The sequence below is a fragment of the Streptomyces yangpuensis genome (assembly GCF_001005295.1).
In the GTDB taxonomy this organism is placed as follows: Bacteria; Actinomycetota; Actinomycetes; order Streptomycetales; family Streptomycetaceae; genus Streptomyces; species Streptomyces yangpuensis.
In genome coordinates, this window is record NZ_LBMK01000003.1 from 696171 (window position 1) to 926376 (window position 230206).

Below are 230206 nucleotides of genomic sequence, written 5' to 3' on the forward strand. Positions count from 1 at the left end.
CTGAGCACCGTGCCGTCGGAGCCGACGACGGCGATGGCACGGAAGTTGCCCAGGCTGATACCGGGGAAGCGCAGGCTGCTGGAGGCGACCAGCAGCTGTTGGGGCTGGTCCTTGAAGGACAGCAGGGAGAGGGTGAGCAGCCGGGTCTCGCCGTTGGACAGTTTGACCATGCGGGGGGCCAGGCCGCCCTCGCCGGCGAGCCGGGTGCGGTCGATCGCGGTGAGGGGGAGGTTCTCGCCGCGGGCGGCCAGCAGCCGGCCCGAGCTGATCTCGACGACCGCGGTGCCGCGCCACTTCTGGTAGACGCTGCCGATCTTGTCGAGCACGGCGTCCGGGGGCACGGGCTTCCCGGTGGAGAAGAGGGCCGCGGCCCGGTCGAGGTCGGTGACGCTCTCGTCCAGCGAGGCGCGCAGGGCGACCGCGCCGTCCTCCGCGAAGTGCTGCTGGGAGGTGAGGACGGCGGCGGGCAGCCGGCCCTCGCGGACGCTGCCCAGGGTCACCGCGGTGAACCCCGCCAGGGCGAGCAGCAGCACCGACAGCACGGTGATCGGCGGCCTGATGCCGCCGAGCAGCGACATGTCGGCCCTGCGGCCGGCCTTGCGCCGCCGCGTGCTGCGGGGTGCGGCCACGGCTGGTGGTCCTTCCTGGGACGGTTCGGAGAGCGGGGAGGTCGTGCGTTCGCCTGCTGGTGTACGGGGCGGGGTCACCCGGGCAGCCCCCGCAGGGGGCGCAGCCCGTCCTTGCCGGCGCCGCGGTTGAGCATGGTGCCCTGGGTGCGTTCGAAGGCCAGGCGGTAACGGGCGCGCTGTTCCGGCAGCAGGCCGCTGTCGCCCCGGAGGGCCTCCACGACATCGACCAGCCGGTGGTCGCGTACCGGTTGGGCGCCGGGGGCGGGCAGCTCCGATCCCGGGGTGCCCTCGGGGTCCGGCGGGATGTCGGTGAAGGTGGGCACGAAGCGGGCCTGTACGTCCCACGTGCCGTTCTTCTCGCTGAACTCGAACCAGCCGATGGCGCCCTCCTCGGTCAGACCGCTGGGCACGTCGTGGCGGGCGAGCTGGTTGCCGAGCCCGTAGGCGACCCATGTGCCGTCGACCTTCTCCATCGGCTGCACGACGTGGGCGTGGTGGCCGATGACCAGGTTGATCCCGGTCTGCTTGGCGATCTTGCGGGCCAGTTCCAGTTGCGGGTTGCTCGGGTTCGGCTGGTGTTCGCGGCCCCAGTGGATGGAGAGGATCACGACCTCGGCGCCGGCCGCGCGGGCCTTCTTCTCGGCCGCGGCGATGGCCTTGAAGCTGGTGAGGTTGGCCAGCCATGGCTTGTCCTCGGGGACCTTGCGCCCGTTGAAGCCGAAGGCGAAGGAGATCTGGCCGACCTTGACGCCGTTGACGTCCAGGATCAGGGGCGTGTCGTGCTCCTCCTGGCTGCGGGCGGATCCGGTGTGCTTGAGGCCCTCGCCGTCCAACGTGTCCAGGGTGCGGAACACGCCGTCCGGTCCGTGGTCGAGGGTGTGGTTCGAGGCCGTCGAGCAGGTGTCGTAGCCGACGTTCTTGATCGCCTTGGCGATCTGCGGCGGGACGAGGAAGTCGGGGTAGGTCTGGAAGGGGCCGTTCGGCTTGCCCAGGACCGGCTCCATGTGGCAGATGCCGAGGTCGGCCTTGCTGATGACCGGTTCGACCCCCGCCATGATCCGGTCGAAGTCGTACCCCGTGTGTCCGGCGGCCCTGGCATCCCGGGCGGCCTGGTCGGTCAGCTGCGGGTGGATGAGGATGTCGCCCGCGGCGGCCACGGTGAAGGAGCGGCCCGCGCCCTTTGCACCGGAGCCCGCCGCGTCGCCCGACGGCCCCTGGTTCTCCTGCGGGCCGCCGAGGAGGCCGCACCCCGCGAGCGCGAGGCTCAGCGGGAGGGCGAGGAGCACCGCGCGGGTCAGGGCGGGGGCCGAGCGGGGAGGGGCGATTTTCACTCGGCTATTTTCAGCCAGTGCAGACTGTTGAGTTCACAAAGGGCATAACGATTGGTGCGATCTTGTGCGGCGTGATCGCGGGCCTGGTGGCTTACGTCACTTTTGAACCAGGCAATTCCGCCGAAAGGGCCGTCACCCGCTCTGCGCCCCCTGTGGCGGAGGACATAGATCTGCTGGACCGTGTCACCCGCTTCGCCGGGGAGTTCGGCGTGACGGGCGGTTACCGCACGCCCACGCAGCCCGAGAAGGCCCTCATTGTCGAGGGCGTTTCCAGCCTTCTTGACGGGAATGTCGACATGGCGCGCAGCCGGCTGGCCGAGGTGGACTACAGGCTCGACACCTTCACCGACACGGCCGGCGGGCGCCGCCTCGCGGAGGTCTCCGACGCGGCGGGCCGGTCCGGCAACCGCGGCTGGGGCCGCGTCTACGTCGACCTCGGCGCGCCTCCCCGCTGGTCGGTCCAGGTCCCGCACCCGGTCGCCGACCAGGGGACCGAGCGGCTCGGGGCCAGGGTCCTGCGCGGCGCCCCCGGCGGGGTCATGGTCATGGCGGGGGCCCACCGGACGGCGGGGTCGGCGGCCGGGTCGGGCGCGGCGGAAGCGGAAGGCGCGGGCGACGAGGCGGACGACGGGGGTGAGGGGAGCCCGGCCGACATGGCGCACCGCACCGACTCGGTCTTCCACGCCGTGGTCGCCGAACTCACCAGGCGAGGCCTGCCCGGCATCCAGCTGCACGGCTTCGCCGACGACTCCGTCCCCGGCAGCGACTCCGTCGTCTCCACCGGCGCGGGGAGCCGGGCGGTCCCGGACGCCGAACGGCTGGCGGACAGGCTGGCCGGCCAGGACGTCGCGGTGTGCCGTGCGTGGTCCGCCCCGTGCAAGCTGTCGGGCCGGACCAATGAGCAGGGCCGGCTCGCCGCCCGGCACGGGACCCGCTTCCTGCACGTGGAACTGAGCAGGACCCTCCGCTCCGGCTCCCGGAGGATGGACGAGACCGCCCAGGCGATCACGTATGTCACCACGCGGTGGTCGCGGGACACCCGTTAGGTGCGGCGAGGGGGCCGGGATCCCGTGAACGGGATCCCGGCCCCCTCGGCCGACGGTGTGCGACTACTGCGTGACCTCGTCGTGGCCCGTGTGGAGGCCGCCGCCACCGCCGCTGCCGCCGGGGGTCGGCGTCGAGACGACCGGCTTCGACAGCGGGGCGAGGTCGTGGGCGTAGTGGCCGACCGCGTCCGCGATGATGTCGACGTTGATGTCGAGTGCCTTGTGGTCGATGTTGGTGATGTCGTCACCCTTGCCGTGGTAGTTCACGTCGTAGGCGACACCGGCCTGACCGCCGAACTTCGCGGCCTCCTCGGGCGTCTTGATGCCCTCGGCGCCGGTGAAGGTGCCGCCGGACGGGATGCCGACCTCGATGAACGGGCCGTAGTCCGAGCGGCCGGAGAAGTCCGTGCCCGCGTGCGGGATGTTCTTCGAGTCGAGGAAGTCGGTGATCCCCTTCTCCAGCTGGGCGGAGCCCTCCGGGCCGGGGCCCGCGCCGACGCCGTCCGAGTCGTCGCCGTCGTAGACGAAGTACGCGGCGTTCGGCGAGCCGATCATGTCGAAGTTCAGGTAGAGCTTGATCTGCTTCTTCTGCGCGTCCGTCAGGCCGCCGACGTACGCCTCGGAGCCGAGCAGGCCGAACTCCTCCGCCGACCACCAGGCGAACTTGACCTTGTTCTTGACCTTCTTCTGCTCGCTCGCGAGCCGCTGGGCGACCTGGAGGATGCCGGCCGAGCCGGAACCGTTGTCGTTGATGCCCGGGCCGGCCGCGACCGAGTCGAGGTGTGCGCCGAGGAAGACGGTGTTGTTCTCGTCGCCGCCCTTGGTCTCGGCGATGACGTTGAAGGTCTTGCGGTTCTCGCGCAGCTCGCGGATGTCGAGGGTGAGCTCGACGGGACCGGCGGCGGCCTCGGCGGCCAGCTTCTCACCGTCCTGCTGGGTGATGCCGCCGGTCGGGACCTTGCCGACGGTCGGGTCGCCCAGGGTGCCGTTCAGGGCGCCCGCGGTGTTGTTGTAGATGACGGCGCCGACCGCGCCGGCCGCGGCCGCGTTGGCCTGCTTGGCCGCGAAGGTGCAGCCGCCGCGCTTGACGAGGGCGATCTTGCCGGTGAAGGCGCCCGCGGCGAAGTCGCCCGGCTCACAGCCGTTCGTCCCGTCCGCGTCGACCGGGGCGACGGCGACCTCGGCCGTCACGCCGCCCTCGGGGGTGCTCGTCGTGTACGTCATCAGGTGCACCGGGATGTCGCGCCCGTTCGCACCGTTCACCGTCAGCTTCTCGGCGAGTGCCTCGACGTAGACGAAGTCGAACTCGTTGCGGGTGACCGTGTAGCCGGCCGCCTTCATCACGGCCTCGACGTACTTGGCCGACTGCTCGTGGCCCTTGGAACCGGCCGCCCGGTTGCCGTTGTTGTAGTCGGCGATCGACTGCAGGACCTTGAGGTGGTTGAAGGCTCCCTTGCCGGTCGCGTCCTTGACCAGCTTCCGGGCCAGCGCGTCGCCGCGGGCGGCGTCGCTCTGCGGGCTGGTGGCGCCGGCCGGTCCGGCGAGCAGCAGCGGTGAGGCGAGGGCCGCGGCTGCCAGGGCGGCGGTTGCTGCGGCTATACGACGTGAGGGCATGAAGGTCCTTCCACGACTGGGCGAGCAGAGCAGAGCGGAGCAGGGCAGGGCAGAGCTGGACAGGGCGGAGCTGGGCACGACGGGCGGAACGAGGTGGATCCGGGCACGACGGGCGGAGCAGGGCACAGCACGGCGGAACGCGACGGACCGGACGTGCGGACGCGGTGCGCGTTACGTGGGCGAACAGTGAGCGCACGTTAGACAGCAAGTGGCCATCATGGCCAGAGTTTTCGCTGATTTCGGTTTATGAATTCCGTATATCGGTGACTCTGGGCCGGTCAAATCCAGCCAACCACCTGCTGGTTGGTGCTACCGGAGGATGCCCTCGATGAAGTCCGCGCCGATACGGGCGACCGTACCCAGATCCAACTGGTGCTGGGCATAACGGCCTTGCCTTCGCGTATGCATCAGACCGGCCCTTTTCAGGACCGCCAGGTGCCGCGACACCTCCGGCGCGGTGATCCCGTGCACGTTCGCCAGCTCGCTCGTCGTGTACGGGGCCCGGGCCAGACTCCGGCACAGCATCATCCGCATCGGGTGCGCCAGGGCCCCCATCCGCAGCTGGAGCAGCTCCACCGAGCCCGGCCCGGAGGCCGGCCCGGGGGTGCCGAGCGGATAGTGGACCACCGGCCGCCAGTCCGGTGCGTGCAGCACCAGCAGATGCGGCCAGCCGAAGTTGGTCGGTACGAAGACGAGGCCGCTGCCTATTCGGGGATCGGTCGCGGTCGCCGTCCCGTGGACCATCTTGTCGGCCGTGATGGTGGTGAGGCCCTCGTCGACGCTCAGGGCCGTCGAGACGTCCTGCAGCGCGGCCGCCAGGCCCCTGCGGCGCAGCAGCTCGGCCTTGTGCCGGGCGTCGGCGCTCTGCCCCGGCTCCAGGCGCTCCCACGTCTGCGCGAAGAACGCCTCGTCGCAGTCCTCCAGGAGCCGCCTGAGCCACACCCGCACGGCCGCGGTGTCGTCCAGCAGCCGCACGGAGAAGTCCAGCTGGCGCGGCCCGCGGGCGGCGGCCAGCTCCAGCGCCCTGGCCCGGGCCGCCGGGTCCTTCAGCGGCGAGGGCCCGCCGCCCTCGTTGTAGAGCGCCAGCCGGCAGTGCTCCAGCGCGGCCCCCACGAACCGCTCGTCGTCCAGCCGGTCGAGTACGTCGAGCTCCTCGGCCAGCGTCGCCGCCGGCAGTCCGGACCCACCGGGGATCCCGGCGAAGGGCATGAAGATGTCGGAGAAGGAGCTGCGCCACAGGAAGTCGGCCTCCAGCAGACGGTCCGCGAGACACGGGTCGAGCGAGGCTGAGGTGGCGGTGGTCCAGGAGCTGAGCCGCGGGTGGTGGGCCGGCTGCGAGAGCGCGTGCAGGGCCATGCAGAGCTCCGCGAGCGGGGAGGGCGCGAAGACGATCCGCTCCGCGGGGAGCCCGGCGATGTCGATGGTGACGCTCATCGGGCCATTCTGTCCGTTCCCGCACTTCGGGGGCGTCCGGCCCGGGCGCCCGGCGCCCGCCGTACGGGTGGCCGCGCGGGCCCCGGCCGGGCCGCCGGACGAGTGATCGTCACGCCCGGGGCGGCCGCCGCCCGGGACGGTTGACGCGGAACGTCAACCGTCGTGCGCGACGGGGCCGACGGGGTGAGGGTGTAGTCATGACAGCGATCGAGCAGTACCTCATGGACACCTACCGCGCGTCCCAGCACGGGGACCCCATGCCCCCGCCGCCCGGACGCGACGACGTGGCCGTCGTCCGCGCGGCCCGCTCCTACCAGCAGTTCCGGGCCGTCCTGGACGGCGGCGAGGCCCGCCACCCCTGGAGAGCCGCCTTGCGCCGGATGCTGACCCGCCCGCACCCGTGCTGAACCTCTCGTGCGGCGCTCTCCGGCTTCTTCAAAGACTCCGGACCACCCGAGCCCTGCCTTGCGTGCGGAAGCCGAGTGCGTGGCGGTAGATCTCGGGCATGCGGTAACGACCGTCAGCGTCTCTGGCCAGTGCACCCCACTGCTCCAGGGCTTCGACATCGTCGGCCGTCAGTTCCACGTCTGCCGGGTCGAAGGGCATCTTCACGGAGTCCGAAAAGGTCGACATGCGCCTCAGTAGCGTTCCCAGACGTGGATTCTCCTGGTTGATCTCCTCCACTTTCGCCCGGCTGCACGCGTTCAGAGCGCGGCGCATGGCCACCGGGGTCAGCAGTCTGTCCGGCCATTTCGCGTCACCTACGGAGGCGCCCGCCGCTTCGCAGAGGAAGCGGACGATGTCGCGAGCCTGAATCTGTTCGTTGAAGTCCGCGAGGGCGGCCGGAACCCATCGTTCCGCCCACGCCTCGCGGGAGTTGTCGGTCCCGAGTTTCGCGCCCCAGAGGGGGAGGAGCGCCCGGACGATCTCGTCGTAGCCCATGTCGGCGATCGGAAGGGCCGTGGTCGGCAACGCCTCTGCGTTCATCGCCACCCACAGTGACAGCCGGAGGGCGTCCTCGGTGTCCCAGCTCAGCTCGTAGGGTGCGTAGCGGTCGAGGAACTGGCCGAGGTTCTGCCTGATCGCCGCGCGAACCAGGTCCTGTCGCACGAAGATCACGAGTCCGAGCGAGCGATTGCGGAGCCGCCGGAGCCAGGACGGAACCTCGATCAGCAGCGTTCGCAGCGCGATGCGTCTGGGTTCCGCCTCCAAGGACTCCAGCCAGTCTTCCAGGCCGTCGATGACGAAGAGGCAGGCTCCGGAAGTGGCCGTGGTCCGCTCGATGAGAAATTCCTCAGCGGGTGCACCTCGTTCGGCGCCTGCCGACCACGCCAGACATTGCAGCCAGCGCAGCCGCCAGAACTCCGGATCCTCGGACCGCTCGTCCTTGAGGCCGGCGTTCAGGTGGCCTCGGATCTCGTCCGCGGTGATCCCCGGCTCTCCGGCCGCACGGTCTCTGAGCTCCTGCGTCGACGCCACGCCTGCCTGAGGCTCAGCGATGTTGGCCGGGTCCAGAACGGGGACGACGATGGCGCGCCGTTCGGCATTCTGCCCGTTCTCCCGGGCGAACCCCTCCCAGGATCCAGCCGCGCACATCCTGGCGAAGGTGAATGTCTTGCCTGCGCCTTTCGCGCCGACGACAACCGCTACCGGAAGGTCGGTGCTGTGATCCGCGATGAGTCGGCGCACCGGCTCAGTGGTGAGGAACCCGAGCCCCGAATCCATACCGCGCTGCTCGGCGAAGACAAGCCGGCGTGCGGTGCTCTCCAAGGCACGCCGGCTTTCGTCCAGAGTGGCCCGCTCCCCGGAACGCGCCGGGGTCGCCGGTACGACGCTTGGGGCGAATTCGGCGAGCAGACCGGGAAGTCCGCAGCGTCGGATGACTTCCACCACCGCATCCCAGCTTCGCGGAAGCGCCAGCAGCTCCTCGCGGAAAGGACTCAGCACAGGCTCGGTCAGGACCTGCTCGTCCACTGCCAGATCCTCGGGCGAGTACTCGGCGGTAGGTGCGCCAGGCAGGACGATCGTGGACGACAGAGCCGCGGCGAGTCCCCTGCGGGCCTCTTCGGCATGGGCGTCATGGATGTCGAGCCGGTACTGCGTCACAATCGCGGCAGGGGTGGGATCCGTTCCCACCACCGCCGGGGACTGAGCCCCGAGCTGCCTGATCATGGTCTCGGTGCCCTGGAGGGACTGACTGCTGATCGTAGTGACGAACACCCGCATCACTCGGGGGTCCAACAGGATGGGCGCCGCCAGTTCCGAAGCTCCGGCACGCAGGTCCAGTACGACGGTGTCGGCCTCGGCGGCATTCGCGAGGGCCACCAGGGACTCACTGAGGAAGTACGGTGAGCGGTCCTCGGTCAGCAGATCGGCGGGACCGATCCGGGGCGGCCCGAGCCGCAGGCGCCTGCTGGCCGGCAGGACAGTCACCCGTCCCGTACCCGGATAGCGGGAGACCCGCTGGTTGGGCAGGTAGGCGGCGGCGATTTCCACCGCCTGTGTGGGGTCCCCCTGCCGTGAGGAGTGCAGGAGGGCCAGGAGGTCCTCGTACGCGATGTCGCAGCGGCCCCCTTGCGCCTGATACATCCAGGTGATGCCGGGCGCCTCCAGGTCGGCGTCGACGAGAAGGACGTGCTGGCCTTGGGATGCGAGGAGGTCGGCCAGGGCCACCGCGTGCAGTGTGCGTCCCACGCCGCCCTTGAATGAGTGGAAGGCCGTGAGCTGCTTGTCACCGGCGAACTGCGAGACCTTCGGGCGGGGAAGCGCCTCGCTCAGAGCCGAGGTGACACGGCGTTCGCTGAGCTTGGGGCGGCGGTCGGGGAGTGCGCCGGAGTCGGCGGCTTCGACCAGACGCACGGGAAGCGCCTGGGGCGCGATGGCCGTAGGGCGGTCCAGGGCGAGTTCCAGGCCCATCCCGTGTTCGGCGGTGGACCCGAGGCCGAACTGCCTGTCCAGCCAATCACGGACAGTAGCGGTCTCGGTGGCCGGGAGGACTGTCAGCTCCAGCCCGTCCCACCAGGCATCGACCTCCAGCAGCCACTGCGGCCACTGGCCCTCCACAGCTGCTTCCGCAAGTCGGGAGTCGATGTCGACCCAGGTGAAGAGCTTGCCGGTCATAGCGCTCAAGATCCCTTCCTGGCGTCCTCCACCAGTGACTTCAGAGCTTCCACCGCCGCTTTCTGATCATCGGCGCGCAGTTCTGCACCATAGCGCCATGCCTCATGCAACTCGTGGCTCTCGATCCAGGTGCCGCTCTTGTGCCGGTGGCAGCGCAACGGGTCCGGCCCCGGAGCGGGGTCCTGGAGGTTCAAGGCCTTGGCCAGACGGCGCAGATTGTGCGTCCGCAGGTCACCGGGCAGGGCGGAGGTGTCCTCGCAGCGAAGAACCCAGCGCAGCACCTCGGCCTTCAACCCGCACTCGGCAGCGTAGAAGAGCAGCAGTCCGCTGACCGCGTTCTCTCCCGCCTGCTCGGCGGCCTCCCCTTGCTTGGCGAGTCGATCGCGGCTCCGGCGTAGCTCGCTCACCCCCACGTCCACCATCGCGCCAGGCTACTGGCCGAGAGTGAGGGCACAGGTGGTTTTCCCAAGACCCTGTCCGCCTGGAGCGTGAGGAGCCTTCCTCAAGCGGTGCCGGAGTCCTTCACCGCTCGGAGGAAGGCGGACCAGGCGGCCGGGGAGACGGTGAGGTGGTCCTCGCCGGGGTCGGCGCTGCCGGCCACCTTCACGGCCCCGTCGCGGGTGGCCGCCGCCACGTGGACGCAGGCTTCTCCCTCCTGGCAGAACGACGACTTGCGCCAGCTGGGCCGAGTCATGGGGACATCTCCGTTCACAGGGCGCGCAGGATGCTGTGGATGAAATCCCGGCTCTTTCCGCGTGCGAGGGCCGCGCCCTCCATGCGGTCCAGAAGCAGCCGGTACTTGGCGAGCTGGGCCTCGGCGTCGACCAGCGCGGGGCCGTGGGACTGGTCGAGGTGGACGGTGTCGAGCTGCGGCACGGGCCCATGGACGTAGTAGATCGACTGGCCCGACCCGGGAAAGGAACCCGCGTCGAAGGGGATCACCAGAATCCGGACATGGCTCAGCTCCCCCATCTCCAGCAGGTGGGCCAGCTGGGCCTTGACGACGCGGTGCCCGCCGAACTTCATCCGCAGGGCCGCCTCGTGGATGATCGCGGTGTACGGGATCGGGTCGTCGCGGTGGAGTACCTCCTGCCGCTTGATGCGGTGGGCCACGCGCTGCTCCACGTCCTCCTGGGGCAGCGGCGGCAGCACGTGCCCGAAGATCTCCCGGGCGTGTTCCGCTGTCTGCAGCAGGCCGGGCACGTGGACGGTGTAGGCGGCGCGCAGCGCAAGGCCGTGGTGCTCCAGCTCGGCGAGGTCGAGGAGGCCGGGCGGCAGGATCCCCCTGTACTGCTCCCACCAGCCCTTCGTGCGGTCGCCTGCCATGGCGGCCAGTGCGTCGATGAGCAGGGGGTCACAGACGGAGTACACCTGCGCCATGGCGTGGACGCGTTCGGGGCTGACTCCGAACCTGCCGGTCTCCACATTGCTCAGCTGGCCCTGGCTGGTGCCGAGTTGACGGGCAGCCTCGGTCGACGTGAGCCCGGAGCGCTCGCGCAACTTGCGCAGCTCAACGGCGACGCGGATGCGTCGGGCCGTCAGTGCTACCCGCCCCGCCATCGCACTCCCTTCCGGCGACTGTCTCACTCACACGAGCGAAGGAACGCCTGGATCTCCCAGCATTCGCGCAAATAACACTTGCGCGCCCCTAATCTGGGACGCAGGCCACCCCGCCCGGAAGTACCCCGCTCGACGGAGCGGCACGGTCACCGGGCAGCACGCGCAATGCGACCAACACCCCTCCGTGATCGGAGACTTCCATGCCTGCCACCGTATCTCCGTCGTGGGCCTACAGCCTGCAACTCCCGCAAGATCCCCGCGCCCCCGGTCTCGCCCGCCAGACCCTGCGGTCCGTGCTCCGGACGCATGCGATGAGCGCCTCGTGGAGACGGCCGAACTGCTGGCCGGTGAGCTGCTCACCAACGCCTACCTCTACTCCGACGGTCCGTACACCCTCCGGCTCCGGGCCATGGGGTCCACCCGGCTGCGTGTCGGCGTCTGGGACAGCAATCCGCACATCCCTGCGCCCTTCGGAGCGGACTCTCCCGTCGCGGCACCGCCGTCGGGCGCCGAGCGGGGCCGCGGGCTGTTCCTCGTACGGGCGTACGCCGCGAACTGGGGCGGCTATCCGCTCGGCGGGACGGGGCTGTACGGGGACGCCGGGGGAAAGCTGCTGTGGGTCGAGGTCCGTGCCTGACGGGACCGGGACCGCACCCCGCAGGGCACGGCCCCGGTCCCGGCGGCGTCACTCGAAGTTCGGCGCGTTGCGCTGGTACACCAGCCGCAGCCCGATCAGCGTCAACCACGGCTCGTGGTCGTCGATCACCGACGACTCGCCCAGCACCATCGGGGCCAGACCGCCGGTCGCGATGACCCGGACGTCCTCCGGATCCCCGTGCGGCCCGGCCAGCTCCTTGGCCATCCGGGCCACGACCCCGTCGACCTGACCCGCGAAACCGTAGATCACGCCCGACTGCATCGCCTCGACCGTGGACTTGCCGATCACGTGGCGCGGCCGGGCCAGCTCGATCTTGCGCAGCTGGGCGCCCCGTACGCCGAGCGCCTCCATCGAGATCTCTATCCCCGGGGAGATCACCCCGCCCACGTACTCGCCCTTCGCGGACACCGCGTCGAAGGTGGTCGCCGTACCGAAGTCGACCACGATCGCCGGGCCGCCGTACAGCTCGACCGCCGCGACCGCGTTGATGATGCGGTCCGCGCCGACCTCCTTCGGGTTGTCCATCAGGATCGGCACGCCCGTCTTGATGCCCGGCTCCACCAGCACCGCCGGCACGTCTCCGTAGTAGCGCCGGGTGACCTCGCGCAGCTCGTGCAGGACCGACGGCACCGTCGAACAGATCGCGATGCCGTGGATCCCGTCGCCGAGCTCGCTGCCGAGCATCGGGTGCATGCCCATCAGGCCCTGCATCAGCACGGCCATCTCGTCGGCCGTGCGCCGCGGGTCGGTCGAGATGCGCCAGTGCTCGACGATCTCGTCACCGTCGAACAGGCCCAGGACCGTGTGGGTGTTGCCTACGTCGATGGTGAGGAGCACCGGTTACACCGCCTCGCGCAGATCGAGACCGATGTCCAGGATCGGCGAGGAGTGGGTCAGCCCGCCGACCGCCAGGTAGTCCACACCGGTCTCCGCGTACGCCCGGGCGGTGTCCAGCGTCAGCCGTCCGGAGGACTCCAGCACCGCGCGGCCGGCCACCAGGGTGACGGCCTCCTCGGTCTCCGGGACCGTGAAGTTGTCCAGCAGGATCAGGTCGGCGCCCGCGTCCAGGACCTCGCGGACCTGGTGCATCGTGTCGACCTCGACCTCGATCGGGACCTCCGGGAAGGCCTCGCGCACCGCGGTGAAGGCCTGCGCGACCCCGCCCGCGGCGACCACGTGGTTGTCCTTCACCAGCGCCGCGTCCGACAGCGACATGCGGTGGTTGACGCCGCCGCCGCAGCGGACCGCGTACTTCTCCAGCGAACGCAGGCCCGGCGTGGTCTTGCGGGTGTCGCGGACCTTGGCCTTCGTGCCCTCCAGCACGTCCGCCCAGCGGCGGGTGGCCGTCGCGATGCCCGAGAGACGGCACAGGATGTTCAGCGCGCTGCGCTCGGCCGTCAGCAGGTCACGGGTGCGGGCGCGGACCGACAGCAGCACCTCGCCGGCCTTGACGGTGTCGCCGTCCTCCGCGTGCCGCTCCACCTCGAAGGCCTCCGTGCACACCACGGAGAACACCGCCTCCGCGATGCGCAGGCCCGCGACGACACCGTCCTCGCGGGCGACGAAGTCGGCGATGGCCTCGGCGTCCTCGGGGACCGTGGCCACGGTGGTGACGTCCACGCCGCCGTCGAGGTCCTCGGAGAGCGCCATGTGGGCGATGTCCTCGACCTCGATGGGGTCCAGTCCCGCGTCCGCGAGCAGCTGGGCCAGCGCCGGGTCGAGGCCGCTCTCCTCGCCGTCGCCGCAGGCGCAGTCGTCGCCGCAGCCGCCGTCGTTCTGGTCGATGAGGGGAAGTTCGGGGGTGCTCACGGTCACTGCTCCAGGCTCGGGGTGCTCAGGGGGTGCACGGACGGGAAGTCCGCGGAGTCGGTGGGTACGACGACCAGGGCCCGCTTCTCGGTGGCCGAGAGCCGGACCACGAGGTGGCGGCGCCACCGGGCATCGTCCCGGTCCGGGTGGTCCTCGCGCCAGTGGCAGCCGCGGGTCTCCGCGCGCCGCTGCGCGGCGGCGACCAGGACCCGCGCCACGCACAGCAGGTTCGTCGCCTCCCAGGTGTCCACACCCGGGACGGCGGTCTTGCCGTGCGTCTCCAGCGCGGTCAGGGCGGTGGCGTACAGCCCTTCCAGGGCCTCGCCCGCCGCGGCCAGCGACGCGGCGGAGCGCAGGACGCCCGCGCCCTCCGTCATGATCCGCTGGATCTCGTGGCGGGCCTCGGCGGGCTGCAGCGGTCCGGTCGAGGGCACCGGCACGCCGGGGCCGCCCCCGCCGTGCTCCTGCGCGGTGATGTCCTCGGCGATCCGCTCGGCGAAGACCAGCCCCTCCAGCAGGGAGTTGGAGGCGAGCCGGTTCGCGCCGTGCACGCCCGTGCAGGCCACCTCGCCGCAGGCGTACAGGCCGGGGACGGTGGTGCGGCCGTGCAGGTCGGTCCGTACGCCGCCGGACGCGTAGTGCGCGGCGGGCGCCACCGGGATCGGTTCGGTCACCGGGTCGATGCCGTGCGAGCGGCAGGCGGCCAGGATCGTGGGGAAGCGCTGCTCCCACATCTCGGCGCCGAAGTGCCGGGCGTCCAGGTACATGTGCTGCGCGCCCTGCTCCTGCATGCGGCGCATGATGCCCTTGGCGACGATGTCGCGCGGCGCCAGCTCGGCCAGCTCGTGCTGCCCCTGCATGAAGCGCACGCCGTCCGCGTCGACGAGGTACGCGCCCTCGCCCCGGACGGCCTCCGACACCAGGGGCTGCTGCCCCTCGGCGTCCGGGCCGAGGAACAGCACCGTCGGGTGGAACTGCACGAACTCCAGGTCGGAGACCTCTGCGCCGGCGCGCAGCGCGAGCGCCACACCGTCGCCGGTGGACACCGACGGGTTGGTCGTCGCGGAGAAGACCTGGCCCATGCCGCCGGTCGCCAGGATCACGGCGGGCGCGTGGACGGCGCCGACGCCGTCGTGCTGGCCCTCGCCCATGACGTGCAGGGTGACACCGGCCGTACGGCCCCGAGCGTCCTGGAGGAGGTCGAGGACGAGCGCGTTCTCCACGGTCTCTATGCCCGCGGCGTGCACGGCCTCGACCAGCGCCCGGGAGATCTCGGCGCCGGTGGCGTCGCCGCCCGCGTGCGCGATCCGCCGGCGGTGGTGGCCGCCCTCGCGGGTCAGCTCTATCTCCCCGGTCTCGGCGGAGGTGTCGAAGACCGCACCGGTGTCGATGAGCCGCCGCACCGCGTCGGGGCCCTCGGTGACGAGCAGCCGTACGGCCTCCTCGTCGCACAGGCCGGCGCCCGCGACCAGGGTGTCGTCGAGGTGCTGCTCGGGGGTGTCGCCCTCGCCGAGGGCCGCGGCGATGCCGCCCTGGGCCCAGCGGGTGGAGCCGTCGTCGAGCCGGGCCTTGGTGACCACGACGGTACGGCGGCCCGCGGCCGCGCAGCGCAGCGCGGCGGTCAGCCCCGCCACGCCGGAGCCGACGACCACGACGTCGGCGTCCAGGGACCAGCCGGGCGCCGGCGCGTGCAGCCGTATGCCGGTGCTGCCTGCGGGGCCTCTGCCAGGGGTGCTCACGAGTGTGCTCCGAATTCCAATGGGATGTTGTCGATCAGCCGGGTCGTGCCCACCTTCGCGGCGACGGCCAGCACGGCCTGCCCGGTGAAGTCGGGACCGGCCTCGGTGAAGTCCTGCGGGTCCACCAGCGCCAGGTAGTCCAGGACGAGCGGCGGCTCCGAGCGGGCCGCGTCGGCCAGTACGTGGCCCGCCGCGGCCCGGACCGCGTCCGGCAGGCCCGTACAGGCCGCCGAGACGGCGTGCGCGTCGGCCGAGGCACGGATCTCGCCCAGCCGGGCCAGGGCGGTGGCCCGCTCGTCGGTGGCCGGGGCGGCCTCGGCGCGGGCCCGCAGCGCGGCCTGCGCCGCGAGCCGGTCGCGGCCCGCGAACAGGGCCCGGGACAGCGCCAGGGCGGTCCGCCGGTCCGCGGGGGAGAGGTAGCGGTTACGGGACGACAGCGCCAGCCCGTCCTCCTCGCGGACGGTCGGTACGCCGACCACCTCGACGGGGAAGTTCAGGTCCGTCACCATCCGCCGGATCAGGGCCAGTTGCTGCGCGTCCTTCTGGCCGAAGAGGGCCAGGTCGGGCCGGGTCAGGTGGAGCAGCTTGGCGACAACGGTCAGCATCCCGTCGAAGTGGCCGGGCCGGGTGGCCCCTTCGAGGCGCTCGCCCATCGGGCCGGCACTGATCCGCACCTGCGGGTCCCCGCCCGGGTAGACCTCGTCGACGGCGGGGGCGAACACCGCGTCGGCGCCCGCCTCTTCGGCGACCGCCAGGTCCGCGTCGAGGGTGCGGGGGTAGCGGTCGAGGTCCTCGCCCGCCCCGAACTGCAGCGGGTTGACGAAGACGGTGACGACGACCTGCCCCTCGGGCCCGGCCGCCGCACGGGCGGAACGGATCAGCGTGGCATGGCCCTCGTGGAGGGCGCCCATGGTCATCACCACGGCCCGCCGCCCGGTGCGCGGCAGCTTGTGCAGCTCGTCGGCGGTGTGCAGCAGCAGCAGCTCGGTCACTGGTCGCCCCCGTCAGGGTCCGTGTCGGCGAGTACACCGAGCAGGTCCTCGGCGAGTTCGGGCTTGAGCAGACCGTGGGCGAGGGCCCGGTCGGCGGTGGTACGGGCCATGGCCAGGTATCCGGCGACCGTGCCCGGCGCGTGCCGGCGCAGCTGGGAGATGTGCGCGGCGACCGTACCGGCGTCCCCGCGGGCCACCGGCCCGGTCAGGGCCGCGTCACCGGAGCGCAGGGCGTTGTCGAGGGCCGCGCCGAGCAGCGGGCCCAGCATCCGGTCGGGGTGCGCGACCCCGGCCGTGCGCAGCAGCTCCAGGGACTGGGCGACCAGCGTGACCAGGTGGTTCGCGCCGAGGGCGAGGGCCGCGTGGTAGAGCGCGCGGTTCTCCTCCGCGATCCACTCGGGCTCCCCGCCCATCTCGATGACCAGGGCCTCGGCGGCCAGCCGCAGCTCGTCGGGGGCGGTGACGCCGAAGGAGCAGCCGGCCAGCCGCTGCACGTCGACCTCGGTGCCGGTGAAGGTCATCGCGGGGTGCAGGGCCAGCGGCAGGGCGCCCGCGCGGCGCGCCGGGTCGAGCACGGCGGTCCCGTACCGGCCCGAGGTGTGCACGAGCAGCTGGCCGGGCCGGACCGCGCCGGTCTCCGCGAGCCCCTCCACGAGCGACGGCAGCGCGTCGTCGGGGACGGTCAGCAGGACCAGGTCGGCCAGCTCCAGCACCTGCGCGGGCGGCACGAGCGGTACGTCGGGCAGCATCCGCGCGGCGCGGCGCACGGAGGCGTCGGACACGCCCGACACGGCGACGGGCCGGTGGCCCGCCTGCTGGAGCGCTACGGCCAGTGCCGGGCCGACGCGGCCCGCCCCGACGACGCCGACGGCGAGCCGGGCAGGGCGTGGCTGCTGTGATGGATTCACGCGGGAAATGCCTTCCGTTCCAGTCCGCAGGGGTACCGGACGATACGCCGCCATGCTAGCCCGTGAGGCTCTTGGCCGGTCGGGGACGAGCGGCGAGGATCAGGGGTCATGGAGGATCAGGGGTCATGAGCGACAGCAACGAGGAAACGCAGCGCGACGAGCGGCTCGCGGCGGCCTGGCGGGCGGCGGGCAGGACCCTGACCCGCGGTCCGCGCGAGGCCACGGTGGGTGAGTCCCTGGCACGGCTCGCCGAGGGTCCGTACGCCTATGACATGGACGCGCCGGCCGACCTCTACGGCGACGGGATCGTCGAGGAGCTGGAGCGGCGGGTCGCGGAGCTGCTCGGGACGCAGGACGCCGCGTTCTTCCCCAGTGGCACGATGGCGCAGCAGGTCGCCCTGCGCTGCTGGGCCGGCCGGACCGGGAACCCGGTCGTCGCGCTGCACCCCATGAGCCACCCCGAGATGTGGGAGGGCGACGCCCTCTCGACGGTCTCCGGGCTGCGGGTCGTGCACCCCACGACCGAGCCGCGCCAGCCGACCCCGGAGGAGCTCGGGGCCGTCCGGGAGCCCTTCGGGACGCTGATGCTGGAGCTGCCGCTGCGCGAGGCCGGGTTCCTGCTGCCCACCTGGGAGGAGCTGGTGGCGCTGGTGGAGGCGGGCCGGGAGCGGGAGGCGGTGATCCACTTCGACGGGGCCCGGCTGTGGGAGTCCACGGTCCGCTTCGGCCGCCCGCTGCCGGAGATCGCCGGGCTCGCCGACTCCGTGTACGTCTCGTTCTACAAGTCGCTGGGCGGCCTGAGCGGGGCGGCCCTGGCCGGGCCGCGGGATTTCGTGGAGGAGACCAGGGTCTGGCGCCACCGCTACGGCGGGCAGATCTTCCGGCAGTTCCCGCAGGCCCTGTCCGCACTGGCCGGACTGGACCGGGAGCTGCCGCGGCTGCCGTCGTACGTGGCGCAGGCGCGGATGGTGGCCGGGGCGCTGCGCGAGGCCTTCGCGACGGCCGGCGTCCCGTGGTCGCGCGTCCACCCCGGGGAGCCGCACACGCACCAGTTCCAGGTGTGGCTGCCCCACGACCCGGACCGGCTGACGGACGCGGGCCTGCGGCAGGCGGAGGAGACCGGCACGGTCCTCTTCCGCCGCTGGTCGGCCGGCGGGCCGCCCGGCCTCGCGGTGACCGAGCTGGGCGTCACCGGGCCGGGCCTGTCCTGGACGGAGTCCGACGTCCACGCGGCGGTCTCGGACTTCCTGGCCCGCATCTGACCGCGCCCGCACGGCGGGTACCGGCTTCGGTGGCCCATGTCCGACGACGCCCGCGGGGCCGGAACCAGCCCCGCCGCGGTTCGGCGGCGCGGGTCCGGCCGGCACCCGCGGAAACGACCGCGGGGCTGCGACGGGCCGGCACCGCCGTGTACCACCCGCACCCCCGCAGGGACGTGGCGACACGCCGGATTGCGTGAAAGTCGCCGGTGAGGACCGGCCGCGGAGTTACCGTCCCTTGACCGCATTTACCGGCCACCGTGCCCGGAGGAGACACCATGACCGCTCAGCCCACGTGGCGGAAGTCCTCGTTCTGCGGTGACGGAGACGCCTGCGTCTACGTCGCCGTCACCCCCGGAGCCCTCGTCAAGGTCGCCGACCGCGTCGACCCCGCCCACCTGGTCCTGGCCACGACCCAGGCCGCCTGGACGGACTTCCTGCGCGCCGTGAAGGAGACCGGCTGAGGTCCGGCGCCGGGTCCGGCCGCGCCGCGCCGCAGTCAGCCCCCTTAAGGGGATTTTGTCCGATTAGCGCGTATCTTCGGCCCCATGCCCACGCCCTACGGATCCCGCGGCGGCATGGCGTTCAGCGCCGCTGAGCTGCACGTGCTCAGGCGTTCGCTCGCCCACGCCCTTCAGTCCTCCTCGGCCCCCCTGGCGGCCGAGGAGGTCCAGGACTGCCTGCGCCTCGCGCAGTCGGTGGACGAAGCGGTCCGGGAGGCGGGCCGGCTCAGAGCCTTCGTCCTGGACGATCTGGCCCGCTACCGCGGCGCCCTGCCCGGCAGCCTCCCCGGCTACCTGGCCCTGCTCCGGGAAGCCCTCGCCGCCGGCTACGAGCCGGTCCCCGACGACCTCGCGGCCCTGCGCGCCCTCCGGGCCAATCCGGCCGCCGCCGCGCTGCTGGAGCGGGCCCGGGCGGTCGCGGAGCGATCCGTACGGCGCCGCCTGACCACGACCCCCGCACCCCGCACCCGCCTGCTGACCCTGGCGGGCGGCCAGGCGGAGCCGCCGCGGCCGGCGCCCGCGCCCAAGGAGCGCCCGCGCCCCGAGCGGCCGGTCCCCACCCCCGGTGAGGTCTTCCCGCCGCGCCGCAAGCCCGCCGCGCCCCCGGCGTCCGGGCTCGCCGTCGTGTGAGCCCGCCCGGGCGGTCCGGGTGACGGTGGCGGGACCCACCCCTCACCCACCCGGACCGGACCGGGCGCGGGTGGCTACGCTGGGGACATGGACTACGTCTCCGCGCTCGTGCCCCCCTTCGTGATGGCCGCGTTCTTCATCGCCATCGTCGTGACGATCGTGAAGAGCCAGGGCGGCTCCAACAAGTCCAAGGAGGACGCGGCGGTCGACGCCGTGATCGCCAAGGCCGAAGCCACCCGCCAGCAGCAGAACTAGAGCGCGGGCGCACGGGTACGGACCGTGCGCCCGATTTTGTTGCGCGTTGCCGGGCGAATAGTCGGGCAAATCCGCACAACCCGCACTATCGTGCTGTTGTGCCTCGGCCCTTGGGAGAACTCGAAGACGCCGTCATGACGCGGGTGTGGCAGTGGAACCGCCCGGTCACCGTCCGGGAAGTCCTGGAAGACCTCCAGCAGGAACGGTCCATCGCGTACACCACGGTCATGACCGTTATGGACAATCTCCATCAGAAGGGCTGGGTCCGCCGGGAAGCCGAAGGCCGTGCCTATCGATATACGGCGGTCTCCACCCGCGCCGCCTACTCGGCCGCACTGATGAACGAAGCCTGGTCGACGAGCGACAACCCCGCCGCCGCTCTCGTCGCCTTCTTCGGCATGATGTCCGCGGAACAGCGCGAGGCCCTCCGGGATGCCGTCCGGGTCGTCCAGTACGACGACGAGTCCGCCACGGAGGCCCCCGCGGAACCCCGTACGGAACGTCCCGCGGAAGTCTCCGCGGAACCCCCCGCCGAAGTCTCCGCGCCACCCGAGGCCGAAGGGGAGTCCGCCGGGCGCCCGACGCCGCCGGAGCGATAGCGTCCGCAGCCATGGGAGAGTTTTCCTCTGCACACGCAGAAACAGTGACGATCCGCCGTGCCCGCACACGCGATGTTCCCGCGCTGCGCCGCCTCCTCGACCAGTACGTGCAGCAGCGGATCCTGCTCGACAAAGCACCGGTCGTCCTTTACGAGGACATCCAGGAGTTCTGGGTCGCGGAACGCGACTCCGATGCACAGGTGGTGGGCTGCGGTGCACTCCACGTGATGTGGGAAGACCTGGCCGAAGTGCGCACTCTCGCCGTCGACCGCGACTTGAAGGGCGCCGGCGTCGGCCATCAGGTGCTCCAGCAGTTGTTGAGCACCGCCCGCACGCTCGGGGTGAGCCGGGTTTTCTGCCTGACCTTCGAAGTCGAGTTCTTCGCGAAGCACGGCTTCGTCGAGATCGGCGAGACCCCGGTCGACACCGATGTCTACATGGAGCTCTTGCGTTCCTATGACGAGGGCGTCGCCGAGTTCCTCGGTCTCGAACGAGTGAAGCCGAACACCTTGGGCAACAGCCGGATGCTTCTGCACCTCTGATCGATGGCCCCAGCTTTTCCGGCGCTCCGCGCACCTGTGGCCTATGTCCGAATCGCGCACGTTTCCCGCCTCGTTGCGGTCCTGAACCTCTCCCGGGGGGTTTGTGTTTTCCTGGGAAAAGCGGTTTCCTTTCCGCGTACTGCTTTTCGATGAAAGGAAATCCCGGTGGCACAGAAGGTTCAGGTCCTTCTTGTCGACGACCTCGACGGTGGCGAGGCGGACGAGACGGTGACGTTCGCTCTGGATGGCAAGACCTACGAGATCGACCTCACCACCGCCAACGCTGAAAAGCTCCGCGGTCTGCTCGACCCGTACACCAAGGGCGGCCGCCGTACCGGTGGCCGTGCCACCGCGGCCCGCGCCAAGGGCCGCGCCGCGGCGACCGGCAACCCGGACACGGCCGAGATCCGCGCATGGGCCAAGGAGAACGGCTACAACGTCAACGACCGCGGCCGCGTCCCGGCCGAGATCCGCGAGGCCTACGAGAAGGCCAAGGGCTGACGGACCCCGTTCGTACGCCGCCCCAGCCGCGCCCGGTGGCATTCCGTCGCCGCCGCCGCGACCAGGCGTACGAGATCGGGCCCGTGAGCGGGCCCTGCGGCCCGCCCGGGACCGGGCAGGGCCGGCAGCAGTGCCTCACACCCCTGCTCGGGGGGTCGCAGCCATACGGCGGCCCCCCGAGGGCTTTCTCCCGGAAGGGGCCGCCCCGGGGGAGCCGGGGCGGTGATCCGCCCGCCCGCACCCAGGGCGGTCAGATCCAGGGCGACCCCGCCCCACTCCAGCCAGTCGAGCAGCCCGTCGAGCTCTTCTGCGCTCCCCGGGGCCACGAGGAACCGCATCCGGCGCCCCATCACGGCCACCGGACCCGTGGCGACCGGCCGGCGCAACAGCGCCGTCCCCGCGTCCGACGGCAGCTCCAGCACGTCGAAGCCGACACCGGTCACGAGCTGGGCCGGCGGCCCGCCCGTGACGGTCCAGCCGAGCACTTTCCCGTACCAGGCGGCGTACGCGTCCTCCTCGGGCGCGAAGCGGGGCGACGGGACGGACGGCAGGGTTACGGCCATATCCGGAGCAACTGCAGAAACGCTTCGGGGTTACGGTGGATGTGACGTTCCGCACCCGAAGATGTGCGGAACGTAAACGTCCGCGGAGGTGGAGCCCCACATTCGAGACGGAACTCTGTTCGCCCTCAGCGGAGGGAACCGGTGTCACCGGCATGGAGTGTCAGCCCTTACGGGTAAGACATTCCTAGTGGATCGGGGCGACACGCTGTTTTGACCGGCTTCCGTTCGCCGTCGGCGTACACGCATGACGGGTATCTGCCTGGCCTGCGGGAACATCGTCTCGCACCATCGAGTTGGAGCAGTTGTCGGCTCTTCGAGCCGGTTTTCCCGCTGATGCAGGGGTGAGCCGTGGACAGATGTCGGCAGTTGGAATGAGCTGTCCCGCCCCACGGGACTAGCATGCGGAAGGACAGGGCGGGGACCGACCCCGAACTGCCCGACCGCTCTGAGGAGCGATAAACGATGTTCGAGAGGTTCACCGACCGCGCGCGGCGGGTTGTCGTCCTGGCTCAGGAAGAAGCCCGGATGCTCAACCACAACTACATCGGCACCGAGCACATCCTCCTGGGCTTGATCCACGAGGGTGAGGGTGTCGCCGCTAAGGCCCTGGAGAGCCTCGGGATTTCGCTCGAGGCTGTTCGCCAGCAGGTTGAGGAGATCATCGGTCAGGGGCAGCAGGCCCCGTCCGGCCACATCCCCTTCACCCCGCGGGCGAAGAAGGTCCTGGAGCTTTCGCTCCGAGAGGCCCTCCAGCTCGGCCACAACTACATCGGCACCGAGCACATCCTGCTCGGCCTGATCCGCGAGGGCGAGGGCGTCGCGGCCCAGGTCCTCGTGAAGCTGGGCGCCGATCTCAACCGAGTCCGGCAGCAGGTCATCCAGCTGCTCTCCGGCTACACCGGCGGGGGCAAGGAGTCGGCCACGGCCGGCGGCCCGGCCGAGGGCACGCCCTCGACCTCCCTCGTCCTGGACCAGTTCGGCCGCAACCTCACCCAGGCTGCCCGCGAATCCAAGCTCGACCCGGTCATCGGGCGCGAGAAGGAGATCGAGCGGGTCATGCAGGTGCTGTCCCGCCGTACGAAGAACAACCCGGTCCTCATCGGCGAGCCCGGCGTCGGCAAGACCGCCGTCGTCGAGGGCCTGGCGCAGGCCATCGTCAAGGGCGAGGTCCCCGAGACCCTCAAGGACAAGCACCTCTACACGCTTGACCTCGGCGCCCTGGTCGCCGGTTCCCGCTACCGCGGTGACTTCGAGGAGCGCCTGAAGAAGGTCCTCAAGGAGATCCGCACCCGCGGCGACATCATCCTGTTCATCGACGAGCTCCACACCCTCGTGGGTGCGGGCGCCGCCGAGGGCGCGATCGACGCCGCGAGCATTCTCAAGCCCATGCTGGCCCGTGGTGAGCTCCAGACCATCGGTGCCACGACGCTCGACGAGTACCGCAAGCACCTCGAGAAGGACGCGGCCCTCGAACGCCGCTTCCAGCCGATCCAGGTGGCGGAGCCTTCCCTCCCCCACACGATCGAGATCCTCAAGGGCCTGCGCGACCGCTACGAGGCCCACCACCGCGTCTCCATCACGGACGAGGCCCTCGTCCAGGCGGCGACGCTGGCCGACCGGTACATCTCGGACCGCTTCCTCCCGGACAAGGCGATCGACCTGATCGACGAGGCCGGCTCCCGGATGCGCATCCGCCGGATGACCGCGCCGCCGGACCTCCGCGAGTTCGACGAGAAGATCGCGGCCGTGCGCCGGGACAAGGAGTCGGCCATCGACTCCCAGGACTTCGAGAAGGCGGCTTCCCTCCGCGACAAGGAGAAGCAGCTGCTCGCGGGGAAGACCAAGCGCGAGAAGGAATGGAAGGCCGGCGACATGGACGTCGTCGCCGAGGTCGACGGCGAGCTCATCGCCGAGGTCCTCGCGACCGCGACCGGCATTCCCGTCTTCAAGCTCACCGAGGAGGAGTCCTCGCGACTGCTCCGCATGGAGGACGAGCTCCACCGTCGGGTCATCGGCCAGAAGGACGCCATCAAGGCGCTCTCCCAGGCGATCCGCCGTACCCGTGCGGGTCTGAAGGACCCGAAGCGCCCGGGTGGCTCGTTCATCTTCGCCGGCCCGTCCGGTGTCGGTAAGACCGAGCTCTCCAAGACGCTCGCCGAATTCCTCTTCGGCGACGAGGACGCGCTGATCTCCCTCGACATGTCGGAGTTCAGCGAGAAGCACACGGTTTCCCGCCTCTTCGGTTCGCCCCCCGGTTACGTGGGCTACGAAGAGGGCGGCCAGCTCACCGAGAAGGTGCGCCGCAAGCCGTTCTCCGTCGTCCTCTTCGACGAGGTCGAGAAGGCCCACCCGGATATCTTCAATTCCCTTCTCCAGATCCTGGAGGACGGTCGTCTGACCGACTCCCAGGGCCGGGTCGTGGACTTCAAGAACACGGTCATCATCATGACGACCAACCTGGGCACGCGGGACATCTCGAAGGGCTTCAACCTGGGCTTCGCGGCCCAGGGCGACACGAAGACCGGCTACGAGCGGATGAAGGCGAAGGTCAACGAAGAGCTCAAGCAGCACTTCCGGCCCGAGTTCCTGAACCGTGTCGACGACACGGTCGTCTTCCACCAGCTCACCGAGGAAGACATCATCCAGATCGTCGACCTGATGATCGCCAAGGTCGACGAGCGCCTGAAGGACCGCGACATGGGCATCGAGCTGAGCGGCGACGCGAAGCTCCTGCTCGCCAAGCGCGGCTACGACCCGATCCTGGGTGCCCGGCCGCTGCGCCGGACGATCCAGCGCGAGATCGAGGACGTGCTGTCGGAGAAGATCCTCTTCGGCGAGCTGCGCCCCGGTCACATCGTGGTCGTCGGCAAGGAGGGTGAGGGCGAGGAAGCCAAGTTCACCTTCCGCGGCGAGGAGAAGTCGGCGCTGCCCGACCTCCCCCCGATCGAGGCCACGGGCTCCGGCCCGGACCTGTCGAAGGGCGCGTAAGCGCGACCGAGCGGTATCAGGGGCGGCCCCGGGACTTTCCGAGTCCCGGGGCCGCCCCTTTTGCCGTTACTGCTCGTACACGTAGCTGTAGGGCTCGATCTCGGCGCCGGGGAACAGCTCGGCCAGCCGCCGCTCCAGTCCCGGCGACAGCATGGCCTCCCCGTACAGTCGCAGAGTCCCCAGTGACGGCAGCCGGAGGTGCTCGACGAGCTCCTCCAGCACCTCCTCCGGCACGGCGAGCTCCTGCAGGTGTTCCAGCCGCCCCAGCTCCTCCCAGTCGGCCCGACGGGTCGGACGCCAGCGGTGGCCCAGGTTCAGGATGCGCAGTCCCGCGTACCGGCCGAGGCCGGTGACGTCCACCGCCGGTGCGTCCAGGCGCAGGATCTCCAGGCTCGCTCCGGACGGGAGGCTACGGGCCGACCAGGGCAACTGCGTGTACAGCTCCAGAGCCGCCAGGCGGTCCCAGCTCGACAGGACCTCGTGCAGGCCCTGGGCGGACACGTTGAGACGGGCCACCTCCAGGGGCAGACCGTGCAGCCCCGTCGCGTACAGCTCCTTGCGGCCGGTGGGCAGGAAGCCGCGACGCTCGCGGTGCAGTGCGCAGATCAGACCGCACAGCAGCGGATTGTTGGCGAGGCGGGCCAGGCTCCGCGTATCCATCGGGAGCAGCTGCGGCGGTGTGCCAGCGCTCGATGAAGGCCCGGACGTGCGCCGGGTTCATCGGGTCCAGTGTGATCTCGGCGAAGGCTTCGCCCGCGAGCCAGTCCTTCCGGACCGCCAAGGGGCGCGAGGTCACGAGCCAGCGGTTGCCGGGATAGGCGGTGACCAGGTCGGCGAGCCACTCCCGGGCGCCTTCCCGTTCGGCCTTGGGGATCTCGTCGATGCCGTCGACCAGCAGCAGGGCCCGCCCGTCGCGCAGAACCCGGCTCTCCCAGCCCTCGGGGGCCTCACCGGCCAGCGGGGTCCCGGCGAGGAAGCCGCGCGGCGACGGCAGCCGCTCGCCGTGCCGGGTCAGGGTACGCAGGGGGAGCACGTAGGGGATGAGTCCGTTTCCGGGGCCCTTGGCAGCGGAGACGGCCAGCCATTGGATGAGCGTGGTCTTGCCCGATCCGGCCTCGCCGCGCAGAAAATACGGTGGAGCGCCGGCCCCCCGTTCCCCGGTCTCGTCCCGTTCGGTGGGCTGGGCCGTGAGGCTGACGTACGCCGCGTCCAGCGGCCAGCGGGAGGAGCCCGGCTCCAGGTCCAGGCCGAAGATGGTGAGGGCGGCGTGGCGGCGGGCGGCGTAGGCGAGGTAGCGCTCCTCGAAGGCGGCGTCGCGGCCGTCCTGGCGGGGGATCCGCCCCAGCAGTTCGTCCACCTTGGCGATGGTCTCGGCGTGCAGCCGGCTCTGCTCGACGAGGGTCGCGGCCACGAAGGTGGAGCGCTGGGTGAAGAAGTTCAGCATGATCTAGCGCGGAACCCCGGGCGTTCACGCCCGGGAGGAAGCGCTTCTTAACACTGCTCTGACCCGCGCGGACGCACGGGTCTGCATTATTGACCTCAGCCGGGACGTTTCTGGTTCTCGATGTACTCCTTGATGACAGCGAGCGGGGCGCCGCCGNCGCACGGGTCTGCATTATTGACCTCAGCCGGGACGTTTCTGGTTCTCGATGTACTCCTTGATGACAGCGAGCGGGGCGCCGCCGCACGAGGCGGCGAAGTAGGACGGCGACCAGAAGTGTTCGCCCCACAGGTACTTGCGGATGTGGCCGGGGAACTCCTGCCGCAGGCGTCGGGCGGAGACGCCCTTGAGGGAGCCGACGAGTCGGGAGATGGCGACCTTGGGCGGGTAGTGCACGAGCAGGTGGACGTGATCGCGTTCGCCGTTGAACTCCCGCAGCTCCGCGCCGAAGTCGGTGCACACGCCGCGCATGACCTCTTCGCAGCGTCGAAGGATCTCGTCGGTGAACGGTCCGCGCCGGTTCTTGGGGGTGAAGACCAAGTGTGCATGCAGGGTGTAGACAACGCTACGGCCCCTGCGGATATCGGGGTTTGGCTCCCAGCGTGGTGACATAGATCAATGCTACGATCGCGCCCGTGAAGATCGTGGCGCAGGTCAAGCTCATGCCGGATGCCGTGCAGGCATCCGCGCTTGAGCGCACCCTGTGCACGGTCAATGACGCCGCGAACTGGGTGTCGGAGGTGGCGTTCGAGCACGGTGTGCCGCGTGAGTACGCGCTGCGCAAGCACACCTACGCCGAACTCAGAACCCGTGGGCTGGGAGCGCAGGCCGCGCAACACGTCATCAAGAAGGTGCGCGACTCGTATACCACTCTCAAGGCCAACATTCGGGCCGGCAACCTCGGCAAGGAAGGTTCCAGGCGTCGCCGCAAGGCCGAGTCCAAGCCCGTCACCTTTCGCCCCGAGGCCGCCCAGCCGTATGACGACCGGTGCCTGAGCTGGCAGTACGACCAGCGGACCGTGTCCGTCTGGACCGTGGACGGCCGGGTCAGGAACATCCGCTTCGCCTGCTCCGTCGACGCGCTCAAGATGCTCCAGGCGTACCGGCAGGGCGAATCCGATCTGATCGAGCGCGACGGCGTGTTCTACCTCGTCGCCACCTGTGACGTGCCCGAGGCCGTGCAGTACGAGCCGGACGGCTTCATCGGCGTGGACCTCGGTATCGAGAACATCGCCACTGCCTCCACCGGCTACCTCGCGGCCGGGCGGGGGCTCAACCGGTACCGCAAGCGACAGCTTGCCCTGCGGGCCAAGCTCCAGAAGAAGCGCACCAAGAGCGCCAAGCGGCGGCTCAAGGCCCGTGCCCGCAAAGAGGCGCGGCACGCTGCCAACCAGAACCACATCATCGCCAAGACGATCGTGACCGAGGCTGAACGCACCGGGCGCGGCCTGTCCCTCGAAGAACTCAAGGGCATCCGCAACCGGGTACGGCTCCGCAAGCCCCAACGGGTCGCACTCCACTCCTGGGCATTCGCCCAGCTCGGAGACTTCATCGTCTACAAGGCCAAGCGGGCCGGTGTGCCCCTGGTCTTCGTTGATCCCGCGTACACGTCGCAGACGTGCGCCGAGTGCGGCCACGTCGACCAGCGAAACCGTGTCGACCAGAGGCTTTTCATCTGCCGGAGGTGCGGGGTCGTTGCCCACGCCGACCGGAACGCTTCCCACAACATCGCCACCCGTGGCGAGAACGTGTGGAATGCGGGGCGTGAGTCACGCGTCCCTGCCACTCCATAGGGGTGTCTGGACGGAGGAGTCCACCCCAGCAGCCAGCTGGGCACTACCTCCAAGCCCGGTCCTTCAGGGCCGGGTCAAGTTGACCGAACTGCTCACCTACGCGCGGTCGGGCGACACCGTGCACATCTGCGAGATGTTCCGCCTCGTGCGCGGCAGCCAGCACATCCTCGGCTCTCGCCCTGGCCACCCCGCTGCTGCTGCCGCGGCCGGTCCCGGCGGACCGCACCGCACTCAGCCACGGGCCGCGAGGTGGTCGCTGAGGGCCTCGTGGGTCAGGTGCAGACCCGCCCGCAGGACCGCGTCGTGCCGGGTGGGGTGGGCCGCGCGGTGGGCGAGGTCGAGACCGCGGGCCCGGTCGAGCTCGGCGGTGAACTCGTCCCCGCGCAGGGCGGCGTCCAGGGCCAGGGCGGTGGCCCGGACCAGCGGGGCGATGTCGCACAGCGCGGGATCGGGGGCCGGCGCCGGGCCGAGGCCGCGGGCCCGCTCCCGGAGCTCCTGCGTGAAGCACTGCAGGGTGACGGCGCTCCGGACGGCCAGGCCCAGCCGCCCGTCGAGCCCGGCGGGCGGCGTCCGGGTCCGGCGGCGCCCTACGGCCCGGTCGAAGGCGGCCCGGCAGGCCTGCGGCCGCAGCCACAGCCGCTCCCCCTCCGGCAGCGGATCCGGGGCGGCGGGCGGCCCGCCGCGGGCGAGCCGGCCGGCTACCCCGTCGAGGAGGCGCCCGACCCCGGCCCGGTAGGCGTCGAGGCCCTCCGCCGCCGACCGGTACGGGTCCGGCGGCCACAGCAGCGGTCCGAGCAGCACCACCACCGCGATGCCGACCAGGGTCTCCGCCAGGCGCGCCAGCGGGTACCCCGGGAGAGCGGTGGCGTAGATCATCAGCGCGGTGATCAGCACCTGCTGGTTGGGGGAACCGGGCCGGCCCAGCAGGTACATGCCGGCGCACCCGCAGACCAGCACGGCGAGGAAGGCCAGTGACGAGGGCGGCAGCCGGTCCAGGAGGAGCGTGCTGAGCAGCACGCCCACGAAGACGCCCGCGAGGCGCTCCCAGGCCAGGCGCGGCGCGGCGTAGACGTCCTCACGGAGGATCAGCACGGCCGGCAGCGCGGCGGGCGCGGGCGCCGTGCTCGTGCCCCACCAGAGGCAGAGGTACCAGGGCACCGCGGCGCAGATCACCAGGCGGGCGCCGGACCGGAGCCTTGCGCCGGCGGAGGGGACCTGCGGATCGACGACGACCGTACCGGGCATAACGGATATCGTAGGGTTCGCCGTCCCGCAGTCGGCCGAACCGCGCGAGCAACGGACGAGGAGTGCGACGTGGGACGTGAGGGCGGGCGGCGCCGGCCGCTGCTGATCGGCGCGGCGGCCGTGGCAGCCGTACTGGTGGGCCTGGGGCTGTACTGGTTCGAGCCGTGGAAGCTGTGGCAGGAGCAGACGGTGCGGGAGGCCCTGCCCAGTACGGCACCGAGCGTGCGGCCCTCCGGTTCCGCCGGGCCCGCCCCGCTCCGGACGCTCGCCACCGGCGATCTCATCAGCCACGAGCACACCACCACCGGCGAGGTGAAGATCATCCAGGCGCAGGACGGCTCCCGCTTCCTGCGGCTGGAGGGGCTGGACACCAGCAACGGGCCGGACCTGAAGGTGTGGCTGACCGACGCCCCCGTGAAGGAGGGCGTGGCGGGCTGGCGCGTCTTCGACGACGGCAAGTACGTCAGCCTGGGCGAGCTCAAGGGCAACAAGGGGGACCAGAACTACCCGATCCCGGCGGACGTGAACCTGGCCGACTACACCAGCGTCAGCATCTGGTGCGACCGCTTCGACGTCTCCTTCGGTGCGGCCGCCCTCACCCCGGCCTGAGCCGGACCGCCGGTGCGCTCAGGTGCCGGTGAGTGCCGGGCCCGTACGGCGCGCCAGGGCGTTGCTGCCGATGGAGTTGTGGACGCTGAAGCCCACCGCGTCCGAACGGTAGCGGTCGTCGGACCATTCGACCGGCCGGCCGTCCCGTGTGGTGGTCATGCGGCGCACCCGCAACAGCGGGCTGGTCCGCCGCACTGCGAGGAATTCGGCGTCCCGGGCACCCGCGGCGACCGCGTCGATCAGGTGCTCCCCGTACGCGAACACCAGCCCCGTGTCGTCCAGCAGACGCTGCGTCACCGACGGGCAGTCCGGCTCGATGCCTTCGACGGCGGGGGCGATCCAGCCGGCGTACACCGTGCGCTCCAGCAGGACCGGTTCGCCGTCCAGCCCGCGCACGCGCAGGACGTGCAGCACGCGCGCGCCCGGCTCCACCTGGAGCCACATGGCGTCCCGGTCGGTGGCCGGCCGGTACTCCGACGACACCACCCGGCCGGTCGCCGTGCGGCCCATGGCCGCGGCCCACTGGGCGAAGCTGCGCAGCTCGGCGAAGCTCTGGCTGCGACGGCTGGCCAGTACCACCCGCCGGGCGCCCTGCCGGGAGCCGATCAGACCCTCCGCGGTCAGGGCGGCCACCGCCTGACGGACGGTGCCGCGGGAGACCCCGAAGCGCGCCGCAAGTTCGGTCTCCGCGGGCAGGAGCGCCCCCACCGCGTACTCCTCGCGGTCGATCGCCCGGCGCAGTTCCTCGGCGATCTCCTCGTGCCGGGCCGTCATCGGTGGTGCTCCTGTCCCTCGTCATGAACGCCGAGTGTGCGCAGTGTGTTTGACGCCTACAGCCTATGCGCAGGGTCGCTCGGGCCGAAACGAGGAGAGAGTGTCCAGGTTATTGGCCGGAATCCGTCGCCTTCCGTTCACCGGAAGGTCATGGATGCCGGGCCTACTGAGGCCGACTTGTTCAGACAAGTTGGCCTCGGACCTGCCGAGTCCGCCGTACCGCTCCCACCCTCCCCGCGCCTTCCCCGCGCAACCTCCCAGGAGAGACCGTGTCCCTGCCGAGAAACGCCTCCCTCGTCGGCTGCCTCGCCGTCGTCGCCGCCCTCACCCTCACCGCCTGCGGCGCCGCTCCCGAGAAGGCCGACAACAAGACCGCCACCGGCAAGGACGCCGCCACCGCGACCTCCGCGGCGGACTTCGGCGGGATGGAGGCCCTCGTCGAGGCCGCCAAGAAGGAGGGCGTCCTGCACGCGATGGCCCTGCCCCGCGACTGGGCCAACTACGGCGCCCTCATCGACGGCTTCACCCAGAAGTACGGCATCAAGGTCGAGGTGGAGAACCCCGACGGCAGCAGCCAGGACGAGATCAACGCCGTCACCAGCCGCAAGGGCCAGGACCGCGCCCCCGACGTCCTCGACCTCGGCACCTCCTTCGCCGTCAGCGGCGCCCAGCAGGACCTGTTCGCCCCGTACAGGGTCGCCTCCTTCGGCGACATCCCCTCGGCGCAGCGGGACGACCAGGCCCGCTGGTACAACGACTACGGCGGCTACATCTCCATCGGCTGCGACGCGAGCCGGGTCAGGAACTGCCCCACCACCTTCAAGGACCTCCTCAAGCCCGAGTACAAGGGCCAGGTCGCCCTCAACGGCAACCCCACCAAGTCCGGCTCGGCCTTCGGCGGCGTCTACGCCGCCGCGCTCGCGAACGGCGGCTCCCTCGACGACATCCAGCCCGGCATCGACTTCTTCGGGCAGCTGAAGAAGAACGGCAACTACACGCCGGTCGAGTCCACCCCGGCCACCGTCGAGAAGGGCGAGACGCCCATCAGCATCGACTGGGACTACCTGAACGCCGGCTACGCCGACCAGTTCAAGGGCAAGGGCGTCGACTGGAAGGTCGCCGTCCCCGAGGACGGCAAGTACGCGCAGTACTACGCCCAGGCCATCAACAAGGACGCCCCGCACCCCGCGGCCGCCCGGCTCTGGCAGGAGTGGCTCTACAGCGCCGAGGGCCAGAACCTGTGGCTCAAGGGGTACGCCCGCCCGGTGCTCATGGCCGCGATGGAAGGCGCCGGCACTCTGGACAAGGCCGCCGCCGCCAAGCTCCCCCAGGTCAGCGGCACTCCGGCCTTCCCCACGGAGGCCCAGCAGACCAAGGCCAAGGGCGTCCTCGCCCAGAGCTGGGGCAAGGCGGTCGCCGGCTGACCGCCGGCCCGGCCACCGGTAGCGACACCGACCCCGACACGAGTTCATGACCACCGACATGACCACACCCCGCACGGCGGCCGCGTCACCCGCGGCCGCCGCCCCGGCGGCCCCGCCCGCCCCCGCACCCGCCGCCCGGACCGGGCGGCGGACCCGCCGCTCCGGCGCCCTCGCCGTCGTCCCCCTGCTGCTGTTCACCGCGGTCGCCTTCGGCCTGCCCGCCGTCGCCATGCTCGACGGCGCCTTCACGGTCGAGGACCCGGTCACCGGCGCCGCCTCGTACGGCCTCGGCAACCTGACCGCCTCCTGGCAGGGCGCCTACCTCACCGCCCTCGTCGGCAGCGTGAAACTGTCCGCCACCTCGGCGGTCCTCGCCGCCGTCCTCGGCCTCCTCCTCGCCCAGGCCGTCGTCACCTCCCCGCTGCGCGCTCTGCGCGAGGCCGTACTGACCGCCTCCGGCGTTCTCGCCAACTTCGGCGGCGTCCCCCTCGCCTTCGCCTTCGTCGCCACCCTCGGCAACTCCGGCGTCCTCACCCGCGAGCTGAGCCTGGCCGACACCGGCTGGAGCCTCTACAGCTTCTGGGGGCTCGTCCTCGTCTACCTCTACTTCCTCGTCCCCCTCATGGTCCTCACCATCACCCCCGCCCTGGACGGGCTGCGCACCCAGTGGCGGGAAGCCGCCCAGAACAACGGCGCCACCCACCGCCAGTACTGGCAGCACGTCGCCCTGCCCGTCCTCGCCCCCTCCCTCCTCGGCGGACTCGTGCTCCTCTTCGGCAGCGCCTTCGCCGCGTACGCCACCGCCGCGGCCATGGTCGGCAGCTCGGTCCCGCTGGTCACGCTCCAGATCGCCGACGCGATCTCCGGCAACGTGCTCATCGGACAGGAGAACGTGGCCCTCGCCCTCAGCCTCGACATGGTCCTCGTCGCGGGCCTCGTGATGGCGGTCTACCTGCCCCTGCAACGACGGAGCGCACGATGGCTCGCCTGACCGCCCGCCCGGCCGCCCGCCCGGGCCGGGCCACCACCCCCTGGCGCGCCCTCGTCCTGACCGCCGCGGCCCTGTACTTCCTCGTGCCGCTCGCCGCCTCCGTCGTCTTCACCGTCGACGTGCCCGGCCAGGGCCTCAACCTCGACGCCTACACCCGCATCCTGGACACCGAGGGCTTCCTGCCCAGCCTGCTGCTCTCCCTCGGACTCGCCGCCGCCACCATCGCGGTCGTCCTGCTGCTCATGGTCCCCGCCACGGTGGCGCTGCGGCTGGGCGCGCCGAAGCTGCGGCCCGTCGTCGAGATCGTCTGCTCCCTGCCGCTGGTCGTCCCGCCCATCGCCTTCGTCGCCGGGATCGGGACCGTCCTGAAGTGGGGACCCGAGCATCTCTCCCGCACCCCGCTCTTCCAGACGTTCGTCGCTGTCCAGAACCCGGACTTCCCCCTCGTGCTGGTCCTCGCCCACGCCGTGATGGCGCTGCCGTTCGTCCACCGGGCCCTGGACGCGGGACTGCGCGCCATCGACGTCCGCACCCTCGTCGAGGCGGCCCGCTCCTGCGGCGCGAGCCTGCCGCACGCCCTGCTGCGCGCCGTCCTGCCGAACCTGCGCGGTGCCCTCCTGAGCGCCTCCTTCCTCACCTTCGCCCTGGTCCTCGGCGAGTTCACCACCGCCCAGCTTCTCGGCTTCCGGCCGTTCGCCGTCTGGATCGTCAACATCAGCGGCTCGCAGGCCCAGATGTCCGTGGCCGTCTCCGTCATGAGCCTGCTGGTCACCTGGCTGCTGCTCCTGTTCCTCGCCGGCCTCGGCGGCCGCCGCACCCCCTCCTCGACCACCGACCGGAAATGACGGACCCCATGAGCCTCACCGCACCCGCGCCGACCGCGAACGGCGCGCCCGCACCGGCCGACGCGGCCACCGTCGAACTGCGCGGCCTGCGCCGGTCCTTCGGCACCACCACCGCCCTCGACGGACTCGACCTGACCGTGCGCCCCGGCGAACTCCTCGCCCTGCTCGGCCCGTCAGGCTGCGGCAAGACCACCGCCCTGCGCATGCTGGCGGGCTTCGAACACCCAGACTCGGGCGAGATCCTCGTCGACGGCGAGGACGTCACCGCGGTCCCCGCGCACCGTCGCGACGCCGGCATGGTCTTCCAGTCCTACAGCCTCTTCCCGCACCTGAACGCCCTCGACAACGTCGCCTTCGGACTACGGATGCGCCGCGTCCGCACGGCCGAGCGGTGCTCCCGCGCCGCGGAACTACTCGAACTCGTCGGCCTCGCCGACAAGGGCGACCGCTATCCCCACCAGCTCTCCGGCGGTCAGCAGCAGCGCGTGGCACTGGCCCGCGCCCTCGCCCTGCGCCCGCGGGTCCTGCTCCTGGACGAGCCGCTGTCCGCCCTCGACGCCAAGGTGCGCCTGAGCCTGCGCGAGGAGATCCGCCGCCTTCAGCAGGAGCTCGGCATCACCACCCTCTTCATCACCCACGACCAGGAGGAGGCGCTCTCCATGGCCGACCGCGTGGCGGTCATGCGCGCCGGCCGCCTGGAGCAGTGCGCCGCCCCCGCGGAGCTGTACGCCCGGCCCGCCACGGCGTTCGTCGCGGAGTTCGTGGGCACCATGAGCCGTATACCGGGCCGGCTGCGCGCCTCCGACGCGACCGTCGCGGTCCTGGGCCGGCACCTCGCCGTCGACGGCGCCCCGCCGAGCACCGGGGGCGCGGCCGACGTCGACGTCCTCGTACGGCCGGAGTCCCTCGGCGTCACCGCCGCCGAGGACGGGGAGGGCCGGGTCGTCGGCACCTCGTTCCTGGGCGCCACCGTCCGGGTGACCGTCGCCCTGGCCGACGGCACCCGGGTCAAGGCCGACGTCCCCGCGCACGAAGCGGGGCCGCTGGCCGCGGGCGCGCCCGTCCACCTCTCCCTCCCGGACCGCCCGGTCCTGGTCGCTCCGCGCACCCCCTGACACCGGGGCGGCCGCGGGCCGCCCGGGCCGGCGCGGCGCCACGGGCCTGCGGCCGGCACGGTGCCACGGGCGGCGGCCCGCGCGGGTCCGGGTCTGCATCCGGGTCCGGGACTGGGTCCGTGCCCGTGCCCGCGCCCGGGTCCGCGTTCGTGCCCGTGCCCGCGTCCGGTCCTGGTCGCTCCGCGCACTCCCTGACACCGGGGCGGCCATAGGTTCGCGCGGGCAGGCACGGTGCCACGGGCCTGCGGCCGGCACGGTGCCAGGCCTGCGGGGCCGCACCCCCGCGTCCGGGGCTGCGTCCGTGCTCGTGCCCGGGTCCGGGTCCGTGCCCGAGTCGGGTCCGTGCCCGCTTCCGTGCGCCCGCGCGCCTGCCGGCGTCCGCCCGAAGTCCCTGTCCGTGCCCGCCCACGCGTCCGCGCGCGTGCCCGAACCCGAATCCGTGCCCGCGTCGGCGCGTTCGCGCGTGGGTGCCCGGCGCGGCGGCGGCCGGCGGAGTGTCTCGCGCCCCGTCCGTCCCGACACCGCTCCGGCCCCGGCCGTGGGGCCGACTCCCCTTCCCTCCACCCCGTACCGGAAAGAGACACCGTTCGTGACGTCCACGCACACGCCCGCCCCGCCGACGCTGCAAGCCGTCCTCTTCGACATGGACGGCACCCTCGTCGACACCGAACAGCTGTGGTGGGACACCGTGGCCGAAGCGGCCGGGCGGCTCGGGCACGTCCTCGTCGAGGCCGACCGGCCCGACGTGCTCGGCCGGCCCGTGGCGCACACCGCCGGGTTCCTCGCCGCCCGGAGCGGCGCACCCGCCGCCGAGATCGCCGCCGTACTGCACCGGGCCTTCGCCGAGCGGGTCCGCACCCGGGTGGTACCCCTGCCCGGCGCACTGGCCCTGCTCGGCGCGCTGCGTGACGAGGGCGTCCCCACCGCGCTCGTCACCGCCTCCCCCCGGGAGGTCGCGGAGACCGTCGTGGCAGCCCTCGCGGAGGCAGGCCACGGCGGTTTCACGGTCACCGTCACGGCCGACGACACCGTCCTCACCAAGCCCAACCCCGACCCCTACCTCGCGGCCTGCCGCGCCCTGCGGGTCCCGCCCGCCGCCTGTGTGGCCGTCGAGGACACGCCCACCGGCGTCGCCTCCGCCGAAGCCGCCGGCTGCCAGGTCCTCGCCGTACCGTCCGCCGTCCGGATCGACCCGGCCCCCGGCCGTACGGTGCTGCGCACCCTGGAGGAGGCCACCCTGGACCGGCTGCGGGCACTGGTCGCCGACGCACCCGCGCCGCGGTTCCTCGTCCCCGTGCTCACCACCCGCCGCGCCCGCGCCGGGCAGCCCTTCACCGCCCGCGTCTCGGGTCTCGTCCGCGGCGCGGCCCGTCCCGTGACGTTCGCCGCCGCCGACCGGCCCGACCGGCCCGACTGGCTCACCGTCCACGCCGACGGCACCCTGAGCGGTACCCCCTCGCCGCTACCGGGCCCGGACACCGCCGTCGCCGTCGCCGTCGCCAAGGTCACCGCGGTCGACGCGCACGGCGCCACCGCCCACCTCACCGTCCGCATCCCCATGGTGCCCGCGGACGCGCCCCCGCTCGACCGGGTCCGGGTGATGAGCTGGAACCTGTGGCTCGGCGGCGCTCCCGTCGACGACCACCGCGACAAGCAACTGGCCGTGCTCCTCGCCGCCGACGTGGACGTCGTCGGGCTCCAGGAGTCCGCCGTGCACGCCGCGCCCGAAATCGCCGCCGCACTCGGCTGGTTCCACCACAGCGCCGGGGAGAACCTCGCGATCCTCAGCCGCCACCCCGTCGTGGAGACCCTCGGCGATCCCGGCGTCGGCTTCTACGGGGCCGCGGGCGCCCGGATCCGCCTCGACGAGCACCCCGACGGCGCCCCGCACGAACTGGTGCTGTGGACCGCCCACCTCAACCACACGCCGTACGGCCCCTACGACGCCTGTTTCGACGGCCTCGGCGCACCCGAACTGGCGGACCGCGAAAGGGAATCGGGACGGGTCCGCCAGATCGGGGAGATCCTGGCCCGGATGGCCCCGGACCTGGCCGCGGCCGACCGTACCCCGGTCCTGCTCGTCGGCGACTTCAACGCCCCCTCGCACCTGGACTGGACGGCCGGGGCGGCCCGGCTACACGGCGGGCACGGCCCCGTGGACTGGCCGGTCTCCCGCGCCGTGGAACGCGCCGGGCTGCGCGACTCCTACCGGGAGGCGCACCCGGACCCGGTGACGGACCCCGGAACCACGTGGTCTCCCGTCCACCCGCGGCACGAGCACGGCAGCGGCCGCCCGGAGCCCCAGGACCGCATCGACTTCGTGCTCCACGCCGGCGACCGCCTCACCGTCCTGGACTCGACCACCCTGGCCACGGGCCGCATCGCCCCCTGGCCGGACGTCGCGGCCAACGACTGGCCCTCCGACCACGCGGCGGTGGTCACCACCTTCCGCTTCGACCGGCCCGCGTGAAGGCCGTACGGCGGGACGGCCGGCCGGCGGCCCCGACGAGGACCCGGTCGAGTTCCCGTTCGGCGGCCGGCAGGCGCCCCTGCTGGACGAGGCCGCCGGGGAACGGACCTCGCCGCCGCCGTGCGCGAGATCCGCGACCGGCACGAGCACGTGAAAGTCGTCGGCAGCCTGAACCTCGTGCAGACCCCACTGCGCGAGAAGCTCTTCGACCGTCTTGACCTCTGGGCGCACCCGATCGTGCTCGGTGTCGGGAAGAAGGGTTCGACGGGGGTGAGGTGCCCACCAGCCTCACGCTCCTCGAACCCCCGGCCGCCGGCCCGACGGGCACCGTGTTCCTGCGCTACGGCCTCGCCGACGGCGTTCCCGCGACGGGGGACATGAGCGCACCCGGCCGGGGGACCGGCAGCGACGGCTGACGCGCTTTTTTGTCCGCAGGGCAGAAGCCTTGCCCGGATCGGCATCGCGGGGGGTAGCCTCCGCGAAGGGGGCCGCCCTCCGGAAGAACTCTTCCGAAAGCGCGTGTGCGCAGCGTGCTGCACTGCACTCGGAAGCGACCGGCATTCGCGGACCGCGCGGACCACGCACCTGCCGTCGTCCGCGCGCCGCGCACTCCTGGAAGGACACACGTGAAGGACTCGAAGGACAGGCTGGAAGCACTGCGGGCCGAGATCGAGCGCCGCAACCCCGCGCAGCCCGAGTTCCACCAGGCGGTACGGGAGGTCCTCGAGACCCTGGCTCCCGTCTTCACCGCCCGGCCCGAGTACGCCGACCCGGCCGTGGCCCTGGTCGAGCGGCTCACCGAGCCGGAGCGGCAGATCGTCTTCCGTGTCCCGTGGCAGGACGACCGCGGCCGGGTCCATGTCAACCGCGGCTACCGTGTCGAGTTCAACAGCGCCCTCGGCCCCTACAAGGGCGGCCTGCGCTTCCACCCGTCGGTGGACATCGGCGTGGTGAAGTTCCTCGGCTTCGAGCAGATCTTCAAGAACGCCCTGACCGGCCTCGGGATCGGCGGCGGCAAGGGCGGCAGCGACTTCGACCCGCGCGGCCGGTCGGACGCCGAGGTCATGCGCTTCTGCCAGTCCTTCATGACCGAGCTGCACCGGCACATCGGTGAGCACACCGACGTGCCCGCGGGGGACATCGGCGTCGGCGGCCGCGAGATCGGCTACCTCTTCGGCCAGTACCGGCGCATCACCAACCGGTGGGAGGCCGGCGTGCTGACCGGCAAGGGCCAGGGCTGGGGCGGCTCCGCGATCCGGCCGCAGGCGACCGGCTACGGCAGCGTGCTGTTCGCAGCCGAGATGCTGAAGGTCCGGGGCGAGTCGCTGGACGGGCTGACCGCGGTGGTCTCCGGCTCCGGCAACGTCGCGCAGTACACGATCGAAAAGCTCCAGCAGCTCGGCGCCAACCCGCTGACCTGCTCCGACTCCCAGGGCTACGTCGTCGACGAGAAGGGCATCGACCTGGCCCTGCTCCAGCAGGTCAAGGAGGTCGAGCGCGGACGCGTGATGCAGTACGCGGAACGGCGCGGGGCCTCGGCGCGGTTCGTGCCCGCCAGGCGGGTCTGGGAGGTGCCGGCGGACATCGCCTTCCCCTCCGCCACGCAGAACGAACTGGACGCGCAGGACGCCCGTACGCTCGTGGCGGCCGGCGTCAAGGCGGTCTCCGAGGGCGCCAACATGCCGACCACGCCCGAGGCCGTACGGATCCTGCAGCAGGCCGGGGTCGCCTTCGGGCCCGGCAAGGCCGCCAACGCGGGCGGGGTCGCGGTCAGCGCGCTGGAGATGAGCCAGAACGCCGGCCGGGTGGCGTGGAGCGCGCAGCGGGTGGAGGACGAGCTCGCCGCCATCATGCGTTCGATCCACGCCGTCGCCCACGAGACCGCCGAGCGGTACGGCGCCCCGGGCGACTACGTCACCGGCGCGAACATCGCCGGCTTCGAGCGGGTCGCGGACGCGATGCTGGCCCAGGGCGTCATCTGATCGGGCGACCGCACCGCCCCCACGGCACACCGGAGCGGTCCGGGACACGCGTCCCCGGACCGCTCCGGTGCGTCCGCGGCCATGTAACGCCTGCCGCCGGATCCGGCGGCGCCGCATGGCTCGCCCGCCATCCGCCCGCGCTCCGGAGCCGGCGGCTCAAGAAACGCCGTAGCGCGCCTCGCCGCCGAGGTGCCCGGCCTGTCCGCCCGCATCCACCGCGGCGAGGCCCGCCGGCAGCGTGCCGCCGAAAGAACGTGCCTATTACACGCAGGAGTTCGTGAGAACGCGTGTGCGAGGTGGAGGAGGTGTGGAGGGCCTATTCAGAAACCTTGTTGAACAAGTCCTTACCCCGGGTTCGCCCTTGATTTGCTCCTGTCAATCGGAACAGGGTTCTGCAGAGCGTTTGACGCCCCACACGTCAACACGAGGAGAACCTTCTACATGGCAACTCACAAGCGGTCCAAAGCTGTTCGCAACACGGCCATAGGAGCGGGAGCCGCGACAGCGGTCGCCGCGGCCCTGTTCGCGAGCCCCATCGCAGGGGCGGCCACTCCGGCCGAAGGGACTGTGCACGGCCTCGGTGCCCCCGGCTCCGTGGACGGCAGCTTCGTCGTCATCCTCGACGCATCCGCGAACAAGGAGGACCTGGCGAAGAAGTACGGCGGCAAGCTGGAGCGCTCCTACGGCTCCAATGTCAACGGTTTCTCGGCCTCCGGTCTGACGGAGAAGGAGGCCAAGCGCCTCGCCGCCGACCCCGCCGTCGGCACGGTCGTGCAGAACAAGCGCTTCACCATCAACGAGACCCAGGACAAGCCCCCGTCCTGGGGCCTGGACCGGATCGACCAGGCCGCCACGGCCGGCGACCAGAAGTACACCTACCCCGACGGCGGCGGCGAGGGGGTCACGGCCTACGTCATCGACACCGGGGTCCGCATCACGCACAAGGACTTCGGCGGCCGGGCCACCAGCGGCTTCGACGCGATCGACAACGACGAGAGCGCCGACGACGGCAACGGGCACGGAACGCACGTGGCCGGAACCATCGCCGGCACCGCGCACGGCGTCGCCAAGAAGGCCAAGATCGTCGCCGTGCGGGTGCTGGACGACAACGGCTCCGGCACCACCGAGCAGGTCGTGGCGGGCATCGACTGGGTGACGAAGAACCACTCCGGCCCGTCGGTCGCCAACATGAGCCTCGGCGGCGGCGTCGACCCGGCACTGGACGCGGCGGTCAAGCGGGCGATCGACGCCGGCATCAGCTTCGCCGTGGCGGCCGGCAACGAGTCCTCCGACGCGGGCCAGGGCTCCCCCTCCCGGGTGCCCGAAGCCCTCACGGTCGCGTCCAGCACCGAGGGCGACCAGCAGTCCGACTTCTCGAACTTCGGCTCGGTCGTGGACCTCTACGCCCCGGGCTCGGAGATCACGTCGGCCTGGAACGACAGTGACACCGGGGTCAAGACGATCTCCGGAACCTCGATGGCCGCCCCGCACGTGGCGGGCGCCGCCGCCCTGTACCTGGCGGCCAACCCGTCCGCGACGCCGGCCGACACGGCCGCCGCGCTGACCGGGGCCGCGACGAAGGGAGCCATCAAGAACCCGTCCTCCGGCACCGCGAACAAGCTGCTGAAGATTGCGCCGTAACGTTTCGGCAGGCCTGTAGGGAGCGGCCCTCCGCACAGCGGGGGGCCGCTCCCCGGCGTAGCGTGGACGTCATGCCCAGCGGCGACCCCGGTGACGCCGAGCCCCGCGAGGCGCCGGGGCCCCGACGGCGCGGCCCCCTCGGCACCTGGCCGGCCGTGGGGCTCACCCTGGCCGTCCTCGTCGCCGCCAATCTGGCCGTGCACTACGGGAGCGGCCTCTCCGGCCTGGTCACGGCCGTCGTGGCGAGCGCCCTGCTGCTCGGCGTGCTCCGCGGGGCGGGCGGTACCCGGGCGGACGCGGGCCTGGGCCCCGGCACGTTCGGCCGCGGCGCCCGCTGGGCACTTGCCCTGATCGGCCTCGTCGCGGTCGTCTACCTGGCCGGCGCCCTGCTGCCGGCCACCAGGACCCTCTTCGAGGACCGGCGCCACGCCGGGATGGGCGCGGGCGAGCTCGCCCTGCGCGTCCTGGTGCTGGTCCCCGTCGGGACCGTCCTGCTGGAAGAGGTCGCCTTCCGCGGCGTACTCCACGGCCTGGTGTGCCGTACCCACGGCGTGCTGCGGGCGACGGCCGTGTCGAGCCTGCTGTTCGGCCTGTGGCACGTCCTGCCCTCACTGCGCCTGGCGACCGCGAAACCCGCCCTGACCGTGGTCTTCGGCGACTCCGCGGCCGGCGCCGCCCTGGCCGTCGGCGCCACCGTGCTGTTCACCGCCGCGGCGGGGGTCCTGTTCTGCGAACTGCGCCGCCGCAGCGGCAGTCTGCTGGCCCCCATGGGCCTGCACTGGGCGGTCAACGCGTTCGGCTACGTGGCCGCCTTCCTGCTGCCCTGACCGGGCGGCGGCCATGGCCGGGCTCAGTCCTGCGGCGGACTGACGATGCCCCGCAGCTTCTCCAGGTCCTGCGCCGTGAACCCCTCCGGCCGCATCGCGGCGTTCCAGCCGTCGACGTAGGCCGCCTTGTAGGTGTGACCGTGCCCGTCCGGCACGCCCGTCGAGAACGGCAGGTCGGCGGTGACCTGCCAGAAGGTCACGAAGGGCATCCAGACCATCTCCTCCAGCACGTCCTTGCCGGGCGCCTCGCCGATCCAGTCGGGTTCGGACAGGGCCAGGGCGGGACTCCACCAGACGATCGGGTCGGACGGGTGCATCAGGTAGAGAACCCGCGTGCCGTCCCATCCGCGGTCCGCCGGAGGGATCCCGCTGACCGGATCGTCGGTGAACCGGACCGTGCGCCCCTCCTTGTAGACGGGCTCGATCTCCGGGGTGCCCGCGTCGCGGTGGTCACTGAACTCGCGGAAGAGCGTGTTGAAGTTGGGCGGACCGGCGAACAGGGTGCCGGCGGTGCGGTTGCGCAGGTCGTACTCCCCGCTGAAGGCCGCCTCGCCGCCGAACGACCCCAGGCTCTCACCCGCCACGAACAGCCGCGGCCGCTCGTCCTGGGACAGCTTGGACCACACGTCGTACACCGCGTCGAAGAGCTCGCGGCCCGCCTCGCGCGCCTTGGACTGGTCGACGAGGTACGAGAGCCACGACGGCAGGTACGAGTACTGCATCGCCACGGTGGCGGAGTCGCCGTTGCCGAGGTACTCGAAGGAGTCCACGGCGGCGGGATCGACCCAGCCGCTTCCCGTGGTGGTCATCACGAGCAGGTTCTCCCGCTCGAAGCCGCCCGCCCGCCGGAGGTCCGCGACGGCCCGCTCCGCCCGGGTCTCCGCGTCCTCGGCGGTCGACAGCCCGGCGTACGCGCGTACCGGCTCCTGCGCCGTACGGCGGGTGAACGCGCCGATCTCCGCGGCCGTCGGGCCGCTGCCGGTGAAGGCCCGGCCCTGCCGGCCCAGCGAGTCCCACGGCACGAGAGAGCCGGGCCCGCCCGAGCGCAGGACGGACGTCGGCCGCTGCACCCCCTCGGGCGTCTGCGTGTCGCGTACGCCGAACGCCTCGTTCGCCGCGTTCACGAAGCCGCCCAGCAGCACCCCGCTGACCAGCGACCACGCCACCCCTGCCACCAGGACCCAGCCGACCACCCGGGCCGCCCGCGGCCCGATCCGGCGCCCGAGCAGCCGCGCCGCCCAGTGGTACAGCCGCCGCAGGCCGCGCCCGGCCATCAGCAGCAGGTAGAAGACGAGCAGCGCGACGAACGGGGAGGCGACGGTGGCGAGTGCGCTGTAGTCGGTGACCCCCATGAGCCCGCGGATCCGCTGCTGCCAGTACTGCCCCAGCCCGAACGCCAGGCCGAACAGCACGACCGCGCAGCCCACCAGGACGAGCCAGGACCGGCGCGAGGGGCTCCGGGCGTCCCGGTCGGCGAAGGCGCGCCACACGAAGGCGGCGACCAGGCCGAGCCCGTAGCCGATGGCCGCGCTGATGCCGCAGATCAGCCCCTGGAGCACGCCGCCGCGAGGCAGCAGCGACGGGGTGAAGGACAGACAGGCGAGGACGAGCGCACCCCAGCACCCCGGCAGCGTGACGCGCACCCGGCGACGTCGCTTCCCGGACGCGCGGGCCTGTTCGGCCTGTTCGGTCTGTTCCGGCCGCTCGCCCTGCTCGGCCGGTTCGTCTGCCTCGGAAACCGGCGGATCAATGGTCATCGCTGTCCTCCGGAGGCCATGGTCCCGCGGCGCGGCCGTACCTGCCATCCGGGCCGCGGGGCCCCGCGTACCGGCCCGGTGCGCGGGCGTCCGGTCAGCCGTCCCGGTCCGTCCAGTCGGCCCCGGTGAGCCGGCGGAACGCGGCGACGGCGGCCCCCACCGTGGGGAAGAAGTGACCGGGGTCGATGGTGCGGGTGAGGTCGAAGCGCTCGATCTTCCGTCGCACCGGATCCTTCAGCTCGGCGAACACCAGGTGCACGCCGCTCGCGTTGAGTTCCTCGTCGAGGTCCTCCAGGACATCGGCCGCGGTGGTGTCCACATCGGTCATCGGCTCGGCCGCGACCACGATCCAGGTCGGCGGCGGATCCGCGGCGGCCAGCCGCCTGATCTCGTCGCGGAAGGTCTTGGCGTTGGCGAAGAAGAGCGGCGCGTCGAACCGGTAGACCACCAGGCCCGGCAGCTGCCGGGCCCGCGGGTAGGAGCGGACGTCGTGATAACCCTCGAGGTCCGGCACCCGGCCGAGCACGGTGCGGTACGGCCACCACGCCCGCCGGAAGACGTTGAGGACGGAGAGCGCCACGGCGATGGCGATCCCGGGCAGCACGCCGAGCAGGGCCACGCCGAGGAAGGCCGCACAGCACAGCAGGAACTCCGTACGGCTCTGCCGCCACAGCCGCACGGCTCCGGGGACGTCGGCCAGGGACAGCGAGGCCGTGATGACGACGGCGGCGAGCGCCGGCTGGGGGAGGTCGCGGAACAGTCCCGGAACCAGCACGAGCATGAGGACGATGAGCACCGCCCCGACGACCCCGGTGAGCTGGGTCCTGGCCCCCGCGCGTTCCGCGACCGCCGTACGGGATCCGCTGGTGCTGATGGGGAAGCCCTGGAAGAGGCCGGCCGCCAGGTTGGCCACGCCGACGCCGGTCATCTCCTGGTTGCCGTGGACTTCCTGCCCCGTACGGGCCGCGAAGGCGGACGCGTTGGAGATCGTGTCGGCCAGCGACACCAGGGCGATGCCCAGCGCGCCGCCCAGCAGCAGCGGCAGGTCGGAGAGGCGCACGTCGGGGACGGTGAAGGGCGGGAAGCCCTCGGGCAGTTGCCCCACCAGGGACACGCCGCGGTCGCCCAGGTCGAGGACGACGGCCGCGGTGATGGCCAGGACCACCATCACGAGGACCGCCGGCACCTTCGGCAGGAAGCGCTGCAGCACCAGCACGACGACGATCCCGCCGATACCGACCGCGGCGGCGGCGGGTACCGCGGCCCCGTCGGCGAGGCCCGTGACGAAGCCGGTGAACTCGCCGATCAGGCTGTCCGCCTCGGCCTTGAAGCCGAACAGCTTGGGCAGCTGGCCGATCAGAATGGTCAGCGCCAGACCGTTCATGTAGCCGATCATCGTCGGCTTGGAGATCAGGTCGGCGATGAAGCCGAGCTTGGCCACCGAGGCCAGGATCATGATCGCCGCGACCATCAGTGCGAGCACCGACGCCAGCGCCACGGCCCGGTCGGGATCCCCGTCGGCGGCCACCAGCGGCAGGACGGTGGCCGCGATCATGGGCCCCAGCGCGGAGTCCGGGCCCAGCACCAGGATCCGGGACGGCCCGCACACCGCGTAGCCGAGCAGGCAGAGCACCGTCGTGTACAGGCCGGTGATGGCCGGCAGGCCCGCCAGCTCGGCGTACGCCATGCCCTGCGGTACCAGCAGGGTGGTCAGCACGACCCCCGCCACCAGGTCCTTGACCAGCCACTCCCGCCGGTAGGTCGAGACAGCCCGGATCCCGGGGACGGCCGCCTCCAGCCGGGGGAGGAGCCTGCGGGTCCGGTGGCGGGCAGGCGCGGGACTCCCGCCCATCAGCGGCCCCGTGACCGGCGGGCCACGAGCTTGCCCAGCTCCCACAGGATCAGGAGTGCGACGGCGGCCAGCAACGCCCAGCCGAACTGCCTGGCGTCGATCTCCGTCGTCCCCAGGAGGCGGCGGAAGCCGTCCATCTGGGTGACCAGCACCGCCAGCACGAACTGGGCCAGCGCCACCCAGTTCATCTGCCGGCTGTCGAAGGTCGACGGGGTCAGCACCGACTCCGTCTCGCTGCGGCACTCGAACGCGGCCACGATCAGACAGAGCGCGAAGGCGGTGAACGCGATGGACCGACCGGTCCCGACCCCGTCGAAGTGGGACGTGCCGAGCGTGATCAGCCCGAGCAGGACCACGGTGATCGCCAGTCCGCCCAGTCCCACCGTGATCAGCACGGGCCGGGTGAGCACCGACTCCCCGCGCGGACGCGGCCTGCGCTCCATCAGCCCCGGGCTCTCCCGGTCGAAGCCCAGCGCGAAGCCGAACGAGGCGTTGACCACGAAGTGGATCCACAGCACCTGCGGCGGGGTGAAGGGCTCCCCGGCGGCGATGTTGAACACCGTCGCCCCGAGGAAGGTCAGGACGAAGGTGACCAGCAGGAGCAGGACGAACCGGATGTACTTGGTGAGGTTGTCGTAGATCCTCCGGCCCTGCTCCACGGCATAGACGATCGTCGCGAAGTTGTCGTCGGAGAGGATCATGCGTCCGGCGTTCTTCGCGACGTCCGTGCCACTGCCCATGGCGATGCCGATGTCCGCGGCCTTGATGGCGGGAGCGTCGTTGACGCCGTCCCCCGTCATCGCGACGACGTCGCCCCTCTTCTTGAGGGTGTCGGCGAGCAGCACCTTGTGCTCCGGCGCGACCCGCCCCACCACACCGATGCCGTCGATCCGGGCGACCTGCTCCTCCTCGCTCAGGGCGGCGAAGTCGGCGCCGAGGATCGCCTCGCCCGGGATGCCGAGCTGCCGGGCGATCGCCGCACCGGTGGTGACGTCGTCACCCGTCACCATGCGGACCCGGATGTGGCCCGCCCGGGCCGCGGCCACGGCGGCCCTGGCCTCCTCGCGCGGCGGGTCGACCATCCCGACGAGGCTGGTCATCCGCAGGTCCGTGACGTACGCGAGGAGATCGCCCTCCGGGTCGAAGGCGGCCGGGTCCAGGTCCCGGGTCGCCGAGGCCATCACCCGGCGTCCCTCACCGCCCATCCGCTCGGTCTGCTCTCCGGCGCGCGCCGCCAGCTCGCCGTCCCACGGGACGGTCCTGCCCGCCGCGAGCGCGGTGGCGGCCCGTGCCACCACCGCCGGGACCGCGCCCTTGACGAAGCAGCGCACGACCCGCCGGCCGGACTCGTCGCGGGCCTCGTTGAAGGTGGCCATCAGCTTGTAGCCGGGGTCGAAGGGCAGCGTGGCGAGCCGCGGCAGCCCCGCCCTGGTGGCGTCGACGTCCAGCCCGGCCTTGTGCGCGAGGACCAGCAGAGCGCCCTCGGTGGGATCGCCCACCACCGCGCCGTCCACCAGCTTCGCGTCGCTGGCCACCACGTACGGCAGGATCGCGTCCTCGATGCCGGCGGCGGAGCCCGCCGCGTGGTGGACCCGCCCCTCCAACCCGTACCCCGTGCCCGAGACCGTGTACCGGTCGGTGGGACTGAGCACTTCGACGGCGGTCATCTGGTTCATCGTCAGGGTGCCGGTCTTGTCGGAGTTGATCGCCGATGTGAATGCCAGCGTCTCGACCGACGGCAGCTCCTTGACGATGGCGTTGCGCTTCGCCAGGTTGAGGCTGCCGACGGACAGGATCGCCTGCGTCACCGTCGGCAGGGCCTCGGGGATGGCGGCGATGGCCAGCGAGACCGCGCTGACGAACAGCACATCCCAGGCCTGGTCGCGCTGCCGCCCCAGGGCGAACATCACGATCATGGTCAGGCCCGCGGCGGCCGTGATCCACAGCGTCAGGGTGTCGAGCTCCTTGGTGAGCGGCGGCACCTCCTTCCCGGTGACCGCCAGCATCCCGGAGATCTTCCCCAGTTCCGTTCCGGCGCCGGTCGCGGTGACGACGAGCACGCCGCTGCCGTGGGTGACCGGCGTGTTCATGAACGCCATGTTCGTCCGGTCGCCGGGCGCCGGCAGGGAGCCCGCCAGCGTGCCGGAGTCCTTCGCCGCGGGCACGCTCTCGCCGGTCAGCGCCGACTCGTCGATCTGCAGGGCGCTGGCCTCGACGATCCGCCCGTCCGCCCCCACCTGGTCCCCGGCGGCGATGAGCACCACGTCACCGACGACGAGCTGCTCCGCGGGGATCTCGGCCTCCGTCCCGTCCCTGCGCACCCGCGACGTCGCCTTCATCATCGACTGCAGCGCGTTCATCGCGCTCTCGGCCTTGCCCTCCTGGCGCAGGCCCACCACCGCGTTCAGCAGGGTCAGCACGATCAGCAGGACCGCGGTGGTCCACTCCCGGATGAGCAGCGAGACGGCCGCCGCGACCAGCAGGACGATCTGCATGTAGCTGCGGTACTGGGCGAGGAACCGGCGCCAGGCCGGGGTCGGTTCCTCCGCGGGCAGCGCGTTCGGCCCGTGCGCGGCCAGGAGTTCCGCGGCCCGGGCCGCGGACAGGCCGACCGCCGGGTCGACGCCGAACGCGGCCGCGACCTCCCGGGGAGGGCGCGCGTACCAGTCGTCCCCCGGAGCCCGGGACCCCTCTCCCGCAGATTCCGCCCGCACCGTCATCGTCGCCTCCGGCTTCAGCCGCGCTTCTTCTTCCCGTGCCGCCGGGAGGCGGCGTACGGATCGGCCGGCGCTCCGGCGGGGGCCTCCCGTTCCAGTTCCCGTCGGGTGACGAGCAGGGCCTTGCGTGCCTCTTCCCCCACGTCGGGGTACTGGGGGTCGATGTCCATCAGGGTGTGCGCGAGGACCGCCGCCGAGCAGATCCGGGCGAACCACTTCCGGTCCGCGGGGACCACGTACCACGGCGCCCACTTCGTGCTCGTGGCCGACAGCATCGCGGAGAACGCGTGCTGGTAGTCGTCCCACCGGGCCCGCTCGCGGACATCGGCTGCGGAGAACTTCCAGTTCTTCTCCGGCCGGTCGATGCGCTTCAGGAAGCGGGCGCGCTGCTCCTCCCGGGACAGGTTGAGGAAGATCTTCACCACCTTGAATCCGTTGTCGGTGAGGTAGTGCTCCCACCGGTTGATCTCCCGGTAGCGCCGGTCCCACACCTTCGGCCCGCCCGCCTCCGGCGGCAGCTTCTGCCGGACGAGGTGCTCGGGGTGGACCCGTACGACGAGGACCTCCTCGTAGTGCGAGCGGTTGAAGATGGCGATCTCGCCGCGCGCCGGCAGCCGGCGGGCGTACCGCCACAGGTAGTCGTGGTCGAGCTCCTCGGCCGAGGGCACCTTGAAGCTGCTGACCCGCACGCCCTGGGGATTGACCCCGCTCATCACGTGACGGATCGTCCCGTCCTTGCCCCCGGCGTCGATGGCCTGGAGGCACAGCAGTACACCGTACGTGTCCTGGGCGGCCAGCCGGCCCTGGTACTCGGCCAGCAACGACACCCCGGTACGCAGCAGCTCGGCGCCGTCCCGTTTCTTCAGGCCGGCCTTGTAGCGGGGATCGAAGTCCCGGCCGAGGCGCACCTCGGACCCCGGTTCCACCCGCAACGGCTCGATGAACTCCGCGATGCGCTCGGCTCTCTCGTCCGACATCACCCATCAGCCCTTCGCCGGACCCGGGACCGTCACCGCGCCGGGCGCCTCGTGCTCATTGTCTGCTCGCCGGGCCAAGATCGCCCGTCCCGCCGGGACCGGGCACGTCCGCCGCTTCGCCGTCCGGGCCGCTGATCGGCTCCGCGTGCACTCGTGGGGTCCGGCCGGTAGCGTCGATGAAGAGCGTTCCGCCCCAGAGGGTGTCCCGGCGGATCAGGGCCCGGCAGGTCCGCCGCCGATGTCGGCAGAGGAACGAAGCCCATGCCACAGCACAGCATCCACGCGGTGACCGCCGCGGCCGCTCTGGTCTGCCTGACCGCGGCCGGCCCCACCCCCGGCACCCCGGCGCCCGGCACCCCCACACCGGGCGCCACCACCCCCGCCGCCCGCTTCGTACCCGGACCCTGCCCGAAGCCGCCCGAGCCCATCGAGGCGCTGGACGGCGCACGCTGCGGACGGCTCGAAGTCCCCGAGAACCGCTCCCGCCCCGGCGGGCGGACCATCAAGCTGTCCGTCGCGGTCATCCCGGCCCTCGACCCCGCCAAGCCCGCACGGGAACCGGTGGTGTTCATGGCCGGCGGCCCCGGTTCCGACACCTTCGACGACATCCCCTTCCTCGTCGACTCCGGCCTGAACAAGGGCCGCGAGCTGATCATCATGGCCCAGCGCGGCAACCTCTACGACGAGCCGAACCTCGCCTGCCCGGAGATCGACCGGTTCAACAAGCAGTCCGTGGGCCTCGGGTACGACTCGGACGAGGCCGAACAGCTCATGCTGAAGGCGGTCAAGGACTGCCGCGGCCGCCTGACGGCCGCGGGCGTGGACCTGAGCGCCTACAACACCACCGAGAACGCTGCCGACTTCGCCGACCTGCGCAAGGCACTGAACATCCGGCAGTGGAACGTCTACGGGTACTCCTACGGCAGCAACCTGGCCCTCACCTACCTGCGCCTGCACCCCGAGGGCATCCGCGCCTTCGCGATCGACTCGGTCACGCCACCCCAGCACGTGACCCTGCCGTGGACCTGGGCCAGCACGGCCGAAGGGATCGACAACATCATCGAGGCCTGCGCGGCGCAGCCCGCCTGCAAGAACCGCTACCCGGACTTCCGCCGGACGCTGACGGAACAGGTACGCCGGCTGGAGGCCCGGCCCCTGACCCTGGACGTCGCGCCCCCCGGCGGAGGCAAGCCGGTGAAGGTCGTCCTCGACGGCGGCGCGCTGCTGAACCTGATCGTCGCCTTCACCCCCCGGCCGGAGGACCTTCCGGCGGCGCTCGACGAGCTGAGCCGGGGGAACCCGGAGCGCTTCGCGAAGGCCCGCGCGGCCGGATCGGTGCAGAAGACGGGCGAGTTCGCGCACGGCCTGACCCAGTCGGTCGTGTGCGGCGAGTGGGCACCGGGATACACGCCGACCGATGTGCTGAACGCAGGGCGCAAGGTCTACCCCGCATGGCCGGACACCGTCCTCGCCGAGGTGCCGCAACTGCCCTTCCAGTACCCGGCGTGCGGGATCTGGAAGGTACAGGACCGCGCGGCCGCCCAGCGGCTGCCGACCGTCAGCACGGTCCCGGCGCTCGTCATCTCCGGCACCTTCGACGTGAAGACCGGGGCGAGCTGGGCGAAGGACGTGGCCCGCAACCTGTCCCGCTCGACCTCCGTGCTGTTCCCCGGCATCGGCCACTGGGTGGTCCCGCAGTCGCCGTGCGCGCAGAGCGTACTGGCCTCGTTCTTCGCTCGCCCGACCGCGCCCGACACCGGCTGTGTGGACGACGTGGAGCCCAAACCGTTCACGATCATCCCCGAATGACCGGGAGGGCAGATGACCTTCGCCCGAGCGCCCCGCCGTCACCACCACGCCGGAAGACTCCTGGCCCCGTCATCGGCCGGCCTGGCAGCCGCCCTCCTCGTCGCCGGGCTGATCTCGGCGCCCGCCCGCGCGCAGACCCGTACCGCCACCGACCCCACCCCGGGAGCGCCGATCGGCACGGTCGCCCGGACCGCGGGAGACGCCACCTACGCACCGGGCCCCTGCCCGAAGACACCGGAACCGGTCGAGGCACTCGACGGCGCCCGCTGCGGAACGCTCACCGTGCCCGAGAACCGGCGGAAGCCGGGCGGCCGCACGATCGAACTCGGCGTCGCGATCGTGCCCGCGGCCACCGGCACGCCCAAGGCAGACCCGATCGTCTGGCTCGCCGGCGGACCCGGGGACGACGCGGTGGGGGAGGCGCAGATGGCGATCGACGGCGGCCTGAACCGCGACCGCGACGTCATCTTCATGTCCCAGCGCGGCACCTACTCGGCGCAGCCGAACGCCCTCTGCCCCAACATAGACGCGTTCAACGCCCGTGCCGTGGGCCTGGTCCAGAACGACCCCACCACCGAGCGCCTGCACGTCGAGGCCACCAAAGCCTGCCGCGACAAGCTCGCGGCCGCCGGGCTCGACCTCAGCACCTACAACGACATCGAGAGCGCCGCCGACTACGAGGACCTGCGCAAGGCACTCGGCATCCCCCAGTGGAACCTCTACGGCATCTCCTACGGCACCCACCTCGCGCTGGCCTACATGCGCCTGCACCCCGAGGGGCTCCGCTCGGTGGGCCTCGACGGCATCCTGCCGCCGTCCAGGGCCGGCTCGGCGGCGACCTGGAGCAGCGCCCGGCAGGGCTTCGACGGCCTCTTCAAGGCCTGCGCGGCACAGCCCGCCTGCAACAAGCGCTACCCGAACCTCTCGGCCACCTTCGACGAACTCGTCCGCCGGCTGGAGGCCGATCCGGTCACCACCACCGTCACGCTCCCCGGCGGCGACAAGCCCGTGAAGGTCGTGCTCGACGGCGGAGCCCTGGTGAACTGGATGACCTCGGCCACCCACGTGGCACCCCAGGTGCCCGCCGCCCTCGACGAGCTGGCGCACGGCAAGCCGCAGCGCATCGCCCAGCAGTGGGCGGGCGGCAAGCTCAGCCCCCAGGCCATGGGCAGGGTCGCACACGGCCTCGTCTACGGCGTCTTCTGCAGCGAGTGGACTCCGTACGAGAGTGAGCAGGCGGCGCTCCGGGGCGGCCAGGCGACGTTCCCGTCCTTCCCCCGCCCGGTGCAGGCGCAGGCCCCGCAGCTCACTTTCCTCCACCCCGACTGCGAGGCGTGGAACGTCCCCGCGGCGCCGCCCTCCATCCGGGACGCCACGCGCGGAGACATCCCCACCCTCGCCCTGTCCGGGGGCTTCGACTCCCAGACCGGCGCGGACAACGGCCCCTACGTCGCCCGTACGCTGACCGACGCCAAGGTCGTCACGGTCCCGTACGAGCCGCACGTGGTGTTCGCCACGTCGAAGTGCGCCCAGGACATCACCGCCTCCTTCTTCGACAACCCGGACGCACCGGACACCGCGTGCCTGAAGACCTTGAAGGCCCCCCAGTTCGAGATCACGCCCTCACCGGCCCCCGCATCGCCGTCCTGAACGGCGTCCTGAACACCTTCATGCCGGCGCCCGGGTGTGAAGCCCGGGCGCCGGCCCCTTCCCTTCCGCTCAGCCGTGGCCGCCCCCGTTGCGGACCGGTACGACCGGGCGCCACGGCGCGAAGGCACTCGCCCCGCGCGGCAGGATCCCCGCCAGCTCGGGGCAGTGCCGCAGCACGACGCTGGTCATGCCGTTGCGTTCGATCCAGTCCATGCCGAGAGGCGTGTAGACCTCCGGCCGGAAGTCGACCGTGAGGAAACGATCGCTCTGCAGACGCCTGCTGGCCATCAGGATGAACACGCGGAAGGCGGTGTCGCTGAAGCCGAAGCCCGCGGGCGGATTCTCGGCGAACAGCCCCACCATCGTGTCGATGTCGTCCACCGAGCGGTAGACGTCGCGCAGCCGGGCGACCGTCCCCGGATCGGCGGACAGGTCCTCGAACCGCCGGATCCGCGGCTTGTGCAGCCCCGCCCGGAAGTCGTTGTAGCGCGGGACCCCGCGGCGCCGGGTGCGCACCAGGTCGACCACGGACAAGTCGATCACCTCGCCGTCCCGCTCGAACGCCTGCAGGGTACGGGGGAAGTTGTGCAGGGTGATCGCGCCCGGGTGCGCGATGCCCAGCGAGTACAGGGTGTTCACCAGCCCCGTCTTGCGGATGAGCGGCTCCGTGGCGGCGCCCTGGAGGGCGGTGAAGTCCAGGCTGTCGAGCCGGCGCCCGAACCGGTGGTCGACGAGCTCGTAGTCGTCCGGCATCAGGGGGTGCATCCGGTAGACAGTGACGAACTCCTCCGTGAGGGAGTACGGGGCTCCGTGGTGGTCGGGCAGGCTCTTCGGGATGCCCTGCCGGCCGTTCGCCTCCAACAGCCAGACGCCCAGCTGGTCGAGCCACTTCTTCGGCGGACCCTGCCAGTTGGTCTTCATACCGACGTCGAGCGTCTCGGTGGCGAGGATCGCCGGCGTCCACTCGACCGTGTGGATCTTCGCGATCAGGGCGGACACGACGAGGCGGGCCGTGTGGTAGATCCGGTCCTCGTCCATCCGCGGATACTCGTGCCGCAGGGCTTCGCACACCGTGTTGTGCTCCCGCGCGAACAGGGTGTGCATCGCGCTGAGGCCCAGCCACCAGTTGTCGGTGAACCCGGTGAGCGGAGAGCCGTTCGAGCCGCCCGGCAGATGCCCGTCCTCCAGCCGCAGACCGGCGCCGCCGTCGGGCTCGCGCAGCGACGTCGCGGCGGACCGGTCACCGCCGTACACCTCCGCGCCGTCCCACCAGTGCGACACGTCGCTCGCGAACACGATCGGCGGCCGGCCGTCACCGGGCGTCGGCACCGCCTCGTCCTCTCCGAAGCGCATCACCGCCTCCCGCGGGCCGCCCGGCGTGTTCCGCCAGGTCTCGCCGGGCGGCATCGGAACCTCGACGCTCCGGGCGGAGACCGGGAACCTCCGGTGCTTGACCCAGTCGTGCACCTGGAACTGGATCCACGCGGCGGCGAGGATGTTCAGCGACGTCGCGGGGATGAACTGCTCACGCCGCAGCAGTTCCCGGCTCACGGTGACCGGATTGGGCGAGTCGAAGCGGTCCGGGCGGTACACGGGCGGCATGGTCCGGCCGAACGTGGCCCCGACAGCACCCATCCGCGGCGCCGACAGGTCGTTGTAAGAACCGTCGTAACTACGCCTGACCAGCAGCTCCTCGTCGGGCGGCGGCGGCACCGGACCGGCCTCCGGCAGAGCCTCCCGGGGCTCGGTGTCGATGAGGTTGTGCCGCCGCAGCGTCTGCCGGAAGGCCATCAGGTTGAGCAGGCCGAGCGGCGTGGGCAGCCGGTGCCACGGGACGAAGCGGTTGACCGCGCGGAAACCGGCCCGCAGCGGTGCCCCGAGCAGGGTGTTGCGCCGCGGCTCGACCGTCACGAAGCGCCGGCCCAGACGGTGGGCGCTGGAGGCCTCGTAGGCGGCCTTGCGGGCCCGGTTGAGGTTGCCCAGGGGGCGGAAGTCCTCCGAGGTGTGCCACGGGTTGAACGCCAGCAGATCGACCCGCGCGGCGCTCGCCCTGGCCTCGGCGGTGTCGACGTCCTGGCGCGGGACCGTCAGCGTCGCCACCGGCACGACGGGCGCGGCACTCTCGTGCCACTCGGCCGCCCCGTCCTCGATCGGCGTGTGCCGGGCGTCCACGTACCGCTGCACGCACAGCTCGAAGGTGACATCACCCCGCCGCAGCCGCTGGGCCAGCTCGCGCCGTAGGTGATCCGGATCGGTGCCCGACGCCGCCGGGGCCGGCGGGGGGGCCCCNGGGTGACACCCCCCCGCCGCAGCCGCTGGGCCAGCTCGCGCCGTAGGTGATCCGGATCGGTGCCCGACGCCGCCGGGGCCGGCGGGGCGCCCGCGGCGGGCCGCAGCTGGTAGCGCACCGGTCCGCGGTCGCCCCACAGGATCGCGCCCCGGCTCCAGTACGTCTCCAGGGCCAGGCTGTGCACCGTGCGCCGGGTTCCCGCGACGACGTTGCGCCGCATCCGGGTGGCCGCGGGCCGGCCGACCATCAGCGGCAGCGCGACGAACAGGGCGAACCCCTTCCGCAGCCGCGAGTCGGCACCGGCCATGGCCTTGGCGAAGGCGACGAACTCGCCCGCGTCGCGGGCGTGGGAGACCGGGAAGCTCGTCATCAGCAGATCGTGGACCTCGCCCGGGCCCACCTCGACGCGCAGCGCCGCCCCGCGCAGATCGGGCGCGAAGTCGGGCTGCCGGACCCCGCTCGCGTTGGAGAGCCGGACCGTGACCGGATACTCGGCTCCGGGCACGGCGAAGCCCGTCCGCAGGGCCTCCGGAAGGTCCTCGTGGAACCGCAGCCGGGCGTTCTCCACACCGAGGACCGCCTTGGCGTGGAAGGTCCGGTCGACCGCCGCCGCGCCGCTGCGTTTCTTCACCTTCAGCTGCACCCGCATCAGCTCGCGCGCCAGCCGTTCGAAGAGCAGCCGCTCTGCCTCCGGGCTGCCGCCGGCGTAGCGCTCGTACTGTTCGACCTCGTCCATTCGAGCCTCTTCCCGGAAGGGGGTTCCCATGTACTCCTCCCGACGCTGCACCAGCCCCGAGCCGCTGTCGTGCGGAGCGGAGCAGACAGGCGAACGCCCAGGTGAAAGGCGGGTTGTGGGGCACCACAGTGCAACTGGGCCCGCCCACCTGTCCGGCGCAGCGCCCCGGAATCTTCTGCGTCGGAGCATCGCCCCAGGAAGCCGGTTCCGCGGCGGCGGTCCGCTCCGCCCGGTTGGAGTCGTGACCGGACCCGCTGTTGTTGCGGCACGAGGAGCGTGTGCGCCTTCTGGAAGGCGTCGGCAGACCCACGGCAACAGGAACGGTGAGGGACATGCTCCCATCCAGCGAATCCCCGGAAGAGCAGGACCAGCAGACCGCGGCGGCGCGGCGGTACCGAGAGGCGTCCGCGGAACGGAAGGAGATCGAGAAGCAGCTGGCGGCGGGCGTGCGCTACCCGGACACCCCCGAGCGGATCGCCTCCCGGGCCAACCGGCTGCTCGAACGGGGCGGGGTGCCTCCGACCGCCGCCGTGGACAGCATCCACGCGGAGGCGATGGACGTGCCCGAGACCCTGGAGCGGGTCATCGGCCTCACCAAGGACCTCCAGCCGTGGAGCTTCCTGCCCCGAGGTGCCCGCGCGGCCGCCACCGTCGCCCGGATCTCGATCCTCCGGGGCGGCCTCGAACGGCCCCACGGAACCGGCTTCCTGGTTTCCCCCCGGCTGCTGCTCACCAACCACCACGTGCTGCCGGACGCGGCGACGGCCCGCCGCTGCTTCCTGGAGTTCAACGCCCAGGTGACCATCGACAACGCCCCCGACGCCGCGATCCGGTTCGCGCTCGAACCCGACACGTTCTTCGCGGCGGACAGCCATCTCGACTACGCGCTGGTCGCGGTCACTCCCGCCGCCGACGGCAGCCTCGCCGGCGAGCGGTTCGGCTGGAACCGGCTCAGCGTCCAGCAGGGCAAACTCGTCCAGAACGAACCGGTCAACGTCATCGGCCACCCGATGGGCCGGCTCAAGGAGATCGCGCTCCGGGACAACGCCCTCGTGCAGCGGCTGGACGACTTCCTCCACTACCGGACCGACACCGAGCCCGGCAATTCCGGCTCCCCGGTCTACAACGACCAATGGGAGGTGGTGGCGCTGCACCACATGGGCGTGCCGAACACGGACGCCCAGGGCCGCATCCTGCGCAAGGACGGCCAGCTGTGGCGCAGGGGCATCGACAGCGACGACACCGTCGACTACGTCTCGAACGAGGGCGCCCGCATCAGCTCGGTCCTCAAGCACCTCGCCGCTTTGCCGCTGGACCCCGGGCGGCGTGCGCTGCTGGCGGAGATGGGCCCCGAGTCCGGGCTCCGGCAGGAAGCCGTGGCCGGCCCGGTGGAGACACCGGTCGCACCGGTCGCGCCGGCCGTTCCCGCCGCAACCGCGGCCCCCGTCACTCCGGCCGTCCCCGTCGCACCGGCCGTGGCCCCGTCCCCGGCACCCGTATCAGCTCCCGCGCCGCAGGAGGCGGCGACGGCCCCCGCGGCCGGCGCTGTCCGCGGTCTGAAGGGCGCGCCGAACACGCTCTGGGGCGCGGGCAAACGGCACCTGGTGTTCCTGCACGGCCGGAGCCAGCAGGGCAAGGACCCCGAGCTGCTCCGCCGCGGCTGGACGGGGGGACTCAACCACGGCCTCACCCGCGCAGGGCTCCGTACCGTCGACCCGGAGCACGTCTGGTTCCCGTTCTACGGCGACCGGATCGCCGAAGTCATCGGGCAGCACGAGGCGCTTCCCGTCTCCTACGCCGACGCGCCCGCCGCGGCGGCGCTGGAGGCCTTCGCCGCCCGGTCGGCGGAGGGGACGTACGAGCAGCTGGTCATGGAGGCGGCGGTCCTGGCAGGCATGCCGCCGAACGGACAGGGCGCCGCCGAGAACATCGGCAGCGCGCTCATCGGATCCCTCCAGGGCGCCCTGAGCTGGCTGTCGGCCAAGACCGACGTGGACGCGCTGGCCATCGCGACGATCTTCCGCGACGTGGACGCCTACCTCGGAGACCCGACGGTCCGGGGGGAAGTCCTGGACCGGGTGTTCGAAGAGATCCCGCACGAGGGCGAACTGGTCCTGGTGACCCACAGCCTCGGCACGGTGGTCGGCATGGACCTCGTCGCCAACAGGCTCCTCCCCGGCATGAAGGTCACCCTGCTCGTCACCGCGGGCAGCCCCCTGGGGATGAACGCGGTGACGAGCAGGCTCGCCCCGCCGGGAACGAACCGCCCCGGTACGGTCACCGAGTGGGTCAACGCCTGGTGCCCGACCGACGCGGTGGCCATCGGCTGCCCGCTGGAGCGCGTCTGGGGCAAGCTGACCGAGGAACACGCGGTGGTGAACGCGAGCGACCGGGCCCACAGCATCGAGGAGTACCTCGCCCACCCCGAAGTCGCCCAGGCGATCGACCGGTTCCTCACGAAACCCGCCGACTGACCGCCGACTGACCTCCGGCCGACCTGCACCTGACCTCTGCGGTCTGGGGCGGGGGCGATGCCGCCCCCGCCCCGACGCGTCGTTCAGTGCTCACAGAGGGAGAATTCCCGTTCGTAGAGCTGCTCGTTGTGCTCGTCGACGAAGAACTTGCGTTCCTGCATGAGCTGTTCGCGGAACTCCTGCGCCTGCGCGAGCGTCATGGTCGAGGTCTCGGACCACGGCTGCTGCGGCGGCACGTCGGAGGTGGAGACGATCGTCTCCGACGGGTCGACCAGGAAGAACGCGAGGATCTTGCGGTGTCCCGGGCGGGTGGCGTCCGCGAGGCGGAACGAGCCGACGCGGTGCTGCAGGATGTTCGGGAACGCCAGGCAGCGGCCCGCCGGGGTCGGCGCTGATCCCAGGAGCTGGTTCAGCGAGTCCTCGTCCTCCAGGCCGTAGACCTCACGCAGCCCCTCGTCGTCGTTCTGCTCGTAGTCCGGGTCGTCGAGCGCCGCCCGGAAGCTCAGGCTGCTGTGGGTGATGTTCTCGCTGTCCCAGTAGTAGATGCCGGTCGAGACGATCCGCTCGTTGAGCATCCCCTCGACGTGCCAGGAACCGCCGGCGTACTCGGGCTTCTCCGGTGTCAGGTGGATGGTGGCGAGCTTGACGATGACCTGCAGACGGCGGCCGCGCAGGCTGACCCGGGCGGAGGCGTCGGGCGACCCGGGCGGGGTGAAGCCGGGGGCGTCGGGGACGATCGGGCTGCGGTTCTCCCGCCATGCGTCGTACGCCTCGTCCCACTCGCGCATGGCCGCCTTGTGGGCTTCGGGATCGCTGTAGTCGGACTTTCTCGGGTACTTCGGCCTGGGGTCGTACCACCCGTAGGGATCGGCCTCGATCCGCAGGGGGCGGGGATGACGCAGATCGGTGAGCACGTTCTCCCACAGCGGCAGCATCCGCCCGAACAGGTCCGGCAGGACGGAGACCAGCTCGTGGTGCGTCTCGGGGTGGACGTTGTTGACGTAGGAGCGGAAGGCGACATCGCCGTCCTCACTGACGTCGACGTCCGTGGGCAGCCACTGGAACTTCTCGGAGAACTCGTACTTCGAGTAGCGGTCGGTCGGATTCCGCCAGGCCTCCTCGGGGGCGCCGCTCGCCTCCTTCACCAGGCAGAACATCGAAGGATGCACCAGGTCCAGCACCTGGCCGTCCGATCCGGGGTGCCAGTCCTGCTCGGCTTCGGGGACCTCCTCCAGGACCCGGACCGCCTCACGCAGCCGGGACCGGAGCTTGTCGTCGACCAGCGTGTCCGACTGCCAGACCCCGTCGACTGCGGACACCTCGATGCCGGTCCGCTCGTCCCGCAGCGCGGCGTAGTGCGCGAGTTCGGCCAGTACGTACCGGACCTGTGCCTCGGTGAGGCCCTGGGCGACCGCCTCCTGCGTCCACCTGGCGACGATGCCGGCATCGTTCATCTTCTCGAACCACCCCGGCTTCGCCCGAATGTGTGCGCTGCACTCGATCATCTCGAGTTCCCGCAGCGTCCGGGGTGTCGCGAACGCTATGGAACGGGAAGCGTGAAAGGGCAGCGGGAAAGCAGACAGGCCGGTCAATTCTCTGGATCCTCCGAGTCGGTGTGCGGTGGCCGGAAGAATACTTCAGCCGACTGACACCGCAGCTGCGCTCTCCGCGCCCGCCGGACGGGTTGTTCAGGCCCCCGAGGACAGGAACTGACGGCGACATGGATCAAGCGGGTGCCACAGGCCGCCGCGGCCGACGCGAGGCGGACGGGTCCCTCGGCGGTGACCGCCCGGTCCGCCGCGCCGCTCGATGCGTTGACGACCGTACGGGGTGCGACTTCGGCCATGACGGCTTCGGCGCGACCCCCTTCTCAGACCACGGAGAGGAGGTCGACCACGAAGACGAGCGTGGAACCCGCCGGGATCAACGGCGAGGGGGACTGCTTGCCGTAGCCGAGGCGCGGGGGCACGATGATCTCGCGCCGGCCCCCGACCTTCATCCCCCGGATGCCCCGGTCCCAGCCCTTGATGACCCTGCCGCCGCCCACGGCGAACTTGAACGGCTCGCCCCGGTCCCAGGAGGCGTCGAACTCCCGCCCGGACGCGAAGGTGATCCCGACGTAGTGGACCCGGACGACCCGGCCCGGCTTCGCCTCGGGCCCGTCCCCCACCACGAGGTCGCGGACCGTCAGCTCCTCGGGAGCGTCCCCCTCCGGACGCTCGATGACGGGCCTCGTCGGTTCACTCATCGCAGCCTCATCTCTTTCCGCATCTCGTTCCCCATCACTCTCCGCCGGTCGACCGAAGTACGTCAAACCCACCCACACGTCACACGTGACGGGGCGGCAGATTCTCGCTCCGGGCGATCCGGGCCCGCAGCGTGCCCTCGAACTCCGCGGCGCGGGCGCGCTGGACGCGCAGCTTGCCGACCTGCTCGGCGGCGGCCTGCCGGTAGCTCCGTACGCGCTTCAGCAGGGCTTCGCGGCCGTCGGCGTCGTCGCCGGGTCGGTCGCCGCCCTCGACGCCATCGAGCACAAGTGCGCCCGGCGCGGCAAGACCGTCGAGATCACCGGCCTGAACGCGCCCAGCGCCGGCCTCCACGGCAGGCTCAGCGGCGAACTCGCCGCCCCAGGGCTGCAATGACCACGTTCTGTCAGATCCGGACACCCCGTCGGCCTGCCCCGGAAGTCATGTCCTGGCCGTCACGGCTCTGCAAAATGGTTTGAGCTCGGCCGCCGGCACCGACAGGATCGGAGAAGACCGATGAGTTCTTCCCGGCGCCGCAGTCTGTCAGTGTGACCGCCACGCGCGGAGGACACTCACAAGACGGAAGGCGTCATGGCCGCACCACACGAAACACCCACTCTCTCGCCCGACCGCGTCACTGCCGTGCTGCGGATTCTCGTGCTGTCCACGTTCGTCGTCCTCCTCAACGAGACGATCATGGTCAACGCGATTCCGCGGCTCATGCGCGAGTTCGATGTCACCGCAGCCGCCGCAGGGTGGCTGTCGACGGCGTTCATGCTCACCATGGCCGTCGTCATCCCGGTGACCGGGTGGTTCCTCCAGCGCGTCACGACCCGGACCGCCTTCGGTCTCGCCATGGCACTGTTCCTCGCCGGCACGGCTCTGGCCGCGGCCGCGCCCGCCTTCCCCGTACTGCTCGCTGCCCGCGTCATCCAGGCCAGTGGCACCGCCGTCATGATGCCGCTGCTCATGACGACGCTGATGACCCTCGTGCCCCCGCGCGACCGCGGCCGTGTCATGGGCAACATCACCCTCGTCATCTCCGTGGCACCCGCCCTCGGCCCCGCCGTCTCCGGTGTGCTGCTGCAGCTGGGGTCATGGCGCCTGCTGTTCCTGGCCGTGATTCCCGTCGCCGGAGCCATGGCCCTGTTCGGCCGGCGTGAACTGATCAACATCGGCGAGCCGCAGGCCGCCCCGATCGACTGGCTGTCCGTCCCGCTGGCGGCTGCGGGCTTCGGCGCCCTGGTCTACGGCCTGAGCGGGCTCGGTGCCGAGAACGCGGCGCAGGCCGCCGTGCCCCCGGTGCCCATCACTCTGGCCGGCGCCGCGCTCGTAGGACTGTTCGTATGGCGGCAGCTGGCACTGCAGCGCTCCTCCACCCCGCTGCTGGACCTGCGGGCGCTGTCGTCGCGCCACTTCTCCATGGCACTGGGTCTGATGTGCCTGTCCTTCATGGCCCTCATGGGCGCCTTCATCCTGCTGCCGATATACCTGCAGGAGGTGTGCGGCCTGACCTCGCTGCAGACCGGGCTGCTCCTCATCCCGGGCGGCCTGACCATGGGTCTGCTCGGACCCCAGGTCGGCAAGCTGTACGACCGGTTCGGCGCACCACGCCTGGTCGTACCCGGAGCCGCACTCACGGCGCTCTGCCTTGCGCTGTTCGCCCTCACGGCAGAACGGACCTCGCCGTGGCTGGTGCTGGCCCTTCACGTGGCCCTGAGTGCGGGCATGGCGTTCGTCTTCACCCCCGTCTTCACCTCCGGCCTGTCCGTGCTGCCGCCGCACCTCTACCCCCACGGCTCCGCCATCCTGGGCTCGCTCCAGCAGGTCGCCGCCGCGGCCGGCACGGCCCTGGTCATCAGCGTCATGTCGGGCCACGCCGCCACGGCGGCAGCCGAGGGCGCCGACGCCACCGGCGCCCTGGCCGTGGGCATCCGGTGGGGATTCGGCGTCGGCGCCGTGCTCGGCGCCCTGGCCGTGCTGGTCGCCCTGCTGATCCGTACCCCGCCCGCACCGCCACAGCCTTCCGGGCCGGAGACCCAGGACGAAGGCGGCACCGAAGGCGGCACCGAGACGAGCAAAACCGCCCACACGCCCACCTGACGCCGCCGCTGCGAGCACCGGGCCGATCAGCCAGGGCCTTCAACCGGTCCGGGAAACGCGCCATCGACGTGCACGATCCCGCCACCGCCACCGCAACGCCAGCCTCCACACGACCGCTGGCACAGCGCCCCAGCAGGACGCGGACCAGCCCATGACCGTGGCCGTTGCCCTGCCGTCTCACCGGGTGGGGGTGAGGGTGAGCGAGACGGCAGAGCAACGACGTCCTGGGTGTCAGGGCCGGGCCGGGCCGGTTCCCGCGAGCACCTCGGGGCGCAGCAGGGAGGTGAGCCGCTCGGCCGGCAGCAGCCCCCGTTCCAGGACCAGCTCGGCCACCCCCCGGCCGCTGGCGAGGGCCTCCTTGGCGATGTCGGTGGCGGCGGTGTATCCGATGTGCGGGTTGAGGGCGGTCACCAGGCCGATGGAGTTCTCGACGCTGGCGCGCAGCATCTCGGTGTTGGCGGTGATGCCGCTCACGCAGCGTTCTGCGAGGGTGAGGCAGGCCGCGCGCAGGTGAGTGACGGACTTGGACAGCGAGTGCAGGATGACCGGCTCGAAGGCGTTGAGCTGGAGCTGTCCGGCTTCGGCGGCCATGGTGATGGTGATGTCGTTGCCGATGACCTCGAAGGCGACCTGGTTGACGACCTCGGGGATCACGGGGTTGACCTTGCCGGGCATGATGCTGGAACCGGCCTGGACCGGGGGCAGGTTGATCTCGCCGAGTCCGGCGCGGGGCCCGGAGGAGAGCAGGCGCAGGTCGTTGCAGGTCTTGGACAGCTTGACGGCGATGCGCTTGAGGACGCCGGACATCTGGACGAAGGCGCCGCAGTCCTGGGTGGCTTCGACCAGGTCGGGAGCGGTGACCAGGGGCAGGCCGGTGATGCCGGCGAGGTGGCGGCGGGCGGCCTCGGCGTATCCGGCCGGGGCGTTGAGACCGGTGCCGATGGCGGTGGCGCCGAGGTTGATCTCGTGGACGAGCCCGAGGGCCTCCGCGAGCCGGCTGCGGTCCTCGTCCAGCATGACGGCGAAGGCGGAGAACTCCTGTCCGAGCGTCATCGGCACGGCGTCCTGGAGCTGGGTGCGGCCCATCTTCAGGACATCGTGGAACTCGGCGGCCTTGTCGGCGAAGGCGGTCTGCAGGACGGCCATGGCGTCGAGCAGACCGCGCACCGCGAAGACGGTCGCGATCCGCACGGCGGTGGGGTAGACGTCGTTGGTGGACTGGCCGAGGTTGACGTCCTCGTTGGGGTGCAGGTGCCGGTACTCGCCCCTGGCATGGCCCAGCAGCTCCAGTGCCCGGTTGGCGATGACCTCGTTGGCGTTCATGTTGGTCGAGGTGCCCGCGCCGCCCTGGATGACGTCGACGACGAACTGGTCGTGGAGCATGCCGCCGCGGATCTCCTGGCAGGCGGCGACGATGACGTCTGCCTTCGAGGGTTCCAGCAGGCCGAGTTCCCCGTTGGCGAGGGCTGCGGCCTCCTTGACGGCGGCGAGGGCATCGATCAGGTGCGGGTAGGCGGAGATCGGTGTGCCGGTGATGGGGAAGTTCTCGGTGGCGCGCAGGGTGTGGACGCCCCAGTAGGCGTCTGCGGGGACGTCGCGGTCTCCGATCAGGTCGTGTTCACTGCGGCTGGAGGCGGTCAAGGCGGTCACGGGTGTGCGGATCCTCTTCCTGAGGTGGGCGGATCGGTGGTTGAGGGGGGCAGGCGGGTGTCAGACGGTTGCGGTGACGGGGGCGCCGGGCGGGTTCAGGGCCGCTACCGGCCGGATGCCTCCGACAGGCCGGCCCGCACCATGGCGACGGCCTGGACCGGCCCCGGCGCCGAGCGCGGACAGCAGGCGGCCTCGATGTCCCCGATGCTCGTCCGGACCTCGCCCTCGCTGCCGAGGACGGCGACGCAGCCGTAGTGGACCCTCTCGGTCATGCCGCCCCGTATGACGTGGGCGACGGGGGCGTGCCGGGGCTCGCGGACCGTGCCGGGGCTCGCGGATCGCGGCGCGTCCGCGAGGAAGCTGCTGCGCATCACGGCCTCGTTCTGTGGTGGGCCGCTGCTGCCCGGGGGTGGCGACCGCCACCCCCGGGCGCGGGCGGACGGGCGGGCGCCCGGCTCAGCCGTCGCTTCGGGCGGCGGTGCGCGCCACACGGCCGCGGACCGCGTACCAGCCGGCGACCAGCGCCGCGGCGATCAGCGGTACGCACAGCACGGTGGTGCGCCCCGCACCTCCGTCGGCGTACATGAGGACCAGGACGGAGGCGAGGAAGGCCAGCGTCACGAGTTCGGTCCAGGGGGAGCCGGGCAGGCGGTAGGAGGGGCGGGTGAGTTCCCCGCTGCGGGTCTTCCGCCAGAAGAGGAGGTGGCAGACCATGATCATGCCCCAGGTGGCGAGGATTCCGAGCGCGGCGAGGTTGAGGACGATCTCGAACGCGTCCGCGGGCACCACGAAGTTGAGCCCGACGCCCAGGACGCACATGCCGCTGGTGAGGAGGATGCCGCCGTAGGGGACCTGGGTCCGGCTGAGCCGTGCGGTGAACTGCGGGGCGGAGCCGTTGACGGCCATCGAGCGGAGGATGCGGCCGGTGGAGTAGAGGCCGGAGTTGAGTGAGGACATGGCCGCGGTGAGCACGACCAGGTTCATCACGTCGGCGGCCGCCGGGACACCGATGTGGGAGAGCACGGTCACGAACGGGCTCTGGGCCCCGCTGTAGCTGCTCCAGGGCATCAGCATCGACAGCAGGACGACCGAGCCGACGTAGAAGAGGCCCACGCGCCACATGATCGAGTTGATCGCCTTCGGCACGATCTCCTCGGGCTTCTCGGTTTCGCCGGCCGTGACGCCGACCAGTTCGACGGAGGCGTAGGCGAAGACGACGCCCTGGATGATCAGCAGCATGGGGAGCAGGCCGTGCGGGAAGATCCCGCCGTTGCCGGTGATCAGAGCAGGGCCGGGGACGGCGCCGTCGACGGGGTGCCGGGTCGCCAGGAGGAAGATCGCGATCCCCATGAAGACGACCAGGGCGCCCACCTTGACGAGGGCGAACCAGAACTCCAGTTCGCCGAAGATCCGCACCGAGATGAGGTTCACGGTGAGAACCACGGCCAGGGCTATGAGGGCGATCACCCACTGGGGGACATCGGAGAACAGGTGCCAGTAATGGGCGTACGTGGCGACGGCGGTGATGTCGGCGATGCCGGTGGTCGCCCAGTTGAGGAAGTACATCCAGCCCGCGGTGTACGCGCCCTTCTCCCCGAGGAACTCCCGGGCGTAGGAGACGAAGGCGCCGGAGGACGGCCGGTACAGGACCAGCTCGCCGAGCGCGCGTACGACGAGGAAGGCGAAGATCCCGCAGACGGCGTAGGCGATGAACAGGGAGGGCCCGGCGTCGGCGAGGCGTCCGCCCGCGCCGAGGAAGAGCCCGGTACCGATCGCGCCGCCTATGGCGATCATGTTGACGTGGCGGGGTTTCAAGGACTTGCTGTAGCCGGTGTCACCGGCGTCGACGTGACGGGTCGTGGGGCGCTTCTCGTCTTTGAGGAACTGCTCGCTCACGCCTCGGGTCTGCCTTCCGTAGGGGCGGTGGTGCGCTGGGGGCGCACGATGTCGGTGAGGGTCGTCTCGACCCGTCGCAAGTGGTGGGACATGGCTTCCACCGCGTCGTGCTCGCTGCCGTCGACCAGCGCCTCCAGGATGGCCCGGTGCTCGCAGTTGGACTGCTCGCGCCGGCCGCCCAGTTCGTTGAGGAAGGTCGACTGACGCGCCAGTGCGTCGCGGATCTCCTCGATGACGCGGCGGAAGACGGGGTTGCGGGACGCCTCGGCCACGGCCAGGTGGAACACGGTGTCCATCGCCACCCACGCGGTGGTGTCGGTCTCCTGCTCCATCCGGTCCAGCAGATGGCGCAGCTGGTCCAGGTCCTCGGGGGTGCGGCGCAGCGCGGCGTACCCGGCGACCGGGATCTCGACGTGCCGGCGCACTTCCAGCAGGTCGCTGGCGGCGTAGTCGCCGAAGGTGGGCTCCTCGACCGTGTTCGCCACGACGAACGTGCCCTTGCCGCTCTTGGACACGGTCAACCCCATGGCCTGCAGGGCCCGGAGGGCCTCCCGCAGTACGGGCCGGCTGACCTCCAGGGTGCGGCACAACTCGGCTTCGGAGGGGAGCTTGTCGCCCACGGCGTACTCACCGCGCTCGATGGCGCTGCGCAGGTGGCCGAAGACCGCTTCCATGGCACTGACGCGCCGCGGAAGGGGGCCACCTGTCTGGCTGTCTGACAGGTTCACGCTGTGATCTTGGGGGGTCCCCCGCGGGGTGTCAAGGTACCTGTGCCAGGAAAGTCCGGCTCGGCACGCTTCGCGCCGTGCGCGTGCTCCGTCCGGCAGTCCGGTCAGGAGCGGTACTTCCGGTGGAGCCCGCGGCAGCGACCAGGGCCCGCACGACCGGGGCGTCGGCGCCCATTTCCGGGTGCCACTGGACCCCCACGGCGAAGCGGTGCCGGGTGCTCTCGACGGCCTCGACGGTGCCGTCCGCCGCACGGGCGGCGACGACCAGTCCCGCGCCGAGGCGGTCCACCGCCTGATGATGGTGCGTGGCGACGTGGTGCGTCCCCGGCAGCAGGGCGCCGACCCGGGTCCCGGGTACGGTGGTCACGGCGTGCGAGCAGAAGTGGCCCCGGTAGGGGTTGTGGCCGTCGTGGCCCACCCGGTCGGGCAGGTGCTGGATCAGGGTGCCGCCCTCGTGTACGTTCATCAGCTGCATCCCCCGGCACACCCCGAGCACGGGTATGTCGCGGGCGAGGACGGCGGCCAGTACGGCCCGCTCCCATGCGTCGCGCTCGCGCACCGGCGGCCCGGTACGCGGATGGGGCACGGCTCCGTAGAGGGCGGGATCGAGGTCCTCGCCTCCCGCCAGGAGGATCGCGTCCAGACGCTCGACCACGTCGGCGGCGGCCTGCGGCGCGTCCGGCGGCAGCAGTACGGCGCGGCCGCCGGACGCCCGCACGCAGTCCGCGTAGGCCGCGGGCAGCACTGCGGCGGGAAGGTCCCACTCACCCCACTGCGCGTGGGCGAGGTAGGTGGTGATTCCGATGAGCGGTGGCTGGGGCATACCACTTCCTTTCGGGGCCTGAGGGGTGACCGTCGACAGCCGGAGCCGAACCGGACGCCCCCGCCACGGCAGGCTGCCGCGGATGACGCGGTGGTGCTGGCGGAGGTCACCGGGACGGCGGGGGAGGGGTGTTCGCGGGCCAGGAGCGCAGGCTTGCGTTTTTCTTGCCGCGAGCAAGAATCCTGCTGGCGTTCATCTCCAATCACAAGAAAACACATCTTCGCGACAGATAAGTGAGCCTTAACTCCGTGCACGGACTCGACCCCCGCCTGCTCGCCACCCTCGAAGCCGTCGTACGGCACGGCTCCTTCAGCGCCGCCGCACGTGAACTCGGCTACAGCCCGCCAGCCGTCTCCCAGCAGATCGCCGAACTCGAACGCCGCGCCGGCCTCAGGGTGCTCGAGCGCCGTCCCGTCCGCGCCACACCGGCCGGCGAAGTCCTCCTCGGCGCGGAGCAGGGCGTCCGCAGTGCGCTGGCGGCGGCGTCGGCCGAAATCGGCGCCATGCGCGCCGGTACGGCCGGACGGATCCGGCTCGGTGCCTTCGCCTCGGCCGCCACCGGCATCGTTCCGCAGGCCCTGGCCCGACTCCACGCCGCCTACCCCCACGTGCAGGTCAGCCTCAGCCAGCTGGAGCCCGAGGCCGGCTACAACCGGCTCAAGCGGGGGGACATGGACCTGGCCTTGAGCTACGACTACGACTTCATCCCCGTCGCGCCGCCCCGGATGCTGCGCCGGACGCTGGTCGCACGGGATCCGGTGGTGGCCGTCGTCCCGGCACACCACCGACTGGCCGACCGGGAGGTCATCGACCTGGCCAGCCTCGCCTCCGAGACGTGGATCGCCGCCCCGGAGGCCGCGCTGCGCCTGGAACTGCTCTCGCAGATGGCCAACACGCCCGGATTCCAAGCCCGTCTGCAATACGAGGGAGACGACTTCAACACCGTGCTCGGGTTCGTGGCCGCGGGCCTGTGCGTGGCCGTCATGCCGCGACTCGCCCTGCCCCGCACCCACACCCAGGTGGTGGCCCGCCCCCTGGCCGAGCCGCGGCTGACCCGTTTCATCTACGCCGTCCGCATCGACACCCGGCACACCCCGCGCGCCGTCCTGGATCTGGAAAAGATGCTCGCCGCCCAGGCGTTGGCCGCACTCTCGTAAGGCGTCCGGCGTCCCGAGGCCGTGCGGACGACCGGGTCGTGGAGGCTACGTGAAAAGCGGCCAACTTGCTCACGGTCGCACGCGCGTAGACCCCACCGGCACGCCGCAATTCCCACCGTGTCCGACTACCGGACACGGTGGCTGAAAGTTGAACTATTGTGTGACAGGCACACTATGTTTGCCGCGGTTGACGTTCCACCGAGAGGAAACCCCTCATGACCGCAACCGACAGCGCGCCGGGAACGGCGCGCGTCCTCACCGGCTACCGCCCCGAGGACGGCTTCATGGCCGCAGAGCTGGACCCGCCTCCGGCCGAGTACGTATGGCACGACCCGAACGCCGAGCAGCAGGACCAGCGTTACGGCCCCGGCGTCGGCTACCGGCAGTGGCTGGCGGTGGACGCCCGCGACGGTGCCGTCTGGTTCGGCGACACCGACTGGCGGGCCCCGCAGGAGTCGCCGGGCGACCGGCTGCCCGGCATCCCCCGCAGGGCCCTCGGCGACGGGACCGTCCCCGACCCCGGAATCATGGTGCAGTTGCTCGGCCACCTCAGCCACGACGAACAACGAGGCTGCACCTGGCACTTCTTCGACGCCGAGGAACTGCACGCACTCGCGGAGCGCGTCCTGCCCGCCGTGCAGCGGCTCGTGGACTCGATCCACCGGATCGGGCCCGAAGGCGCGCTGGAATGGTCGGCCGAGGCAGCCACCGCATGGGACGACATCGAGCAGGCCGCGACCCCCGACTTCGCGCCCTCCGGGGAACTCCGCTGGCCCAGACCGCGCACGACACCCGTCCCGGCCTGGCGCGTCGAGGTCGGCGCCTTCCTGGCCGCCAACCCCGGGCTGTGCGACCCCTCCTGGGGCCTGGCCACGGACGAGGAACTCGACACCTACGCCGACTACAGCCCCCAGGACGGCTATGGCGGCGTACCGGGGCGGATCTGTCACGCCGCCGACCAGCGGATAGAGGACGGCTTCACCTTCTACGGCCACCGCGCCGCCCTGTACGCCTACCGGGCACGGGCCTGCGGCGACCGTACTCCGACAGATGCCCGCGTCTGGCTGGAGACGACGGAGGCCGGGCGGGACACCTGGGAGGCGGCCAGGCCCCTCGGAGCCTCCCTCGCCGACGTCCCCGACTGCGTGCTGGCGTCCCTGGCCGAAAGGTTCCAGAACGCCGCGCACGAACACGGGCTGGCCCTGACGGGCCTGACCGCCTATCTCCGGCGGCTGCGCGGCGCGGAACGCTCCGCCGTCGATCAGCAACTCGTCCACGAGGGCGAGGAAGTCGAACGCCTCGAGAACATGCTCAAGGACTTCCGTGCCGCACGTAACCGCACCGTGACGCGGATCCTGGCCTGGTCCGACGGACGCGGGGACGCGGAGATCGCCCGGCTGGCGTCCCTGCCCGACACGTACGTCAGTGACTGGAGGGCCCGCCTGACCGACGAACAGATCACCACGACCGGACCGTGAAGCACGCGCGGCCACTGCCCGAGGCAGGATCTGAACCGATACCGGGAATCAGGCCGCGACGAGCTCCTGCTCGCGGTCCGGCGTCCTGGTCTTGGGCTTCCTGTTCGGCAGCGAGAGCCGGAAGACCTTGCGCCACGCGGAGAACACCTGCTTCGGCAGCGGCCCGGTGACGTACTCCAGCTCGTACTTCTCGAACAGCGCGCGCACCTTCACCGCGACCTCGGCGTACCGGTTGCTCGGCAGGTCCGGGAACAGGTGGTGCTCGATCTGGTGCGACAGGTTGCCGGTCATGAAGTGCATGGCCCTGCTGCCGCTGATGTTCGCCGAGCCCATCATCTGGCGCAGGTACCACTGGCCGCGCGTCTCGCCCTTGATCGAGCGGCGCTCGAAGACCTGCACGCCCTCGGGGAAGTGCCCGCACATGATCACCGAGTGGGACCAGAGGTTGCGGACCAGGTTCGCGGTGAACGTGGCGGCGAGCGTGGTGAGGAACGACGGGCCCGACAGCAGCGGGTGGATCACGTAGTCCTTGAGCACCTGCTTGCGGATCTTGCGGCCGACGGCCTTGGCCCGCGCGCGGAACTCCGGGTTCTTGCGGCGGCGCTTGCTCAGGTTCCGCCCGAGCTCCAGGTCGTACGCTGCGATGCCGTACTCGAAGAAGCAGGCGTTGATGAAGTTCCACAGCGGCTGGCCGAGGTGGAACGGGTGCCACCTCTGGTCCTCGTCGACGCGCATGATGCCGTAGCCGAGGTCGTTGTCCTTGCCGATCACGTTGGTGTACGTGTGGTGCAGCTCGTTGTGCGAGTGCTTCCACTGGTCGGACGGCGAGACGTGATCCCACTCCCAGGTGGTGGAGTGGATCTTCGGGTCCCGCATCCAGTCCCACTGCCCGTGCAGGACGTTGTGGCCGATCTCCATGTTGTCCATGATCTTCGCCACGGACAGCCCGGCGGTGCCGATCAGCCACGCGGGCGGGAAGAAGGAGAACAGCAGCACGCCCCTGCTGACCAGCTCGAGCTTGCGCTGCGCCGAGATGACCTTGCGGATGTAGGCGGCGTCCTTCTCCCCCCGGCTGGCGATCACCTCGTCGCGGATCGCGTCCAGCTCGCGGCCGAGCTCCTCGATCTGCTCCGCGGTCAGGTGGGCGGTGGGGTCGATGGCGGTCAAGGTGCTCCTACCGTTCGATGTCGCAGGGGCCCGCGGCGGCGGACACGCAGGTCTGGATGAGGACGCCCGGATCGGCCTCGGTGATCTCGCCGGTGCGCAGGTCGCGGACGGCGCCCGCCTTGAGCGGCGTGACGCAGCCGAAGCAGATGCCCATACGGCACCCGGACGGCATGAGCACGCCGGCCTCCTCGCCGACGTCCAGCAACGGCGTGGCGCCGTCCGCCTCGACGGTCTTGCCGGTGGCGCTGAACCTGACCGCCCCGCCGTCACCGGCGACGACGACGCCGGGGCGGAAGCGTTCGGTGTGCAGGCGCTCCTGGACGCCGTGTCCGCTCCAGAAGTCCTCGGCGGCGTCGAGCAGGCCCGCGGGCCCGCAGGCCCAGGTCTCGCGCTCGGCCCAGTCGGGTACCAGTTCGCCGAGACGGGCGATGTCCAGCATGCCGTCCGTGTCCGTGTGCACCTCGGTGAGCCGCAGCTTCTTGTCCGCGACCAGGTCGTGCAGTTCGTTGCGGAAGATCACGTCCTGCGGCTGCGGCGCGCAGTGGACCATGACGACGTCGTCGAACTCGATGTCACGCAGCATGCCCATCACCGGCGTGATGCCGCTGCCGGCCGTCAGGTAGAGCACCTTGGCGGGCTTGGTCTCCGGCAGCACGAAGTCACCCGTTGCCTGGTCGAGCTGGACCAGCGTGCCGGGCTTCGCCCTGCGGACCAGATGGTTGCTGACCTTGCCGTCCGGGATCGCCTTCACGGTGATCGTGAGGCGGCCGTCCCGGCGGTCGGTCGGCGAGGTGAGCGAGTAGGCGCGCCACAGGCGCCTCCCGTCGACGTCGACCCCGATCCGCACGTACTGACCGGCCGTGTGACCACGCCAGCCCCTTCCCGGCCTGATCACGATGGTCGCGGCGTCACCCGTCTCGGGGTGCACGGCCTCGATGCGCCCCCGCAGGTCAGCGCCCGCCCGCAGCGGGCTGACCAGGTCGAGGTAGTCCGACGGCAGCAGCGGCGTCGTGACCATCTCCAGTAGTTTCCACGCCCTACTGCGGAGGGCTGCACTCGTCATGACCCCAGCTTGATGCGCCTCAGGGCGTAAAGTCCTGACCGTAAGACGTAAATCTGGTCGGCTGAATTGTTCGCAGGGAATAAAACATGAGCCATCCCATCCGGAAGGTCACCGAACTGGCGCTGGATCGGACAACGGTCACCGCACTCCGGGCCACGCTGAGGACCACCGCCGACGAGATCGTTCAGGCGATCATCGACGAGGTCCCTCCCTACGCCAACGCCCTCTCGGGCCGCATGGGCGTCACCATCCGGCGAGCCGTCCGCACCGCCCTGGGTCACTACCTGGACCGCGCGAGCGGGAGTGCCACAGGCGGCGACGCCCGTGACGCAGCCTACGAGCTGGGCCGCGGCGAGGTGCGCGACGGCCGTTCGATGGACGCCCTGCTCAGCGCCTACCGCGTCGGCGCCCGCGTGGCCTGGCGATGCCTGGCAGCGGGTGCCGTACCCGCGGGCCTGCCCGCCGCCGAGGTCGCCAAGTTCGCCGAGCTGACCTTCGCCTACATCGACGAGCTCTCCGCCGCGAGCGCCGCGGGCCACGCCGACGAACTGGCCGCCCGGGGCCGGGACCACGAGCGCCACCTGGAACACCTGGCCCGTGACCTCCTGGCCGGCGAGAGCCCGGACGTGCTGCTGGCCTCTGCGCAACGGGCCGGGTGGCAGCCTCCCGTCTCGCTGACCGCGGTCCTGCTGCCCGCCGCCCAGGCCCGGCCCGCCTACCGCTCGCTCGACCCGAGCACGCTCGTCCTCGATGATCTGCCGGACGCCTTCGGCGTGCTGCTCGTCCCCGACGCCGACCGGTCACATCTCTTGCGGCAGCTGACCGACCGCACCGCCGTGGCCGGTCCGGCCCGGCCATGGACCCGCGCCTCCGCCTCGTACGCACGAGCCGCACGTGCGCGCTCCCTCTCGTGCGATATCCGCGACACCGAGGAGCACCTGCCCGAGCTGGTGCTGAGCGCCGACGTGGACGCGTTCGCAGACCTGCGCGCGCGAGCCCTCGCACCACTGCGGACCTTGCCCGTCGCGACCGCACGGCGGCTGGAGGAGACGTTGCGGGAGTGGCTGCTGCACCAGGGCAGGCGGGACGAGGTGGCGGCGGCGTTGTTCGTCCATCCCCAGACCGTCCGGTACCGGATGTCGCAGTTGCGGGAGCTGTTTCCGGATCTCGCATCGCCGCGCCGGGTCCTTGAGCTGACGCTGGCGGTCGGTCTTCGCGCCGACTGACACGTACCAGCGGGTGGCGCCGACGGCGCCTGACGGCAAAACCGTAGGTCAGGCGCCATCTTTCAGTGCCTCTAGAAGAAGCCGAGCTTCTTCGGCGAGTACGAGACGAGAAGATTCTTGGTCTGCTGGTAGTGCTCCAGCATCATCTTGTGGGTCTCGCGGCCGATGCCCGACTGCTTGTAGCCGCCGAAGGCGGCGTGGGCGGGGTAGGCGTGGTAGCAGTTCGTCCAGACGCGGCCCGCCTGGATGGCACGGCCCGCGCGGTAGGCCGTGTTCACGTCCCGGGTCCAGACGCCCGCGCCCAGGCCGTACGCCGTGTCGTTGGCGATGCGCACGGCGTCCTCGAAGTCCTCGAAGGAGGTCACCGACACCACCGGTCCGAAGATCTCCTCCTGGAAGATCCGCATGTGGTTGTCGCCCTCGAAGACGGTCGGCTCGACGTAGAAGCCGCCCGCGAGCTCGCCCTCCAGTTCCTGGCGCCGTCCGCCCGTGAGGAGCTTCGCGCCCTCCCGCCGGCCGATCTCCACGTACGACAGGACCTTCTTCAGCTGCTCCTCCGAGGCCTGGGCCCCGATCATCGTGTCCGTGTCCAGCGGGTGCCCCGGCACGATCAGTTCGGTGCGCGCCACGGCCGCGTCGAGGAAGTCCCCGTACCGGCCGCGCTCGATCAGGGCCCGCGAGGGGTTCGTGCACACCTCGCCCTGGTTGAGCGCGAACATGGTGAAGCCCTCCAGGGCCTTGTCGCGCAGGTCGTCGTCCTGCGACCAGATGTCGTCGAAGAAGAGGTTCGGACTCTTGCCGCCGAGTTCCAGCGTGACCGGCTTCAGGTGCTCGGCCGCGTACTGCATGATCAGCCGGCCCGTCGCCGTCTCCCCGGTGAAAGCGATCTTCGCCACGCGCGGGCTCGACGCGAGCGGCTTGCCCGCCTCCTCGCCGAAGCCGTTGACGATGTTCACCACGCCCGGCGGCAGCAGGTCCGCCACCAGAGCGAGCCAGTAGTGGACGGAGGCCGGGGTCTGCTCGGCCGGCTTGAGGACCACGGTGTTGCCCGCCGCCAGCGCCGGGGCCAGCTTCCACACGGCCATCAGGATCGGGAAGTTCCACGGGATGATCTGACCGACCACGCCCAGCGGTTCGTGGAAGTGGTAGGCCACCGTGTCGTCGTCGATCTGGCTGAGCGCGCCCTCCTGCGCCCGCAGCGCGCCCGCGAAGTAGCGGAACTGGTCGATGGCCAGGGGCAGGTCGGCCGCCAGGGTCTCGCGCATCGGCTTGCCGTTCTCCCAGGTCTCCGCGACCGCGAGGGCCTCCAGGTTCTGCTCCATCCGGTCCGCGATGCGCAGCAGGACCGACGCCCGGTCGGCGACCGATGTCCGGCCCCAGGCGGGCGCCGCCGCGTGCGCCGCGTCCAGCGCCCGCTCCACGTCCTCGGAGGTGCCCCGGGCGACCTCGGTGAAGGTCTGGCCGTTGACGGGGGAGGGGTTCGCGAAGTACCGGCCGCGGGCGGGCGCGACGTACTCGCCGCCGATGAAGTGGTCGTAGCGGGACGCGTACGACATGAGCGCCCCCTCGGTGCCGGGCGCAGCGTAACGGGCCATGGTGTCCTCCCCTTGCCGGGCGCCGGCCGCCGTCGGACAGCGCTCGGGTGGAGGCTAGGAGCGGGCAGGTTGCGGATACGTTGCGGGCCGCCCGCGTCCGCCGTCCGGCCGTGCGCCCAGCTCGCGGTCCAGGGCGCGTACCCGGGCCAGCGCGGCCGGCCTGCCCTCGGGCGGCAGCGCTGCCGCCAGCGCCCGCCACACCTCTGGGTCGTCCGCGCCCCACGCACTGCACACCCAGTCGGCCAGCAGCCCCGCGTCCGCCCGGGCGACCAGGGCCGCCCGCGCCTGGTCCTCGATCCGCCGGCGCAGCCGGACCACGCCGGGCGCCGTAGAGGCCGGCAGCAACGGGCCCGGATAGGGGCGGAGGGCCGCGGAGACGGCGCCGACGGCCAGCCGCCTCGTCAGGGCGGTGAAGTCCGCGTCCAGCGGACGGGCCGGGCGATAGGGGCGCGACAGCGGCGCCGCCGGCCCCAGCAGCGCGCGCAGCCGCGCCATTTCGGCGCGCAGTGTCACCGGTGACACCGACTCGTCCTCGTACAGGGCGATCGCCAGTTCCTCGCCCGACAGGCCCTCGGGGTGCGCTGCCAGCAGGGCCATGATCTCGCTGTGCCGACGGCCCAGCAGCATCCGCCGGCCCCCGGTCACCAGCAGCGCCTCGTCCCGGCCGAGAGCGGTGAGGGCGTCCCGCGCGGCGGGCGGCCCCTCGTCGAGCAGGGCCAGCCGGTCCTCCGCCGCCCGGGCCACCGCCCGTACGAACGCCAGGGAGTGCGGGTGCGCGAGCCCGTCGCCACCGGTTATGTCCACCGCGCCCAGCAGCCCGCCCGTCCGCGGATCACGCACCGGCGCGGCCGCGCAGGTCCACGGGTGCACCCGACGGCTGAAGTGCTCGGCGCCGAAGACCTGTACGGGCTCGCCCACCGCGACCGACGTCCCGGGGGCGTTCGTCCCCATCGCGCTCTCCGCCCAGCGCGTCCCCGGGACGAAGCCGAGGCCCTCGGCCCGCCGCAGGGTGGCCGGTCCGCCCTCCACCCACAGCAGGCTGCCCCGTGCGTCGCACACCGCGAGCAGGTGCGCCCCGTGCGCGGCGAACGCACCGACGAGATCCCGGAACAGCGGCATCACCCGGGCCAGCGGGTGCTCCTCCCGGTACGCACGCAGATCCGCCCCCGTCAGCTCGACCCGCGGCGCGCACTCGGGGCTCAGCCGGGCCCGCGCGCACCGCAGCCAGGACCGCGCGATGACCGCCCGGACCGGTGTGTCCACCCGCCCCTCCCGGGTGAACGCGGCGTGCGCCCGCTGCAGTTCGCGCGTGCGGGCCGCAGGATCGGCTCCTTCCGGCAGTGCCACCGACGGATCCCGGTCGCCCATGTCACCCTCCCGTGCTGCCGCGGTACCTGCCCGGAGCGCCCCATCGTCGTCGCGGCACCGCACCCCGGCAAGCGGTACGTCGGCCACGGCGCGGCCACCGCTCCGGCCGGATCCGGGCGGTACGCGGGGTGCGGGCGCCGGCCGGTACCCAGCCGCCGGCCCCACGGAGCCGGATGGGCAGGGGCGCCGGGCACTGCGGCGGTCCGGGGCCGTGGTGGCCCCGGGGCGGGGGCCGCCGCGGCGTCCGGTCCCCTTTTCCATTCCGCCCGGCTGCCGGGAACGCGTGGTCGTGACGGTGCGTTGAGGGGGGTAGTGGTCGACGTCACATGGAGGTGTCCGTAGATGTCCAGTCGCGGAAAGGTCGCGGTTGCCGGAGTCGCGGCAGCCATCGTGTTGTTCTGGACCGTGGGTTTCTGGGCGGGCCTGCTGGTCCTGATCGGGGTGCCGGCCGCCGCCTACCTTCTGCTCGATTCGTCGCAGCGGCGTCGGGTGCGCGGTCTGTCCCGGAAGCAGCTCGGTCGCTGACGGCGGCGCGCGGCGCAGGGCGCACTGCGCGCCCTATGTGGGGCCGGCGCGGGCCGGTCCGAGGAGTGGCCGGGCTCCGGCTGGTGTGCGGAGCCCGGCGGGCAGGGACGCGGGGTGAGGGGAGCGGGGTGTGCGGCGGGCGCGGAGTGCCCGTGCGCCCACCGTACGAACGGCCGGCCGGCCCGCTCAGGCCGCGCCGCTCACGACGACCGGAGGAAGCTCCGCTTCGAGCAGCATCTGCGACGCGTGGTCGACGAGGCTGCGGAGGACCGGCTGGTAGGCCTCGTCGCCGCCCAGTTCGTCCAGGATCCGGTAGGCCTCCGCACGGAAGCCGTCGATCTCGGCACGGTAGCGGTCGAGGGCGAGAGGCGTACGCAGCAGGCTCGCCAGTTCCCTCCTGGCCTGATGCGAGCGGCTCGCGGCGCCGCACAGCCCCAGAATGTGCTCCCGGGAGAGGGGGGACGCGTCCTCCAGGACGGAGGCGAGCAGGTAGGTCACCGTGCCGTTGGCCAGGTCCTCGTCGCGCCCGGACAGGATGTCTTCCTGGTCGTTGAAGATCTGCCACAGGATCCCGAAGACGTAGCCGAATTCACGCCAGAGTTCGACTCTCTCGTCCGTGGTTCCCGAGAACAGGGCGGCCATCGCGGTGATCATCCCGAAGGGGGCGCCGGATTTGCCGCGGTAGGTCTCCACCACCGATGCGCGGGAGGCGTTGCAGATGTCCCCGCGCATGTCGTCTATCTGGCCGTCGACGCCTATGATCCAGCCGTTCAGCACCTCGTTTATCAGGGCGCCGTGCGTCGCTTCCGGGAGATCCTGCGCCAGGACGATCTGAAGGGGGAGCGCATTGCCCGTGATGACGGAGGCGAGCAGTGCTTCGTCCTCGGTGAGGGCCCCGGAGATGGAAGCGCCGTCGGCGTCGGCCAGGTCGTCGAGATAGCAGGCCGAGGTCCACCACAGCAGGTGCACCGCCGACAGCGGGACGGCCGGCCCGGGGTTCCCCGTCTCTATCGCGTGCGTGAGCAGCGGGAGCACCGACAGGGGATGTCTCAGTTTCCGCTGCTCCAAGAGCTTGGCCACGCAGTTCCTCGTGGTCGCGGCGACCGGGCCGAGTCGGTTCAGAGCGGTTTCGATCTCCGTATCGATATCCTGCGCGACTCTCCGGTGCAGGTCGAGATACGACATGGAATTCAAGAGTGCCTCCATCGTGGAATGAGCGTGGGGGTGAGGTGCGCACCCTTTGAGCCGTGTGACTGGCCGATTCGATCATTCCGGAGGAGGGGGATCCAGAGCAATTTTCAGCCGATGTGGCCGAATCCCATTAGTTGACTCGTTAAACTACCGCCGGTAACAAATATTTCACGCCATTGAATAGATCAGTAATAGCCATCCATCAAGGTGGTGGCCCACGGCGGCTGCCGTAGTTCGCCGCGTGGCCCGAATTCGACCATGTAGGGCTTCAGATCGAGTACAGGTGTGCCGTCCACGGCGTCGAGGCTCTCCACGTGGACGTCCAGCCCGTCGACCTTCACCACCCGGCACCTCGACACGCCCAGCCGGTTGGGCCGGTTCTTGCCGCGCTGCGCGAAGATGCCGACCAGCGGCCAGTCCGGGTTGTTGCGCGGGTGCCGCGCCCCCGTCTCGATCCGCTCGGCCGGCACCCGGTCGAAGTGGTAGACGACCTCGACGTGCGAGAAGTCCTCCAGCCCGTAGAGGGCTTCCGGACCGAACCGGTCGCCGTCCAGGCGGATCACCGCCGTCTCCCGCCCCCAGTCGTCGTCCACGACGTCGGCGCGACCGCCCACGACCACACCCACCGGCTCCGACTCCACCATCGCGTCCCCCTCTTTCGTTCGTCCCTGCGCGCCGCCGTTCAGCGGTGTCCCCGCTCCGCCGTTCGTCCGTGTCCCCGGCCCGGTCCGGCCACGGGTCACACCGGCCGGACCGCGACGCCGTCGAGCGCCGCCAGCAGCTCCGGCAGGTCGGGATCCCCCTCCCGGGGGACCGTGAGCACCTCGCCCGGCTCCTCGTCCAGGAGGACGAAGGCCGCCTCGCCGGTACGGGCCACCAGCGACCAGCCGGGCCCGTCCACGCGCAGGGTCCGGGCCCCCTCGCCGGCGAAGGAGGACCGTACGCGCCCGGGCGGCGGCGGGGTCCGCGTGTACTCCACTGCCTCCTCCAGCGCACGCGCCAGTCCGGGGTGCGCCGCGGCCGCGGCCCCGCCGTCCGTCGCCACGCGCTCGCGCCAGTCGGCCCATTCCCGGGCGATCTGGTCCGCGCCCAGCCGTCGCTGCACCGGACCCCAGGCCTCGGCCGACGGCGGCGCCAGCGGCACCCGCCCCGTACCGTCCGCGCCCTGCTCCGGATCGTGCGGTTCCGGGACCCCCGGTGCGGCCACGGACAACTCCACCGGCCAGCCCGCCAGCGAGACCACGATCGTCCGCTCGTCGGGCGACAGGTCGTACTCCATACCGCAGTCCCACGAGGCGATGGCCGCGGCCACGAGCGAGACGTCGTCGACGACGACCGTCCAGCGCGCGCCCTCCTCGTCCTGGCCCAGCACCAGCCCGTACCCCTCCCGGTTGGGCGCCACGCCCAGCAGGGAGCAGGCCTCGGGGAAGTCGTCCCCCAGGAAACCGGGGAACTGCGCGGGGGTCAGGAGCACGGCGGTCAGCACGTACAGCGAGCCGCCACCCTCGTCGTCGGACACCTGGCCTCCAGCTTGCTCTCTCGTCGGCGCACCTTAACTACTCGGTAACCCGTGCGTCGAGAGCTTGCGGGCCACGATTTCCAAGGCTGCTACCTGCACGTAGAGTTGGGGACTCGCCACAGAAAGGGACACCCGGTGCAGCGTTACGACCGGCTGAAGGAGATCCTCCGGCTCGACCCCGACAAGGACTTCCTCGCCATCTACCGGCTCACCGCCACCTACGAGTTCCCCTGGGACTTCACCCGCGCCCTGGAGCTCGCGCTGTTCCGGACGTATGCCGTCCCCAGCATCGGCGGCCTGCTGGCCGAGACCGCCGAGTTCACCGAACGCACCCAGAAGCGCTACGACGACACCGCACTGCTCCTCGACGCGGTCGTCGAGCACGGCTTCGACAGCGACACCGCCCGCACGGCGATCCGCCGCGTCAACCAGATGCATCGCAACTACGACATCTCCAACGACGACATGCGCTACGTCCTGTGCACGTTCGTGGTGATTCCGGCACGCTGGCTGGACGCCTACGGCTGGCGTCCGATGACCCACCACGAGCGCCGGGCGAGCGCCAACTACTACGCCACGCTCGGCCGGCACATGGGCATCACGGACATCCCGGGCTCCTACGAGGAGTTCGAAGCCACCCTCGACGCCTATGAAGCGGCCCACTTCGGCTGGGACGAGGGCGCCCGTGCGGTCGCCGACTCCACCCTCGACCTGATGGCCTCCTGGTACCCGGCGCCGCTCGCACCCGCCGTGCGCCGCGGCGGCATCGCCCTGCTCGACGACTCGCTGATCGACGCCTTCCGGTACGAGGCCCCGCGCGCCGGAGTCCGGAAGCTGGTGCAGGGTGCGCTGAGGCTGCGGGGCCGCGCGGTCCGGCTGCTGCCCCCGCGCCGGACCCCGCACTACGCCCGCCAGAACCCGGAGATCAAGGGCTACCCCGGTGGCTACGACGTGGGTGAGCTCGGCACGTTCCCCGTGCCCGGACCGGGAGGCTGCCCCGTGCCCCATCCGCGCCGGCCCACCGGAGCCGAGGCCCAGCCCCCGGCCTGATCCCGGGCACCTTCGCCGGCGCCGGGTGCGGTGCGGACGTGCGGGCGTGCCGATGCCGGCGTACGGGCGTGCCGGTGGCGGCGTACGGGCGCGCCGGTGCCGGCTAGGGGCCTGCCGGGCAGGCGTCCAGCCGGGCACATGCAAGCCGGGACGCGCGGATCAGGACCGGCGCGCGGCCAGGGCCAGGAAGCGGTGGTCCTCGTCCGCGTACGAGGTCAGGTCCCAGCCCGCGGCGGCCAGCAGCGGGCCGAGGTTGTGCTCGGCCCGCAGGTCCTGCGCGGTCAGCTCGCGGCCCTGGCGCGCGGCGAGCGCCGCCCGCCCGATCGGGTGGAAGAGCGCGAGCCGGCCGCCGGGGCGGACCACGCGCGACAGCTCGCGCAGGTTCGCCGCGGGATCGGGCAGATGGGCGATGAGCCCGGAGGCGAACACCGCGTCCAGCGCCTCGTCGCGCAGCGGCAGCCGGGCCACGTCGGCGAGCACCAGCGCGCCCTCGGCGGCGCGCCCGGCCCGCTGCGCGGCGGCCAGCATCTGCGGGGTGAGGTCCACGCCGAGCACGGTCCCCGCGGGGCCGACGGCCGCCCGCAGTGCGCCCAGGGCGCGCCCGGTGCCGCAGCCCGCGTCGAGCACGCGGTCCCCGGGCTGTAGCCCGCACTCCGCCACGGCGGTGGCGAAGGCGGGCCCGTCCTCCGGGAACTTGCGGTCCCAGTCGGCTGCCCGCGCCCCGAAGAACTCCTGCACGTGCGTGTGGTCTTCGCTCATGGGCCCATGATCCCCCACCACTGCACGTCCGGGTGTCCGTGGACCGTGCGCAAGGTGGCGCGTGGGGTGATCGAAGGTGAACGTAGCTCTGTCATATTCCAGCACTTCCAGCTGCTTTCGAAATGCGCCCCCTGTTCGCGCCCTCACCCGGACTAGCGTCCGGTGGCCATGGGACACCTGGGACATCTGGACCACGCCGCTTACGGCTGGCTGACACCCGTGCTGTCATATGTGATGGCATCGATCGGCGCCGCTCTCGGGCTGCGCTGCACGGTCCGCGCGCTCGCCGCGACCGGAGCCGTCCGCCGCAACTGGCTCCTCACCGCGGCCTCCGCCATCGGCACCGGCATCTGGACCATGCACTTCGTCGCGATGCTCGGCTTCGAGGCCACCGGTACCGAGATCCACTACAACGTGCCGCTCACCATCCTGAGCCTGCTCGTCGCCGTGCTGGTCGTCGGCGCCGGAGTCTTCGCCGTCGGCTACGGCAGGGCGCGCGGCCGTTCCCTCGTACTGGGCGGCCTGACCACCGGACTCGGCGTCGCCAGCATGCACTACCTGGGCATGGCGGCCCTGCACCTGCACGGCGAGGTCTCCTACGACCCGCTGGTCGTCGGCCTCTCCGTCGTCATCGCCGTGGTCGCGGCCACCGCCGCCCTCTGGGCCGCGCTCAACATCAAGTCGCCCGTGGCCGTGGCGGCGGCCTCGCTCGTCATGGGCGCGGCCGTCAGCAGCATGCACTACACGGGGATGATGGCCGTCGAAGTCAGCGTCAGCCCCTCGGACGCGGCCCTGCCCGGGGCCACCGCGCTGCAGTTCATCTTCCCGCTGGCCGTCGGACTGGGCTCCTACCTGTTCATCACCGCCGCCTTCGTCGCACTCTCCCCGACGGCCGACGAGCGCGCCGCCTCCGCCTCCGCCCGGCACCTGGGGGAGCACGCCGCGGCCGCCCACTGACCCGCCCCCACGTCCTGTAGACCGCAGACCGGCGCTACGACCCGCCGGCCGACCGCACCCGTAGGCACCGCCCGGAACGAGGAGCCCATGCGCACACCCCGCAGAAGACCGGAAGCAGCGGCGCCGCGGCTGCCCGCGCCCCCGGCGCGCGGCCGCCGGGCTCATGCCGGGCCACCGGCCGAGGAACCGGCGCCGGACCGGGCGCGGCAGCAGCCGGGCCGCTCCGACGACGGCCGCACGCCCCGGCCGGCCGTACCGCCCCGGCGAGGCCCCCGGATACCACTGCGCCCCGCCACCGTCCGAGCGAAGATCGTCTCCCTGCTGATGGTGCCGGTCGTCTCGCTCCTCGCACTCTGGGCCTTCGCCACCGTCGACACCGCACAGGACATAGCCCGGTTGGGCCGGATCCAGCAGGTCGACTCCGAGATACGCGCCCCCGTCGCAGCCGCCGTCACCGAGCTCCAGGCCGAACGACGAGCGGCCGTCCGTCTCCTGGCCGACCCCGCCGCCGACCCGGGCACCCTGGGCCAGCAGGCCCGCCGTACCGACACCGCCGTCCGGGCCCTGCGGCTCGGCGACCGCCACACCGTCGCCGAATCCGGGGACTACCGCTCGGAGATCGTGGTCCGTCTGGACGCGTTCGTCGTCGCCGCCGAGGCGCTGGGCTCGGCCCGCAAGGACATCATCGACCGCCGGGCCACCCCCGAGGCCGCCTTCGCCATCTACACCCGAGTGGTCGACGCCGCTTTCGCCGTGGGCGGCTCCCTGACCGGCGGTGAGAACGCCGAACTCGGCCCCGACGCACGGGTCCTGCTCGAATTCGCCCGCGCCGCGGAACTGCTGTCACGCGAGGACGCCCTGCTCGCACTGCCGGGGCAGCGTAGCGCCGAAACGCTTCGGCAGCTGACCGGCACCATCGAGTCCCGCCGCACGCTCACCGAGAGCGCGGCGCGGGACCTGCCCGCCGCCCAGCAGGACGTCTGGCAGTCCGTCGCCAAGAGCTCCGCCTACGCCGACCTCACCGGTGCCGAGGACCGGGCGCTGGCCGTCGGAACCTCCCGGGACGGCCGCGGGGCACCCGCCGGGTGGGAGACCGCGCACAGCGGCATCAGCACCTCGATGCGGGAGATCGGGGAGGCCGCCCGCGCCGCGGCCGCGGACCGGGCCGACCCCGTCGCCGAGGGGGCGTTCAGCCCTGCGGGCGCCGCCGTGCTGCTGGGCCTGGCGGCCGTCGCCGCGTCCCTCGTCATCTCCGTCCGGATCGGCCGCGTTCTCGTCGTCGAGCTGGTCTCGCTGCGCAACACCGCCCTGGAGATCGCCCACCGCAAACTCCCGGACGCGATGGAGCGGCTGCGCGCCGGCGAGGAGATCGACGTCGTCGCCGAGACCCCGCCCGGCCCGCCCGCGGACGACGAGATCACCCAGGTCGGCGAGGCCCTGGGCACGGTCCACCGGGCCGCGCTCAGCGCCGCCGTCGAGCGGGCGGAACTTGCCAGCGGGGTCTCCGGCGTCTTCGTCAACCTCGCCCGCCGCAGCCAGGTCCTCGTGCACAAGCAGCTCACGCTGCTCGACTCGATGGAGCGGCGCGCCGACGACCCGAACGAGCTGGGCGACCTCTTCCGCCTCGACCACCTGACGACCCGGATGCGCCGGCACGCGGAGAGCCTGATCATCCTCTCGGGTGCGGCCCCCGGCCGGGCCTGGCGGATGCCGGTCCCCCTCACCGACGTCGTCCGGGCCGCCGTCTCGGAGATCGAGGACTACCCGCGCGTCGAGGTCCGCCGGCTCGCCGAGGCCGCGGTGGCCGGCGGAGCCGTCGCCGACCTCACCCACCTGCTCGCCGAACTCATCGAGAACGCGGCCCAGTTCTCGCCCCCGCACACCAAGGTCCGGGTCAGCGGGGAACCGGTCGGCACCGGTTACGTCCTGGAGGTGGAGGACCGCGGCCTGGGCATGGGCCGCGAAGCCCTGAGCGATGCCAACCGGCGCATCGAGCAGTCCGAGGCCCTCGACCTCTTCGACAGCGACCGGCTCGGCCTCTTCGTGGTCAGCCGCCTCTCCGCCCGGCACGGAGTCAAGGTGCACCTGCGCACCTCGCCCTACGGCGGCACCACCGCCGTGGTGCTCCTGCCCCACTCCATGCTCCAGGACGCCGTCGGAGCCGGGGACCCCGGCGTCGGCCCCGCCGACACGGACACCGATGCCGATGCCGGTGTCGGTGTCGGTGCCGGCACCGCCCCGGGCCGCGGGCACCGGGAGGAGCAGCCGGCCACCCCGGACCGGGCGTCGTCCGGGTCCCCGTCACCCGGCCCGTCGTGGGAACCGGCAGCGGCGGCGCTCCAGCCCCCCACCGTGACCGTCGTACGGGACGACGCGCGCGGCCCGGCCGGCCTCGTGCGGGGCGGCGCGCCCGATGCCCCGGCCCGCTGCGGCGCGGCCTCCGCGACGGCCGGGGAACCGCGCCCGGCACCGGTGGCGCCGCTGCGGCCGCGTGCGGGCACCCGTACGGAGTCCTCCGCCACGCAGGCAGCGCCGTCCGCGCCGTCCGACGCCTCCCCGGGCTCCGCCGCCTCCCCGGGCTCCGCCGCCTCCTCGGGCTCCGCGACGGAACTGCCGCGCCGGGTGCGCCAGGCCAGCCTCGTCCCGCAGCTCCGGGAGGCCCCCACACCCCAGGAGCCCGCCGGCGTCCGGCTGCCCGAGGACCCGCCGGGGCGCAGCCCGGAGCAGGTCCGGGACCGGATGGCGGCCTACCGGGCCGGATGGGTCCGCGGCGCCGAGGAGTACTCCCCCCACGCAGGCAGCGAAGGAGACGTGTGATGATCGAACACCAGAGGATCGGCCACGACGGCATCCGCCGGGCGGGTGAACTCGACTGGCTCCTGGACGACCTGGTGCACCGGGTCATCGAGGTCCGGCACGCCGTGGTCCTCTCCAACGACGGCCTGGCGGTCGGCGCCTCCAGCGCGCTCAGCCGGGAGGACGCCGAGCACCTGGCCGCGGTGGCCTCCGGCTTCCACAGCCTGGCCAAGGGCGCGGGCCGGCACTTCCACGCCGGGGGCGTGCGCCAGACGATGGTCGAGATGGACGAGGGGTTCCTCATCGTCGCTGCGGCCGGGGACGGCTCCTGCCTGGCCGTGCTCAGCGCCGCCGCAGCCGACATCGGACTGATCGCCTACGAGATGGCCCGGCTGGTGAAGCGGGTCGGCGAACACCTCTACACCCCGCCCCGGTTCGCGGCGCGGCCGCCGGCCGCCGGCTGAGGGCGGCGGTCCGGCCCATGAACGGCCAGTGGTACGACGCCGAAGCGGGTCCGCTCGTCCGCCCGTACGCCATGACCGGGGGGCGTACCAAGCCGGGGCCGCACGGGGTCCGCTTCGACCTGATCTCCCTGGTCGCGGTGGATCCGGAGGGCGGCGCGGACGAGACCGCCGACTCGCTGCTCGGCCCCGAACACCGGGCACTGCTGGGGCTCTGCCGGTCCGAGACCCAGTCGGTGGCGGAACTCGCCGCCGACGCCGACCTGCCCGTGGGAGTCGTACGGGTGCTTCTCGGGGACCTGCTGGAGGGCGGGCACGTCAAGGTCAGCCGCCCGGTACCGCCCGCCCGACTGCCCGACGAGCGGATTCTGCGTGAAGTCATCGAGGGATTGAGAGCGCTTTGATGGAACACCACGACAACCGGACCTCCGGACAGCCCGGAGAAGCCCTGGACACGGATCCGGAAACGGTGGAGGAGGACGGCGAACTGGCTGCCCTCGCACTGAAGATCCTCGTCGCGGGCGGCTTCGGGGTGGGCAAGACCACGCTGGTCGGTGCGGTCAGCGAGATCCGGCCGCTGCGCACGGAGGAGCAGCTGAGCGAGGCGGGCGAACTGATCGACGACACGGGGGGCGTGGACCAGAAGACGACCACGACCGTGGCCATGGACTTTGGGCGGATCACCATCCGGTCGGGGCTGTCCCTGTACTTGTTCGGCACCCCGGGGCAGGACCGGTTCTGGTTCCTGTGGGACGAGCTGTCGCAGGGGGCGCTCGGTGCGGTGGTGCTCGCTGACACACGGCGGCTGGAGGACTGCTTCCCGGCGGTCGACTACTTCGAGCACCGGCGCATCCCGTTCGTCGTCGCCGTCAACTGCTTCTCGGAGGCGCGGCGCTACGGCGCGCACGACGTGTCACGCGCGCTGGACCTGGAGCAGGGCACTCCGGTGGTGCTGTGCGACGCACGCGACAAGGACTCGGGCAAGGAAGTGCTGATCAGGCTGGTCGAGTACGCCGGGCGGGTGCACACCGCCCGGCTCCTGGAATCGGTGGGGCCGCAGGCCGGTTCCGTGTGAGCCGGGTGCTCGGAGTGGACCTGGTGGACCGGCCGGGGCGCGGGGGTGGATCAGTCGGCCACCCCGGCGACGGCGATCACCTTGCCGATCGGGACACGGACCAGGAGTTCGCCCGGGACGGCGTTGCGGCGGCCGTACGCCTCGGCCTCCTCCTCGCCCATGTAGCGGGCGGCGATCCGGGTCGCCCAGGAGAGCATCCCGTCCGCGTCCTCGGTGTATCCGCTGATCTCCGCGCGGCCCTGGAGGACCACGTAGGAGAACGGCGGCCGGTCGTCGTCCACGCACAGCGCGACGCGCCCGTCCCTGGCCAGATTGCGTCCCTTGACGGTGTCCTTCCCGGTGTTGAAGACGAAGGAGTCCCCGTCGAGCAGGAACCAGATGGGCGCGACGTGCGGACTTCCGTCCTCGCGGACGGTGCAGAGCTTTCCGGTACGGGTGGAACGGGAGACGAATGCCCGCCATTCCTCTTGAGTCATCTTCTTCGCCATGGGCACATCCTCCTTGCCGGAAAGGCGCTGGTGGGGAAGGCTTGCGGCACGAGTACGCGGGGTGGGGCGCGGCCGAACGGGCCGCGTCGACGGGGAGGGGCTTGGAATGGCACTGGACAAGCAACTGGACTGGCTGCTGGACGACCTGACGCGCAGGGTCCCGCAGGTGCGGCACGCGGTGGTCCTGTCCAACGACGGCCTGGTGACCGGGGCGAGCGCGGGGCTGCCGCGGGAGGACGCGGAGCACCTGGCGGCCGTCGCGGCCGGGCTGCAGAGCCTGGCGAAGGGTTCGGGACGGCACTTCAGGGCCGGTGAGGTCCGCCAGACGATGGTCGAGTACGACGACGGGGCGCTCTTCGTCATGGCGGCCGGCGCCGGCAGCTCCTTGTGTGTGCTCAGCGCGGCCGAGGCGGACATCGGTCAGGTCGCCTACGAGATGACGCTGCTGGTCAACAGGGTGGGCGAGCACCTGGGAGTCGCGGAGCGCCGCATCACCGGAGGATGAGCCGACGGCGGCTCCGGGCGGGCGGGTGGAGTTGTCCACAGGCCTCGCGGGATGTCGTCGCAGCGAGTTACGGTCTTCACACAGAGTAATCATTGCTCGTGGGGAGGATCGTGATGACGTACATGGTGACCGCGCCGCCGCAGGACCAGGCCGTGCGCGAGGGGGACCCGGCAGCCGTACGCGCTGTCCGTGCCGACGGCGCCGCACACCCGCTGGTGGGCACTGCGCAGGCCGCGGGGGAACTGGGGCTGACGCGCGGCGAGTTGGCCAGGGCCGTCCAGCTGGGGATCGTGAGGGCCGGGCCGCCTACGACCGGCGGGGCCGCACGCTTCGCCCGGGCGGAGCTGGCGCGGGTGCGGGCCGCGGCCGACGGCCCGCCGGAGGCGCTGCGCCGCCGGGTCGAGACCGTGGCCGGGGCCCAGGCGGCGGCCGAGGTGCTGGGGGCCGGCCCGAGCCGGTTCACCCGGCTCGCGCGCTGCGGGCACTTCACCCCCGTCGGCTACCGGATCAACCGCTACCGTGCCGTCGTATGGCTCTATCTGACCGCGGAGCTGAGGGAGTTCGCCGAGCGCGAGCCGGACATGCTGCGCGGGAGGGCGCCCGCCGAGGACCGGGACCTGCTGGCGGCCAAGGGGGACCTGCGCCCGCGCGCATGGCGCGGGCGGCATGTGGGACTCCTGCTGAGACGGACGGCCGACCCATGGGCCCGGGCGGCCGTACTGGCCGGTGTGCTCCCCGAGGACGAGCTGCGCGAGGCCGTGCCCGATCCGGCGGAGCGGACCGTCCTGGCCGCGCTGGCCCCGCCCCCGCCGTACGGGCATCCGCAGGTCCCCGCCGCGGCCGCGGTGGCGGAGGGGCTGCTGCGGGCCGGGCCGCCGGACGAGGTCCACTGGTACCGCACCAGCCTGGAGTTCGCGCTGACCGGAGCCCGTGGTCAGGCGAAGTCGACGGGGGAGAGGGGGCCGACGTAGACCCAGGCCCCGGCCTCGCGGGCGAACGCGCTGTGCTCGTGCAGCGAGCCGGTGTGCCGGCCCTCCCGGTAGTGCGCGCGGAACTCCACCGAGCCCTCCGTCTCGAATATCCCGCCGCGCTCCGTCGCGAGGATCTCCAGCCGCTCCCAGCGCTGCCCCGGATCCAGGTCGAGGGCGGCCGGGCGGGTCGAGGAATGCCAGGAGCGCAGCAGGTAGGCGGTGTCACCGACCGCGAAAGCGCTGAAGCGGGAGCGCATCAGCAGCTCGGCGGTGGGTGCCTGCCGGTCACCGGAGTGGAAGCGGCCGCAGCACTCCGGATAGGCGGCGGGCAGCCCGCAGGGGCACGGCAGGGCGGGGGTGGGCATCGGCCTGCTCAGTTCTTCGGTGCGGGATCGGACGGCCGGCCCGGCTGCTCCGGGCGCGGCTGCTGGGCGGGGTACGGGCGGAAGAGGCCCTCCTGGACCACGGAGACCAGCAGTCTGCCCTCCAGGTCGTAGATGCGGCCCCTGGCCAGGCCCCGGCCGCCGTGCGCGATGGGCGACTCCTGGTCGTACAGGAACCACTCGTCGGCCCGGAACGGCCGGTGGAACCACATTGCGTGGTCGAGCGAGGCCATGTCGAAACCGCGCATGCCCCACAGGGGCTCCACGGGGATGCGCACGGCGTCGAGGAGGGTCATGTCACTGGCGTAGGTGAGGGCGCAGGTGTGCACGAGCGGGTCGTCGCCCAGAGGGCCGACCGCCCGCATCCACACCGCGCTGCGCGGATCGGCGCCCTTGAGCTCCTCGGGAGTCCAGCGGAGCCGGTTCACATAGCGGATGTCGAAGGGCTGGCGGCGGGCCATCCGCTCCAGTGCCTCCGGCAGCGCCCCGAGGTGCTCGCGGATCTCGTCCGCGACCTTGGGGAGCGTGTCGGGATGGGGGACGTGGTGAGGAGGCAGCTGGTGCTCGATGCTGCCCTCCTCCGGATGATGGAAGGAGGCGGTGAGATTGAAGATCGTCTTGCCCTGCTGGACCGCGGTCACCCGGCGGGTGGTGAAGGACCGCCCGTCGCGCACCCGCTCCACCTGGTACACGATCGGCACCCCGGGGCTGCCGGGGCGCAGGAAGTACGAGTGCAGCGAGTGGACCGGACGGTCGCTCTCGACGGTGCGGCCCGCGGCCACCAGCGCCTGGCCGGCGACCTGGCCGCCGAAGACGCGCTGGAGGGACTCCTGCGGGCTGGCACCGCGGAAGATGTTGACCTCGATCTGCTCCAGATCGAGCAGATCGACCAGTCTCTCGGCGGGGTTCGTCATCAGAGGATCTCCACTGTCGGGTCCGGGCGGTCCGGCGGCCTGCCGGATCAGGTCACAGGGCGCCGAGCTCGCCGACCGAGGTGACGCGGACGACCGCCCGGCCCTCCTCGTCGGACGCGGCCAGGTCGACCTCGGCGCTGATGCCCCAGCCATGGTCGCCGTTCGGGTCGGCGAAGGTCTGGCGGACGCGCCACAGACCGTGCGCCGGGTCCTCCTCGATCTGCAGGAGCTTCGGGCCGCGGGCGTCGGGGCCGGTGCCCAGGTCGTCGTACTCGTCCCAGTACGCGTCCATGGCCTCGCCCCAGGCGTCGGCGTCCCAGCCCGACTCGGCGTCGAGCTCGCCCAGCATGTCGACGTTGTCGAGGGCGGCCAGCTCCACCCGGCGGAACATGGCGTTGCGGACCAGGACGCGGAAGGCGCGCGCGTTCGCGGTGACCGGCTTGACCTGGTCGGCCTTCTCCTGAGCCTGCTCCGCCGTCTCCACCTCCGGGTTCGCCAGCTGCTCCCACTCGTCGAGCAGGCTGGAGTCGACCTGGCGGACCAGCTCGCCCAGCCAGGCGATCAGGTCCTCCAGGTCCTCGGACTTGAGGTCGTCGGGGATGGTGTGGTCCAGCGCCTTGAACGCGCTCGCCAGGTAGCGCAGCACGATGCCCTCGGTGCGGGCCAGCTCGTAGAAAGAGGTGAACTCGGTGAAGGTCATCGCGCGTTCGTACATGTCGCGGATGATCGACTTCGGGGAGACGGGGTGGTCGCGCACCCAGGGGTGGCTCTTGGCGTAGACGTCGTAGGCGTGGGAGAGGAGCTCTTCCAGCGGCTTGGGGTAGGTGACGTCCTGGAGCCGCTCCATCCGCTCCTCGTACTCGATCCCGTCGGCCTTCATCTGGCCGACCGCGATGCCGCGCTCCTTGTTCTGCTGGGCGGCCAGGATCTGCCGCGGGTCGTCGAGGGTGGACTCCACGACGGACACCATGTCCAGCGCGTAGGAGGGGGACTCCGGGTCCAGCAGGTCGAAGGAGGCCAGTGCGAAGGTGGACAGCGGCTGGTTGAGCGCGAAGTCCTGCTGGAGGTCGACGGTGAGCCGGATGGTGCGGCCCTCCGCGTCCGGGGTGTCGAGCTTCTCCACCACGCCACCGTCCAGCAGCGAGCGGTAGATCGCGATGGCCCGCCGGATGTGCCGCAGCTGGGCCTTGCGCGGCTCGTGGTTGTCCTCCAGGAGGTGGCGCATCGCCTGGAAGGCGTCGCCGGGCCGGGCGATCACCGACAGCAGCATGATGTTGGTGACCTTGAAGCGCGAGGTCAGCGGCTCCGGGTCGGCGGCGATCAGCTTCTCGAAGGTGGTGTCCGACCAGGCGACGAAGCCCTCGGGCGCCTTCTTGCGGACCACCTTGCGGCGCTTCTTCGGGTCGTCGCCCGCCTTCGCGAGCGCCTTCTCGTTCTCGATGACGTGCTCGGGCGCCTGGGCGACCACGAAGCCCGCCGTGTCGAAGCCGGCCCGGCCGGCCCGTCCGGCGATCTGGTGGAACTCACGGGCGCGCAGCGTACGGACCCGGTTCCCGTCGTACTTGGTGAGCGCGGTGAACAGCACCGTGCGGATCGGGACGTTGACGCCGACCCCGAGCGTGTCCGTACCGCAGATGACCTTCAGCAGACCGGCCTGCGCGAGCTTCTCCACCAGACGCCGGTACTTGGGCAGCATGCCGGCGTGGTGCACACCGATGCCGTGCCGCACGTACCGCGAGAGGTTCTGCCCGAACTTGGTGGTGAAGCGGAAGTTGCCGATCAGCTCCTGGATCTTGTCCTTCTCCTCGCGCGTGCACATGTTGATGCTCATGAGCGACTGCGCCCGCTCGACCGCCTGGGCCTGCGTGAAGTGCACGATGTAGACGGGTGCCTGCCGGGTCTCCAGCAGCTCCGTGATCGTGTCGGTGATCGGCGTGGTGACGTACTCGTACGACAGCGGGACGGGACGGGTCGCGGAGCGGACCACCGACGTGGGCCGGCCGGTGCGCCGGGTCAGGTCGTCCTCGAAGCGCTTCACGTCGCCGAGGGTGGCCGACATCAGGACGAACTGCGCCTGCGGCAGCTCCAGCAGCGGGATCTGCCAGGCCCAGCCGCGGTCCGGCTCGGCATAGAAATGGAACTCGTCCATCACGACCTGGCCGATGTCGGCGTGCTTGCCGTCGCGCAGCGCGATGGAGGCCAGCACCTCGGCGGTGCAGCAGATCACCGGGGCGTCCGCGTTCACCGAGGCGTCGCCGGTCAGCATGCCGACGTTCTCGGTGCCGAAGAGCTTGCACAGGTCGAAGAACTTCTCCGACACCAGCGCCTTGATCGGGGCGGTGTAGAAGGTCACCTTGTCCTGGGCCAGGGCGGTGAAGTGCGCACCGGCCGCGACCAGGCTCTTGCCGGAGCCGGTCGGGGTGGACAGGATCACGTTCGCCCCGGAGACGACCTCGATCAGTGCCTCCTCCTGAGCCGGGTACAGGGTGATGCCCTGCTCCTCGGCCCACGAGGAGAAAGCCTCGAAGAGGGCGTCGGGGTCGGCGGTCGGCGGGAGCTGATCAATGAGGGTCACGCCCCCATCTTGCCTGGCTTCCCCCCGGATCAGGGAACCGGAGGACAGGAGGAAGATCACCGACGGTACGCTGTGCCGTCGATGCGGCCCGAACGAACCGGTCAACAGGGCCCGACACACACCAGCGGGGCGGGGAACGACCATGATGGGTCCGGCGCACTCACTGTCCGGGGCGGCGGCCTGGCTGGGGGTGGGAGCGGCCACTGCGGCCGCCGGCTACCCCATGCCCTGGCCGGTCCTCGTCGTCGGCGCGCTGATCTGCGCCGGCGCGGCCCTCGCCCCGGACCTCGACCACAAGTCGGCGACGATCTCCCGCGCCTTCGGTCCCCTGTCCAAGGGCTTGTGCGAGGTCGTCGACAAGATCTCCTACGCCGTCTACAAGGCCACCCGCTCCACGAAGGACGCCCGCCGCTCCGGCGGCCACCGCACCCTGACGCACACCTGGCTCTGGGCCGTGCTGATCGGCGGCGGAGCCTCGGTGCTCGCCGTCACCGCCGACCGCTGGGGCGTGCTCGCGCTGCTCTTCGTGCACCTGGTGCTCGCGGTCGAGGGCCTCCTGTGGCGGGCCGCCCGGATGTCCAGCGACGTCCTGGTCTGGCTGCTCGGCGCGACCAGCGCGTGGATCATGGCCGGGGTCCTCGACCAGCCCGGCAACGGGGCGAACTGGCTGTTCACCGAACCGGGGCAGGAATACCTCTGGCTGGGCCTGCCCATCGTGCTCGGAGCCCTGGTCCACGACATCGGCGACGCGCTGACCGTCTCCGGCTGCCCGGTCCTGTGGCCCCTGCCGATCGCCGGTAAGCGCTGGTACCCGATCGGCCCGCCGAAGGCGATGCGCTTCCGCGCCGGCAGCTGGGTGGAGCTGAAGGTCCTCATGCCGGTCTTCATCCTGCTGAGCGGCTTCGGAGGAGCCTCCGCCCTCGGCTTCATTTAGGGGGTGTCCGGGGGCCCACCGTCATGCGGAAGCCCCGGCCACCGGGTAGGAGCGATGCTCCTACCCGGTGGCCGGGGCCGACAGCCGGTACCGGAGCGGACGGTGCCGCAGGCTCAGCCGTGCCAGGACCGCCACAGCGCCGCGTACGCCCCGTCCGCCGCGACCAGCTCGTCGTGCGAGCCGAGTTCGCTGATCCGGCCGCCCTCGACCACCGCGATCACGTCCGCGTCATGAGCCGTGTGCAGCCGGTGGGCGATGGCGATGACCGTACGGCCGTCCAGCACCCGGGCCAGCGAGCGCTCCAGGTGCCGCGCCGCCCGCGGGTCCAGCAGCGACGTCGCCTCGTCCAGCACCAGGGTGTGCGGATCGGCCAGCACCAGCCGGGCCAGCGCCACCTGCTGGGCCTGCGCCGGGGTGAGCGCCGTACCGCCCGAGCCGACCTCGGTGTCCAGACCGTCCTCCAGGGCCCGGGCCCAGCCGTCCGCGTCGACCGCGCCCAGCGCAGCCCACAGCTCGGCGTCCTCGGCACCCGTCCGCGCCAGACGCAGGTTGTCGCGCAGCGATCCCACGAAGACGTGATGCTCCTGGTTGACCAGGGCCACGTGCTCGCGGACCCGCTCCGCGGGCATCCGCGAAAGCCGGGCCCCGCCGAGGGTGACCGCGCCCGTGCGGGGCTCGTAGATGCCCGCGAGCAGCCGCCCCAGGGTGGACTTGCCCGCGCCCGAGGGCCCGACGAGCGCCATCCGCGTGCCCGGAGGCACCGCCATCGACACCTGGTGCAGGACGTCCACGCCCTCCCGGTAGCCGAAGCGGACGTCCTCGGCCCGCACGTCCCGGCCGTCGGGCGCCACCTTCGCGTCCCCCGCGTCCGGTTCGATCTCCCGAACGCCCACCAGACGGCCCAGCGACACCTGGGCGATCTGCAGCTCGTCGTACCAGCGCAGGATCAGGCCGATCGGATCGACCAGCATCTGCGCCAGCAGCGCGCCCGTGGTCAGCTGACCCACCGACATCCAGCCCTGCATCACGCAGTAGCCGCCGATCAGCAGCACCGAGCCGAGGATCGTCACGAAGGTGACGTTGACGACGGGGAACAGGACGGTCCGCAGGAACAGCGTGTACCGCTCCCACGCCGTCCACTCCTTGATCCGGCGCTCCGACCGCGCGATCCGCTCCGGCCCCAGCCGGTGCGCCTCGACCGTGCGGCCCGCGTCGACCGTCTCGGTGAGCACGGCCGCGACCGCGGCGTAGCCCGCCGCCTCCGAGCGGTACGCCGAAGGCGCCCGCCGGAAGTACCAGCGGCAGCCGATCACCAGCACCGGGAGCGCGACCAGCGCGGCCAGCGCCAGCGGCGGCGCGGTCACCGCGAGGGCGCCGAACAGCAGCCCCGCCCACACCACGCCGATGGCCAGCTGCGGCACGGCCTCCCGCATCGCGTTCGCCAGCCGGTCGATGTCGGTGGTGATCCGCGACAGCAGATCGCCGGTACCGGCCCGCTCCAGCACGCCCGGCGGCAGCCCCACCGACCGCACCAGGAAGTCCTCGCGCAGGTCGGCGAGCATCTCCTCGCCCAGCATCGCCCCGCGCAGCCGTACCAGCCGCACGAAGCAGGTCTGTACGGCGAGCGCCAGCGCGAACAGCACCGCCATCCGCTCCAGATGCAGCTCGCGCGCCCCCGCCGCGAGATCGTCCACGACCCGGCCCAGCAGGTACGGGCCCACCATGGAGGCGATCACCGCTACCGCGTTGACGCCGACCAGCACCAGGAAGGCCCGCCGGTGACGCCGGAACAGGCCGCGCACATAGCCCCGTACGGTCGCCGGCGTGCCCACAGGCAGGGTCGCGGCCGTCTCGGGGGCCGCCGGATCGTACTCCGGCGGCGCCACGCCGATCATGCGGATTCCTCGATCTCTGTGAGTGCTTCTTCCAGCTGTGTCATTCCGAGCCCGGCGAGCCGCTGCTCCTCGTCCGTCTCGCGGGTGACGACCGCCCGGTATCGCGGCTCGCGGTGCAGCAGTTCGCGGTGCGTGCCGACCGCCGCCACCGTGCCGCCGTCGATGAGCACGACCCGGTCGGCGCGGTCCAGCAGCAGCGGCGAGGACGCCAGGACGACCGTCGTCCGCCCGGCCCGCAGGGCCGCGATCCCGCCCGCGATCCGTGCCTCGGTGTGCGAGTCGACCGCGGAGGTCGGCTCGTCGAGCACGAGCACCTCCGGGTCGGTGACCAGCGACCGGGCCAGCGCGAGGCGCTGGCGCTGGCCGCCGGACAGCGACCGGCCGCGCTCGGTGATCCGGGCGTCCATCGGGTCGTCCACCCCGTCCGGCGCGGACTGCAGCAGTGCGTCCAGTACATCCGCGCACTGGGCGGCGGCCAGGGCCGCGGCCGAGTCGACCGACCCGGACGCCGGTACGTCGAACAGCTCGCGCAGCGTTCCCGACAGCAGCACCGGATCCTTGTCCTGTACGAGGACCAGCCTGCGCGCGGTGTCCAGTTCGAGGTCGTCCAGCGCCACCCCGCCGAGGAGCACCGACGGAGCGTCCGTCGCCTCCCGGCCCGCTTCCTCTTCGCCGTCCCGGTCCCCGCCCTGCTCGTCCATGGGGTGGCCGCCGAGGCGTTCCGCCAGTCGGCCCGCCAGGTCCGGGTCCCCGCAGACGACGGCGGTGAACCGGCCGGCGGGCGCCAGCAGTCCGGTCCGCGGGTCGTACAGGTCCCCGCCCGTGGCGGGCTCCACGGCCGGCTCGGCCCGCACGGAACGCTCCGCCGGATCCGTCCGGGTCAACGACAGCACCCGCGCCGCCCGCTGCGCGGAGGGACGCGAGAAGGAGTACGCCATCGCGATCTCCTCGAAGTGGCGCAGCGGGTAGAGCAGGGTGGCCACCGCACTGAAGGCCGCGACGAGTTCGCCCACCGCGATACGCCCCTCCAGAGCCAGCGAAGCGCCGTACCAGACGACCGTGATCAGCAGCAGCCCCGGGAGCACCACCTGGATCGCGGAGATCAGCGCCCACATCCGGGCACTGCGCACAGCCGCCTTGCGGACCTCCTGCGAAGCCTCGCGGTACCGGCCGAGGAACAGCTCCTCCCCGCCGATGCCGCGCAGCACGCGCAGGCCGGCGACGGTGTCCGAGGCCAGCTCGGTCGCCCGGCCCGCCTTCTCCCGCTGGACGTCGGCGCGTCGGGTGGCACGCGGCAGCAGCGGCAGCGCGGCCAGGGCGATCACCGGCACCCCGACGGCCACGACCACGCCGAGCTCGGGGGCGTAGAAGACCAGGCCGACACAGACCAGGACTATGGCGAAGACGGCGGCGAGGAAGCGGGAGACCGCCTCGACGAACCATCCGATCTTCTCCACGTCACCGGTGGACACCGCGACCACCTCGCCCGCGGCGACCCGGCGGGTCAGGGCGGAGCCCAGCTCGGCGGTCTTGCGGGCGAGGAGCTGCTGCACGCGGGCGGCGGCGGTGATCCAGTTGGTGACGGCGGTGCGGTGGAGCATGGCGTCGCCGACCGAGATGGCGACGCCGATCAGGACGAGCAGGCCGCCGACGAGCAGCAGCCGGTTCGGCTCGCGGTCGACGACCGCGTCGACCCCCAGGCCCACGGCGTACGGCAGTCCGGCGACGCCGCCGAAGTGCAGCATGCCCCAGCACAGGCTCTTGAGCTGTCCGCCGAGCTGACCACGCCCCAGCCACAGGAGGAAACGGGGGCCCGAACGAGCGTCTGGTACTCCCGGATCCGGATACGGAAGATCGCTGATCTGCATGACGCCCCATGACTGGTCGAGTGTTCCAAACCGTGCAAGGTTCGCCTTCCGGACCAGGCGAGGGCAATTGATTTTCCGTCCGCCGGGGACCGCGGGGAAAGAGTTTGCGCACGCGGCGGCCCGCACGGTGCCTGGTCACGAGGGGCGCGCACACCGGCGCTCACGGGCGGGTGGCGCGCTCCAGCTCGATCAGGGCCGAGTGGTAGCTCCGGCCGGTGGCCCGGTCCATGCCCATCTCGCACATCCGGTTCGACGACAGGTGGGCGTCGAAGGGCCGCGCGGTCACCTCCGCGGCCTCCCGGGCCGTCGCGGCGGCCGTCAGTTCCGGGTGCAGCATGCCCCGGTCACCGGCGAAGGCGCAGCAGCCCGCGTCGTCCGGGACCACCACCTCGCCGGCGCAGGCCTCGGCCACCGCCCGCAGCTGTGGTTCGTGGCCCAGGTGACGCGTGGAGCAGGTGGGGTGGAGGACGGCCGAGCCCACCGTGCGCCGGACCTCCAGGTACGGCAGCAGTTCCTCCGCGGCCCACACGACCGAGTCGACGATCCGCAACTCCTCGTGCAGCGACCGGTTGTCCGGCGTCAGGTACGGGACCACCTCCCGGGCGATGCCCAGGGTGCAGGAGGAGGCGTCGACGACCAGCGGCAGGCGCCCGCCGGCCGTCCAGCCCCAGGCCGCCTCGACGATCCGGTTGGCCATCACCCGGTTGCCCACCTCGTAGCCCTTGGAGTGCCAGATCGTCGCGCAGCAGGTACCCCTCACGTCGCGGGGGATCCAGACCGGTTTCCCGGCCCGTTCCGACACGGCCACCAGGGCCTGCGGCAGCGATGGACCGGGCCTGCCGGCCGGCCCGCCGAAGATCCGGTTGACGCAGGCCGGGTAGTAGACGGCCGCGGCACCCGGCCGCCGGGTCGTGGGCGGTCTCCCGGCGGCACCGGGGACCTGCGGCAGCCACCGCGGTACCAGGTCCGGTCGCACGGCCCTGCGCGCGGCCCCGGTGGCCGCCTCCAGCAGGCGGTTCCGGATCCGGTCGGGGATCCGGCCGGCGGCGGCGAGGGCCGTCCGGGCCGCGGTCTCGACGGCGCCGAAGTGCCGTGCGGCCAGCGCGGCGGCCGCCTCCTCGCGCCCGCCGTGCCGCCGGTGGCGGAAGTCCCGCATCAGCGCCCCGGTGTCGATCCCGACCGGGCAGGCGAGCCGGCAGGCCGAATCGCCCGCGCAGGTGTCCACCGCGTCGTAGCCGTAGGCGCCGAGCAGCCCGTCCAGCAGCGGCGAGCCGGGCTGCTGGCGGACCATCTCGCGGCGCAGCACGATGCGCTGGCGCGGAGTGGTCGTCAGGTCCCCGCTCGGGCAGGCCGGTTCGCAGAACCCGCATTCGATGCAGGGATCGGCCTCCGCCTCCACCCGGGGAATGGTCTTCAGGCCGCGCAGGTGGGCCCGCGGGTCGCGGTCGAGGAGGATCCGCGGGGCGAGCACCCCGGCCGGGTCGACGAGCCGCTTGGTGCGCCACATCAGGCCGGCGGCCCGGGGGCCCCACTCCAGTTCCAGGAAGGGGGCCATGTTGCGGCCGGTCGAGTGCTCGGCCTTCAGGGAGCCGTCGAAGCGTTCCACGGTGAGCCGGCAGAAGGCCTCCATGAAGGCGCCGTACCGCTCGACGTCGGCGGGGTCGGCGGCGTCGAAGGCGAGCAGGAAGTGCAGGTTCCCGTGGGCGGCGTGACCGGCGACGGCGGCGTCGAAGCCGTGCTCCGCCTGGAGTTCGAGGAGGGCCGCGCAGGCCTCGGCCAGCCGGGACGGCGGCACCGCGAAGTCCTCGGTGATCAGGGTGGTGCCGCGGGCGCGGGCGCCGCCCACGGCGGTGACGAAGGCCTTGCGGGCGTTCCAGTAGCCGCTGATGGTCCGTGGGTCGCCGGTGAACCGGTTGGTGACCGACGGCACCGGGGCGACCAGGCCGAGGCCTTCGAGGGCCGCCGCCGCGCGGCGTGCGCACGCGTCCCGGCCGGCCGCGTCCGGAGCCCGGAACTCCACGAGCAGGGCCGCGGTCGTCCGGGGCAGCCCGGCCCAGTCGGCGGGCACCCCCTCGACGCTGACGGAGGCCCGCAGGGTGTTCCCGTCCATCAGCTCGACGGCGAGGGCGCCCGCCTCGTTGAAGCGGGGCACGGCCGCGGCCGCGGCGGGCAGTGAGGGGAAGAAGAGCAGTGCGGTGCACAGTTCGCGGTCGAGGGGGAGGGTGTCGAGGACGACCTCGGAGATGAAGCCGAGGGTGCCCTCCGAACCGACCATGAGCCCCCGCAGGATCTCCACGGGGGTGTTGCCGTCCAGGTAGGCGTCGAGCCGGTAGCCGGTGGTGTTCTTGATCTCGTACTTGGCGCGGATCCGCGCGGTCAGCGCGGGATCCGCCTCGATCTCCCGCTTGATCGCCATCAGCCCGTGGCAGAGGGCCGGTTCGGCGCGCGCCAGTTCCTCGTCGGCCAGCGGGTCCGCGGTGTCCACGACGGTGCCGCCGGGCAGCACGAAGGTGAGGGAGGACAGGGTGCGGTAGGAGTTCCTCGTGGTGCCCGCCGTCATGCCGGACGCGTTGTTGGCGACGACACCCCCGACGGTGCAGGCGATCGCGCTGGCCGGGTCGGGGCCGAGGACCCGGCCGTGGCGGGCCAGTGCGGCGTTGGCCCGCAGCACGGTGGTGCCGGGCCGGATGCGGGCCCGCCGTCCCTCCTCCAGCACCTCGACGCCGGCCCAGTGACGGCGTACGTCGACCAGGATGTCCTCGCCCTGGGCCTGCCCGTTGAGCGAGGTCCCGGCGGCGCGGAAGACGACCTCCCGCTGCCGGCCGCGGGCGTAGGAGAGCACTGCGGAGATGTCGTCGATGTCCTCGGCGATCACCACGACCTGGGGCACGAAGCGGTAGGGGGAGGCGTCGGAGGCGTAGCGGACCAGGTCGGAGACCTTCCACAGCACCTTCTCGGCGCCCAGCAGCTCCGTCAGCTCGCCACGGAGCGGCTCCGGCGTGCCCGCCGCCCGGTGCGGGGGGACCTGGTCGGGGGAGGGGCCGCGGAGGTCGCGCGGGCGCAGCGCCCCCGGCTCCGGTTCCAGCAGCGGCATGTGTGACCCCTCGCCTCGGCGCGGCCCTCGAGTGGCCCATTCAGCAGGTGCGCTCCGCCGGGGCGTCCGACAGGGCGTTCAGCAGACCGCCGAGCACCTCACGCTGGCCGGCGGTCAACGGAGCCAGGATCTCCTCTGCGGCGTCGGTCCGCGCGTTGCGCAGACGGCGCAGCGTGGCGCGGCCGGTGTCGGTGAGCTCGATCCTGATGACGCGGCGGTTCGCCGGGTCGGGCACGCGCCGTACGCAGTCGGCCGCCTCCAGACCGTCGACGAGGGTGGTCACCGCGCGGGGGACGACCTCCAGCCGGGCGGCGAGGTCCGCCATCCGGGGCGGCTGCTCGCCCTCGTAATGCGAGACGAGGCGCAGCAGCCGACTCTGGGCGGGAGTGATCCCGAGCGGCTCCATGTGGCGCTTCTGGATCCGGTGGAGCCTGCGCGTCAGGCGCAGGAGCTGTTCGGCGAGGAGGCGATCGGTGTCGGAGGCGGAGCTCATGCGGGAACGATATCAGGACCCCGTTCATTGTGAGTATAGGTAACAATGACCTATGCTCCTATGGTGCCGGCTCCGTCGGAGCCCCCTGTCCCCCGACCCCCGAGAGGGTGCCCATGCCACACGACGAACCGAAGTGGACCCCATCGGAAGACCCCCTCGATCCGACCCGGCCCGCCCCGGCGGAGCAGCCCCGGGAGCTGCGCCGGATCGTCGCGCTGTTCCGGCCCTACCGCGGCCGGCTGGCCGTCGTCGGCCTGCTCGTCTGCGCCTCCTCGCTGGTCGGCGTCGCTTCGCCGTTCCTGCTCAAGGAGATCCTCGACGTCGCGATCCCGCAGGGCCGCACCGGACTGCTGAGCCTGCTCGCGCTCGGCATGATCCTCACCGCCGTCGTCACCAGCGTCTTCGGCGTGCTGCAGACCCTGATATCCACCACCGTGGGCCAGCGCGTCATGCACGACCTGCGCACCGCCGTCTACGCGCAGCTCCAGCGGATGCCGCTGGCCTTCTTCACCCGGACCCGCACCGGAGAGGTGCAGTCCCGCATCGCCAACGACATCGGCGGCATGCAGGCCACCGTCACCTCGACCGCGACCTCGCTCGTCTCCAACCTGACGGCCGTCATCGCCACCGTGGTCGCCATGCTCGCGCTCGACTGGCGGCTCACCCTGGTCTCGCTGCTCCTGCTGCCCGTCTTCGTGTGGATCAGCCGGCGGGTCGGGCACGAGCGCAAGAAGATCACGACGAAGCGCCAGAAGCAGATGGCCGCCATCGCCGCGACGGTCACCGAGTCGCTCTCGGTCAGCGGCATCCTGCTCGGCCGCACCATGGGCCGTTCCGAGTCCCTCACCGCCGCCTTCTCCGCCGAGTCCGAGAAGCTCGTCGACCTCGAGGTGCGCTCCAGCATGGCCGGGCGCTGGCGCATGTCCACCATCGGCATCGTCATGGCCGCCATGCCCGCGCTGATCTACTGGGCCGCCGGCATCGCCCTCCAGACCGGCGCCCCCTCCCTCTCCGTCGGTACCCTCGTCGCCTTCGTCACCCTCCAACAGGGACTCTTCCGGCCCGCCGTGAGCCTGCTGTCGACCGGTGTACAGATCCAGACCTCGCTCGCGCTGTTCGCCCGCATCTTCGAGTACCTCGACCTGCCGGTGGACATCACGGAGCGCGCCGACCCGGTCCGCCTGGACCGCGCCAAGGGCGAGGTCGCCCTGGAGGACGTGCACTTCACCTACGACTCCGAGAACGGCCCGACCCTCACCGGGATCGACATCACCGTCCCGGCCGGCGGCTCGCTCGCCGTGGTCGGCCCGACAGGCTCCGGAAAGAGCACCCTCAGCTACCTCGTGCCGCGGCTCTACGACGTCACCGGCGGACGGGTCGCCATCGACGGGGTGGACGTGCGCGACCTCGACTTCGACTCGCTGGCCCGCTCCATCGGAGTGGTCTCCCAGGAGACCTACCTCTTCCACGCCTCGGTCGCGGACAACCTGCGCTTCGCCAAGCCGGACGCCACCGACGAGGAGATCACCGAGGCGGCCCGCGCCGCCCAGATCCACGACCACATCGCGTCCCTGCCCGACGGCTACGACACCCTGGTCGGCGAGCGCGGCTACCGCTTCTCCGGGGGTGAGAAGCAGCGGCTCGCCATCGCCCGCACCATCCTGAGGGACCCTCCGGTGCTCATCCTCGACGAGGCCACCAGCGCCCTCGACACCCGTACGGAGCATGCCGTCCAGCAGGCCATCGACCACCTGTCCGCGGGGCGCACCACCATCACCATCGCGCACCGGCTGTCGACCGTGCGCGACGCCGACCAGATCGTGGTCCTCGACGGCGGGCGCATAGCCGAGCGCGGCACCCACGAGGAGCTCCTGAAGGCGGACGGCCGGTATGCGGCCCTGGTCCGCCGGGACCGGGACGCCGCGCTCGCCCCCGAGCCGCCGGAGGACGTACAGCTGGCTCCGGTGAATGTGTGACCGTATGACCGGCGCACGGGTCGGATGTCGGAAAAGTGATGGTCTGCGGGTTAGCGTTCCGGCATGAGTCATGCGTACCGGCCGCCCCGGCGCCGATCCCGGCTCACCCGCCGGGGCCGACTGGCCCTCTTCCTCGGCATGCTGATCGCGACCGGCGCGGTGGTCCTGGTCCCGATCCTGCGGGGTGGGCACGGGCCGGAGGAGCCGCGCCGGCTGACGATCCCCGAGGGCTGGCGCGCGTCGCAGGTGTACGCCGCGGTGGACCGCGAACTGAAGCTTCCGCCGGGATCCGCGAAGTCGGCGGCGCTCGCCGTGGCCCCGGCACTGCCCGCGGAGGCCAAGGGGAACCCTGAGGGATACCTCTTCCCGGCGACGTACCAGGTGACCTCGAAGACGACCCCGGCCACGCTGCTCGCCCACATGGTGCGCACGGCCCACGAGAAGCTCGCCACCAAGGCTGTGGCCGACGGCGGCAGGTCCCACGGGATGACCCCGTACCAGACGGCGACGATGGCCAGTGTCATCGAGGCGGAGGCCGAGAACCGCGCCGACATGGGCAAGGTCGCCCGGGTGGTGCACAACCGGCTGGCGAAGTCGATGCCGCTCCAGATGGACTCCACCATCAACTACGCGCTCAACCGCAGCACCGTCGACACCACGCTGAGCGACACCCGAATCGACAGCCCCTTCAACACGTACGAACGCCAGGGCCTCCCGCCCACCCCGATCGACAATCCGGGCCTGGAGGCGATGGCGGCGGCCGTCGCACCGACACCGGGCAACTGGCTGTACTTCGTCACCGTCAAGCCGGGGGACACCCGCTTCTCGACGACGTACGAGGAGCACAAGAAGCACGTGGCGGAGTTCAACAAGCACCGCGCCGCCCACGCGGGCGCGCGCGCCGGGTGACGCCGCCCGGCCGCAGGTGCCGCCCGGCAGCAGGGCCGCCCGCCGGTCATAGCACCGGCGTGGCGGTCCGTTCGCGGGACAGCAGGCGGCGGATGTCGCGGACCGCCGCCCCTCCTGCGCGGTTGGCGCCGATGGTCGATGCCGACGGGCCGTAGCCGACCAGGTGGATCCGCTCGTCCCGCACCGCCCGGGTCCCCTCGACGCGGATGCCGCCGCCCGGCTCGCGCAGGCGCAGCGGCGCCAGGTGGTCGACGGCCGCGCGGAATCCGGTGGCCCACAGGATGACGTCCGCGTCCACCCGGCTGCCGTCGGCCCAGGCGGCGCCGAGGGGGGTGATCCGGTCGAACACGGGCAGGCGGTGCAGGACGCCCGAGGCCAGGCCGGCCCGGACGGCCTCGTTCAGCGGGAGGCCCGTCACGCTGACCACGCTCTGCGGCGGAAGTCCCCGGCGTACCCGCTCGTCCACCAGGGCCACTGCCACCCGCCCCTCGGCCTCGCCGAAGTCTCCGTCGCGGAAGACCGGGGGCCGCCGCGTCACCCAGGTGGTCCGCTCCGCCACCTCGGCGATCTCCAGCAGGTGCTGGACCGCCGACGTACCGCCGCCGACGACGATCACCCGCATGCCGGCGAACTCCTGTGGCCCCGGGTAGTTCGCGGTGTGCAGCTGACGGCCGCGGAACGTCTCCTGCCCCGGGTAGCGCGGCCAGAAGGGGCGGTCCCAGGTCCCGGTGGCGTTGATCAGGGCCCGCGCCGACCAGACGCCGGCCGATGTCTCCACGCGCAGCCGCCCGCCGCCGCCCTCGCGTACGGCCGACACGTCCACCGGGCGCCGTACGCGCAGGCCGAAGCGGTCCTCGTAGGCGGCGAAGTACTCCCCGATCACCTCCGAGGAGGGCCGCAGCGGGTCGGCGCCGGTCAGCTCCATGCCGGGCAGGGCGTGCATGCCGTGGACCCTGCCGTAGGTGAGCGAGGGCCAGCGGAACTGCCAGGCGCCGCCCGGGCGCGGCGCGTGGTCGAGGACCACGTGGTCGAGCCCCGCCCGCGTCAGGTGGTACGCGCTGGACAGGCCCGCCTGCCCGGCGCCGACGACCACCACGTCCACGGCCCCGTCGCTGTCCCTGTCCGTGCCCGCGTACCCGCCACCCGTGCTCCGCATCAGATCGTTCACGGTTCTACCAACTCGCGGAGGCCGCGGGATCTTCCCGCCGTTACGCCCCCCGGGCTCCGGCGGACGAGCGCAGTGTGGCCAGGACCGGCCGGTCGGGCTGGAGGGTGAGGCCGGTCCCGCCGGAGCCCGGACCTATCCGCCCGTCCCGGGACAGGCCCGTTCCGGTGCTCCTCAGACGGTCCCGCGCGTGGCCCGCGACGCCGCGCGTGCGCTCAGCCACGCGTACGCGGCGTCCGCGCTGAACTCCGGCTGCCCGCCCGGGAAGAGGAGCCCGGCGGACGCGAAGGCCGGGTCGTCCGCGATGTCCGCCGCGTACGGCACCACCACGCAGCCCATGCCCGCGGCGTGCGCGGCCCGCGCCCCCGGCGCCGCGTCCTCCACGACCACGCAGTCGGCCGGCTCGGCGCCCAGCCGGCGGGCCGCCTCCAGGAACACGTCCGGGGCGGGCTTGCCCCGCGCCACCTCCTCGGCGGACACCACGGTGGTCAGTGACGCGTCCAGCCCGGTGCCCGCCAGGACGGCGTCGATCGCCTCGCGGGAGGAACCGGAGGCCACGGCCATCGGCACCCCTTCGGCGTACAGCCGCTCGACGAGCCCCCGCATCTGCGGGAAGACCTCGGTCCGGGTGCGCGCGAGTTCGAGGTAGGCGGCGTTCTGCTCGGCGAGCAGCTGCCCGACGGGCGCCGGGATCCCGTAGCGGTCCTTGAGGATCTCCAGGGTCTCCAGCGTGCCGATGCCGATGAAGCACGCGTGCTGTTCCCACGTGAAATCGGGGACGCCGTGCCGCTCCAGCGTGCGGCGCCCGGACTCGTAGTAGTTCGGCTCGCTGTCCACGAGGGTGCCGTCGAGATCGAATATGACGGAAATCATCCGGTCTGCCCGTCCTGCCTGTCGCGTCCTGTTCCGATGATCCTGTCAGGTTTTGCGGGCATTGCGGCCCACGGATTCGACCAGCGGCAACAGCCGGTGCGGGACCCGCTCGCGCAGGACCACCTCCGTCCGGGTGCGGACCACGCCCGGGAGCCGGATCAGCCGCTGGATCACGTCCTCCAGGTGCGCGTTGTCCCGGGCCGCCACCCGGGTCAGCAGGTCCCCGCCGCCCGTGATCGAGAAGGCCTCGATGATCTCCGGTACGGCCGCCAGGGCATCGCCCACGTCGTCCAGATGGCCCTGGGTGACCTCGATGTGCACGAAGGCCAGCACCGGATGGCCCAGCGCGGCGGGGGAGAGCACCGGCCCGGTCCCGGTGATCACGCCCGTGCGCTCCAGCCGGTCCAGCCGGGCCTGGAGGGTGCCGCGCGCGACCCCGAGGATCCGGGCGTACTCACGGACGCTGGTGCGCGGCTGCTCGATCAGCAGGCGCAGGATTCTGGTGTCGAGCTCGTCCACCGCCATGCCCGGACTTTACCAACGGCATAGTTCACGGCGATCAATCCCGGCCGCCCGCCTGCCCGGTGTGCAGCGGGGGCTGCCCCCGGTACACCAGGCCCACGACCAGCACCGCGGCGGCGGGCGGCAGCAGGAGCCAGCCCACCGGGCACCCGGCCCGGATCAGCAGAGCCCCCGCGAACCCGCCGGCGAACATGGCGAGGATCGACAGGCCACGCAGCCGCCAGCCGGCCGTCCGGTACCCGTAGACGGCGCCCCGCCCCATGGCGGAGCCGCCGAGGAAGGCCGTCATCGACCGGGTGACCAGCGTCGTCGGCACACCGGGCACGTTCGCCCGCATGATCGTGGTGTTGCGCAGGCCCATCGCCAGCGCCACGACCGCCGTCACCGCCAGGTGCCGCGGCGTCGGCGCCCCGTACTGCGGCGCCAGCCCCCACCCCACGGCCGCGGCGGCCAGGAGCAGCCCGGCCTCGACGAGGAGGCCCATGACGAACCAGCGCCGGCCCCGGGCCTCCGACACGGCCTCCAGATGGGAGCCGCAGACCACCCCGAGGACGAACGCGGCCAGCGAGATCCCGGCGGGCAGCGTCGGCAGGTTGCCCGCCTGCGCCGCGCCGAAGGCCAGGAACAGCACGTTCCCGGTCTGCATCGCCGTGAAGGCGGGCCCGAGGGCAAGCAGGCTGACCGCCTCGATCACCCCGGTCACCGCGGTCAGCGCGACCATCAGCGCCGGCATGTGCGGCGGGAGCCGCGCACCGGCCGTCCGCGCGGCCCTCCGGTCCTCGTCCATGACGCCCGACAGTGACACGCCCGCCGGATCCTCCCGCGCCGACATGCCGGAAGACATAGGGTCCGGAGGGTGAGTGACCTGTTGCTGGTGAGGCACGGCGAGACCGCCTGGAGCGCCGACGGACGGCACACCGGGCGCACCGACATCCCGCTGACCGCGCGCGGGGTCGAGGAGGCCATCTCCCTGGCCCCCTGCTTCCAGGGCCGGCGGCCCGCCCTCGTACTGACCAGCCCGCTGCGCCGGGCCGTGGCCACCGCCGAGCTGGCCGGGCTCCCGGGCGCAGGCATCGACTCCGACCTGTACGAGTGGGACTACGGCGGCTACGAGGGCATCACCACCGTGGAGATCCACACGACCACGCCCGACTGGTCCCTGTGGACCCACGGCGTCCCGCCCGGCGACGCCGAGCACCCCGGCGAGAGCGCCGCCCAGGTGGGCGCACGCGCGGACCGGGTCCTGGCCCGGGTGGCCCCCGTGCTGCGCGCGGACGACGGCGACGTGGTGCTCGTCGCCCACGGCCACTTCCTGCGCGTCCTGACCGCCCGCTACCTGCGCCTGGAGCCCGAGCACGGACGGCTCTTCCTGCTGCGCACAGGCACCGTCAGCGCGCTCTCGACGGAACACGGCCTCCCGGTGATCGCGGGCTGGAACACCCGCCCCTGAGACGGGCGCTCTCGCCTCGCGCGCCGGGGCCGCCTGCGTGAACATGCGTACATGAGCCATGAAGGTGCGGGTGACGGCCCCGGAACGCCCACCCGGGAAGCGGGGCTCAAGCCCAACGCGATCGGGTTCCTCGACGCGCTCGTCATCGGCCTGAACTCGACCTCGCCCGCCTACTCCCTGGCCGCCGTCCTCGGTCCGATCGTGGCCCTGGTCGGGATCTACGCGCCCGGCGTCATCCTGGCCTCCTTCGTGCCGATGCTGATGATCGCCGCCGCGTTCTACTACCTGAACAAGGTCGACCAGGACTGCGGGACGACGTTCTCCTGGGTGACCCGGGCCATGGGCCCGTGGGCGGGCTGGCTCGGCGGCTGGGCGATCGCCATGACCGGCGTCCTCGTCATCGGCTCGCTCGCGGACGTCGCCGTAAACTTCGGGCTGCTCGCCTTCGGACTGGACGACTGGGCCGCGAACGCCTGGATCCGGCAGGGCCTGACCGTCGCCGTGATCCTGGCCATGACCGCGATCTGCGTCATCGGCACCGAGCTGTCGGCCCACCTCCAGGACATCCTCATCCTCGCCCAGGTCTTCTTCCTCCTGACGTTCGCGGTGGTCGCCATCTACCGCATCTACGCCGGCACCAGCAGCCTGGAGGAGATCGAGCCGAGCATCGGCTGGCTCAACCCCTTCGGCGCGGGCGGAGCCGCCCTCACCGGCGGACTGCTGCTCGGCGTGTTCATGTACTGGGGCTGGGAGTCCGCGGTCAACCTCACCGAGGAGGTCGAGAACTCCGCGACGGCTCCCGGCAAGGCCGGCATCTGGTCGACGGTCATCCTCCTGGTCACCTACCTGTCCGTGTGCATCGCGGTCGTCGGCTACGCGGGCACCGTCTTCCTCGCCGAGAACGCCGCCGAGGAGGAGGCCATCTTCGCCGTGCTCGCCCACGAGGTCATGGGCGGCTGGGACTGGGTGGTGCTCCTCGCCGTCTGCACCTCCGCGCTCGCCTCGACGCAGACCACGATCATCCCCGCCTCGCGGACCGCCCTGTCCATGGCCCGCCGGCACGCCCTGCCCCCGCACCTCGCGCACATCCACCCTAGGTTCAGGACCCCGGACGTGAGCACCTGGTGGGTGGCCGGCATCGCCATCGGCTGGTACCTGATCGTCAACCAGATCAGCGAGAACGCGCTCCTGGACTCGCTCACCGCGCTGTCCCTGCTCATCGCCTTCTACTACGCGCTCACCGGCCTGGCCTGCGCCGTCTACTACCGCCGCCACCTGCTGGAGAGCCCCCACAACCTGCTGCTCATCGGGATCGGCCCGGTGCTCGGCGCCGGCCTGCTGATCTGGCTCCTGGTGGAGTCGATCGGCGACATGTCGGACCCGGCGAACTCGGCCAGCGGCGTCTCCTGGTTCGGCATCGGCCCGCCGCTCGTCATCGGGCTCGCCATCGCCGTCGTCGGTGTGCTCGTCATGTGCTTCTGGCGGGTACGGGACGGCCGGTTCTGGCAGGAGCGCCGAGGAGTGGTCGACCCCACCCTCGTCCACACCAGGAAGCGATAGGCGGCCGGCGATGTCAGTGGTCCTCGGATACGACGAATCACCCGGCGCCGAGCGGGCCCTCCAGGTCGCGCTGGAGGTGGCCACCGCCTTCGGCGAACCCCTCGTCCTCGTCTACGGGGCGGCCGCCCCGGGACCCACCGGCGAGGAGTCGCGCGCCCACCGCGAAGCCGTCCGCCAGGCGGGCCGCAGCGCCCTCGCGCACGCCGTCGAGGAGGCCGACGCCGCCGGTGTGCCGTCGACGGTCGAGGTGGCGGACGAGAAACCCGCCCAGGCGCTGCTGGACGCCGCGGCGCGTCACGGCGCGCGGGTCATCATCGTCGGCAGCTGGGGCGACAGCCCCATGCGCGGCGCCCTGCTCGGCTCCACCCCGCACAAGCTCCTGCACCTCTCGCCGGTCCCCGTGCTGTGCGTACCGACCGAGAGCGCGCCGCAGCGGTGAAGCGGGCGCTCCGGCCGCCGGCATGCCTACGATGCCCCGATGACGGAACTCCAGCGGCTCCGAGCCGAACACGCCCCCGCACTCCTCGCGTTCGAACAGGCCAACCGTGCCTACTTCGCCGCGTCGGTGCCCGACCGCACAGACGCCTACTTCGCCGACTTCGACGCCCGGCACGGTGAACTCCTCGCCGGGCAGGCCGCCGGCCGTGACCACCTCCACCTGATCATCGGTGGGAACGGGGAGGTCCTGGGGCGGGTCAACCTGATCGACGTCGAGGACGGCTCCGCCGAACTGGGCTTCCGCGTGGCGCAGACGGCGGCCGGCCGGGGTCTGGCCACCAGCGCGGTCCGGCAGGTCCTGGTGCTCGCCGCGGACACGTACGGGCTGCGGGCCCTGCGCGCCGCGGCGGCCGTCGACAACACCGGATCGCGCACGGTCCTGCAGCGCACGGGCTTCCTGCCGGTGGGGGAGACGGTGCTGGACGGCCGTCCCGCGATCAGTTACGCCCGGGATCTGCCGATCGGACGGCAGCGGCCGGCGGGCGCCTGAACAGTCGTCGGGCAGCCGCCGGCCGGGGCCCGTCGTCAGGGGCGGACGAGCGCGTTCTCGGGTGCGGCCGGTGCCTCGTCCGCAGAGCGCGCCTCCTTGGCGCGCAGCCGGCTCAGCGCCGGGCTGGTGATCGCTGTCGTCACCAGTGCCATCAGCACCAGTATGGTGAACAACTGCGGCCCGATGACACCGAGTTCCAGTCCGACGTTGAGCACCACCAGCTCCGTCAGCCCCCGGCAGTTCATCAGGGCGCCGATCGACAGGGCCTCCCGCCAGGGTCTTCCACAGGCGCGTGCCGCGCCCGTGGCGCCGCCCCACTTGCCGAGGAAGGCCACCGCCAGGATGGCGGCCGTCCAGAGCCACAGCTCGGGCGAGGCCGTCAGCCCGCCGATGTCGGTGCGCAGGCCGGTGTGCACGAAGAAGAGCGGCAGCAGCACGGGCACCGTGAAGGCGCGCAGCCGGGCCGCGGCGACCTCGATGCGCCCTCCGGTGCGCGGGGTGATCACACCGAACAGGAACGCCCCGAACAGCGCGTGCACACCGATCCGGTCGGTGGCCAGCGCGGACAGGCTCAGCCCGCTGAAGAGCGCCACCAGGACCACCGCGTCGCCGGCCCGGTCGGCGCGGGCCGCCCAGCGGGCCAGCAGCGGCCGTACGGCGTACAGCATGAAGAGCGTGAACGCGACGGCGAGCGCGGCCGTGGTGGCCGCCTCCATCGGGGAGCCGGCCGAGGAGAGGGCCACCACCAGCGCCAGCAGGCACCATGCGACCACGTCGTCGACGGCCGCGCAGGCCATGGCGAGCGCCCCGAGCGGCGTCCCGTACAGGCCCCTGTCGATGAGGATCCGGGCCAGGACGGGGAAGGCCGTGATGCTCATGGCCACCGCCATGAACAGGATGAACGGCGTCCGGCCCACGCCGTCCGGGGCGAAGTCGCCGTACATCGTGACGGCGAGGAGCGCGCCGAGGGCCAGCGGCAGGAGCATCCCGGCCTGGCTCACCGCGACCGCGACCCGGGTGTGGCCGCGCAGGTTCTTCAGGTCGAGCTCCAGCCCGACCAGGAACATGAAGGCGAGCAGGCCGAGTTGTCCGAGCACGGAGGTGTACGGCAGGACGGACGCCGGGAACAGCGCGGCTTGCGCCTGTGGCCAGATCCAGCCCAGCAGCGACGGGCCCAGGAGAATGCCGGTGGCGATCTCGCCCACCACCGGGGGCTGGCCGAACCGGCGGCAGACGGCGGCTCCCACCTGGCAGGCGAGGATCACCGCCGGGACGGCGACCAGCAGGGCGGGCAGTGGATCAGCGGACGACACGGGTGCCTCCTTCGGGGGCGCCGGGGCGCAGTGCGGCGGACGGGTCGAGGCGGGCGGCCGGCGGCGGGGCCGCGGCCGCGTCCGACCACCGGGCGTAGCGGCGCAGGCCGTACAGCAGGGGCTGCGGATCCTCCCGCAGGGTCACCCGGTGGACCTCGGCGAACACGGCTGTGTGGTCCCCGAAGCCGAGGGTCCTGACCACGGCGCAGTCCGCGACGGCGTGGGCGTCCGCGGTCAGGTGCGGTCCGCCGGCGCCCAGCGGCAGCCGCCACTCCACGCGCTCGAAGCGGTCGGGTGCGCCGGAGGCGAACAGGTCGGAGGCACCGCGGGCGCGTTCGTGCAGCAGGTTCAGGGCGAAGGCACCCTGGCCGAGGACCACCGCGAGCGTCGGGCTCGCCGACCGTACGCACACCACGACGGTGGGTGGGTCCAGTGCGACGCTCGCAACGGAACTGCAGGTCAGGCCATGGGGAACGGCGTCCTGGTCCAGGGTGGTGACGATGGACACCCCGGTGGGGAAGGCGGCCATGAAGGGCCGGAGGTCCGCGCGGCGGTCTCTTGCCGAATCGTCCGGCGCGGCGGGATGGGGCGCGGAGCGGTGGGGCATGTCTGACTCCTGAGGTGGCTGGAAGCGACTGCGGCCCGGCAGCCGGCGAAGTGCCGTGCTGCCGGGCCGCAGGGGCGGAGGGCCTTACGCGCCGTGCAGTTGGCGCAGGTAGTCGTACGCGCTGGGGAGGGTCTCGAGCAGGTTCTGCTGCTGGCGCTTGACGGTGTCGAAGAGGGGCTCGGCGCCGGCCACCGACTCGGGCCGGTGGGCGAGGGTGGGCAGCGGGGCGTCCGGCTCCAGACCGAGGCCGGCGAAGATGCAGTAGTAGCTGCCGTTGGTCCAGAAGTTGCGGAACTCCGCCTCGAAGTTGCCGTAGTACGTGGACTCGTCGGTGATCGGGGAGTTGATGGGCAGGCCGGCCTTGTAGGCGGAGATCTTCTGCTTGATGTTGTCGGGGAGGACCAGCTTCTTGTTGGCCTGCCAGAACGGTGTGTCGTTGCGCGGCGCGTAGAAGAAGTGCGCCTGGATGAAGTCGCGGGTGTCGTCGAACATCACCTCGATCTCGTTGTTGAAGCTGTCGATCAGACCCTTGTTGAAGGTCTTGTCCGGGAAGTGCTTCGCCAGCTGGTAGATCGCGGCCGTGATGAAGTAGATGCCGGTCGACTCCAGCGGCTCCAGGAAGCAGGACGACAGGCCGATGCTGACGACATTCTTCACCCACGCGCGGCGGTTGCGGCCGACCCGGAAGCGGATGTGGTTGAACTTCGTCGAGTCGACGTCCAGGCCCCACATGTCGGCGAACTCGCGGGTGGCGGTGTCCTGGTCGGTGAACTTGCTGGAGTAGACGTAGCCGGTGCCGAAGCGCCCCAGCATGGGGATCTTCCAGGCCCAGCCCGACGACATGGCGATCGCCGAGGTGTAGGGCTCGACCCCGTTCGCCTCGTCGTCGTGGGGGACGGCGGTGGCCACCGCGCTGTCGCACAGCAGGTGGTCGCTCATGTCGATGAACGGTTCCTGCATCGCCTGGTTGATCAGCAGCCCGCGGAAGCCCGAGCAGTCCACGAACAGGTCGGCGTCCAGGGCCAGTCCGCCCTTGGTGTGCAGGGTCGTCACGTAGCCGCGGGAGTCCTGCTCGACCCGGACCATCTCGTCCTGGACGTGGTTCACGCCCTGCTTCTCGGTGGCGAAGCGGCGCAGGAAGTCGGCCACCAGCTGGGCGTCGAAGTGCCAGGCGTACCGGGTGGCCGGACGGCCGTCGAGCCAGCGCGGGGCCTTCATCGCGTCCATCACGGGGGGCTCGCGGAAGCAGGCGTAGTCGAACGGCTCGGTGGTGCGGCCCTCGTACTTGCGCTTGAACCAGTAGTGCGACAGGGGCGTCTGGTCGTAGTCGGGAAGCAGCCCGAACGGGTGGTAGAAGTGGTCCGGCCCGCCGCCCGGCAGCTCGCGGGCCGTCGACTCGCCCTGCCCGCCGGTGCGCCAGTTCACGAAGCGCACGGCCATCTTGAAGCTGGCGTTGCACTCCCGCATCCACTCGTCCTCGGCGATCCCCAGGTAGTCGAAGAACGAACGCTGGAGATTGGGCACGGTCGCCTCGCCGACCCCGATGCGGGGGATCGTCGGTGCTTCGAGCACGGTGATGTCGACCGTTCCCTGCAGCGCCTTGCCGAGATACGCGGCCGTCATCCAGCCGGCCGTGCCGCCTCCCAGGATGACGACCTTCTGAAGCCGGGTGTCGGTGCTGGTCATGAAACAGCCCTCATTTCGGAGTCGGCGGTACGGGTGGTCGTGCTCATCAGTGTCGAAAAACGCCCTATCACCGGCCTACACCGCAAAGATCCGGCCGTTGTAGGCCCGATATAGGCCCTCCGAACAGACTCTTCGCAGGCACAGCGGCAGGCGGACGACGACCGGGAGGACGCGATGACCACCGCAGCGACCGAGACAGCGGGGCCGGCGGTACGCGTCCGCTTCCTGGGCGATTTCGAGCTGACCGTGAACGGCACCCCCGTACGGCGCTGGCGGGCCGGCAAGGCCCGCGGCCTCTTCCAGTACCTCGTGGTCCACCGCGGCCAGATGCTGACCCGCGACCGGCTCTACGAGTCGCTGTGGCCCGGCGCCGACAGCACCGCGGGCAGCTCGCTCAAGGTCGCCGCCCACGCCCTGCGCCGGGTGCTCGACGCCCACCCCGACCGCCCCGGCGACTCCGGGATCCAGCTGGTCTACCGCGACTTCGGCTACGTCCTGCACGTCACCGGCCTGTGGTCCGACCTGGATCGCTTCCAGGAGCTCGTGCACACCGGCCTGCGGGCCGCCACCGCCGGCGACACCGCGCTCGCCAGGACCCGCCTGCGGGCGGCGATCGCCCTCTACGGCGGCGAGTTCCTGCGCGGCGAGAGCGCCGACTGGGTCGTCGAACAGCGCGAGTACCTCAGGGCGCTGGTCCTGCGGGCCCTGGGCGTGCTGCGCACCGACGCCGAGGACCGCGAGGACTTCGTGGACCTGATCGAGCTCTGCAAGCGCACGCTGGAGATCGACCGCCACCACGAGGAGACCTACCGCGCGCTGATGGCCGCGCACGGCCGGCGCGGCGAACTGGCCTGCGTACGCCGCTGGTACGAGCTCTGCGCACGCCGGATGCGCGACGAACTGGCCGTGGCCCCCGGCCAGGAGACCCAGCGGCTGCTGCGCGCCCTGATCCCGGCGGCCGCCCGTGCGGCCGCGCCCGCCCCGGCGTCCGTCGGCGGCGCACCCGCCACGGTCCGCGCGCTGCGGCCCGCCGGGCGCCAGCCCGGAACACCCCCGTGGAGCGTCGAGGTCCGTACCCCGGCCCTGGCCCGGCCCGTGCGCAGGGCCAGGCCCGACAGCCGGGCCCCGGGTCTGCTGGCCCGCACCGCCGACCCCGCGACCGCGTGACCGCGTGACCGCGACCCTGACCGGTACCGCGACCGCCTGACAACCCGGCGCGCGGCCGTGACCGTGCGCCCAAGTGACCGTGCGCCCCCGTGACCTGTGACCGACACAGCTGTTCAGCGAGCCCGTGAAATCCGTGACCGAGTGAGGACCCCACCGTGACCGTGCTGACCGTGCCGCCCGTGCCGCAGGACTCCAGACCGCCCGGCGGCGAATCCGACGCGGCCCTGCCGCCCCGCCACACCGACCAGTGGATCGGCGGCGCCTGGGTCGCCTCCGAGGCCGACGGCCGCCTCGTCGTGACCGACCCCGCCACCGAACGCCCCCTGGCCACCGTCCCCGCCGGCACCGCCCGGGACGCCGACCTCGCGGCCCGCGCCGCCGCCGCGGCCTTCGACGGCTGGGCGGCCACCCCGCTGCGCGAGCGGGCCGCCCTGCTGCGCAGGGTCGTCCAGGCCATGGAGGTACGGGCCGACCGCTTCGCCGAGGTCATCACCTCCGAGGTCGGGGCGCCCGCCCGGATGGCCCGCCACACCCATGTCGGGCTCTCCCTCGGCATGGCCGCGCACTGCGTCGAGACCGCCGCCTCCTACGCCTTCGAGGAGCGGGTGGGCCACTCCCTCGTCGTGCGCGAGGCCGCCGGCGTGGCCGCCTGCATCACCCCCTGGAACACCCCGCTGCTGCTCACCGTGCAGAAGATCCTCCCGGCGCTGGCCGCCGGCTGCACCGTCGTGCACAAGCCGAGCGAGATCACCCCGCTGCACGCCCGGCTGCTCGCCGAGGCCATCGCCGAGGCCGACCTGCCGCCCGGCGTCTTCAACATGGTCGTCGGCACCGGCGACACCGTCGGCACGGCACTGGTCACCCACCCGCTCGTCGACGTGGTCTCCCTGACCGGCTCCACCCGGGCCGGGCGCGAGGTCTCCGCGCTCGGCGCCGACCGGATCAAGCGCGTCCACCTCGAACTCGGCGGCAAGAACGCCAGCCTCGTCCTCGACGACGCCGACCTGGCCCCCGCCGTCGCCGCCACCGTCGACCAGATGCTCTTCAACACCGGCCAGACCTGCCTGCAGTGGAGCCGGCTGCTGGTGCCGCGCGAGCGCCAGGACGAGGCCGTGGAGCTCGCCGTCCGGGCCATGGACGGCTACGTCACCGGCGATCCGCGCGATCCCGCGACCGACCTCGGCCCGCTGGTGTCCGCGGCCGCGCACGCCCGCGTCACCGGATACATCCGGCGCGGCGCCGAGGAGGGCGGAGCCCGCCTGGTCCACGGCGGCCCCGGCCGGCCCGCCGGCCTGGACACCGGCTACTACGTCCGGCCGACGGTCTTCGCCGACGTCGACCCGCTCACCACCATCGCCCAGGAGGAGATCTTCGGACCGGTGCTGTCCGTCATCCCCTACGACGACGAGCAGCAGGCCGTCCGGATCGTCAACGGCACCCGCTACGGCCTGCACGGCGCGGTCTGGTCCGGCGACGACGCCCGCGCCCAGCGGGTCGCACGCCGCTTCCGCTCCGGCCTGGTCGACGTCAACGGCGGCCAGTTCAACCCGGCCGCGCCGTTCGGCGGGTTCAAGCAGTCCGGGATCGGGCGCGAGTGCGGCACGGCCGGACTGGAGTCCTTCCTGGAGACCAAGTCGATGCAGCTCCCGCAGGGCGAGGAGGGCCAGGTGGTCGGCCCGCGGCTGCGGGCCACCGAGGCCGCCCGCCCCGCGGACACCGAGAGGAACGACGGATGACCGAGCCCCATGCCGGGCCGGCCGGGGCGGATGCCCCGGGCGGGCTCCCGCCGCTGTTCGACCGCCTGGAACGGTGGACCCGCGAACAGCCGAACGAGACCGCGGTCAAGGCCGTGGACGGCAACCTCACCTACGCGGCCCTCACCGCCCGCACCGCCCGGTACGCCGCCGCCCTCGCCCGCGCCGGAGTCGGCCCGGAGACCGCGGTCGGGCTCCTGCTGGGCCGCTCCCGCGAGAGCGTGCCCGCCCTGCTCGCCGTCTGGAGCCTGGGCGGGACCGCCGTACCGCTCGACCCCGGCCACCCGGTGGAGCGGCTCGGCGGCGTCCTGCGCGACGCCGGGGCCGCCGTCCTGGTCGCCACCGGTGTGCCCGCCGGCCTGGAGACCGGCGGGACCGTCCTGCTGACCCCCCGCGAGGTCCGCCGCGGCGCCCCGGGGGCGCTCGCCGTGACCCTGCCCGCCGCCGACACCTGCGCCTACCTCATCTACACCTCCGGAACCACCGGCCGCCCCAAGGGCGTCGAGGTCACCTACCGCGGCCTGGACACCTTCGTCGAGGCCCTCGCCGGGCTCGGCCTGCCCCCCGGCGGACTCGGACTCAACGCCGTCTCGCCCGCCTTCGACGGCTGGCTCTGGTGCACCCTGCTCTACCTCGTCCACGGCCAGGGGGTGGCCCTCACCGACCTCTCCCTCGACGGACTGCGGCAGGCCGCCGTGGAGGGCCGCGAACCGCTGCCCGCGGGATTGCGCACGGTCTCCCTCACCCCGTCGCTGCTTGCCGCCCACGGCGCGGGATTCGACTCCGCCGAGGTCGTCGTCGTCGCGGGGGAGGCCTGCCCGGCCGCACTCGCCGAGCGGTTCGCCGACGGCCGAAGGCTGCTCAACGTGTACGGGCCGACGGAGGTGACCATCGCCGCCACCTGGGCCGACAGCCGACGAGGGGACGACGTGACCACCATCGGACGACCGCTGCCCGGCTACCGGGCCTACGTGCTGGACGAGGATCTGCGGCCGGTGCCCGCGGGCACCGAGGGCGAGCTGTACCTCGGCGGGCCCGCCGTCGCCCGCGGCTACCGCGGCCGCCCCGGACTCACCGCGAGCCGCTTCCTGCCCGACCCGTTCCAGGGCGGCGGCACCCGCATGTACCGCACCGGCGACGTGGTGATCCGCCGCGACGGGGGCGAACTGGAGTACCGGGGACGCCGGGACGACCAGGTCAAGATCCGCGGCCACCGCATCGAACTCGGCGAAGTGGAACGCATCGCCGCCGAACTCCCCGAGGTCGTCGCCGCCGCCTGCTGTCCGCTGCCCCCGGGCCAGACCCTCGGCCTCGCCGTCGTCGCGGCGCCCGGCGTCGACGACCCGGCCGGACTCGCCACGCGGGTCGTGGAGCGCTGCCGCAAGCAGCTGCCCGCTGCCGCGGTGCCGGCCACGGTGCGGGTACTGGACCGGATCCCTACCCTGACCACCGGCAAGGCCGACCGCGCGGCCCTCGCCCGGGCCCTGGCCGAGCCGGAGGGCGACGCGGCGCCCGGCCCGTCCGGGAGCGGCCCGGTGAGCCCCAGCGAGCGCACCGTGATGACGGTGTGGGCCGAGGTGCTCGCCACCGAGGTCCCCGGCCCCGACGCGGACTTCTTCGACCTGGGCGGCCACTCCCTGGCCGCCGCCCGCGTGGTGTCGGAGCTGCGCCGCACCACCGGTCTGCGCGTCGGCCTCGGCGCGCTGCTGGCCCGGCCGACGGTCGCCGACGTGGCCGCCGAGATCGACCGGCTCGCCGCCGAGCTGGCCGCGCCCGCCACCGGCGCGGCCGACGCCGCCGAGGGGGCGTAGACCATGGGCACCTGGATCTCCACCTGGACGGCGGACCCCGCCGACCCGGCCCTGCCCGTGCTGCTGTGCCTGCCCCCCGCAGGGGCCGGCTGCCAGCAGTTCCGCGCCTGGCAGCCCGCGCTGGAGGGCACCGCGCAGGTGTACGGCGTACAGCTGCCGGGCCGGGAGAACCGCTGGCGGGAGCCCATGCCGGACACCTTCGACGAGGCCGTCGACGCCATCGCGGCCGAACTGGTGTCCACCATCGGGAACCGGCCGCTGATCGTCTTCGGCCACAGCTTCGGCGGCCTCCTCGGCTACGAGGTCTCCCGCCGCGTCACCCCGCGCGCCCTGGTGGTCAGCGGCTGCCGGGCCCCCGGCCACTGGACCGGAGCCGGCCGCGGCATCGTCGACGACGGGGAGGAGCTGGACAAGCTCTTCGACACCGCCGGCCTCGATCCCGAGCTGCTCGACGAGGACACCCGGGCGCTGATGGTCGCCATGCTCCGCAAGGACGCCCAGCTGTCCCTGAGCTACGTCCACCGGCCCGGCGTCCGCCTCTCCGTCCCCGTGCACGCCTGGGGCGCCGACGGCGACGAGACCGTCAGCGCGGCCGACCTGGAGGGCTGGGCCGCGGTCACCACCGGCGGCTTCACCCGGCACACCACCACCGGCGGCCACCACGCCGTACTGCGCCGCCCCCAGCCCGTACTGGACCACCTCAGCACCCTGCTGCACGGCGAGGGAGCCTCCCTCGCCCCGACCGCGACCGCCTGACAGCCCTCCCGCACCCATCGGCCCGAGCCCGGAGGACACCGTGCCCACCACCCACCAGGTCCTCGTGAACCACGAGGGGCAGTACGCGCTGTACCCCGCCACGCGCGAGACGCCCGACGGCTGGACGCCGGCCGGCTTCGACGGCACCGAGGACGAATGCGCCGCCTTCGTCGACGCCCACTGGCCCGACATCCGCCCGCTCAGCCTGCGAGGAGCCTGAGATGGAGATCGACCTGCTCGACCCGGGCCCCTTCGGCCGCAACGACTTCTGGCCGACGTTCACCTGGCTGCGCGCCAACTCGCCGGTCCACTGGCACCCCGAGCCCGGCAGCGACGACGGCGGCTTCTGGGCGCTGAGCCGGCACCGCGACATCATGAAGGTGTATGCCGACAGCGACACCTTCGTCTCGGCCCGCGGCATGCGGCTGGGCAGCGACCCCGCCGCCGTCGCCGCGGTCGCCCAGCGCATGCTCATCGTCTCCGACGTCCCGCACCACACCCGCCTCAAGCGGGCCCTGGGCCAGGCCTTCGGCCCCCAGCAGATGCCGCGCCTGGAAGCCCTCGTCGAGCAGGTCGTCGCCGACCTGGTCACCGAGGCCGCCGAAGCCGACGAACTGGACTTCATCGACCTGGCCAAACAACTGCCCAACCGGGTGGTGTGCGCCATCCTGGGCATCCCGCGCGCCGACTGGGCCTGGATCGGCGCCCTGACCACCGACGCCTTCGATTCCCCGGACGAGGCGGTGCGCAGCAACGCCCACTCGGAGATCTTCCTCTACTTCATCGAGCTGCTCGCCGAGCGCCGGGCCCGCCCCGGCGAGGACCTGGTCAGCCAGATCGCCCACGACACCCTCGTGGACGAGGGCGACGGCAGCGAACGGCCGCTCAGCGACCACGAGATCGTCTTCAATCTCAACGGCGTCCTGTCCGGCGCCAACGAGACCACCCGCTACTCGGCGGCCGGCGCGGTCCACATGTTCGCCGAACACCCCGACCAGTGGCGGCTGCTGCGCCGCCTCGGCCCGGACGGCATCGCCCCGGCGGTCGAGGAGATCCTGCGCTGGACCACACCGGGGGTGCACGCCCTGCGCACCGCCGCGCACGACACCGAGATCGCCGGGACGCCCATCGCCGCCGGCGCCCGCGTCACACTGTGGAACGTCTCGGCCAACCGGGACGAGGACGTCTTCGCAGACCCGCACTCCTTCCGGGTCGACCGCCGCCCCAACCGGCACGTCGCCTTCGGCCACGGCCGCCACCTCTGCCTCGGCGCCCGCCTCGCCCGCTTCGAACTCGGCGCCCTGCTCACCGAGATGCTCGCCGTACTGGACGGGTTCGAACTGACCGGTCCCGCCACCTTCAACTCGTCCAACTTCACCTGGGGGATCAACAGTCTCCCCGTGCGGCTGCTGCGCAGCCGAGCCTTCGCGAAGTAAGAAAGGGCCCGTACTGTGACCACCGCACTCGTCGACTTCAACCGTTCGGACGCCGCGTTCCCCGCGACCGGGTATCCCGAACTCCTCGCCGCACAGGCCGCCCGCACCCCCACGGCCACCGCCCTCGCGCACGGCGACCGCTCCTGGACCTATGCCGAGGTGGAGGCCGCCACCAACCGCCTGGCGCACGCGCTGATCGCCCGCGGCGCCGCGCCCGGCACCCGGATCGGGCTCTGCTATCCGCGCAGCGCCGAGTACGTCCTCGGCTCCCTGGCGATCCTCAAGACCGGCGCGGCGATCGTCGCCCTCGACCCGGTCAACCCCGACGACCGGCTCGCCGCGATGATCGGCGACGCGGACCCGCTGCTGGTGCTCACCCCGGCCGAACTCGCCCGCCGGATACCCGAGGACGTCCCGCGGGCCGAGGTCGCCACCGCCGGCCAGGGCCACCCGGACACCGCGCCCGCGTCCGTGACCGGACCCGACACCGTCAGCCACCTCATCTACACCTCCGGCTCCACCGGCACCCCCAAGGCCGTCCTGGAGCGGCACGGCGCGCTCACCAACCTGGTCCACTGGACCACCCGTGCCTACGGCGTCCGGCCCGGCGACCGCGCCTCCTGGATGTCCACCCCCGGCTTCGCCGTCCAGATCATGGAGTGGCTCGCGTACCTGCCGGCCGGCGCCGCGATCCACATCCCCGAGGCGGGGCAGGCGCAGACCCCCGAGCAGATCCGCGACTGGCTGGCCGGCGAGGGCATCACCCACACCATGCTGGTGGCCGCGCTGGCCGAGCCCGTGTGGGGGCTTGACTGGCCGGCGGACACCGCGCTGCGGATCCTGGTGACCACGGCCGAGCGCGTGCACAGCTGGCCGCCCGTCGACACCCCCTTCCGCGTGGTGATGACCTACGGCACCACCGAGACCACCAACGTCCTGTCCTGCCTCGACCTCGGCGCCGGCACCGACTTCACCAGCCAGGCCACCTCCGACGAGGTCCGGGCCACCCGCCAGGTCCCGGTCGGCGTGCCCATCGCCAACCTGCGCGTCCACCTCCTGGACGAGGACGGCCGCCCGGTCCCCGAGGGCGAGGTCGGCCGGCTGCACGTCTCCGGGGCCGGGGTCGCGGCCGGCTACCACGGCCGTCCCGAGCTCACCGCCGCCAAGTTCCTCCCCAACTTCCTGCCCGACGACCCGCACCCGGTGCTCTACGACACCGGCGACCTCGCCCGCCGCCGCGAGGACGGCGCCGTCGAGCTCCTCGGCCGCTCCGACTCCCAGGTCAAGATCCGCGGCTTCCGTGTCGAGCTCGGCGAGGTCGAGACGCACATCGCGCGCCTCGACGGCGTCGCCGAGGCCGTCGTCGTCACCCAGGAGAGGGGCCCGGGCGACAAGCGTCTCATCGCCTACGTGTCCCCGGCCGGCGGGGCCGAACCCGACTCGGCCACGGTCCGCGCCGAGGTCGCCCGTACCCTGCCCTACTACATGGTCCCCGCCTCCGTCGTCGTGCTGCCCTCCCTCCCGCGGCTGCCCAACGGCAAGGTAGACCGCCGCAGCCTGCCCGAGCCCCCCGAGGGCCGCGACGGCGTCGGCGCCGGCTACGAGGCACCGCGCAACGAGGTCGAGGACGGCCTGAGCCGGCTGTGGGCCGACGCGTTCCGCACCGACGGCGTCGGCATCCACGACAACTTCTTCGAGCTGGGCGGGCATTCGCTGCTGGCCTTCCAGCTCATCGACGAGATCCGCCGCCGCTACGGCGTCGAGCTGAGCCTCTCCGACCTGTCCACCTGCCCCACCGTCGCCGAGCTCGCCACCCTGGTCACCACCGAACGCGCCGGCGGACGCGGCTCCTTCGGCGGCCTCCCTGCGATCGTCCCCGACCCGGCCGCGCGCTTCGATCCCTTCCCGCTGACCGAGAGCCAGCAGGCCCTGTGGATCGGCCGCGGCGGCCTCGTCGAACTCGGCAACGTCGGCTGCCACGGCTACTTCGAGTGGGAGAGCGAGAAGCTCGACGTCGAGCGCTTCGAGGGCGCCTGGCGCCGGCTCGTCGAACGCCACGACGCCCTGCGCACCCGTGTCCTGCCCGACGGCACCCAGCAGGTCTTCGAGGAGATCCCGGACTACGAGATCCCCGTCACCGACTTCGGCGGCCTCGACGAGGAGACCCGCGCCGCCGAACTGGCCGCCCTGCGCGAGCGGCTGTCCCACCAGGTGCTCGACGCCGACGCCTGGCCGCTGTTCGACGTGCGCATCAGCCTCCTCGGCGGCGGCCGGGCCCGCATTCACCTCTCGCTGGACTTCCTCGTCGCCGACGCCTGGAGCTACTTCCAGGTCCTCATCCCCGACCTGGTCACCTACTACGTGGAACCGGACGCCGAACTCGCTCCGCTGGAGCTGACCTTCCGCGACTACGTGCTCGCCGTCGGGAACTCGCTGCGCGACAGCGAGATCTACCGGCGCTCCGAGTGGTACTGGCGCGACCGCCTCGCCACCCTCCCGCCCGCCCCCGCGCTGCCCGAGCGCCCGGCCGACGCCCCCGAGCTGCCGGTCCGGTTCGAACGGCGCAGCCACGTCGTCTCCCCGGAGCAGTGGACCCGGATTCAGGAGAGGGCGCACGCCCGCGAGGTGACCCCCTCCGGGGTGCTGGCCGCCGCCTACGCCGAGATCCTCGGCCGGGCCTCGGGACAGGCCCGCTTCACCATCAACTTCCCGCTCTTCAACCGGCTCCCGCTACACCCGCAGGTCAACGCCCTGCTCGCGGACACCACCACCACCCTGTTGCTCGCCGTCGAACAGCAGGACTCCACCTTCGCCGGGCGCGCGCAGGCCGTCCAGCGCCGCCTGTGGGCCGACCTGGAGCACCGCTACTTCAGCGGGGTGCAGGTCCTGCGCGAGCTGACCAAGCTGCGCGGCTCCCTCGCTCCGGCCATGCCCGTGGTGATGACCAGCCTTGCCGGCCACCCGCCGCAGTACGAGGAGACCGAACTGGGCGCCCCGGTCTACGGGATCTCCCAGACCCCCCAGGTTTCCCTCGACTTCCAGGTGTTCGAGAAGCCCGAAGGACTCACCTTCAACTGGGACTTCCTGCCCGCCGTCTACCCCGACGGGCTCATCGACTCCATGTTCGAGGAGTTCACCGCGCTGCTGGAGGCCCTCGGCGAGGACGAGGAATGGGAGCGGTACTCCCCGCCGCCCGGCGAGGAGGGCGCCGACCAGGCCAGGGCCGAGGAGCGCGACACCGGCGACGCCTGGGAGCGCTACTGGGCCGGCATCCAGCGCACCGGCCGCGGCGGCGACGTCATCTGGGACGCCGACAGCGGCGAGGAGTTCCAGTGGCTCCTCGACCAGGCGCAGCGCCACTTCCGCGCCGGCCTGCCGCTCATCGACCTCGGCTGTGGCAACGGCCGCTACAGCCGGGAACTCGCCCCGCACTACCCGAAGGTCGTCGGCGTCGACGTGTCCGTCAGCGCCATCGACCACGCCAGGCGCGAGGCGGAGGGCGTGCCGAACGTCGACTACCTGGCGATCGACATGACCGACGCCGAACAGGCCGCGGTCCTGGGGGAGGGGCCCTACAACATCTTCGTACGCGGCGTCTTCCACGTCCTGGACACCGAGGCCCGGGCCCGGCTCGCCGCGATCGCCGACCGGCTGCTGGGCGACGAGGGCACGCTGATCGTGCACGAGCCCGACTATTCCAGCAACTCCTTCGGCTACCTGGGCTTCGTCGGCGGCAAGCGGGGCCGCGCCGAGGACCTGGTCGGCCCGCTGGAGGCGGCCGGCGTCCGGCACTCGCACCGCTTCACCCGGCCCGAGCTGGCCGAGGCGTTCGGCGCCGAGGGCTGGGAGATCGTCGAGGACGAGGCGATAGAACTGCACGCCATCGACCCCCGGTCGGACTCCGACGCCCTGCGGCTGCCCGGCTACTACGCGGTGCTGCGCCGCAGGCGCTGATGGCCGGTCTCGCACTGGCCGGGCCGACCGGAGCGGTGCTGGCCGCGGCAGGGGACGTACGGGGGCTGTTCACCCGTACCGAACTGGACCGCGCCGGCGCCCTCCGGTCGGCCGGCGACCGGGACGACTTCCTGGCCGCGCACGCACTGGTCCGGCTCTGCGCCGGGCGGCTCCTGGGCCGCCCGGCGCAGAGCCTCACCGTCGTTCAGAGCTGCGGCTCCTGCGACCGGCCGCACGGCAGGCCGCGGCTGGCCGAGGCGCCCGGCACCGGCGTCAGCCTCGCGCACACCCGGGGCTGGGTCGCGGCCGCCGCGGCCGCCGGCCCCGTCGGCGTGGACGTGGAGGCCGCCGACGACGGCCCCCTGGACTGGCGGACGGCCTCGTCCGTCTGCACGGAGAAGGAACTGGCCGCCCTGCGGTCGGACACCCACCCCCGGCGCGCCTTCCTGCGCCAGTGGGTACGAAAGGAGTCCCTGGTCAAGGTCGGGGCGGGCACGCTCGATGAGCCGGCCCGCCTCGACCTTCCCGTCTTCGGGCAGGAGCCGCCGCGCTGGCACGGCTGGCGGCTGCTGGACTGGGGCGGCGCGGAGGCCGTCGGATGCGTGGCGGCCCGCGAGGAGATGCGGCTGCGGCTGCTCGGCTGAAAGACTGGATCACGTGGAACGACGTACGACCGAACGGCTGCTCAGGGCGCGCGCACAGGCGATCGGGGACGGGGTCCGGGAGGACTCCGTCGCCGCTGTCCTGGACCGGGTGCTGGCCGTCCAGGCGCAGGACCTGCCCGCGGCGGAGCTCGGGCTGCGGGTGCGGGCCCGCGGGCTGACACAGGAGGCGGTGCGCCGGGCCACCGACACCGAACGCACCGCGGTGCGCGGCTGGTTCATGCGCGGCACCCTCCAGCTGGTGCCCGCCGCCGACGCCCGCTGGCTGCTGGCCCTCTTCGGCCCCGTGCACCTGGCGCTCGCCGCACGGCGCCTGCGCGAACTGGGCCTGGACGAGGCCCTGTGCACCCGCTCGGAGCGGGTCATCACCGACGCGATCGCGGCGGAGGGCCCCCTGACCCGCGCCGGGCTCACGCAACGGCTCACCACCCTCGGCGTCGAGCCGAAGGGGCAGTCAGCCTTCCACCTCATCCGCCGCGCCGCCCTCGCCGGCCTCATCTGCCACGGACCGCAGCGGGACGGCGAGGCCACCTTCGTCCTCCTCGACGACTGGCTCCCCGCCACCGGACCACTCCCGTACACCGGGGAAGCGGCCGTACGGGAACTCGCGCGGCGCTACCGCGCGGCCCACGGACCCGCCGACGCGGCGGACTTCGTCCACTGGTCGGGGCTGAAGACCACGACGGGCAGGAACGCCTGGGCCGCCGTACGGGACACCGGTCCCGAGGACCCGCCCGTCCCCGGGGAACCCGACGTACGGCTGCTGCCGGCCTACGACAACTACCTGGTCGGCTACCGCAGCCGGGACCTGTCGGTGCCCGCGGAGCACGAGCGCCGGGTCTGGCCCGGCGGCGGCCAGATCCGGGCCACCGTGCTGGTCGACGGCCTGGCCGTCGGCACCTGGTCCGGCGGCCGCCGCGGGGCGCCGGTCAAGGTCGATCCCTTCCCCGGGACCGAGCCGGTGAGCCCCGCCGTGGCCGCCGGGATCGCCCGCGAGAGCGCCGACATCGCACGCTTCTCCACCTGAGCTCATCGCATGTCTACAAGCGGTCTATAGTCCCGGAATCCATAACCGGGGCCCAACCCGGGGTCCATAGCGTCAGTGCCGTCCGACAATTCCGTACCCAATCAGAAAAGGGCGTCGACATGGCACTCGGTCGGCATTCCGATTTCAATCGCCTGTGGTTCGGGCAGACCGTCAGCAACTTCGGCGACAAGATCTCCCTTCTGGCACTGCCGACCCTCGCGGTCGTGGTGCTGGACGGTGGAGCCTTGGAGGTCGGCGTGCTCGGCGCGCTGCGCTTCCTCCCCTTCCTGCTGCTCGCCCCGATCGCCGGGCTGGTGGCCGACCGGGTCTCCAGGCGCACCGTCATGATCGTCGCCGACCTGGGCCGTTTCCTGGCCCTGGCCACGATTCCGCTGGCGTTCGCGCTCGACTCCGTCACCATGACGCACATCTTCATCGTGGCCGGCATCACCGGCTGCCTCACCACCTTCTTCGAGGTCTCGTACCAGTCCTGGCTGCCCCAGCTCATCGGTACCGAGAACCTCATCGAGGGCAATACCAAGCTCCAGATCAGCCGCAGTGTCGCCGAGGCGGTCGGCGCCGGCGCCGGTGGCGCGCTCATCCAGCTGCTCGGCGCCGCACGCGCCATCACCGCCGACGCGTTCACCTTCCTCATCTCGCTCATCGCCCTGCTGGTCATCCGCCACCGGGACGTGCGCGAGCGGACCGAGGAGCGGAAGGCCTCCGCGAAGGCGGAGATGAAGGAGGGCATGAAGACCCTCTTCGGCAACCCGGTCCTGCGCGGCCTGTTCACCGCCAACGTCGTGGTCAACCTCGGTGCCGCGATGGGCGACGCCATCCTCATCGTCTACGCCTACAAGGAGCTGAACCTCAGCCCCGGCCAGGTCGGTGCGGCCTTCGCCGTCATGTCGGTCTTCGTCATCGTCGGCGCGGTCCTCTCCGAGGTCGTCTCCAAGAGCCTCTCGGTCGGCCGCCTCCTGGTGATCACCGCGGTCGTGCTCGGCGCCGGCTACATCCTGGTGCCGACGGGCGGCGCGGTCGGCGGCTTCGTCGGACTGATCGTGGTCCAGGCCATCATCGGCTTCGTCTCCCCGATGTTCGACATCCACGTCCTCAGCCTCGTGCAGGGTGTCACCCCGAACGAGCAGATGGGCCGCGTCAGCGGCACCGCACTCTCCGCGGTGTACGGCGCCCTGTCCCTCGGCTACTTCGCCGGCGGCGCGCTCGGCGAGGCGATCGGCCTGACCGGCGGCCTCGCGGTGGCCGGTGCCGTGACCATCGTCGGCGGTCTGACCCTCCTCACCGGCCCGGTCGCCAAGATCAAGGAAATGCCGGGCGGCGACGACACCGCCGAGGAGGGATCTCCGGCCTCGGACGAGGCCAAGGTCACCGCCTGACGGTCCGGTCCCACGGGAGCGGGTGCCCGCCCAGCGGCACCCGCTCCCGACATCCGCACACGCCCGCACGGGCACACCCGTACCCCGCAGCGCCCGCACGCCCGCGCCCGCACGCCCGCACCCGCACGCCCGCGCCGCCATCCCGCGGCGCGCCCTGCCGTACTCCCTCTCCCGAAGACGCACGGAGGCTCAAGGTGAGCGAGTCCCTCGCCGAACGCATAGCCGCACTGCCGAAGTCCCGCAGGGCACTGTTCCAGGCCCTGACGGGCCGCACCGGCGGGCGCGCCGCCGTACGGGAGGACCCCGAGCCGGCACCCCGTGACCCCGCGGACCCGCCGGTGCTCTCCTTCGCACAGCGCCGGCTGTGGTTCATCGACCAGCTCCAGCCCGGCAGCCCCGCCTACAACGTGCCGGTGGCCACCCGCATCCGCGGCCCGCTCGACGTCCCCGCCCTGCACGCGGCGCTCCAGGACATCGTCGACCGCCACGAGGTCCTGCGCACCGTCTACACCTACCAGGAGAGCGCCACCGAGGCCCTGCCCCGGGTGGTGGACGGCTTCCGGCTGCCCCTGCCGCTGACCGAACTGCCCGACGAGGAATCCGTCCGGCCGTTCTACGACGCGGACGCGGGCGCCCCCTTCGACCTGGCCGGCGCCGTCCCGCTGCGGGCCCGGCTCGGCCGCCTCGGCGCCGAGGACCACGTCCTCGTCCTCAACCTCCACCACATCGTCACCGACGGCTGGTCGATGCGGATCCTCTACACCGAACTGGAGCGCGCCTACGCCGCCCGCACCGGTGCCCCCGCCGAGCCGAACGCCCCGCTCGCCCTCCAGTACGCCGACTTCGCGACCTGGCAGCGCCGCCGCGTGAGCGGCGACCGGCTGGACGGGCTCACCTCCTTCTGGCGGGAGGAGCTCGGCGGAGCCGCCCCCGTGGACCTGCCCACCGACCGGCCCCGGCCCCCCGTCTTCGGGCACGCCGGAGCCTCCCGCTACATTGACCTGCCGCCCCGGCTCATCGCCCGGCTCAGGGAGTTCGGCAAGGCCGAGGGCGCCACCCTCTACATGACGATGCTGGCCGGCTTCGCCGCCACCCTGCGCCGCTGGACCGGCCAGGAGGACATCGTCGTCGGCACCTCCGTCTCCGGCCGCGACCACCCGGCGTTCAGCGAACTCATCGGCTTCTTCGTCAACACCCTGCCGCTGCGCATCAGAACCGGCGGCGACCCCGGCTTCGCCGAACTGGTCCGCGCCACCCGGCACACCACCCTCCAGGCGTACGCGCACCAGGAACTGCCCTTCGACCTCATCGTCGACACGCTCGGCCTGCCCCGGGACCCGAGCCGGCCGCCGCTCACCTCCGTGATGTTCCTCCTCGACGAGACCCCGGACACGGCGCCCGGTCTCGCGGGCCTGGCCACCGAGCCCATCGACTTCTCCTCGCACGCCACCAAGTACGACCTCATGATCAGCGTCCACGACACCGGAACCGCGGTCCGCGCCCTCGTGGAATACCCCCCCGACCTGTTCGACGCCTCGACCGTGGACCGGCTCCTCGGCCACTTCCTCACCACCCTCGAAGGCGCCGTCGACCGCCCCGACACCCCGCTGTCCGCGCTGCCGCTGCTCACCGACGCCGAGCGGCGCGCCGCCCTGGACGACTGGAACGCCACCCGCGCCCCCTTCCCCCAGGACGCCTGCCTGCACCACCTCTTCGAACAGCACGCCGACCGCCGCCCCGACGCCCCCGCCGTGGTCCTCGGCGGACTCGGCGGCTGGAGCGTCACCTACCGGGAGCTGGAGGAGCGCGCCAACCGGCTCGCGCACCGGCTCGTCGAGGCCGGGGCCGGCCCCGACCGGACCGTGGCCCTGTGCCTGCGCCGCGGCCCCGGCCTGGTCACCGCGATCCTCGCCGTCCTCAAGGCGGGCGGGGCCTACGTACCCCTCGACCCGGACTACCCCGCCGAACGCCTCGCGCTGCTGCTGAAGGACGCCGCGCCGCCCATCGTCGTCTCCGACGCCGAACTCGTCGGCCGGCTGCCCGTCCCCGCCGGCACCGCCCGGGTGCTCCTGGACACCGACCGCGCCGCCCTCGCCGAGCTGCCCGCGACCCGGCCCGAGGTCCCCGTCACCGCCCGGGACCTCGCCTACGTCATCTTCACCTCGGGCTCCACCGGCACCCCCAAGGGCATCGCCCTGGAACACCGCGGCGTCGTCAACAACCTCCTCGACCTCAACCGCTCCTACGGCATCGGCCCCCAGGACTCCGTCCTCGCCCTGTCCTCGCCCAGCTTCGACATGAGCGTCTACGAAACCCTCGGGATCCTGGCCGCGGGCGGCACACTCGTCCTGCCCGACCCCGCCGCCGCCAAGGACCCGGCCCACTGGGCCGACCTCGTCGAACGGCACGGCGTCACCGTCTGGAACTCCGCCCCCGCCCTCCTCGGCCTCCTCGTCGACCAGCTCGAACACGCCGGCGGCCCGCGACTGCCCAGGCTGCGCACCGCGTTCCTCGGCGGCGACTGGATCCCCGTCACCCAGCCCGACCGGATCCGCGCCTTCGCACCGGAGCTGTCCTTCGCGGCACTCGGCGGGGCGACCGAGGCATCCATCCACTCCGTGGAGCACCGGGTCGGCCGGGTCGACCCGCAGTCGACGAAGCTCCCGTACGGCCGCCCCATGGCCAACCAGCACACCTACATCCTCGACCCGCACGACCGCCTCGTCCCCGTCGGCGTACCCGGCGAACTCCACCTCGGCGGCGTCGGACTGGCCCGCGGCTACCTGAACCGGCCCGAGCTCACCGAGGAGAAGTTCGTCCACGTCGAGCTGGAGCCCGGCCGCACCGAACGCCTCTACCGCACCGGCGACCTGGCCCGCTACGGCACGGACGGCACCATCGAACTCCTCGGCCGCACCGACTTCCGGATCAAGCTCAACGGGCTCCGCATCGAACCGGGCGAGGTGGAGAGCGCACTGCAGGGCCGCCCCGGCGTCCGCGAGGCCGTCGTCGCCGCCCGCCGGACCGCCGCCGGCTCCGACCGCCTCGTCGGCTACGTCGTCCCCGAGGACGGCGCCGACCTCGACACCGCCGCCCTGCGGACCGCGCTCGGCGCGGTCCTGCCCCCGCACTGCGTCCCCGCGGAACTGGTCCTGCTGGAACGGCTGCCGCTGAGCCCCAACGGCAAGGTGGACCGGGGCGCCCTGCCCGAGCCGCGCCCCGCCGCCCCGGCCCCGGACCGGCCCGCCGCCGTCGCACCGGCGGGCGGCGACCCCGTCGCCCTGCGGATCGCCGCCGTCTGGGCCGAGGTCCTCGGCGTGGCCGAAGTGGCCCCCGACGCCGACTTCTTCGCCCTCGGCGGGGACTCCTTCGCCGCCGTGCGCGCCGTCCGGGCCATCGCCGCCGCGCTGCCGGACGGCGGGGCCGCCGCCCTGCGCGTCGTCGACCTCTTCAGCAACCCGACCCCCGTCGGCCTCGCCGCCCGCAGCGCCGAACTCGGCGGCAGCGGGGCGCAGGCGCACCGCCTGCTGCACCGGCTCACCCCCGAACGCCCCGCCGGCACCACCGCCCTGACCCTGGTCTGCTTCCCGCACGGCGGCGGCGACGCCATCGCCTACCAGCCCCTCGCGGCCCAGCTCCCGCCGCACATCGAGCTCCTGGCCGTCTCCCCGCCCGGACACGACCCGCTGCGCCCCGGCCCGATGCTGCCCGTCCCCGACTTCGCGGAACTCGCCGCCCAGGAGATCTCCCGCACCGTGCGGGGCCCGTACGCCGTCTACGGCCACTGCGCCGGAGTCGTCACCGCGCTGGAGACCACCCACGTCCTCGAACGCCTGGGGCAGCGGCCGATCGCCCTGGACCTCGCCGCCGCCCTCCCCGAGGAGGACCCTGAGTACGCCCTGGAGATGGAGCGGGTATCCGGCGACGACGACCTCGTCGCCTACCTGACCACCATGGACGGCTTCGACGGCGTCCTCGACGACCGCGACCTCACCGCCGTCCTGCGGATGGTCCGCCACGACATGACCGAGGCCGCCCGCTTCTTCGCCCGTACCCCCGGCGGCTACGAGCAACCCCTGACCACCCCGCTCACCTGCATCATCGGCGACGCCGACGACGCCACCGAGGGCTACGAGGACGGCTACCGCGCCTGGGGCCGGTACGCCGCCGACGTGTCGCTCGCCGTGATCCCCGGTGGCCGCCACTACTTCGCCAAGCACCTGCCCGACCGCCTCGCCGCCCTGCTCGCAGACCTGCACCGCAACGGAGGAAACCATGTCTGATCTCGCCGAACGGCTCGGCCGCCTGCCCCAGGGACAGCGCTCCCGGCTGCTGGGCAGGATGCGCAACCAGATGACGGCCGGCGTGGGCCGCCGCGTCGAGCTCAAGCGCGCCGACCACGGACCGCGTTCCCGCTCCTCCTTCCAGCAGGAGCAGATGTGGTTCGTCGACAAGCTCGGCGCCGGCAAGGCCCGCAACAACATAGCCCTCTCCATAGCCCTCGGCGGTCCCCTGGACCGGGCCGCCCTGCACGAGGCCCTCAACGCCGTCGTCTCCCGCCACCAGGTGCTCCACAGCAAACTCGTCGAGATCGACGGCGTCCCCTGGCAGGAGCCCGTCCCCTCCTTCGTGCTCGGCGTCCAGAGCACCGACCTGTCGGGCAGCGAGGACGCCGACCGCGAACTCGCCGAGCTCACCGCGGCCACCGCCGCCGCCCCCTTCGACCTGGCCGCCGCACCGCCCGTCCGCGCCCAGCTCGTACGCCTCGCCGCGGACCGGCACGTCCTGCTCTGGGTCGTCCACCACATCGCCTGGGACCCCGGCTCGACCCGGATCTTCACCGAGGAACTGACCAGCAGCTACGCCGCGGCCGCCGCCGGCCGGCGCCCCGAGGCGCCGAGACTCGCCGTCGAGTACGCCGACTTCGCGGCCTGGCAGCGGGCCAAGCTGGAGAACGACGAGCACGGCCGGGCACTCGCCGCCAAGTGGCGCCAGATCCTCGCCGGCGCCGTCGCCACCGAGGTCATGCCCGACCACCCGCGCGGCCCCGAGACCAAGGGCGACGGCCGCGGCCTGAAACTGACCCTCGACCAGAAGCTGCTGGACCGGCTCACCGAACTCGCCGACGGCAGCAGCACCACCGTCTTCACCACGCTGCTGGCCGCCTTCAACGCCCTGCTGCGGCACTGGACCCGGACCGAGGACGTCGTCGTCGGCACGGCCAGCGCCTCCCGCCCGCACCCCGACCTGGAACAGGTCATCGGCTGCTTCGTCCAGATGATCACCCTGCGGACCGAGGTCACCGACGGGCTGACCTTCCGCGAGCTCGTCACCCGCACCGCCGCCTCCGTGATGGACTCCTTCACCAGCAGCGAGCTGCCCTTCGAGCAGGTAGTGGAGGCCGTCCGGCCGGTCCGCGACCCACTGCGCCACCCGCTCTTCCAGATCGAGTTCACCTCGCTCGGCCGCTGGGGCACCCACCGCGCGCAGGCCGCGGACGTCGAGTTCACGATGGACCAACTGCACGACGGCGCGGCCAAGTTCGACATGAGCTTCCTCGTCGGCGAGAACGACGGCCTGGAACTCTCCCTCGAATACAACACCTCCCTCTACCGGCACGGCACGGCCAGTGCCCTCCTCACCGCCTTCCGGCAGGTCCTGGAACAGGTCGCCGAGAACCCCGACCTCAAGGTCGGCGACATCAGCCTGGTCGAGGAGCCCGCCGCCTCCCGGCACGCCCGCGAGCTCTCCCGCGGCGGCCCCGTCGACGAGGCCGCCTGGACCACCACCCTCGACCGCGCCTTCCGGGAGCGCGCCACCATCCACCCCGACGCGACCGCCGTCCGGCACGGCACCACGCGGCTGGACTACGCGGCGCTCGACCGCTGGTCCGAGGCCATCGCCCACCGGCTGCGCGACCGCGGCGTCGGACACGGCGACCCGGTCGCCGTGTGCGTGGCCCGCGGCCCGGCCGCCGTCGCCGGCGTCCTCGGCGTCCTCAAGGCGGGCGCCCACTACATCCCGGTCGACCCGGCCGCCCCGGCCGAGCGGACCCGCACCGTCCTGGCCGACGCCAAGGTCCGCCACGCCCTCGTCGACGAGAGCGCGCAGCTGCCCGTACCGCTGGAACTCGTGAACACCGGGACCGCGGCACCCGTCCGCGAGGTCCCCTCCCTCGCCCTCAGCTCCACCCCCGCCGACCTGGCCTACGTGCTCTACACCTCCGGCAGCAGCGGAACCCCGAAGGGGGTCATGATCGAGCACCGCTCGGTCACCCACTTCTCCCGCACCATCGCCAAGGCCTACGAGATCAAGGCCGAGGACCGGGTCCTGCAGTTCGCGCCCCTCACCTTCGACGTCTCCGTCTTCGAGATCTTCACCACCCTGCTCGCGGGCGGCTCGCTCGTCATCGCCACCGACGAGGAACGCCGCGACCCCGCCCTGCTCCAGGCCCGGATGCGCGAGGACGCGGTGACCGTCGCCGAACTCCCGCCCGCACTCCTGCCGCTGCTCGACCAGGCGGCCCTGCCGGACCTCCGCCTGGTCTCGGTGGGCGGCGAGGCCTTCCCCGGCCGGCTCGTCGCCGAATGGACCGCGGGGGAGCGCCGTTTCGTCAACGGCTACGGCCCGACCGAGGCCACCGTCGCCGTGACACTGATGGACTGCACCGGCAGCTACGACCGCAACCCGCCCATCGGCCGCCCCATGCCGGGCCACCAGGCCTTCGTCCTCGACGAGCGGCTGCGCCCCGTCCCGCCCGGTGTCCCCGGCGAACTGTGCGTGGCCGGCCCCGGCGTGGCCCGCGGCTACCTGGGCCGCCCCGACCTCACCGCCGAACGCTTCGCGGACAACCCGTATGCCGACGGCCCCGAGACCGCCCGCCTCTACCGCACCGGTGACCTCGTGCGCTGGCTGCCCGGCGGGAACCTCGACTTCCTCGGCCGCACCGACCGCCAGCTCAAGGTCCGCGGCCACCGCATCGAGCCCGGCGAGGTCGAGGCAGTCCTGACCGGGCACCCCTCCGTGCAGCAGGCCGTCGTGGTGGCCCAGCCCGCCGCGGGCGGCGAGCGGATGCTGGCCGCCTACGTCACCGTCGAGCAGGTCGGCTCCTACGCCTCCGAGGTCGCCGACGCCGAGGGCCTGCGCGCCTACACGGCCGTCCGGCTCCCCGGCTACATGGTCCCGGTCGTCGTCGTCCTGGACGAACTGCCGCTGACCCCGCACGGCAAGGTCGACACCGCCGCCCTGCCCCTGCCCACCGAGCAGTCGGCCCAGGGCGGGACCCCGCCGCGCGACGCCGTCGAGGAACAGATCTGCCGCGACATCCTCACCCCGCTCCTGGAATGGCAGAACCCGGACGTGGAGGGCGACTTCTTCGCCCTGGGCGGCAGCTCCCTGCAGGCCACCATCGTCGTCTCCCGGGTCCGGGCCCTCTTCGGCATCGACATCGCCCTCGCCGACTTCTTCGGCCGTCCCACCGTCGCGGGCCTCGCCGAACTCGTCCGCACCGCGAAGGCCGAGGCCGCCGGCGAACAGGACCGGCTGCTCGCGGTCTTCGAGCAGATCGAGAACATGAGCGACGAAGAGGCCGCCGCCCTCCTCGGCTCCCTCCAGCAGCCGGAGGGACCCTGATGGCCGGTCCGGCCGGGCTGGAGGGGGCGCTCGCCGCGCTCCCCGAGGCCAAGCGCGAGCTCGCCCGCCTGATGCTGGCCGCCCGGCGGCCCGTACCCGCACACCCGGCCCCGCGCTCCGGCGCGGGGCCGGTCCCCCCGACCGCCCTGCAGACCCGGCTGTGGCGCCGGGAACGCACCCACCCGGCCGTCGCCACCGGATCGCACGCGCTCCGGCTGACCGGCCCCCTCGACCCGCGGCGGCTCGACCGGGCCCTCACCGGGGTGCTGCGCCGGCACGAGGCCCTGCGCACCCGGCTGGTCCGCTCCACCTCCGACCAGCCCCGGCTGCACGTGGACGAGGAACCGGTCCTGCGGCTCACCCGGGCCGACCTGACGGGCTTCACCCCGCAGGCCACGGCCGAGCGGACCGCCCTGCAGCTCACAGAGAGCGCCTCCACCGTCCTGGACCTGGAGAGCGGCCGCACCAGCGCGTTCCGGCTGCTGCGGACCGCCCCCGACGAGCACGTCCTGATCCTCGCCTCCCACCTCGCGGTCTTCGACGGCTGGTCCTCCGGGGTCTTCCTCGCCGACCTCGCCGCCGGCTACCGCGAGGGCCCCGAGACCCTCACCCCGCCCGGACTCCAGTTCCCCGACTACGCCGACTGGCAGCACCGCTGGCTCGCCGGACCGGACGGCACCGCCGAACTCGCCCGCCGCCGGGCCGTGTTTGCGGCCGACCCGCCCGCACCCCGGGCTCCCGGCGGTTTCGAGCGCGGCCACCTGCCCGTACGGCTCGCCCGCGGTCCCGTCGACGCCGGCCTGGAACTGGGCGCGGCCGAGGGGGCCACCCCCTTCATGACCCTGCTCGCCGCGCTCGCCGTCGTACTCGCCCGCAGGGACGGCCGCACCTCCGTGGTGATCGGTACCCCGGCCGCCGGCCGGTTCGCCGCACCGCTCGAAGGAGCCGTCGGGCAGTACACCACCGTCGTGCCGATCCGGCTCGACCTCGCGGGCGGCCCGGCCTTCCGCGAACTCCTGCACCGCACCCGCACCGCGGTGGCCGACGCCCTGGCCCACCAGCGGCTGCCCGTGGACGTGCTGTTCGGCGACGGCACACCCCCGCCGTACAACGTCCTGTTCGCCCTCCACAACTACCCGGCGGTACCGCTGGACCTGCCCGGCATCGAGGTCGGCCAGCTGCCCGGCCCGCCCGCCCGCCACCTGGAGCTCTACAGCCCGGACCCGGCCGCCGCCCTGGCCTGCGTGGGCCTGGTGGAGCGGGACGGCGAGATCGGCGGCACCGCCGAGTACAACCGGCACGTGGCCACGCCCGAGGACGTGCGCGGCCTGCTCACCGGGATCGAGGAGGTGCTGGACCGGGCCGTCGCCGCGCCCGGGTCCCCGCTCGTCACCGCCCGGCACTGAGCGGGGGCCGGGGCCGTCCGCGCCCCGGCCCCCGCTCCGATCCCCACCGGACCCACCCGGACCCACCAGACCCGCCTAGGGAGTTGCCCGTGCTCACCACCGAGTTCTACCGCGCGCCCGCGGACTGCGGGCTCGTACGGAGCGGGGCCGACGTGCCCCGCACCCCCATGCGGGCCCTGCGCGAGGACATCCACGACATCCTGGTGTCCGCCCCCGTCGCCGAGGCCCGGCGCACCCGCGACCCCCGGCCCATCCACCGGGCCCTGGGCGAGCACGGCCTGCTCGCGCCCCAGTGGCCCGAGGAGTACGGAGGCCGCGGCGTCAGCCAGGTCGCGGCCGCCGTGCTGGTCGAGGAACTCGCCATGCACGACGTCCCCGACCTGCTGCACACCCTCACCGTGCAGATCGTCGGCTCCACCCTGCTCAACGTCGCGAGCCCGCAGATGAAGGCACGCCACCTGCCCGGCTTCGCCGCGGGCACCTCCTTCGGCTGCGTGCTCTTCAGCGAACCGCAGGCCGGATCCGACCTCAACATCCTCTCCACCCGCGCCGTCTCCGACGGCAAGGGCGGCTACAAGCTCTACGGCACCAAGGTCCACTCGCTCTTCGCCCGCTTCGCGGACTACGGCCTGTGCCTGGCCCGCGGCGAGGACGACGCCTTCAGCCTCTTCCTCGTGCCCCTGGCCCAGCCAGGCGTCACGATCCGGCAGATCCCGGGCATCGGCGACGACGCCTTCCACGAGGTCGCCCTCGACGGCGTGGCCGTCACCGCCGACGACGTCGTCGGCACGATCGGACAGGGCTGGGCGATCGTCGTCAAGACCCTGGCCTTCGAACGCACCGGCCTCGACTACTACGTCAAGGCGCTGCGCTGGTACCGGGCCGCCGTCGAACGGCTGGAGGCCCACACCGACCGGCTGGAGGCCGGCCAGCACGACCAGATCGGCCTGGCCAAGCTGAACGCCCGGCTGCTCGCGGCAGGCACCCTGGTCCGCCGCGTCCTCACCCGCCTCGACCGGGGCGAGCTCAACGAGGACGAGGCCGCCGCCGCGAAGTGGTACACCACCGAACTCGCCGCGGAGGTGGCCTGGTGGGCCGCCGAACTCGACGGCGACACGAGCATGACCCTCGACGACCCGGAGGTCGACGGGGTGGCACACCCACTCGATTCGGCGATGCGTGAAGCCCCGGGGATGCGGATATCCGGCGGCACCGCCGAAATGATGCTGGAGACGCTGGCCCGGCTGCGTCTCGACTCAGGGGCGGAGGTACGGCCATGACGACCCAGGCGGTCAACGGGAGCGGTACGCAGGGGGCGGCCGGCGAGGCGCCCGAGCGGTGGCGGGAGAGGGAGGACGAGGACTCGCTCTTCCGGCAGCTCCGGCTCACCGTGCGGCAGGGCCTGGAGGTCGACGGGGACACCCCCGCCGGCGCCTGGGAGGCACTGACCCAGGTCGGTGCCTGGGAGTTCGCCCTCCCCATCGAGAAGGAGGGCCTCGACCTCGGCCAGGCCGTCCTCGCCATGGTCTGCGAGGAGGCCGGCAACGCGATGCAGCCCGTCCCGCTCGCCGACACCCTCCTCGCGCTCGACATGCTCTCCGCCCTCGGCCCCCTCGCCCCCGAGGGCACCGACGACCTGCTGGACCGGGTGCGCGCCGGGGAGCTCCAGCTCGCCGTCCCGGGCCGGCTGCCCGATCCGCGCGGCGTCGTACCGCCCGGCATCGCCTGGAAACCGGACGGCGACGGCGCCGGCGTCGTCCTCACCGGCACCGGCGGCCCGTTCGCCGCCGGCGTCGGGCCGGACGCCCTGCTGGTCCTGGCGAGCGGTCCCGACGGCCCCTGCGTCGCCCGCGTCGACCTGCCCGCGCCGGGCGTCACCGTACGCCCGCTGCGCGACCACGGCGGGGGAGCGGTCGCCGGAGCCGTCTTCGACGAGGCACGGATCCCGGGCGGTTCGGTACTGCTGCGCGGGCTCGCCGCCGAGCAGGCCCTCGCCCGCGTCGGCCTGCGTGCCGCCGTCCACCAGGCGTCCCTGCTGGCCGGCATCACCGCGGCCGCCCTGACCGCCGTCGTCTCCCGGATCCGCGGCCGGCAGCAGTTCGGCCAGGCCCTGGTCAAGCACCAGGGCCCCCGGCTGCGGGTGGCCGGGCTCCTGGCCCGGCTCGACGCGGTGCGCTGGGCCGTCGGCGACGCCGCCCGCGATCTCGACGAGGGCCGGCTCACCGCGGGGGAGGCCGCCGGGCTCATCGCCCTCACGGCGGAGACCACCCTCGACGTGACACGTGACGCGGTGCACCTGCACGGCGCCTCCGGGCTGGTACGGGACGGCCTGGTGGCCGGCTGCTACCGGCGCGCGGCGTGGGAGGCCCTGCGCTGCGGACGCCCCGCCCAGCTGTGGGACACCGCCGCGCACACCCCCTGACCCGCCCCACGAGGAACCCGCCCGCACGAGGAAGGGGCCCCCGCACGGCGGGAGCCCCTTCCCCGGGTACCGGCGGCCCGGCCGTCAGACCAGGTCGCGACGCATGATCCAACGGTGCCGCTTGTCGCTCTTCGCCTCGGTCCGCCGGAGCCGGCGGAAGCCGGCCCGCTCGAACATGTCCATCGTCCCGACATAGGCGAGGGTCGGGTTCACCCGGCCGCCCTCGGGGTCCACCGGGTAGCCCTCCACGGCGGGCGCCCCGTTCGCCCGCGCGTGCTCGACGGCCCCCTCCAGCAGACCCGAGGCGACCCCCTTGCCGCGGAACTCCTTGCGCACGACGAAACAGGTCACCGACCACACGGGCACGTCGTCCACCGGGGTGATCGTCTTCGAGGACGTGAGCCGGTCGAGCTGGCGGCGCGGGGCCACGTTGCACCAGCCGGCCACGTCGCCGTCCAGGAACCCGAGCACCCCGGGCGGCGGATCGGCCTTCTCGGTGAGGTTGCGCAGGTGCTCGCCCCGCTCCTGCGCGGTCATCCGCCCGTAGTCACCGGTGCTCAGCCGCCACGCCATGCACCAGCACGTGTGCGCGCTCTGCTTCGGCTGGAGCACCTTGCGGACGTCGTCCCACAGATCCGCCGTGGCGGGCCGGACTTCTAAACTCATGTTGCTACTTCGCTCTCTTCCGCTTCTTACGGGCGTCCCGCGGGCGCGTTCCTGCGCGCCCCGGCGACGACATCGGTCATCACGGCGGTCAGCACCTCGAGGGCGCGCCGACACGCCTTGTCTCCTGCGTCCAGATGGGTGACCAGCCGGACGGTCTCCGGGTCCGGCGCGGTCACCAGCACTCCTTCCTGCGCGGCCCGTGAAACGACCTCGTCGGCGCCCGGCACCCCGACGAGGACGATGTTGGTCTCGGGCGGGCGCACGGGGAAGCCCGCGTCCCGCAGCCCCGCCGCCAGCAGCCCGGCGTGGTCGTGGTCCTCGGCGATCCGCTCCACGTGGTGGTCCAGGGCGTACAGCCCCGCAGCGGCCAGGATGCCCGACTGGCGCATGCCGCCGCCCAGGCCGTGCCGCAGCTTCCGCGCCCTGGGCAGATGTTCGGACCGCAGCAGGAGCACCGAACCGACCGGCGCGCCCAGCCCCTTCGACAGGCACACGGACAGCGAATCCGCCGTCTCCCCGTACTGGGCCGCCGACGTCCCCGTAGCGGCCATCGCGTTCCAGATCCGGGCGCCGTCCATGTGCACGGCCACGCCCGCGCCGGACGTCAGCTCGCGCACCGCGCGCAGCGTGTCCAGCGGGTGCACCGTACCGCCGGCCCGGGTGTGGGTCTGCTCCACCTCCACCGCGCGGGTGCCCAGCGTGTACGCGTTCCCCCGCCGGACCACCCCGGCCAGCAGCTCCGGGGTGACCACCCCGCGCTCGGCCGTCACCGTACGGGTCTGGATCCCGCCGTAGCGGGCCGGGGAGGCCTCCTCGTGGGCCAGGACGTGCGCCTCGGCGTCGCACACCAGCTCCTCGCCCGGCGCGACGAGGAGCTGCAATGCGATCTGGTTGGCCATCACCCCGGACGGTGTGAACAGGGCGCCGGGGAAGCCGAAGAGCCCGGCGAGGCGCTCCTCCAGGGCGCGCACGGTCGGATCCTCCCCGAAGAGGTCGTCGCCGACCTCCGCGCCGGCCATTGCGGCCCGCATCCCGGGACCCGGCCGGGTCACCGTGTCGCTGCGCAGATCGGCGATGCCGGAACCACCTGTGGTCATGACGGCTCGTCAACTCCTCTTTCGCGGGGCTTCGGGGTCAGTTCGCGCGCCGCCATCCAGTCCAGCAGCGGCCGTACCAGCAGCCAGGTCTCCCGGACGAACTCCCCGGCGCGTGCCGTGTGCAGGCCCGCGGCCGGACCCTGGCGGCGCCCCGCGTCGATCTTGCGGTGGCGCAGCAGGTCCAGCCGCGGGTGGTCCGCGGGCACCCCCCGGGGCCGGGACCTGAGCCGGTCCCCGCCGAGGACGAAGCCCTGCTCCGCCAGCCGGCCGGTGATCGCCGCCAGCTCCGCGCCGCCGTCCTCCTCCTCGACGGCGGCACGGTAGCGGGTGACCTCGGCCCCGGCGTACGGGTACCAGCGGCCCGAGGCGTACAGCCCGTCCCGGTCCAGGTGCACCCACAGGCCCAGGCAGGGCAGCAGGTCCAGGTAGGCGCCCTGATAGGTCTTGTAGGGGGACTTGTCGTGGGACATCCGGGTGTCCCGGACCGGGCCGAGCACCTGCACGGCGCCCGGCCCGGCCCACTCCTCGAAGAACGTGCCCAGGTCAGCGGCCAGCTCGTCCATCGGCGCACGCACGTCGCGCTCGTACCGCTCGCGGTGGCGCAGCCGCCAGGCCTCCTTGCTGTTGTCGGCCGCGAGGTCCTCGTACAGGCGCAGTGCCGAGGGCGGGAAGCCGCTGAAGGTCACGTCAGGTACCCCGGCAGGGGGTGGGCGGCGCACAGCTCGCAGACCCGGGTGCGGACCCGGTCGCGCAGCGCGTCCGGCAGCACGCCGCCGGTGGCGGCGAGCGCCGTCAGGACGTCCGCGACCAGGTCGGCGCACTCCGCGGCGACCGTACGGTCCATCCCGCGCGCGGCCAGCGTGTTGGTGCCCAGCCGCAGGCCGCCCGTCACCCGGACCCCGGTGGTGTCCCCGGGGACGCGGTTGCGGTTGACGACGATCCCGCAGGACTCCAGGGCCTCCTCCGCCACGTCCCCGGTGACGCCGGTGCCGCGCAGGTCGAGCAGCACCATGTGGGTGTCCGTACCGCCCGTGACCAGCCGGAAGCCCCGGTCCAGGAGCCGTTCCGCGATCGCCTGCGCGCCGTCGGCCAGCCGCTTGGCGACCTCCGCGAAGTCCGGGCTCGCCACGAAGTCCAGGGCGCGGGCCTTGGCCGCCACCGACGCCAGGTCGGGGGTGCCCTGGGTGAAGGGGAACACGGCGCGGCGCAGGGTCGCGGCCAGGGTGCCGCGCTCCGGACCGGCCCTGCGGGCCTCGCGGCCCAGCAGGATCAGTCCGCCGCGCGGGCCGTACAGCTGTTTGTAGGTGCTGGTGGTGGTCACATGGGCGTGGTCGACGGGGCTCTGGTGGAGGCCGGCCGCGACCAGTCCCGCGATGTGCGAGATGTCGGCCAGGAGGTAGGCGTTGGCCTCGTCCGCGATCTCCCGGAACCGGGCGAAGTCGATGCTGCGGGGGTAGGCGCTCGCCCCGCACACGATCAGCTTCGGCCGGTGCTCCAGCGCCAGTTCGCGGATCTGGTCGTAGTCGAGCAGCCCCTCCGGCGTCACCCGGTAGCCGTGGGCGCGGTAGTACCGGCCGGTCACCGAGGCGGGGGAGCCGTGCGTGAGGTGGCCGCCGCAGTCCAGGTCGAGACCGAGCAGACAGTCGCCGGGGCTCAGCAGCGCCGTGATCACGGCCAGGTTCGCGGAGGACCCGGAGTGCGGCTGCACGATCGCGTCCTGCGCCCCGAAGGCGGCGCACGCCCGCTCGATCGCGAGCCGCTCGATCTCGTCGGCGACGCCGCAGCCCGCGTGGTAGCGGTTGCCCGGATACCCCTCGGCGGTCAGGTTCCCGAGCGCGCTGCCCTCGCAGGCCAGCACGGACGGGTCCGCGACGCTGGACGCCGCGACCATCATCAGGGTGTCGCGCTGGCGCGCCGACTCCCGGGCCAGCAGGTCGTACAGGACGGAATCGCGTTCTCTCAGGCGGGTGTTGGCGTGCGCGGCGAAATCGACCAGGTCGGGTGCGGGCGCCTGTGGTGCGCCGACCCCGAGCCCGTCCTCGTCCAGCGGATCGGTGACGGGCGCGGGCAGGGTGAGACTCATGACTGTCCCCTCTCGGATTCGTCCGTGGTGTCCGTGCCGAACCGGCTCGTGTCCTCAGCCGGCCGCATCGGCGGTGTCCGTCTCGTCGGCCTCCAGCTCGCCGAAGGCCTCGGCGGCCGCCACCGCCTCCGCGCCGTGCTGCTCGTCGGCGGCGATCTTCCCGGCGAGGTCGGAGACCACCGGGTTCTGGAAGACGGTCTTGACGGGCACCGGCACCCCGAGGAGTTCCCCCAGCAGCCCCGCGAGCCGGGTCCCGCTGAGCGAATCGCCGCCCAGGGTGAAGAAGTTGTCGCCGGGCGCCACCCCGTCCAGGCCGAGGATGTCGGCGACCGCCGCGCACAGCACGAGCTCCAGCGCACTGCCCGGGCCGTCCCCGCCCTCCCGCACGGCCGCGTCGTCGGCGGACTGCTGACGTCCGGCCGAGGAGGCCAGCAGCAGCCGGTCGACCTTGCCGTTGCGGGTCAGTGGCAGCTCGTCCAGCACGGTCAGCGCGGCCGGCACCATGTAGCCGGGGAGCTGCGCGGCAAGCCGCTCCAGCACCCGGTCCCCCGCGCCGGCGCCGGAGCCGGCGGCGGCCACCACGAAGGCGTGCAGCCGCCGCACCCCGTGGGCGCTGGCGGGCGCCACCACCACGGCCGCCTCGACCTCGTCGTCCTGGCGCAGGACGGCCTCGATCTCGCCCAGCTCGATGCGGTGCCCCTGGATCTTCACCTGGAAGTCGTCCCGGCCCAGGATCTCGATGCTGCCGTCCGGCAGGTAGCGGCCCAGGTCGCCGGTCAGGTAGGCGCGTTCACCGGTTTCCGGGAGGCGGACGAAGCGGCTCGCGGTGCGCCCGGCGTCGTTCCAGTAGCCGAGCGCGAGACCGACGTCGCTGGCCACGGCCATCTCGCCGACGACCCCGAGCGGGCGCTCGTAGGCCGCCGCGTCGACGATGTAGTAGCGCTGGTTGGTGATCGGCTTGCCGTACGGGATGCTCGTCCAGGCCGGGTCGACCTCGCCGATCGGCTGGAACAGCGACCAGCAGATCGTCTCGGTGGGACCGCCCGACCCCACCACCTGGATCCGCGGGCTCTGCGCCCGCAGCCGGTCCGGCAGCGTCAGCGGGATCCAGTCGCCGGAGAGCACCGACAGCCGCAGCGACTCCAGCGGCCGGCCGCCGCCGCGCCGCTCGCGCACCTCGGCCTCGCCGACGAGCAGCTCCATCAGGACGGGTACGGAGTTCCACAGCGTGACCTGCTCGGCCTGCACCAGATCGGCCCAGACGTCGGGCTCCGCGTGCTCGAACGGCGGCGGCACCACCACGGTCCCGCCCTGCGTGAGCACACCGAAGACGTCGTAGATCGAGGCGTCGAAGTGCAGCCCCGAGATGGCCAGCAGGCGGTCCGCGGCACCGACCTCGAAACGCTCCGCGACATCGCGGATCAGGTTGACCACACCGATGTGGTCGACCATCACGCCCTTCGGCTCGCCCGTGGAACCCGAGGTGAAGATCGTGTACGCGAGGTCCGCGGGGGTCTGCGCGGTGTCGGGCCGGGTGGCGGTGCCCGTCTCGAAGTCCTTGTCCACCCGGTAGCGGCGGGCCGTGGGCGGCCAGCTGATCCGGGACTCCAGCGAGGACTGGGTGAGGATGCGGTCGACCTTGGCCTCGGCCAGCAGCCGGCGCAGCCGCTCCGGCGGCACCGACGCGTCCAGCGGCAGGTAGGCGGCGCCGGAGGCGAGGATGCCGTACACCGCGGCGTACTGCTCCCAGCCCTTCTCCATCACGACCGCGACCAGCTCGCCGGGCGCCGCCCCGTGCTCGCGCAGGGTGCGGCCGATCCGCCAGGCGTACGTGGCCAGTTCGGCGTAGCTGAGCCGCCGCCCGGAGGCGTCGACCACGGCCTCGGCGTCGGGGGTGAGCCCGGCCTGCCGGGCGAACAGCTCGTGCAGGGTGGTGTAGGGGATCTGCCCGGCGGTGTCGTTGACCCGGCGGCGCAGCTCACGCTCGGCCGGCGGGATCAGGTCGAAGCGCGCGGTGTGCAGGCTCTCCGGGTCCTCGGTGAGCCGGGTCAGGAGGTCCACGTACACGCCGAAGGCGGCGTCGACGAACCCGGGCGCGAAGGCCCCGTCGACGAAGTCCCAGATGACGCGCAGCTCGCCGGCCAGCTCGCGCAGCTGCACGTCGAGGGTCACCTGCGGGGTCTGCGAGATCGAGTACACCTCGTGGCCCAGGTCCGTGACGGGCCGGCGCACCGGATAGTCGAGGAGGCTGGTGACGACCACGGGCATCCCGGCCTGCGCGCCCACACCGTGCAGCCGCGTCAGCTCCCGCAGCACGCGCACGCCGTTGAAGGAGCCGTGCTCCACGTCGCGGGCGAGCTGGTCGCGCAGGGCGTGCGCCCGGTCCAGGAAGGTCGCGCCCGAACCGTCGGCGGCGAGCATCACCGCGTTGGTGAAGTCGCCGAGCACGCCGGTGATGTCCGGGTGCACCGCGGGGCGCTGGAAGACCGGATAGTTGATCGTGAAGTCGGACTCCTCCGCCCAGGCCCGGACCACCTCTGCGAAGGCCGCGGTGAGCAGCACCGACGGGGTCAGGCCCGCCCCGCGCGCCCGCTCCTGGAAGCGCTGCCAGCCGGCGGGGGAGAGGCGGTGCTCGCGGCGGTCGAAGCGGACCTCGCCGGTGTCCCCGCCGGAGCCGCCCGTGGGCAGCGACGGGGCCGGCGGCAGGGTGGGCACGCGCTGCACCCAGTAGTCGCGGGCGGCGCGGAAGGCCTCGGTGTGCGGCAGGGCGTCGGCACGCCAGCGGGCGTACTCGGCGAAGGAGATGCCGGGCTCCGGGAGGTCCGCGTCGGGGTCCTCGTACAGGTCGACCAGCTCGGGGAAGAGGACCTGGAAGGCGCTGGAGGCGTCCAGCACCTGCAGGTCGATCCCCAGGTGGACCCGGCCCAGGTTCTCCGGACCGCCCAGCCGGAAGATCCGCAGGTCGAACAGCGGCCAGCTGCCGACCGGGAACACCACGTGGCTCATCTCCTCGCGCAGCGCGGCGAGGTGCTCCCGGGCCGCGTCGGCGGACAGGTGGCGCAGGTCGACGACCGGTATGTCGAAGGGCAGCGGGTCGGACGGCACCCACTGGGTGCCGTCCGTGCCCCCGATCGCGCGGAGCATGTCGTGACGGGCGACCACCGTGCGCCAGGCGGCGGCGAACCGCTCCGGGTCGAGGCCGGGGCGCTCCCACTCGAAGTATCCGTAGCAGCCGATGCCGCCCATCTCGACGGCTTCGCCTCGCCCGATCATCAGTGCCTGCTGCGTCTCGGTCATCGGGAAGGACGCGGCACTGTCCGCGCGAGCGGGCAGGAGCTCGGTCATGGTCCAACTCCATTCGGTGTTACGGGCCGTTGGCTTGCGTGCCTGGGTGGATACGGGCCGGGACGCCCTGCTGCGGGGCAGGGCGAGGCTAGGGGCGGTGAGTTAGCCGCCGGTTATGCCCCGCGCGGCCGGCCGGCCCGCCGGGCAACGGCGCCCGCCCCTCCTCCAGGGAGAGCGCGAAGAGCCGTACGAGCGGGTGGAAGAGGTAGCAGGGCTGGCCCCTCTCGTCCGCGCCGCTGACCTCCAGCAGGGCCGCGTCGGCGAGCGCCTCCAGCAGCCGCTCGGCCTCGGCCTCCGGCAGGTCCAGCGCCGTCGCCGCCTCGGCGGCGGGGAACGGCCTGGGCCCCGGGCCGTGTCCCAGCGCGGCCAGCGCCGGGAACACCGCCCGTACCTCGGGATCCAGCGCACGCCAGGACGGCAGCAGGGAGGTGTGCACGTCCAGGTCGCCCGAGTGCAGCTCCCGCAGCCGGGTGAGGGGATCCGCCAGCCGGTGGGCGAGCCGGTCGGGGGTGCAGTGCGGCCGGGCGGCGATCCGGGTGCCGACGATCCGCAGCGCCAGCGGCAGGCCGGCGCAGTGCTCGACGATCGCGGACGCCGCGCACGGTGCGGCCGCCACCCGGGCGGGACCGGCCGCCGCGGCGAGCAGTTCCAGCGAATCCCGGGGCTCCAGGGGCGCGAGGGCCACGGTGTGCGCCCCGGCCACGGTGGGCAGGGCCGTACGCCCGGTCACCAGGACCGCCGGCTCCGGGGTGTTGGGCAGGAGCGGCCCCAACTGGGCCGCTCCCGAGGCGTTGTCCAGCACAATGAGCAGCTGCCGGCCCCGGGTCCGCTCACGGTAGAGGCGGACCAGCTGGTCCTGGTCGTCGGCGGCCGGTACGTCGTCCATCGGCCCCAGTGCCCGCAGCAGCCGGCGCAGCACCCGGGCCGGGTGCCGGGGGGTGCCGTCCGCGGCGCGCAGGTCGGCGTACAACTGCCCGTCGGGGAAGTGCCGCTGGCAGCGGTGGGCGGCGTGGACGGCCAGGGCGGTCTTGCCCAGCCCCGCCATGCCGGTGACCAGGACCCGGCGGGGCCGGCCGGAGCCCTGCCCGTCGGGTGCCAGGGCGCGGCACACCAGATCCAGCTCCGGCCCCCGGCCCGTGAAGTCGACGGTGTCCGGGGGCAGCATCGCCGGTGCCCCGGCCGCCGGGCCGGACACCCGCGGCCGGGCCTGCGCCCGTACGGCCGGGACGGAAGCCGGCCGCCGGTCGAGCGTGCCGTCCAGCAGCGCCCGGTAGGTGGCCTGCAGCTCCTCGCCCGGGTTGACCCCGAGCTCGTCCGCGAGCACCGCCCGGCCGTGGTGGTAGAGGTGGATGGCGTCCGCCTGCCGCCCGGACCGGCACAGGGCGGTCATCAGCTGGCACCGGATGCGCTCGCGCAACGGGAACTCGGAGACCAGCCCGGTGAGCTCACCGGTGATCTGCTCGTGCCGTCCGAGGGCGAGGTCCGCCGCGATACGGTGCTCCAGGGTCACGGCGCGCGCCTCACTCAGCCGCGGGGCCTCGGCGTCGGCGAGGTATTCGGTGGCGTTCGCGAACGGCTGGCCGTTCCACCGGGCCAGGGCGTCGCGCAGCAGCTCACCGGCGCTCTCGAAGTCCTCTTTGATCAATGCCTCGCGGCCGCCGAGCGCCAGCTTCTCGAATTCGTTCAGGTCGACGCTCGCATTACCGATGCTCATGGCATATCCCGGTGGTCTGCGATCGATCACGACATCGTCGCCGAGAATCTTGCGCAGGCGTGAAATATAGGTGTAGAGCTGTGCGCTGACAGTGGCCGGGGGCGCCCAGCCCCACAGCAGCCGGCACAGCCGGTCGTCCGACACCACCTCTTCGCGGGCCAGGAGGAGCGCCGCGAGCACGGTGTGCAGCTTCGCCCCGGAGAACGCGACCCGGTGGCCGTCCCGCCGTACCTCTACTGGCCCGAGCACTCGGAATTCCATGTACCGCCCCATCCGTGATTCCTGAGAAGAATCTTCGAACGAAGCTAGATGAGCGCGTTGTCCCCTCGATATCGTGTCGATTTCGCGGGGGGCTCGGGTCATGAAATCGATGGAACACGGACGAGAAAGGAGCCGTCCCTACTGTTCCATTCGTGCCGCAGCGAGCGGCAGTGATGATCCACCGAGAGGGGAATCCGAGATGCGCAGCACCCGGACGGCGAAGACGACGGCCGCTTGCCTGGTCGTTCTTGCGGGGATGTTCGTGGGCACGGGGGCCGCCACGGCCGCCACGGCGCAGCCGAGCGCCGGCGTCCAGGCGGACGACATGCCCTGGGGCGTCGTCAAGCCGGTGCACCCCTCATACCCGGGCTCCGCCGGCACCAACGGCGACATGCCCTGGGGCTGACCGCCCGACGCGGCCGTCCCGTACGGCTTCGGTCCCGCAGCACCGCAGCACTGAACCATCGCAGCACTGAACCATCGCAGCACCGAACCACCGCAGAACCGAACCACCGCAGAACCGAACCACCGCAGAACCGTTCTTTCGCAGCACCGCAGGTCCGCGCACTCCGCCGCCGCAGCGGCCCGGTCCGTACCGGACGGGTCTCAGTTCGCCGGATGCGCCAGCAGGGCCGTCAGTTCCTCCGGAGTGAAGGAACGATGCGGCAGCCCTCCGGGCCCCCCACCGCCCGGCTCGCCCCCCGCACCCTGCACGGCCGTCAGCAGCCGCCCCGCCTGTACCCGCCAGGGCTGCGCGCCGACCTCGCCGAAGGCGGCACAGGCCCGCCGGAACCTCTCCGCCGCCTCCGCACAGCGGCCCCCGAGCGCGTCCACGCACCCGAGGTCCGTCTCCACCCGGGCGTACAGGAACCGGTCCGCCAGCTCATCGGTGATCTCCAGGGCCTGCTGCAGCGTCTCCCCCGCCGCCTGCAGCAGGCCCTGGCTCCACCGCGTCTGGCCGAGGCCCCGCAGCGCGTGGGCCTCACCGACCCGGTCGCCTTCGCCGCGGGTCAGCCGCAGCACGGCGCCGAACGCCTCGGCGGCCTCCCCGAGATCCCCCGCGCGCAGCCGCACCTCGGCCAGCCGGTACACGCTCTGGGCCTCCGCCCGCACCGATCCGGTGCGCCGGCTCAGCGCCACCGCCTGCTCCGCCAGCGGCAGCGCGCCGCCCACGTTGCCCCGGTCCAGCTCGATCTGCGCCTGGAAACCCAGCAGATGGGCCTCGTTCCCGATGTCCCCGGAGTCGTGGAAACCGCTGAGCGCCGCCTCGCAGTACTCCAGCGCCCGCTCCCAGTCGCCCTGGAACCGCGCGCACATGGCCAGGTTCCGCTGGGCGAGCGCCGCCCCGCCGAGGTCGCCGGTGGTGCGCAGCAGCCGCAGCGCGGCCATGGTCCAGCCCTCGGCCTGCTCGTAGCGCCGCTGGTAGATCGCCAGCGACCCCAGGAGCCGCAGCATCGTCGCCTCGCCGGGCTCGTCCCCGGCCCGCCGGGCGGAGGCCAGGGCCTGCTCGGCGCTGCGCTGCCAGTCCTCCAGATAGTTCTTGGTCTCGAAGTGCGGTACCGCGCTCTCGGTCAGCATCCAGGCGTGACCGGCCCGGCCCGTCTCCGCCGCCTGCGCCACCACGTCCGTCACGGCGGTGCGCTCCGACTCGAACCAGTCCATCGGCGAGCCCAGCAGCTCGTCGGCGATCTCGCCCAGGAAGCCGGGGGCGGGTGCCGCCGGCCGGCCCACCGGGAACTCCCGTCCGTCGATCCGCCGGTGCGCCTCCTCGGCCAGCCAGAGCCACGCCCCGAAAGCCCGCTCCAGCGCGGCGTCCGCCTCCTCCTCCGGCTCGTCCGCCTCCGCCCGCTCCCGGGCGAACAGCCGCAGCAGGTCCTGGAACCGGTAGCGGGCCGCCCGGCCCGGGGCCGCCTCCGCGACCTCCAGGAGCTGGGCGTCGACCAGGTGGTCGATCAGCTCCTCCGCGTGCCACACGCTGGTGTCGAGTACGGCCGCCCCCGCCCAGGCGGCGAAGTCCGCCGTGCGCAGCAGCCCGAGCCGCCGGTACATCCGGGCCGCCTCGGGCGGCAGGTCCCGGTAGGTGAGCCGGAAGCCCGCGCGCACCCCGCCCTCGCCCGGGCTCAGCACGTCGAGCCGGGACCGGTGGTCGCGCAGCCGCTCCACCAGGCTCCGTACGCTCAGGTTGGGCTTGGCCGCCAGCCGGGCGCCGGCGATCCGCAGCGCCAGCGGCAGGCAGTCGCACAGCGCGCCGAGCTGCTCCACGGCCACCGGGTCGCTGCCGAACCGGTCCGCTCCGGCCAGTTTGATCAGCAGGGCCGTCGCCTCGGTCGGCTCCAGCATCCGCAGCCGGATGCTGAGCGCCGTGTAGTCCCCGGTCAGGTCGCCCAGGTTCTCCCGGCTGGTGGCCAGCACCACACTGCGTCCGCCGCCCGGCAGCAGGGGCCTGAGCTGGTGGAAGGAGCGTACGTTGTCCAGGACGATCAGCGTCTTGCGGGTGCTGAGCAGACTTCGCAGCAGCGAGGCCCGCTCGTCGGGATCCGCCGGGACCTGGGGTGCGGCGATCCCGAGGGCGCGCAGGAAGCGGTCGAGGACGGCGGCGGGGGACACCGGCGCCTGCTCCTCGTCGTAGCCGCGCAGATCGGCGAAGAGCTGGCCGTCGGGGAACTGGTCGGCGACCTGGCTCGCCCAGTGGACCGCCAGCGCCGTCTTGCCCACCCCGCCCACGCCCACGATCGTCGCCAGGGCCGGGGTGTGGGGGTTGTACGGCTCCTTGAGCAGCCGGTCCAGCGAAGCCATCTCGTGCTGCCGCCCGGTGAACGCCATGACGCCGGCCGGGAGTTGCGCCGGGATCGTGTGCACGGCGGCCGGCGCGGGGGTGAGTACGGCCGGGGGACGGGTCAGTTCCGGCGAGTCCCGCAGGATCAGCTCGTGCAGTTGCCGCAGCCCCGGGCCGGGTTCGATCCCGAGCTGCTCGGTCAGTAACCGGCGGCCGTGCAGGAAGACGTCGAGTGCCTCGGCGCGCTGGCCCGACCGGTACAGGGCGAGCATGAGGTGCTCGCGGCACTGCTCGCGCAGCGGATGCCGGGCCACCAGGTCGGTGAGCTCACCGATGAGCGCGCGGTGCCGGCCCAGCTGAAGCATCAGCCCCGCGCGCTCCTCGATGAGCGTGAGCCTCATCTGTTCCAGGCGCGTCGCCTCGGCCTCCAGCCGGGAACCGGGCGTCTCGTCGAGCGCCGAGCCCCGCCAGATGCTCAGCGCCTCCTCGAATAGCGTGCAGGCCTCCTCGGTGCGGCCGTGCCGGGCGGCGTCGCGACCCTGGTCGGCCCGCTCCAGGAATTCCTGGACGTCGACGCGGTGCTCGCCCTTGGCCAGCAGATAGCCCGGGGGAGAGGTGATCAGCAGATCGGTCACGCCGGCCTGCTTGAAGGTCTTGCGCAGGGTGGCCACGCAGATGGCGATCTGGTTCCGTGCCGTCGCGGGAGGGGAATCCGGCCAGACGGCGTCCACCAGGGTGTCCACCGAGACGACCCGGTCGGCATAGAGCACCAGCATCGCGAGGACCGTCGCCTGGCGCCGGCCGTTGATGCGCAAGGGGCCGTCGTCGGCCTGGACGAGCAGTGGCCCCAACAGTCTGAAGACAAACCGATTCAACAGGTCCCCCGCCTTTGAAACCCCGCGTCAGGCGCGAACGGTACCGCAAAGACGATTCCTCGGTGCAGTCAACTCTTGGGAAAAACAGCGGCTGTTTCAGGCCACCTTGTCCGTATAGCAATGGGGCGGGGAATGGCCCTCACGGAGAGTCGCCGGCGCCGACCGAGGCCAGTACACCCGACAGCCCCCGAAGCATTTCGGCCGTTCGGTGCACCTCCTCCTCACCGCCCAGGCTCTCGCACAGGTGCCGGGCGAGCCCGTCCAGGCAGGAGTCGATCTCCCCCTTCGCCGCCGCGCCCCGCTCGGTGGCGGCGAGCAGCTTCGCCCGGCGGTGCGCCGGATTGTCCAGATAGGCCGCGAGCCCCTGGCGGACGAGCAGGTCCGCTATGCGCTGCACGCTCTGCCGGGTGGTCCCCACGCGCCGGGCCACCTCGGAGACCGACAGGGACTCCTCCGTCACCGCGCTGAGGACCTGCCAGCGTGCCGCACTGAGACCGGACGACAGGGCCAGCCGGTCGACGGCCGCGGTGAACCGCCCGTTCAACCGGAAGACCGCCACGGCGGCCCGGCTGAACGCCTCGGCCTCCCCGGACTCCGCTGTACGCGTCAACGCCGGTCCCCTTCCGTACGTCTTCCGGGTCGCTGCACGATAACAGTGCGTGGTCATGCGGACGAGAGTCGTGCGGCCACGCTCCGCAGACACCGGCCCGACTGGTCCGTTGGCAGCCCCATGGCCGACCAAACCCTTCAGTAACCGGGCCAATGGCCCATCTTCCCCTGCCCGAGTTGAGCCAGTGGGCCTCCAGGTGCTTATCTGTGGCGTATCCATGTACTTACGGCGCCGCGCAGCGCCGGACGGCAACGAGGCCGGCTCCGGAGCGCGGCGCCTTCGCCGTGCCCGTCCGCCGCCCACCACCCCCGGGCGGCGCGGGACGGCGCGCACCACTGCAGGGGGGCGGCAAGCCGCTGTGAAGAGGATGTTCGTAGCTCCGGATCCGGGGCGCCTGAGACTGAGGACGTCGGCCCGCGCCGTGATCGGCGTCGCCGCGGCCGTCGCACTCGCCGAACTGTGCGGTCTGTCCCTGACCGCGTCCATCACCGGCGGACTGGCGGCCCTGCTCGCGCTCTTCACCGTCACCGACGCCACCGTGCGCCGCCAGACGGTCACCACCGCCCTGCTGCCCGCCGCCGGATTCCCCGTCCTGGCCCTCGCCACCGCCCTGCACGGGGTGACCCCCCTGCGGGACGCCGCCTTCGTGCTCGTCGTCTTCTGCGGGGTCTACGCCCGCCGCTGGGGCCCGCGCGGGCACGCGCTCGGGATCTTCGCGTTCATGAACTTCTTCATCACGCAGTTCCTGCACGCCCTGCCCGCCCAGCTCCCCGAGCTGTACGCCGCCGTGGGCCTGGCCCTCGGCGCCGCCGCGGCCGTACGGTTCCTGCTCTGGCCGATCGAACGGCGCACCCCGCCGCCCGCCGCCCCCGCGCCGCTGCCCGGCAGCGGCCTGGCCCGGCACACGACCCGCCAGGCCCTCCAGGCGACCGTCGCGTGCGCCGTCGCCCTCGCCGTCGGCCAGGTGCTCTCCGAGGACCGCTGGTACTGGGCCGTCGGCACCGCCTGGTGGATCTTCGTCAACACCGCCTCCCGCGGCGAGACCCTGGTCCGCGGCTTCCGCCGGGTGCTCGGCACCGTCGTCGGCGTGGCAGCGGGGGTACTGATCGCCATCCCGCTGGACGGCGCGCCCCTGCCCACCGCCCTCCTCGTCGCCGCCTGCGTCTTCGGCATCTTCTACACGGCCGCCGTCTCCTACAGCTGGATGATCCTCGCGGTCACGCTGATGGCCGGGCTGCTCTACGGCCTCCTCGGCGTGCTCGACCCCGGCCTGCTCGTACTCCGTCTGGAGGAGACGGCCGTGGGCGCCGTGTGTGCCGCGCTGGCCGTGGTCCTCGTCCTGCCGGTCACCACCCACGCCACGAACGACGCGTGGATCCAGCGCGCCCTGCACTGCGTGCACGCCGCCACCGCCCAGGCCACCGCCCGCCTCGCCGGCTCCCCGACGGCGGACCCCGCCCCGCACGCCGCGGAGCTGGAGACCCTGCTCGCCCGGGTCCGGATGGCGCTCGCCCCGCTGGTCCACCCGCTCAGCCCGTTCCGCGCCCGCAAGGCCCGCGCCGGCCAGGTCATCGCCCTGCTCGACGACTGCGCCCGCGAGGTGCGCGGCCTGGTGACCGTCGCCGCCGACCCGGACGCCGGCCACGACGCCCGCCTCGCCGCCGCCTGCTGGCGCGTCGAGGCGGCCGTGCAGGCGCTGACCGCCGGCGAGCGGGAGCTCGAAGCGCCCGCCGCCACGGGCGCCACCGCCCCGCCCGCCGCCACCACCGAACCCGCGCTCGCCCACCTCCAGGGCCTGGAGCGGGCCCTGACCGAACTGGCCACCCCCCTGGGCAGCGACCCCAAGGCGCCGTTCGTCATCAGCGCCTGAGCAGAGCGCCCCAGGCCGGCGTCCGCTCCGCGGGCAGCCGGCCGGGGGTGTGCACCACCCCCAGGGCCTGGGTGGCCCGGGTCAGCGCCACGTACAGGTCGCTCGGCCCGAAGTCGGCCGGCTCCACCACGATCACCGTGTCGAACTCCAGCCCCTTGGCCTGGCGCGGATCCAGCAGGACGACCTCCCGGGTCAGATCGGGCTCCGCGCCCTCCCGCACCTGCGGCAGTACGGCCGCCAGCGCCCCGTGCAGCTCCCGCTGGGCGATCACCGCGAGCCGCCCCTCGGCCGGCCGTTCCCGCTGCACCGCCTCCCCGACTGCCCCGGCCAGGTCGCCGGCCGCCCGCGCCCACGGCCGCACCCCGGTGGCCCGTACCGAACGCGGCGGCTCGAAGCCGGGATCGCGCTCGCGCAGCACGGCCGCCGCCACCTCCATGATCTCGGCCGGGGTGCGGTAGTTGACCCCGAGCCGGACCAGCTCCCACCGGTCGCCGACGTACGGCGCCAGGATCCGCTCCCAGGATCCGCAGCCCGCCTCGTCACCGGTCTGCGCCGGATCGCCGACCAGCGTCATCGAACGGGTCGGGCAGCGCCGCATCAGCAGCCGCCACGCCATCTCCGACAGCTCCTGCGCCTCGTCCACGATGACGTGCCCGAAGGCCCAGGTGCGGTCCGCCGCGGCACGCTCGGCGGTGCTGCGGTGGTCGGCCTCCTCGTGGCGCTCCGCCATCCGTTCGGCGTCGATGATGTCGTGCGCCGCGAGGTACTCGTTCTCCTCGTCCTCGAACTCGTACGACTGCGAGCCCGCGGACACGTCCAGCACCCCTTGCGCGTACGCGATGCGCAGCTGCCTCTGCCGCTCCTCGGCGGCGCGCAGCGCACTGTCGTCCTCCCCGAGCAGCTCGGCCGCCTCGTCCAGGAGCGGTACGTCGGCCGGGGTCCAGTCGGGCCGCGCCGAGGGCGCGCGGCGGATCAGCCGGGCCTCCTCCACGGGCAGGTGCGTGGGTTCCGCCAGGAAGTCGGTGATCAGCTGCTGCGGGGTGAGCGACGGCCACAGCGAGTCGATCGCCGCGTGCACGGCGGCGCTCGTCGCGATCTCCTTGCCGAGCTGGGCCACGTCGTCCGCGCCGAGCAGGTTCGGACCGCCGTACGGATCGGCCCCCAGCCGGTCGGCGAGCTGCGCGGTGAGCGCGTCGATGATCCGGAAGGCGAAGGCCGGCCGCGCCCGGTTGTGCGGCAGCCCGGTGGCCCGGGCCCGGTCCCGCGCCTCGTGGGCCATCGTGCGGTCCAGCAGCAGGGTTCCGTAGTCGTCGTGGTCGATCTCCAGCGCGGCCTCGGGCACGGTGTCGTACTCCTCGCCAGTGCCGGCCGGCACGTGCTCCGGCAGGCACTGCCGGTCGGCCACGACCCGGGCGAGGACCTGTGCCATCGCGGCGCGGCCCTTCACCGCGGCGGCCCCGGGACGGTCGGTGCCGGTGGCGTGGACCCCCGGGAACAGCTCGCCCGGCGTGGACAGCAGCACACCGGTCTCGCCGAGCGCCGGGAGCACCCCGCCGATGTAGCCCAGGAAGGCCGGCCCCGGCCCCACGATCAGCACACCGCGCCGGGCGAGCAGCTCGCGACGGGCGTACAGCAGGTACGCGGCACGGTGCAGCGCGACCGCGGTCTTGCCGGTGCCGGGTCCGCCCTCGACCACCAGCACCCCGCGGTGCGTGGAGCGGATGATCCGGTCCTGCTCGGCCTGGATGGTCCGCACGATGTCGTGCATGCGGCCGGTGCGGGCGGCATCGAGCGCCGCCAGCAGGACCGCGTCGGCGTCGGCCCCCTCGTGGCCGGTGCGCTCCGCGTCGGTCAGGTCGAGGATCTCGTCGTGCAGGGCGGTGACGACCCGGCCCCGGCTGCTGATGTGACGGCGGCGGCGCAGCCCCATGGGCGTGTGCCCGGTGGCGAGGTAGAAGGGGCGGGCGACCTCGGCCCGCCAGTCCAGGACCAGCGGGGTGCGTTCCGTGTCGTCGGCGCGGATCCCGATGCGTCCGATGTGGTGGTCGCGGCCGTCGGAGAACTCCAGACGCCCGAAACACAGGCCGTTCTCACCGGCATTCAGAGCGGACAGCAGGCCCGACTGCTCGGCCACCAGGACATCGCGTTCCAGGCGCGCCTGAAAGCCCGTTCCGACATCGCGCAATGCCCCTTCGACCGCCTGTTCGGCCTGGTCGCGCAGGTCGTCGAGGCGCCGATAGAGGTCGGTGACGAATTGCTGCTCTTTCCGGAATTCCTCGGTTGACAATTGCACTCCCGCCGCGATACAGTGTCCTCGTAAGCTTCTTTGCGCCCTCGCTCAAGGCGAAGTCGCGAACTATTCAATATACGCCTTCTTCTCCCTCGGCAGTGAATTCGGCCGGGGGATTTTTTGCGTACGGTGGATCTCATGACCACCGCACACGCCCCGGCCGGCAAAATCGTCTACCGCCTCGCCCGCCCCGAGGATGCGGGCGCCATCGAGGCCCTGGACGGCTCCTTCACCACCTCCACCGTCTTCGAGGTCGCCGCCTCCGGCGACGGCTCCGGCTTCCTGCTCCGTGAGGTCCCGGTGGACCCGCCCGTGCGCAAGGCGTTCCCGCCCGAGGAGCACGACGAGCAGGGGTTCGCCGGCTCCCGGGGCCCCGACGTGGACGCGGACAACCGCACCTTCGTGGCCCTCGACGGCGGCGAGCTCTGCGGATTCGCCGCCGTCGGCTACGCCGCGTGGAACCGGCGGCTGACGATCGAGGACATCGAGGTCGCGCCCGGTCACCGGGGCCGCGGGATCGGCAGCGCACTGATGGAGCACGCCGCGGAGTTCGCCCGCGAACGGGGCGCGGAGCACCTCTGGGTCGAGGTCAGCTCGGTCAACGCCCCCGCCGTGCACGCCTACCGGCGCATGGGGTTCGCCTTCTGCGGCCTCGACACCGCCCTGTACGGGGGCACACCCTCCGCGGGCGAACAGGCGCTGTTCATGAGCCGCCCCTGCCGCTGACCCGGGCGCGCCGAGCAGCCGACGAGCCGTCAACTCCCGCGGCGCGCCGGATCCTACGTCTCCGTGCCCCCTGACCGCAGCCCAATCCTCCAGGATCACCCGGAAGAGTGTTCCGAAAGCTCATGCCATACGCCGCTGACCTGCGGCAGGTACAACGGGTAATTGATTACTGCACATTCATGCGGCACGTACAGGGTGGATCTGGTCGGACAGGGGGTAACCCGCCGGAATGGAAATTCTTCAACAGCGCTCCACCACCGCACAGGTGTGGCAGGCGGCCGAGGAGTTCATCCGACTCTTCCACAGGGAGAACGCCGGGGCGGGTGATCCGCGCGCCCGGCTCGCCGCCGTGAGGGCGGAACTCGCGGACACCGGTACCTATGTGCACACCCCCGAAGAGCTGGTCCACGGGGCGCGCGTGGCCTGGCGCAACAGCAACCGCTGCATAGGCAGGCTCTACTGGAACTCGCTGCGGGTCCGGGACCGCCGCGGACTCACCGACGCCGACGCCATCGCCGCCGAGTGCTTCGACCACCTGCGCGAGGCGACCAACGGCGGCCGGGTGAGGCCCACCATCACGGTCTTCGCCCCGGAGGTCCCCGACCGCCCCGGCCCCCTGATCTGGAGCGAGCAGCTGGTGCGGTATGCCGGGTACGGCGACCACCCGTCCATAACCGTCGGCGACGCGCGCAACGCCCCGCTCACCGAGGCCCTGCTCCGGCTCGGCTGGTCCGGCGGCGCCGGCACCCCCTTCGACCTGCTCCCGCTGGTCGTCCAGGGCGTCGACGACAAGCCGCGGTGGTTCGACACCCCCGCGGACGCCGTCCTGGAGGTCCCGATCGCCCACCCCGAGGGCGACGACTGGGCGGACTGGGGCCTGCGCTGGCACGCCGTCCCCGCCATCTCCAACATGTGCCTGGAGATCGGCGGCATCCACTACCCGGCCGCGCCGTTCAACGGCTGGTACATGGGCACCGAGATCGGCGCGCGCAACCTCGCCGACACCGACCGCTACAACCTCCTGCCCGCCGTCGCCCGCCGCCTGGGCCTGGACACCTCCAGCGACCGCTCACTGTGGAAGGACCGCGCCCTGGTCGAGCTCAACCGGGCGGTCCTGCACTCCTTCGACCGCGCGGGCGTCACCATCGCCGACCACCACTCCGAGTCCCGCCGCTTCCTCTCCCACATGGAACGGGAGGAGCGCAAGGGCCGCGAGGTGGGCGCGGACTGGTCCTGGATCGTGCCGCCGATGTCCGGCGCGGCGACCCCGGTCTTCCACCGCACCTACGAGGACCGCCCCAGCAGCACGGCGTACGTCCACCACTCCGGCGCGCAGGAACGGGCCCGCGGACGGGATTTGGTCTAGACCTTCTGTTACCGTCGGCTCCGGACGGATCCGGCGGCGGTGAGAGGGGTTTCCTGTGGGCGGCGCGGACAGCACGGACCGAAGCGGCGAACACCGGGCCTACATCGGCTCCTTCACCTCGGGGGGCGGCCGCGGTGTGACCATCGCGGCCGTGGATCCGAAGACCGGGGCGCTGACCCCGCTCTCGGTCGCCACCGCCGAGGATCCGTCGTACCTCGCCCTCGCTCGGGACACCGGCGTCCTCTACGCGGTGAGCGAGACCGAGCGGGGCGAGGTGGCGGCCTTCCGGCCCACCGCCGGGGGTCTCGCGGCGCTGGGCGCGCCCGTGCGCGTCGGCGGCTCCGGCCCCACCCATGTCAGCGTGTCCGGGCGGCGCCTGTTCACCGCCAACTACACCTCGGGCAGCGTCAGCAGCCTCGGGCTGGCCGCCGACGGCAGCCCCCGCGGACCGGCCCGCGTCCTCGCGCACCGGGGCTCCGGCCCCGACACCGCCCGGCAGGAGGGGCCGCACGCCCATCAGGCGCTGCCCGACCCGACCGGCCGCTGGGTGCTCGGCGTCGACCTGGGCACCGATTCGGTACGGGTCTGCGCGCCGGACGCGGTCACGGGCGAGCTGCGGGTGCACACCGAGACGGCGCTGCGCGCCGGAACGGGACCCCGCCACCTGGTCTTCCACCCGGAGGGCGCTGTGGTGTACATCCTGCACGAGCTGGAGCCGCAGGTGACCGTCTGCCGGTGGAACGGCGCATCGGGGCACCTGGAACCGGTCGGTGAGGTTCCGGTGGCCTCCGCGGGCGCCTCAGGGGCCGTACGGGTGTATCCCTCGGCGGTCGTGGCCTCCCCCGACGGGCGGTTCGTGTGGGCGGCCGTCCGCGGCGCCGACGTGCTCGTCACCCTGTCGCTCGCCGACGGGCCCGGTAAGCCGCGGCTGACCGGCACCGTGGACTGCGGCGGCCTGTGGCCGCGGGACCTCGCCGCGGACGCCGCGGGCCGCCGCCTCTACGCGGCCAACGAGCACTCGGGCGACGTCACCTGGTTCGACGTGGACCCGCTGACCGGGCAGCCGCACCGGGCCGGTTCGCTGGCCGTGCCCGCCGCCACCTGCGTGGTCCTCGACTGAGTCCCGTACGCGGGCCGGGCGACGGCCGGGCGCGGACCGTACGCGCGAAGGCCCCCGCCCGGCCGGGAGATCCGGGCGGCGGGGGCCTTCGCGCGGGTCGGGCGGGTCAGTGCGCGGGCGAGCCCTGGGGGATGCCCAGAGCCGCGGTGTACTGCGCGACGGCCAGCTTGCCGAGTGCCGGGTAGGCGCCGAGCACCTCGGCGGTGGCGCAGTCGGCCTCCTTGCACGCCGTGTCCAGCAGCCCGTCGGCGGCCTCCGGGCCGATCAGGTACGGGGCGAGCGCGAGCTGGGTGGAACCCTCGCGGCGCAGCTGGTCGGCGACCGCGGCCACCGAGCCCTCCTGGTCCAGCGCGGCCGCCTGGACGGGCACCGCGAGGCGGGCGGCGAGCAGCATGCCCGTGATCCCGGCGGCCTGCACGGCCTCCTCGCCACCGGTGGTGGCCAGGACGATGCCGTCGGCGGCGGTGGTCACGGTGAAGAGGCGGGCGCGGTCGGCGCGGGCCAGTCCGGCCTCCGAGAGGCGCACGTGCAGACCCTCGGCCAGCAGCGGGTGCGGGCCGAGGACGTCGGCCAGCTCGGCGGCGGCGGTGGAGTCCATCAGGGCCTGGCGCATCCGGCGCAGCAGGTCGCTGTCGGGGCCGGCCAGCAGCGGGACGACCACGGCGTCCGGGCCGGTCTGCTCGGGCACCTCGTGGCCGGCGGCGCGGGCGAACTCGGCACGAGCGGTCCGGTCGGCCGCGACGGCGTTCAGCACGCCGGACAGGGACGGGAACTCGGAGGCGTCGTCACCCTCCAGGAAACCGATGCGGGCGTCGAGGCCCGGCAGCTCGGAGCGGCCGATGCTGATGATCTCTTCCGCGAGCCCCCGCGAGGCGGCCGAGGGCGCACCGGGCACGGCGAGTACCAGCGCGGGCGCGCCCTCGGGCGCAGCCGCGGGCTCGGGCCGGCGGTGCCGTCCGGTCGGGCGGGGTCGCGGCATTCGTACGGGCAGGCCATTTGCGGGGCCAGTGGGGGAGCTCATGGCGCCGCATGCTACTGGCTTATCGGAAGAAGGTGTTCGGGCAGGGCCTTCGCGTGCCGCATCTGTCCGTATTTATCCGGTGAATTGCAGATACGTTCAACTGACGGACGGCAAGCGCCAGTCCACAGGCTGTGACCCCTGGCCCACCAGTAGTTCGTTCGTCCTGCTGAAGGGCCGGGAGCCGAAGAACCCGTAATCCGCCGACTTCGGGGAGGGGTGCGAGGACTCCACCACCGGCAGGTCGCCGAGCAGCGGCCGGAGGTTCCGGGCCGCACGGCCCCACAGGATGGACACCAGTGGCTTGCCCCGGGCGGCCAGCGCGCGGATGGCCTGGTCGGTGACGGCCTCCCAGCCCTTGCCCTGGTGTGCGTTCGACCGGCGGGGCGCGGTCGTGAGCGAGCGGTTGAGCAGCAGCACGCCCTGCCGGGTCCACGGGGTGAGGTCACCGTTGGCGGGCCGGCCGGTCCCTATGTCCCGGTGCATCTCCAGGAAGATGTTGTCCAGGCTCGGCGGAACCGGCCGTACGTCCGGGGCCACCGAGAAGGACAGCCCCACCGCGTGCCCCGGGGTGGGGTACGGGTCCTGGCCGACGATGAGGACCTTGACCTCGTCGAAGGGCTGTTGGAAGGCGCGCAGCACATTGGCCCCGGCGGGGACGTACGTCCTCCCCGCCGCGATCTCGGCTCGCAGGAAGTCGCCCATCGCGGCGATCTGCGTCGCCACCGGCTCCAGAGCACGGGCCCAGCCCGGCTCGACGATCTCGTTCAACGGTCGTGCTGCCACAGTGGATCACTCTACTGGCCGATCGTCGCCGCCCGCACGCACAGGACGTCGGGAAGGTGCTCGGCCAGCAACTGCCAGCTGTCGCCGTCGTCGTGGCTGGCGTACAGCTCGCCGTTGCGGTTGCCGAAGTAGATCCCCGCCGGGTCCGCGTCGTCCGTGCAGAGCGCGTCCCGGAGCACCGTGCCGTAGTGGTCGGAGTCCGGCAGTCCGCGCGTGAGCGGTTCCCAGGTGGCGCCCGCGTCCGCGGTGCGGAAGACCCGGCACCGGTGCCCGGCCGGGACCCGGTCCGAGTCGGCGTTGAGCGGGAACACGTAGGCGGTGTCCGGCCGGTGCGGATGGGCCGCGACCGCGAAGCCGAAGTCGGAGGGCAGCCCGCCGCCGATGTCGGTCCAGCGGGCGCCCGCGTCGTCGCTGCGGTAGACGCCCCAGTGGTTCTGCAGGTACAGCCGGTCCGTGTCGCCGGCGTCCTGGGCGATCTTGTGCACGCACTGGCCGAACTCGGGGTTCGGATCCGGCAGGAACACCGCCGAGACCCCCTGGTTGGACGGCTCCCAGCTGGCCCCGCCGTCCTTGGTCCGGAACACCCCGGCGGTGGAGACCGCCACCGTCACCGCGTCCGGGTCGCCCGGATCGGTGATCACCGTGTGCAGGCCCTCGCCGCCGCCGCCCGGGACCCACTTGCCGCGGCTCGGGTGCTCCCACAGCGGGCGGACCAGTTCGAAGGACTCGCCCCGGTCCGTCGAGCGGAACAGCGCCGCCGGCTCCGTCCCCGCGTACACCACGTCGGGCGCCTCGGCCCCGGCCGGCTGGAGCTGCCAGACCCGCTCCAGCGAGGCGCCGGTGTCCTGGGGGAACTTGACGGCGGCCCTGGCCGGTTCCCGCCAGGTCGCCCCGAGGTCGTCGGAGCTGAAGACGGACGGACCCCAGTGGGTGCTGTCCCCGCCGACCAGCAGCCGGGGGGACGGGCCGCGCCGGTCGATGGCGGCCGCGTAGACGGCCTGGGCGTTGAAGTGGGGCCCGTCGAACTCCCACGGCCCGTCGCCCCTGCGACGGCCGATGAACAGTCCCTTGCGGGTTCCCACGAGCAGCAGTACGTCGGCCATGGCCGGCACCTCCGGACCTCGTCGTCCTTGCGGGCGGATCGTTCCTCACGGAGCGTCTTTCCGGCCAGTCTGCACCCGCCCACCGACAGGGGCCCGGCGGGCGCCGCGCACCTCGCATCGGATGATCTATACCGATCATTTACCGCCCGGAAATGATTGCGCCTTGCATGGGGGTGTTCGCAGTGGGTTGACTTCAAGCCACTGCTGCCGCGCGTGAGAGGACGTACGTGGCCACCGAGTACCTGTCTCCGCTCGACCTCGCTTTCTGGCGGATGGAGTCCGCCGACCATCCCATGCACCTGGGTGCCCTCGCCGTCTTCCGCACCCCCGGACCCCCGGGGCCGGACGAGGGGGACGCCGCCGAGCGCGCCGCCGCGCTCCTCACGGCGCGTTGTGCGGCCGTGCCGGGCCTGCGCCGCCGGATCCGCGACGTGCTGCTGCCCCTCGGCGCCGCCGCCTGGTCGCCTGACCCCGGCTTCGATCCGGCGCGGCACGTCTTCCTCGTCCGCACGGACCTCCGCCGCCCGCACGAGGCCGCCGGCCCCCTGATGGCCCGCCCGCTGGACCGGGAGCTGCCACCGTGGGAGGTGCACGTACTGGCCGGGCCGGATCCGGACTCCTTCGCCGTGCTGTTCAAGTTCCACCACGCCCTCGCCGACGGCCTGGGCGCGCTCGCCCTGGCGGCCGCGCTGTTCGACGAGGTCCCCGGGCCGCGGGCGCCCGTGCGCCCGGTTCCCGGGCAGCGGGGCGGGTCTGTGCTGAGCCGGCTCCCGGGAGTCCTGGCCGCCCGGGTCCAGGGCGTCGGTCAGGCCCTGGAGATCGGCGCCGCCATGGCCCGCGAGGGGCTGCCGCTCGGGGTCCCCGCCGCGCTCACGGCCGGTCCCGCGGGCGCGGGCAGCCGTACCGTCGCCGGTCTCGCGCTCGACCTCGACGAGGTCAACCTGATCCGCAAGGGGGCCGGCGGCACCGTCAACGACGTGCTGATCACCCTGGTCGCGGGCGCCCTGCGGCGCTGGCTGGCCGGGCGCGGCGACCCCGAACCCCTGGGGGCCGGACCACGGGCCCTGATCCCCGTGTCCCGCCGCCGCGGACCCCGGGACGGCGAGGGCGCGGGGAACCGGCTCTCCGGCTACCTGCTCCGGCTGCCGCTCGCCGAGCCCGATCCGCTACGGCGCCTGGACCGCGTCCGCGTCGGCATGGACCGCAACAAGGACGCCGGGCCCGCCCGGGGCGCCGGGGCCGTCGCCCTGCTCGCGGACCACGTCCACCCGCTCGGCCACCGGCTCGGCGGGCCCCTGGTCGCCCAGGCGGCCCGGCTGCTCTACGACATCCTCGTCACCAGCGTTCCGCTGCCCGGCCTCACCTTCTCCCTCGGCGGCAGCCGGGTCCACGAGGTCTACCCGCTCGCCCCGCTGGCCCGCGGCCAGTCGCTGGCGGTCGCGGTCTCCACCTACAAGGGGACGGTCCACTACGGCCTGGTCGCCGACGCGGCCGCGGTTCCGGACCTGGCGGCGCTGACCGGGGCGCTGCGGGCCGAGCTCGACGCACTTGTACGAGAGGTCTCGTAGTACGAGGAGGTTCGTAGTATGGTGAGTCTCGTACTTAGCCGCCGACCCCGGCGCGCCCGGTGACCTCTGGAGAGCCCCGATGAGTGCTGCCCCCGCCGTACCCGCCGCTTTCGCCGCCCTGTTCGAGCCCTACACCCTGCGATCGGTCACCGTCCCGAACCGCGTGTGGATGGCCGCGATGTGCCAGTACAGCGCCGAGGCCTCCGGGCCGGACGCGGGCGTCGCCGGCGACTGGCACTTCGCCCACTACGCCGCCCGCGCGACCGGCGGGACCGGCCTGATCATCCAGGAGGCCACCGCGGTCTCCCCGGAGGGCCGGATCTCCCCGTACGACCTCGGCATCTGGAACGACACCCAGGTCGAGGCCCTGCGCCGGATCACCGGCTTCCTCAAGGCCCGGGGGACCGTCCCCGGCATCCAGATCGCGCACGCCGGCCGCAAGGCGTCCACGGACCGGACCTGGAAGGGCGGCGCGCCGGTCGGCCCCGACGCGCACGGCTGGCAGCCGGTCGCCCCCAGCGCCGTGCCGTTCGCCGAGGGCCACCCGGTGCCGAACGAGCTGACGGTCGATGAGATCGGCGAGATCACCGGCCAGTTCGCGGCCGCGGCCGGACGGGCTCTCGCCGCGGGCTACGAGGTCGTCGAGATCCACGGCGCCCACGGCTACCTCATCGGGGAGTTCCTCTCCCCGCACAGCAACAGGCGCACCGACGCCTACGGCGGATCCTTCGAGAACCGGACCCGCTTCGCCCTGGAGGTCGTCGACGCCGTCCGCGCGGTGTGGCCCGAGGAACTCCCGCTCCTCTTCCGGATCTCCGCCACCGACTGGCTGGAGGAGGAGGGCTGGACCGCAGACGAGACCGTGCGCCTGGCCCGGCTCCTCCAGGAGCACGGCGTGGACCTCCTCGACGTCTCCACCGGTGGCCTCGCTCCCGGGGTGACCATACCGGTCGGCCCCGGCTACCAGGTGCCGTTCGCCGCCCGGGTCAAGGCGGAGACGACCCTCCCGGTGGCCGCCGTCGGCCTGATCACCGAACCGGGGCAGGCCGAGAAGATCCTGGCCAACGGCGAGGCCGACGCGGTCCTGCTGGGCCGCGAACTGCTGCGCGACCCGTTCTGGGCCCGCCGCGCGGCCGAAGAGCTCGGCGCCCCGATCCGGACGCCCGAGCAGTACCACCGGTCCTGGTGACGGCGGTGCGGCCGCGGCCCCGAGCCGCGGCCGCACCGGCGGCTCCCACCGGTTCCCGCGACCAGCACGACTCCTTCGACACCTCTCGTACCATGGGGGCCCGGACCAAGCCGAGTGAGCGGAGCAGGGACATGACGGATCGGGACACCTCCCGCACCCTGGCCCATCCGGAGGCGGCCGAGATCCGCCTGGAGGGTGTGCTGCACGCACTCTCCGACCCGGTGCGGCTCTCCATCGTCCTGGACCTCGCCGCCTCGGCGGACGACCTGGCCTGCTCGCACTTCGACCTGCCGGTCACCAAGTCCACGACCACGCACCACTTCCGCGTCCTGCGCGAGAGCGGTGTCGTACGCCAGGCCTACCGCGGCACCACCAAGCTGAACGCCCTGCGCCGCGACGACCTGGAGGCCCTGTTCCCGGGCCTTCTCGACAGCGTCCTGACGGCGGCCGCCGCCGAGGCGGAGCGGCTCACGTCCACGTGACCGCGGGTCAGCCGACCCCACCGGTGGTCACGGCCGCGGGCGTGTCCTCGACGGTCACCGTCACGTCTTCGGCTACCCAGGGCCGCCCCCCGTCCCGTGACCGGCGGATTCCGTTCGCTGCCATGACACTCCGTCCGCGTGCTGCTCCGGGGCTTCGGGCCAGTGGCATGATCGGCCCGCGCACCCGGGGCGGCACGGCGACACTCCCCGGACGGGGACTTCCGGCAGGACCACCACCCGGAAGCACTTCCGCGGACGCACCGGGACGCCCTGCCCGGACGCCCTTCCGCGGGAGGACGACGCGCCGGGGGCCGGGGGAGGGCCGCCTACCCCCGGTCCGCTCCCGCCGCGTCCAACAGGCCCGGCCAGTCCGGAATCTTGACGGTGCGCCGGCCCAGCGAACGGCCCAGATCCTCCTCCGCCGACTCGATGGCCAGCCAGCCGGGCCACTCCACCGGGTGCAGGCCCGCCGCCCGCAGGGCGGCCAGCGGGTCGCCCGGCAGCTCGCGCCCGGCCAGCGCACCCGCGTCCTGGAGCAGCGAGGACACGGTCTCCTTCGCGCACGGCCGGTTCGTGCCGATCACCCCGGTCGGGCCCCGCTTGATCCAGCCCGCCACGTACTCGCCGACCGAGGCCCGGCCCGCGCGCAGCACCCGCCCCGCGGCGTGCGGAACCGTGCCCCTCGCCGGGTCGAAGGGCAGCCCGGTCAGCGGCACGCCCATGTACCCCACCGAGCGCAGCACCAGCTGCGCCTCGACGTCCTCGTGGACACCCGTACCGGTCACCCCGCCGTGCCCGTCCGGGGCGGTCCGCTCGAAGCGCACCCCGGCGACCCGGCCGCCGGGCCCGCCGAGGATCTCCACCGGGCGCAGATAGAACCGCAGCGCGATGCGGCGCGGTTCCTCGCCGGGGGCCTCGCCGGGCTCCTTGCCGGCCCAGCCGCGCAGCACTTCCAGGTTGCGCCGCGCCACCGCCGGCAGTGCGGCGGCCGCGCCAGGGTCGGCGTACATCGGGTCCAGTGCCAGCTCCGCCGGGTCCGCCCCGGCCTCCACGCCGGGCAGCGTGCCCAGTTCGCGCAGTTCCTTCGTGGTGAACCTGCCCTGGGAAGGCCCGCGCCGGGCCACCATCGACACCCTGCGCACCCCGCTGTCCGCGAGCGCGCCGAGGGCCGGCTGGGGCATGTCCGTCGGCGCCAGCTCGGCCGTGCCGCGGGCCAGGATCCGGGTCACGTCCACCGCGACGTTGCCCGCCCCGATCACCACCGCCGCGTCGGCCCCGGGCAGGCCGAAGGCCTCGGCGGCGGCGTCCGGGTGCCCGCTGTACCACGACACGAAGGCCGTCGCGGAGTGCACCCCGGCCAGTTCCTCGCCGGGGATGCCCAGCATCCGGTCCCGCGCCGCACCCACGCAGTACACGACCGCGTGGTACAGCTCCAGCAGCCGCTGCGCGGGCAGGGCGGTCCCGCCGACCTCGACGTTCCCGAGGAAGCGGATCCGCTCGTCCTCCAGCACGGTGCGCAGGCTGCCCTGCAGCGACTTGATCTTCTCGTGGTCCGGTGCGACCCCGTACCGCACCAGCCCGTACGGGGCGGGCAGCCGGTCCAGTACGTCGACCAGCACCCCGGGCACCTCGCGCTGCTGGACCAGCGTCTGGGCCGCGTAGACCCCGCTGGGGCCCGATCCGACGACGGCGACACGAAGCACGGCGGAGCTCCTCCCGCAGGTGGTTCCAGCATGGCACCGGCCCGCCCGCCGGTCAGCCCATCGTGCGCATCCGGTGGATCTCGGCGCTCTGGGTGGCCACCACCTCGTTGGCCATCTCCTCGACGGCGACGTTGTTCCCGCCGGCCAGCGCCTCGCCCGCCATCGTCAGGGCCCCCTCGTGGTGGGTGGTCATCAGCTTCAGGAAGAGCCGGTCGAAGTCGGCGCCCCGGGCCGCGGTCAGCTCGTCGAGCTGCTGCGCGGTCGCCATGCCCGGCATCGAGCCGTGGTCGTGGTCGTGGCCCTGGTCGTGTCCGTGCCCGGGGGCGGCCGTGCCGGAGCCCGCCGGCGGTGCCGGATGGCGGTCCAGCCACTTCTGCATGGCGCCGATTTCGGGCTTCTGGGCGGCCGTGATCCGTTCCGCCAGCCGTTTGACCGGCTCGGCCGCGGCCCGTTCGGGGGCCAGTGCGGTCATCGTCAGGGCCTGCCGGTGGGGTTCGATCATCCGCCGCACGTAGGCGTGGTCGGCGGCGTTCGGGCTGTCGTCGGGCTTCGCCCGGGCGGCCTGTTCGGGGGTGAGGGTGCGTGAGGTCTCGCCGGGTCTGCCCGGCGCGACGATCGTGGCCCGCCCGTCGTCGGCCCGGTCCGCTCCGTCGTCCTGGCAGGCGGTGAGCGTCAGCAGGAGGCAGGCGGTCGCCATCACCGCGGCGAACCGGAAGGGCCGCACGGATAAGGTCTCGCGGCCCCGGAGGCCTTTTGCCATGTCCATGAAGGGAAGATACTGCCGGGGTCCTGGTTCCGTTCCCCTGCGGACGGAACCGATCGGGCTCCCATGGGAGGCACAGTGACCTCACTTCGCACCAGGAGAGCGGGCAGCAGGAGGGTGGGGGTGGCCGTCGTCGCGGCCGGTCTCCTCACGACCCTCCTCGCGGCCGGACCGGCGGCGGCCACCCCCGACCCCGGCGACTTAAGCCCCGGCCACGGCAACCACCAGGGCGCGAGCACCCTCGACGGCCCGGAACTCGCCCCGGGCGACATCCCCGGCCAGGACGAGATCGTGCACAGCGCCAACATCAAACCCCTGGCCAACATCCCCTCCACCGACGCCACGGCGATCAACACGGACCTCGCGTTCCAGGGCCGGTACGCCTACGCGGGCAACTACAACGGCTTCACGATCTACGACATCGCCGACCCCAAGGCGCCGAAGAAGATCACCGAGGTGCTCTGCCCCGGCGGGCAGAACGACATCTCCGTCGACGGCGACCTGCTCTTCCTCTCCACCGACTCCTCGCGCAGCGACGACTCCTGCAACAGCGTCTCGCAGCCCGCGACGGAGAAGTCCTCGTGGGAGGGCATCAAGATCTTCGACATCAAGGACAAGAAGAACCCCAGGTACATCAAGTCCGTCGAGACGGCCTGCGGCTCCCACACCCACACCCTCGTCCCGGGCCGCAAGGACATCTACCTCTATGTCGCCTCCTACTCGCCGAACGAGGCCTTCCCCGACTGCAAGCCGCCGCACGACGGCATCTCCGTGGTGAAGGTCCCCAAGAAGAGCCCGACCGAGGCGGCGGTCGTCGCCTTCCCGGTGCTCTTCCCCGACGGCGGCAACCCGGGCGCGCCCACCAACCCCGGAGTCTCCAAGACCACCGGCTGCCACGACATCACCGTGCTGCCCTCGAAGAACCTGGCCGCCGGAGCCTGCATGGGCGACGGCATCCTCTTCGACATCAGCAGGCCCGAGCAGCCACGCGTCATCGACCGGGTGCAGGACAACGTGAACTTCGCGTTCTGGCACTCGGCGACCTTCAACGAGCGCGCGAACAAGGTGGTGTTCACCGACGAACTCGGCGGCGGTGGCGGCGCCACCTGCAACGAGGCCACCGGCCCCGACCGGGGCGCCGACGGGATCTACGACATCACCGGCCGGGGGGACCAGCGCAAGCTCGTCTTCCGCAGCTACTTCAAGATCCCGCGCCACCAGGCCGACACCGAGAACTGCGTGGCCCACAACGGCTCGCTGGTCCCGGTCGGCGGCGGCCGCGACATCATGGTGCAGGCCTGGTACCAGGGCGGCGTCTCCGTGTGGGAGTTCACCGACTCGTCCCGGCCCAGGGAGATCGCCTACTTCGAGCGGGGACCGCTGACGACGGACCGGCTGGGCCTCGGCGGGTCCTGGTCGGCTTACTACTACAACGGGCACATCTACTCGAACGACATCGCCAAGGGCCTCGACGTGCTGCGGCTCGACGACAAGCGCACCGACAGTGCCAAGCGGGTCCGCCTGGACCGGCTGAACGTACAGACCCAGCCCGAGTACCGCTGACCGCGTGAGGTCACAGGTGTGAGGGGAACGTTCCGCCGGGCGGCCCACCGTCCGGCGGAACACCGAGGTCCCAGTCCAGCCCGTAGCGCTGGAACAGCTCCGCCCGCAGCCGGGCGGCCGGCATCGGGGCCCCGGGCAGCAGCACCGCCACCACCGCGCCCATCAGCAGGGCGCGCAGCAGCGGGTAGTCCGCGTCCACGTCCCGCGAGCCGTACCGGACGAGCGTGTCCCGCAACAGCTCGGCCAGCCGCTGCTGCTCCGGGCACCGCACGAAGCCCTCGGCCGTGAGGATGCCCGCCATGTGCGTCCGCATCAGCAGTGGTTCGTCCCGGGCGAGGCCCAGGATCGCGTCGACGGCCCGCGCCAGCCGCTCGCGCCCGTCCTCGCTGCGAGGCTCCCGTTCCAGCGCGGCGTACAGGGTGAGGTGCATCAGCCGGTGCACGGCCGACTGCAGCAACTGCCGTTTGCCCGGGAAGTAGTACGAGACCAGGCCGCGGGCCGCGCCCGCCCGGTCGGCGATGTCGCCGAGGGTCGTCGCCTCGTAGCCGCGCTCGGCGACGAGTTCCACCGTGGACCGCAGCAGGCGCTCCCGGGAACGTCTGCGCAATTCTTCATTGACCGATGCGCTGCGCGGGGACATGCTTACTCCTGCGTTGACTGGCTCACGGCCAATATACTCAGCGCACGGGGTCGCCTGCTCTGGGTGACACGGGGGATCATCCAGGGCAGGCCACGCCACTCACCGGCCCGCCCCGGCTCCAAGGGCCCGGCCGAGCGTCCGAGGCCGGATGCCGGCCTCGGAGCTGCGGGGCGTTGCCGTACCGTCCGGCCCGCTCGGTCGGCCGACGGGGTTCACCGCAGAAACGACGGGGCGTGTACGCCGGTCGGCCCCGGGACCCTCAGCGTTCCTGCGGCCGCCGGACGGGTCTGCGGCCGCCGACGCGCACCGACGCCGCGAGGACCACAACGGCGGTGCCCAGCAGCCAGCCACCCAGCACGTCCGAGAACCAGTGCACGCCGAGGTAGAGCCGGGTGAAGCCGACACCGAGCACCGTGACGGCCGCCGCGGCCCAGGCGGCCGGGGCCCACCCCGGGGCCGGGCGGGGCATCAGCCACAGCAGCATCCCGCACACCACCGTCGCCGTCATCGCGTGGCCGGACGGGTAGGCCGCGAAGTGCGCCCAGTCCACCGGGTCCGACCACACCGGACGCTCCCGCCCCACCGCCGCCTTCAGCCCCTGCTGCACCACTGACGCCGCCACCACGGCCAGGGCCACCCGCAGGGCCCGCTCGCGGTCGTCGCGCCGCCACAGCAGGAAGAAGGCCACGGCGGCCAGCGCCCGCATCGTCCACGGATCCCAGACCCAGTCGGACAGCACCCGCATGGAGCGCGTGACCCCGGGGTGGGTGACGGCGTGGGCGTGCAGGTCCCGCGCCACCCGTTCGTCGTAGGTCAGGAGGGGCTGCCAGCCCGCCACCACCAAGGCGGTCAGTACCGCCACGAGCAGCGCGCAGCCGATCCCCACCCAACGAAATAGATCGTTCCGCATAGGGCGATCCTTGCACCGGCGCCGGGCGGACGGGGCCGGGCGCGCACTACGTCAGGGCGCTCAGCCCCGGTACGAAGGCCACGAGCAGGGGGATCGCCGGCACCAGCGTGGCCAGCGCCGTCAGCCGCAGCCGGCGGCCCGGCGAGAGCCTGGGCGCGGCCGACAGCAGCCTGCGCACCCGCTGCGGGACGTGCGCCTGCGGCGCCGAGGAGGCCGCGAACACCCCGCGGTCCTCGTTGAGTCCGACGAGCGCCAGCGCGACCGTCAGCCGGCCGAACCGCCGCGAGGCCATGTCGTCGGCGGCCAGCTCCACCAGCCGGTGCATCTCCGCCTCGAAGGCGGCGAAGACCGGCACCTGCGGGAAGCCCCGGGACAGCGCCCGTGAACAGTGCAGGAGCCAGTCGTGCCGGGCCGTCGCGTGGCCCTGCTCGTGGGCCATCACGGCGTCCAGCTGGCTGCCCTTGAGCCGGCCCAGCGCAGCCGTCGTGACCACCAGCTGCGGAGCCGCGCCCGGCAGCCACCAGGCGTCCGGCCGCGGACCCTCCAGTACGACGAGCCGTGCGCCCGCGGGGTCCTCCCCGGGCAGCAGCGGGGCCCGCTCCAGCAGTTCGCTGCCCTGGGCGCGCCGCCGGGCCCGCGCCCGCAGCACCTCGCCGGTCAGCATCGCCGCCGTCCACAGGCCACCGCCCGCGAGGGCGAGGGCGGTGACGGCGGCCCAGGGGCCCCCGGACGGGCCGAGGGCGTAGGCGTCGACGACCCCGTGCGGGGCGGCGGCGAAGAGCCGGCCCCGGACCGCCTGCCAGGCCGCGGCGGCGCTCAGCAGCATGGACAGTCCGAAGCACAGCAGCACCGCGCCGACGACGCACTGCCACACCCACAGGGCCACGACCGGCTCCCGTTCGGGCCACTGGGCCCGGGCGAGCAGACGGGGAGCGAGCAGCGCGGTCAGGGCGCCGAGCACAAGGAGGGCTGCGGGGACCATCATGGCCACCAGCCTATGAGCGAGCGGCTACCTGCGGGTATGAGACGGGGGCATTGGTGACGCAGGACACGTTTCGCGGGCGCCGTCACATCGACAGCAGCATCGCCAACATCCCCATTCCCATGGCGAGTCGACAGGCCCTGACGAGCTCCGTGGACCCGCCGTGCGCGGGGACCGGACCGCCCGCGGTGAGCAGCCGCGTGCCGCCGAGCACCACGTAGCCGGCGTAGTAGAGCAGGAGGCTCCCGGTCAGCAGCGGCAGCCCCGCGCCGTGCCCGTGGCCGCCCCCGGAGACCGTCGCGGCGCTCATGTAGACCATCGCCAGCGACCCCACGAGGTGGTGGGCGTGGTGCGCCCCGCCCCGCAGCAGCCACACGGCGTGCAGGGCCGCGGCGCAGAAGACCACGCCGAGCACGGGCTGCCGCCACGCACCGCCGTCCCCGAGGGGTACCGCCATCAGCGCCATGCCGAACCCCATCACCGCCTCCCCGGCGGCGGCCCCGCCCCGCCCGTGCGCCCGCCGCAGGCAGTACGCGCCGCTCACCGCGCACAGGAGCACCAGCAGCCAGGAGGAGAGGGCGGCGGACAGGGACGCGGCGGATCCGTGCACGGCGGAATCTCCCGGTTCGTCGGCGTCACCGGGAAAGATGCCCTCCTCACACAGTGCTCACGCGGCCCCGGGATAGGCTCTCCCCGCCGTCCCAGGCATGTCATATGCCACCGCACCGAACGGAGCGCCCATGTCGACCGCCCAGCCCGCAGCCCTCAGCTTCCGCAGCGCCGTCGAGGCGGACGTACCGGATCTGGTGGCGCTCGTGGAGTCCGCGTACCGCGGAGACGCCAGCCGGGCGGGATGGACCACCGAGGCCGACTACCTGGACGGGCAGCGCACCGACCCGGACGGGGTCCGTGCCGTCATCGCCGGCCGGGACGGCGTCCTCCTCGTCGTCGAGCGCGCGAGCGAGCTCGTCGCCTGCTGCCACATCGAACACCGCGGCGACCACGCCTACTTCGGGATGTTCGCCGTCCGTCCGGGCCTCCAGGGCGCCGGCCTCGGCAAGGAGATCCTCGCCGAGGCGGAGCGCCGCGCCCGCGACACGTGGGGCGCCGGGGAGATGCGGATGACGGTGGTGAACGTGCGGGAGGATCTCATCGCCTACTACGTGCGCCGCGGCTACCGGCGCACCGGCGAGCTGAGCCCCTTCCCGTACGGCGACGAGCGCTTCGGCATCCCGCTCCGCGACGACCTCGCCTTCGAGCTCCTGGTCAAGCCGCTCTGAGGACCTTCCGCCGCTCAGGCGGTGAAGCGTCCCGTGCTGCGGATCTCCGGGAAGTCCGTGGTGACGCCGTCCAGTCCGAGCGCCCGCGCCAGCCGCAGCTGGTCCAGGGTGTTGACCGCCAGGCCGGTCACCCGCAGGCCCGCCGCGTGCGCCGCCTCCACCCCCTCCAGGGAGATCCGGTGGATGTCCAGGGCGACCGTCGCCGCGCCCGCGGCCAGCGCGCGGCCCACGACGGCCTCGGTGCCGCCGCCGAGGGACTTCACGAACAGGGCGGTCCGCACGCCCGGCACCCGGCGGGCCGCCTCGGCGAGCACCGCCTCGTCCGCGGAGGCGATCTCCACCCGGGAGACCAGGTCGCGGCGCAGGACCAGCTCCGCGAGCGCCCCGGCCGCCGCCCGGTCCTCGACCGAGACCTGCAGCGGCGACCGGACCGCGTCCAGCACCTCCTCGAACACCGGCACGCGCTCGCCCTGACCGGCGTCCAGCCCGCGCAGCTCGGCCAGGGTCAGGTCGGCCACGGCTCCCGAGCCGTCGGTGGTCCGGTCCACCTCGGGGTCGTGCACGGCGACGAGGACGCCGTCCTTGCTCAGCCGGAGGTCCAGGGCGATGGCGTCCATGCCGGAGCGTTCCGCCCGGAGATACGACCGCAGGGTGTTCTCCGGTTCGACACCCATGACCCCGCGGTGACCGATGGTGAGGAAAGTCAAGGTTCTCTCGCTTCCGTCGACGGCGGCTCCCCGCGCGGTCGCGGTGTCCCGACCGGCCGCGCGCGATGAGGTCGCATGCTAGTGCGCCGCTCGTGGATAGGGACCGTGCGTGCACGGCCCCGCCGAAGCGTCACCGACCGCTTCCCGCCAGGGTTGTGCGCCCCCGGGCGGCCGCCCGCGGCCCTGCCGCGTCACCCGGGCGTGGGCGCGTCCCCACCGGCTTGACGCCCCGCCGTCCCACCCTGCGGGGAGAGTTCCGCCAGGTCGGCCAACAGGGCCTCGCCCAGCTCCAGTTCGGCCAGGTGCTGCCGCTCGCTCCAGCGCAGTGCCAGGGCCGGGAAGGCCCATTCCGGCACACCGGCCGCCTCCTGCGCGGCCTCCCGTACGGCGGCCAGCTCCTCCCGGGTGCGCTCCAGGTGCTCGCCGACCATCGCGCGCAGCCGCGCCGGTTCGGCCAGATGGCCGAGCCAGACCCGCAGCAGCAGCCCGTGCTTGAGCACCGGGGGGCCGGCCTCCGTGGTGTCGGCGGCCCAGCCGGACAGGGCCTCGCGTCCGGCCGGGGTGATGGCGTAGCGGCGTTTGGCCCGCGCCTCCTCGGGTCCCGAGCGCGCTGAGGACGCGTACCCGAGTTCCTCCAGACGGCGCAGTTCCGCGTAGATCTGGCTGATGGCGGGCGACCAGTAGAAGAAGCGCAGCGAGGAGTCCGCCCACTTCTTCAGCTCGTAGCCGGTCCGCTCGCCGGGGAAGGACAGCAGGCCGAGGACGGCCCACGCGGTCGGCGGAAGGTCTTGCTTCTTCGGCATATGACTACTAGTCATATTGCGCATTGAAGTAGGACCGGGCACGGGACGCAACCCTGGAGGCACCGTGAAATTCTCCGTCATCTTCGAGGCCCAGCTGGCCGACCCCACCGTCGAACGGGAACACCGGCTCATCCACGACTGTGTCGAGCAGGCCGTGTTCGCCGAGCGCATGGGATTCGACCGGATCTGGGCCGTGGAGCACCACTCCCTGAAGTGGTACGCCCACATGTCGGCACCTGAGATCTTCCTGACCTGGGTCGCGGCCAGGACGCGCACCATACGCATCGGACACGGTGTGGTGTGCATGCCCTTCAACTTCAACCACCCGGTGCGGGTGGCCGAGCGGGCCGCCATGCTCGACCTGCTCTCCGGCGGGCGCCTCGACCTCGGCGCCGGGCGCGGCGGCACCGAACAGGAGACCTCGCTGTGCGGGGTGGACAGGGAGCGGACCGCGGCGGAGGTCGAGGAGGCCCTGCGGATCATCGGCAGGGCATGGCAGGAGGAGGAGCTGGAGTACCACGGCGAACTGATCGACATCGACCCCCACCCCATCCTGCCGCGGCCGTGGCAGACCCCGCATCCGCCGCTGTTCCTGGCGTGCAGCCGGAGCGAGACCCTGGTCCAGGCGGCCGAACTGGGCATCGGGGCGCTGGTGATGGGCTTCGCCGGCCCCGGTTCGATCGCGCAGATGCGGTCCGTCTACGACGCCGCGATCGCCGGACGCGACGGGAGCCGTTTCGTGTCCACGGTGGTGAACGACCACTTCTCCGTCCTGTGCCCGACGATCGTGCTCGACGACGGCGAGCAGGCACGGCGCATCGGGATCCGGGGCCAGCGCTTCTTCGCGCAGTCCATCGGCCACTGGTACGGCGGTGCGGGCGTCCCGGACGAGGCGGTGGCCGCAGGCGCCGACGAGGCGGGGGAGATGCGCAGGGCCGCCGAGCAGGTGGTGGCACGGCTCCACGAGCTGGACATCCCGGTCCGGCCGACCTCGACGGCCACCTTCAACGCCGACCACGCCTACGGGACCGCCGACGACGCCATCGCGTATGTGGAGCGGCTCCGGGCGGCCGGGGCCGACGAGATCATGTGCCTGATCCAGATGGGCACGGTGGATCAGGAAGCGTGCATGGAGACCCTGCGCCACTGGGGCGAGAAGGTCATCCCGCACTTCCGGAGCCTGTGATGGCCGCCCGTCCGGAGCCCCGGGCCGCCGCAGCCCGTACCCCTTCGGAGCCCGGGGCATCGGCTGCCCGCAACCTTCCGGGCCCCGGGGTGTCCGCCCCCCGGAAGGGTCCGGAGCCCGGGCCGTCCGCCGCCCGGAACCGTCTGGACCCGGCCGCGCTGCCGTACGCCGACGCCCTCGCGGCCGCCTTCCCGGACCTCGGCCGCGGTGTCACCCGGGCCGGCGAGGCCCGGCGGATCCTCGCGGCCGCGCCGCGCCCGTCCGCCGGCCCGCCGCGCGTCGGGGCCGTGGCGGACCGGACCGTCCCCGGGCCGCCCGGCGCCCCGCCCGTACCCGTACGGATCTACCGGCCCGATCCGGGGCGGTGGCCCGGGCCCCGGCCGACGGTGGTGTTCTGCCACGGCGGGGGATGGGTCCTGTGCGACCTGGACACCCACGACCCCCTCGCGCGCCGCCTGACCCGGGCGGCCGGCGCGGTCGTGGTCTCCGTGGACTACCGCAGGGCCCCCGAGCACCGCTTCCCGGCAGCCGTGGAGGACGCCCACGCCGCGTTGTGCTGGGCCGGCGCCCACGTGGCCGAGCTGGGCGGCGATCCGGGCGCCCTGGTCGTGGCCGGGGACAGCTCGGGCGGCAACCTGGCGGCTGCCTCGCTGCTGCTGGCCAGGGAGCGCGGGGGACCGGCCGTCGCGCTCCAGGCACTGGCCTACCCCGCGCTGGACGCCGCCCAGAACAGCGGGTCGTACCGGAGCGCCGCCGAGGGCTGCTTCCTGACCGCCGCGCACATGCGCTGGTTCTGGGAGCAGTACCTCGGCCCCGGCGGTGATGGCCGGCACCCGCTGGCCTCCCCGCTGCGCGCGGACCCCGCCGGGCTGCCGCCCGCCCACCTGGTGGTGGCCGGCTGCGATCCGCTGCTGGACGACGGCCGCGCGTACCACCGCCGGCTGACACGGAGCGGGATCCGGTCGGTTCTGGACACCCACCCCGGCATGTTCCACGGCTTCCTGGGACTGGCCGGGGTGCTGCCACAGGCATGTGAAGCCTTGGTGCGACTGGGCGGAGCTATCAGTTCCACCCTGAAGAACGGGAAGACTTTCGGTGAAGCGGGGGGTGGCGCAGGATAATTTCCCGAATCGCCTCTTGAGTAGGAGAGCCTCGCGCGCATACGCTGTGCGGACGTGAGGTTCTCCTGTGGAGGAAGTGACATGACGGAAACTCTTGTGCCGGGCGTCGGCGGTGCCGTGATATCCGCTGGGGCGCGGGTGGTCGACCACCCTGCGTGGCCCGAGCTCAAGGCCGCCGTGGAGGAGATCCGCCCCTGGCAGGCGGCCGACGGTTCCATCGACTTCGAGGCGGAGGGCGAGCACGCCCGCGCCACCGTCCTGGCCGCGGTCGAGCGCGTCATCGGCGCCGTCGAGACGCTGTCCCCGCTGCTCCCGCACGCCGCCACGTACCACAAGGCGCTCGTCGCCGACCTGCGCAAGTGGGCCGCGGACGACTTCCGCGTGCCGGACTTCCTCGACTCCCTCATGGCCTTCCATCCGGCCGCCGAGCGCGCCGACGGCCTGCAGCACCTCGTCGTCTTCCCGATGTACACGCAGAACGGCAACCCGGACCGCAACCTCGAGGCCGTCGTGCTGAAGATGGTGTGGCCCGAGTGGCTCTCCGAGCTGGAGCGCACCCGGTACGACAACCCGCTCTTCCTCGGCATCACCTTCGAGGACTTCACCCCCGGCTACGACACGCACTCCGCCGTGCTGTTCCCGGAGACCATCGCCGTCCGCGAGGCCCCCGAGCGCTTCACCTGGGGCGGCATCTTCTGCGACCGCGAGGCCGCCCGCTACCGCAAGGTGACCGCGGCCGCCGTCGACATCCTGGGCATCGACCTGCCCGAGGACATCGCCCGCATGGTCGACGACCAGGAGCGCTGCGAGAAGGCCTTCGTCCTGTGGGACATGGTCCACGACCGCACCCACAGCCACGGCGACCTGCCGTTCGACCCCTTCATGATCAAGCAGCGCCAGCCGTTCTGGATGTACGGCCTGGAGGAGCTGCGCTGCGACCTCACCGCCTTCAAGGAGGCCGTGAAGCTGGAGTCCGAGGGCAACGAGCACGGCCGTGACGTGCAGTACGCCGTCCTCTTCGACCGGATGTTCCGCTTCCCGGTCTCCGGCGACCGCAACCGCAACTACGACGGTCTCGGCGGCCAGCTGCTCTTCGCGTACCTCCACAAGCACGACGTCGTGCGCTGGACGGACAACAAGCTGAAGATCGACTGGATGCGCGCCCCGCAGGTCACCAACCAGCTCTGCGCCGAGATCGAGGACCTCTACCGGGCCGGCATCGACCGCCCGAAGCTGGTCCACTGGTTCAAGGCCTACGAGCTCGTCTCGACCTACCTCGCCCCGCACCCGGGGTCCAAGTGGGCCAAGGGTGCCGACGCGCTCGACCTGACGCAGCCGCCGCGCAAGCTCGTCGACGACGTGCTTGCGGACGAGTTTCCGCTCAGCATGTTCTTTGAGGCGCTCGCCAAGAAGCTCAAGGGCACCATCGCCTCGACCAAGGGCATCACGGCCCTGAACGCAGAGCACGCCGAGCGGGTCGCCGCGTGAGCACTCGCCCACAGGAGGCTGCACAGATGAACGGCTCCGGGAACGGCAACGGAAAGCTGAGCGGAGCGGTGGTGGCGGTGGCCGGGGCCGGCGGGCCCGCAGGCCGCGCCGCCCTGCTCCGCCTCGCCGAGGCGGGAGCGGTGGTCGTCGCGTCCGACGCCGATCCGGCCCGGCTCGCGGAGGCCGTGGACGCGGCCCGCTACGCCCACGGCGGCGCCACCATCACCGGTGACACCGTGGACCTGCTCGACCTGGACGCCACCAAGGCCTGGGCCGAGCAGACCGAGAAGGAGTTCGGGCGGGTCGACGGACTGGTCCACCTCGTCGGAGGCTGGCGCGGCAGCAAGACGTTCACCGACGTCGACCTCGCCGACTGGGCCTTCCTGGAGAAGCTCCTCATCCGCACCGTCCAGCACACCTCGCTCGCCTTCCACGACGGGCTGCTGCGCAGCGAGCGCGGGCGCTACGTCCTGGTGAGCCAGTCCGGCGCGCACAAGCCGGTCGCCAACAACGCCGCGTACAACGCGGGCAAGGCGGCCGCCGAGGCCTGGACCCTCGCCATGGCGGACTCCTTCCGCAAGGCGGGGGGTGACGAGGGTCCCGGCGCGGCAGCTGCGATCCTGGTCATCAAGGCACTGGTGCACGACGCGATGCGCGCCGAGCGTCCCAATGCGAAGTTCGCGGGCTTCACCGACGTGAAGGAGCTGGCCGAGGCCATCGCCGGCGTGTGGGAGCGGCCCGCCATCGATGTGAACGGACAGCGTCTGTGGCTCACTCCGCAACCGTGAAGACCGATGCCCGCCGCCACCACGATCCGGCGGTACGCGGTTTCGCGAGCGACAACTACGCAGGGGTCCACCCGGAGATCCTGGAGGCCCTTGCCCTGGCCAACGGCGGGCACCAGGTCGCCTACGGCGAGGACGAGTACACCGAGCACCTGCAGAAGATCATCCGCAGCCACTTCGGTGCGTACGCGGAGGCCTTCCCGGTCTTCAACGGCACCGGCGCGAACGTCACCGCTCTCCAGGCGATGACCGACCGCTGGGGCGCCGTGATCTGCGCCAAGAGCGCCCACATCAACGTGGACGAGGGCGGCGCGCCGGAGCGGATGGCCGGCCTCAAGCTGCTCGCCGTACCCACCCCGGACGGCAAGCTCACGCCCGAGCTGATCGACCAGGAGGCCTGGGGCTTCGAGGACGAGCACCGCGCGATGCCGCAGGTCGTTTCGATCACCCAGAACACCGAGCTCGGCACGGTCTACACGCCGGACGAGATCAAGGCCATCTGCGAGCACGCCCACGGGCTCGGCATGAAGGTCCACCTCGACGGCGCCCGGATAGCCAACGCCGCGGCCTCGCTCGACGTGCCGATGCGTACCTTCACCAACACCGTGGGCGTCGACGTGCTGTCCTACGGCGGCACCAAGAACGGGATGATGTTCGGCGAGGCCATCGTCGTGCTCAACCCGGACGCGGCCCGGCAGATGAAGCACATCCGCAAGATGTCGATGCAGCTCGCGTCGAAGATGCGCTTCGTGTCGGTGCAGCTGGAAGCGCTGCTGGCCAAGGACCTGTGGCTGCGCAACGCCCGCCACGCCAACGAGATGGCGCGGCGGCTCGAAGCCGGCGTCCGTGAGACCGACGGCGTGGAGATCCTCTACCCGGTGCAGGCGAACGCGGTGTTCGCACGGCTGCCGCACGAGGTGTCCCGGCGTCTGCAGAAGCGCTACCGCTTCTACTTCTGGGACGAGGCCGCGGGCGACGTCCGCTGGATGTGCGGCTTCGACACCCAGGAGGAGGACGTCGACGGCTTCCTCCAGGCTCTGAAGGAGGAGCTCGCCCGCTAGTCGGCAGGCCCCTCCACACAACCGCATAGGTATGCCGCCCATCGCAAAATGATTGATTGGCGATGGGCGGCGCACCTATGCTCCGAGCCATGCAGCTGATCCAGCAAAGCCCCGACCTCTTCGCGTACTTGGCCTCCGACGAGGCCATCGACCACTGGCATCCCGTCGTGCTGGAAACGGCGGACCGCCTCTGGTCCACCACCGGCGACGCATACTCATACGCCCGGGCCGCCTTCGAGTTCGTGCGCGACGACATCCCGCACTCTGCCGACTCCGGCGACCCGCGGGTCGCCTGGAGGGCCTCCGATGTGCTGGGCACGCGCAACGGCATCTGCCACGCGAAGTCCCACACCCTGGTGGCCCTGCTGCGCGCCCAGGGGATCCCGGCCGGGCTGTGCTACCAGCGCCTCGCCGGCGACGACGGCTCGCACCCGCTCGTCCACGGGCTGATCGCCCTGCGCCTGCCCGGAGCCGACCGCTGGAGCCGGCTCGACCCGCGCGGCAACAGGCCCGGGGTGGACGCGCGCTTCGACCTCGTCGAGGAACGCCTCGCCTTCCCGGTCCGACCGGAGCTGGGCGAGGCCGACCACCCCGGGCTGTACGCGGCCCCGCACCCGGCCGTGCTCGCGGCGCTGAGGGAGTCCGCCGACCGAGAGGACCTGTGGCGCAGGCTGCCGACCGCGCTGTAGGGGGTGTCAAGCCACGGGATGCAGGGGCATGACGGGCGCCGAGGGGCAGAGCGTACTGGAGGTGTCCACTTCGCCCCCCCGTCCGAGGAGCACCGTCATGACCCACCCCCTCCGCACGCTGCGCCTGGCCGTCTTCGCGGCCACCACCGCCCTGGCCGCCGGATCCGTACTGGTCCCCACGAGCGCGTTCGCCGCCCCGCGGGCGGCCCCGCACGCCGTCGTGACGGAGAAGGAGGCACCGGGCGGGAACCACCACGGCACGGGGCAGAGGGACGGCACATGGGGGAAGAAGCGTCCGGGCAAGGGCGGCTCGCACGACGGGAAGCACGGTCCGGAGGAGCCGCAGTGGCAGTGCGTCACCGCCCCGTGCGGTCCCCCCGGCAAGGACGGCTCCGACCACGGGAAGCACCGCCCGAAGGAGCCCCAGTGGCAGTGCGTCACCGCTCCCTGCGGACCGCCCCGTGCCGCGGCCGACGACGGCCGGACCCACCCGGCCTGAGCCGCGGCCCGGCGGGACGGGCCGGTGGGACAGGCCGGCTCAGCCCGCTTCGCGGACCTGGGCCGCGGTCGGCGCCGTACCACCCAGGTGGGCCGGCAGCCACCAGGTGTCCTCGGGGCCTCGCGGCTTCTCCGGGTAGGCGCGCTGGGCCGCGTCCAGCAGCTCCTGCACGCGCTCGCGCAGCCGCCGCGTGATCGCCCCGGCGTACTGGTCGGTGGGGGCCTCGATCGGCTCGCCCACCCGCAGCGTCACGGGGATGTGGCTGCGCTTGAGGTTCTTCGGCCGGCCCTTGGTCCACAGGCGCTGGGTACCCCACAGTGCCACCGGGATCAGCGGAACGCCGGCCTCCTGCGCCATGCGCGCCGCACCCGACTTGAAGCTCTTCAGGGTGAAGGACTGGGAGATCGTCGCCTCGGGGAAGACACCGATGATCTCACCGGAGCGCAGCGAGTCCAGCGCGTGCTGATACGCCGTCTCGCCCTGCTGGCGGTCCACCGGGATGTGCTTCATCGCGCGCATCAGCGGACCGGACACCTTGTGCCGGAACACCGACTCCTTCGCCATGAAGCGCACCAGGCGCTTCTGCGGCCGCGCCGTCAGGCCGGCGAAGATGAAGTCGAGGTAGCCGATGTGGTTCGACACCAGGACCGCACCGCCCTTGCGGGGGATGTTCTCGGTGCCCTTCATGTCGATGCGGATGTCCAGCGCGCGGAACAGCCCGTGCGCGGCGCCGATCACCGGGGGGTAGACGAGCTCAGCCATGGGGAGACCCGCTTTCTGCCTGGGGAGGTGCTCCCGGCCGGAAGTTACGGAAGCGTAGGTACGCGACCATTGGGGATGGTGCCCCAAACGAGGGCTGCTGGCCAGTCCAGACGCCCCTGCCCGGGGAGATTCTCGTCACGCCGGGAATGTCCGGGCCCCGTCGGGTGTCCCATCCACGTACGAGCGTACGACGATCATGTGCCTGGACGAAGGCGGCGGTGTGAGGGGAGTGCGGGTGCCCGGGCGGGAAGACGGACGGGAAGACGGGCCGGACCGCGGACAGGCCGACGCGGGCCGCGGGGTGCCGCGGTTCCTGGATCCCGCGGAACTGGGCGCGCAGCCGGGCCGCCGGGCCACCCTGGTGCAGTTCTCCAGCGCCTTCTGCCAGCCCTGCCGGGCCACGCGGCGGATCCTCGCCGAGGTCGCGGGGATGGTCGAGGGCGTCGCGCACGTCGAGATCGACGCCGAGGAGCGGCTCGACCTGGTGCGGGCGCTGGGGATCGAGAAGACCCCGACCGTGCTCGTACTGGACGCGGGCGGCCGGATCGTGCGGCGGGCGGCCGGCATGCCCCGGAAGGTCGACGTGATCGCCGCGCTCGGCGCCGCCGTATGAGGAGGAGCCTGCGAGTGACGCGGCGCCGCCGTATGACGAGTGGTGGGTCCGGCGGCCCCCGGGCCGTGGCCGCAGGGCCGGACGCGCCGGTGTGCACGCCCGCACACCGCGTGACGCGTCTGACATCTGCCCGATCCCGCTTGACTGCGTCCACCGGAGATCGCCACGCTGACCGTATGCGGTATGAACTCCTGCTCCACGGACGGGTCCATGTGGACCTCGTCCGCCACGCGAGCGCGCGCTGTCCGGATCACTGAACGCCCCGGCCCTGATCCCGACTGTGCCCGCGTGTCCTGAGGCAGAAGGCAGAACCCCGATGAGTGCTCCGACCGTCCCGACGGTCCCGACGGCCGTTTCCCCCTTCACCGGCGCCGGCCGTCCCGGCTCGCCCGACCTGCTGCGCTCCGTCTTCCGGCAGCACGCCGCCGGAGTCGCCGTGATCACCTCCCAGGACGGCGGCCGCCCGGTGGGCTTCACCGCCACCTCGCTGAACTCCGTCTCCGCGGACCCGCCGCTGCTGTCCTTCACGATCGGTACCGGGGCCTCCAGCTGGCCCGCGGTGCGCGACAGCGAGTACCTCGGCGTGCACATACTCGGCGAGCACCAACGGGAGCTGGCGGGCCTGTTCGCGCGCAGCGGGGCCGACCGGTTCGGGCCGGACACCGGCTGGGCCGCCGGCCCGCACGGGGTCCCGGTGCTGGACGGTGTGCTGGCGTGGCTGGTCTGCCGGGTGGTGGCGAGGGTCCCCGCCGGGGAGCACCGTGTGATCATCGCTCAGGCGGTCGTGGGCGATCCGGCCGGAGAAGGCCGTCCCCTGCTGTACCACCAGGGGCGCTTCAACGCGCTGCGCGACTGAATCGTCCCTGCTGGGGCGGGTCGGGCGGCGTTGGGCAGATCACAGTTCGCCGACCTTGCGACTTGGTGGGACCCACGGTGTACTGACGAGTAACATTCCCTTCGGAGCGTGGCCCGCCCCGATCGGGATCCGCCCGAGAAGGCGCCTATGCTGCCTGCATAAGGCGGTACACGAAAAGACGATGCGGTAGGAGAGCCGGCGTGAGCCTGAGGATCGTTGTCTGTGTGAAGTACGTGCCCGACGCCACCGGCGACCGGCAGTTCACCGAGGACTTGACCGTCAACCGTGACGACGTCGACGGCCTGCTGTCGGAGCTCGACGAGTACGCCGTCGAGCAGGCGCTGCAGATCTCCGAGAATTCGGACGACGACGTCGAGATCACCGTGCTGACGGTGGGCCCCGAGGACGCCAAGGACGCGCTGCGCAAGGCGCTGTCGATGGGCGCCGACAAGGCCATCCACGTCGAGGACGACGACCTGCACGGCACGGACGTCATGGGCACCTCGCTGGTGCTCGCCAAGGCCATCGAGAAGGCCGGCTACGACCTGGTCATCACGGGCATGGCGTCCACCGACGGCACCATGGGTGTCCTCCCGGCGATCCTGGCCGAGCGCCTGGGCGTCCCGCAGGCCACCCTGCTCTCCGAGGTCAAGGTCGAGGACGGCACCGTGACCGGCCGCCGTGACGGCGACAGCGCGAGCGAGCAGCTTCAGGCCTCCCTCCCCGCGCTCGTCTCGGTGACGGACCAGTCGGGCGAGGCCCGCTACCCGTCCTTCAAGGGCATCATGGCCGCGAAGAAGAAGCCGGTCGAGTCCTGGGACCTGGAGGACCTGGAGATCGAGGCCGACGAGGTCGGCCTGGAAGGCTCCTGGACCGCGGTCGACTCCGCGGCGCAGCGCCCGGCCCGCACCGCCGGCACGATCGTCAAGGACGAGGGCGAGGGCGGCAAGCAGCTGGCCGAGTTCCTGGCCGGCCAGAAGTTCATCTAAGAGCTTCGGCCACCCCTCAGTAGCCCCCAGACACTTCGCAATCGCAGGAGAGCAGTCCCATGGCTGAAGTTCTCGTCTACGTCGACCACGTGGACGGCGCCGTCCGCAAGCCCACCCTCGAGCTGCTGACGCTCGCCCGCCGCATCGGCGAGCCCGTCGCCGTCGCCCTGGGCGCCGGTGCCGACGCCACCGCCGCCGTGCTCGCCGAGCACGGTGCGGTCAAGGTCCTCACCGCCGACGCCCCCGAGTTCGCCGAGTACCTCGTCGTACCGAAGGTGGACGCGCTCCAGGCCGCGTACGACGCCGTCTCCCCGGCCGCCGTGCTCGTCCCGTCCTCCGCCGAGGGCAAGGAGATCGCCGCCCGCCTGGCCGTCCGCATCGGCTCCGGCATCATCACCGACGCCGTCGACCTGGAGGCGGGTGACGAGGGTCCGGTCGCGACGCAGTCGGCCTTCGCCGCCTCGTTCACCACCAAGTCCCGCGTCTCCAAGGGCACCCCGGTCATCACCGTGAAGCCGAACTCGGCCCCGGTCGAGGCCGCCCCCGCCGCCGGCGCCGTCGAGGCGCTCGCCGTCACCTTCGGCGCCCTGGCGACCGGCACCAAGGTCACCGGCCGCACCCCGCGCGAGTCGACCGGCCGCCCCGAGCTGACCGAGGCCGCGATCGTCGTCTCCGGCGGCCGTGGCGTCAACGGTGCCGAGAACTTCGGCATCATCGAGGAGCTCGCGGACTCCCTCGGCGCGGCTGTCGGCGCCTCGCGTGCCGCCGTCGACGCCGGCTGGTACCCGCACACCAACCAGGTCGGCCAGACCGGCAAGTCGGTCTCCCCGCAGCTCTACATCGCCTCCGGCATCTCGGGCGCGATCCAGCACCGGGCCGGCATGCAGACCTCGAAGACCATCGTGGCCATCAACAAGGACGCCGAGGCCCCGATCTTCGACCTCGTCGACTACGGCGTGGTCGGCGACCTCTTCGCGGTCGTCCCGCAGCTGACCGCGGAGATCAAGGCGCGCAAGGGCTGACCGCCTGACCTGCGCTTCTCTTCGTAGCGCCGCTTCTCCGGGGCCGTGTGGTGATTCTCACCGCACGGCCCCGAGTCGTTTGCCCCAGGCGGCCGGGGGACCATTGACGGAGCGGAACCGCGTGACTAAATTCTGCTATGCGGATCTAGGCTTCCGTGAAGCGGAAAAAGGAGAGTGCACGATGGGTCAGCAGGAGAAGGTGGCGACGAGCCTCGCCGGCGCGGTCAGCGAGGGCATCAGCGCCTCCCTCGCGCCGGTGGACGCGGAGCTCGCGCGCCACTACCCGGGCGACCCCGGCACCCGGCAGCCCATCCACACGGTCTACGTACCCGGTGACGTCTTCGCCGCCGGCACCATCCGCTCCTGGGGCGACCAGGCCCTGGCCGCGCTCGACGAGCACGCCCCGGACGCCGCCACCTTCGCCGAGGTCCTCGGCATCTGCGACGAACTCGCCGTACCGGTCTACGACCGCGTCCGCGCCAAGCTGCTGCGCGAGCCCGTCGAGGACCTCCGCGTCGACTTCGAGGACGGCTTCGGGGTCCGGTCCGACGAGGAGGAGGACCAGGCCGCGGCCCGTGCCGCGCGCCTCGTCTCGGAAGCCTTCTCCAACGGCACCAACGCGCCGTACATGGGCATCCGCATGAAGTGCATGGAGTCCAACGTCCGCGACCGCGGCATCCGCACCACCGACATCTTCCTCTCCGGTCTGCTGGAGCACGGCGGCCTGCCCGAGGGCCTCGTCCTGACGCTCCCGAAGGTCACCTACGCCGAGCAGGTCAGCGCCTTCGTCAAACTGCTGGAGGCCTTCGAGACCACCCGCGGCCTGCGCCCGGGCCGGATCGGCTTCGAGATCCAGATCGAGACCAGCCAGTCCATCCTGGCCTCCGACGGCACCGCCACCGTCGCCCGGATGATCGAGGCCTCCAAGGGCCGCGCCACCGGCCTGCACTACGGCACCTTCGACTACAGCGCCTGCGTCGGCGTCTCCGCCGCCTACCAGGCCAGCGACCACCCCGCTGCCGACCACGCGAAGGCGATCATGCAGGTCGCGGCCGCCGGCACCGGCGTACGCGTGTCCGACGGCTCCACCAACGTGCTGCCGATCGGCACCACCGAGAAGGTCCACGAGGGCTGGAAGCTCCACTACGGCCTGACCCGCCGCGCCCTGGCCCGCGCCTACTACCAGGGCTGGGACATGCACCCGGCGCACCTGCCGACCCGTTACGCGGCCGTCTTCACCTTCTACCGCGAGGGCCTCGAGACCGCCGCCGCGCGCCTGAAGGCGTACGTGGCCAAGATCGAGGGAGACGTGATGGACGAGCCCGCCACCGCCAAGGCCCTCGCCGGCTACCTGGTCCGCGGCCTCGACTGCGGCGCCGTCGGCGCCGACGAGGTCACCGCCCTGACCGGCCTGACCCGCGCCGAACTCGACGCCTTCGCGATCCCGCGCCGCTCTGCCACCCTGACGGCCACCGCCTGACGTACGACGCGAGCGCGGCCCGGGTGAACCACCCGGGCCGCCGCTCTCGCGCGGGCGGTGAGGGTCAGTTCGCCGGAGGGAGTTCGCCCGAGCCTCGGGGGACGAGGCGGGTGGGGAGTTCGGTACGGGTCGGGGTGAGTACGCTTCCCGCCAGGCGCTGGAAGAGGCGGTCCGTGGCCACCCGGCCCAGGGCCGCCGGGTCCTGGGCGACCACCGTGACACCGGGCCGCAGCAGATCCGCCAGCTCGAAGTCGTCGAAGCCGACCAGGGCCACCGGGCGCCGGAGGGAGGCCAGGACCCGCACCACGGTGACCGTCACGCGGTTGTTGCCGGCGAAGACGGCGGTCACCGGCTCCGGGCCCGCGAGCATCGCCCTCGCCGCCGGCGCGACCCGGCCCGGGTCCGTCGAGCCGAGCGAGACCCAGGATCCGGCCACCGGCAGGCCCGCCTCACCCATGGCCGCGTGGTAGCCGCGCAGGCGTTCCGTCGCCGTGTGGATGCGGGGGTGGTCCCCGATGAAGCCAATCCGGCGGTGGCCGCCCGCGATCAGGTGCGCGACACCGCCGCGGGCCCCGCCGAAGTTGTCCGACAGCACCACGTCCGCGTCGATCCGGCCGGCCGGCCGGTCCACGAACACCGTGGCCACGCCCGCCCGCATCTCCGGCTCCAGGTACCGGTGGTCGTTCCCGGCCGGGATCACGATCAGCCCGTCCACCCGGCGTGCGCACAGCGCGAGCGCCAACTCCCTCTCCCGGTCCGGGTCCTCGGCACTGGAGCCGTTGATGAGCAGTGCCCCGTGTGCGCGGGCCACCTCCTCCACGGCCCGGTTCAGCGGCCCGTAGAAGGGGTCGGCGAGGTCCTCCAGCACCAGACCGACGGTGGCGGTGCGGCCCTTGCGCAGTACGCGCGCGCTGTCGTTGCGGCGGAAGTCCAGGGCCTCGATGGCCGCCCGGACCCGCCTCTCCGTCTCAGGGGTGACGCCCGGCTCGCCGTTGACCACGCGGGACACCGTCTTCAGGCCGACGCCCGCCTGGGCCGCCACGTCCTTCATGGTCGGCCGGTTGCCGTAGCGGGGGTCGGACGTGCGGCGGTTGTGGGGCACGGTCGTGAATCCTCCCTGGTACTCGGGCGAGCGTGCGGGCTCGGGACCTTGAGCATAAGCACTCGGCCGATAGTGAGGTTTTCGTGGCAGGGTGGGGCGGGCAGGCCACTGGGGGCTCCGGACGAGCCATGGGGAGAGGGGTAGAAGTGATTGTCTGGATCAACGGCACGTTCAGCGCCGGGAAGACCAGCACGGCCCGTGAACTGACCGGAATCCTCGCCGACAGCACCCTGTTCGACCCGGAACTCATCGGCGACGCGCTGCGGGTGCTGCTGCCGCCCAAACGGCTGGCGGAGGTCACCGACTACCAGGACCTGCCGAGTTGGCGGCGGCTGGTGGTGGACACGGCCGCGGCGATGCTCGCCGAGGTGGGCGGGGTGCTCGTCGTCCCGATGACGCTGCTGCGCCAGGACTACCGGGACGAGATCTTCGGTGGGCTGGCGGCACGGCGGATACCGGTGCGGCACGTGCTGCTCGCTCCTGCTGAAACGATCCTTCGGGAGCGGACCGCGACCCGCGTCGAGCCCGGCGCACCGCAGGACGTGGACCTGCGCGTCCGGCAGTGGGCCTACGACCACATCCCCGTCTACCGGGAGGCGCTCGGCTGGCTCACCGGCGACGCGCATGTCATCGACAACGGACTCCTGACCGTACGGGAGACCGCCGAGCGGATCGCCGAAGCCGTCCGCTCCGAGACCGCCCGGGTCTGCGACATCGTGCAGACCCCGGAGCCCACGCGGGAGACGGTGGCCGCCGGGGTGCTGCTCTTCGACGAGCAGGACCGGGTGCTGCTGGTGGACCCGACGTACAAGGCGGGCTGGGAGTTCCCGGGAGGCGTCGTCGAAACGGGCGAGGCCCCGGCCCGCGCCGCCGTACGGGAGGTGGCGGAGGAACTGGGCCTCGTACTGGACCGGACCCCCGGACTCCTCGTGATCGACTGGGAACGCCCGCAGCACCCCGGCTACGGAGGCCTGCGCCTGCTCTTCGACGGCGGCCGCCTCTCGGACGAGGCGGCCGCCCGCCTCCGGCTGCCGGGCCCCGAGCTGCGGGCCTGGCGCTTCGTGACGGAGGCCGAGGCCGCCGAGCTGCTGCCGCAGCACCGGTACGAACGGCTGCGCTGGGCGCTGCGCGCCCGGGAGCGCGCCCGTCCCCTCTACCTGGAGGCGGGCGTCCCCACCGGCTGAGGGGGCGCGCCCCCTTGCCTACGGGCTCGGTTCGCCGCCGGGGCGCCTTGTGCCGGCTCGTGACGGCGTACGTGCTCGGAAAACCCCTCGTGCCTCGCGGTTTCCTCCGCGCGCTCGCCCTCACTCCCCGGCGCGCCCCTTCGGCTCGCTCGCCCGCGCGGTCAGGCCGGCGTCTCGGCGGCGGCCTTCGCCAGGGCGGGTGCGGTGTCCACCGTCAGCGGGTCGCCGTGGCCGAAGCAGGCGACCGACGGCGCGAGGGCGGCCAGCCGTCGGAAGGACTCGACCGCCCGGCCGCGGTCGACGTTGAAGACGCCCAGCATCAGCGGACCGGCGGCGGCGATGCAGTCCCCCACGAACAGCACGCCGTGGTGCGGGAGATGGATGCCGATGCTGCCGTCGGTGTGGCCCGGGGCGTGCACGACGTACGCCCCGTCCCCGAAGCCCAGCGCATCCCCGTCCTCCAGCTCGCGGTCCACCCGGGTGGGCGGCGCCTCGGGCACGGTCAGGCCATGCTCGTACAGCGGGATCTCCCAGTCCAGGAGCACCGGTTCGGGCACGGGCCGCTCACCCCGGATCACCGGAGCGTCCAGCCGGTGGGCGAGCACCCGCGCGCCCCAGCGGGCGGCGAGCTCCCCGGCCGCGCCCACGTGGTCGCGGTGGCAGTGCGTGAGCACGATCCGCTCCAGGCGCTCGGGCCGCAGCCCGAGCGAACGTATCGCCCCTTCGATCCTCGCGGCGGATTCGACGTTGCCCGCATCGATCAGGGTCAGGGCTTCACCGTCCTGCCAGAGGTAGGCCTGGCCGATGGGGAAGCGGAGCATGTGGAGCCGGCTGGGGAGTACTTCGACAAGGTCCATAAGGCGAACGTACGGATGGCCCGCCGCCTGGTGCACGGGACTTCACCGTGAGCGGAGTACGCCCAGGGCGCACTGGGCACTGGGCACTGCACACCGGGTATTGGGCGTACACGGAGCGGCGGGCGGCGGCCCGGATCAGACGCGCCTGGACTCCGCGTAGTTGACGAGGAAGAGGGCCTCGGCCACCGACAGGCGCTCCAGCTCCTCCGGCGACACGCTCTCGTTGACGGCGTGGATCTGCGCTTCCGGCTCGCTCAGCCCGATCAGCAGCATCTCCGCCTGCGGGTACAGCGACGTCAGCGTGTTGCACAGCGGGATCGATCCGCCCATACCGCTGATCTGCATCTCCTGGCCGGGGTACGCGGTCTCCAGGGCCGCGCGCATCGACGCGTACGCCGGGCTGTCGGTGTCCGCCTGGAACGGCTGGCCCTGGCCGACCAGCTCCAGTTCGAGACGCGCCTTCCACGGCGTGTGCGCCTCCAGGTGGGCCTGGAGCAGCTTGACGGCCGCGGCGATGTCCACGCCCGGCGGCACGCGCAGGCTGACCAGCGCGCCCGCGCTCGCGTGCACCGACGGCGTCGCGCCGACCACCGGCGGGCAGTCGATGCCGAGGACGGTGACGGCCGGACGGGCCCACAGCCGGTCGGCGATGGTGCCGTCGCCGATCAGATCGACCCCGTCCAGGACCTTCGCGTCGGCGCGGAAGTCCGCCTCCGGGTACTGCAGGCCCTCCCACACCGCGTCCGCGGCGAGCCCGTCCACGGTCGTCGAACCGTCGGCGGCGCGCAGCGAGTCCAGTACGCGGATCAGCGCGGCCAGCGCGTCGGGCGCGGCCCCGCCGAACATGCCGGAGTGCAGGTTCCCGCCCAGCGTGTCGATCTTCACCTTGAGCAGGCACATGCCGCGGAGGGTGGCGGTCACCGTCGGCAGGCCGAGGCGGAAGTTGCCCGCGTCGCCGATGACGATGGTGTCGGCGGCCAGCAGCTCAGGGTGCGCCTCCGCGTAACTCTGGAGACCGCCCGTGCCCTGCTCCTCGGAGCCCTCGACGATGATCTTCACGCTCACCGGCACACCGCCGTTGGCCTTCAGGGCCCGCAGCGCCAGCAGGTGCATGATGAACCCGCCCTTGCAGTCCGCCGCACCGCGCCCGTACCAGCGGCCGTCGCGCTCGGTCAGTTCGAAGGCGGGGGAGACCCAGGCGCTGTCGTCCAGCGGCGGCTGCACGTCGTAGTGCGCGTAGAGCAGCACGGTCGGTGCGCCCTCGGGACCGGGCAGGAAGCCGTACACCGACTGGGTGCCGTCGGGGGTGTCGAGCAGCGCCACGTCCTGGAATCCCTCGACGCGCAGGGCGTCGGCCACCCAGTTCGCCGCGGCCTCGCTCTCGCTCTTCGGGAACTGCGCCCAGTCCGCCACCGACTGGAAGGCCACCAGCTCCGTCAGCTCCTGCTTGGCGCGGGGCATCAGCGAGGCGATGGTCTCGGCGATCGGATTCTGGGACATGGGCACGCTCCTTTTGGGTGCGACGTTGTATCCGTGTACGCCGCTCGCGCATGCGCGGGGTGGGCGTGTGCCGGGTACGGCGAGAGACGGTTCCGATCTTCGCACAGCGGAGCCGGGCGGTGTCTCGCCGTAGGATTTCCCCGGCATCGGAGCAACGGGTGATCAGGAGCGGCAACACATCGTGAGCAGCGACGACGACGTACGCGACGCAGGTGCGGATGCGGATGCGGGTGCGGGTGCGGCAGGCAGGGACGCCACGGCGGACGCGGACGCAGGCGTGAACGCAGGCACAGGCACAGGCACGGGCGCGGGCGAGGTCCCGGCCGAGCAGGGGGCGGGCGACGAGGTGGCCGGGGGGTCCGGCGAGGTGTGGGACGTGGTCGTTGTCGGAGCCGGACCGGCCGGGTCCTCGGCCGCGTACGCGGCGGCCACGGCGGGGCGGCGCGTCCTGCTGCTGGAGAAGGCCGAACTGCCCCGGTACAAGACCTGTGGCGGCGGCATCATCGGTCCCTCCCGCGACGCCCTCCCGCCGGGCTTCGTCCTGCCCCTGAAGGACCGCATTTACGCGGTCACCTTCTCGATGGACGGCAAGCTGACCCGGACCCGGCGTTCGAAGCACATGCTGTTCGGGCTCATCAACCGGCCCGAGTTCGACGCCGGCCTGGTCGCGGAGGCGGAGAAGGCCGGCGCCACCGTCCGTACGGGGACCGCCGTGGCCCGCGTGGAGCAGCACGGGGCGGCCGTGCCCGACCGGCGCACCGTCGCCGTGGTACTGGCCGACGGCGAGACCGTCCTGGCACGCGCGGTGGTCGGCGCGGACGGCAGCGCCAGCCGGATCGGCGCGCACGTAGGCGTCGAGATGGACCAGGTGGACCTGGGCCTGGAGGCCGAGATCCCCGTCCCCGCCACGGTGGCGGAGGACTGGAAGGGGCGGGTGCTGATCGACTGGGGCCCGCTGCCCGGCAGTTACGGCTGGGTCTTCCCCAAGGGCGACACCCTCACGGTCGGGGTGATCTCGGCCAAGGGCGAGGGGGCCGCGACCAAGCGGTACCTGGACGACTTCATCGCCCGGCTCGGACTCGCAGGTTTCGAACCGTCCGTCTCCTCCGGGCACCTGACCCGCTGCCGCAAGCCGGACTCGCCGCTCTCGCGCGGCCGGGTCCTGGTCGCGGGCGACGCGGCCGGACTGCTGGAGCCGTGGACCCGCGAGGGCATCTCCTTCGCGCTGCGCTCAGGGCGGCTCGCGGGGGAGTGGGCGGTGAAGATCGCCGAAGCGCAGGACGCGGTGGACGCGCGCCGTCAGGCCCTCAACTATGCCTTCGCGGTCAAGGCCGGGCTGGGCGTGGAGATGGGGGTCGGCAAGCGGATGCTGACCGTCTTCGAGGCCCGGCCGGGGCTGCTGCACGCGGCGATCACCGGGTTCCGCCCGGCGTGGCGGGCCTTCGCCCGCATCACGCGGGGCGCGACGACCCTGGCCGACATGGTGCGTACGTACCCGCTCGCGCGCAGGGCGCTGCACGCGCTCGACGCGCGGCAGGCGGCGGCGCGCGGCGGTGACCGGGGGTAGTAGAGGCCGGCGCGCGCGGGGCCCCGGCCAACGGCCGGGGCCCCGCGCGCACTTCGGGCCCGGCCGTCCGGTCGCGAGGGCGGCGGTGCGCGGTGCGTGGCGGGGAATGGGTGCGTGGCGGGCTTCCGCCAGCCGGGGGCGGTCGACTGGCCGCACGGGCGGCGGTGCGCTGTGTGTGAGGCCGGCGTCCGGGGGCTGGGGGCGGTCGGCCGGTCGCACGTGCCGCGGTGCGCGGTGCCGGGCCGGCGGGTCAGCTCGATGCCGGGACGATCCGGAAGACCGGGTGGTCGTCGGCGATCGCCCGGATCTCCGCGTCCGAGGCCTTGGCGTCGACGCCGCGGAAGAACTGGTTGACCTCCCAGCCCCACTTCTCCAGGTACGTGCGCAGGATTGCGGTCTTCGCGGCCGGGTCGGTGATCTCGACGACGGTGAAGGCGCGCACCTTCCGTCCCACGCGCAGCTCGCCGCCGCCCGCGACCCGCATGTTGCGGACCCACTGGGAGTGGCCTCGGGCCGACACGAGGTACTCCGCGTCCTCGTGCTTGTGCGGATTGACCGGGATCCGCTGCATCCGGCCGGACGTGCGGCCGCGCACCGAGAGTTCGGCGCTGCCGGCCAGGCTGATGCCGTAGCGGGCCAGCTTGCCGAAGAACGCGTTGAACCGGGTGACCAGCGGACCGGCCTGGACGTAGTACGGGGTGGGCGCGTTCACGAGGACCTCCGGGCATCTTCTGCGTGCTCCATTTCGAGAGCACTGCTCTCGCTTGAATCCAGTGTGCATTGATCGGTGCACCAAAGCAAGAGCAGTGCTCTCGAAGTTGAGCAGCGATCCGAATCCTGGGCAGTGCTCCGCCCGCGTGGCACACTGGCCCGCATGAACACCGTGCGAGGGGCCAGGGAACGGGCCCGCATCGAGGTCACCGCCGCCATCAAGGACGAGGCACGCCGCCGGCTCGCGGCCGAGGGCGCCGCCAAACTGTCCCTGCGCGCCGTCGCCCGCGAGCTGGGCATGGTCTCCTCGGCCCTCTACCGCTACTTCCCCAGCCGCGACGACCTGCTGACGGCGCTCATCATCGACGCGTACGACAGCCTCGGCGCCGCTGCCGAGGAGGCCGACGCCCACGCCCTCGCCGCCGGAGCCCCGCCCCGCGCACGCTGGATCGCCGTCTGCGAGTCCGTCCGCACGTGGGCGCTGCGGCACCCCCACGAATACGCCCTCGTCTACGGCTCCCCGGTGCCCGGCTACAGCGCCCCCGCCGACACCATCGGGCCCGCCTCCCGGGTCGGCAACGTCCTCATCGGCGTCGTCCGCGCCGCCTACGAGGGGCGCGGCCTCGCCCTGCCGCCGCTGCCGCCCGCCCTGGGCCCCGAGGCGGACCGGATGACCGCCGATTTCGCGGAGGGCCTGCCCCCGGCGGTCGTACCCGCCCTCGTCGCCGCGTGGGCGCAGCTGGCCGGCCTGGTCTCCTTCGAGCTGTTCGGACAGTTCAAGGGTGTCGTCGAGGAGCGGTCCGCGTTCTTCGCCCACGCGGCCGGGCAACTGGCGCACGGGGTCGGGCTGCCCGCCGTATGACACGAAGGCGGGGGAGGGGCGGCCGTCCCTCCGGGAATTCACGTGATGGGGCGATGGCTCGCTCTCCTGTTCCTCACGCCAATACAAGAGGTTCAGCCCTGACCGACGGGCCGTCCGTCTAGTGTTCCTCGGGTCCCCCGCCCCGCCTCCGCCGGAGGAAACGTTCATGCCTCGCGCCGAGAAGGCCTTGTACGCCGTCCTGGCCACCGTCCTACTGGCCGCGCCGGCGCCCTCCGCCAGCACGCCGCCGCGCGAAGCGCCCACCCGGCCCGCCACTGCCGCCGCCCCGTCACCGACCCCGCCGCCCACGCCGCGGCTGCCGGGCGTACGGGGCCTGGAGATCGGTGTTCCCGCCTACGTGATGGCGGACGACCGCATGCTGACCGACCTCACCGCCACCGGCCCCGCCCCGTCGGTCGTCGTACTGAACCCGGGCAACGGCGACGCCCCCTTCAGCGCCCCCTGGCGGTCCCGAGCCGACGCGCTCCGCGCCCGCACCACCTCCACCGGCGAGCGGACCAAGGTGCTCGGCTACGTCCACACCGACCACGGCAACCGCGGCATGGCCGCCGTCAAGGCCTCCGTCGACAACTACCTCAAGACCCCGGACGGCCGGCTGCACGTCGACGGCATCTTCTTCGACGTCGTCAGCCGCGACTGCGGCCCCGCCAACGCCACCCGGGACCACTACGCGGAGCTGCGCCGCTACGTCCAGGACACCATGAACGCCGCGGATACCACCGTCCCCGACCTCGTCGTCAACAACCCCGGCACCGCCATAGCCGACTGCTACCTGGATACCGGCCGCCGGACCGCGGACGTCTTCGTCACCTACGAGGACACCTACGCCGCGTACACCGGAGCCGGCTGGCTCGGCGGCAACGTCTTCGACCAGGACTCCGGCTACCGGCCCGGTACCGAACTCGACCCGAGCGGAACGGCCTTCTGGCACCTGGTCCACGACGTCCCCGACGCCGAGGCGATGCGCGCCACTCTCCGCACCTCCTTCGACCGTGGCGCGGGCTACGCGTACGCCACGGACACGGTCATGCCCAACCCCTGGAACGCGGGCCCCACGTGGAAGTACACCTCCCAGACCGCCTACGCGGCCACCCTCGGCTAGTGCTGTGACCGGCACCTTCCCGCAGGCCCGCGGGCCCGCCCATGTGCGGGCGTGCGGCCGTCTGGTTCCATGGTCCCGTGAACGCCGTGATCACCAGCCTCATCGCCGTGCTCGGGACGCTGCTCGGGTCGGTGGTGACGCATGCGTTCCAGCAGCGCTCCGCGAAGCGCACGGAGCGGAACGCCCTGGACGCGCAGCTGCGTCAGGAGCGGCTCGACGCCTACGGCGCGTACGCGGGCCTGCTGGTGGAGTTCCGGCAGGCCATGCTGCACCACTGGTTCTGCGTGCACCAGGGCCGTGACGCGGAGGACGAAGTCGCCCTCCGCGGGCGCTCGTTCGAGACCCGCTCCAGTGCGCAGCAGGCACTCCTCCGGCTCCAGCTGATCACCGACGACGCCGCTCTCGGTACCGCCGCGGTCGACGCCTTCACCGCGGTCGGCGCCATCGACCGTGCGCAGGACCTTCCGGAGCTCGTCACCCGGCGGGACGCGACCCGCGAGCTGATCGACGCCTTCGTCGCGAACGCCCGCCGCTGCGTGTGAGGTTCGGGCGACGGCGCACCGGGCCGGGCCCTGTCCGGTCGGGGTCCGTCCGCGTTGCACCCCATGGTGACGGCCGTGTTCCGGTCCGGGGCGACCTTGAAGGTGCTGTGGAACCGCTCCCGGTCGCCGTGGTGCACCAGGCTGTTGTCGGGGAGCAGCAGCATCCGGCCGTGTACGCCTGCGGCCCGGCGACACCGGACAGTACGGCCAGGACCGGGGCGCCCTCTGCCGCGCGCGACGACGCCGTCCGGTGCACCGGCGACCACCTTCCTCCCTGTGGTCAAAGGTCCTCCGGCGGGCGTGCCCCGGCCAGTTGATCACCTGCTCGGCAGCTGCCGCCCGCAGGTCCAGCCGGTGTCGCCCCTCCCGCAGGTCAGCATTCGCGGGAACAGGCCGCCCACCGGCCGGCCCACGGCCGCGTGGGCCTCTCGCGGAGTGGGACCGCCGCGGCCCGATCAGCGGTAGTCGTCCGGGTGGCCCTGCATCCAGGTGTTGATCCTGTCGCGGGTGCTGATCAGCAGCGTCTGGTGCTTCTTCAGGTTCGTGAAGCTGCGGTCACCGGCGAGTTGCGCGTCGAGCTCCGCGATGAGCGCGATGGGTTCGGGGAAGTGCCCGGGGCCCTTCGGGTCCGCCTTCATCGCCGCGTCCAGGCCGTGGAGTTCGTCGTGGACCCGCCCGAGGAAGTGGGCGCATTCGGCCGGCGTGCACGCATCGTTCAGCGTCGCCTGAAGCCCCGCGAAGGCGTCCCGGACCTTCTCCGGCGCGGCGCCGGGGAGGGCGCCGGGCCCGCCGGAGGCCCCTGGCGCGGCCGGACCCGAACCCGACGGGCCCGGCACCGCGGACGCCGACGGCGGCACCGACGGCACCGACGCCGACGCCGACGCCGACGCGGTCGGCGCGGCGGCGGGCGTGGCCGGATCCGCGCCGCAGGAGACCGCGAACACCGCCAGGACCACCGCGGCCACCGCCGTGCCGCGCACCGTGGAACCGAACACCTGCCACCCCCGAGATCGTTGAGGAGGTGACCATAACCGCTTGTCCCCGCAGGTCATCGGCCGGGGCGCAAGGAACGGCCCCCGGCACAGGCCTCAGATCCCGGCCGTGTCCGCCCACAGCGCGGCCAGCGACAGGTCGCCCGTCACCCCCGGACCCGCCAGCGGCAGCCGGTTCCACAGCGCCGCGTACAGCCAGGCCGCCTCGCCGGTGACCTCGCAGTCGACCGGATCGCCCGTGTCGCCCAGCACCGTCCGCGCCGGCGCCGGCGACAGGTGTACGGTCCACACCGCGGCCGTGTCGGCGGCGCGGATCCGCATCGTCCGCGGCTCCGGGGTCCGCACCCGGCTCCGAGGCCGCGCGTGGAAGCCGGTGAGCAGCTCGTCCACCCCGTCCTCCGCGAAGTCCGGTGCCACCGGTGAGAGGACGACACCCAGCGCGGACTCGGCGTCCATCCGGTGCACGGTGGTCTCATGGGCCTGGCGGCGCGCCCAGAACGCAGTCGGCGACGGCGGGGCGGTCGGCAGGAAGGTCCAGCACTGCACGTCCGCCGGGGCCTCGGTCAGCGTCCGCACCAGGTCCGCGTGACCCTCCCGGAACCACGCCAGGAGCTCGCCGTCGACCAGTTCCGGCGCCTCCGGGAAGCCCGTCGGCTCCAGCCGCCCCTCCGCGACGTAGGCGGCGGCCCAGCGGTGCACCGACCCGGTGTGCCGCAACAGGTCGGTGACGTGCCAGCCCGGACAGGACGGGACGAAGGCATCGGTACCGGCCCGCTCGGCCACGTCGGCGAGCAGTTCGCCCTCCCGGGCGAGGGTCTTCACGTACTCGGTGATCTCCATACCGGGAGTCTTGCAGCCCCGGCACCGACAATGGAGGCATGGACGGCGAACTCTTCCCGCGGGAGCGGACCGTGATCGCCCCCGGGGCGGTGCACGTGCCCGACTGGCTCGGGGCCGACCGGCAGGGAGAGTTGCTGGCGGCCTGCCGCGCGTGGGCCCGGCCGCCCGCCGGCCTGCGTACCGTGCGTACCCCGGGCGGCGGAGTGATGACCGCCCGGCAGGTGTGCCTGGGGCTGCACTGGTACCCGTACGGATACGCCCGCACCGCCGTCGACGGGGACGGGGCACCGGTCAAGCCGATGCCGGACTGGCTCGCCGGGCTCGGGCGGGAGGCGGTGGCCGCCGCGTACGGGACGCCCGCCGACCCCGGCGCGGCCGCCTACGACATCGCACTGATCAACTTCTACGACGGGGACTCCCGCATGGGCATGCACCGCGACGCGGAGGAGAAGTCCCCGGCGCCCGTGGTCTCGCTCAGCCTCGGCGACAGCTGCCTCTTCCGCTTCGGGAACACCGACTCCCGCGGGCGCCCGTACCGCGACGTCGAGCTGCGCAGCGGGGACCTCTTCGTCTTCGGCGGCCCGAGCCGGTCGGCCTACCACGGGGTGCCGAAGGTGCTGCCGGGCACGGGCCCGCGCGCGCTCGGGCTGACCGGTCGGCTCAACATCACACTCCGGGTCGGCGGGCTGGGCTGAGGGGCGGCGTCCGGCACCGTCCGATCATGCGAGGATCGATGCCATGAACGGCAACGGGGCCCCGCCGCGGGTGGGGGATGCGACCACGCCATCGGTGTCGAGCGCGGGCACGCGGACCAAGCTGGAACGGGGTCGCGGCGCGCTCGGACCGGCGCTGGAGCTCGTCCACACCGGCCGCGCCCCGACCCGTGCCGTCCTGACGGCCGAGCTGGGCGTCACCCGCGCCACCGCCGGGGCCGTCGCAGCCGAGCTGGAGGCGCTCGGGCTGATCCGGGTCGACTCCCGCCCCGGCGGCTCGGGCGGCGCCGGGGGCACGGGCGGCGGCCAGGGCCGTCCCTCGCACCGCCTGTCGGTGGCCGAGGACGGGCCGGTGGCGGTCGCCGCGCAGGTGCACTCGGACGGTTTCCGGGCCGCCCTGGTGGGCCTCGGCGGCCGGATCGTCGCCACCGCCCCCGGCAAGGTCACCGTCTCCGCCGACCCGGCCCAGGTGCTCGGCGCGGTCGTCCGGGCGGGCGCGGAGCTGCTCGCGGACAGCGGCCGCCGCTGCGTCGGCGCCGGGCTGGCGGTCCCGTCGGCGGTCGCCGAGCCGGACGGCACGGCGCTGAACCCGCTGCACCTGGCCTGGCCGGCGGGCTCGCCCGTACGGGACATCTTCGCGGAGTGCGTGAAGGACGCCGGGATCGACGGCCCCGCCCTGACCGGCAACGACGTCAACCTCGCTGCGCTCGCCGAGCACCGGCACGGCGCGGGTCGCAGCGCGCAGCACCTGCTGTGCGTGGCCACCGGGCACCGCGGGGTCGGCGGCGCCCTGGTGCTGGACGGCCGCCTGCACAGCGGCAGTTCGGGCCTGGCCCTGGAGGTCGGCCACCTCACCGTGAACCCCGAGGGGCGCGCCTGCCACTGCGGCGGCCGCGGCTGCCTGGACGTGGAGGCGGACCCGCTGGCCTTCCTCACCGCGGCGGGCCGCAGCCCCGGCCCCGAGGTGTCGCTGCTCCAGCAGGCCCGCGACCTGCTGCGCGAGGAACCCGAGGAGCCCGCGGTACGGGCGGCCACGGAAGAGCTGATCGACCGGCTCGGCCTGGGCCTCGCCGGCCTGGTGAACATCCTGAACCCGGACCGGATCATCCTGGGCGGGCTGCACCGGGAGCTGCTGTACGCGGACCCGGAGCGGCTGCGGGCGGTCGTCGCGGACCGCAGCCTGTGGGGGCGCAGCGGCGGCGTGCCCATCCTGCCGTGCACCCTCGACCACAACAGCCTGGTCGGGGCGGCGGAACTGGCCTGGCAGCCGGTGCTCGACGACCCGCTGGGAGCCCTCACCTAGGAGGTGCTCCCGGCCGGACGGCGGTCACCCGGGACGGCGGTCACCCGGGACTGCGGTCACCCCGGGCGGACCGCCACCGGGGAGGGGGCCGGCACCGGCAGCGCCGCGGGTACGGTCTCCGGCACCGGCAGCGCCGCGGGTACGGTGCCCGGGTCGACGGCCACGACCACGGTGCGCGTGGGTTCCCGTACGGGCCTGGCCGCGATCGAGACCGGGTGCGTCGGAGCCACCGGGGTGGGCGCCGCCGTCAGGGAGAACCAGACGACCTTGCCCAGCCCGTCGGGCCGTTCGCGCACTCCCCAGGCCTCGCTGAGCGCCTCCACGAGGGCGAGCCCGCGTCCGCAGGTCTCCAGTGGCCCCGCCTGCGTCGTGCGCAGGACCGGGAGCCGCGGATCGCTGTCGATGACCGAGACCGTCAGCCGTCCGAGCCGGAGCTCGATCTCGACGACGCAGGTCTTGTCCGGCTGCGCGTGGCGGTGGACGTTGCTGAGCAGCTCCGTCACGCCGAGCGCAGCCCGGTCTATGAGCGGATCGAGCTGCCAGTGGCGCAGTTGGGCCGAGAGGATTCTGCGGATTTGGCCGATCCGCGACGGCAAGGCCTGCAGTTCGACGACGCAGTGCCTGCGGGAATGACTGATCACGGCTGCGACTCCCCGACATGAGTGTTACGGGTGCTGCACCCTCGGTAATGCTCCACCAGGGTCACCCACGGTGCCGCGCAGTGCAACCGAACGCGATCGAAAGCGATCCGCATAGATACCCAAAGTGACTGTTTGTGCAGGTGAGAGAGGTACATTGCGAAAGGCAGGGGGCGAAGCAGACCCATGAAGGAGCGCGCCGCATGAGCACCACCGGCACTACGGGCACCACCGGCACCACCGGCCCGGGAACCACCACCGGTACGACGGCCACGACCGTCGATGTCGACCGCAGCGACGCGGACTACCGTGCCTGGCTGAAAGAGGCGGTGCGCAAGGTCCAGGCCGACGCCAACCGCTCGGCGGACACGCACCTGCTGAAGTTCCCGCTGCCCGAGGCCTGGGGCATCGACCTCTACCTCAAGGACGAGTCCACGCACCCGACGGGCTCCCTCAAGCACCGCCTCGCGCGCTCGCTGTTCCTCTACGCCCTCTGCAACGGCTGGGTCCGGCCGGGCCGCCCCGTCATCGAGGCCTCGTCCGGCTCGACCGCCGTCTCCGAGGCGTACTTCGCCAAGCTGATCGGTGTCCCGTTCATCGCCGTCATGCCGCGCACGACCAGCCCGGAGAAGTGCCGTCTCATCGAATTCCACGGCGGCGAATGCCACTTCGTGGACGACCCGATGAAGATGTACGAGGCGTCGGCGGAGCTCGCCGCCCGCACCGGCGGGCACTACATGGACCAGTTCACGTACGCGGAGCGGGCCACCGACTGGCGCGGGAACAACAACATCGCGGAGTCGATGTACCAGCAGCTCAAGCTGGAACGTTTCCCCGAGCCCGCCTGGATCGTGGCGACCGCCGGCACCGGCGGCACGTCGGCGACCATCGCGCGCTACGTGCACTACATGCAGCACGACACCCGCATCTGCGTCCCCGACCCGGAGAACTCCTGCTTCTTCGAGGGCTGGACCCGCAACGACCCCAATGCGAGCAGCGATTGCGGCTCGCGCATCGAGGGCATCGGCCGCCCGCGGATGGAGCCGAGCTTCGTACCCGGCGCCATCGACCGGATGATGAAGGTCCCCGACGCGGCGAGCGTCGCCGCCTGCCGCGCGCTGGAGACGGCCATAGGGCGCAAGGCGGGCGGCTCGACCGGCACCGGCCTGTGGAGCGCCCTGAAGATCGTCTCGGAGATGGTGGCGGAGGGCCGCACCGGCAGCGTCGTCACCCTGCTGTGCGACCCGGGCGACCGCTACCTGGACAAGTACTACTCCGACGAGTGGCTGGCGGCGCAGGGGCTCGACATCGCCCCGTACGCCAAGACCCTCGACACGCTCATGACGACCGGCGTCTGGCGCGAACCCACCACCTGACGCGCCCCGGCGCGGTCAACGGCCCGGCGCGCGCGGGGCGGTGAGGCGTTGGTCCAGGGTGCGGACCGCCGTGCGGAAGGAGTGCCCCAGCCCCGGACGGGCGGCGGTCAGGACCAGGCGGAACGCGGCCGGCCCGTCCGCGGCGAAGGTCCAGCGGATGTGCGTACCGGAGCCGGCCGGAGTCAGCCTCCACTCCTCCAGCAGGGCCCGGACACCGGGAGCGTTGGTCGTGTCGACCCGGTACGCGTAACGCCGTTCGGGATCCGCGGCCATGATCGTCTCCTGCATGCGGACCCCGCCCAGCAGCCCGATCTCACGGCCCGCCCCGCCGTACGTGGGGCGGGCCAGTGTCACCGCCCTGAACCAGCGTGGCCAGCCTTCCACTTCCTCGGCGAGCGCCTGGTACACCGCCTCGGGCGGCGCCGCCGCATCGGCGGCGAACACCAGCCGGACCGGCGCCACATCGATGAAGTCCAGCCCCACCGGGCGGAGTCGGCGAACCATGGCGTTACCTCCTGAGGGCTGATCCGGGGGACGTGCGCGGTCACCATAGCCGTGCGCCCCCGAGATGTCCGCTGCAACCGCCCGTGATTTCCCCGCCGGACGCCGCCCGCCCCCGGGCGGGTTCCCCCGTACGGGGCCTGGGCAGCGCCCCAGCCGCGCGGGATGCTGGAGACGCGCCGATCCCCCCCCCGCGAGCGGAGGCCTGCGTGCCCGACCGCCCCCAGCCCGACCCGCCCCTCGCCCTCGAACTCCTCGTCCACGGCGTCGCCGGCGCCTCCCCGGCCGAACTGCTCGGCGACCCGCGCACCGTCCGCGTCACCGGCGACTCCACCGCGGCCGTGTTCCGCCGCACCGACGACGCCGACGCCGAAGCCCACCCCGAGCGGTACGCGGGGCTGCCCGTCCCCGAGGCCTACTGCTGGTCCCGGCTCACCTCCGGCAACGGGGCCCGCGCCCTGTGGCTGCTGCTCCTGCCCTTCATGGTGGCCAACCTCGCCCACTGGGCCCGGCCCGCCGCCCCCACCGGACTCGCCGCCGACCCCGCCCCGCGCGCGGTGCGCATGTACGGGGTCCTCGTACGGATCCTCGCGCTCAGCCTGACCGTCCTGCTGATCGCGGCCGCCTGCGAGGTCGCGCTCGACCTCGTCGCCTGGCAGTGCGCGGGCTCCGCGACCTGCACCGCCGCCGGCTCCCGGCTCGGTTTCCTCGCACCCGACGGCGGCGGCTGGTGGTCCCAGCCCGGGCGCCGCCTCACCCTCGGCGCGCTGGTCCCCACCGCGCTGACCGGGCTGCTCTGGTTCCTGTCGAACCGGACCTGGACCGCCTACGAATCCCAGCCGCCGCCCGCCGGAGCCGCCGACCCGGACACCGCCTCCGACCCGGCGCCCGCGCTCGGCCGCCCCGGATTCTGGTACGGGCGCCGCATCGTGGCCCGGCTGCGGGCCGCGCACACCGCGGCCGGGCTGCTCACCGTCGGTGTGGCCGTCTCCGTGCCCACCGCCGCCCACGACCGCCGGACTGCGGCGACCGCCCCCGGCCTCGAAACCGCCGGCTGGATCACCCAGGCCCTCCTCGCCGCCGGGGCCGTCATCGTGGCCTGGGTCGTCTGCCGCCGCGGCCGCACCGAGGACCGCCCCGACCACCGCCTCGACCGGGCCGTGGTCAGCCTGCTGCCCGGCGCCGCCCTCGCCCTGCTCGCCGCCGTCCTCGTGCACGCCTGCCTCTCACGCCCCGGCTGGACCTCCGCGGGACGCCTCCCCGGGGACTTCGCCTTTGGGGTGATCATGCTCGGCCAGGGTCTCTGCGTGCTCGCCCTCGCCGCCGTCGCCCGGTATCTCCACCGCCGGGCCCCCGATCCGGCGGCCGCCCTGCGCGGCCTCGGCGGTCCCGCCGTCGCCATGCTCGGCTGCGCCCTCGGCGGCGTGATGTCCGCCGGTGTTGCCCGGCGCGTCGCCGACTGGATGGACGCAGGAGCCACCCCCGGCATGGCGGGCGCACCACTGCCCGGGCCACCCGTCCTGCTGTCCTGGCAGGCCTCCGTGCTGCCCCCGCTGCTCCTCGTACTGGCGCTGCTCGCGGCCTGGTTCGCGGCGCGCGCGGCCCGGACCCGGCGCCGCCTCGCCGCGACCGTCGCGGCGGAGTACCCGGGGGAGAGCCCGGACGTGCCGCGCAGCCGCCGCATCGCCGGGGCTCGGACGACCGCCGCGCTCACCGACTCGGCGCCCTGGTTCGTCGCGGCCGTCTCCGGGATCACCCTGCTGCTCGGCGCCGGCGCCCTGGCCGGAGCCTGGTACACCGGGCAGGTCCCGGGCGAGGCCGCCCGCTCGGCCCCGCCGCTGCTGGAGGCCGCCGCCCGCACCGCCCAGGACGCCGGTTCCTGGCTCACCGGCCTCGGTATCGCCCTCCTTGTCGCCTGGGGCCGCCGCGCCTACCGGGACCCCGCCGCCCGGCGGACCATAGGGATCCTGTGGGACGTCGGCACCTTCTGGCCACGTGCCGCCCATCCCTTCGCACCGCCCTGCTACGCCGAGCGGGCGGTCCCCGACCTGACCTGGCGGATGGCCGGCTGGACCGGCCGTACCGGCGGCCGGCTGGTGATCTCCGGCCACTCGCAGGGCAGCGTGCTCGCCGCGGCGGCCGTCTGGCAACTGCCCCCGCCCGTCCGCCGCCGCGTCGCGCTGCTCACGTACGGATCCCCGCTCGCCCGCCTCTACGGCCGCTGGTTCCCCGCCTACTTCGGCCCCGGACCCCTCGCCGCCCTGCACCGCGACATCGACTGCTGGCGCAACCTCTGGCGGGCCACCGACCCCATCGGCGGGCCCGCGCTCCCCGGCCCCGCGTCGCCGGAGGTGGACCGCGGCCCGCTCGCCGACCCGCTCGCCTACGGGCGCAGCGCCCACCATCCGCTGCCCGCGCCGATCCTCGGCCACGCCGACTACCAGGCGGACCCGGCCTTCGCCGCCGAACGCGCCGCCCTGCTCGCCCGGCTGGAGCGGGCCGCACGGGCCGAGGTACCGGCTCAGCGCCCCGGCATCAGCAAGGGGTGGGCAGCGTCGGCAGATCCTCCGGGAACAGCAGGGTGAGGTCGTCCGTGCTCGGCTCGGACAGCTGGGCCACCCGCCCCGCGTGCCGCTCGACCATCGACTCGAAGGTCTGGCGCGCGGTGCGGCCGTTGCCGAAGGCAGGCCCCTTCGGCAGCTCCGTGAAGTACCTCAGCAGGGCTTCCTTCGTGCCCTCCCCGAGGTGGTACTCGTGCTCCTGCGCCTGCCGCTCCACGATCCGCAGCAGTTCCCCCGGGCCGTAGTCGCCGAAGGCGATGGTCCGGGAGAACCGCGAGGCCACACCTGGGTTGACGGTCAGGAAGCGTTCCATCTCCGCCGTGTACCCGGCGACGATCACCACCACCGCGTCCCGGTGGTCCTCCATCAGCTTCACCAGGGTGTCGATCGCCTCACGCCCGAAGTCCCGGCCCGAGTCCTCCGGGGCCAGCGCATACGCCTCGTCGATGAACAGCACCCCGCCGCGCGCCCGCTCGAAGGCCTCCTGCGTACGGATCGCGGTGGAGCCGATGTGCTCGCCCACCAGGTCCACGCGCGACACCTCCACCAGGTGCCCGCGCTCCAGCACCCCGAGGGAGGCGAGGATCTCCCCGTACAGCCGGGCGACCGTGGTCTTCCCGGTGCCGGGGGAACCGGTGAAGACCAGGTGCCGGCGCACCGAGGCCGCCTTCAGGCCCGCCTGCTGCCGCCGGCGGCCCACCTCGATCATGTCGGTGAGCGCACGCACCTCGCGTTTGACACTGTCCAGACCGACGAGCGAGTCGAGCTGCCCCAGCACGGCGCCCGGCGCCCGCCCGGCCACCGCCGCCGACGGCCCGTCCGCTCCCGGATCCGCGGGCCGCGGTACGGACACCCGGCCCGCCGGGACCGGCTGGGCCTCGGGGCCGCGCGCCGCACCGACCGTACGGACCCCGGACTGCGGGCCGGTGAGGCTGCCGCCCGGGGCCGACTGGGCCGCCGACCGCAGGCCCGACCCGTCGCCCGTGCACTGCTCGGCGACGGGACCGTCCTCGGCGAACTCGTAACCACCGCGGGAACAGCGCTCGGTGTGGCAGCGCGTCAGGGTGGTGCGGCAGCCGTCGAGGACGTGGAATCCGAAACCGGAACTGTCCGTCACCCGGCAGGCCGTGAAAGTGCCGCGGCCGCCCGCCGACACGTAGAAACCGGCCTCGGCGGGGGAGGTGACCGTGCAGCGCTCCAGGGCCGGGTCGGCGCCCTTGGTGACGATCACACCGGTCTGCACGGCGTCGATGGTGCAGCCGGCGAGGACGCCGCCGCTGCCGTGGTCGCGGAACCAGGCACCCGTGGCAGCCTCGCGGATGCGGCAGTCGTCGAGTTGCGCCGTGGCCCCGTCGCTCACCGAGACCGCGGTGTTGCGGACCTGCGACAGGTCGCTGTCGGTGACGTCGACGCTCGACCCCCGGTCCAGTACGAAGACCGCGTCCGGCACGTCGTGCACCCGGCACGAGGCCAGGGAGGCGGTGGCCCCGTCGCTGACCCACACCGCCGGATAGTCGCCGGTGCTGTCGTGGATCTCGCAGGACTCGGCGTCCACCCGGGTGCCCGGGTCCCACACCGACAGGCCGTTGCGCCCGAAGCGGCGCACCGTGGTCCGGCCGAGGGTGAGGACCGAACGGGACCGGAGGTCGACCGCGTTCTCCGGGATGTCGTGGATGTCGCACCCGGTCAGGGTGAGCACGGCGTCGGTGTCGAGCGTGACCCCGTCCGCGGAGGTGCGGTGCACCGCGCAGTCGGTGAGGCGGGCGGCGGCGCGCGCGGCGATCTGCACGCCGGTGCCCCGGACCTCGTACACCTCGCAGCCCAGGGCCTCCAGACCCGAGCCCTCGCCGGTCACCGCGATGCCCGCACCCGTGGAGTGATGGATGCGGGAGCGCTCCAGCCGGGGCCGGCCGCCGCCGCGGACCGAGAACCCGGTCTGTCCGGAGGTGACGACCTCGCACTCCTCGAAGACCCCGCCACCACCGTCCAGGACGGCGATCCCGACGCCGGCCGGATTCTCCACGGTGCAGCGGCGCACCAGGGGCCGGGCCCCGGAGCCGCGCACTTCGATACCGGCCGCCGAGTGGGTGCTCACGCGCAGGTCGGTGAGCTCGGGGGAGCCGTCCTCCACCAGCAGCGCCGGCGCCGCCCGGTCCTGGCCCTCCAGGTACAGGTCCTGCACCACGGCCGAGGCACGCAGCGTCAGCGCGACGCCGTCGAGAGGCGCGATCCGCACCGACCCCGAACCGTCCTCCGGCCCGCGCAGGGTGACGGCGTGCTCCAGCACCAGGTTCTCCCGGTAGGTGCCCGGGGCGATGGACAGCACGTCGCCGTCGCCCGCGGCGGCGAGCGCAGCGGTCAGTGTCGGATATTCACCGGAGCGGCGCCGCCACCGCGAAGAGCCGCCGTGCGTCACCTGGACCGTGCCCTGAACCATGGTGCTGTCGTGCCCCCACCCTCGTGCTCATGCTGCCGATGCGGCCGGAGCCGCTGATGTCCGAGGCCACTCGGGCAACTGCTGCCCCTGGAGCGACCTGTCCGGCCGCTCCACCGTAGCGCGCGCGGAGCAGTAGGGCTGCCAGGTCAGCCACCGGCGCCCGCCCGTCCCCAGTCCGGCCCGGCGGCCGCCCACGCCCGGTCCAGCCGTATGTACCGACGATGCATGAGCCGGCGTACGACCAGGCGGCGGACCGTCACGGCCAGGACGGCCACCCCGGCAGCGGCCGCCAGGCCCGCCGCCCCCGCGTGGAACGCGGCGGCGGACGGGTCCAGCGGACGTCCCACCAGCCGGCCCCGCGCGTCGGTCCATATCCGGAACCGGTCGCCGGGGTGCGGCGGTTCCTCCGCGGCCGGCACCGTGCCCTCGTGGCTGCTGCCGTCGGGCGCGGTCCACGAGGCGACGATCTGCGTACGCCGCGGGGCCGTCCGCTGCGCCGCAGGATCCTCGGACGGCTCCGTGTCCGGGGCGGGGCGGACCACCACGGCCGGCACGAGATGACGCTCCTGCCGCTGGGCGTGCACCGCCTGCTGGAGCGTGCCGTCCACCCGCAGGCCCGCGACCCAGCCCACGGCCGGAGCGACCACCACGACGCACACCAGGGCGGCGAAGGCCACCCACGCCTCGAAGAGATCGGTCGGCCGGCGCAGCGGATTGTGCCGCCAGCGCCACACACCCATGGCTGTCCGCACGGTCCGGCTCCCCCTCCTTGCGCCAGTCTCCGCCTGTCTCCCGTTCCGACTGCTCCAACGGCCTGGTCACGCCGGTTGGTTCCAGCTCGGGGCCAGAGCCCCTCGAAGGTGTCATTCCTGTGCTCCGGCCGCCACCCGCAGGCGGCCCGTCAGGCGAGCACGCGGACCTCGTCGCCGACGTGCAGGGTGCCCGGCCGGAGCGGTACCAGCAGCCGCCCGAAGGCCAGCGACTTCCCGATCCGGCGGTGCCGGGCCAGGGTCTTCAGCGGCTCCCTGCCCCGCTCGGCCGTCCGCTGGTCGGTGGTGGTGATGACGCACCGGCCGCATTCGCGCGCCCCGCGGAAGAGCGTGTCACCGATCGTGACGCGCTGCCAGCCGTCCTCCGCCCAGGCCTCGGCCCCCGCCACCACCACGTTCGGCCGGAAGCGGTCCATGGGCAGCGGCCCCTCCTCGGGATGGTCCCCCCGCGCGATCAGCGCGTTGAGGGCGTCGAGCGAGGCGAGCGTGGTCAGCAGCAGCGGATAGCCGTCGGCCAGGCTCACCGTCTCGCCCGGCAGTGCGTAGTCCGGATCCACCGGACGCCGTACGGCCGGGTCGTCCAGATGCACCAGCCGGACCGGAACCCCGAGGAACGCGCTGAACCATTCGGCCGCGGCCCTCGCCGCGACCACGGTCTCGACCTTCTTCCCGAACAGGGAGACCGGCTCCAGCGGACCCGGCTCCGGCACCTCCACGACCAGCTCCGCCAGGCCGGGAGCGGTCACCGCGATCCGGTCGCCGCCCAGCGGGCGCGCCGAGGCCAAGGCCAGCCGGGGATGGCGGCGTTGGGTGAGAACCGTGCCTTCCGGGTCGATCAGGGCCCAGCGGCGGTCCCCGGACAGACCCCAGGGCTCCACGGCCACCGCATCGGGAGCGGTCCCCGCCAGCGACTTGACGGGGTGGACGTGGAGCGCCTGAACGTGCAACTTCGACATGGGGGCATAGTGCCAGCCCGCCCCGCCGTTCCGGCGCGCGCGAGGGGCCCCGTCAGTAGCCGCGTCCCTGGTAGGAGCGGCCGTAGGGGTCCTCGTACGAGACGCCCGCGACCGGAGCCGGCACCTGCATGGGGCGCGGCGCGGCCGGCCGCATCGCCTCGTAGCCGGTGGCCATGGCCGCCGGGCGGGGCTGCTGCGGCTGGGGCTGCGGCACGTACCCGGCGCGGGCCGCGACCGGCTGCTGCTGCGGAATGTAGGGGGCGGGCGCGTTCTGCAGCGGCATCGGCTGCGGAGCGGCCTGCTGCTGGTACGGATACCCGTACGCCGGGGCCTGCGGCTGCGGGGCGGCAGGCGGCAGTGCGGGCAGGGCCGAGGGGAGGGCCGGCAGGTACCCGCCGCTCGAATAACCCGCGCTCGGGGACTCGTAGGCGGCCGGTACGCGGATCGGAGCGATCTGCGGAGTGCCCCGTTCTGCGACGAGGGAGTCGTAGATGGGGGTGTCCGGGAAGGAGGGCGCGGAGTAGTAACCGCCGCCATAAGTGGAGCGGGGGGAGGTCATGAGACATAAGTTAAGCCCACGAATTCACCGGGTCCATAGCGAGGCGCCGTCAATACCGCCCTGACCTGCATATTCGCAGGTCAGGGCCACACCTTTCACTTGGCGTTCACGTGCACGATTTGGTCACTTCCGTCCCGCCTTGCTCCAACTCGTACCCACCGGTTGTGCGTTGCACCGACTTCTTACTGACGCAGCGTCACAATGCGATGACCTCGGATGACGCGGGTCCGGACGGGTGGTCCGCCGGTTCAGGCGTCGCTCGGCCGGGCATAGGTGCGGCCCTTCCACGCGGCGCCGCGCCCGCGGTAGTGCTGGACGGCCGAGTCGACGGTCATCAGGAGGTACAGCAGCGCGGTGAGCGGAAGCACCGGCGCGAGTGCCGGGGACCGGCGGTAGTAGCGCAGCATCGGCAGGTAGGTGCCGGCCATGAGCAGCCAGGCGAGGCCGCCGGCCCAGGCGACCGCGGGGTGTCCGGCGGCCAGGCCCGCCAGGAGGGCGGCCGGGGGCACCAGGTAGACGAGCGTCAGCCCGGCGACCGTCCCGGCCAGCAGCAGGGGCTGGTGGCGCAGCTGCGCGTAGGCGCTGCGCGAGACCATCCGCCACAGGTCCGCGAGGGCCGGGTAGGGGCGGATGCTGTCCACCCGCTCGGCGAGCCCCAGCCAGATACGGCCGCCGGAGTCCTGGACCGCGCGGGCCAGGGAGACGTCGTCGATGACGGCCTGCCGGATCCGGTCGGGGATCCCGGCGCGGACGGCGGCGCCGGTGCGCAGCAGTACGCAGCCGCCCGCGGCCGCGGCCGTGCGGGCGCCAGGCCGGTTGATCCACCGGAAGGGGTAGAGCTGGGCGAAGAAGTACACGAAGGCCGGTACGACGAGCCGCTCCCAGGCGCCGGCGACGCGCAGGCGGGCCATCTGCGAGACGAGGTCGAGGTCGGCAGAGGTCGCGGCCGAGACCAGTTCGCGCAGACTGTCGGGTTCGTGTGCGATGTCGGCGTCGGTGAGCAGGAGGAAATCTGGCTCGGTGGGGCGCGCGGTGCGGGCGAGCGCGATGCCGTGGCGCAGCGCCCAGAGCTTGCCGGTCCAGCCGGGGGCGGGGTCGCCGGGCGAGACGACGGTCAGCGGGAGGCCGGGCTGTTCGGCGGCGATCCGCAGCGCGAGGCGGCCGGTGCCGTCCGTGCTGCCGTCGTCGACGAGGATCACCTCGGCCTCGCCGGGATAGTCCTGCGCGATGAGCGAGGGCAGGCTCAGGGGCAGCACCCCGGCCTCGTCCCGGGCGGGGACGACGATTGCGACGGACGGCCAGCGGGCGGGGGCGGTGCGCGGCGGGAGCCGGATGTCGGTGCGCCAGAACATGCCCTGGGCGAAGGTGAGCCAGAGCCATGCGGCGAGTGAGGCCCAGGACGCGGCGACGGCGAGGGTGGCGACGGTGGGAAGGCCCATGGCGGCAGTGTCCCGCGCCCCCGCGCCCCTGTCGCGCACCCACACACCCTGGTGCGGCGCCCCTTGCGGGGAGGCGGCCGAACCCGGACAGCGCCGGCCGGGCCGCCGGAGGGCGTGGTGGGGGCGGGCCGGAGGGGGGTCGGAGGGCGGCCGGGGCGGGGCCCTTGTGGTCCCTGGCGGGGCGGGCCGCAGGGGGGCAGGTGGGGGTGGGGACCGGGGCGGGTGTGCGAGTGCGTGGGGTCGGGCGGGGTGGGGTCGACTAAGGTGGGCGGGTGAAGATCGCGCTCATGGACTCCGGAATCGGCCTCCTCGCGGCAGCCGCAGCGGTGCGGCGGCTGCGGCCGGACGCGGATCTGGTCGTCTCCTCCGACCCCGACGGGATGCCCTGGGGCCCGCGGACCCCCGAGGACCTCGCCGGGCGGGCCCTGGCCGTGGCCCGGGCCGCCGCCGAGCTCCGTCCCGACGCGCTGATCGTGGCCTGCAACACCGCCAGCGTGCACGCCCTGAACGCCCTGCGGGCCGAGCTGGAGCCGGCCATCCCGGTCATCGGGACCGTGCCCGCGATCAAGCCGGCCGCCGCGGCCGGCGGCCGGGTGGCCATCTGGGCCACCCCCGCCACCACCGGCAGCCCCTACCAGCGCGGGCTCATCCGCGACTTCGCCACCGGCGCCCGGGTCACCGAGGTGCCCTGCCCGGGGCTCGCCGACGCCGTGGAGGCCGCCGACGACGCCGCCGTGACCGCGGCCGTGGCCGCGGCCGCCGCGCTGACCCCGGCCGACGTCACCGACGTCGTGCTCGGGTGCACCCACTACGAGCTGACCGAGGGCCCCATCCGGGCCGCCCTCGCCGCGCGGACCGGGAGGGCTGAGCTGGTCTTCCACGGCTCCGCCGAGCCGGTCGCCGTCCAGGCGCTGCGCCGTATCGGCGTCACCCCCGAGCCGGGGCTGCCGCGCACCGGCGGCCTGACCGTCCTGCACAGCGGCCGGGTGGCGGCCCTGCCCGCCGCCGCGTTCGCCTACGCCGAAGGCCGGCTGCTGGCCGGCCAGGGCGCGCCCGTCGGCTGAAATCCCCGGGGCTGTCGCGTTCAAGGCCGCCCACCGCACCAGGGCGAGGCCGCGCCCCAACGGCGGCGGAAAGTCGACCCTGTTGCACCTGCCGGCGGGTGAACTGCGGCCCGAGCGGGGCCTCGTACGGACGCCCGCGCGCGTGGGGCTGCCACGACAGGACGACCCCTGGGCCGGCGAACCCCGCTCCGCCGTCGAGCTGTTCGGACAGGAGCACGCCGACCGGTTCGTCGCCGGGCTCGGCCTGCTGGCCCCGGCCGACCTGACCCGGCCGGTGCGCACCCTCTCGGCCGGCCAGCGCCGGAAGAGAACTGGCCCGGCTGGTGGCGCGGCCCCTCGACCTGCTCCTGCTGGACGAAGCGACGAACCACCTGGCCCCGGCCGTGGTGGAGGAACTTGAGGCGGCCCTGGCCCACTTCGGCGGAACCCTGGTGGTGGTCACGCACGACCGGCGGCTGCGCGCCGGATTCCGCGGCCGCCGCCTGGAGCTTCAGCGGGAGCCGGCCGCCGCGAGCCGCTGAGCCAGTGCGCGCAGGTCGCCGGCGTCCAGGACCCGTTCGCCGAACCCGGGCAACGGCACGTGGAGCGCGGCCGCCCAGGGCGCGGGCACCGCGCCCTGCCCGTACCGCGCGCCGGCCAGGGCGCCCGTCACCGCGGCCACCGTGTCCGTGTCCCCGCCCAGGTCCACGGCGGCCCGTACGGCCTCGGCGAACCCGGTGGTGGTGCGCAGCGCCCACACCGCAGAGCCCAGGCAGGGCCACACGGCCCCGTTGAACTCGGTGGCCAGGCCGGGGTGCCAGTCGGGGGCGAGCACCCGGCCGTAGCGCTCGCGGTGGTCCGGGTGCACCGCGTCGAGGGCGGCCGGGAGGGCGGTGAGCGGATCGGCGCCCTCCAGGGCGACCCGGACGAGCTCGTGCAGGATCGCGGTCCCCTCCCAGGCGGCCGGATCGCCGTGGGTGAGCGCGGCGATCCGGCGCGCCGCGTCCATGGTCGCCTCCCGTCCGGCGGCGGCGAAGTACACAGCCGGGGTGGCGGCCCGCATCAGGGAACCGTTGCCCGCTGCCCGGGCGTTGACCTGGAAGTGCAGTGCCGCCGCGAGGTCCCAGGGGTCGCCGCTGGTGAGCACGTCCTCGGTCTGCAGGCCGATGTCCTTGGGGTGCCCGGCGGCCCACCGCTGGAACCGGGCGAAGACGTCGGGGAGTTCGAGGCCGTCGTGCTCCAGCAGCGACTCGGCGATCAGGACGGCCATCTGCGTGTCGTCCGTGGCCTCGCCCGGATCCCAGCCGCCGCCCCCGCGCATCTCCTCGCCCCGGGCGCTCAACTGCCCTGCCGGGCCGAACTCGTACGGGGCGCCGAGCGCGTCGCCCGCAGCCGAGCCGAGCACGGCTCCCACGGCCCGGTCGAGCCGGGTGGGCGCGGTCATCGTGCCTCCTCGGGGGGTACGGCGGCCAGCAGCCCGCGGGCGAACCGGTCCAGGTCGTCCAGGCCGGCGGCCGCCAGGGTCGCCGGGGCTCCGCTCAGCAGGTGGGGGATGGCGCCGTGCAGGGCGAGGGTCAGCGCCCGGACCCGCTCCGGCCCGGCCGGCAGCCCGGCTGTCCGCAACAGGTGCGCGTGCGCGGCGAAGTCCGCCGCGGCGATCGGGTCCAGCAGCGCGGCCAGCCACGGCCGCCGCGTCCCCTCGGTCTGCAGCTCCAGATAGGCCAGGACGCGGATGCGGCCCGGCCCCGCCACGTCCCGCAGCAGTCCGGCCAGCAGGGCCGCCAGTTGCTCGGCGCCGGCCGGACCCGGCCCGGCCCCCGCCAGGGACGCGGCCAGTGCCCGGTACTGCTCCAGGCAGCGTTCGGCCACCGCCCGGAGCAGGGCGTCGCGCGTGGGGAAGTAGTTCTTGGCCGTGCCTGTCGGTACGTCCGCGGCCGCGTCGACGGCCCGGTGGGTCAGTCCGCGCCCGCCCGACTCCGCCAGTACGACGACGGCCGCGTGCCGCAGCCGGTCCCTCCGGTCCTGATTCACGTTGCCAGCATAACCACAGCCGTGGTACCACAGATGTAGTACCACGGCTGTGGTGGTTGTGATCGGCGCGTACGGGAGGGACGAGCCATGAACGGTGAGACCGTGGACGGGAGCCGCACCGGGGCCAGGACCGGGGCCGGGGCGAGCGGGGCCGGGGCCACGACCGGGAGCGAGACCGGCACCAGGACCGGAGCTCCGCGCGGGCCCGCCGGGCCCGGCGTGGGCGCGGCCGTCGTGGCCGGAGCTGGGGTCGGTGGGCTCGCCACCGCCATCGGCCTGCGCCGTGCGGGCTGGACGGTGAGCGTCCTGGAGCGCCGGGCCGCCCTCGAACGCTACGGAACCGCCTTCGGCATCCACCCCACCGCCCAGGCCGCACTCGACCGTCTCGGCCTCGGCGACGCCCTGCGGGCCCGCGCGGTCCCGTACCGTGCCGCCCGCATCCGCCGCCCCGACGGCACGGTCCTGGCCGCCCTGCCGCTCGAACGGATCGAACGCAGGGCGGGCCGGCCGGAGCTGCTCATCTCCCGTCCCTATCTGATCGACGCCCTGCTCGCCGAGCTCGACCGCCTCGGCGGTGTGCGGATCGCGTACGGGCGGCCCCTGACCGACCCCGGGGCACTCGACGCCGACCTGGTCGTCGGCGCTGACGGCATCAACAGCGTGGTGCGGACGGCGTACTTCGGCACCCGCAGCGGACCCCGCCCGATCGGCACGGTCGCCTGGATCGGCACCGCCGGATCCGAGACCGCGGTCCACGGCGAGACCTGGGGTGACGGCCGCTTCTTCGGCATGACCCCCGTCGAACCCGGCCGCACCAACTGGTACGCCACCGTGCCCGCGGCCACCACCGCCCGAGAAGTACGGGAGGCCTTCGCCGGCTGGCACGACCCCGTCCCGCGAATCCTGGCCGAAACCGACCCCGCGTCCTGGATCCGCTACGAGATGCGCCACCTCCACCCCGCACTCCCCTCCTTCATCGCCGACGGCCGCGTCGCCCTCGTCGGCGACGCCGCCCACGCCATGACGCCCAACCTCGGCCAGGGCGCCTGCACCGCCCTGCTCGACGCCGAGGCCCTGACACGCGCCGTCGCCGCCGCCGGGCCGGGCGGGCTGCCCGGCGCCCTGCGCAAGTACGACGCGCAGCGCCGCCGCAGCGCCCAGCGCGTCGCCCTCGGCTCCCGGACCCTGCACCGGTTCATGACCGGCCGCCGCCCCGCACTGCGCGACGCGCTCGTGGCCCTCCTCCCGGGCTGACGCGCCCGGGAGGAGGCTCACGCGTCGCGACGAGTTCCGCGCCGTCCGGCAGCCGTACTGTCGGATCCTCACCGAGGAGGACTTCTGATGCGAAGCGTGACCTATGCGATGGGTGTCTCACTCGACGGCTACATCGTCGGGCCGGACGGCGACTTCGAGTGGACGGAACCCGACGACGAGATCTTCCGCTTCTGGATCGACGGGACCCGTGAACTCGGCGTCCACCTGTTGGGGCGGCGACTGTACGAGACGATGCTCTACTGGGAGACCGTCGACCAGGAGACACTCGACCCCGCATCACTCGAATGGGTCGAGGTCTGGAACCCGCTTCCGAAGGTGGTGTTCTCCAGCACCCTGTCGACGGTGCAGGGCAACGCCCGCCTGGCCTCGGGCGGCCTCGCCGAGGAGATCGAGCGGCTGCGGGCCGAGCCGGGGGACGGCGACATCGCCCTCGGCGGCGCGACGCTCGCCGCCGAGGCGGCCGAGCTGGACCTGATCGACGAGTACCGGGTCATGGTCCACCCGGTGCTGGTCGGCGGCGGCATCCCGTTCTTCCCCCAGCACGGCCGCCGGGTGGATCTCGAACTCGTCGAGACCCGCACCTTCGGCTCGAAGGCCGTGTACCTCCGCTACCGCGTGGCGCGCCGGGCCACGTAGGAACCTCCACCGGGCGGCCGGGCGCGCGCGACGGTGGTGTCCTTCCGGAACGTGGGTACGCTGCTACGTATGACGGGTCACCCCCCTGGTCCGCTCTGGACGGGCAGGGCCACCAACCCCCTGCAGTGGCTGCTCGCGGCGGCCGGTGCGGCCTGCGTGGCGCTCGGCATCGAGCTGGCCGTCGACAACGCGTGGACCTCCGGCTTCGTCCCGCTCCTCATGGCGGTGACCGGCTGCCTCGCCGCCGGGCTGCTCATGGTCTACGGCACGGTCGCCTTCGTGCACGTCGCCGTCACCATCGACACCCAGGCCCTCGTGGTGCGCTGCGGCCACATCGGCTTCCCGCGCCGCAGGATCGAGCTCGCCGACGTGGCCTCGGCCGAGTTCCTCCCCCGGATCACCCCGCAGCACTGGGGCGGCTGGGGCTGCCGCTGGCGCCCCGAGAAGGGCACCGCGGTGATCGTCCGGCGCGGCGAGGGCCTCGAGCTGACACTGGTCGACGGCAAGCTCTTCACGGTGACCGTCGACGACGCCGAGAACGCCGTCCGCGTCATCCGCGCCCACCTGCGCAGCCTCGCCGGCTGAGGTCCCGCCGCGCACGCCGCACGCGCCGAGGCGCTTACCGGATCCGACAGCCCGGGGACGTACACTCCGCCAGATGAGCAGCAGTGTGACGCGCGAGGCCGCCTCCGACGAGCCCTCGCGGCCCGCCGACGGACCGGCCGAGCCCAGGACGCCCTCCGTGACGCCCCCCGCCACCCCGGCCGTGCCGGCCACCCCCGCAACCCCGGCCGCGCCGGTCCGCAGGGGGGCCCGGCTGGTCCGGCCCGTGCTCGCCGCACTGTCCGGCGTACTGCTCTACCTCAGCTTCCCGCCCCGCCCCCTGTGGTGGCTCGCCCCGCTCGCCCTCGCCCTGCTCGCCGGCTGCCTGTACCACCGCCGTCCGCGGGCCGGCTTCGGGCTCGCCACCCTGGCCGGGCTCGGCTACCTGCTGCCGCTCCTCGTGTGGACCGGGGAGGAGGTCGGCCCCGTGCCCTGGCTGGCGCTGGCCACCCTCGAAGCCCTCTTCATCGGTCTCACCGGCCTCGGCATCGCCCTCGTCAGCCGGCTCCCGGCCTGGCCGCTGTTCGCCGCCGCCGTGTGGGTCGCGGGCGAGGCCCTGCGCGCCCGGGCACCCTTCGGCGGCTTCCCCTGGGGCAAGCTCGCCTTCGGACAGGCCGACGGCGTCTTCACCCCGCTCGTCGCGCTCGGCGGCACACCCCTGCTCTCCTTCGGCGTGGCCCTCTGCGGATTCGGCCTGTACGAGGCCCTGCGCATCGCCCGCCGCCACCCCGGCCGCACCACCGCCGCGCTGACCGCCCTCACCGTCGCCGCCCCGATCGGCGCCGGACTCGCCGCCCGCCCGCTGGTCTCCGACACCGCCGAGGACGGCACCGTCGTGGCCGCCGTCATCCAGGGCAACGTGCCCCGCCTCGGCCTCGACTTCAACGCCCAGCGCCGGGCCGTCCTCGACAACCACGTCAAGCGGACCATCCAGCTCGCCGAGGACGTCAAGGCCGGCCGGACCCCCAAGCCCGACTTCGTCGTCTGGCCCGAGAACTCCTCCGACCTCGACCCGTACGCCGAACCCGACGCCCACGCCGTCATCGACGAGGCGGTCAAGGCCATCGGCGTGCCCGTGGCGGTCGGCGCGGTCGTCGCTCCGGAGACGGGCCCGCTGCGCAACACGATGATCCTCTGGGACCCCGTCGCAGGCCCCACCGAGACCTACGACAAGCGCAAGATCCAGCCCTTCGGCGAGCGCATCCCGATGCGCTCCTTCGTCCGGCTCTTCAGCTCCGACGTGGACCGGGTGCGCCGGGACTTCGGCCCCGGCAAGGACCCCGGCGTCTTCGACATGGCCGGCAGCGGTGTCGGCATGGTCACCTGCTTCGAGGCCGCCTTCGACGACGCGGTCCGCTCGACCGTCCAGGACGGCGCCCAGGTGATCGCCGTACCGAGCAACAACGCCACCTTCGGCCGCACGCAGATGACCTACCAGCAGCTCGCCATGGACCGGATCCGCGCGGTCGAGCACAGCCGCACCGTCCTCGTCCCCGTCACCAGCGGTGTCAGCGCGGTCATCCGGCCCGACGGGCGGATCGTCGCCGAGACGAAGATGTTCACCGCGGACGCGCTCGTCGCCGAGATCCCGCTCCGCTCCGGCCGCACCCCGGCCACCGTCCTCGGACCGCTCCCCGAGTACGCCCTGCTGCTGCTCGCCGCCGGTGGCCTCGGCGTACTCGCCGCCCGCCGGATCCGCGCCCGCCGCGCCGCCTGAGCCGGGACCGGCTCCCGGCCTCGTAGGGTCGGGGGATGACCACACCTGATTTCATCCGGCGGATCCGTGAGTCCGCCGGCCACCAGCTGCTCCTGCTTCCCGGGGTCACGGCCATCGTCCTCGACGACCGGGGCCGGGTGCTGCTCGGCCGGCGCTCCGACACCGGGCGGTGGTCCGTGGTCGGCGGCATCGCCGAGCCGGGCGAGCAGCCCGCCGAGACCGTCGTGCGCGAGGTGTACGAGGAGACGGCCGTGCACTGCGTGCCCGAGCGCGTGGTCCTGGTCCAGATGCTGGAGCCGATCACCTACCCCAACGGCGACGTCTGCCAGTTCCAGGACATCACCTTCCGCTGTCGCGCCACCGGCGGCGAGGCCCGGGTCAACGACCACGAGTCCCTCGACGTGGACTGGTTCGACGTGGACGCGCTGCCGCCGCTGGAGTCCTTCGCCCTGGACCGGATCCACCGGGCCCTGCGGGACGAGCCCACCTGGTTCGAGGTCCCGGCCCCGGTCGCGGACGCACCGTAGCGGGCCTCGCACCGGTCGTGCCGGGCCCGGGTGCGCGCCGTCGGTCCTGGTGGACGGCCGGCCGGACCTGCCGCGGGTGCGCTGTAAGGTTCCGCAGATCCGACGGGTCCGACGGGGACCGTCACCGACGCACGGGGGTCAGGCGATGAGCGCAGGCGGAACCGCCGGCATACCGAGGACGGGCGGGTGCCCGAGGGGCGGCGCGCCGGGCGGCGGGGCACCGGGCCCGCGCCTCGCGGCCCTCGACGGCGTCCGGGTCCTCGCCGCGTTCTCCGTGCTTTTCTACCACTACACGGCCCTCGACAGCGGCTGGGGCGAGCCGGCCGCGGACGTCTTCCCGGCCGCGCACGCGCTGGCCGTCTACGGCTGGCTCGGCGTCGAGATCTTCTTCCTGGTCAGTGGTTTCGTCATCTGCATGAGCGCCTGGGGGCGCACCCTCGGCGACTTCGCGGTCTCCCGGGTCTCCCGGCTCTTCCCCGCCTACTGGGCGGCCGTGGCCTTCACCTCGCTCGTGCTGTTCACCTGGCCCGAGGTGCGCAAGGTCGAGTCGTTCAGCGATGTCGTGGTGAACCTCTCGATGCTCCAGGCCGGGATCGGCGTCCCCCACGTGGACGACGCGTACTGGACGCTCTTCGTGGAGCTCAAGTTCTACGTACTGTTCGCGCTGGTCGTCATGTGCGGCCTGACCTACCGCAACTGCGTCCTCTTCTGCGGAGTCTGGACCCTGGCCGGCGTCGTGGCCCCGGCCGTGGACAACGACCTGCTGTCCTTCTTCGCGGTGTCGTCCGCGTCCCCCTACTTCATCGCGGGCATCGCCTTCCACCTGATGCGCCGCTTCCGGCCGAACGCCGTCCTGTGGGCCGTGGTCGGCGTGCAGTTCCTGCTCGCGCAGCACCACGTGCACGCACGCATGATCGCCAGCCTGGGCCGGCGGGCGACCGAGCAGACACCGGCCTGGCCGGCGCATGCCGTCATCGTCCTCGGGTTCGCCGCCGTGGCGGCCATAGCGCTCGGCGCCCTCGACCGCGTCCGGTGGGGCTGGCTCCCGCACGCCGGAGCGGTGACCTACCCGCTCTACCTGATCCACATGATGGCCGGGCTGACCCTGATCCACCACTTCCGCGACGACGTCCCGCCCGTCCCGCTGGCCCTCGGCGTGACCGTGCTCATGGTGGCCCTGGCCTGGCTGATCCACCGGTTCGTCGAGCGCCCGCTGGGCCGTGTCCTGCGGGAGGCCCTGCGGCGCGGGGTGCAGGACATCCGCTCGGGCACCCCACGGCCGACGGTGCTCGGCAGGGTTCCCGTGCAGCCCGCCGCGCCCGGGGCGGAACGGATCCCGTCCGCCCGCCTCTGAGGACGCTGCCCACGCTGCCCGTGGTGCCCGCGCTGCCCATGGTGCCTGCGCTGCCTGCGCTGCCCAGGCTGCCCGCAGCGCCCGGCCGGTACCGCGTCTGCCGCCGGTCAGCCGTCGACCGCGGCCTCCCGGTACAGCTCCACCGCCCGATCACCCAACACCGCGCTGTACGAGATCTCCGGCACGGTCCCGCCGCCCTCGTGGCCCCCGAGCACCCCCGTCAGCGCCCCGTCCACCAGCCAGGGGCTGCCGCTGGTGCCGCCGCTGAGGTCCGGGCAGCCGATCCGGCGCTGGGTCGGGGAGAACAGACCGGTGGTGTTGGCGCAGCGCAGCGGCGCCTCCAGCGTCCGCGGATAGCCGATGACCGTCACCCTGGCCCCGGCGGGCTGCCCGGCCGCGACCGGGAAGCCGCCCACGACGTCCTCGACGCGGCGGGTCCGTCCGCCGTCCACCGGCTCCACCGTCGCGAAGGCGATGTCGGCGTCCGGGTCCTGCCCGGCGGTCCACTCCGGCGCCACGTGCACGCCGGTGATCTTCCACAGACCGTACGGAGCCTCCCCGTCCCGGTATCCGGGCGCGAAGACGGTGGTGCCGGTGCTCTCCAGGCAGTGCGCCGCTGTGGCGATCACGTCGCGGTCGTCGCTGCGCACCACCGCGGCGGTGCAGAAGTGCCCGCCTTCGAGGCCGTCGGCGAAGAGGGCGCCCACGCGGTCGGCCTCGGCGCCGGGCCGGGCCCACGCGGTGACGCCCAGGGGCGGTCCGGACGCCGCATCAGGCAGGTCCACGCCGATCAGCGCGGCCATCGCCGCCAGCGCGAGCAGGATCCGTGACGCCCGCCGCGCACGGGAGCGCCGGGCCGATCGGGGGAGCGTGTCCTGGATCATGTTTTCCACCCTGCCCCCCGAACCTATGACCGGAGGACGGTGTTCCGTATGAATCCCCTGTGAATCCTGTGAACACGACGTGAAGGCCGGGCCATGACCGGACGAGACGGTTCCGACCGGCACAGCCCCGGACGAGACACCCCTCCGGCGCCTCGCCCGGCCCGCCCCGCCACCGGTCAGTCGCGGCGCTCGTACACCGTCACCCGGCGCCCCCGCACCTGCCGGTCCGCCACCACCGTGAACCGCTCCCGCAGCACCGCGGTCTTCACCTTGTCCCGCTCCGCCGACGGGGCCTTCGCGACCTCCGCCGAGTCCGTCACCAGCAGCACCCGCCGCCGCTCCAGCAGGGCCTCCCGGATCCGCGCCGGCTGCGCCTCCTCGCCCTTGAGGGTGGCCGACGCCACCGGGCTCTCGGCCAGTGCCAGGTCGGTCAGGCCTGTGAAGGAGCCGGGGGAGACCAGCGCGGTGTCCCGCCGCGCCGCCGGTACGAACAGCACCCCGTCCCCGTCCCGCTTCAGCAGGGCCACCTCGCCGGCCACCGCCAGCACGTCGTCGACCCGGCTGGCCGGGGCCCGCTTGCCCAGCTCCACCGGCAGCAGCGCCAGCACCGAGACCCCCACCACCCCCGGCACCAGCAGGGCCGACGCCCGCGGGAACCGGGGTGCGCAGGCCCGTACGGCAGCACCCAGCGCCGCACCGATCAGCAGCGCCAGCCCCACCATGCTGAACAGCACGTACCGGTCCAGGAACAGCGGCTGGACCAGCGACAGCCCGATCAGCCCGAGCTGAGGCACCGCCAGCAGCGGCAGCCCCACCGCCGCCACCGACAGCCGCGACCGGTCCGGCCGGTCCGCCCACGCCCCCAGCGCGCCGATCGCCAGCAGGATCCCCGGGCCGATCAGCATGTGCCAGGTCAGCGGCGGTATCCAGGACACCTGATCGGACTGGCCGCGGCTGAACAGGACCAGCGGCAGCGCCCCCGCCACCGCACCGGCGCCGTACGCCGCCCAGCGCAGCCACACGCCGCGTCCCGCCCGTACCCACCACAGGGTCGCCGCGTGCGCGGGAAGGACCAGCAGCGACAGCCAGTTCAGCAGCGCGCACACCAGCACGGCCGCCCCGTACGCCGTCCAGTGCGGCAGGGCCCGCCGCCCGGGCCGGTCCTCCAGCAGCGACACCAGCAGCAGCGTCGACCACCCCGCCCCCGCCGCGACCAGCGCGTACGGCCGGCCCTCCTGGAGGTAGAACTGCACGGCCGGGAGCAGCCCGAGCGCCAGCCCGCCCCCCAGCCCCGCCCAGAAACCGGCCAGGCGCCCGCCGATCGCGGCCACGCACGCGGCGGCACACGCGACCGCCAGCACGGACGGCAGCCGCAGGGTCGTCGTACTCGCCCCGAACACCTCGAAGAGGCCGTGCATCAGCAGGTAGTAGAGGCCGTGGACGGCGTCGACGTTCCCGAGCATCCGCCAGATCTCGGCCGCCGGCCGCCCGGCCACCTGCCAGGTCGCCGCCTCGTCGCGCCACACGCTGTCCTGCCGGGAGAGTCCCCACAGGCCGAGGGCCAGGGTCCAGAGGAAGGGGACGAGGCAGAGGAGGCGCCCGCGCCGGGCCGCGGGTATGTGGCAAAGCATGAAGTCGGCGGGATCCTCGCTCTGGCGTTCGGGCGGAAGCCGCCAGTCTATGGACGCCACGGACGGTTTCCCGACCGCCTGTTGTGCACCGCGGAGCGAGATCGCCGGGCCCACTCGCCCCTAGCCTCGCCGCAACGAGCACGAACGAGGGGCGGTACCCGGTGAACTGGCTCATCCACGACTACCGCGAGAGCGATCTCGCAGCGGTGGTCCACCTGATCGACACCACGGCCGAACTCGGGCAGGAGTCCGTCTTCTCACTCGCCGAGTGCATCAGCGCACTGACCGGCCGGCAGCCCTGCGTCGTCGCCGTCCACCAGGGCGTCCCGATCGGCGCGGCCCTCGCCTGCGTCACCGGGGAGCGCGCCTGGGTCATGCGCATCGCGATCGCCGCCGGCTGGCGCGGCCGGGGTCTGGCCAGCGCCCTCCTCGTCGAGCTGGAACGACGGCTCATCGCCGCCCGCGTCGGCCGCATCGCCTACGTCCTGCCCGAGGAGGACCTGCTCGGCGAAGGCCTCCTCAACGCCGGCTACACCCGGCAGCCCGCCGTCGCCTACTTCGAGAAGACCGAGCCGCTCCACGGACCGGCCGCCGGCCTCCTCGACGACCTCGGCGGCCGGTTCCTGCCGAACGACCTGTGGTCCAAGGTCGCCGGCATGGAGAAGGAGAAGGACCTCATCGAGCGGCGCGTGGTGCTGCCGCTCGCCGAGCCCGAACGGGCCGCCGCGCACGGAGTGCGGCCGCCGCGCGCCATCACCCTCTTCGGCCCGCCCGGCACCGGGAAGACCACCTTCGCGCGGGCCATCGCCTCCCGGCTCGGCTGGCCCTTCGTGGAACTGCTGCCCTCCCGCCTCGCCGACGAGGGCAACCTGGCCGCGGCATTGCGCGACGCCTTCGCCCGGATCGCGGAACTGGAGCGCGTACTCGTCTTCATCGACGAGGTGGAGGAGATCGCCCCCGTGCGCACCGAGCCTGCGCAGCCCGGCGGCATCCACGGCGTCACGAACGAACTGCTGAAGCTGATACCGGGCTTCCGGGAGGGCGACGAACGCCTCCTGGTGTGCGCCACCAACTCCATCCGCTCCCTCGACCCGGCCTTCCTGCGGCCCGGGCGCTTCGACTACCTCATCCCGATCGGTACTCCGGACGCCGGCGCCCGCGCCGCGATCTGGGGCCGCTACACCGCGGGGCGCGCCGGCGTCGACGTCAGTGCCCTCGTCGAGGCGTCCGAACTCTTCACACCCGCCGACATCGAGCATGCGGCGCGGATCGCGGCGCAGGTGTCCTTCGAACGGGACCTGGAGGCGGTGGGCGCGCGCGGCGCGGCGGCCGCGCAGCTCGGCGCGACCACGCGGGACTACCTGGAGGCCGTCCGGCAGTGCCGGCCGACGGTGACCCCGGCGATGACCGGCGAGTTCGAGGCGGACATCACCGCGCACGCGCGGTTCTGAACCCCGGCCGGGCGTGACCGCGACCGGCCCGGCCGGTCACGGTCCCCCATGGGCTTCGCCGTCTTCATGACCCTTCCCGGGCCGGCCGTCCGGCTCACCGCGATGGCCTTCCTCGACCTCGACCGCGGCCTCGCCGTCATCCGGATGCCCGCTACGGGTTGCAGCGATAGGTGAAGTTCACCGCGGCCGTGCGCTGTCCGGGCGACAGCAGCTGGAGTTCGGCCTTCGCCTGGTAGCTGCCTGTGCCGCGGAACGTCCACAGCAGGTGCAGCCGGGCCTCGCGCTGGCCGCGCGGCACCCGTTCGGTCAGCGCCTCGGACGTGGTGCCGTCACTGCGGACCCAGCGGTAGGTGAGCGTCCCCGGCCGGCCGTTGGTGCCCACGACGGCCACCACGTCGGCGGCCGCGTCGCAGGCCGGGCCGGCCGGATCGGTGGTCACGGCCACGTCGCGGACCTCGATCCCGGGTCCGAACCGCTGCCATCCCAGGTACGCGAGGACCGCCGCCAGCACGACTGCGGCGAGCGTGTACCGGCGCAGCCCGGCGCCCCGCCGCCGCGGCGGCACCACGACGGGGACGACCACCGGGAACGGTGCGGGCATGGCGGCCGTCACGCCGGGCCCGAACCGCATGACCGACCCCTCGACACGGTCGGGCACGGCCTCCTGCGGCTGCGGCGGGCCACTGAACCAATGGCTGCCGAGGACGGTCGCGCTGTACTCTTCGTCGCTCATCGGATCATGCACCTCGTCAGCCAGACCTGGTCGGTCTGGGAACCGTTGCCCGCGGCGGGCTTCGTGGTGACCCGCACGCCCCAGTAGCAGCCCTGCCCGGAGAAGACGTGTCGCCTGACGACCGCGCCGCTGCCCGGCTGGTACGTCAGCGTCTCCGCCCGGCCGTCGGCGGTACCCAGGACACCGGACTGGTTGCTGTTGAACCACTCCACCGTGACGCTCACCGGGGCCGTGCCCTTGGCGTCGATGGAGATGGCGGCCTCACCCGTCGTGAAGTCCACCTGCCGCAGATCCACCCGGATCGCCCCGACCACCACCGTGGGCCGCGGCGACGGCGGCCGGCTCGTCGTCGGTGCGGTGGTCGGCGGGGCCGTCGTCGTGGTGGGCGTCGCGGTCGGGGTCGCCGAGGCCCCGGGGCTCGCGGACGGCGACGGCGACGGCGACGCGGACGCGGACGGTGAAGCGGACGCCGATGCCGACGCGGACGCGGACGCCGAGGCCGACGGCGAAGCCGACGCGGTGACCACCGGGGAGGGGAAGCCGCCGCCCGGCGCCGCGCTGGTCGTCGCGAACGCGCTCAGCGCCGATGCGCCGCCCCGCTGTTCACCCACCGCCTGCGCCGAGAACACGATCATCGCGCCGAGCACCAGGGCCACACCGGCCGCCACCGCTCCGCGCCGGTCGGGCAGCCAGCTGCGGGGCGGCGGTGCCAGGGTGGTCGTCGCCACCGCGGTGGTCCCGGCCGCCGACGCACCCGCCGAGGGGAACAGCAGCGGCAGCAGCGCGGCCAGCGCCGCCAGCTTGCGCTGTCCGCGCTCCTCCCACTCGGGCCCGTACGCGGCCAGTGCCACGTCCTCCAGTTCGGCCACGAACGCCTCGGCGTTCTCCGGCCGCTGTTCGGGCGCCTTGGCGAGGCCGCGCCGGATCAGCGGCCGTACGGTCTCGGGGGCCTCGGTCTCCGGAACCGGAGCCTCGATGTGCTGGACCGCGAGCTCCGCGAAGTTCTCCCCGGCGTACGGCTTGCGCCCGGTGAGGCACTCGAAGAAGGTCGCCGTCGCCGCGTACACGTCGGCGGCGGGTGACGCCGGCCGGCCCTGCCACTGCTCCGGCGCCATGTAGGCGGGGGTGCCGGCGACGCCGGGCGTGGTGCCGCGGCGGGCGGCGATCCCGAAGTCCACCAGCCGCGAGGAGCCGTCCGCCGCCACCAGCACGTTCGCCGGCTTGTAGTCGCGGTGGACGACGCCCGCCCGGTGCGCGTGCGCCAGACCCAGCAGTGAGCCCTTCAGCACCACGAGCGCGGCCTCGGGGTCGGTCTGTCCGGCCTCCTTGAGCAGGGCCTGCAGGGAGATCCCGTCGATCAGCTCCATCACGATGGCGGCGCCGCCCGGGGCCTCCACGTACTCGTAGAGCCGCACGACGTAGGGGGACTCCAGCCCGCCGAGGAGCCGGGCCTCGGCCCGGAACTCCCCGATGAAGGCCGGGTCCTCGCGCAGCCGGTCGCTCAGGTACTTCACGGCGACCGCCGTGCCCGTCGCCTCGTGCACGGCGAGCACCACGCGTCCACTGGCCCCCGAGCCCAGCTCGCGCACCTCCGCGTAGCCGGGCACCGCCCACGCGTTCTTCATCGTCTTCCCCCGTCCATGACGTCACCGTGCCCCTGGCTGTGCGGACCGGTCCTCTGTCGGCCGGCCACCCTCAGGGACACGGTTTGCGCCGTGGCCGGTTCCCGGCGGTCCGGTTGTGTGTCAGGCGGCGGCGCGCTGCGCGCAGATCATCGCATGAAGCCGGTCCGCGGCCGACCGCCCGAAGGCCGGGTCGTTGATGTGCGTGTCGTAGTCGTAGAGCCGCGCGGCACTGCCCCGCAAGCCCTCGCGCAGCGCCGAGAACAGTGCCCGGTCCGCGCGGGGGTCATGGTACGGCCCGCCGGGCGCGCCGAGCGTGGACAGTCCGCGGAGCGGGACGCAGACGGCCGTGGGCCCGTTCGCCGCACGAAGTTTGGCGGCGACCCGGCGGCCGAGCTCCGCGCACTCCGCCTCGCTCGTGCGGATCACCGTGATCGACGGGTTGTGGACGTGGACGCCTCGCTCCAGCACCCGCCGGGGCAGGGACTCCAGCGGCCCGAACTTCACCATGTCCAGCGCGCCCAGGCTCACCACCTGCGGGACGCCGGCCCGCCCGGCCGCGCTGAGCCGGTCGGGACCCGCGGTCAGGATCCCGCCGCACAGGTCGTCGGCGAGTTCGCTGAGGGTCAGGTCGAGGACCCCGGCGAAGACCCCCTGCCCGGCCAGGGTCTCCAGCGTGCGGCCGCCGGTGCCGCTGACGTGGAAGACCAGCACCTCGTAGCCGAGCTCGGTCAGCCGTTCGCGCGCCGCGTCCACCCCGGACGTGGTCACACCCGCCATGCTCGCCGCGACCAGCGGCCGGGGGCCCGCCCCCAGCCGGGGCGCGCGCTCACCCGAGGCGCGGGCGAAGGCCCCGGCCATCCCGGCGATCGCCGCCACCGCGTTCGACAGGATCGGCGCGGAGACGCTGTTGATCCCCGCGATGTCCACCACGCTGTACATCATCGTGATGTCCGAGGAGCCCACGTACGGGGCGGTGTCCCCGGACGCCATGGACGAGACCATCAGCTTCGGCACGCCCAGCGGCAGGGCGCGCATCGCCCGGGTGGCTATCGAGGTGCCGCCGCTGCCGCCGATCGCGAGGACTCCGTGCAGCCGGCCCTCGGCGTGCAGGCGCAGCAGGGTCGCCTCGGCGCCACGGGCCATCGTGGTCACGGCCGCGCCCCGGTCGGCGGCCGATCGAAGGAGGGACAGTTCGGTTCCGGCGGCCCGGGCCACCGCGGCGCGCGGCACGTCCGCGGCCACCCGGGGCTCACCCATGATTCCTGTGTCGACCAGTACCACTTCGACGCCGGCGCGCAGCAGCCTCTCGCGCAGCCAGCCGTACTCCACACCCTTGGTGTCCAGGGTTCCCACCAGCACGACGTTCGTCATGTGTGCAATGTCCAGGCACGTGGGGAGGTTGGCAAGTACGCGCTCTGGTCAAGCCTTCAGCAACCCCAACAGTCGCTCCACGAAGGGCAGTTGCCCGGGAATGAGCATGTTCTGAGCCATCTCGGGCGTGCACCAGGCCACCCGGTCCAGCTCCGGGAACTCCTGCACGTTCCCGGAGTGCGGGGGCCACTCCAGGGTGAAGGTCCCCGGCACCATGAGCGCCGGGTCGAGGTCCGCCTCCACCGCCCAGATGGTCACGAGCTTCCCGCTGGCGAGCCGTACCTCGCCCAGCGGAAGGTACTCGCCCTCCGGCGGCGGCAGCCCGATCTCCTCGGTGAACTCCCGCCGGGCGGCGTCGCGCGCAGTCTCCTGCGGCCCGTACTCGCCCTTGGGGATGGCCCAGTCCCCGGAGGTCCGCCC

General features: G+C 72.9%; 194 protein-coding genes and 3 pseudogenes (2 of these 197 only partly in view). 101 read left to right on the forward strand and 96 right to left on the reverse strand.

The annotated features are described in order from the left end of the window. Both AAT21_RS18450 and AAT21_RS18455 read right to left on the reverse strand, forming a co-directional pair. Window positions 1-578, reverse strand: the start of a protein-coding gene (locus AAT21_RS18450; protein ID WP_046778462.1) for a HAMP domain-containing protein. 1657 nt of this gene lie to the left of the window's left edge; 578 of the gene's 2235 nt are visible here — the first part of the coding sequence; it begins with the start codon at window positions 576-578; its stop codon lies beyond the left edge, outside the window. A 125-nt stretch (window positions 579-703) separates the two neighbouring features. Next, window positions 704-1954 (reverse strand): CapA family protein, encoded by a 1251-nt coding sequence (locus tag AAT21_RS18455; protein WP_235439023.1) that lies wholly within the window; start codon window positions 1952-1954, stop codon window positions 704-706. Window positions 1955-2112: 158 nt separating this feature from the next. Between AAT21_RS18455 and AAT21_RS18460 the strand changes: the two genes are divergently transcribed. Continuing rightward, a complete protein-coding gene (locus tag AAT21_RS18460) occupies window positions 2113-3006 on the forward strand; it encodes a hypothetical protein (RefSeq protein WP_052757864.1) in 894 nt (297 codons plus the stop codon). 63 nt (window positions 3007-3069) lie between these two features. Here AAT21_RS18460 and AAT21_RS18465 read toward each other — a convergent pair whose 3' ends face one another. Next, a complete protein-coding gene (locus tag AAT21_RS18465) occupies window positions 3070-4620 on the reverse strand; it encodes a M28 family metallopeptidase (protein ID WP_046777926.1) in 1551 nt (516 codons plus the stop codon). Window positions 4621-4929: 309 nt separating this feature from the next. Then, window positions 4930-6054 carry a DUF5937 family protein gene (locus AAT21_RS18470; RefSeq protein WP_046777927.1) on the reverse strand — a complete coding sequence of 375 codons (1125 nt, stop codon included), beginning with the start codon at window positions 6052-6054 and terminating at the stop codon, window positions 4930-4932. Between the two features lie 197 nt (window positions 6055-6251). Here AAT21_RS18470 and AAT21_RS18475 point away from each other — a divergent pair, with 197 nt between their 5' ends. After that, window positions 6252-6461: a hypothetical protein gene (locus tag AAT21_RS18475; RefSeq protein WP_046777928.1), complete on the forward strand. Its 210-nt coding sequence runs from the start codon at window positions 6252-6254 to the stop codon at window positions 6459-6461. Window positions 6462-6489: 28 nt separating this feature from the next. Here AAT21_RS18475 and AAT21_RS18480 read toward each other — a convergent pair whose 3' ends face one another. The 4 genes from AAT21_RS18480 to AAT21_RS18490 form a co-directional block, all read right to left on the reverse strand. Then, window positions 6490-9174 (reverse strand): KGGVGR-motif variant AAA ATPase, encoded by a 2685-nt coding sequence (locus AAT21_RS18480; protein ID WP_046777929.1) that lies wholly within the window; start codon window positions 9172-9174, stop codon window positions 6490-6492. A 5-nt stretch (window positions 9175-9179) separates the two neighbouring features. Next, the gene (locus AAT21_RS18485; RefSeq protein ID WP_046777930.1) at window positions 9180-9596 is read right to left on the reverse strand and encodes a hypothetical protein; all 417 of its coding nucleotides are present in this window, start codon (window positions 9594-9596) and stop codon (window positions 9180-9182) included. 80 nt (window positions 9597-9676) lie between these two features. After that, entirely contained in the window at window positions 9677-9868 is a 192-nt protein-coding gene (locus AAT21_RS35810) for a DUF397 domain-containing protein (protein ID WP_079025785.1), read from the reverse strand. Between the two features lie 14 nt (window positions 9869-9882). Beyond that, the gene (locus AAT21_RS18490) at window positions 9883-10734 is read right to left on the reverse strand and encodes a helix-turn-helix domain-containing protein (RefSeq protein ID WP_046777931.1); all 852 of its coding nucleotides are present in this window, start codon (window positions 10732-10734) and stop codon (window positions 9883-9885) included. 322 nt (window positions 10735-11056) lie between these two features. Here AAT21_RS18490 and AAT21_RS18495 point away from each other — a divergent pair, with 322 nt between their 5' ends. After that, window positions 11057-11371, forward strand: a complete 315-nt coding sequence (locus AAT21_RS18495; RefSeq protein ID WP_327152747.1) for an ATP-binding protein — start codon at window positions 11057-11059, stop codon at window positions 11369-11371. A 48-nt stretch (window positions 11372-11419) separates the two neighbouring features. Here the strand turns inward: AAT21_RS18495 and AAT21_RS18500 are convergent, their stop codons facing one another. Genes AAT21_RS18500 through AAT21_RS18520 form a run of 5 tightly spaced genes read right to left on the reverse strand, consistent with a single transcriptional unit; the run spans window position 11420 to window position 16894 of the window. Continuing rightward, on the reverse strand, window positions 11420-12229 hold the full coding sequence (locus AAT21_RS18500) for a type III pantothenate kinase (RefSeq protein WP_046777932.1): 810 nt from the start codon (window positions 12227-12229) through the stop codon (window positions 11420-11422). Between the two features lie 3 nt (window positions 12230-12232). Next, window positions 12233-13201 (reverse strand): carboxylating nicotinate-nucleotide diphosphorylase, encoded by a 969-nt coding sequence (gene nadC / locus AAT21_RS18505; protein ID WP_046777933.1) that lies wholly within the window; start codon window positions 13199-13201, stop codon window positions 12233-12235. A 2-nt stretch (window positions 13202-13203) separates the two neighbouring features. Further along, a complete protein-coding gene (locus AAT21_RS18510) occupies window positions 13204-14940 on the reverse strand; it encodes an L-aspartate oxidase (RefSeq protein WP_046777934.1) in 1737 nt (578 codons plus the stop codon). After that, window positions 14937-15932 carry a pantoate--beta-alanine ligase gene (gene panC / locus AAT21_RS18515; RefSeq protein WP_200904419.1) on the reverse strand — a complete coding sequence of 332 codons (996 nt, stop codon included), beginning with the start codon at window positions 15930-15932 and terminating at the stop codon, window positions 14937-14939. The genes AAT21_RS18510 and panC overlap by 4 nt, the downstream gene beginning before the upstream one ends. Next, the gene (locus tag AAT21_RS18520) at window positions 15929-16894 is read right to left on the reverse strand and encodes a Rossmann-like and DUF2520 domain-containing protein (RefSeq protein WP_412180324.1); all 966 of its coding nucleotides are present in this window, start codon (window positions 16892-16894) and stop codon (window positions 15929-15931) included. The genes panC and AAT21_RS18520 overlap by 4 nt, the downstream gene beginning before the upstream one ends. Window positions 16895-16965: 71 nt before the next feature. Here AAT21_RS18520 and AAT21_RS18525 point away from each other — a divergent pair, with 71 nt between their 5' ends. The 7 genes from AAT21_RS18525 (at window position 16966) to AAT21_RS18555 (ending at window position 21129) form a co-directional block, all read left to right on the forward strand. Continuing rightward, window positions 16966-18102 (forward strand): threonine aldolase family protein, encoded by a 1137-nt coding sequence (locus AAT21_RS18525; protein ID WP_046777936.1) that lies wholly within the window; start codon window positions 16966-16968, stop codon window positions 18100-18102. 275 nt (window positions 18103-18377) lie between these two features. Then, on the forward strand, window positions 18378-18563 hold the full coding sequence (locus AAT21_RS18530; RefSeq protein WP_046777937.1) for a DUF397 domain-containing protein: 186 nt from the start codon (window positions 18378-18380) through the stop codon (window positions 18561-18563). A gap of 84 nt (window positions 18564-18647) precedes the next feature. Next, a complete protein-coding gene (locus tag AAT21_RS18535) occupies window positions 18648-19232 on the forward strand; it encodes a hypothetical protein (protein ID WP_079025786.1) in 585 nt (194 codons plus the stop codon). 87 nt (window positions 19233-19319) lie between these two features. Continuing rightward, on the forward strand, window positions 19320-19487 hold the full coding sequence (locus tag AAT21_RS38105; RefSeq protein ID WP_046777939.1) for a hypothetical protein: 168 nt from the start codon (window positions 19320-19322) through the stop codon (window positions 19485-19487). Between the two features lie 98 nt (window positions 19488-19585). Continuing rightward, window positions 19586-20086, forward strand: coding sequence for a BlaI/MecI/CopY family transcriptional regulator (locus AAT21_RS18545; protein ID WP_079025787.1), 501 nt, complete (start codon window positions 19586-19588; stop codon window positions 20084-20086). Window positions 20087-20097: 11 nt separating this feature from the next. After that, window positions 20098-20628 (forward strand): amino-acid N-acetyltransferase, encoded by a 531-nt coding sequence (locus tag AAT21_RS18550; RefSeq protein ID WP_046777941.1) that lies wholly within the window; start codon window positions 20098-20100, stop codon window positions 20626-20628. 165 nt (window positions 20629-20793) lie between these two features. Beyond that, entirely contained in the window at window positions 20794-21129 is a 336-nt protein-coding gene (locus AAT21_RS18555) for a histone-like nucleoid-structuring protein Lsr2 (RefSeq protein ID WP_030027396.1), read from the forward strand. Here AAT21_RS18555 and AAT21_RS18560 read toward each other — a convergent pair. Beyond that, on the reverse strand, window positions 21108-21692 hold the full coding sequence (locus AAT21_RS18560) for an SCO3374 family protein (RefSeq protein WP_046777942.1): 585 nt from the start codon (window positions 21690-21692) through the stop codon (window positions 21108-21110). The genes AAT21_RS18555 and AAT21_RS18560 overlap by 22 nt on opposite strands. A gap of 462 nt (window positions 21693-22154) precedes the next feature. Between AAT21_RS18560 and AAT21_RS18565 the strand changes: the two genes are divergently transcribed. Beyond that, window positions 22155-24680 carry an ATP-dependent Clp protease ATP-binding subunit gene (locus AAT21_RS18565; protein ID WP_046777943.1) on the forward strand — a complete coding sequence of 842 codons (2526 nt, stop codon included), beginning with the start codon at window positions 22155-22157 and terminating at the stop codon, window positions 24678-24680. A gap of 66 nt (window positions 24681-24746) precedes the next feature. On the opposite strand, the gene AAT21_RS39115 is transcribed toward AAT21_RS18565, so the two are convergent. From AAT21_RS39115 to tnpA, 3 genes and pseudogenes are all read right to left on the reverse strand, one after another. Continuing rightward, window positions 24747-25181, reverse strand: a complete 435-nt coding sequence (locus tag AAT21_RS39115; RefSeq protein ID WP_167350593.1) for a hypothetical protein — start codon at window positions 25179-25181, stop codon at window positions 24747-24749. A gap of 33 nt (window positions 25182-25214) precedes the next feature. Further along, window positions 25215-26124 (reverse strand): annotated as a pseudogene (locus tag AAT21_RS18570) (NACHT domain-containing protein); the annotation flags it as partial. 180 nt (window positions 26125-26304) lie between these two features. Continuing rightward, window positions 26305-26733, reverse strand: coding sequence for an IS200/IS605 family transposase (gene tnpA / locus AAT21_RS18575; protein WP_079025788.1), 429 nt, complete (start codon window positions 26731-26733; stop codon window positions 26305-26307). A 50-nt stretch (window positions 26734-26783) separates the two neighbouring features. On the opposite strand from tnpA, the gene AAT21_RS18580 reads away from it, so the two are divergent. Further along, complete coding sequence (locus AAT21_RS18580) at window positions 26784-27914, forward strand: RNA-guided endonuclease InsQ/TnpB family protein (protein ID WP_046778466.1); 1131 nt, start codon at window positions 26784-26786, stop codon at window positions 27912-27914. Window positions 27915-28145: 231 nt separating this feature from the next. Here the strand turns inward: AAT21_RS18580 and AAT21_RS18585 are convergent, their stop codons facing one another. Then, entirely contained in the window at window positions 28146-29159 is a 1014-nt protein-coding gene (locus AAT21_RS18585; protein WP_046777945.1) for an FUSC family protein, read from the reverse strand. A gap of 69 nt (window positions 29160-29228) precedes the next feature. Here AAT21_RS18585 and AAT21_RS18590 point away from each other — a divergent pair, with 69 nt between their 5' ends. Beyond that, complete coding sequence (locus tag AAT21_RS18590) at window positions 29229-29768, forward strand: DM13 domain-containing protein (RefSeq protein WP_046777946.1); 540 nt, start codon at window positions 29229-29231, stop codon at window positions 29766-29768. Window positions 29769-29786: 18 nt separating this feature from the next. Here the strand turns inward: AAT21_RS18590 and AAT21_RS18595 are convergent, their stop codons facing one another. Next, on the reverse strand, window positions 29787-30542 hold the full coding sequence (locus AAT21_RS18595) for a GntR family transcriptional regulator (protein WP_046777947.1): 756 nt from the start codon (window positions 30540-30542) through the stop codon (window positions 29787-29789). Between the two features lie 269 nt (window positions 30543-30811). On the opposite strand from AAT21_RS18595, the gene AAT21_RS18600 reads away from it, so the two are divergent. From AAT21_RS18600 to AAT21_RS18640, 9 genes are all read left to right on the forward strand, one after another. Further along, window positions 30812-31966, forward strand: coding sequence for an ABC transporter substrate-binding protein (locus tag AAT21_RS18600; RefSeq protein ID WP_046777948.1), 1155 nt, complete (start codon window positions 30812-30814; stop codon window positions 31964-31966). 58 nt (window positions 31967-32024) lie between these two features. Continuing rightward, window positions 32025-32957, forward strand: a complete 933-nt coding sequence (locus tag AAT21_RS18605; protein ID WP_046778467.1) for an ABC transporter permease — start codon at window positions 32025-32027, stop codon at window positions 32955-32957. Further along, complete coding sequence (locus AAT21_RS18610) at window positions 32945-33802, forward strand: ABC transporter permease (protein WP_046777949.1); 858 nt, start codon at window positions 32945-32947, stop codon at window positions 33800-33802. The genes AAT21_RS18605 and AAT21_RS18610 overlap by 13 nt, the downstream gene beginning before the upstream one ends. An 8-nt stretch (window positions 33803-33810) precedes the next feature. Then, window positions 33811-34917, forward strand: a complete 1107-nt coding sequence (locus AAT21_RS18615; protein ID WP_046777950.1) for an ABC transporter ATP-binding protein — start codon at window positions 33811-33813, stop codon at window positions 34915-34917. Between the two features lie 589 nt (window positions 34918-35506). Continuing rightward, on the forward strand, window positions 35507-37387 hold the full coding sequence (locus AAT21_RS18620; RefSeq protein WP_046777951.1) for an HAD-IA family hydrolase: 1881 nt from the start codon (window positions 35507-35509) through the stop codon (window positions 37385-37387). 275 nt (window positions 37388-37662) lie between these two features. Further along, the gene (locus AAT21_RS39125) at window positions 37663-37803 is read left to right on the forward strand and encodes a hypothetical protein (protein WP_235439065.1); all 141 of its coding nucleotides are present in this window, start codon (window positions 37663-37665) and stop codon (window positions 37801-37803) included. Window positions 37804-38013: 210 nt separating this feature from the next. Beyond that, window positions 38014-39369 carry an NADP-specific glutamate dehydrogenase gene (gene gdhA / locus AAT21_RS18630; protein WP_046777952.1) on the forward strand — a complete coding sequence of 452 codons (1356 nt, stop codon included), beginning with the start codon at window positions 38014-38016 and terminating at the stop codon, window positions 39367-39369. A gap of 441 nt (window positions 39370-39810) precedes the next feature. Then, window positions 39811-41010, forward strand: a complete 1200-nt coding sequence (locus AAT21_RS18635) for a S8 family peptidase (RefSeq protein ID WP_046777953.1) — start codon at window positions 39811-39813, stop codon at window positions 41008-41010. Window positions 41011-41081: 71 nt separating this feature from the next. Further along, window positions 41082-41837 (forward strand): CPBP family intramembrane glutamic endopeptidase, encoded by a 756-nt coding sequence (locus AAT21_RS18640; protein WP_079025789.1) that lies wholly within the window; start codon window positions 41082-41084, stop codon window positions 41835-41837. 23 nt (window positions 41838-41860) lie between these two features. Here AAT21_RS18640 and AAT21_RS18645 read toward each other — a convergent pair whose 3' ends face one another. The 4 genes from AAT21_RS18645 to AAT21_RS18660 all read right to left on the reverse strand — a co-directional run bounded on the left by AAT21_RS18645 (window position 41861) and on the right by AAT21_RS18660 (window position 49140). Beyond that, a complete protein-coding gene (locus AAT21_RS18645) occupies window positions 41861-43594 on the reverse strand; it encodes an alpha/beta hydrolase (protein ID WP_079025790.1) in 1734 nt (577 codons plus the stop codon). A 94-nt stretch (window positions 43595-43688) separates the two neighbouring features. After that, entirely contained in the window at window positions 43689-45446 is a 1758-nt protein-coding gene (locus AAT21_RS18650) for a SulP family inorganic anion transporter (protein WP_046777954.1), read from the reverse strand. Further along, on the reverse strand, window positions 45446-48166 hold the full coding sequence (locus AAT21_RS18655; protein ID WP_046777955.1) for a cation-translocating P-type ATPase: 2721 nt from the start codon (window positions 48164-48166) through the stop codon (window positions 45446-45448). The genes AAT21_RS18650 and AAT21_RS18655 overlap by 1 nt, the downstream gene beginning before the upstream one ends. A gap of 14 nt (window positions 48167-48180) precedes the next feature. After that, a complete protein-coding gene (locus AAT21_RS18660) occupies window positions 48181-49140 on the reverse strand; it encodes a polyphosphate kinase 2 family protein (RefSeq protein ID WP_046777956.1) in 960 nt (319 codons plus the stop codon). Between the two features lie 261 nt (window positions 49141-49401). Between AAT21_RS18660 and AAT21_RS18665 the strand changes: the two genes are divergently transcribed. Both AAT21_RS18665 and AAT21_RS18670 read left to right on the forward strand, forming a co-directional pair. Further along, complete coding sequence (locus AAT21_RS18665; RefSeq protein WP_046777957.1) at window positions 49402-50949, forward strand: alpha/beta fold hydrolase; 1548 nt, start codon at window positions 49402-49404, stop codon at window positions 50947-50949. Window positions 50950-50961: 12 nt separating this feature from the next. Next, the gene (locus AAT21_RS18670) at window positions 50962-52599 is read left to right on the forward strand and encodes an alpha/beta fold hydrolase (protein WP_046777958.1); all 1638 of its coding nucleotides are present in this window, start codon (window positions 50962-50964) and stop codon (window positions 52597-52599) included. A gap of 69 nt (window positions 52600-52668) precedes the next feature. On the opposite strand, the gene AAT21_RS18675 is transcribed toward AAT21_RS18670, so the two are convergent. Next, a partial coding sequence (locus AAT21_RS18675; protein ID WP_235438927.1) for a peroxidase family protein occupies window positions 52669-54888 on the reverse strand: 2220 nt, incomplete at its 5' end. Window positions 54889-55957: 1069 nt separating this feature from the next. Between AAT21_RS18675 and AAT21_RS18680 the strand changes: the two genes are divergently transcribed. After that, the gene (locus AAT21_RS18680; RefSeq protein WP_046777959.1) at window positions 55958-58099 is read left to right on the forward strand and encodes a trypsin-like serine peptidase; all 2142 of its coding nucleotides are present in this window, start codon (window positions 55958-55960) and stop codon (window positions 58097-58099) included. 83 nt (window positions 58100-58182) lie between these two features. Here AAT21_RS18680 and AAT21_RS18685 read toward each other — a convergent pair whose 3' ends face one another. Together AAT21_RS18685 and AAT21_RS18690 are read right to left on the reverse strand one after the other, a co-directional pair. Next, window positions 58183-59691 (reverse strand): DUF4246 domain-containing protein, encoded by a 1509-nt coding sequence (locus AAT21_RS18685; protein ID WP_079025791.1) that lies wholly within the window; start codon window positions 59689-59691, stop codon window positions 58183-58185. Between the two features lie 278 nt (window positions 59692-59969). Continuing rightward, a complete protein-coding gene (locus tag AAT21_RS18690) occupies window positions 59970-60347 on the reverse strand; it encodes an FKBP-type peptidyl-prolyl cis-trans isomerase (RefSeq protein WP_046777961.1) in 378 nt (125 codons plus the stop codon). Between the two features lie 85 nt (window positions 60348-60432). Between AAT21_RS18690 and AAT21_RS39885 the strand changes: the two genes are divergently transcribed. Together AAT21_RS39885 and AAT21_RS18700 are read left to right on the forward strand one after the other, a co-directional pair. Then, window positions 60433-60741: a hypothetical protein gene (locus tag AAT21_RS39885; RefSeq protein WP_046777962.1), complete on the forward strand. Its 309-nt coding sequence runs from the start codon at window positions 60433-60435 to the stop codon at window positions 60739-60741. Between the two features lie 195 nt (window positions 60742-60936). Beyond that, window positions 60937-62448 (forward strand): DHA2 family efflux MFS transporter permease subunit, encoded by a 1512-nt coding sequence (locus AAT21_RS18700; protein WP_046777963.1) that lies wholly within the window; start codon window positions 60937-60939, stop codon window positions 62446-62448. A gap of 231 nt (window positions 62449-62679) precedes the next feature. Here AAT21_RS18700 and aspA read toward each other — a convergent pair whose 3' ends face one another. The 5 genes and pseudogenes from aspA to AAT21_RS18725 form a co-directional block, all read right to left on the reverse strand. Continuing rightward, window positions 62680-64089 carry an aspartate ammonia-lyase gene (gene aspA, locus AAT21_RS18705; protein ID WP_046778470.1) on the reverse strand — a complete coding sequence of 470 codons (1410 nt, stop codon included), beginning with the start codon at window positions 64087-64089 and terminating at the stop codon, window positions 62680-62682. A 134-nt stretch (window positions 64090-64223) separates the two neighbouring features. Next, window positions 64224-64469: pseudogene (locus tag AAT21_RS18710) on the reverse strand (asparaginase); the annotation flags it as partial. 85 nt (window positions 64470-64554) lie between these two features. Next, window positions 64555-65994 (reverse strand): amino acid permease, encoded by a 1440-nt coding sequence (locus AAT21_RS18715; RefSeq protein ID WP_046777965.1) that lies wholly within the window; start codon window positions 65992-65994, stop codon window positions 64555-64557. Further along, a complete protein-coding gene (locus AAT21_RS18720; protein ID WP_046777966.1) occupies window positions 65991-66668 on the reverse strand; it encodes a FadR/GntR family transcriptional regulator in 678 nt (225 codons plus the stop codon). Before AAT21_RS18720 ends, AAT21_RS18715 begins: the two co-directional genes overlap by 4 nt. 85 nt (window positions 66669-66753) lie before the next feature. Then, complete coding sequence (locus AAT21_RS18725; protein WP_046777967.1) at window positions 66754-67545, reverse strand: gamma-glutamyl-gamma-aminobutyrate hydrolase family protein; 792 nt, start codon at window positions 67543-67545, stop codon at window positions 66754-66756. A 248-nt stretch (window positions 67546-67793) separates the two neighbouring features. Here AAT21_RS18725 and AAT21_RS18730 point away from each other — a divergent pair, with 248 nt between their 5' ends. Both AAT21_RS18730 and AAT21_RS18735 read left to right on the forward strand, forming a co-directional pair. Next, window positions 67794-68702 (forward strand): LysR family transcriptional regulator, encoded by a 909-nt coding sequence (locus AAT21_RS18730; RefSeq protein WP_052757867.1) that lies wholly within the window; start codon window positions 67794-67796, stop codon window positions 68700-68702. A gap of 215 nt (window positions 68703-68917) precedes the next feature. After that, window positions 68918-70180 (forward strand): hypothetical protein, encoded by a 1263-nt coding sequence (locus AAT21_RS18735; protein ID WP_046777968.1) that lies wholly within the window; start codon window positions 68918-68920, stop codon window positions 70178-70180. Between the two features lie 48 nt (window positions 70181-70228). On the opposite strand, the gene AAT21_RS18740 is transcribed toward AAT21_RS18735, so the two are convergent. After that, window positions 70229-71347, reverse strand: coding sequence for a fatty acid desaturase family protein (locus tag AAT21_RS18740; protein WP_046777969.1), 1119 nt, complete (start codon window positions 71345-71347; stop codon window positions 70229-70231). A gap of 7 nt (window positions 71348-71354) precedes the next feature. After that, a complete protein-coding gene (locus AAT21_RS18745; protein ID WP_046777970.1) occupies window positions 71355-72410 on the reverse strand; it encodes a ferredoxin reductase in 1056 nt (351 codons plus the stop codon). Window positions 72411-72496: 86 nt separating this feature from the next. Here AAT21_RS18745 and AAT21_RS18750 point away from each other — a divergent pair, with 86 nt between their 5' ends. Then, window positions 72497-73636 carry a helix-turn-helix domain-containing protein gene (locus AAT21_RS18750; protein WP_046777971.1) on the forward strand — a complete coding sequence of 380 codons (1140 nt, stop codon included), beginning with the start codon at window positions 72497-72499 and terminating at the stop codon, window positions 73634-73636. A gap of 71 nt (window positions 73637-73707) precedes the next feature. Here AAT21_RS18750 and exaC read toward each other — a convergent pair whose 3' ends face one another. Beyond that, the gene (exaC, locus tag AAT21_RS18755; RefSeq protein WP_046777972.1) at window positions 73708-75231 is read right to left on the reverse strand and encodes an acetaldehyde dehydrogenase ExaC; all 1524 of its coding nucleotides are present in this window, start codon (window positions 75229-75231) and stop codon (window positions 73708-73710) included. Between the two features lie 54 nt (window positions 75232-75285). Further along, window positions 75286-76599 carry a GAF domain-containing protein gene (locus tag AAT21_RS18760; protein WP_046777973.1) on the reverse strand — a complete coding sequence of 438 codons (1314 nt, stop codon included), beginning with the start codon at window positions 76597-76599 and terminating at the stop codon, window positions 75286-75288. A 342-nt stretch (window positions 76600-76941) separates the two neighbouring features. Here AAT21_RS18760 and AAT21_RS18765 point away from each other — a divergent pair, with 342 nt between their 5' ends. Next, window positions 76942-77124, forward strand: coding sequence for a hypothetical protein (locus AAT21_RS18765; protein ID WP_030963597.1), 183 nt, complete (start codon window positions 76942-76944; stop codon window positions 77122-77124). A 186-nt stretch (window positions 77125-77310) separates the two neighbouring features. Here the strand turns inward: AAT21_RS18765 and AAT21_RS18770 are convergent, their stop codons facing one another. The 3 genes from AAT21_RS18770 to AAT21_RS18780 form a co-directional block, all read right to left on the reverse strand. Next, entirely contained in the window at window positions 77311-78204 is an 894-nt protein-coding gene (locus AAT21_RS18770) for a polyprenyl synthetase family protein (protein ID WP_235438933.1), read from the reverse strand. A 296-nt stretch (window positions 78205-78500) separates the two neighbouring features. After that, window positions 78501-78959 carry an SAM-dependent methyltransferase gene (locus AAT21_RS18775; protein ID WP_046777975.1) on the reverse strand — a complete coding sequence of 153 codons (459 nt, stop codon included), beginning with the start codon at window positions 78957-78959 and terminating at the stop codon, window positions 78501-78503. Window positions 78960-79054: 95 nt separating this feature from the next. Next, on the reverse strand, window positions 79055-79834 hold the full coding sequence (locus tag AAT21_RS18780; RefSeq protein ID WP_046777976.1) for a hypothetical protein: 780 nt from the start codon (window positions 79832-79834) through the stop codon (window positions 79055-79057). A 135-nt stretch (window positions 79835-79969) separates the two neighbouring features. Here AAT21_RS18780 and AAT21_RS18785 point away from each other — a divergent pair, with 135 nt between their 5' ends. Then, window positions 79970-80884: an oxygenase MpaB family protein gene (locus AAT21_RS18785; protein WP_046777977.1), complete on the forward strand. Its 915-nt coding sequence runs from the start codon at window positions 79970-79972 to the stop codon at window positions 80882-80884. A 159-nt stretch (window positions 80885-81043) separates the two neighbouring features. Here AAT21_RS18785 and AAT21_RS18790 read toward each other — a convergent pair whose 3' ends face one another. Beyond that, window positions 81044-81643 (reverse strand): class I SAM-dependent methyltransferase, encoded by a 600-nt coding sequence (locus tag AAT21_RS18790; protein ID WP_046777978.1) that lies wholly within the window; start codon window positions 81641-81643, stop codon window positions 81044-81046. Window positions 81644-81820: 177 nt separating this feature from the next. Between AAT21_RS18790 and AAT21_RS18795 the strand changes: the two genes are divergently transcribed. From AAT21_RS18795 to AAT21_RS18815, 5 genes are all read left to right on the forward strand, one after another. After that, window positions 81821-82600 carry an MHYT domain-containing protein gene (locus tag AAT21_RS18795; protein WP_046778472.1) on the forward strand — a complete coding sequence of 260 codons (780 nt, stop codon included), beginning with the start codon at window positions 81821-81823 and terminating at the stop codon, window positions 82598-82600. A gap of 87 nt (window positions 82601-82687) precedes the next feature. Next, on the forward strand, window positions 82688-85417 hold the full coding sequence (locus AAT21_RS18800) for a sensor histidine kinase (RefSeq protein WP_046777979.1): 2730 nt from the start codon (window positions 82688-82690) through the stop codon (window positions 85415-85417). Beyond that, the gene (locus AAT21_RS18805) at window positions 85417-85860 is read left to right on the forward strand and encodes a roadblock/LC7 domain-containing protein (RefSeq protein WP_046777980.1); all 444 of its coding nucleotides are present in this window, start codon (window positions 85417-85419) and stop codon (window positions 85858-85860) included. Before AAT21_RS18800 ends, AAT21_RS18805 begins: the two co-directional genes overlap by 1 nt. A 17-nt stretch (window positions 85861-85877) precedes the next feature. Further along, entirely contained in the window at window positions 85878-86261 is a 384-nt protein-coding gene (locus tag AAT21_RS18810; protein ID WP_046777981.1) for a DUF742 domain-containing protein, read from the forward strand. After that, window positions 86261-86932: a GTP-binding protein gene (locus tag AAT21_RS18815; protein ID WP_235438935.1), complete on the forward strand. Its 672-nt coding sequence runs from the start codon at window positions 86261-86263 to the stop codon at window positions 86930-86932. The genes AAT21_RS18810 and AAT21_RS18815 overlap by 1 nt, the downstream gene beginning before the upstream one ends. 50 nt (window positions 86933-86982) lie before the next feature. On the opposite strand, the gene AAT21_RS18820 is transcribed toward AAT21_RS18815, so the two are convergent. Beyond that, window positions 86983-87420 carry a PPOX class F420-dependent oxidoreductase gene (locus tag AAT21_RS18820; RefSeq protein ID WP_046777982.1) on the reverse strand — a complete coding sequence of 146 codons (438 nt, stop codon included), beginning with the start codon at window positions 87418-87420 and terminating at the stop codon, window positions 86983-86985. A gap of 106 nt (window positions 87421-87526) precedes the next feature. Here AAT21_RS18820 and AAT21_RS18825 point away from each other — a divergent pair, with 106 nt between their 5' ends. Then, the gene (locus tag AAT21_RS18825; RefSeq protein ID WP_030657457.1) at window positions 87527-87925 is read left to right on the forward strand and encodes a roadblock/LC7 domain-containing protein; all 399 of its coding nucleotides are present in this window, start codon (window positions 87527-87529) and stop codon (window positions 87923-87925) included. Window positions 87926-88038: 113 nt separating this feature from the next. Further along, window positions 88039-88896, forward strand: a complete 858-nt coding sequence (locus tag AAT21_RS18830; RefSeq protein WP_052757868.1) for a DUF6397 family protein — start codon at window positions 88039-88041, stop codon at window positions 88894-88896. Here the strand turns inward: AAT21_RS18830 and AAT21_RS18835 are convergent. Genes AAT21_RS18835 through AAT21_RS18845 form a run of 3 tightly spaced genes read right to left on the reverse strand, consistent with a single transcriptional unit; the run spans window position 88860 to window position 92768 of the window. After that, the gene (locus tag AAT21_RS18835; RefSeq protein ID WP_046777983.1) at window positions 88860-89261 is read right to left on the reverse strand and encodes a YchJ family protein; all 402 of its coding nucleotides are present in this window, start codon (window positions 89259-89261) and stop codon (window positions 88860-88862) included. The two genes, AAT21_RS18830 and AAT21_RS18835, sit on opposite strands and share 37 nt — an antisense overlap. Before the next feature lie 8 nt (window positions 89262-89269). Beyond that, a complete protein-coding gene (locus AAT21_RS18840; protein WP_046777984.1) occupies window positions 89270-90193 on the reverse strand; it encodes an acyl-CoA thioesterase in 924 nt (307 codons plus the stop codon). A gap of 52 nt (window positions 90194-90245) precedes the next feature. Continuing rightward, window positions 90246-92768 carry a DEAD/DEAH box helicase gene (locus AAT21_RS18845; protein WP_046777985.1) on the reverse strand — a complete coding sequence of 841 codons (2523 nt, stop codon included), beginning with the start codon at window positions 92766-92768 and terminating at the stop codon, window positions 90246-90248. A gap of 142 nt (window positions 92769-92910) precedes the next feature. Between AAT21_RS18845 and AAT21_RS18850 the strand changes: the two genes are divergently transcribed. Then, entirely contained in the window at window positions 92911-93702 is a 792-nt protein-coding gene (locus AAT21_RS18850) for a metal-dependent hydrolase (RefSeq protein ID WP_046777986.1), read from the forward strand. 113 nt (window positions 93703-93815) lie between these two features. Here AAT21_RS18850 and AAT21_RS18855 read toward each other — a convergent pair whose 3' ends face one another. The 4 genes from AAT21_RS18855 to AAT21_RS18870 form a co-directional block, all read right to left on the reverse strand. Further along, window positions 93816-95597, reverse strand: a complete 1782-nt coding sequence (locus AAT21_RS18855; protein WP_046777987.1) for an ABC transporter ATP-binding protein — start codon at window positions 95595-95597, stop codon at window positions 93816-93818. Continuing rightward, entirely contained in the window at window positions 95594-97465 is a 1872-nt protein-coding gene (locus tag AAT21_RS18860) for an ABC transporter transmembrane domain-containing protein (protein ID WP_046777988.1), read from the reverse strand. Before AAT21_RS18860 ends, AAT21_RS18855 begins: the two co-directional genes overlap by 4 nt. A gap of 160 nt (window positions 97466-97625) precedes the next feature. Beyond that, complete coding sequence (locus AAT21_RS18865; RefSeq protein WP_046777989.1) at window positions 97626-100559, reverse strand: FAD-binding and (Fe-S)-binding domain-containing protein; 2934 nt, start codon at window positions 100557-100559, stop codon at window positions 97626-97628. A 40-nt stretch (window positions 100560-100599) separates the two neighbouring features. Next, the gene (locus AAT21_RS18870; protein ID WP_046777990.1) at window positions 100600-101052 is read right to left on the reverse strand and encodes a MarR family winged helix-turn-helix transcriptional regulator; all 453 of its coding nucleotides are present in this window, start codon (window positions 101050-101052) and stop codon (window positions 100600-100602) included. 113 nt (window positions 101053-101165) lie between these two features. Between AAT21_RS18870 and AAT21_RS18875 the strand changes: the two genes are divergently transcribed. Together AAT21_RS18875 and mltG are read left to right on the forward strand one after the other, a co-directional pair. Then, window positions 101166-103028, forward strand: a complete 1863-nt coding sequence (locus tag AAT21_RS18875) for an ABC transporter ATP-binding protein (RefSeq protein WP_046777991.1) — start codon at window positions 101166-101168, stop codon at window positions 103026-103028. A 63-nt stretch (window positions 103029-103091) separates the two neighbouring features. Continuing rightward, window positions 103092-103937: an endolytic transglycosylase MltG gene (gene mltG, locus AAT21_RS18880; protein ID WP_046777992.1), complete on the forward strand. Its 846-nt coding sequence runs from the start codon at window positions 103092-103094 to the stop codon at window positions 103935-103937. Between the two features lie 46 nt (window positions 103938-103983). Here mltG and AAT21_RS18885 read toward each other — a convergent pair whose 3' ends face one another. From AAT21_RS18885 to AAT21_RS18900, 4 genes are all read right to left on the reverse strand, one after another. Continuing rightward, on the reverse strand, window positions 103984-105093 hold the full coding sequence (locus tag AAT21_RS18885) for an FAD-dependent oxidoreductase (protein ID WP_046778475.1): 1110 nt from the start codon (window positions 105091-105093) through the stop codon (window positions 103984-103986). A gap of 183 nt (window positions 105094-105276) precedes the next feature. After that, window positions 105277-105975, reverse strand: coding sequence for an HAD family hydrolase (locus tag AAT21_RS18890; RefSeq protein ID WP_046777993.1), 699 nt, complete (start codon window positions 105973-105975; stop codon window positions 105277-105279). 45 nt (window positions 105976-106020) lie between these two features. Further along, window positions 106021-106500: an Lrp/AsnC family transcriptional regulator gene (locus AAT21_RS18895; RefSeq protein WP_046777994.1), complete on the reverse strand. Its 480-nt coding sequence runs from the start codon at window positions 106498-106500 to the stop codon at window positions 106021-106023. 34 nt (window positions 106501-106534) lie between these two features. Then, complete coding sequence (locus AAT21_RS18900) at window positions 106535-107302, reverse strand: YoaK family protein (protein WP_157879737.1); 768 nt, start codon at window positions 107300-107302, stop codon at window positions 106535-106537. 51 nt (window positions 107303-107353) lie between these two features. Here AAT21_RS18900 and AAT21_RS18905 point away from each other — a divergent pair, with 51 nt between their 5' ends. The 4 genes from AAT21_RS18905 to AAT21_RS18920 are packed head-to-tail and all read left to right on the forward strand — an operon-like array spanning window position 107354 to window position 110495. Then, window positions 107354-107947: a histidine phosphatase family protein gene (locus AAT21_RS18905; RefSeq protein ID WP_046777995.1), complete on the forward strand. Its 594-nt coding sequence runs from the start codon at window positions 107354-107356 to the stop codon at window positions 107945-107947. A 51-nt stretch (window positions 107948-107998) separates the two neighbouring features. Further along, window positions 107999-109507, forward strand: a complete 1509-nt coding sequence (locus tag AAT21_RS18910) for an APC family permease (RefSeq protein WP_046777996.1) — start codon at window positions 107999-108001, stop codon at window positions 109505-109507. 10 nt (window positions 109508-109517) lie between these two features. Continuing rightward, complete coding sequence (locus AAT21_RS18915; RefSeq protein WP_046777997.1) at window positions 109518-109946, forward strand: universal stress protein; 429 nt, start codon at window positions 109518-109520, stop codon at window positions 109944-109946. Window positions 109947-109985: 39 nt separating this feature from the next. Then, on the forward strand, window positions 109986-110495 hold the full coding sequence (locus tag AAT21_RS18920; protein ID WP_046777998.1) for a GNAT family N-acetyltransferase: 510 nt from the start codon (window positions 109986-109988) through the stop codon (window positions 110493-110495). A gap of 35 nt (window positions 110496-110530) precedes the next feature. On the opposite strand, the gene AAT21_RS18925 is transcribed toward AAT21_RS18920, so the two are convergent. The 3 genes from AAT21_RS18925 to AAT21_RS18935 form a co-directional block, all read right to left on the reverse strand. After that, on the reverse strand, window positions 110531-111808 hold the full coding sequence (locus AAT21_RS18925) for a cation:proton antiporter domain-containing protein (RefSeq protein WP_046777999.1): 1278 nt from the start codon (window positions 111806-111808) through the stop codon (window positions 110531-110533). Beyond that, window positions 111795-112415 carry a flavin reductase family protein gene (locus AAT21_RS18930; protein WP_107081319.1) on the reverse strand — a complete coding sequence of 207 codons (621 nt, stop codon included), beginning with the start codon at window positions 112413-112415 and terminating at the stop codon, window positions 111795-111797. The genes AAT21_RS18925 and AAT21_RS18930 overlap by 14 nt, the downstream gene beginning before the upstream one ends. Window positions 112416-112499: 84 nt before the next feature. Further along, entirely contained in the window at window positions 112500-114101 is a 1602-nt protein-coding gene (locus AAT21_RS18935; RefSeq protein WP_046778000.1) for a tryptophan halogenase family protein, read from the reverse strand. Between the two features lie 174 nt (window positions 114102-114275). On the opposite strand from AAT21_RS18935, the gene AAT21_RS18940 reads away from it, so the two are divergent. The 15 genes from AAT21_RS18940 to AAT21_RS19010 all read left to right on the forward strand — a co-directional run bounded on the left by AAT21_RS18940 (window position 114276) and on the right by AAT21_RS19010 (window position 139525). After that, window positions 114276-115268: an AfsR/SARP family transcriptional regulator gene (locus tag AAT21_RS18940; RefSeq protein ID WP_052757869.1), complete on the forward strand. Its 993-nt coding sequence runs from the start codon at window positions 114276-114278 to the stop codon at window positions 115266-115268. Window positions 115269-115492: 224 nt separating this feature from the next. Then, entirely contained in the window at window positions 115493-117004 is a 1512-nt protein-coding gene (locus AAT21_RS18945) for an aldehyde dehydrogenase family protein (protein ID WP_046778479.1), read from the forward strand. After that, window positions 117001-118833 carry a non-ribosomal peptide synthetase gene (locus AAT21_RS18950; RefSeq protein ID WP_079025794.1) on the forward strand — a complete coding sequence of 611 codons (1833 nt, stop codon included), beginning with the start codon at window positions 117001-117003 and terminating at the stop codon, window positions 118831-118833. Before AAT21_RS18945 ends, AAT21_RS18950 begins: the two co-directional genes overlap by 4 nt. A 3-nt stretch (window positions 118834-118836) precedes the next feature. Continuing rightward, window positions 118837-119589, forward strand: a complete 753-nt coding sequence (locus tag AAT21_RS18955; protein ID WP_052757870.1) for a thioesterase II family protein — start codon at window positions 118837-118839, stop codon at window positions 119587-119589. Window positions 119590-119629: 40 nt separating this feature from the next. Then, complete coding sequence (locus AAT21_RS18960; RefSeq protein WP_030657510.1) at window positions 119630-119809, forward strand: MbtH family protein; 180 nt, start codon at window positions 119630-119632, stop codon at window positions 119807-119809. A 1-nt stretch (window position 119810) separates the two neighbouring features. Next, complete coding sequence (locus tag AAT21_RS18965; protein ID WP_046778001.1) at window positions 119811-121025, forward strand: cytochrome P450; 1215 nt, start codon at window positions 119811-119813, stop codon at window positions 121023-121025. Between the two features lie 15 nt (window positions 121026-121040). After that, entirely contained in the window at window positions 121041-124979 is a 3939-nt protein-coding gene (locus tag AAT21_RS18970; RefSeq protein WP_052757871.1) for a non-ribosomal peptide synthetase, read from the forward strand. Further along, window positions 124979-125623, forward strand: a complete 645-nt coding sequence (locus tag AAT21_RS39140) for a 4'-phosphopantetheinyl transferase family protein (RefSeq protein ID WP_052757872.1) — start codon at window positions 124979-124981, stop codon at window positions 125621-125623. Before AAT21_RS18970 ends, AAT21_RS39140 begins: the two co-directional genes overlap by 1 nt. A gap of 13 nt (window positions 125624-125636) precedes the next feature. After that, window positions 125637-126668, forward strand: coding sequence for a winged helix DNA-binding domain-containing protein (locus AAT21_RS18980; protein ID WP_046778002.1), 1032 nt, complete (start codon window positions 125637-125639; stop codon window positions 126666-126668). 119 nt (window positions 126669-126787) lie between these two features. After that, window positions 126788-128065 carry an MFS transporter gene (locus AAT21_RS38115; RefSeq protein ID WP_046778003.1) on the forward strand — a complete coding sequence of 426 codons (1278 nt, stop codon included), beginning with the start codon at window positions 126788-126790 and terminating at the stop codon, window positions 128063-128065. A 194-nt stretch (window positions 128066-128259) separates the two neighbouring features. Beyond that, a complete protein-coding gene (locus AAT21_RS18990; protein ID WP_052757873.1) occupies window positions 128260-132348 on the forward strand; it encodes a non-ribosomal peptide synthetase in 4089 nt (1362 codons plus the stop codon). Next, the gene (locus AAT21_RS18995) at window positions 132341-135697 is read left to right on the forward strand and encodes a non-ribosomal peptide synthetase (RefSeq protein WP_052757874.1); all 3357 of its coding nucleotides are present in this window, start codon (window positions 132341-132343) and stop codon (window positions 135695-135697) included. The genes AAT21_RS18990 and AAT21_RS18995 overlap by 8 nt, the downstream gene beginning before the upstream one ends. Beyond that, window positions 135697-137103, forward strand: coding sequence for a condensation domain-containing protein (locus AAT21_RS19000; protein WP_046778004.1), 1407 nt, complete (start codon window positions 135697-135699; stop codon window positions 137101-137103). The genes AAT21_RS18995 and AAT21_RS19000 overlap by 1 nt, the downstream gene beginning before the upstream one ends. Window positions 137104-137192: 89 nt before the next feature. Further along, on the forward strand, window positions 137193-138383 hold the full coding sequence (locus AAT21_RS19005; RefSeq protein WP_052757875.1) for an acyl-CoA dehydrogenase family protein: 1191 nt from the start codon (window positions 137193-137195) through the stop codon (window positions 138381-138383). Then, entirely contained in the window at window positions 138380-139525 is a 1146-nt protein-coding gene (locus AAT21_RS19010; RefSeq protein WP_046778005.1) for an acyl-CoA dehydrogenase family protein, read from the forward strand. The genes AAT21_RS19005 and AAT21_RS19010 overlap by 4 nt, the downstream gene beginning before the upstream one ends. A gap of 84 nt (window positions 139526-139609) precedes the next feature. Here the strand turns inward: AAT21_RS19010 and AAT21_RS19015 are convergent, their stop codons facing one another. The 6 genes from AAT21_RS19015 to AAT21_RS19040 form a co-directional block, all read right to left on the reverse strand. After that, a complete protein-coding gene (locus AAT21_RS19015) occupies window positions 139610-140191 on the reverse strand; it encodes a GNAT family N-acetyltransferase (RefSeq protein ID WP_046778006.1) in 582 nt (193 codons plus the stop codon). Between the two features lie 26 nt (window positions 140192-140217). Beyond that, window positions 140218-141288, reverse strand: coding sequence for a threonine aldolase family protein (locus AAT21_RS19020; RefSeq protein ID WP_046778007.1), 1071 nt, complete (start codon window positions 141286-141288; stop codon window positions 140218-140220). Next, window positions 141285-141974, reverse strand: a complete 690-nt coding sequence (locus AAT21_RS19025) for a DUF2461 family protein (RefSeq protein ID WP_046778008.1) — start codon at window positions 141972-141974, stop codon at window positions 141285-141287. The genes AAT21_RS19020 and AAT21_RS19025 overlap by 4 nt, the downstream gene beginning before the upstream one ends. Further along, window positions 141971-143371, reverse strand: a complete 1401-nt coding sequence (locus AAT21_RS19030; protein WP_079025798.1) for a serine hydroxymethyltransferase — start codon at window positions 143369-143371, stop codon at window positions 141971-141973. Before AAT21_RS19030 ends, AAT21_RS19025 begins: the two co-directional genes overlap by 4 nt. A 54-nt stretch (window positions 143372-143425) precedes the next feature. Then, window positions 143426-146716 (reverse strand): non-ribosomal peptide synthetase, encoded by a 3291-nt coding sequence (locus AAT21_RS19035; RefSeq protein WP_052757876.1) that lies wholly within the window; start codon window positions 146714-146716, stop codon window positions 143426-143428. Between the two features lie 88 nt (window positions 146717-146804). Further along, the gene (locus AAT21_RS19040; protein ID WP_046778489.1) at window positions 146805-148691 is read right to left on the reverse strand and encodes an AfsR/SARP family transcriptional regulator; all 1887 of its coding nucleotides are present in this window, start codon (window positions 148689-148691) and stop codon (window positions 146805-146807) included. A 199-nt stretch (window positions 148692-148890) separates the two neighbouring features. Between AAT21_RS19040 and AAT21_RS19045 the strand changes: the two genes are divergently transcribed. Next, window positions 148891-149097, forward strand: a complete 207-nt coding sequence (locus tag AAT21_RS19045) for a hypothetical protein (RefSeq protein ID WP_046778009.1) — start codon at window positions 148891-148893, stop codon at window positions 149095-149097. 200 nt (window positions 149098-149297) lie between these two features. On the opposite strand, the gene AAT21_RS19050 is transcribed toward AAT21_RS19045, so the two are convergent. Next, window positions 149298-152318: an AfsR/SARP family transcriptional regulator gene (locus tag AAT21_RS19050; RefSeq protein ID WP_063838119.1), complete on the reverse strand. Its 3021-nt coding sequence runs from the start codon at window positions 152316-152318 to the stop codon at window positions 149298-149300. Between the two features lie 163 nt (window positions 152319-152481). Continuing rightward, window positions 152482-152952, reverse strand: a complete 471-nt coding sequence (locus tag AAT21_RS19055; RefSeq protein WP_046778010.1) for a MarR family winged helix-turn-helix transcriptional regulator — start codon at window positions 152950-152952, stop codon at window positions 152482-152484. 367 nt (window positions 152953-153319) lie between these two features. Here AAT21_RS19055 and AAT21_RS19060 point away from each other — a divergent pair, with 367 nt between their 5' ends. After that, a complete protein-coding gene (locus AAT21_RS19060; protein WP_046778011.1) occupies window positions 153320-154822 on the forward strand; it encodes an FUSC family protein in 1503 nt (500 codons plus the stop codon). Here AAT21_RS19060 and AAT21_RS19065 read toward each other — a convergent pair. Next, complete coding sequence (locus tag AAT21_RS19065) at window positions 154812-157109, reverse strand: HelD family protein (protein WP_046778012.1); 2298 nt, start codon at window positions 157107-157109, stop codon at window positions 154812-154814. The genes AAT21_RS19060 and AAT21_RS19065 overlap by 11 nt on opposite strands. A gap of 141 nt (window positions 157110-157250) precedes the next feature. On the opposite strand from AAT21_RS19065, the gene AAT21_RS19070 reads away from it, so the two are divergent. The 3 genes from AAT21_RS19070 (at window position 157251) to AAT21_RS19080 (ending at window position 160324) form a co-directional block, all read left to right on the forward strand. Beyond that, window positions 157251-157838, forward strand: coding sequence for a GNAT family N-acetyltransferase (locus AAT21_RS19070; protein ID WP_046778013.1), 588 nt, complete (start codon window positions 157251-157253; stop codon window positions 157836-157838). 229 nt (window positions 157839-158067) lie between these two features. Then, on the forward strand, window positions 158068-159204 hold the full coding sequence (locus AAT21_RS19075) for a nitric oxide synthase oxygenase (protein WP_046778014.1): 1137 nt from the start codon (window positions 158068-158070) through the stop codon (window positions 159202-159204). Window positions 159205-159259: 55 nt separating this feature from the next. Beyond that, the gene (locus AAT21_RS19080) at window positions 159260-160324 is read left to right on the forward strand and encodes a lactonase family protein (RefSeq protein ID WP_046778015.1); all 1065 of its coding nucleotides are present in this window, start codon (window positions 159260-159262) and stop codon (window positions 160322-160324) included. A gap of 106 nt (window positions 160325-160430) precedes the next feature. On the opposite strand, the gene AAT21_RS19085 is transcribed toward AAT21_RS19080, so the two are convergent. The 3 genes from AAT21_RS19085 to AAT21_RS19095 form a co-directional block, all read right to left on the reverse strand. After that, on the reverse strand, window positions 160431-161345 hold the full coding sequence (locus tag AAT21_RS19085) for a sirohydrochlorin chelatase (RefSeq protein ID WP_079025801.1): 915 nt from the start codon (window positions 161343-161345) through the stop codon (window positions 160431-160433). Window positions 161346-161441: 96 nt separating this feature from the next. After that, window positions 161442-162128, reverse strand: coding sequence for a uracil-DNA glycosylase (locus tag AAT21_RS19090; RefSeq protein WP_030657563.1), 687 nt, complete (start codon window positions 162126-162128; stop codon window positions 161442-161444). An 11-nt stretch (window positions 162129-162139) separates the two neighbouring features. Next, complete coding sequence (locus AAT21_RS19095) at window positions 162140-163231, reverse strand: WD40/YVTN/BNR-like repeat-containing protein (protein ID WP_046778017.1); 1092 nt, start codon at window positions 163229-163231, stop codon at window positions 162140-162142. A 227-nt stretch (window positions 163232-163458) separates the two neighbouring features. On the opposite strand from AAT21_RS19095, the gene AAT21_RS19100 reads away from it, so the two are divergent. The 3 genes from AAT21_RS19100 (at window position 163459) to AAT21_RS19110 (ending at window position 166470) form a co-directional block, all read left to right on the forward strand. Further along, window positions 163459-164799, forward strand: a complete 1341-nt coding sequence (locus AAT21_RS19100) for a wax ester/triacylglycerol synthase family O-acyltransferase (RefSeq protein WP_046778018.1) — start codon at window positions 163459-163461, stop codon at window positions 164797-164799. A 79-nt stretch (window positions 164800-164878) separates the two neighbouring features. Beyond that, window positions 164879-165988, forward strand: a complete 1110-nt coding sequence (locus AAT21_RS19105) for an NADH:flavin oxidoreductase/NADH oxidase (RefSeq protein WP_046778019.1) — start codon at window positions 164879-164881, stop codon at window positions 165986-165988. Window positions 165989-166119: 131 nt separating this feature from the next. Further along, window positions 166120-166470 carry an ArsR/SmtB family transcription factor gene (locus AAT21_RS19110; RefSeq protein WP_046778020.1) on the forward strand — a complete coding sequence of 117 codons (351 nt, stop codon included), beginning with the start codon at window positions 166120-166122 and terminating at the stop codon, window positions 166468-166470. Between the two features lie 326 nt (window positions 166471-166796). On the opposite strand, the gene AAT21_RS19115 is transcribed toward AAT21_RS19110, so the two are convergent. Further along, entirely contained in the window at window positions 166797-168173 is a 1377-nt protein-coding gene (locus tag AAT21_RS19115; RefSeq protein ID WP_046778021.1) for an FAD-dependent oxidoreductase, read from the reverse strand. A gap of 52 nt (window positions 168174-168225) precedes the next feature. After that, the gene (locus AAT21_RS19120) at window positions 168226-168933 is read right to left on the reverse strand and encodes a DUF305 domain-containing protein (protein WP_412180329.1); all 708 of its coding nucleotides are present in this window, start codon (window positions 168931-168933) and stop codon (window positions 168226-168228) included. A 69-nt stretch (window positions 168934-169002) separates the two neighbouring features. Here AAT21_RS19120 and AAT21_RS19125 point away from each other — a divergent pair, with 69 nt between their 5' ends. Beyond that, window positions 169003-170499, forward strand: a complete 1497-nt coding sequence (locus AAT21_RS19125; protein WP_046778022.1) for an LVIVD repeat-containing protein — start codon at window positions 169003-169005, stop codon at window positions 170497-170499. Window positions 170500-170509: 10 nt separating this feature from the next. On the opposite strand, the gene AAT21_RS19130 is transcribed toward AAT21_RS19125, so the two are convergent. The 4 genes from AAT21_RS19130 to AAT21_RS19145 form a co-directional block, all read right to left on the reverse strand. Beyond that, entirely contained in the window at window positions 170510-171139 is a 630-nt protein-coding gene (locus AAT21_RS19130) for a TetR/AcrR family transcriptional regulator (RefSeq protein ID WP_046778023.1), read from the reverse strand. 259 nt (window positions 171140-171398) lie between these two features. Next, window positions 171399-172049, reverse strand: a complete 651-nt coding sequence (locus AAT21_RS19135) for a phosphatase PAP2 family protein (RefSeq protein ID WP_046778024.1) — start codon at window positions 172047-172049, stop codon at window positions 171399-171401. 46 nt (window positions 172050-172095) lie between these two features. Then, window positions 172096-173034 (reverse strand): M56 family metallopeptidase, encoded by a 939-nt coding sequence (locus AAT21_RS19140; protein ID WP_046778025.1) that lies wholly within the window; start codon window positions 173032-173034, stop codon window positions 172096-172098. An 82-nt stretch (window positions 173035-173116) separates the two neighbouring features. Further along, window positions 173117-173641 carry a DUF5134 domain-containing protein gene (locus tag AAT21_RS19145; RefSeq protein WP_079025802.1) on the reverse strand — a complete coding sequence of 175 codons (525 nt, stop codon included), beginning with the start codon at window positions 173639-173641 and terminating at the stop codon, window positions 173117-173119. 130 nt (window positions 173642-173771) lie between these two features. On the opposite strand from AAT21_RS19145, the gene AAT21_RS19150 reads away from it, so the two are divergent. Then, window positions 173772-174311: a GNAT family N-acetyltransferase gene (locus tag AAT21_RS19150; RefSeq protein WP_046778026.1), complete on the forward strand. Its 540-nt coding sequence runs from the start codon at window positions 173772-173774 to the stop codon at window positions 174309-174311. A gap of 14 nt (window positions 174312-174325) precedes the next feature. On the opposite strand, the gene AAT21_RS19155 is transcribed toward AAT21_RS19150, so the two are convergent. Then, window positions 174326-175018 carry a glycerophosphodiester phosphodiesterase gene (locus AAT21_RS19155; protein ID WP_046778027.1) on the reverse strand — a complete coding sequence of 231 codons (693 nt, stop codon included), beginning with the start codon at window positions 175016-175018 and terminating at the stop codon, window positions 174326-174328. A gap of 191 nt (window positions 175019-175209) precedes the next feature. Further along, window positions 175210-175836, reverse strand: coding sequence for a PadR family transcriptional regulator (locus tag AAT21_RS19160; RefSeq protein WP_052757877.1), 627 nt, complete (start codon window positions 175834-175836; stop codon window positions 175210-175212). Between the two features lie 49 nt (window positions 175837-175885). Here AAT21_RS19160 and AAT21_RS19165 point away from each other — a divergent pair, with 49 nt between their 5' ends. The 7 genes from AAT21_RS19165 (at window position 175886) to AAT21_RS19195 (ending at window position 182650) form a co-directional block, all read left to right on the forward strand. Then, window positions 175886-177007 carry an LLM class flavin-dependent oxidoreductase gene (locus AAT21_RS19165; protein ID WP_046778029.1) on the forward strand — a complete coding sequence of 374 codons (1122 nt, stop codon included), beginning with the start codon at window positions 175886-175888 and terminating at the stop codon, window positions 177005-177007. A gap of 89 nt (window positions 177008-177096) precedes the next feature. Beyond that, window positions 177097-178128 carry an alpha/beta hydrolase gene (locus AAT21_RS19170; protein WP_235438937.1) on the forward strand — a complete coding sequence of 344 codons (1032 nt, stop codon included), beginning with the start codon at window positions 177097-177099 and terminating at the stop codon, window positions 178126-178128. 81 nt (window positions 178129-178209) lie between these two features. Next, entirely contained in the window at window positions 178210-179616 is a 1407-nt protein-coding gene (locus tag AAT21_RS19175) for a DUF6421 family protein (RefSeq protein ID WP_046778030.1), read from the forward strand. Window positions 179617-179642: 26 nt separating this feature from the next. Beyond that, the gene (locus AAT21_RS19180) at window positions 179643-180404 is read left to right on the forward strand and encodes an SDR family NAD(P)-dependent oxidoreductase (RefSeq protein ID WP_046778031.1); all 762 of its coding nucleotides are present in this window, start codon (window positions 179643-179645) and stop codon (window positions 180402-180404) included. After that, window positions 180401-181462: a threonine aldolase family protein gene (locus tag AAT21_RS19185; RefSeq protein ID WP_200904422.1), complete on the forward strand. Its 1062-nt coding sequence runs from the start codon at window positions 180401-180403 to the stop codon at window positions 181460-181462. The genes AAT21_RS19180 and AAT21_RS19185 overlap by 4 nt, the downstream gene beginning before the upstream one ends. A gap of 89 nt (window positions 181463-181551) precedes the next feature. Continuing rightward, window positions 181552-182151: a transglutaminase-like domain-containing protein gene (locus AAT21_RS19190; protein WP_046778494.1), complete on the forward strand. Its 600-nt coding sequence runs from the start codon at window positions 181552-181554 to the stop codon at window positions 182149-182151. Between the two features lie 97 nt (window positions 182152-182248). Continuing rightward, the gene (locus AAT21_RS19195) at window positions 182249-182650 is read left to right on the forward strand and encodes a hypothetical protein (RefSeq protein ID WP_046778033.1); all 402 of its coding nucleotides are present in this window, start codon (window positions 182249-182251) and stop codon (window positions 182648-182650) included. Between the two features lie 39 nt (window positions 182651-182689). Here AAT21_RS19195 and AAT21_RS19200 read toward each other — a convergent pair whose 3' ends face one another. After that, the gene (locus AAT21_RS19200; protein ID WP_046778034.1) at window positions 182690-183412 is read right to left on the reverse strand and encodes a lysophospholipid acyltransferase family protein; all 723 of its coding nucleotides are present in this window, start codon (window positions 183410-183412) and stop codon (window positions 182690-182692) included. 229 nt (window positions 183413-183641) lie between these two features. Here AAT21_RS19200 and AAT21_RS19205 point away from each other — a divergent pair, with 229 nt between their 5' ends. From AAT21_RS19205 to AAT21_RS19225, 5 genes are all read left to right on the forward strand, one after another. Continuing rightward, the gene (locus AAT21_RS19205; protein WP_412180330.1) at window positions 183642-184025 is read left to right on the forward strand and encodes a thioredoxin family protein; all 384 of its coding nucleotides are present in this window, start codon (window positions 183642-183644) and stop codon (window positions 184023-184025) included. 316 nt (window positions 184026-184341) lie between these two features. Further along, a complete protein-coding gene (locus AAT21_RS19210; RefSeq protein WP_079025805.1) occupies window positions 184342-184881 on the forward strand; it encodes a flavin reductase family protein in 540 nt (179 codons plus the stop codon). A 200-nt stretch (window positions 184882-185081) separates the two neighbouring features. Then, window positions 185082-185870 carry an electron transfer flavoprotein subunit beta/FixA family protein gene (locus AAT21_RS19215; RefSeq protein WP_046778035.1) on the forward strand — a complete coding sequence of 263 codons (789 nt, stop codon included), beginning with the start codon at window positions 185082-185084 and terminating at the stop codon, window positions 185868-185870. A gap of 59 nt (window positions 185871-185929) precedes the next feature. After that, window positions 185930-186892, forward strand: coding sequence for an electron transfer flavoprotein subunit alpha/FixB family protein (locus tag AAT21_RS19220; RefSeq protein ID WP_030961546.1), 963 nt, complete (start codon window positions 185930-185932; stop codon window positions 186890-186892). A gap of 181 nt (window positions 186893-187073) precedes the next feature. Then, window positions 187074-188372, forward strand: coding sequence for a DUF6986 family protein (locus AAT21_RS19225; protein ID WP_046778036.1), 1299 nt, complete (start codon window positions 187074-187076; stop codon window positions 188370-188372). A gap of 64 nt (window positions 188373-188436) precedes the next feature. Here AAT21_RS19225 and AAT21_RS19230 read toward each other — a convergent pair whose 3' ends face one another. Next, a complete protein-coding gene (locus AAT21_RS19230) occupies window positions 188437-189423 on the reverse strand; it encodes a LacI family DNA-binding transcriptional regulator (protein WP_079025850.1) in 987 nt (328 codons plus the stop codon). Window positions 189424-189620: 197 nt separating this feature from the next. Between AAT21_RS19230 and AAT21_RS19235 the strand changes: the two genes are divergently transcribed. Then, a complete protein-coding gene (locus tag AAT21_RS19235) occupies window positions 189621-190658 on the forward strand; it encodes an NUDIX hydrolase (RefSeq protein WP_046778038.1) in 1038 nt (345 codons plus the stop codon). A gap of 161 nt (window positions 190659-190819) precedes the next feature. On the opposite strand, the gene AAT21_RS19240 is transcribed toward AAT21_RS19235, so the two are convergent. After that, complete coding sequence (locus AAT21_RS19240) at window positions 190820-191515, reverse strand: MBL fold metallo-hydrolase (RefSeq protein WP_046778039.1); 696 nt, start codon at window positions 191513-191515, stop codon at window positions 190820-190822. Window positions 191516-191650: 135 nt separating this feature from the next. After that, on the reverse strand, window positions 191651-193015 hold the full coding sequence (locus tag AAT21_RS19245; protein WP_046778040.1) for a dipeptidase: 1365 nt from the start codon (window positions 193013-193015) through the stop codon (window positions 191651-191653). Between the two features lie 367 nt (window positions 193016-193382). Between AAT21_RS19245 and AAT21_RS19250 the strand changes: the two genes are divergently transcribed. Continuing rightward, window positions 193383-194582 (forward strand): geranylgeranyl reductase family protein, encoded by a 1200-nt coding sequence (locus AAT21_RS19250; protein WP_046778497.1) that lies wholly within the window; start codon window positions 193383-193385, stop codon window positions 194580-194582. Between the two features lie 250 nt (window positions 194583-194832). On the opposite strand, the gene AAT21_RS19255 is transcribed toward AAT21_RS19250, so the two are convergent. Beyond that, a complete protein-coding gene (locus AAT21_RS19255; protein WP_046778041.1) occupies window positions 194833-195294 on the reverse strand; it encodes a nitroreductase/quinone reductase family protein in 462 nt (153 codons plus the stop codon). Window positions 195295-195456: 162 nt separating this feature from the next. Here AAT21_RS19255 and AAT21_RS19260 point away from each other — a divergent pair, with 162 nt between their 5' ends. The 3 genes from AAT21_RS19260 to AAT21_RS19270 all read left to right on the forward strand — a co-directional run bounded on the left by AAT21_RS19260 (window position 195457) and on the right by AAT21_RS19270 (window position 197820). After that, window positions 195457-196155, forward strand: coding sequence for a TetR/AcrR family transcriptional regulator (locus tag AAT21_RS19260; RefSeq protein WP_046778498.1), 699 nt, complete (start codon window positions 195457-195459; stop codon window positions 196153-196155). A 166-nt stretch (window positions 196156-196321) separates the two neighbouring features. After that, a complete protein-coding gene (locus AAT21_RS19265) occupies window positions 196322-197278 on the forward strand; it encodes a spherulation-specific family 4 protein (RefSeq protein ID WP_235438938.1) in 957 nt (318 codons plus the stop codon). Between the two features lie 77 nt (window positions 197279-197355). Beyond that, window positions 197356-197820 carry a hypothetical protein gene (locus AAT21_RS19270; protein ID WP_079025807.1) on the forward strand — a complete coding sequence of 155 codons (465 nt, stop codon included), beginning with the start codon at window positions 197356-197358 and terminating at the stop codon, window positions 197818-197820. A gap of 455 nt (window positions 197821-198275) precedes the next feature. Here AAT21_RS19270 and AAT21_RS19275 read toward each other — a convergent pair whose 3' ends face one another. Continuing rightward, a complete protein-coding gene (locus AAT21_RS19275) occupies window positions 198276-198815 on the reverse strand; it encodes a hypothetical protein (RefSeq protein WP_046778043.1) in 540 nt (179 codons plus the stop codon). A 93-nt stretch (window positions 198816-198908) separates the two neighbouring features. After that, window positions 198909-199652 carry a maleylpyruvate isomerase family mycothiol-dependent enzyme gene (locus AAT21_RS19280; protein WP_046778044.1) on the reverse strand — a complete coding sequence of 248 codons (744 nt, stop codon included), beginning with the start codon at window positions 199650-199652 and terminating at the stop codon, window positions 198909-198911. Window positions 199653-199690: 38 nt separating this feature from the next. Between AAT21_RS19280 and AAT21_RS19285 the strand changes: the two genes are divergently transcribed. Then, window positions 199691-200347, forward strand: coding sequence for an alpha-ketoglutarate-dependent dioxygenase AlkB family protein (locus tag AAT21_RS19285; RefSeq protein WP_046778045.1), 657 nt, complete (start codon window positions 199691-199693; stop codon window positions 200345-200347). 43 nt (window positions 200348-200390) lie between these two features. After that, window positions 200391-201668 carry an ROK family protein gene (locus AAT21_RS19290; RefSeq protein ID WP_079025808.1) on the forward strand — a complete coding sequence of 426 codons (1278 nt, stop codon included), beginning with the start codon at window positions 200391-200393 and terminating at the stop codon, window positions 201666-201668. 56 nt (window positions 201669-201724) lie between these two features. Here the strand turns inward: AAT21_RS19290 and AAT21_RS19295 are convergent, their stop codons facing one another. Next, on the reverse strand, window positions 201725-202309 hold the full coding sequence (locus AAT21_RS19295; RefSeq protein WP_052757878.1) for an ATP-binding protein: 585 nt from the start codon (window positions 202307-202309) through the stop codon (window positions 201725-201727). A gap of 200 nt (window positions 202310-202509) precedes the next feature. Between AAT21_RS19295 and AAT21_RS19300 the strand changes: the two genes are divergently transcribed. Continuing rightward, complete coding sequence (locus AAT21_RS19300; protein ID WP_046778047.1) at window positions 202510-203682, forward strand: PLP-dependent cysteine synthase family protein; 1173 nt, start codon at window positions 202510-202512, stop codon at window positions 203680-203682. A gap of 15 nt (window positions 203683-203697) precedes the next feature. Here the strand turns inward: AAT21_RS19300 and AAT21_RS19305 are convergent, their stop codons facing one another. Next, window positions 203698-204186 (reverse strand): SRPBCC family protein, encoded by a 489-nt coding sequence (locus AAT21_RS19305; RefSeq protein WP_046778048.1) that lies wholly within the window; start codon window positions 204184-204186, stop codon window positions 203698-203700. A gap of 206 nt (window positions 204187-204392) precedes the next feature. Here AAT21_RS19305 and AAT21_RS19310 point away from each other — a divergent pair, with 206 nt between their 5' ends. Further along, window positions 204393-206768 (forward strand): hypothetical protein, encoded by a 2376-nt coding sequence (locus AAT21_RS19310; protein ID WP_046778049.1) that lies wholly within the window; start codon window positions 204393-204395, stop codon window positions 206766-206768. On the opposite strand, the gene AAT21_RS19315 is transcribed toward AAT21_RS19310, so the two are convergent. From AAT21_RS19315 to AAT21_RS19335, 5 genes are all read right to left on the reverse strand, one after another. Beyond that, on the reverse strand, window positions 206719-209181 hold the full coding sequence (locus AAT21_RS19315; protein ID WP_046778050.1) for a right-handed parallel beta-helix repeat-containing protein: 2463 nt from the start codon (window positions 209179-209181) through the stop codon (window positions 206719-206721). The two genes, AAT21_RS19310 and AAT21_RS19315, sit on opposite strands and share 50 nt — an antisense overlap. A 146-nt stretch (window positions 209182-209327) precedes the next feature. Further along, entirely contained in the window at window positions 209328-209933 is a 606-nt protein-coding gene (locus AAT21_RS19320; protein ID WP_046778051.1) for an Rv1733c family protein, read from the reverse strand. 149 nt (window positions 209934-210082) lie between these two features. After that, window positions 210083-210907: an MOSC domain-containing protein gene (locus AAT21_RS19325; protein ID WP_046778052.1), complete on the reverse strand. Its 825-nt coding sequence runs from the start codon at window positions 210905-210907 to the stop codon at window positions 210083-210085. A 52-nt stretch (window positions 210908-210959) separates the two neighbouring features. Continuing rightward, window positions 210960-211466, reverse strand: a complete 507-nt coding sequence (locus tag AAT21_RS19330; RefSeq protein ID WP_046778053.1) for a DUF6643 family protein — start codon at window positions 211464-211466, stop codon at window positions 210960-210962. Between the two features lie 248 nt (window positions 211467-211714). Continuing rightward, window positions 211715-212905, reverse strand: a complete 1191-nt coding sequence (locus AAT21_RS19335) for a glycosyltransferase (protein WP_046778054.1) — start codon at window positions 212903-212905, stop codon at window positions 211715-211717. Between the two features lie 272 nt (window positions 212906-213177). Between AAT21_RS19335 and AAT21_RS19340 the strand changes: the two genes are divergently transcribed. Further along, entirely contained in the window at window positions 213178-213969 is a 792-nt protein-coding gene (locus AAT21_RS19340) for a glutamate racemase (RefSeq protein ID WP_046778055.1), read from the forward strand. Between the two features lie 58 nt (window positions 213970-214027). Next, window positions 214028-214490, forward strand: a pseudogene (locus AAT21_RS40040) (ATP-binding cassette domain-containing protein); the annotation flags it as partial. Here AAT21_RS40040 and AAT21_RS19350 read toward each other — a convergent pair. Both AAT21_RS19350 and AAT21_RS19355 read right to left on the reverse strand, forming a co-directional pair. Then, on the reverse strand, window positions 214460-215392 hold the full coding sequence (locus AAT21_RS19350) for an ADP-ribosylglycohydrolase family protein (protein ID WP_046778057.1): 933 nt from the start codon (window positions 215390-215392) through the stop codon (window positions 214460-214462). The pseudogene AAT21_RS40040 and the gene AAT21_RS19350 sit on opposite strands and share 31 nt — an antisense overlap. Beyond that, a complete protein-coding gene (locus AAT21_RS19355) occupies window positions 215389-215979 on the reverse strand; it encodes a TetR/AcrR family transcriptional regulator (RefSeq protein ID WP_046778058.1) in 591 nt (196 codons plus the stop codon). The genes AAT21_RS19350 and AAT21_RS19355 overlap by 4 nt, the downstream gene beginning before the upstream one ends. Window positions 215980-216213: 234 nt before the next feature. Between AAT21_RS19355 and AAT21_RS19360 the strand changes: the two genes are divergently transcribed. From AAT21_RS19360 to AAT21_RS19385, 6 genes are all read left to right on the forward strand, one after another. After that, window positions 216214-217233: an FAD-dependent oxidoreductase gene (locus AAT21_RS19360; protein WP_046778501.1), complete on the forward strand. Its 1020-nt coding sequence runs from the start codon at window positions 216214-216216 to the stop codon at window positions 217231-217233. A gap of 87 nt (window positions 217234-217320) precedes the next feature. Then, window positions 217321-217890, forward strand: a complete 570-nt coding sequence (locus AAT21_RS19365) for a dihydrofolate reductase family protein (protein ID WP_046778059.1) — start codon at window positions 217321-217323, stop codon at window positions 217888-217890. Window positions 217891-217959: 69 nt separating this feature from the next. Then, the gene (locus AAT21_RS19370) at window positions 217960-218475 is read left to right on the forward strand and encodes a hypothetical protein (protein ID WP_046778060.1); all 516 of its coding nucleotides are present in this window, start codon (window positions 217960-217962) and stop codon (window positions 218473-218475) included. A 73-nt stretch (window positions 218476-218548) separates the two neighbouring features. Beyond that, complete coding sequence (gene lnt / locus AAT21_RS19375; protein ID WP_079025810.1) at window positions 218549-220210, forward strand: apolipoprotein N-acyltransferase; 1662 nt, start codon at window positions 218549-218551, stop codon at window positions 220208-220210. Between the two features lie 35 nt (window positions 220211-220245). Next, window positions 220246-220737 (forward strand): NUDIX hydrolase, encoded by a 492-nt coding sequence (locus AAT21_RS19380; protein WP_046778061.1) that lies wholly within the window; start codon window positions 220246-220248, stop codon window positions 220735-220737. 145 nt (window positions 220738-220882) lie between these two features. Further along, on the forward strand, window positions 220883-222091 hold the full coding sequence (locus AAT21_RS19385; RefSeq protein WP_079025811.1) for an acyltransferase family protein: 1209 nt from the start codon (window positions 220883-220885) through the stop codon (window positions 222089-222091). 107 nt (window positions 222092-222198) lie between these two features. Here the strand turns inward: AAT21_RS19385 and AAT21_RS19390 are convergent, their stop codons facing one another. Both AAT21_RS19390 and AAT21_RS19395 read right to left on the reverse strand, forming a co-directional pair. Further along, window positions 222199-222975 (reverse strand): trypsin-like serine peptidase, encoded by a 777-nt coding sequence (locus AAT21_RS19390; RefSeq protein ID WP_046778062.1) that lies wholly within the window; start codon window positions 222973-222975, stop codon window positions 222199-222201. Window positions 222976-223151: 176 nt separating this feature from the next. After that, complete coding sequence (locus AAT21_RS19395) at window positions 223152-224606, reverse strand: glycosyltransferase family 39 protein (protein WP_046778504.1); 1455 nt, start codon at window positions 224604-224606, stop codon at window positions 223152-223154. Between the two features lie 161 nt (window positions 224607-224767). Here AAT21_RS19395 and AAT21_RS19400 point away from each other — a divergent pair, with 161 nt between their 5' ends. Beyond that, entirely contained in the window at window positions 224768-226057 is a 1290-nt protein-coding gene (locus tag AAT21_RS19400; RefSeq protein WP_046778063.1) for an ATP-binding protein, read from the forward strand. Window positions 226058-226208: 151 nt separating this feature from the next. On the opposite strand, the gene AAT21_RS19405 is transcribed toward AAT21_RS19400, so the two are convergent. The 4 genes from AAT21_RS19405 to AAT21_RS19420 form a co-directional block, all read right to left on the reverse strand. Continuing rightward, window positions 226209-226790 carry a hypothetical protein gene (locus AAT21_RS19405; protein ID WP_046778064.1) on the reverse strand — a complete coding sequence of 194 codons (582 nt, stop codon included), beginning with the start codon at window positions 226788-226790 and terminating at the stop codon, window positions 226209-226211. After that, window positions 226787-228415: a serine/threonine-protein kinase gene (locus AAT21_RS19410; protein ID WP_046778065.1), complete on the reverse strand. Its 1629-nt coding sequence runs from the start codon at window positions 228413-228415 to the stop codon at window positions 226787-226789. Before AAT21_RS19410 ends, AAT21_RS19405 begins: the two co-directional genes overlap by 4 nt. A 120-nt stretch (window positions 228416-228535) precedes the next feature. Beyond that, window positions 228536-229786, reverse strand: coding sequence for a Tm-1-like ATP-binding domain-containing protein (locus AAT21_RS19415; protein ID WP_046778066.1), 1251 nt, complete (start codon window positions 229784-229786; stop codon window positions 228536-228538). Window positions 229787-229834: 48 nt separating this feature from the next. Next, window positions 229835-230206, reverse strand: partial view of an NUDIX domain-containing protein gene (locus AAT21_RS19420; RefSeq protein ID WP_046778505.1) — the 3' portion only. It continues 114 nt past the right edge of the window; only the last 372 of its 486 coding nucleotides appear in the window; the start codon falls outside the window, past its right edge — the gene reads right to left on this strand; the stop codon is at window positions 229835-229837.

Bases quoted from the DNA above. Each gene is read 5' to 3' on its own strand.
- AAT21_RS19195 (WP_046778033.1), top strand. From the start codon at position 182,249: ATGACCCACCCCCTCCGCACGCTGCGCCTGGCCGTCTTCGCGGCCACC.
- AAT21_RS35810 (WP_079025785.1), bottom strand. From the start codon at position 9,868: ATGACTCGGCCCAGCTGGCGCAAGTCGTCGTTCTGCCAGGAGGGAGAA.
- AAT21_RS19020 (WP_046778007.1), bottom strand. From the start codon at position 141,288: ATGACCACAGGTGGTTCCGGCATCGCCGATCTGCGCAGCGACACGGTG.
- AAT21_RS18890 (WP_046777993.1), bottom strand. From the start codon at position 105,975: ATGATTTCCGTCATATTCGATCTCGACGGCACCCTCGTGGACAGCGAG.
- AAT21_RS19070 (WP_046778013.1), top strand. From the start codon at position 157,251: ATGACCACCGCACACGCCCCGGCCGGCAAAATCGTCTACCGCCTCGCC.
- AAT21_RS18765 (WP_030963597.1), top strand. From the start codon at position 76,942: ATGTCCAGTCGCGGAAAGGTCGCGGTTGCCGGAGTCGCGGCAGCCATC.
- AAT21_RS18815 (WP_235438935.1), top strand. From the start codon at position 86,261: ATGGAACACCACGACAACCGGACCTCCGGACAGCCCGGAGAAGCCCTG.
- AAT21_RS19285 (WP_046778045.1), top strand. From the start codon at position 199,691: ATGGACGGCGAACTCTTCCCGCGGGAGCGGACCGTGATCGCCCCCGGG.
- AAT21_RS19040 (WP_046778489.1), bottom strand. From the start codon at position 148,691: ATGGAATTCCGAGTGCTCGGGCCAGTAGAGGTACGGCGGGACGGCCAC.
- AAT21_RS18580 (WP_046778466.1), top strand. From the start codon at position 26,784: ATGCCGGATGCCGTGCAGGCATCCGCGCTTGAGCGCACCCTGTGCACG.
- lnt (WP_079025810.1), top strand. From the start codon at position 218,549: ATGAGCAGCAGTGTGACGCGCGAGGCCGCCTCCGACGAGCCCTCGCGG.
- AAT21_RS18650 (WP_046777954.1), bottom strand. From the start codon at position 45,446: ATGGGCGGGAGTCCCGCGCCTGCCCGCCACCGGACCCGCAGGCTCCTC.
- AAT21_RS18750 (WP_046777971.1), top strand. From the start codon at position 72,497: ATGAGCCATCCCATCCGGAAGGTCACCGAACTGGCGCTGGATCGGACA.
- AAT21_RS18800 (WP_046777979.1), top strand. From the start codon at position 82,688: ATGCGCACACCCCGCAGAAGACCGGAAGCAGCGGCGCCGCGGCTGCCC.
- AAT21_RS18565 (WP_046777943.1), top strand. From the start codon at position 22,155: ATGTTCGAGAGGTTCACCGACCGCGCGCGGCGGGTTGTCGTCCTGGCT.
- AAT21_RS18680 (WP_046777959.1), top strand. From the start codon at position 55,958: ATGCTCCCATCCAGCGAATCCCCGGAAGAGCAGGACCAGCAGACCGCG.
- AAT21_RS18835 (WP_046777983.1), bottom strand. From the start codon at position 89,261: ATGCCCACCCCCGCCCTGCCGTGCCCCTGCGGGCTGCCCGCCGCCTAT.
- AAT21_RS18860 (WP_046777988.1), bottom strand. From the start codon at position 97,465: ATGCAGATCAGCGATCTTCCGTATCCGGATCCGGGAGTACCAGACGCT.
- AAT21_RS18525 (WP_046777936.1), top strand. From the start codon at position 16,966: ATGAGCGACAGCAACGAGGAAACGCAGCGCGACGAGCGGCTCGCGGCG.
- AAT21_RS19350 (WP_046778057.1), bottom strand. From the start codon at position 215,392: ATGACCGCGCCCACCCGGCTCGACCGGGCCGTGGGAGCCGTGCTCGGC.
- mltG (WP_046777992.1), top strand. From the start codon at position 103,092: ATGAGTCATGCGTACCGGCCGCCCCGGCGCCGATCCCGGCTCACCCGC.
- AAT21_RS18640 (WP_079025789.1), top strand. From the start codon at position 41,082: ATGCCCAGCGGCGACCCCGGTGACGCCGAGCCCCGCGAGGCGCCGGGG.
- AAT21_RS18950 (WP_079025794.1), top strand. From the start codon at position 117,001: ATGACCGAGCCCCATGCCGGGCCGGCCGGGGCGGATGCCCCGGGCGGG.
- AAT21_RS19010 (WP_046778005.1), top strand. From the start codon at position 138,380: ATGACGACCCAGGCGGTCAACGGGAGCGGTACGCAGGGGGCGGCCGGC.
- AAT21_RS18535 (WP_079025786.1), top strand. From the start codon at position 18,648: ATGCCCACGCCCTACGGATCCCGCGGCGGCATGGCGTTCAGCGCCGCT.
- AAT21_RS19120 (WP_412180329.1), bottom strand. From the start codon at position 168,933: ATGGCAAAAGGCCTCCGGGGCCGCGAGACCTTATCCGTGCGGCCCTTC.
- AAT21_RS19125 (WP_046778022.1), top strand. From the start codon at position 169,003: ATGGGAGGCACAGTGACCTCACTTCGCACCAGGAGAGCGGGCAGCAGG.
- AAT21_RS18935 (WP_046778000.1), bottom strand. From the start codon at position 114,101: ATGACCAGCACCGACACCCGGCTTCAGAAGGTCGTCATCCTGGGAGGC.
- AAT21_RS18475 (WP_046777928.1), top strand. From the start codon at position 6,252: ATGACAGCGATCGAGCAGTACCTCATGGACACCTACCGCGCGTCCCAG.
- AAT21_RS18805 (WP_046777980.1), top strand. From the start codon at position 85,417: ATGATCGAACACCAGAGGATCGGCCACGACGGCATCCGCCGGGCGGGT.
- AAT21_RS18965 (WP_046778001.1), top strand. From the start codon at position 119,811: ATGGAGATCGACCTGCTCGACCCGGGCCCCTTCGGCCGCAACGACTTC.
- AAT21_RS39140 (WP_052757872.1), top strand. From the start codon at position 124,979: ATGGCCGGTCTCGCACTGGCCGGGCCGACCGGAGCGGTGCTGGCCGCG.
- AAT21_RS19175 (WP_046778030.1), top strand. From the start codon at position 178,210: ATGACGGAAACTCTTGTGCCGGGCGTCGGCGGTGCCGTGATATCCGCT.
- AAT21_RS18865 (WP_046777989.1), bottom strand. From the start codon at position 100,559: ATGCCGCTGCTGGAACCGGAGCCGGGGGCGCTGCGCCCGCGCGACCTC.
- AAT21_RS18560 (WP_046777942.1), bottom strand. From the start codon at position 21,692: ATGGCCGTAACCCTGCCGTCCGTCCCGTCGCCCCGCTTCGCGCCCGAG.
- AAT21_RS19395 (WP_046778504.1), bottom strand. From the start codon at position 224,606: ATGCTTTGCCACATACCCGCGGCCCGGCGCGGGCGCCTCCTCTGCCTC.
- AAT21_RS19230 (WP_079025850.1), bottom strand. From the start codon at position 189,423: ATGAAGGACGTGGCGGCCCAGGCGGGCGTCGGCCTGAAGACGGTGTCC.
- AAT21_RS19335 (WP_046778054.1), bottom strand. From the start codon at position 212,905: ATGGGCCTTCCCACCGTCGCCACCCTCGCCGTCGCCGCGTCCTGGGCC.
- AAT21_RS18615 (WP_046777950.1), top strand. From the start codon at position 33,811: ATGAGCCTCACCGCACCCGCGCCGACCGCGAACGGCGCGCCCGCACCG.
- AAT21_RS18485 (WP_046777930.1), bottom strand. From the start codon at position 9,596: ATGGTGGACGTGGGGGTGAGCGAGCTACGCCGGAGCCGCGATCGACTC.
- AAT21_RS18870 (WP_046777990.1), bottom strand. From the start codon at position 101,052: ATGAGCTCCGCCTCCGACACCGATCGCCTCCTCGCCGAACAGCTCCTG.
- AAT21_RS19240 (WP_046778039.1), bottom strand. From the start codon at position 191,515: ATGGACCTTGTCGAAGTACTCCCCAGCCGGCTCCACATGCTCCGCTTC.
- AAT21_RS38105 (WP_046777939.1), top strand. From the start codon at position 19,320: ATGGACTACGTCTCCGCGCTCGTGCCCCCCTTCGTGATGGCCGCGTTC.
- AAT21_RS18665 (WP_046777957.1), top strand. From the start codon at position 49,402: ATGCCACAGCACAGCATCCACGCGGTGACCGCCGCGGCCGCTCTGGTC.
- AAT21_RS18520 (WP_412180324.1), bottom strand. From the start codon at position 16,894: ATGGCGGCGTATCGTCCGGTACCCCTGCGGACTGGAACGGAAGGCATT.
- AAT21_RS19265 (WP_235438938.1), top strand. From the start codon at position 196,322: ATGCCTCGCGCCGAGAAGGCCTTGTACGCCGTCCTGGCCACCGTCCTA.
- AAT21_RS18915 (WP_046777997.1), top strand. From the start codon at position 109,518: ATGTCAGTGGTCCTCGGATACGACGAATCACCCGGCGCCGAGCGGGCC.
- AAT21_RS18760 (WP_046777973.1), bottom strand. From the start codon at position 76,599: ATGGGCGACCGGGATCCGTCGGTGGCACTGCCGGAAGGAGCCGATCCT.
- AAT21_RS18595 (WP_046777947.1), bottom strand. From the start codon at position 30,542: ATGACGGCCCGGCACGAGGAGATCGCCGAGGAACTGCGCCGGGCGATC.
- AAT21_RS18940 (WP_052757869.1), top strand. From the start codon at position 114,276: ATGACCACCGCAGCGACCGAGACAGCGGGGCCGGCGGTACGCGTCCGC.
- AAT21_RS19060 (WP_046778011.1), top strand. From the start codon at position 153,320: ATGTTCGTAGCTCCGGATCCGGGGCGCCTGAGACTGAGGACGTCGGCC.
- AAT21_RS19130 (WP_046778023.1), bottom strand. From the start codon at position 171,139: ATGTCCCCGCGCAGCGCATCGGTCAATGAAGAATTGCGCAGACGTTCC.
- AAT21_RS18895 (WP_046777994.1), bottom strand. From the start codon at position 106,500: ATGGCGGTGGACGAGCTCGACACCAGAATCCTGCGCCTGCTGATCGAG.
- AAT21_RS19305 (WP_046778048.1), bottom strand. From the start codon at position 204,186: ATGGTTCGCCGACTCCGCCCGGTGGGGCTGGACTTCATCGATGTGGCG.
- AAT21_RS18775 (WP_046777975.1), bottom strand. From the start codon at position 78,959: ATGGTGGAGTCGGAGCCGGTGGGTGTGGTCGTGGGCGGTCGCGCCGAC.
- AAT21_RS18670 (WP_046777958.1), top strand. From the start codon at position 50,962: ATGACCTTCGCCCGAGCGCCCCGCCGTCACCACCACGCCGGAAGACTC.
- AAT21_RS19280 (WP_046778044.1), bottom strand. From the start codon at position 199,652: ATGGAGATCACCGAGTACGTGAAGACCCTCGCCCGGGAGGGCGAACTG.
- AAT21_RS18855 (WP_046777987.1), bottom strand. From the start codon at position 95,597: ATGATCGGCGTGGCGCCGCCGGAGTACGATCCGGCGGCCCCCGAGACG.
- AAT21_RS19105 (WP_046778019.1), top strand. From the start codon at position 164,879: ATGAGTGCTGCCCCCGCCGTACCCGCCGCTTTCGCCGCCCTGTTCGAG.
- AAT21_RS18700 (WP_046777963.1), top strand. From the start codon at position 60,937: ATGGCCGCACCACACGAAACACCCACTCTCTCGCCCGACCGCGTCACT.
- AAT21_RS19370 (WP_046778060.1), top strand. From the start codon at position 217,960: ATGACGGGTCACCCCCCTGGTCCGCTCTGGACGGGCAGGGCCACCAAC.
- exaC (WP_046777972.1), bottom strand. From the start codon at position 75,231: ATGGCCCGTTACGCTGCGCCCGGCACCGAGGGGGCGCTCATGTCGTAC.
- AAT21_RS18930 (WP_107081319.1), bottom strand. From the start codon at position 112,415: ATGCCCCACCGCTCCGCGCCCCATCCCGCCGCGCCGGACGATTCGGCA.
- AAT21_RS19220 (WP_030961546.1), top strand. From the start codon at position 185,930: ATGGCTGAAGTTCTCGTCTACGTCGACCACGTGGACGGCGCCGTCCGC.
- AAT21_RS19075 (WP_046778014.1), top strand. From the start codon at position 158,068: ATGGAAATTCTTCAACAGCGCTCCACCACCGCACAGGTGTGGCAGGCG.
- AAT21_RS19110 (WP_046778020.1), top strand. From the start codon at position 166,120: ATGACGGATCGGGACACCTCCCGCACCCTGGCCCATCCGGAGGCGGCC.
- AAT21_RS19290 (WP_079025808.1), top strand. From the start codon at position 200,391: ATGAACGGCAACGGGGCCCCGCCGCGGGTGGGGGATGCGACCACGCCA.
- AAT21_RS18720 (WP_046777966.1), bottom strand. From the start codon at position 66,668: ATGGAAGCGGTCTTCGGCCACCTGCGCAGCGCCATCGAGCGCGGTGAG.
- AAT21_RS18645 (WP_079025790.1), bottom strand. From the start codon at position 43,594: ATGACCATTGATCCGCCGGTTTCCGAGGCAGACGAACCGGCCGAGCAG.
- AAT21_RS18830 (WP_052757868.1), top strand. From the start codon at position 88,039: ATGACGTACATGGTGACCGCGCCGCCGCAGGACCAGGCCGTGCGCGAG.
- AAT21_RS18585 (WP_046777945.1), bottom strand. From the start codon at position 29,159: ATGCCCGGTACGGTCGTCGTCGATCCGCAGGTCCCCTCCGCCGGCGCA.
- AAT21_RS19160 (WP_052757877.1), bottom strand. From the start codon at position 175,836: ATGACTAGTAGTCATATGCCGAAGAAGCAAGACCTTCCGCCGACCGCG.
- AAT21_RS19315 (WP_046778050.1), bottom strand. From the start codon at position 209,181: ATGGTTCAGGGCACGGTCCAGGTGACGCACGGCGGCTCTTCGCGGTGG.
- AAT21_RS18635 (WP_046777953.1), top strand. From the start codon at position 39,811: ATGGCAACTCACAAGCGGTCCAAAGCTGTTCGCAACACGGCCATAGGA.
- AAT21_RS18530 (WP_046777937.1), top strand. From the start codon at position 18,378: ATGACCGCTCAGCCCACGTGGCGGAAGTCCTCGTTCTGCGGTGACGGA.
- AAT21_RS18910 (WP_046777996.1), top strand. From the start codon at position 107,999: ATGAGCCATGAAGGTGCGGGTGACGGCCCCGGAACGCCCACCCGGGAA.
- AAT21_RS18825 (WP_030657457.1), top strand. From the start codon at position 87,527: ATGGCACTGGACAAGCAACTGGACTGGCTGCTGGACGACCTGACGCGC.
- AAT21_RS18955 (WP_052757870.1), top strand. From the start codon at position 118,837: ATGGGCACCTGGATCTCCACCTGGACGGCGGACCCCGCCGACCCGGCC.
- AAT21_RS19260 (WP_046778498.1), top strand. From the start codon at position 195,457: ATGAACACCGTGCGAGGGGCCAGGGAACGGGCCCGCATCGAGGTCACC.
- AAT21_RS19300 (WP_046778047.1), top strand. From the start codon at position 202,510: ATGAGCACCACCGGCACTACGGGCACCACCGGCACCACCGGCCCGGGA.
- AAT21_RS18470 (WP_046777927.1), bottom strand. From the start codon at position 6,054: ATGAGCGTCACCATCGACATCGCCGGGCTCCCCGCGGAGCGGATCGTC.
- AAT21_RS18840 (WP_046777984.1), bottom strand. From the start codon at position 90,193: ATGACGAACCCCGCCGAGAGACTGGTCGATCTGCTCGATCTGGAGCAG.
- AAT21_RS18725 (WP_046777967.1), bottom strand. From the start codon at position 67,545: ATGCCCCAGCCACCGCTCATCGGAATCACCACCTACCTCGCCCACGCG.
- AAT21_RS19140 (WP_046778025.1), bottom strand. From the start codon at position 173,034: ATGATGGTCCCCGCAGCCCTCCTTGTGCTCGGCGCCCTGACCGCGCTG.
- AAT21_RS19030 (WP_079025798.1), bottom strand. From the start codon at position 143,371: ATGAGTCTCACCCTGCCCGCGCCCGTCACCGATCCGCTGGACGAGGAC.
- AAT21_RS19045 (WP_046778009.1), top strand. From the start codon at position 148,891: ATGCGCAGCACCCGGACGGCGAAGACGACGGCCGCTTGCCTGGTCGTT.
- AAT21_RS19225 (WP_046778036.1), top strand. From the start codon at position 187,074: ATGGGTCAGCAGGAGAAGGTGGCGACGAGCCTCGCCGGCGCGGTCAGC.
- AAT21_RS19385 (WP_079025811.1), top strand. From the start codon at position 220,883: ATGAGCGCAGGCGGAACCGCCGGCATACCGAGGACGGGCGGGTGCCCG.
- AAT21_RS19135 (WP_046778024.1), bottom strand. From the start codon at position 172,049: ATGCGGAACGATCTATTTCGTTGGGTGGGGATCGGCTGCGCGCTGCTC.
- AAT21_RS19190 (WP_046778494.1), top strand. From the start codon at position 181,552: ATGCAGCTGATCCAGCAAAGCCCCGACCTCTTCGCGTACTTGGCCTCC.
- AAT21_RS18735 (WP_046777968.1), top strand. From the start codon at position 68,918: ATGACCGCAACCGACAGCGCGCCGGGAACGGCGCGCGTCCTCACCGGC.
- AAT21_RS19180 (WP_046778031.1), top strand. From the start codon at position 179,643: ATGAACGGCTCCGGGAACGGCAACGGAAAGCTGAGCGGAGCGGTGGTG.
- AAT21_RS19325 (WP_046778052.1), bottom strand. From the start codon at position 210,907: ATGTCGAAGTTGCACGTTCAGGCGCTCCACGTCCACCCCGTCAAGTCG.
- AAT21_RS18690 (WP_046777961.1), bottom strand. From the start codon at position 60,347: ATGAGTGAACCGACGAGGCCCGTCATCGAGCGTCCGGAGGGGGACGCT.
- AAT21_RS18660 (WP_046777956.1), bottom strand. From the start codon at position 49,140: ATGTCGGACGAGAGAGCCGAGCGCATCGCGGAGTTCATCGAGCCGTTG.
- AAT21_RS19150 (WP_046778026.1), top strand. From the start codon at position 173,772: ATGTCGACCGCCCAGCCCGCAGCCCTCAGCTTCCGCAGCGCCGTCGAG.
- AAT21_RS38115 (WP_046778003.1), top strand. From the start codon at position 126,788: ATGGCACTCGGTCGGCATTCCGATTTCAATCGCCTGTGGTTCGGGCAG.
- AAT21_RS19035 (WP_052757876.1), bottom strand. From the start codon at position 146,716: ATGACCGAGCTCCTGCCCGCTCGCGCGGACAGTGCCGCGTCCTTCCCG.
- AAT21_RS18465 (WP_046777926.1), bottom strand. From the start codon at position 4,620: ATGCCCTCACGTCGTATAGCCGCAGCAACCGCCGCCCTGGCAGCCGCG.
- AAT21_RS19390 (WP_046778062.1), bottom strand. From the start codon at position 222,975: ATGATCCAGGACACGCTCCCCCGATCGGCCCGGCGCTCCCGTGCGCGG.
- AAT21_RS18820 (WP_046777982.1), bottom strand. From the start codon at position 87,420: ATGGCGAAGAAGATGACTCAAGAGGAATGGCGGGCATTCGTCTCCCGT.
- AAT21_RS18920 (WP_046777998.1), top strand. From the start codon at position 109,986: ATGACGGAACTCCAGCGGCTCCGAGCCGAACACGCCCCCGCACTCCTC.
- AAT21_RS18550 (WP_046777941.1), top strand. From the start codon at position 20,098: ATGGGAGAGTTTTCCTCTGCACACGCAGAAACAGTGACGATCCGCCGT.
- AAT21_RS19405 (WP_046778064.1), bottom strand. From the start codon at position 226,790: ATGAGCGACGAAGAGTACAGCGCGACCGTCCTCGGCAGCCATTGGTTC.
- AAT21_RS19000 (WP_046778004.1), top strand. From the start codon at position 135,697: ATGGCCGGTCCGGCCGGGCTGGAGGGGGCGCTCGCCGCGCTCCCCGAG.
- tnpA (WP_079025788.1), bottom strand. From the start codon at position 26,733: ATGTCACCACGCTGGGAGCCAAACCCCGATATCCGCAGGGGCCGTAGC.
- AAT21_RS19015 (WP_046778006.1), bottom strand. From the start codon at position 140,191: ATGAGTTTAGAAGTCCGGCCCGCCACGGCGGATCTGTGGGACGACGTC.
- AAT21_RS18790 (WP_046777978.1), bottom strand. From the start codon at position 81,643: ATGAGCGAAGACCACACGCACGTGCAGGAGTTCTTCGGGGCGCGGGCA.
- AAT21_RS19380 (WP_046778061.1), top strand. From the start codon at position 220,246: ATGACCACACCTGATTTCATCCGGCGGATCCGTGAGTCCGCCGGCCAC.
- AAT21_RS19365 (WP_046778059.1), top strand. From the start codon at position 217,321: ATGCGAAGCGTGACCTATGCGATGGGTGTCTCACTCGACGGCTACATC.
- AAT21_RS18885 (WP_046778475.1), bottom strand. From the start codon at position 105,093: ATGCGGAGCACGGGTGGCGGGTACGCGGGCACGGACAGGGACAGCGAC.
- AAT21_RS18655 (WP_046777955.1), bottom strand. From the start codon at position 48,166: ATGACGGTGCGGGCGGAATCTGCGGGAGAGGGGTCCCGGGCTCCGGGG.
- AAT21_RS18610 (WP_046777949.1), top strand. From the start codon at position 32,945: ATGGCTCGCCTGACCGCCCGCCCGGCCGCCCGCCCGGGCCGGGCCACC.
- AAT21_RS18745 (WP_046777970.1), bottom strand. From the start codon at position 72,410: ATGACGAGTGCAGCCCTCCGCAGTAGGGCGTGGAAACTACTGGAGATG.
- AAT21_RS18850 (WP_046777986.1), top strand. From the start codon at position 92,911: ATGATGGGTCCGGCGCACTCACTGTCCGGGGCGGCGGCCTGGCTGGGG.
- AAT21_RS18875 (WP_046777991.1), top strand. From the start codon at position 101,166: ATGCCACACGACGAACCGAAGTGGACCCCATCGGAAGACCCCCTCGAT.
- AAT21_RS19200 (WP_046778034.1), bottom strand. From the start codon at position 183,412: ATGGCTGAGCTCGTCTACCCCCCGGTGATCGGCGCCGCGCACGGGCTG.
- AAT21_RS19245 (WP_046778040.1), bottom strand. From the start codon at position 193,015: ATGTCCCAGAATCCGATCGCCGAGACCATCGCCTCGCTGATGCCCCGC.
- AAT21_RS19415 (WP_046778066.1), bottom strand. From the start codon at position 229,786: ATGACGAACGTCGTGCTGGTGGGAACCCTGGACACCAAGGGTGTGGAG.
- AAT21_RS19210 (WP_079025805.1), top strand. From the start codon at position 184,342: ATGAGTGCTCCGACCGTCCCGACGGTCCCGACGGCCGTTTCCCCCTTC.
- AAT21_RS19330 (WP_046778053.1), bottom strand. From the start codon at position 211,466: ATGACCTCCCCCCGCTCCACTTATGGCGGCGGTTACTACTCCGCGCCC.
- AAT21_RS18490 (WP_046777931.1), bottom strand. From the start codon at position 10,734: ATGGCGGGGCGGGTAGCACTGACGGCCCGACGCATCCGCGTCGCCGTT.
- AAT21_RS18480 (WP_046777929.1), bottom strand. From the start codon at position 9,174: ATGACCGGCAAGCTCTTCACCTGGGTCGACATCGACTCCCGACTTGCG.
- AAT21_RS18995 (WP_052757874.1), top strand. From the start codon at position 132,341: ATGTCTGATCTCGCCGAACGGCTCGGCCGCCTGCCCCAGGGACAGCGC.
- AAT21_RS18810 (WP_046777981.1), top strand. From the start codon at position 85,878: ATGAACGGCCAGTGGTACGACGCCGAAGCGGGTCCGCTCGTCCGCCCG.
- AAT21_RS18605 (WP_046778467.1), top strand. From the start codon at position 32,025: ATGACCACACCCCGCACGGCGGCCGCGTCACCCGCGGCCGCCGCCCCG.
- AAT21_RS19410 (WP_046778065.1), bottom strand. From the start codon at position 228,415: ATGAAGAACGCGTGGGCGGTGCCCGGCTACGCGGAGGTGCGCGAGCTG.
- AAT21_RS19095 (WP_046778017.1), bottom strand. From the start codon at position 163,231: ATGGCCGACGTACTGCTGCTCGTGGGAACCCGCAAGGGACTGTTCATC.
- AAT21_RS19085 (WP_079025801.1), bottom strand. From the start codon at position 161,345: ATGAGCTCCCCCACTGGCCCCGCAAATGGCCTGCCCGTACGAATGCCG.